Below are 221,621 nucleotides of genomic sequence, written 5' to 3' on the forward strand. Positions count from 1 at the left end.
AGGGTGTCACCGGCCAGCAGCGGCACGTCGCCGTAGGTCACGAGGACGGTGCCCTCGAGTCCGGCGGGCAGCGCGTCGAGAGCGCACTCGGTGGCCCGGCCGGTGCCCTTGACCTCGTCCTGGTCGGCGATCACGGCCTCAGGGTCGACCTCGGCCACGTGCGCGGCCACCAGGTCGCGTTCGTGGCGGACCACCACGGCGAGGTGCTCGGGGCTGACCGCCCGCGCTGCGGCGATCGCGTGCCCGACGAGGGTCCGGCCCCCGATGCGGTGCAGGACCTTGGGGGTCGAGGACTTCATCCGGGTGCCCTCACCGGCGGCGAGGACGATGACTGCGGCTAGGCGGTGCGAGCCGGTGGGGGTGTTCACGCGCGAGGCTCCAGCGATCTGGTCGGGTGCGACGGGACGGGCGTCATGCTACCCGCCAGTCGCACCCCGTTCTCCCGGCGGTCAACCGCCCCGGGTCAGGACAAACCACCACGACACGCACACGGACTCATACCGAGGCTGTAGGTGGCTGTCGAACTTCAACGCGATCCGGCCCACCCTCGCGCTGGTGAGACTGGAGGTCCGTTACAGGGAACGCTTGGAAGGAAAATCATGAGAACACTCACCATCAACAGGTGGAGCTTGCCGGCAGCCGGCGCGGCCATCGTTGCAGCGGCGGCCATCGCCATCAGCATGGGTCCGGCGCAGGCCGCGGACACCATGGTCGTCCACGTCAAGCAAGCCAGCGTCGCTGACCACGCGGCGGACTGCCCGGACGGCGTCATCGGAGCCCACTTCATCATCAACCAGATCTCGTCGGGCCCGGCTTCCATCAACGTCTCGCTCGCTGACGGCAGCTCGCAGACCGTGGCCAAGTCCAAGCAGACCCAATCCGTCGCCCACTACGACGCCTGGTTCACCGGCACCCTCGTGACGGACGCCACCGCGGTCGTCCCCACCACCTGGACCGGCCAGTTCGTGCTGTCCAACTACTACTGCGGACCGAGCACGTCGACGTCCAGCTCCAGCTCCTCCAGCTCGAGCTCGTCCTCACAGCCCACGAGCTGATCCGACCACCTGCCGGCCAGGCAGGTCAGCACCCCAGGCCGGAAGGGCCCGACCACCACCTCGTCCACGTCGAGGGTTGGCGGTCGGGCCCTTCCGTGCCCCGGCTCCGGGCGGGGACTCGGCTGGCGCGCCGGTCAGGAGGCGACGGTCAGGAGGCGACGGTCGGCGCCTGGCCGGGGTACGCGGGTCCGGCCGGCTGGGCGGCGCCCTGGGCGCCGACGACGTGCTCGGACGGCATGAGGATCCAGAGGATCGGGTAGATGAGGATCTGGCTGCCGGGGATCACCATGAGCAGCAGCACGAAGAGGATCCGCGCGGGCCACGGCGCGATGCCGAACCGGCGACCGAGACCGGAGGCGACTCCGCCGAGGACGCGCTCGTCGCGGGGTCGGACCAGGCCCTGCTGGGCGAAGCTCGAGTGGATGTCGTTCATGGGTGGAGCACTTCCTTCGGTTGGTGTCAGGGGCTTTCCCTGACACCTCAAGAGTGCTCGCCGGCGACGCCGCTGCCCATCGGGTGCGCCCCTGACCCGACCCCGGTTGGGGCCCGGGGTTCTCAGGGTCTCGTTCGGAGCGTCGTGCTCCCCGGGTAGGAATCGAACCTACGTCGCTTGTCCTGATTCAAAGTCAGGCGGGCCCTGCCAGCAGACCAACCGGGGAACGCCCCCTAGGGGGACCCGCCAAGGGTAGCCAAGCACGCGGCATACCTCGGCATCGTCACGACGGGTCGGTCGGCGCGGGTCCTTGAGCAGCGGTCGCTCACGATGACAACCTACGAATCCGTAGGTTACGGTTTCGTAAGTTGACGACGATGCCTCCGTGGCGACCACTTGAAGGAAGGTTCCCCGGCGATGACGACCGCGACCCCCTCCGCACAGTCCGCTCCCGCGACACCGCCCCCCGCGACCGCATCCGGACCCACAGCCGCAGCCGCACCCGCACCTCCGACCGTCGAACCCGAGCTGAAGCGCGGCGGTGAGCAGGTCGCGCTGGCGCTCTTCATCGGGATCCCGTTCCTTGCCCTGCTGGCCGCCGTCCCGGTGGCCTGGGGGTGGGGTCTGGGCTGGCACGACATCGTCATCTTCATCGTGATGTACGCGCTCGCGGGGCACGGCATCACCGTCGGCTACCACCGTCACTTCACGCACGGGTCGTTCAAGGCCAACCGCGGCCTGAAGATCGCGCTGGCGGTGGCGGGCTCGATGGCGATCCAGGGTCCCGTGGTCCGGTGGGTCGCCGACCACCGGCGCCACCACGCGTTCTCCGACCGCGAGGGCGACCCGCACAGCCCGTGGCGCTACGGCGAGACCATCCCGGCGCTGGCCAAGGGGCTCTGGTGGGCGCACACCGGCTGGTTGTTCGACATCGAGCAGACGCCCCGCAGCAAGTACGCGCCCGACCTGGTCGCCGACCCCGACCTCCAGAAGGTCGATCGCGCCTTCCCCCTCATCGTCGCCGGCTCGATGCTGCTCCCCGCGGTGGTCGGTGGGCTCTGGTCGATGAGCTGGCAGGGGGCGCTGACGGCCTTCTTCTGGGCGTCCCTCGTGCGGGTCTCGCTGCTGCACCACGTGACCTGGTCGATCAACTCGATCTGCCACACCATCGGCGAGCGGCCGTTCAAGAGCCGCGACAGGTCGGGCAACGTCTGGTGGCTGGCCTTCCTGTCGATGGGCGAGTCGTGGCACAACCTGCACCACGCCGATCCCACCTGCGCCCGGCACGGCGTCGAGAAGGGTCAGATCGACTCGACGGCTCGCGTCATCTGGGCGTTCGAGAAGCTCGGCTGGGCCACGGACGTGCGCTGGCCGGTGGCCAAGCGGATCGACGCCCGCCGGGTCGCGTCTGCCTGAGCAGGCCTCAGGGAGCCGTCGTCAGCAGGCGGCGGAACGTCACGACCTCCGGCGCCTGCCAGTCGACGTGGTCGTTGCGCCAGCCCTCGCGATCGCGAAACTCGTTGGCCTGGTTGGCCATCGAGTGGCCGATCACGTCGTCGTCCGAGATCGCGAACCGGCGCTGCAGGTGCTCCACGAGGGCGACCCCGGCGGCCACCTGCGCCCGACGGGCGAGCACCTGCTGGGTGGCCCAGCGTGGATCGTGCCCCCGCGACGACTGGACGAACTCGATCCCGATCGCGACGTGGTTGAGCCCCACCGTGTGGCGGCACACCAGCGTCGGCGGCACCAGCTCGTGGATCGTCCCGTCCTGGTCCACGACGTAGTGGGCGCAGGTCCCCGGCTCCTCACCACGGTTGGGCAGGTCGGCCTCGAAGAGCGAACGCACGGAGGCGTAGGTGTCGCTCTCGCTGTAGTGCAGCACGATCATCGTCGGTCGCAACCGCGAGGTCCGCGTGCCGTAGTGACGTTGGGCGTATGCCGCCGTCTCGGCCTTGCGCGCTGCTCCGAACGTCAGGTGGTCGGCCACGATGCGCGGCGCAGCAGGGATGTCGAGGGCCGGTGCAGTCGTGGCCGGGCCCGGCGCCCCGGTCGGGGGTGGACCTGCCGTCTGCTCGGGTGCCCCGCTCGGGTGCGCCGCGTCGCGAACGCCGGCCACCCAGTCGCGCGGCGCGGACTCGGCCCGTCCGAGCAGCCCCTGGTCGAGGGCCACACCGAGCACCAACAGGGCGACCACGACGGCAGTTGCCATCGCGAACCGTCTCGCTCCCCCGGCATACCCGGCTCCGCCCTTCACGACCACCACGCTACGCAGGAGGCATGATGGACCGCGTGACCGACGCCCGCGAGAAGTCCACGACCCCGAGCTCCCGCGCGCGCATGACCGGCAAGCAGCGGCGCGAGCAGCTCATCGAGGTCGGTCGGAAACTGTTCGCGGACAAGGGCTTCGAGGGCACGACGGTCGAGGAGATCGCGGCCAAGGCGAGCGTCTCGAAGCCGGTCGTCTATGAGCACTTCGGCGGCAAGGAAGGTCTCTACGCGGTCGTCGTCGACCGAGAGATCGCCGCGCTGCTCGGCGGGATCACCGGTGCCCTGAGCGCCGAGCTCAACAGCCGCGAGACCCTCGAACGGGCCGCCGGCGCCCTCCTCGACTACATCGAGAGCAACACCGACGGCTTCCGGATCCTCGTGCGCGACAGTCCGGCCGGGCAGTCGACCGGGTCGTTCGCGAGCCTCATCTCCGACGTCGCCAGCCAGGTCGAGCACATCCTCGCGGCGGAGTTCAAGCGCCGCCGGCTCGACCCGAAGACCGCTCCCCTCTACGCGCAGATGCTCGTCGGCATGGTGGCGCTCACCGGTCAGTGGTGGCTCGACTCGCGCAGGATGAAGAAGGCAGACGTCGCGGCCCACCTGGTCAACCTGGCCTGGAACGGCCTGGCCGGCCTCGAGAAGAAGCCCACCCTCATCAGCGCGGACTGACCCTCGTCGCGGCGGACGGACCCTCGTCGCGGCGGACGGACCCGCGTCAGCCCGGACTACCCTGACGGCATGCGCTCGTTCCTGGTCACCGATGCGGTTCGCGACTACTCCGCTGCGCACAGCTCGTGGCGACCCGACCCGGTCGTGCGCGAGCTCCAGGAACGCACCCGTGCCCTCGGCGGGCCCGCCGGCATGCAGATCGGCGACGACCAGGGGCAGCTCCTCACCATGCTCACGCACCTCGTCGGCGCCCGGGTGGCGGTCGAGGTCGGCACGTTCACCGGTTACTCGAGCCTCTGCATCGCCCGGGGACTGGCCGAGGGCGGCACCCTGGTGTGCTGCGACATCAGCGAGGAGTGGACCGCGATCGGGGTCGAGGCCTGGCGGGCGGCCGGGGTCGCCGACCGCATCGACCTGCGCATCGCGCCCGCACTCGACACCCTGCGGTCCCTGCCGACCGACCTCGCGGTCGACCTCGTCTTCATCGACGCCGACAAGGGCGGCTACGCCGACTACTGGTCGGAGCTGGTGCCGCGGGTGCGGCCCGGTGGCCTGCTACTGGCCGACAACGTGTTGTGGAGCGGCGAGATCGCCGACGACGGGAAGTCGGGCGACAACCTCGAGGCGCTGCGGGCCTTCAACGACCTGGTCGCCGCGGACGAGCGGGTCGAGGTGGTCGTGCTGACCGCCTTCGACGGACTGACCATCGCCCGCAAGCTCTGAGCTCGCGAGTCGGGCGCCTGGGGCGGCCTCCTCGCGCCGCCTCAGGCACCCGACGTCGGGTTGTCAGGACTCGACGCAGAACTCGTTGCCCTCGGGATCGGCCATCACCACGAGGTCCTCGCCCCCGCGGAGGACCGAAGCACCCAGCGCGACAAGTCGTTCGACCTCGTCCTGGACCGAGCCGATGGCTCGCAGGTCGAAGTGCTGGCGGTTCTTCGCGGTCTTGCCCTCCGGGACCCGCTGGAACCACAGGTTGGGTCCGCCCCATCCCGCGGGCTCCACCCAGGCGCGGTCGTCGGTGCTGTCCTCGTCGACGTTGGACCCGAGCGCTGCGGCCCAGAAGCCCGCGAGCAGCAGGGCGCTCGAGCAGTCGAAGGTCACGGATTTCACGAAGGAGGTCATGGACAGACGGTAGGACGCACCTGCCCGAGTCGCGACCGAGTTGAGGTGCCGCGGCGTCGTCGCGGACGACCGGGTCTGCGGTTCAGTCCGTCACCGTCGTCGCCGCCGGGTCAGTGCTCCACTCGGCGACCGTCCCGTCGGTGGGCCACGAGGAAGATCCTGCGGAACGGGAAGATCACGCCTATCGGCGTCCGCGGGTATGCCGCGCGCAGCCTCGCGTCGTAGTCCTCCAGGAAGGCGTCGCGCCGGGCCTCGTCCGTCAGGGCCTCGAGCACCGGCCGCAGACCGGTGCCGCGGACCCACTCGAGCACCGGGTTCGCCTGTCGCGCCTGGGGATCGAGGACGTGCTGGTAGGTCGTCTCCCAGCCGTCGACGTCGAGGCCGACACTCCCGAGCAGCTCGACGTAGGCCGAGGGCTGCTCGACCTGCAGGCGCTCGAGCGCGGGCCGCAGGAGGTCGGCGTCGGGGTGGTCGCGCACCACCGCACGCATCAGGGCGTGGGAGGGGGCGTCGAGGTTGCCCGGCACCTGCATCGCGAGCCATCCGCCGGGCGCCAGGGCGCCGGCCCATTGGGTCAGCAGGTCGAGGTGGCCGGGCACCCACTGCAGGGTGGCGTTGGTGACGATGACATCGGGGGCGCCGCCGAGGGTGGCCGGATCCCATTGCGCCACATCGGATTCCACCCACTCGACGCGACCGTCGGCGTCCAGCGACCGCGCGGCGTCGAGCATCTGGGGCGAGTGGTCGACGCCGACGATGCGGGCGTCGGGCCAGCGTTCGGCGAGCGAGAGCGTCAGGGGGCCGTTGCCACAGCCGAGGTCGACCACGAGGCGGGGGGCCGTCGCGCCGACCCGCGCCATCAGGTCCCCGAACGGACGGGTCCGGTGGTCGGAGAACTTGGCGTACTGCTGGGGATCCCACGTGGTGCTCATGACGGCGACCTCTCGACGAGCTCGTGACAGTTATCTTGATGTCAAGATACTTGATGGAGGGTAGAGTTGTCACCATGTCGACTCCCCCGCCCGACGACGTCGACCGCATCGTCCAGGCGTGGCACCGCGAGCGGCCCGACCTCGATGTCGCCCCGCTCCAGGTCCTGTCCCGCGTGTCGCGCCTCGCCCGCAGGCTCGACCTCGACCGCGTGCAGGCGTTCGCCAGCCACCAGCTGGAGGGCTGGGAGTTCGACGTCCTCTCGGCGCTGCGACGGGCCGGCTCCCCCTACCAGCTCTCCCCCGGACAGCTCATTCGCCAGACCCTCGTCACCAGCGGCACGATGACCAACCGGGTCGACCGCCTCGAGCGACGCGGCCTGGTCAGCCGAAGCCCCGACCCGTCCGACCGCCGCGGCGTCATCGTGCGCCTCACGCCCACGGGTCAGCGCACCGTCGACGACGCGATGGCCGACCTGCTCGCCCGCGAGCGCGACCTGCTCGCGGAGCTGTCCACCGACGACCGCGACGAGCTCGCCGCGATGCTTCGCCGGCTGCTCTCCCCCTTCGAGACCTGATCTCCCGCGGAGCCAACCCATGCAAAAGGCGAGTTAGCGCCGCCCGGGACCGGCGCTAACTCGCCTTTTGCATGGGTGAGCGACGCTGGGGGGCCTGGCTGGGTCTCAGCCGACGATCTCGGCGGCCGCGAGCCACTCGAGCTCGAGCCCCTCACGCTCGTCGACGATCTCGCGCAGCTGGCCGTTGAGGGTGAGCACCTTCGCGTGGTCGGTGGCCGACTCGGCCATCTCGGCGTGGATCCGCTCCTCGCGCTGGGCCAGCCGGGCGAGCTGCTTCTCGACCCGCGCCATGTCCTTGCGAGCCTCCCGCAGCTCAGCCGGGCTGTGCGCCGGTGCGGCTGCTGCAGCCGCAGGCGCGGTCCCGCTCCCCGACGTAGACGTGTCGCCGGGTGCCGATGACGCCGACCCTCCCGCCGACGCACGAGGCGCGAGAGTGGGTGCCGGCTGCGCGTGCCGCAGCTCGAGGTACTGCTCGACGCCACCGGGCAGCTCGCGGATCTTGCCGTCCCCCATCAGGGCCACCTGCTTGTCGCACGCGCGCTCGAGCAGGTAGCGGTCGTGCGACACGACGAGCAGCGTGCCCGCCCAGCCGTCGAGGACGTCTTCCAGCGACGTCAACGTCTCGATGTCGAGGTCGTTGGTGGGCTCGTCGAGGAGCAGCACGTTGGGCTCGTCCATGAGCAGGCGCGTCAGCTGCAGCCGACGGCGCTCACCACCGGACAGGTCCGACACCCGCGTCTGCTGACGACCACCGGTGAAGCCCAGCCGCTGCGCGAGCTGCGAGGCGCTGACCTCCTTCTTGCCCAGACGGATGTACTTGCGGACGTCCTCGATCGCCTCGATGACGCGCCAGTCGGCATACCGCTCCAGCTCACGCACCTCCTGCGTGAGGTAGGCGAGCCGCACCGTCACGCCCTGCTTGCGCTTCCCGGACGACAGCGGGACCGAGCCGGCGATGGCGCGCAACAACGTCGACTTGCCGGCGCCGTTGACGCCGACGATGCCGACTCGCTCGCCCGGCGCGAGGTGCCAGGTGACCCGGTCGAGCAGCAGCCGGTCGCCGAGGGTCACGGAGGCATCCATGAGGTCGACCACGTCCTTGCCGAGCCGGGTCGTGGCGAAGCGCATCAGCTCGACGTCGTCGCGCGGGGGCGGCTCGTCGGCGATGAGGGTGTTGGCCGCGTCGATGCGGAACTTCGGTTTCGACGTGCGTGCCGGCGGACCGCGGCGCAGCCAGGCGAGCTCCTTGCGGAGCAGGTTGTCGCGGCGCTCGGCGGTGACCGCGGCCATCCGCTCGCGCTCGGCCTTCGCCAGCACGTATGCCGCGTAGCCACCCTCGAAGGCGTTGACCTTGCCGTCGACCACCTCCCACGTGGCAGTGGCGATGGCGTCGAGGAACCAGCGGTCGTGGGTGATCGCCACGACCGCGTTGTCGGGGCGCGCGCGGTGCCGCACGAGGTGCTCGGCCAGCCAGGCCACCCCCTCGACGTCGAGGTGGTTGGTCGGCTCGTCGAGGAACAGCACCGTCGGGTCCTGGACGAGCAGCCGGGCCAGCCCGAGGCGTCTGCGCTCCCCGCCCGACAACGGCCCCACGAGCGCGTCGAAACCGCCGACGGACTCGGCCTCGATCCCGCCGAGCAGACCCGTCAGGACGTCACGCACCCGTGGGTCACCAGCCCACACGTGCTCGGCGAGGTCACCGAGCACGGCCTCGCGGACCGTGTGGTCCGGGTCGAGGATGTCCTCCTGGGCGAGCACGCCGACGCTCGAGACGCCCGCTCGCGTCACTCGACCGGTGTCGACGGCGCGCTGTCCGGCGAGCACGCGCAGCAGCGTGGTCTTGCCGCCACCGTTGCGACCCACGACACCGATGCGGTCGCCGCCGAGCACGCCGAGCGATACCTCGTCGAGCACCTGTGCGGTGCCGAGGGCCAAGGAGGCGCGCTCGACACTGATGAGGTTCGCCATCGGTCAGCCCGGCCGCGGGGCGCTGATGACGTGGGCGCCGTGGGCCGGTCCCGTCGCCCGACGCACGTCCTGCACGGCGCCGGAGGCGGTGAGGGACACGGCCAGGTCGAGGGCCGCCTCGTTGGACTCCGCGACGAAGGCGACGGTCGGGCCGGATCCGGACACCACCCCACCGAGGGCGCCGAACTCCAGACCGGCGTCGAGCACGTCGCCCAGTGCAGGCATCAACGAGATCGCGGCGGCCTGCAGGTCGTTGGCCAGGGCCGCGCCCAGGGCTCGGGCGTCGCCGGAGCGCAGGGCGGTCATCATCTCGGCGCTCGGTGAGGGCTCCGGGACCGGACGGTCACCACGCAGCCGGTCGCACTCGGCATACACCGCGGGCGTGGAGAGCCCGCCCTCGCTGAGGGCGAAGACCCAGTGGTAGCTGCCCCGCGCGAGCACCGGCGCCAGCACCTCACCGCGCCCCGAGCCCATGGCGGTGCCGCCGCCGAGCAGGAAGGGGACGTCGCTCCCGATGCTCGCGGCGATCTCCTCGAGCTCGGGCCGGCTCAGGCCGGTGCCCCAGAGGTGGTCGCACGCGACCAGGGTGGCGGCAGCGTCGGCCGACCCCCCGGCCATTCCACCTGCGACGGGGATGTCCTTGCGGATGGTGATGTGCACGGGCTCGTCGATGCCGCCGACCTCGGCGAGCCGCTGCGCCGCGCGCGCGGCGAGGTTGGTGCCGTCGACCGGGACCCCGAAGGACTGGGGGCCCGACACGGCGATGCCCCACTCGGGCGCGCTCATCACCGTCACCTCGTCGAAGAGGTTGACGGCGTGGAAGATCGTCGAGAGCGGGTGGTAGCCGTCCTCGCGAGGTGCGCCGACGAGGAGCTCGAGGTTGACCTTCGCAGGGACGCGCACCGTCACCGACGACGGTGGCAGTGCTGCAGAGGTCATGGCCGCCACCCTAACGGGGTGTGCGTCACCGCGCGGATCGGCTCCTGCGCCCTGCGGCGGTGCCCGACGACGCGGCGCGGATCCGGACATCTGCACAGAACCTTCACACCATCTCCGCCTCCCCTGTGCGGTCACTCTCCTACTCTCGGAATGTGAGCACCAAGCCCCGCGTCCTGGTCGTCGAGGACGAACCCACCATCGCCGAGGCGATCGCTGCCCGGCTCGTCGCCGAGGGCTTCGACGTCGAGCAGGTGCACGACGGACTCGTCGCCCTCGACCGCGCCGCGGCGTGGGATCCCGCGCTCGTGGTGCTCGACGTGATGCTCCCCGGCCTCGACGGCCACGAGGTATGCCGCCGGCTCCAGGCCGAGCGTCCGGTGCCCGTGCTGATGCTCACCGCGCGTGACGACGAGACCGACCTGCTGGTGGGGTTGGGGATCGGCGCCGACGACTACATGACCAAGCCCTTCTCCATGCGAGAGCTGGTGGCCAGGATCCGAGCCCTGCTGCGACGGGTCGAGCGCGCGGCCGCCGCCGGCGCTGGAGGGGGCGCCGGGGCGGTCGCGCCCACGGTCGACATGGACGGGCTGCGGATCGACGGCGCCCAGCGGCGCGTCTGGTCGCGCGACGACGAGGTGCATCTGACCCCCACCGAGTTCGACCTGCTCGCCTGCCTCGCTGCCCGGCCCGGCACGGTGCTGACCCGTGAGGCGCTGCTCGCCGAGGTCTGGGGCTGGGCCGACGCCTCCGGCACCCGCACCGTCGACAGCCACGTGAAGTCGTTGCGCCGCAAGCTCGGCGCCGACCTCCTGCGCACCGTGCACGGTGTCGGCTACGCCCTGGAGGTGGGTCGGTGAGGTACGACGTGCGCCCCCTCGACAGCATCCGGTCGATCAAGGTCAAGCTCGGTCTGCTCGTCGCGGTCACGGTCACGGTCGCGTCCGTCCTGGCCGTCGTCGGGACGCGCGCGGGGCTGTCCCCGTGGGCCACCGTGCCGGTCGCCGTCCTGGCCGCGCTCGGTGTCACCCAGCTGCTGGCCCGAGGCATGACGTCACCACTGCGCGAGATGACGAATGCCGCCCAACGGATGGCGACGGGCGACTACTCCCAACGGGTGCGCGCCACCTCTCGCGACGAGGTCGGCGAGCTGGCCAGGGCCTTCAACCGGATGGCTGCCACGCTCGAGCTCGTCGACCGCCAGCGTCGCGACCTGGTGGCCAACGTCTCGCACGAGCTGCGCACCCCCATCTCCGCCCTCCAGGCGGTGCTCGAGAACCTCGTCGACGGGGTGTCCGAGCCGGGACCCGAGGAGCTGCGCCTCGCCCTGGCCCAGACCGAGCGCCTCGGCCGCCTCGTCAACGACCTGCTCGACCTCTCGCGCGTCGAGGAGGGCGTGACACCGTTGCGGGTCAAGGAGATTCGCTTGTCGGACTTCCTGACGGAGGCGGTTGCGCAGGCAAGGGTCGACGGGCTGCGCTATGCCGTGACGGTCGCGCCCGAGACCCTGACCGTGCCCGCCGACCCCGACCGCCTGCACCAGCTGCTCGCGAACCTCATCGACAACGCCTCGCGCCACAGCCCGTCGGGTGGTCTGGTCCAGGTCAGCGCCGCGGCTGCCGGGAGCGACGTCCTGGTCGCCGTCGCCGACGAAGGACCCGGCATCGCGGCCTCGGACCGGCGGGCGGTCTTCGAGCGCTTCACCACCAGCGCTGCCCACAACAGCGGCACCGGCTTGGGCCTAGCCATCTCGCGCTGGGTCGCCCAGCTGCACGGCGGCAGCATCGCCGTCGCCGACAGCGACCGGGGCTGCCGCATCAACGTCCTGCTTCCGACGGACGCGGACCGTCCGACCACCACGAAGGAGCCCGTCATGAGCACCCTCACCCCACCCGCCCCGCTCCCGGAGAGCCCGCCCACGCCGCCGCGCGACTCGCTGGCGTCATGGTGGCCCGACGCACCGCGCCGCCGGCCGGCGATCGTCACCGCCGCCCTCGTCACCGGGGCAGGCGCCGCCGTCGTCATCCCCGACCGGAGTGAGGGACTCGGCACAGCCCTGGTGTTCGCCGCGGTCGTGGGGACCGTCTTCGCGGCTCGGACCACCGTCGGTGCAGCGCCACGCTGGTCCTGGCGCGACGGTCTCGACGCCGGGATCGTGGCCCTGCTGCTGGCGACCCTGGTGCTGCGCGACGCGGAGTGGATCACCATCCTCTGCCTGCTCGCCGGCCTCGCGCTCGTCGCCGTGAACTCGACCCGGGCCCGCAGCGTGGTGGGGCTGCTGGCGACCGCCGCAGCCGTCCCCCTCGCGAGCCTGCGCGGGATGCCGTGGCTGGGGCGCACCCTGAAGCCGCGCACCAGCATCGCGGCCTGGCTCCCGGCCGCCCGGACCGCCCTCGTCTCGCTGGTGCTGCTGCTCGTGTTCGGTGCACTCTTCGCCTCGGCCGACGCGCTGTTCGCCTCGTGGGTCGACAGCATCACCCCCGACATCACCTGGAACGACCTGCCGGCCCGCGTGGTCCTGGCCCTGTTCATCGCGGCTGGGACTCTTGCCGCGGCATACGTCAGCATGGCTCCGCCGGCGGTCGACCGACTGCAGCTGCCGCTGCGACCCAGCCGCCGGCAGTTCGAGTGGCTCGCGCCGGTCTCGGTCGTCAACGCGGTGTTCCTGCTCTTCCTCGTCGCCCAGGCCACGGCCCTGTTCGGCGGCCACGACTACCTGCAGCGCACGACCGGCCTCACCTACGCCGACTACGTGCACGAGGGGTTCGGCCAGCTGACCGTGGCCACGATCCTCACCCTGACGGTGGTCGCGTGGGCGGCCCGCAAGGCCACGCCGGGCCGCACTCGCGACCTGGCCCTCGGCGTCCTCTGCCTCATGACCATCGTCGTGGTGGTCTCCGCCCTCCACCGGATGCACCTCTACGAAGAGGCCTACGGCTTCACCCGGCTGCGCCTGCTCGTCTCGGTCTTCGAGGGCTGGCTCGGTGTGGTGGTGCTGCTGGTGATGGCGTCCGGTGTCGTGGCGGCGCGCGGCTGGCTGGTGCCGACGGCCGTGCGACTTGGCGCGGTCGGCCTCCTGGGGCTCGCCGTCGTCAACCCCGACCTCTACATCGCCGAGCAGAACCTCGCCCGGACCGACTCGACCATCGGGACCGACTACGTCTACCTGGCCAACCTGTCGGCAGACGCCTACCCGGCGATCTGGAAGCTGCCCCAGGACGCGTTCGCGTGCGTCACCGGGACGGGCGAGCTGTCCAAGCCCACGGGCGACGACTGGCTGGAGTGGAACCTCGGTCGGGCTCGGGCCCGTGACCTGCTGGCCGAGCGGCCGATCGCCACCAGCGAGCCCACCGGCGACGTCTGCCACCCGACCCGCTGACCCCGAGCCCAATCCAGCACCCTCAGCCGAGTGAGGCAAGCCGGGCCAGCAGGGGTCAAGGGGATGGCGCGAGGGCCGACCGGGCGGCGGCGATGGCGGCGAACTCGTCGATGCCGAGCTGCTCGCCCCGCGTCCGGTGGTCGATCCCCGCCGCGCGCAGGCACTCCTCGGCCCGAGGCGCTGACCCCGCCCACCCGGCCAGGGCGGCGCGCAGGGTCTTGCGCCGCTGCGCGAAAGCCGCGTCGATGCAGGTGAAGGTGTCGCGTCGGCTCGCCGTGGTGATGGGGGCGGCCCGTCGTTCGAGCAGCACCAGGCCGGACTCGACGTTCGGCACCGGCCAGAACACGCTGCGGGGCACGGTCCCCGCGAGCCGCACCGCGGCATACCAGGCGGCTTTGACGCTCGGGACCCCGTAGGCCTTCGAGCCGGGCTTGGCGGCGAGTCGCTCGGCGACCTCGAGCTGGACCATGACCAGCACGCGTTCGAGGGTGGGGAACGCCTCGAGGAAGTTGAGCACGACGGGCACGGAGACGTTGTACGGCAAGTTCGCGACGAGCGCGGTAGGTTGCGGGTCGGGCAGCTCGCGCACCTGCATCGCGTCGGCCTGCACGAGCGTCAAGCGGTCCGCGTATGCCGGTGCGAGCCGGCTCACGGTGCCCGGTAGCGCCTTCGCGAGGTTCGGGTCCACCTCCACTGCGGTGACGTGCCCGACCTCGGGCAGCAGTGCGAGGGTGAGCGAACCCAGCCCCGGGCCCACCTCGACCACGGAGTCGGCGGCGGTCACCCCGGCCAGGCGCACGATCCGCTTGACGGTGTTGGCGTCGACGACGAAGTTCTGGCCCCACTGCTTGGTCGGGCGGAGGCCGAGGTCTGCCGCGATCTCCCGGATCTGCGCAGCTCCGAGGAACCCGCTCTGCTCGACCATGGCGCCGACTCTAGGGGACCACCCCCCACCCCACCTTTATCGGGTCCAGGGACAAAGTTGCGCTCCACCCGACAAGCGAAGTCGGGTGAAGCGCAACCTTCCCGAGCGAAGCCGGGGACGTCGATGCCGGGTCAGGCAGCGTGCGCGCAACCCCACGGGCCGAGACGCGACTTGGCGTAGTAGCGGTTGGCGACCGTGATCTGCTCCGCACGCGAGGCCAGGTCGGGGCGCGACGCGAAGTCGTCTCCACCATTGGCCAGCCACGAGCTGATGTTGAACTGCAGGCCGCCGTAGTAGCCGTTGCCGGTGTTGATCGACCAGTTGCCGCCGGACTCACACTGGGCGATCCGGTCCCACATGGCGGCGTTGGACAGGTTGATGCCGGCGCCGGAGGTGTTGCCCGCGTCGGGCGTCGGACGGGACTTCGTGCCGACGGCGACGATCCGGTCGACCGGCCTCTGCGTCACGGTGGCGGAGATGACCTTCTTGCTCTCGACCTTGCCGTCGACCTTGGTCACCTTGTACGTGACGATCTTGGCGCCAGCGGAGCCGGCCTTGAGCGTCTTGGTCTGGCCCATGTAGAGGCTCGAGTCCGACTTCTTGGTGACCGGCGGCGCGATGGCCTTGGTCTCCTTGACGTTCTTGGAGGTGACCCGCAGGACGGCGATCTTCAGGCCGGCCGTGACCGCGGTCGTCGCGCCGGGCTTGACCCGGTCGTCGGCGTCCTTGGTGATCTTCAGCTCGGACAGCACGTCGGCGACGGTGGCGCCGGTGGTGGTCGCGGTGCGGTTCTTGCCGTCGACGCGGACGACGACCTGCTTGGGCGTGGTCACGGAGAGGACCAGGCCCTGACGGCCGAGCGACATCGAACGGGAGGCCGACAGCTTGGCGGAGTCGGCGCGGATGCCGAGCTCCTGCAGTGCGGCCGAGACGGTGGTGGCGGTGGTCCAGTAGTCACGCGTGCGTCCGTCGATGGTGACGGTCAGCTTGCGGCCGTAGCGGACCACGATCTTCTGGCCATCGGCGACCTGGGTGCCAGGTGCCGGGACGACCACGTCGTGCTCACGAATCGAGATGTCCTGCTTCTTGAGGATGTCACCGACAGTGCTGCCGAAGGCGTGCACGGTCGAGGCCTTGCCGTCCACCGAGAGGGTGACGGACTTGTCAAGGTGCGAGACGCCGACGGCGCCAGCAACGAGGCTGGTGACGACCGCGGCTTGGGCGATGCGTCGAACGGGACGGGTGATCACAATGCTCCAGAGTTCGTACTCCCCGGGCATCAGAGCGGTGTCGCGTCCCGTGCCCCCGGTGGTGTCTGGGGGCTGGGTTCCTGTGCCCTGGGGCAAAGGCATAGGGGTCGCTCTGACCCGCCGTCGTGGCGGTTGAACAACCCCTCATCGCGTCACCGGGAGGATCTGAACCCCGGCCAACAGTCATCCACCATGACCACCTTTTCGGCAAAGGTCAAATTTTGGTAACGGAAGAGTCGGGGTTTCGCCAAGCCACACCGATGTGATTCGCGGGGGGCGTCTGGGGGCGTCCGCGGGTCGTCCGCGAGGGGTCACCACGGGCCGTAGACGGCCTCCGCGTTGTCGCTCACGGCCTGGCAGAGGGTCGGCACGGCGACGCCCAGGACCCCCGCCATCGCCCGGATGGTGAGCGGCACGAGGTAGGGCGCGTTGGTCGCCCCGCGCCACGGCGCAGGCGTCAGGTAGGGCGCGTCGGTCTCGACCATGACCCGGTCGAGCGGGGTCACCGACAGCGCGTCACGCAGTCCGCGGGCGTTCTTGAAGGTGACCGTGCCGGCGAACGACAGGTAGTAGCCGCGGTCGGCGCAGGTGCGCGCCATCGAGACGTCGCCGGAGAAGCAGTGCATGACGGTCCGCTCGGGCGCCCCCTCCTCCTCGAGGATGCGCAGCACGTCGTCGTGGGAGTCGCGGTCGTGGATCTGCAGGGCCTTGCCGGTGCGCTTGGCGAGGTCGATGTGCCAGCGGAACGAGTCCTGTTGTGCCCCAACGCCATCGGGGCCTGTGCGGTAGTAGTCCAGCCCGGTCTCGCCGATGACCCGCACCCTCGGGTGCGCAGCCAGCTCCTCGATCTCCGCGTATGCCGCGTCAAGGGTCCCAGCCTCGGCGAGCCTGGGTGCCTCGTTGGGGTGCAGGGCGACACCGCCCAGCATCGCCGGGTGCCGGTCGACCATGTCGACGGTGAACCGTGCCCCCGGCAGGTCGCAGCCGATCTGCACCAGCCGGTCGACCCCGACGGCCTTGGCGGCAGCGATCGCAGCGGCCACGTCGGGCGCCCCTTCGCCGTCCCGGGCGATGTCGAGGTGCGTGTGGTTGTCCACGACCGGGATCGGCAGGGGGTCGGGGGCATCGGGCACCCGGTGGTGCCCGCTTCTCCCCGGGTCAGCCTTCGCCATCACCAGCGGTGTCACCATCAGCCGGGGCGTCGCCGCGCAGGCGGGCGAGCTCCTCCTCGACGACGGCCTCGTCGAACTTGGTGAAGATCGGAGTGGGCTTCACCACAGTCGCCCCGATGATCACGGGTCGGGACTCCCAGCGGGGGGTCCCTGAGTACTCACCGGTGATGATCGGGTAGCTGCGGTCGGCGTCATCCTCGTCCAGACCGGAGACGTCCTGGAGCACCGGCATCGGCATGAACGTGCCCTCGCCACCGCCGAACGCCGCGTGCACGGCGTTGGACGAGTGCGGCAGGAACGGCGCCAGGATGCGGTTGAGGTCGGCCACGCACTGCGCGAGCGTGTGCAGCACGGTGGCCAGCCGCTCACGCTGGTCGTCGCCCTTGAGCTTGAACGGCTCGGTGTCGGTGACGTACTTGTTGACCTCGCCGACGGTCCGCATCGCCTCGGCCACCGCGGTCTTGATCCGCTGCTTCGCCAGCAGGTCCCCCACCACGTCGAAGGCAGCCAGCACCTTGGCGCGGACCGCCTCGTCGACCGGCTCCAGCGGCCCGGGCTGCGGGATCTCGCCGAAGCTCTTCGCGACCATCGCCGCCGTGCGGTTCACCAGGTTGCCCCAGCCCGCGACGAGCTCCGAGTTGTTGCGCTGGACGAACTCGGCCCAGGTGAAGTTGGCGTCCTGGTTCTCGGGGCCGGCCGCGCAGATGTAGTAGCGGATGGCGTCGGGGCCGTAGCGCTCCAGCACGTCGCGGATGTAGATGACGTAGCCGCGCGAGGTCGAGAACTGCTTGCCCTCCATGGTGAGGTACTCGCTCGAGACGACCTCGGTCGGCAGGTTGAGCGCCCCGAACTCACCGGGCTCGCCCCCACGACTTCCCTGACCGGCATACCCGAGGAGCTCGGCCGGCCAGATCTGGGAGTGGAAGGTGATGTTGTCCTTGCCCATGAAGTAGTAGGACAGCGCCTCGGGGTCGTTCCACCACTCGCGCCAGCGCTCCGCGTCGCCCTGGCGGCGCGCCCACTCGACCGAGGCGGACAGATAGCCGATGACGGCGTCGAACCAGACGTAGAGCCGCTTGGCCGGTTGGTCGCGCCACCCGTCGAGCGGGACGGGGATGCCCCAGTCGATGTCGCGGGTCATGGCGCGCGGGCGGATGTCGTCGAGGATGTTGAGGCTGAACTTGATGACGTTCGGACGCCAGGTGCCGCTCTCCTCGCGACCCGCCAGCCACTCGCGCAGGGCGTCGGCGAGCGCGGGGAGGTCGAGGAAGAAGTGCTGGGTCTCGATGAACTCAGGGGTCTCGCCGTTGATCTTGGACTTCGGGTTGATCAGGTCGGTCGGCTCGAGCTGGTTGCCACAGTTGTCGCACTGGTCGCCCCGCGCCTCGGGGTACGAGCAGATCGGGCAGGTGCCCTCGATGTAGCGGTCGGGCAGCGTCCGCCCGGTCGACGGCGAGATCGCCCCGCTCGTGGTCTGCTCGACCATGTAGCCGTTCTTCCAGACCTGGGTGAACAGCTCCTGCGCGACCGAGTAGTGGTTGCTCGTCGTGGTGCGCGTGTAGAGGTCGTAGGAGCACCCGAGGTCGGCCAGCTCCGAGGCGATGATCGCGTGGTTGGTGTCGACGAGCTGTTGCGGCGTCACGCCCTCCTTGTCGGCGAGGACCAGGATCGGGGTGCCGTGCTCGTCGGAGCCGCTGACCATGAGGACGTCGTGGCCGGCCATCCGCATGTACCTGCTGAAGACGTCGGAGGGCACGGCGAACCCGGCCACGTGGCCGAGGTGCCGGGGGCCGTTGGCGTACGGCCAGGCGACAGCAGACAGGACTTTGCTCACCCCTGAATCCTAGGGGTGGCCGCCACCCGGTTTTTCGGCCGCGCCGGTATGCCGCCTTCGCACCGACGCAGCCCCGCGGCATACCGACCCGCCCCTCTCCGGGAAACGGGGCCAGGTGGCCCCAATTCGGCTTCAGCTCGCCTGTGTCCCATCGATTCGGGGCCACGTGGCCCTGAATCGAAGCCGACCCTGTGGATGACGCCGGCCAGGGTGCGGCCCGACCGGCACGCTGTCGACGTGACCCGTCGACGCATGGGGGAGATCCCCTTCGACCCGAAGGCACCGTTCACCCGGCAGCGGGCCATGACCGCGGGGCTGAGCGATGCCGACCTGACCGGAGGGGACTATCAGCAGCTGTTCTGGGGGGTGTACATCGCCAGATCGGTGACCGTGACCTTGGTCGTGCGCGCCTTGGCAGCCCTGATGGCGGCGCCCGTCGGCACGATCGTCAGTCACCATTCCGCAGCCAGGCTCTGGGGTGGCATCCCCCCGGACTCCGGTGACGTCCACCTCTCCATGCCCCATGGCAACCGGCAAAAGACCCGCGGGATCCGATCACACCGCCGGTCGCTTTTGCCTGCGCCCGCCACCCGACATGGGCTCCCGGTGACCACGCCTGAGCAGACCTTCATCGACCTCGCAGCGAGCTGCGACCTGGTCCAGCTCGTCATCCTCGGCGACTCGCTCGTCGGGGCAGGGGCGACCACGACCGCGCGCCTGATGGAGGCGTCCACGCAGTCACCGACGCGGCATGCGGCCCTCGCGCGGAGGGCGGCCTCCTTGGTGCGCGCCAAGGTCGACTCCCCGATGGAGAGTCGGCTCCGCCTGCTGATGGTCCTGGCCGGTCTTACCGAGCCACGAGCGAACTTCGAGCTCAGCGACGAGGACGGCCGGGTCAGATACCGCCTCGACCTGTCGTACCCGGAGCAGATGCTCGCGATCGAGTTCGACGGACGTCACCACGTGGTGGTGCAGGCGCGCTGGGAGGGGGACGTGATCCGGCGGGAAGACATCGAGGCGGACGGCTGGCGTTTCGTGGTGGTCACCTCGACCCAGTTCTACGGGTCAGCACAGGGCGTCCTGGATCGGATCGTGGCCGCCATGCGGGAGCGGGGCGTCCCGGTGCCACGTCGGCTGCGGGGCGAGTGGCGCCGCTACTTCTCCGGGCCCCAGGAGGTCGCCTGACGCTCAGAGCATCGGGCAATGCCGCGCCGAAAGGGGGCCACGTGGCCCCCTTTCCAGGGTTTGCGCCCCTCGTGGGCGCGAAACCGGGCCAGTTGGCCCCGATTCCACGACCCGGCTGGGGACTACGGGTTTTTCCCGATGTCGAACGCCCCGGGGACGAGGAGCGTGGACGGCACACCCCACCGGAGGAGGAACCATGATCCGCAGGACCATCGCCCAGGCCGCCGTCGCAGCCGCAGCCCTCGCCGTCGTCGTGGCCGCGCCCGCTGACGCCGCGCTCTACAGCCACGACCGGTTCGACTTCACCTTCGCCGAGAGCTTCGACGAGTGCGGCATCACCATCGACCACACGGCTGCAGGCCACGCGGGCTTCTCGATCCGGACCATCAAGGGCACTGACGAGGCCTACCTCGGCTGGCAGCAGCTGTCGGCCGTGGACACCTTCACCAACCCGGCCAACGGTCACTTCTTCACGATCAGCAACCACAGCCTCTTCCGCGAGACCAGGGGCACCCACATCGAGGGCGACATCTGGAGCTTCGACTCCAAGCTCTCGGGCGCCTCGTTCACGGTCCGCGACAGCGCCGGCTCGGTCGTCACGCGCGACTCCGGCACCCTGCGGATGGTCACGACGTACGACCTGCTCGGCGACGGACAGCCGGGCGGCGAGCAGATCGGTGACCCAGTGATCACGGGGATGAACGGCCGCTTCACCGAGGTCGACTTCTGCGCCGACCTCGTCGGCCCGCTCCTCGGCTGACGCACGGGGAGGCTCCGAGCGGTCAGTCGCGTTGGCCCATCCCGGCGTCCCGCGCGCGGATGATGACCTCTGCGCGGTCGGTCGCCTGGAGCTTCGACAGGATCGCCGACACGTTGTTGCGGACCGTCTTCGGCGCGAGGAAGAGCTCGGCGGCGATCTGTCCGTTGGAGCGCCCGGCGGCGATCAGGTCGAGTACCTCGCGCTCGCGCTCGGTGAGCATCGGGAACTCCGTGGCCTGCCGCGCGGGGGACGGCGACAGCAGCTCGCCGATGCGGGCCGCCAGGGAGGCGCCGAACACCACGCCGCCAGCCGCGACGGCGGTGATCGCACGCACCACCTCGTCCTGCGCGGCCCCCTTGACGAGGTAGCCCCGCGCGCCGGCGCGCATCGCCGACAGCAGCGTGCCGTCGTCCTCCCCCATCGTGAAGACCAGGACCCCGACACCCGGCTGCTCCGCCAGCACCCGCCGCGTCGCCTCGATCCCGTTGACGTGCGGCATCTGGATGTCCATGACGATGACGTCGGGGCGGTGCTCGGACGCGAGCGCCACGGCTTCGGCGCCGTCGGCGGCGCGGCCGACGACCTCGATTCCCGGGTGCGGTTCGAGCAACGTCGCGAGCCCGTCCCGGAAGATCGGGTGGTCGTCGGCGATCAGCACCCGCACGGGGCGGGCACCTGCACCGGGTCCGTCGTCCGTCATCCGTTGCCTCCCACTGGCAGCCAGGCCCGCACCGTCGTCCCACCACCGGGCGGGCACACCACCTCGTAGCGTCCCCCGAGCTCCTCGGCGCGCTCGCGCAACGACCGGAGCCCGACCCCGGCGACGACGTCCGGCGCGATGCCACGCCCGTCGTCACGCACCTCCACGGCCAGGTCGGCGCGGCCGGTCGCGAGCGTCACCGTGCAGGAGCTCGCGTGGGCGTGGCGGGCGACGTTCGCGAGCGCCTCCGAGACGATCCGGTATGCCGCGACCTCCACCGCCGCGGGCAGGGCGGCGACGTCGTCGGCACGGACCGACACCTCGAGTCCCGCAGCGCGCGTGCGGTCGGCCTGCTGCTCGACGGCAGCCAGCAGGCCGAGGTCGTCGAGGGCCGGCGGGCGCAGGCCGTGCACGAGCCGTCGCACGTCGGCGAGCGCCTCGGTGATCTCGGCGCGCGACTGGACGACGAGCCGGTGCGCCGTGGCCGGGTCGGAGTCGACGGCGTTGCCGGCTGCGTCGAGGCGCATGGCGACCCCGCCGAGGACCGGTCCGAGGCCGTCGTGCAGGTCCCGCCGGATGCGGCGCCGGTCCTCCTCACGCGACAGCACCAGCTGCTCGCGTGACTCCTGCAGCTCACGGGCCAACACGCTGCTGCGCACGGCGATGGCCGCCTGCCGGACGACGTCCACGAGCAGCACCTGGTCGCGCCGCGAGAGCATCCCCCGGATGCCCCCGTCGGGCAGCTCGATCGACCCGATCCGCTCACCGCGGTAGGAGATGGGGAACGAACGGCTCGCCGACGGCTCGGTGCCGTGCGTCGCCGCCAGTCCCTGTCCCGCGGGTCCGAGCACCTCGACGCGCACGAACGACACCCGGAACGCCTCGGCCACGCTCGCCGCGAGCGCCGGCAGCTGCTCCTCGAGCCCGCCGGACTCCTCGAGGCGCTCGGCCAGCGCCGAGACCACCTCGTACCGCTCCCCCCGCCTCCCCAGCACCCGTCGGCGCACCTGCGCGGTGAGCCAGGACCGCAGCGGACCGTATGCCGCGACGGCCAGCACCAGGACGAGCACCGTCACCTGCCGCTCCTGGAACCGGTCGCCGAGCAAGGCCGCCGCGGCGGCGACGACGCCGAGGTCGAGCAGGACGAACAGCGCTGCGATCGCGCCGTAGACGAGCGTGCCGCCGACGAGCGCGTCGATGTCGCCGGTCTCGGGCCGCACCACCCCGATGACGACCGAGACGCTGGTCGCCACGAGGGCGAGGACGAGGGCGCCGAACCCGACCGGTCCGTTGACGTCGAGCAGCATCACGCCGCCGGCGAGCAGGCAGACGATCGCGGCCCACAGCAGCCAGCGCAGCTGGGTGCGCTCCACCCCGGTCGAGCGCGAGTGCCGGGCGAACACCGTGGCGGCGGCCAGCGGCATCGCGAGCAGGGTCAGCACCTGGCCGACGCGGACGATGACGGCCGCGCCGCCGTCGGACAGCGGGAGGCTGATCTGCGGGAGCAGCCGCACCACCTCGTCGGGGAGTCGACCGTCGTAGATCACGTGGTCCGGAGCCAGGATCAGGCTCATCGGCAGGGTGACCGACATGACGAGCGCGGCGAGGGCCACCAGCCGCCAGCGACCCGACGGCAGGCGACCGGTCGGATAGAGCACGAGCACGAGCGGTAGCGCGACCAGCAGGAGCGACCCGGCCTCCGAGACCACCCAGTAGGCAAGCCCCGTGAGCGGAAGGGGCGGCTGCGCGCCCAGCCCCACCACGGCATACGACTCGCAGAAACCGTCGAGCGCCCAGAAGGCGCCGGTGCCGGCGAGCACCAGCCCGACCACGTGCCGTGGACGGAGGGCCAGGATCGCGGCGCCGCACAGCCCCACGAGCGCCCCGATGGCGCCGCTGACCACGCCGCGCTCGGAGACGTAGAGCGCCCGCTCGGCGTCGGTCGACCTCGCATCGAGCAGGACGCACCCGACGACGAGGGCGAGAAGGACCCCCACGAGCAGCCCGGGCCCGACGAGGTGCCGCTGGCGCGCGTCCGCCCCGGGCGCAGCCGTGCCCGGGGCCTGGGCATGCAGGGCTGGCACGACGGTCACCTCGCCAGTGTGCCAACGCCGGTGTCCCGTCGTCAGGGGATTGCTGTCCCGATCCGGCGGGACAACGTCAGGACCGGGAACGGGACGCCGGGCCCTGCCGCCCGGGTCGGGGGGCGCCGCAGAGTTCTCGGCAACGGCACCGACCGGGTGCCGACCACTCGACTCGACACAGACCAAGGAGACCCACCATGTCGCTCACGAAGACCTCAGCGCCGGCACGTTCGGACCTGTCCAGCGGCGCCGCCACCCGTGAGACGCCCGCCGTCCCACTCACCCAGCGTCCCTACTTCCGCCACGGCACGATGCTCACCGTCGGGGCCCTCGCGTGGTCGAGCATGATCGTCGTGTTCGGGCTCAACAGCGACACGACCGCCTACCAGTACGCCCACAACGCGAGCTCGTTCCTCTTCCAGGTCGGAGTCCTCTGCCTGGTGCGGGTCCTGTGGCGCAGCAAGGCAATCGGTGCCGGCAAGGTCGCACGGACCGTGCTCCGGATCGAGGCCGGCGCCCTCGCCCTGGCGATGGCGTCCACCGTGTCCGACTTCTTCGGGCTGACCAACCTCGACAACCCTGCGTCGCTGGCGCTCGACATGTTCTGGCCGATCTCGATGCTGGGGATGTTCCTCATCGGCATCCGCATCGCCGTCGCGGGCCGCTGGACGGGCCTGTCCCGCTTCTACCCCCTGGTCGCCGAGAGCTGGGCCGTCGTGACCGTGCCGACGATGGGCATCTTCGGTGAGGGCGTCGCTCGCTGGGTCGGCGCCGCCCACCTGGTCATCGGCTACGCCGTCCTCGGCCAGGTCGTCGCCCGCAAGAAGGCGGACGGCAGCTGACCAGGCGACACGGAGCCTGACACCACCACCGAGGTATGCCGCGTGCGGACTCCGCACGCGGCATACCTCTGCGTGTGGAGCCACGGGCGGGAACCAGCGGCGGAACCGCGCACCAGCCACCTGCGTCGAGTAGACATGTCTTCCCAGGTGCACCGCACCCGCACAGGAGGTGGCCGATGTTCGCCGCACTGACCGGCATGGGGTTGTCCGCAGCAGCGGGCCTCAACGCCTACATCCCGTTCCTCGTCGTCGCCCTGATCGCGCGGTTCACCGACTTCATCACGCTGCCCCAGTCGTACTCGTGGATCGAGTCGTGGTGGGCCATCGGCATCGGCGCGGTGCTGTTGCTCACCGAGGTGGTGCTCGACAAGATCCCCGCGGTGGACACCGTCAACGACGCGGTGCAGACGTTCATCCGGCCCAGCATGGGCGGCCTGGTCTTCGCCGCGACCTCTGCGGCCGAGGGGCTCGACAACTCGACGTGGATGACCCAGAACCCCTGGGTTGGGGTGGTCCTCGGCATCATCGTCTCGGGGCTGGTGCACGGCGGGAAGACCGTGGCGCGACCAGCGATCAACGCCGGGACGCTGGGCTTCGGCGCCCCGATCGCCTCGACGGTGGAGGACGGGGCGTCGGTGGGACTGAGCCTCGTGGCGGTCTTCATCCCGGTGCTCGTCGTGCTGTTCCTGGTCCTGCTGGCCTGGCTGTTGGTGTGGCTCTGGCTCAAGGTCCGTCGATGGCGCAAGAGACGGGACGGCCGCGCAGCGCTGGCCTGACGCGCCGCGCTCGCACGCGCTCGCATGATTCGTCCAGCCGGGACCGCGAGGATGGCCCCATGACCGTCGCCGCAGTCCCGCCGCCCACGCGTCGCGCCCTCGTCGTCGAGACCGCGCTGGTCCTCGGGGTCAGCCTCGGGTCGTCCGGCATCTACGCCCTGCTGTCCCTGGTCAACAAGCTCACCCGCAACGTGCCGCTCAACCAGCAGACCACGGCGATGAACTCGTCCGTCACCCCCGACCGGCCGTGGCTCGACCTGGCGTACCAGCTCGTCGGCATCGCGCTCGCCCTCGTGCCGGTCGCGCTCGCCCTCTACCTCCTGACCCGGGACCGGTCGGATGCCCGCCACGCGATGGGTTTCGACCTGCGCCAGCCGGGCCGGGACCTCGTGCGCGGACTGGCCCTCGCCGCCGCGGTCGGCCTCCCGGGACTCGGCCTCTACGCCGCCGCCAGGGCGCTCGGCCTCAACACCACCATCGCCGCGGCCAACCTCACCGACGTATGGTGGACGATCCCGGTGCTCGTCCTCGCGGCCGCGCAGAACGCCGTGCTGGAGGAGGTCGTCATGGTCGGCTACCTCTACACGCGGTGGTTGCGTGCCGGGTGGTCGCTGCCGGCCGTCGTCGTCACCTCAGCCCTGATCCGCGGGTCGTACCACCTCTACCAGGGTTTCGGCGGGTTCCTCGGCAACGTGGTGATGGGGCTGTTCTTCGGGTGGGTCTACACGCGCACCCGGCGGGTGGGGCCACTCGTGGTGGCGCACACCCTGCTCGACGTGGTGGCCTTCGTCGGCTACGCCCTGCTCAAGGACCACCTGGCCTGGCTCAGCTGAGCCGCGCCAGGTGGTCCTGAGCTCGGCGTTTCGAGATCACTTGGGCAGGTTGATGACCTTGTCCGGGTCGGGCGCGGCGACCTTGGCCACCGTGTTCCACTCGCTGAACTCGAGCGTGCCCGTGTCGTCGTCCGGGCCGACGATCTTGTAGATCGTCGCCTTGCCGTCGGCGCTCACGAGGAGCTCGCCGTTGTCCTTGCCCGACTTGTCGGTGATGGAGTAGGCGGCAGCGCCGTCGTACGTCGCCTTGGTGACCTTGGAGTCGGGAGCCGCCAAGGCGGCCTTCATCTCCTTGTCGCCGAACAGCTCGGTCAGCAGGCTCTTGATCGTCAGGTCACCGAAGTCCTTGGCCTCGGTGGCCGGCATCCGCACGTACTTGCCTGCCAGCAGCTTGGCGGCATCCTTCGAGATCTGGGTCGTCCAGAACTCGTCGTTGCCCAGCAGGTAGTACTTGCCGCCGACGGTGAGGATGGTCGCCTTCGCCCCCTTGCCGACCCCGAGCTCGAGCGACTGGTTCGACCCGTCGGTGGTGCCGGCGAGGTCGATCGTCATCGGCTTCCCGTCGTCGGTGACCGAGCCGGTGATGTGGGTGCTGTCGGCGGCCAGCGCGGTCTTGCGCGCCTGGTCGAACAGCTCGGCGGCCGTGGGCGGCTTCGCCTCGGTCGTGGTGGACGACGAGCTCGGGCTGCTCGACGACGTGGCCGGGTCGGGCTTGTCGCTGCCACAGCCGGCGAGTGCGGTCGCGGCGAGCAGCGGGATGGTGAGGACCCCGAGGGTCCGGTGGATGGCGTGCATGGTGAAGGTCCCCTCCCGAGACGGGCGACGCCCCTTCGCGTCGCCGCTGAGGCACCTTAACGCGGCAAACGTCGCATTTCGACTGATGCGTCGTACAGGATCTTCTTCGACAGCCCCGTGGCTGCGGCGACGTCGGCGCAGACGTCCTTGAGCCGCTCACCTGCGAGAACACGCTCCTGTATGCCGGGCAGCGCCTCCTCGACGGTGGTCACCGCCGGGGTCGCGCCGGCCACCACGACGGTGATCTCGCCACGCAGCCCGTCGGCCGCCCAGGCGGCCAGCTCGGCCAGCCCCCCGCGCCGCACCTCCTCGTAGGTCTTGGTCAGCTCGCGACACACCGCCGCGCGTCGGTCGGCGCCGAAGGCGTCCGCCATGGCCAGGAGCGTCGCGTCGATGCGGTGCGGCGCCTCGAAGAAGACCATCGTCCGCCGCTCGTCGGCCAGCGCCGCCAGGCCCCGGGCCTTCTCGCCGGGCTTGCGTGGGAGAAACCCCTCGAAGCAGAACCGGTCGACCGGCAGACCCGAGACGGCCAGGGCCATGAGGACGGCGCTGGGTCCGGGCACGCAGGTCACCCGGATGCCGGCCGCCACCGCGGCATCGACCAGGCGGTACCCGGGGTCCGACACGGACGGCATACCGGCGTCTGTCACGACCACCACGCGCGCTCCGCCACGGAGGCGCTCGACGAGCTCGGGCGTCCGCGACGCCTCGTTGTGCTCGTGGTAGCTCAGGACCGAGCCGCTCGGCGTGATGCCGAGGTCGGCACAGAGCCGGCGCAGGCGTCGGGTGTCCTCGGCCGCCACGACGTCCGCGGTCGCGATCTCCTCGACCAAGCGGGGGGCGGCATCGCGGGGGTCGCCGATCGGGGTGGCGGCGAGGACGAGGACGCCGGGGTCGGAGGTCACCGCTCCATCCTGTCAGGGGTACCCGAGTTGCTGTGCATACGATGTCGCGCATGACCCGGATCGAGCTGCTGCGATCACGGCTGCTCGGATTCAGGCCCACCGACACGCTCTGGGGCTGGCTCGGACCGTTGTTCTTCGCGGTCGTGGGTGGCGGGATGCGGTTCTGGTCACTGGGTCGCCCGCACCAGCTTGTGTTCGACGAGACCTACTACGTCAAGCAGGGCGTCTCGATGCTCGAGTACGGCGTCGAGATGCGGGTGCCGGACACCCTCAAGAAGCCCGACGAGCTGTTCACCCAGGGCACCCCGGACGTCTTCGGCACGGACGGCGACCTCGTCGTCCACCCGCCTGTCGGCAAGTGGGTCATCGCGGCCGGCGAGCACCTGTTCGGGCAGACGTCGTCGTTCGGGTGGCGCTTCTCGGTGTGCGTGCTCGGGACGCTGTCGATCCTCATGATCGGCCGGGCCGCCCGCCGGATGTTCGGGTCGTCGTTGCTCGGCACGATCGCCGCGTTCCTCGTCGCCTTCGAGGGCCACCACTTCGTCCAGTCGCGGACCGGGCTGCTCGACCTGATCGTCATGTTCTGGGCGCTGCTGGCGTTCTGCGCGCTGCTCATCGACCGTGACCGCTCGCGGGCGATCCTCGCCGAGCGAGCCGCCGGCCGGTCGAACCACGACCTCGCCTCGCGGCTCGGGCCCTGGCTCGGGGCGCGACCCTGGCGCTGGGTGGCGGGCCTCAGCCTGGGCCTGTGCGCCGGCACCAAGTGGTCGGGGTTGTTCTTCCTCGTGGCCTTCGGGCTGATGACGGTCTTCTGGGACATGGGGGGGCGGCGGGCCGTGGGGGTGCGGCACTGGTTCACGTCCGCGGTCGTCACCGACGGGCTCTGGGCCGCCCTGGTGATGTGCTCGACGGCGGTCCTGGCCTACCTCGCGTCATGGGTGGGGTGGTTCCGCTCCCCGCTCGGCTACGACCGAGAATGGGGACAGATCCACCCCTCGCGCGACACTCCGTGGGTGCCAGATGCGCTGAGATCCCTCTGGCACTACCACCAGGAGATCTACACGTTCCACGTCAACCTCCACGACAACCACCCCTACCGGACCAACCCCTGGTCCTGGGTCATCCAGGGCCGGCCCACCTCGTTCTTCTACGAGGGCCCCAAGCGGGGCGACGGTGGCTGCGCGGTCGCCCAGTGCTCCAAGGCGATCACCTCGATCGGCACCGTGTCGATCTGGTGGCTGGGGGCCGCGGCGATCGTCGTGCTCGCGTTCTACTGGATCTTCAAGCGCGACTGGCGGGCCGGCGCGATCCTCGCGGGGCTCGCTGGTGGCTACCTCCCGTGGTTCGGGCTGGAGGAGCGCACCATCTACTCCTTCTACACGGTCGCCTTCGAGCCGTGGATCATCTTCGCCGTCGTCTTCGTGCTCGGGCTGGCCCTCGGCCGCCGCTCCGACTCCTGGCGCCGACGGGAGATCGGCCTCTACGTCGTGGGTGGCTACTGCCTCCTGACCCTGGCGATCTTCGCGTTCTTCTGGCCGATCTACACCGCCCAGGTGATCCCCCAGAGCCAGTGGTCGCTGCGGATGTGGTTCCCCAGCTGGGTCTGAGGCATCAGCCGGATCACGGAGACGCGGGATCAGCCGTTTGGTTGAGAATGGGGTGATCCTGACGATTTCTTGACCACCCTCTTGGACGTCGATATTCGTACATATCGTCATAGTTGCGACAAAGGCCGATAGCCCTTTCCGAGTCGATTGGGAGGCTTTGCCTTCGTTGGCTCCCGAGCAGGGCACTTTACGTTCCCAATACCCTCTCTTTACTATCTCTTGACCATTTCCTGACCTCCACCACACACTCAGCGCAGCACGCAGGGGTGTGGTGCGAACGACTGAACCGCACCCTCTGCGTCACCACATTCGGGACAAGAGGGCAGGGGCTCTACAGATGAACACGAAGCGGGTATCGATCGCGGTTGCGGTCTCAGCACTGGGTTTGGCCATCGCACCGGGGGTGGCGTCCGCAGCGAACAGCCAGCCGGCGTGTGGGACTCCTGCCAAGCAGGCGGTCTACTCCACCGTCGTCGTGCCGGGCACGGCTGCCGTGACGCACCAGGAGTACGAGTGGAGCTCGGTCTCCGCGGTCATCGAGCGGCAGTGGCACCAGTGGCTGGTGGACTCCGCGGCGATGGACGCGGTGTACGAGACCGTCCACCACGCAGCGGAGTACGTGACGGTGCCGGTCCCCGGCCTGCCCGCCTACGACGAGCAGGTCCTGGAGAGCGCCGCCTATGACGAGCAGGTCGTCGAGACCGCGGCGTACGACGAGCAGGTCCTCGAGACCGCCGCCTACGACGAGCAGGTCCTGCAGACCGCTGCCTACGACGAGCAGGTCGTCGAGACCGCGGCGTACGACGAGCAGGTCCTCGAGACCGCCGCCTACGACGAGCAGGTCGAGACCCCGGCGTATGACGAGCAGGTCGTGACCCCGGCCTACGACGAGCAGGTCCTGCAGACCGCGGCCTACGACGAGCAGGTCCTGCAGACCGCGGCCTACGACGAGCAGGTCCTGCAGACCGCGGCCTACGACGAGCAGGTCCTCCAGACCGCGGCCTACGACGAGCAGGTCATGACGTCGCCGGCCGTGTACGTCACGGAATACCTCTTCGTCAGCAAGAGCGGCCGGGAGCGCTGGGACGCCGACCCCAACTGGAACGCCAACAACAACGACAGCTCCGGCGGCTGGGTCGCCGCGAACCAGACCCGCCAGGGCGCGCTCGTCACGCCGGCGGTCTACACGACGGTCCACCACGACGCCGTCTACACCACCGTCCACCACGACGCCGTCTACACCACCGTCCACCACGACGCCGTCTACCGGACCGTGCACCACGACGCGGTGTACACGACGGTGCACCACGACGCGGTGTCCACGACGGTCCACCACGACGCCGTCTACACCACCGTCCACCACGACGCCGTCTACACGACGGTGCACCACGACGCGGTCTACGGCACGGTCCACCACGACGACGTCTACACCACCGTCCACCACGACGACGTCTACACCACCGTCCACCACGACGACGTCTACACGACCGTCCACCACGACGCCGTCTACACGACCGTGCACCATGCCGCCACGCCGGACACCACGACCGAGGTGCTGGTGTCCCCTGCCTGGGACGAGCAGGTGCTGGTCACGCCGGCCACCGACGAGGTCGGCCACTGGGAGGAGACCTGGTCGGTCGAGTCCCCCGGTGCGGCCTGGACGGCCACCGGCGAGACCCGCTCGGTCGCAGGGGAGACCCAGCTGCTCTGGGCCGCCACCTCGCCCGGTGAGGGTTGGACCGCGACCGGCGCGTACCGGACCGTCGAGGACACCCCGGCCGTGCCGGACTCGTCCGAGCAGGTGCTCGTCAGCGCCGCCGTTCCGGCCGGACCGGCCTGCGAGAAGCCGGTGACCGGTGACGGCGACACCGTGGTGCCCGAGCCAGCGAACCCCGCCTCGGCGGTCCCGGCTGCGGCCGGTCTCGTCAAGCCGGCAGCCGTCAACGAGCTCGCCTTCACCGGCTCGGACCCGACGCTGATGTGGCTGGGTATGGGCTTCCTGCTCGCCGGTATCGGCGTCTCGGCCGGCTACCGCAAGGTCGCGCAGAAGCGCTGACCCTCAGGACCGCATGGCACAGGGGTCCGCGACCCAGGGGGTGGGCCGCGGACCCCTTCCATGTCCCTGGTGCCCCACGTCCCCAGGGGCTCCAGAGCACAGTGGCTCCACGTCCCGGGGGCACACTGTGACAGTGCCGACCCGGCACCGGCCACCAGCCGGTGCCGGGTCGGCCAGCGTCAGGAGCTGCGCCGACCCGGGCTCATCGCGAAGGGACGACCACCGTGCGGCACTGCATGCAGCGGAAGGCGGCGGCACTGTGGTTGAAGAAGCCTGTGGTGATCAGGCTCCCGGTCAGGTCCCCGAGCACACCTCGGGACTGCTTGAACTTCACCCCCGGTGATCAACCGCTCGCTGGGCGCCGCCCGACAGGGGCGACGCCCGGCGAGTGACCCGTTGGGTCGTGCAACGCACCATGCCGCATCCGCGCCCCGACACACCAGAGCCAGCAAATCGTAGATATTGCAACCAAACTCTGGGCACCGTCAGCTCCTGTCTCGCCCAGACCGCACGGTGGGCCTGACGCCTTGAGATCCACCTCGTGACGTGAGCAGTCCGCGGACTCGGCTCCCACCCGTGCGCACAACGAGCCCATTTCCGTCCATTCCTGCCGTGAGCTCCGCGTCACGTCAACGCTCGAAGGGGTCTTCATGGGTGAAGGGTCAGCCAACCCACAGGCCCCCAACCCCATGGCCCGGCAGTGGCGTCCCTCCCGTCCCCCTCACCCGCAGGGCGCCACTGCCGCCTCACCAAGATCGGCCAGAACCCCCACGACTGGAGTCCCTGATGACCGTGATCGCCTTCCGCCCCCGACTCAGCGCCGAGGCGCGTGCCGCGGACAGTGACGGCACCCCCGTCACGGGCACGTTCCGGTCCCCGCGCGGTAACGCAGGGGTGATGACCGGGCACCTTCGGCTGCAGCGCCTGGTCCTCGTTCCCCGGGGGGCCTTCGTGACGGGCGTCCTCACTGGCGAGCTCCGGGAGCCCGACGGGACCGTGGTGGGTCGGGACTCGAGGCGGACCACAGCTCCTGCGGACCTGGTCCGAGATGACCTGGGGCTGCATCCCGTGGTCCGACCACTGGAGCTGGACCTGATGGGCATTGCCGTGCGCGTCGAGCCATTCGCGATCGAGCCCGGCGCGGTGTTTCCGTCGGCGCACCGACTCGCACGGCGCGGAGCTGGTCGCCCGCCGGTACGAGACCTCGGCGGTGGTGCACGATGAGAGGCGTTGCCCTGGCGGCTCCGGTGATCGTGCTCGCGATGGTGCACCTCCTGCAACGGCTGGAGTCCTGGGCGACGGACACCAGGCCGCGCACCATCAGTCGGCTGCAGGGGGCCGCTGCCCGCGAGGCCCAGGCAGTTCCACCGTCGCCACGCCCAACACAGGCTGCACAGGGTTGTGTCCAAGGGGAAGCATCGGAGCAAGGCTGATCCCACTGCGCGCACGCGGCGTTGACGGGCCGCGGGCGCCATGGCATCCGGACGGCATACATCGGCGCAGGTCAGGCGCGTGCAATGGTCGTTCTGGGCGTAGTGTCGCACTCGTGAGCACGGCGCGGGCACCCGGCGAACCGCCGCAGCCGGATGGCGCGGTCGACGTCGCCGCGCTGATCCCCATGCTGCGGCGGATCGTGGCTGCCCGGGTGGGTGAGCACCCTGCCGCCGAGGACCTGGTGCAGGAGACCCTGGTCAGGGTGCTCGAGGCCGAGGACCGCATCGAGCCGGGGATGATCGAGCCGTACGCGATCGCCACGGCCCGGAACGTCATGGCGACGATGTGGCGCCGCAAGGACAGTGAGTCTCGCAATCGCCACCGCGCCCTGGATCCCAGCGTGCCCGACGAGGCCGAGGACGTGGTCGTCGCGTCCGAGGAGCAGTCGGCGATCAACGAGGCCCTACGCCGGTTGACCGATCGAGAACGTGAGGTCCTGCTGGCCCACGAGATCACTGGCCAGGCGACCCGATCCCTGGCCGAGGAGTCAGGCAGCACTGCGGGCGCGGTCGCGGCCCAGCTGAAGCGGACCAGGGCACGTCTGCGGGTCGAGTACCTCCTCGCCCTCGAGCGCACCGAGCCGCCGACCGCCGAGTGCCGTCCCGTGCTGCTCGCGCTGTCGAGCGCGGACCGGCGCCGCCAGCGCGAGGTGGACGCCGGCAGGCACCTTCTCGAGTGCGAGCTCTGCGCCAAGCTCAGCCAGCCGCTCCTGGGCAGAGGACCGCTGCGCGACAACGAGATCCACGTGCCCATCAGCGCGGACCCGGACATCGTCGCCGCCCGTCAGGCAGCGCGCGAGCTTGCGGTCCGCGCGGGCTTCTCGGGGGCAGACCTGACCATGCTCGCGACGGCGGTCTCGGAGGTCGCGCGGAACATCGTCCGGTTCGCGTCGACCGGCGAGGTGACCATCGAGCTGCTGGAGGGACCACGGGCTGGGATCCACGTGGTGGCCCGCGACACGGGTCCCGGCATCGCCGATGTCGAGGTCGCCCTCAAGGACGGCTTCAGCACGTATGACGGCCTGGGCCTCGGACTGCCCGGAGCCCGCCGTCTCATGGATGAATTCAACATCGTCTCCGAGCCCGGACACGGCACCACCGTGACGATGACCAAGTGGTTCGACAAGAAGGGAAGCGCATGAGCCAGGACGACGGCGAGCAGGAGATCGAGGCGGTTCACAACGCACCCTCGAGCGGCGACCAGCTGCTCCCCCAGCTGGTGGCACACCTTCGGGAACACCGGGCGAAGCTCCGCGACGAGTGGGCCTCCCGCATCCGCGATGCCCACCTGCTGGAGGCGATGACCCCGCAAGAGATGTCCGCAGAGACCACCTCGGTGTACGACAACTACGTCGAGGTGCTCGAGACGGGCAGTGTCGAGGCGTTGCAGCACTATGCGCGAGACCTGTCCGAACGCATCATCCCCCGAGGCGTCGAGACCCACGAGGTGGTCGGCATCGTGCTGCTGCTGCGCGATGTCCTGGCTCGTTCCCTCTTCGAGAAGTACCAGCGCGACTTCGGCCTGCTCAACCGCATCCTCGACGCGTACGAGCCGGCCGCCAACCGGATCGCCAACACCGTGGCGGTCAGTTTCGTCGAAGAGCGCGAACGCGTCATCAGGCAGCAGCAGGACGCGATCCGCGAGCTGTCGACGCCAGTGCTGCCGGTGCGCGAACGGCTGCTCATCCTCCCGATCATCGGAGTCCTGGACGGCGAGCGGGCTCGCCAGCTGACCGAGCAGCTGCTCAGCGGCATCCGCACCCACCGGGCCAAGGTCGTCGTCATCGACATCACCGGCGCACCGGAGGTGGACGAGACCGTCGCCAACCACCTCGTCCAGACGGTGGATGCCTCACGGCTGATGGGGGCGAGCGTGATCATCACCGGGCTGTCCCCCACCATCGCCCAGACCTTGGTCACGATCGGGGTCGACCTGAGCAAGATGAACACCATCGGCGACCTCCAGGGCGGGCTCGAGGAGGCCGAGCGACTGCTCGGCTTCACGGTCACGCGCAAGGTGGTGACTGACGGCTCGTGAACTCAGGACCGGCTCTCGTCTCCATCCTGCGGCAGGGTGACACCCTCGTCGCGTCGGTCCACACTGCCCTGGACGACTCGGAGATGGTCCGGTTCCAGAACGACCTCGTCAGCCGGATCGGCGAGCATCGGGCTCGTGGGGTCATCATCGACGTGGCTGCCCTGGACGTGATCGACAGCTTCGCCTCTCGCACGCTTCGATCGATTGCCGACATCGCGCGCCTGCGGGGAGCGGTGACGGTGATCGTGGGGATCCAACCGGAGGTCGCCTTCTCGATGGTGCGCCTGGGCATGGACATGGGTGATGTGCCGACGTCCCTCGACCTCGAGGAAGGCCTGGCCTACCTGGCACGGGTGAACGGCGCCGGGAAGCACGGTCATGAGTGAGCTGGACGACGCCACGCTCGACTACCGCGTGGCGTTCCAGCGATATCTCCCGCGGCGCAGCGAAGCCGCCCTCACCGACGGCTACGACCTCGGGCGCCGCGCCATCGTCCACGGGGTCAGCTTGCTCGACCTGGTGCACGTGCACCACGTCGTCCTGGCCGAGGTCCTGGCGGACACCCCCCGCGAGGACGTCGGTCGCGTCACGACCGCCGCGGGCGACTTCCTCCTCGAGGTGCTCGCCACCTTCGACATGGCCCACCGACGCCTGCGGACGTCGTCCGAGTGACGGCGACATCCCACGGCGCGGTCTCCTGAGTCAGAGACCGCGCCGTGGGGATGCTGCCTATCTAGTCAGCGACGTCGATCGGGTCGACCCGGTCGACCCGGCGGTGGAACCGCATGCCGGCGGCACCGCCGGCGATCGCACCCACCAAGCTGGCCACGGCGGCCAGGACCAGGGCCACCACACCAGCGGTGTTCAGCTCTGACGTGCTCACCGGCAGGCGGGGGAAGCTGTTCAGCTGTCCGAGGACGTCGTACTTGCTTCCCGCCACGGCTCCGACGACCGCCACCACCACGGCGACGACGAGCGCCCACAGCCACACGGCGAAACCTTGCTTGGCGCCGTTGAACCGAGCCATCCGACCGGCGACGTACCCGCCGCAGTAGTAGCTGACGAAGAGGATGATCGCGAGGGCAAGGGCCCCCACGACTCCCACGGTGGCCACCTGTTCGGAAGCGGCGTCGACAGCCTCGCCCGCGTCCGTCCCGGTGCCCAGCTCCACCGCCGTCCCGGCGGCTGCCAGGAGAGCAGTGAGGATGACGGCCATGCCCATGGCGGTGAGCCAGCCGAAGAAGGCCGAGCCGATCTTCACCCCACCGAACCGGTCCGCCTGGACCGCGGCCAAGCGGTCGCCGTCGGCGACCCGGTCGCGGTCGGCGACCCGGTCGCGGTCGGCGACCCGGTCGCGGTCGGCCACCCGGTCGCGGTCGGCCACCCGGTCGCGGTCGGCCACCCGGTCGCGGTCGGCCACGCGGTCGCGGTCGTCCAGCCGCTCTGCCTGCCTGCCGTCACGCCGATCGCTGTCTGCCAGGTCGCGGTCAGTGCTGCGTCTTTCGTCCTGCTCGGTACCGCGCGGTTCGTGCGTGCTGCTCATGTGTGCCTCCTTGAAAGGGGCCTGGACAGGATCGTCGTCCGGACGTGTGCCGATGTGCACCAGTGCTCCGTGACGGTCCCGGGGCGGGGTCTGCCGCCTCGAGGTACCTACCCCGACTCGGGCCGCGCGAAACCCGGAGGAGATGGCCCCCGCCGGTCCTCCGGGTCTCGCCTCGCCTGACAGTGGCGCCGCTCGTCGCGCGCAGGGCGCCACTGCCAGCGAGGGTTCGAGGCTGGAGCGCTCAGACCCCCAGTCCGTTGAGGATGGCGAGGATCTGGTTCAACAGGCCCGCGATCTGGCCGAGCGGACCGCCGCCGTCGAGGAGGCCGGCGACCGCGCAGAGAAGGTTGCCCAGGAGGTTGCCCGCCCCGGTCGTGGCAATGATGTCGAGCACCACCTGGTCGAGGTGGACCTCAAGCCCCAAGAGGTTCAGGTCCAGTGGGCCGAGCACCAGGTTCAGGATGTCGCAGCTTGCGGCCATCACGCCGGCGCCCATGGCGCCGGTGGTCGCCTGCTGCACCGGCAGGTTCATCGTCTTGGTGTGCGGCACCGAGCCACGGGCGCCCTGCAGCGTGGTCGTGACGGCACTGCGCATCATCAGCTTGTCGCCGGAGCTCCAGAACTTCTGCGGCACGATGTCCACCGTGGCGGCCCCGGTCCGGCCCTTCTTGTCGGTCCACGTCCCCTGGTAGCTCCAGGCCTTGCCCGCGCTCGTCGTCGAGTGGGCCGCCTTCGCTGCACCCGCGTGAGGTGAGGCGGCCTGCGCGGAGCCCACGAGGAGCGGACCAGTGGTTGCGACGGTGGCCGCCGCGACGATGGCCACGACGCGCGTCGTGAACCTCTTGCGCACCCTGCCTGCCGTGTGGTCACCGGTTCGTGCTGACTTCGCTTGCAACATGATGGGTTCTCCTCCCGGGGCTCCCTGTCGGGCACCCGCTGATGGACCTGCGATGTCGTGCCCGGTCCGGCTCGCCAGCCCATCTCTCGTGCAGGTGCTGGCGCCCGGTCGTGGCACGTACTGAAGACCCCCACCCAGGGCGCGCATGACGGGAGATCAGGGAGAGGCGCGGGCTTCGATTGCGCTCAACTGGCCCTACGCCGTGCGGGAGGCGTGGTCGCGGCTGACCAGCGGTCCGCGTCATACACCAGCCCTCAAGGCGTCCCGCGCGAGCTGGACCCGGTCGTCACCGCAGCGGACCAAGCCTCACGCAGGTGTCCGGCGCGAGCGGGCGACGTATGCCGCGGCGGCGGTCGTGATGGGGACCGCCGCGATGAGGCCGATGGTGCCGACAGCACTACGGACCAGCTCGGTCGCGACGAGCTGGTCGGACAGCACCTGGCCGAGGGGGTCGTCGAGGGCGACGATGAGCACGAGCAGCGGCAGGGACGCGCCCGCGTAGGCCAACACGATGGTGTTGATGACCGACGCGATGTGGGCCCGCCCGACTCGCGTCGCGGCGGCATACAGCTGCTTGCCACCCAGCTCCGGGTTGGCCCGGGCGAGCTCCTCCACCGTCACCGCCTGGGTGACGGTGACGTCGTCGAGGACGCCCAGGGAGCCGATCAGGATGCCGGCGAGGAGCAGCCCCCGCAGGTCGACCCCGTGGGACTGGCCGACGATGAACGAGCTCTCGTCGCCCGCGCCGGAGAGACTCATGGCCCCGACGGCCAATGTCGAGAGGAGTCCCGTCAGCAGCAGGCTCGCCAAGGTCCCCGCGAGCGCCACCGTGGTCGTCCGTCCCAACCCGTGGGTGAGGTAGAGGACGACCAGCACGATCGCCGAACAGCCGACGATGGCCACCGGCAACGGCGGTTTGCTGTCGAGGATCGCCGGGATCACGAACCCGAGGATGACGGTGAAGGTGAAGCCCAGCCCGAGCAGCGCGGTGAGACCGCGCCACCGTCCGAAGGCCAGCACCGCCAGGACGAACGCCGCGAGGAGCGCCCACAGCTGGGTGCCTCGCTCGTGGTCGATGATCGCGTAGCGGGAAGCCGCGTCGTTGCCGGGCGAGTAGGTCAGGACCGCCTTGTCACCGACGTGGACCGTGGGTGACCCGACGCCGGTCGGCAGCGGGACCGTGAACGTGTTGCCGGCCTGGTCACCCGTCGTCAGCCGCACCTGGGCGCTGCCGCACGGCAAGGTGGTCGCCGCTGGGGGTTGTGACTGCTGCAGCTGGTCCGTGGCGGGCGGGCAGGGCTCGACGTCCATCGTCGTGACGACACCGTTGACCTGCTGGGTGTCCGGGGCGCCGGCCACAGCCGCGGTGCTGTCCGGCCAGAGCCAGACCATCGCCAGCGCGACCGCGCAGAGCACGACTGCCACCGCGAGGAGCACCTTGGGTGACGTGTTCAGTCCGCTGGCGTGCGCGTGGGGGTGTGCGTGCCGTCCCGCCACCAGTCTTCCTCACCGCTCGACGAACGGTCGCCCCGAGCGGGCGCCCGACTACCGCGCCCATCCTGCCTTGCCCATGGGCGCCGTGGTGCCCCAGCCCGCGACGCGAACCGCGACGGCGGTACCAGCCCCGTCACACACACCGCTTCTGGATGAGGTGAGCAGCTGTCAACCCCCTGCAGAGTCCACCTGTTGCAGGTACTCATGCACCTCCTGGATCGCGACGGACCCTTCTCCGGCGGCAGATGCCACGCGCTTGACTGACCCCGAACGCACGTCGCCCACCGCGAAGACCCCCGGCATCGACGACTCGAACACGAAGGGCGCTCGGGCTGGCGACCAGCCGTTGCTTGCGGCCCCCGTCACGACGAAGCCGTAGCGGTCGCGGGCGACCTGTTCGGGCAGCCAGTCCGTGTGCGGCTTCGCACCGATCAGGATGAAGACAGCATCGGCCGGCACTGTCTCGATGGCACCTCGCCCGGAGTCCTGCAGGGTGAGGCTCTCGAGTTCTCCGTCGCCCGTCCCGTCGACGATCTCGGTTCGGTAGCGAACGTCGATGTTGAGCTGTCCCTCGATCTCCTCGATGAGGTAGCGCGACATCGTTTCGGCGAGCGTGGTGCGTCGCACCAGGATGGTCACCTTGCGCGCGTGCGCGGCCAGGTGGACGGCCGCCTGTCCGGCCGAGTTGCCGGCCCCCACGACGAAGACGGTCCGTCCGGTGAACCGTTCCGCCTCCGAGGCGGAGGCACCATAGAAGACGCCCCGTCCGACCAGCTCGTCGAGGGATGGGATGCCCAGCCGGCGGTAGCTGACCCCCATGGCGAGGACGACGGCGCCAGTCGCGATCTCCGCACAGTTCGACGTGGTCAGGTACAGCCGGTCGGCGTCGCTGCGGATCTCCTGGGTCTGGCACATCTGTAAGAACGTCGTCCCGAACACCCACGCTTGCTGGTGCGCCCGGGTGGCGAGGTCGGCACCCGTGACTCCACGCTGGAAGCCGAGGTAGTTGCGGATCAGTGAGCTCGACCCGGCCTGCCCGCCGATCGTCTCGCGTTCGATCACCAGGGTGCGCAACCCTTCCGACGAGGCGTACACGGCCGCGGCGAGCCCGGAGGGCCCGGCGCCCACGACGGTGACGTCGTACTCACGGGAGCCTTGCAGGCGGGTGCGCGCGCCATACGCTTCGGCGATCTCGATGTTGGTCGGGTCGACCAGAACCCGCCCGTTGCGCTGGACGACGACGGGAACGGCGGCGTCGGCCTCGCCGACCTCGTCGAGGATCAGCCTGCCCGCTGGCGACCCTGTCGGGTGGAAGACGAAAGGCACCCGGTTTCGGCTGAGCAGGCTGCGCAGCTCTGAGGCGCGGGCGTTGCCTGCCTCGGCGACGATCGACAGCTCCCGCGACAGCGACGCGTCTGAGCCGACCCACTCGTGGAGGTTCTCGGTCACCGTCCGGTGGAACAGCTCGTCGGCTGCCCGCCACGGCTTGATGGCGTAGTAGTCGATCTGCCCGAGGCCGATGCCTCGGCGCAGCGGGTGGGCTGTGGCATCCATCGCCCACTCGCCCCACGAGATCAGGAGGAGCCGGCGGGAGTGGGGGAAGAGCTCCCTGGCCTGGGCCAGGAGCTCGCACCCCGTGCCGTCGGGCAGCCACTGGTCGGACAGGACCAGGGCCACCCGCTCCCCTGCCTCCCGCAGAGCGGTCAGCTGGTTCAGCGCCGAGGTCGCCGCGCGGGCGGTCCGTATCTGGTACGCGCGGCCGTAACGGTCGTTCAGCTCTTGGCCCAGGAGCTCGATGGCGTCCGGGTCGTCGTCGACAGCCAGGATGACCGGACGTCGCTCGGGTGGGTCGACGTCTCGCGGAGCCGGGATGGGGGCCACGCCCCCATTGTGACGTCACGGATTCGTAGCGACGAGCCCGACTTTCTTGGACACTGACATCATGACCGAGCCCTCGACGCTTCCCGAGGCCAGCGACGCCGTGTCGCGCTACGCATGGGGCGAGGCGTTTCAGCTCTTCGCGGCGGCGGATGCTGTCGCGCCGCTCGGTCCCGACGAGCTCGACCAGATGGCCGAGTGCGCCTGGTGGATCGGCAAGATGCGCCACTGCATGGCGCTTCGTGAGCGCGCCTACGAGACGCACCGGAAGCAGGGCAACCCGAGCCGGGCGGCTCACGTGGCGATCGACCTCGCCCAGCACTACGGCGACCTCGGTGAGCGCGGCACGGCCACGGCGTGGCTGCAGAACGCTGCTCGGCTGCTCGAGGGACAGCCCGAGAACGCCGAGCACGGGTGGCTCAGCTTCGCGCGGAGCATCGCCGCGCGCGACATCGGCGACCTCGGTGCGGTGGTCGAATGTGCCAAGAAGGCTGAGGACCTGGGCGCACGACATGGCGACAAGGACCTGTACGCACTGGGACATGCGTTCCACGGCATCGGCCTGGTGTACTCCGACGACCCCGACCGGGGCCTTCGCATGGTGGAGGAGGCGACGCAAGGCGCCGTGGCCGGCGACCTGGGTGCCCGCGCGACCGGAATGATCTACTGCATGATGATCGCGGTCAACGCACAGGTCGCCGACTGGCAGGCCGCGGGTCGGTGGACCGAGGCAGCCACGCGATGGTGCAACCGGCAGGCCATCAACGGCTTCCCCGGTGTCTGCCGGGTCCACCGGGCCGAGATCCTCCGCTTGCGAGGGTTCCTGGCCGAGGCGGCGGACGAGGCTCTGACCGCCACGACAGAGCTGGGCTCCTTCAACCTGACCTTCTCCGCGCTCGCCTTCCGGGAGCTGGGCGAAGTCAGGCTCAAGCTGGGCGAGCTCGACGCGGCGGAGGATGCCTTCCGTCAGGCGGAGGAGATGGGCGTGACGCCGCAACCAGGTCTCGCCCGGGCGCTCGTCCAGCGGGGTCGCCCGGGGGCCGCCGCCACAGGCCTGCGGCGGATGCTCGGCAGCCAGGGCCTGGGTGCACTGGAGCGAGCGAAGCTGCTTCCCACTCAGCTCGAGGTCGCCCTGATGCTTGACGATCTCCCGACGGCGCGGACGGCCGCGGCCGAACTGGCCGAGATCGCGTCGCACCACGGGACACCCGCCCTGCGGGCGGTCGCCGACGCCGGCGAGGCCGCGGTCCTCCTCGCCCAGGACGACCTCGCCGACGCCGAGAGGGCGGCACGCAACGCGCACCGGCTCTTCACCGAGATCGACCTGACGTACGAGGCGGCCCGGGTCTCCTCGCTGCTCGGACGCATCTACGAGTCAGGGGGCGACCTGGATCGGGCCCGCGCCCAGCACGAAGCCGCACTGGCGACGTACGCCAGGATCGGTGCCGTGGTGGACGCCGCAGACGAACGGGCGATCCTGACCAAGCCCCAACTCGCATAGCTGCCCACACGGCATACCGAGTGTTGAGCGGACGGGGGAATGGCGGAGCCGTCCCGGTTCGCCTGGGCGGTGAACCGGGACGGCCACGCGGGCTGCACCAGCGGCGCTTCGCTCAGCGGCGGGCGGGCACCTTGTTCAGGGTGCAGACGAAGTACTTCACGATGCCGTCGTCGACGAGGGCGCCGGACGCCAAGGCTGCCCGGATCTCCGAGGCCGAGTCCAGGACGCCGTTGCCGTCGAGGTCTCCGGCTGCCAGCGCAGCTCCATACCCGTCCGGAGTGGAGACCTTGTGCACCTGCCACCGGCCGCCGTTGAAGCCCGGGTCGCCGGGCGCCGCGGTGGCCACGCTGGGCTGCGCGCCGAAGAAGTTGTAGATGGTGTCCCAGCTCTGCGCGGGCGCCCCTGTCCCGGACAGCTCGGTTGGTGTCGCCACCGTCCGGTAGAGGACGTGGTCCACATAGATCGCCGGTCCGGAGACCCCGGACGCGTATGCCGCCGGCCCCAGGCCCAGCACCGCGACGCCACCCGTCGCGATCGCACCGACGATGCGGAATGCCTTGCGATTCATGGAACTTCCTCACTTCCCACCGCCACGGTGGCGGCTCTGGGTCGAGTCAAGCGGGCCACTGCACCGACATGCCATGACGTGGCGGTTACGCCCTCCTTACGAGGTCCTGACGAGCGCCCTCCAGGGTGACGCCCGACGGTGGGGGTGCACCTATCCTCGAACCATGGTCAGCGCCCTCGTCGTCGATGATGACCCGACCGTGGGCGACGTCGTCGGTGCGTACCTGGCCCGTGCCGGGTTCGACGTGCACCGCGCCTCCGACGGGGTGACCGCGCTCGACCTCGCCGCCCGTACCGCGCCGGACGTCGTCGTGCTGGACCTCATGCTCCCCGGGATGGACGGGCTCGAGGTCTGCCGACGGCTGCGCCGTGACCAGCCACAGGTCCCCGTCGTGATGCTCACGGCGCGGGGCGGGGAGACCGACCGGATCGAGGGCCTCGAGCTCGGCGCGGACGACTACGTGACGAAGCCATTCAGTCCGCGCGAGCTCGTCCTCCGCGTGCAGGCGATCGTCCGCAGGGCCGCTGGCCAGTCCGCGGCCGACCGGCCCGACGACAGGGCCGCCCCGCTCCCGGCACGGGTCACCGACGGCGACCTCGTCCTTGACCGGCTCGCGCACGTGGTTACGCGGGCAGGCTCGCCGCTGGCGCTGACGACACGCGAGTTCGCCCTCCTCGACTGGTTCCTGCGACACCCGGGGATCGTGCACCGGCGCGAGGAGCTCATCCGCGACGTCTGGGAGTGGGAGTTCGGCGACAAGTCGACCGTCACCGTCCACGTCCGCCGGTTGCGCGAGAAGGTCGAGGACGAGCCCTCCACTCCGCAACGCCTCGTCACGGTCTTCGGTGTCGGCTACCGGTGGGACCGCACAGACCCGGACGCCCGATGAGCTCCGCCCAGCTCTCGGCGGTAGGGCTGTCGGCTGCCGTCGCGCTCGCCGTCGGGCTGGCAGGGGTTGCCGTGGTGGTGGCCCTCACCCGGCGATCGCTGGGCGCGGCCGCGGTCGCCGCACCGGTCGTCGTCGTCATCTCCGTCGCCGCCGGGGTCTATGCGAGCTCACGTGCCATGTTCCTGCGCCCCGAGGACTCCACCACCGTCCTCCTCGTGCTGCTCGCGGCCGTCCCGGTCGCCGCCGGCCTGGGCGGCCTCGTCGCCCGACGGGTCATCGCCGCCGACCGGGCCGCCACCGCAGAGCGAATGCAGAGGGAGCACGAGGCCCGCTCGGAGTCCGACCGGCGCGAGCTCGTCGCCTGGGTCTCGCACGACCTACGGACCCCGCTGGCCGGAATCCGCGCCATCAGCGAGGCGGTCGAGGACGGGGTGGCCGCGGATGTCCCCACCGCCATGGCGATGGTGCGCGACTCGGTGATGCGCATGGACGACCTGGTCGATGCCCTGCTCGCGCTGTCCCGCCTCCAGGCCGACGACCCGGGCCTGACGATGAGCGACATCGACGTGGGTGACCTCGTCTCGGACACGGTGGCCGGCTTGGTTCCGCTCGCCCGCGCCCGCGACGTTCGGCTCACCGGGTCGGCCACCCCGGGAGTGCGGGCCACAGTAGCCGCGACCGAGATCCAGCGTGCGGTGGCGAACCTGGTGGTCAACGGGATCCGGCACACGCCGTCCGGCGGCGAGGTGGAGACGACCGTCACGACACACGGGCCCGGAAGTGTCCTGGTCACGGTGCAGGACCAGTGCGGCGGTATCCCCGAAGGTCTGGCCGCGCGCATCTTCGAGACCGGGTTCCGAGGAACCGAGGCACGGACCCCCGGGGACGGCGGTGGCGCGGGTCTCGGGCTGGCCATCGTGGCCGGTGTCGCAAAGGCCCACGGCGGAACGGTCTCTGTCGTCAACACCACGGACGGGTGCCGCTTCTCGCTGCACCTCCCGGCCCTCCAAGGGTCGAAGGCGAGACCGGTGACGGCACCCGGGACCCGCTGAGCTCGCACACGCTTGTGCCGCAGGACCACGCGGTACGGCACGCGGGGTGTCGGGGACGCTACTTGCCGATGCCGTCGGTCAGCCCCCTGAGGAACTGGCGCTGACCGATGAGGAACAGGACGATCATGGGCAGTGCGGCCATGGTCAGCCCGGCGAACTGGACGGGCCAGTCGGTGAGCAGTCGGCTCTGCATGTCCATCAGTCCCACGGGCAGCGTCTTGAGGTCGCCGGTGCTGATGAAGACCAGCGCGAACACGAACTCGTTCCACGCGAAGAGGGCCTGGAGCAGGGCCGCGGAGACGAGGATCGGTCGACACATCGGCAGGATGACCTGCCAGAAGGCCTGCGTGGGCGAGCACCCGTCCAACGTGGCAGCCTCATCGACCTCTGGGGGGATGTCGATCATGTACGCCCGGATCAGGAAGGTCGTGAAGGGAATGCGGAACGCGGTGTAGAGGACGATGAGCGCCCAGTAGCTGTCGTAGATGTGCAGCTGCTGCAGCAGGCCGAAGAGGGGGATGAGGGCCACGGTCGGTGCGAGCATGAGCCCGCCGAGCAGGAGCCCGAGGATCGTCCCCCCGAAGGGGACGCGCAGCCGCACGAGCCCATAGGCCGCCCAGGCGCTGAAGAGGACGGTGGTGAGGATCGAGGCGGACGTCACCAGAACGCTGTTGACGAAGTAGCGCACGACTCCTGCGCTGCCGGCCCTGCCGAAGTTGCCCCAGCGCAGCTCGCCCGGAAGGCCCCATGGGCTCGCGAAGACCTCTTGGTTGCTCTTGAAGCTGCTGAAGACCATCCACAGCAAGGGATAGAGGACGGCGACGACGAGCAGTGCGAGCCCGAGCCACACTGCCAGGCGCGTTGCTCGGGCCCCGATGCGACGCGCTGCCCGCGCCGACCTCGCGACTGCCGGGGTGTTCGCCGACGGGGCCAGGGTCGGACGTGCCGCCTTCTGGCGGGTGGGGGTGGGTGTGGGGCTGGAGGCGGACATCACCATTGGATCCTCCGTCGGCGGCTGACGACGATCTGGACGGCGCCGATCGCAAGCGTGATCACGAAGATGACCGTGGCGATGGCGGACGCATATCCCATGTCGTCGTTGAGGAAGGCGTTGCGGTAGAGCCAGGTGCCCAACACCTGGCTGGAGTTCGAGGGCCCACCTGCGGTCATGACCATCACCTCGTTGAACACGAGGAAGGCTCCGGAGACGGTGAGGATGATGATGAGCGTCGTCATCTCGCGGACCATGGGCACGGTCACCGAGAAGAATCTCCGGATCGGGCCAGCGCCATCGACCTTCGCAGCCTCGTGGAACTCCTTGGGGATCCGCTGGATTCCGACGACGAACAAGATCGCGGTGTAGCCGATGGACTGCCACTGGCTCATCGCGATGATGCTGCCCATGGCGGTGCCCGGCTCCCCGAGCCACGAGTGCTGCCAGCTCTCCAGCCCCACTGCTCCGAGCAGGCGGTTCACGAGCCCGATCTCGGGGTTGTAGAGGAACGAGAAGAGGATGCCCGCGACCGTGATCGAGATGACGGCGGGGATGAAGTAGATCGTGCGGAGGATGCCACGCAGTCGTTCGTGCACGAACTCCTCGAGCAGGGCCGCCAGGACGAGCGAGAACCCGACCTGGAAAACCAGCGACACGATCGCGAACACCGTGTTGTTCCGCAGCGCCGTCCAGAAGATCGGGTCGTGGAACGCCGTGCGGTAGTTGTCGAGCCCGACGAAGGTCGGCGCTACCGAGAACGCGTTCCAGGAGAACAGGCTCAGCCGCAGGTTGTCGACGATGGGGTAGTAGACGAAGACCAGCAGCAGGACCAGTGCGGGCAGGACCCAGGCCAGCGACCGCCATCGCATCAACGTGGTGCTCATATGTCATGCCCTCCTCGGGTGGGCGTTGGTCGGTCGACGCTGACCGACCGTGTCGAGGTCGGACCGGGTGGTCCTTGGTCGGCGGGGCGGGCAGGTCCCATGATCCGCCCGCCCCACCAGGGTGTGAGGTCAGCCAGCCTGCTTCTTGGCCTTGGCGGCGGCCTCCTGGACGCCGGTCATGACGTCCTTGCTCGTCTTCGAGCCGGAGATGACACCTTCGATCCCGGAGAGGTAGGCGTTGGCCACCTCCGCGTTGGTCACCGTGTCGAGCCAGATCGCGAACTGGTTGGCCTTGCTGATGTCGGCGAGTGCTGACTGGAGCTGCGGGAACGAGTTCGCCGAGGTCGCCGAGCCCTGGACGGGACTCAGCCAGCCGATGTCAGCCGTGAGCTTCGCGGCATTCTGCTGGGTGGTCATGAACTTGAGGACGTCCACGGCAAGCGCCGCGTTCTTGCTCTGGGCGTTGACCATGAACCCGTCCGGCGCACCGGTCAGGGCTCCGGCGTCACCGGCCGCGCCCTGGGGTGCGGGCAGCCGCATGAAGTCCCAGTTGTCGGCGAGCTCCTTCGACGCACCCCCCTTGGCGGTCAGCACCTGGAACTCGACCGACTCCAGGTAGTGCATGGCGGCCTTGCCGTTGAGGAAGTTCGCCTGCCCGGCCTCGTGCGAGACACCGTTCGCGTCCTTGCTGGAGCAGTGCGTGACGATGTCCTTGAACTGGTCGACCGCCTTGGTGTAGCCGGGATCGGTGAACGCACCCGTGGCCGGGTCGTAGTCCTTGGCGAGGGTGTCTGGTGCGACGTTGTACGCGTTGAGCTGGGTGATGTAGTGGATCGCCGGCCAGCCGTACTGGTTGCCGAAGGCGATGGGTGTGTAACCCGCCGTCCTCAGCTTGTCGCAGTCCCCCAGGAGCTCCTCGAGCGACGCCGGAGCGCCGCTGATCCCGGCCTTGGTGAAGGCTGCCTTGTTGTAGGCCAGGTACTTCGCGTCGAGGTCGATCGGCACACCGAAGTTCTTGCCCTTGGTCTCGAACGCCTTGAGGGCGGCCGGCGAGAAGGTCTTGCCCCACTCGGTGTCAGGCCCGATGACCGAGGTCAGGTCGGCGGCCAGACCGGCACGGACGAACTTGTTGGCGAAGTCACCGGCCCACGAGAAGTAGATGTCGGGCAGCTGCTTGGACGCCGACAGCACTCGGATCTTGTCCTTGTAGGGCTGGTCGCCGACCTGCTCGAGCTTGATGGTGACCTTGGGGTTGGTCTGTTCATAGGCCTTGGTCACGCTCTCGAAGTACGGGGCGTACTTGGGGTCGGCGAACTTGGTGACCATGGTGATGGTTCCGGACTTCTCGGCTGGTGCCGTGAGGCTCTGGCTGCTGGCTCCTCCTGCACCAGGGTTGGCCGTCCCGGGCGCGCCGCAGGCGGCCAGGGCCACCGCGGTCGCGGTGGCGAGCACGGCGAAGGATGCGCTGCGCGTGGTGTGCTTCATGTGAGGTCCACTCCTTTGTGGATGGGGTTGAGCGGTGCAGTGAGTCCCTCGAGTGAGGTCTCGTACCCGAAGGCGCCGAAGGTGGCGCAGGTGCTTGAGGCGTATGCCGTCGCGGCGCCGAGGAGCGTCGCGAGCGGCGTGTCGCCGATGAGGCCGGTGAGAAGTCGGCCGATGAAGGCGTCCCCGGCTCCGAGGGTGTCGACGACGGGAGTGGCTGGCGCCTGGGCATGCACGACCAGCTCACCCTGGAGCGCCACCGCCCCGCCGGCGCCCATCGTGACCGCGACGAGGCTCGGGCCGAGGTCCCGAATGCGCCGGGCCTCGTGGACCGCGTCGTCGACAGTTGCGAAAGGCATTGAGCGGATGGCGATGTCGACGAGCGGTGCGTACTCGGCGATGTAGGCGTGCGGGCGCTCGGAGAAGTCGAACGATAGCCGCGATGCAGCTGCGGAGACGTCGGCCAGCTGGTCTTCGACCATGGAGCACTCACCAGTGTGCACGATGGTCGCCGCTGCGACGGCTGCGAAGTCCGCCGGTGTCAGCACGAACCTCGACACCCCCGGGTCCCCGTGGTCGAACACGCGGTTTCCATCGACGACGCGCACGTCCGCCGAGGCGTTGGGGCCCTCGACGATCCTCAGCATCGAGGTGTCCACCCCCTCGGCCACCAGCGCGTCGAGGACGGCGCGCCCGGCGAGGTCGGTGCCAACCGCACCGATGTATGCCGCGCCGGCGCCGCACCGACGCCCGTGCACGGCCACGTTGACCGCGTTCCCCCCGGGGTAGAGCACCCCCCGTTCGAGGTACCGGTCGACGACGTTGTCGCCGAGGGTGAGCAGGGTGACGTTCATGAGGCCGTCCTTCAGTACGCCATGCGGCGGTAGTAGCGACGGGTAGACAGGGGGTGGTCGCGCAGCACCTCGAGGTGAGCGCTCACCCGCTCCAGCAGGGCGGACAGGATCACCGGAGACACGAGGGCGCGGGTGGTCTGCGAGATCCCGGGCAGCTCCACATCGGCCGTGTCGAGGACGAGCAGCTTCTCGGTCAGTCCGGAGACGAAGCGCTCGACCCGGTCGGCGACGGGTCGGGTGGCGTCCTCGCCCTTGAGGAGGAGCACGCTGACGTCAGCTTCGACCAGCTCGAGCGTGCCGTGGAAGAAGTCGGAGGCGTGGACCGGACGCGTCCGGATCCACTGCATCTCCTCCAGGATGCACATGCCGTAGTAGAAGGCCTCGGGCCACGTGGTGCCCGACCCGGTGACGATGTGCCACGGGTCCGCCGCGATCGCCTCGGCGAGCGAGTGCGCTCGCGGTTCGAAGGCGCCCTTGGCGTCGAGGAGGAGCTCGGGCAGGCGCACCAGCTCGGCGACGACCCCTGCGTGGTCCTCGAGCCCGCCCGTGCGCGCCAGGATCGACAGCGACAGCAGGAGCGACTGGAGGTAGAACGACTCGCAGGACGTGTCGTCCTCGGCGAAGTTCACCAGGCTGACGTCGGCCTTGATGCCCAGCGGGGTGTCGGGGTGGCCGGTGAGGACCAGCACCCGTGCGCCGGCAGCCTTGACGAACTCGAGGGCCGCAATGCTCTCGGCGGTGGTTCCGGACAGCGACGGGATGACCACCAAGGTGTCCCGACCCACCGTGGCGGAGCCCGTCAGGACGAGCTCGGCCGGCAGCACGACGTCCGCGCGGAAGGTCGAACGGTCGCGGAGCAGGGCGGCCGCGGGCTGCATGAGGATGCCCGCGCCGCCGGCCCCGGCGAAGACCACGTTGGTCACGCCGGAGCCGAGGGCGTCAGCCGCCACGGCATCGATCTGCTCGGCCAGGCCGACGGCACCCGACTGGATGCGCAGGTAGCGCGCCGGGTCGAAGTTGAGCAGGTCAGGGGTCATGCTCAGTACTCGACCTTGAACATGTACCGACGCGTCTCGAGGTCGTGACCGCGGACCGACTCGTAGTGCTGGGCGAGCCGGTTGGCCAGCGCTCCCACGACGATCGGCGAGACCTCGCCACGGACGGACTCGGGGATGCCGGGCAGCTCGAGGTCGCGCACGTCGACGTACTGGGCCTTCTTGCAGTACTGGTCGAGGAAGCTCTTGGCCCGCTCCCCCATGGGCCGCGAGGCGTCGTCACCGACCCACAACAGGACCGCGGTGTCGTCGTCGACCATCTCGAACGCTCCCTGGAAGAACTCGCCGGAGTTGAAGGCCGCCGCGTGCTTCCACTGCATCTCCTGCAGGAAGCACATGGCCAGGCCGTAGGCCCAGCCGAAACTGGGTCCGGACCCCAGGACGTACGTGATCGGCTCGTCCTTGAACGCCTCGGCGATGCCGGCGAGCTCCGGCTCAGCCTGCTCGACCGCGTGCCGGACCGCGGTGGGCAGCGCCACCAGGGCCTGGTCGACCGCATCGGTGTCCAGCTCAGCGCCGGTGGCGGCCAGCAGCTCGAAGGCGACGACCAGCTCGAACAGGTCGCTCTTGCCGGTGAACGCGGCGTCGACCGCCTCGGCGAGCGGGCTGCCGGCCTTGGCGGCCGCGATGACCGTCGCGCCCGTGGCCTTGGCGGTCTTGGCGGCGGCCACCGTCTCCTTGGTGGTGCCGGTGTAGGAGGCCAGCACGACGAGCGAGCCCGGACCCATGATGGCCGGGACCGAGGTGTTGAGCTCGTCGCTCTGCAGCTGGAAGGCCGGGAACGACGCCTTCTGCTGGAGCAGGTAGTGGGCCGGGTAGCTGCAGATGATCGAGCCGCCGGCACCGACGAAGTACACGTTGCGCAGCCCGCGCTCCACGACGTCGCGTACCACGGTCGCGATCGCAGCACGCTCCGCGACGGTGGCCGTCAGCTTGTCGACGATGTCGGCGTCGATCGGCTTGAGGGGAAGGGTTTCGGTCATCGGTGCTCCTGGTTCCAATCCGCGAGTGACTCGCTTTGATAACGTTCTCAACCTGATGAGTGAGAACGTTCTCAATCTGATGGGCTGCTGTCAAGAGGGTTCCCGGAAACTGGTCAGATCCGGTGCGGCGAAGCAGGCCGACACCGGCTAGGGTCAGGCCAGGAACTCGGCGGGCGTGAGCCGCCGACGGGTCACCCGGGACCCGCGCGCTCGCCGGGAGCGACCGGCATACCGAAATGCTCGGCAGACCGCCAAAACCGTTGGTACGACACGCATTTGAAGGAGCACGTTGAGCAGAAGCGTTGAACCGCGCGGCATCGCCACGGTGCCGGATGTCGCGCGTGAAGCGGGAGTCTCCACTGCCACCGCGGCCAGGGCGCTCGGCGGCTACGGCTCGGTGCGCGAGAGCACCCGGGAACGCGTCTTGGCCGCGGCGGAACAGCTTGGTTATCGAGCCAACAGCCTCGCGCGCAGCATGATCACCGGGTCGACGCGCACCCTCGGCGTCGTGATGTCCGATATCGAGAATCCCTTCTTCCGTCGCTCACTGCGCGGCATCGCCGACACGGCGCGGGCCCAGGGGTTCGAGGTGCTGCTGGCCAACACCGACGAGGAGCTCGACAAGGAGGAGACCGCGGTCAGGGTGATGACCGAGCGACGCGTCGACGGCCTGGTCGTGTGCCCCGCAGACGGTGGCGACAGGTCCCACCTCCGCGACGTCATTGCAGCTGGCATCCCTGTGGTCCTGCTGGACCGGAGCGTGGCGGGCCTGCAAGCCGACACGGTCGGTATCGACAACCGCAAGGCTGCGCGAGCTGCCACCGAGCACCTGTTGGCCCATGGCCACCGCGACATCGCGATCCTCACCGGTGGAACGCACGCGATGCTTGAACGCATGCTGCGCCCCGACATGAAGGGCGTCGAGCGGGCTTCGGCAACGACGGTCGGCGCCCGCGCGGCCGGGTTCCGCGACGCGATGACAGCGGCCGGTGTCCAAATCCGACCGGAGCTGATCTCCTCCGGTGGCTACCGGCGCGAGGACGGCGAGGCTGAGACGGCCAGACTGCTCGCCTTGGAGGACCGGCCCACGGCGATCCTCGCCTTCGATGCCATGCAGTCGCTCGGGGCGTTCCACGCCATAGCGCGCGCGGGGATTCGTTGCCCGGAGGACGTGTCCCTGCTCGGCTTCGATGACACCGAGTGGGCTGACCTGGTCAGCCCGGCGTTGACGGTCGTCGCCCAGCCGACCTACGAGATCGGGGTGGCAGCGTGCCGCCTGCTGTTGTCACGCATTGAGGGAGCAGGGGGGGCGGTGGCGCATCGACGGTTGCCGACCGAGCTCATCGAACGTGGCTCCGTAGGACCGTGGCCGGCGTCCTGAGGGGAGCTGAGGGGGCCGTCGCTGACCGAGTGCTTCGCGCCGGACTTTGTTTCACCAGCGGGCTGGCACCCATCCGCCGTCAGCGCGCCCGCAGCGTGAGCTGGGCGCGGTGGTGCCTGTAGTGCAGCCCCGGGTAGGCGTACACCTCGGCCAGTGTCATGAAGGGCTGGAAGTACGGGTCCCAGCTGGTCGGGAATGGCATCCCCCGACCCAGCCGCCGTGCTGGTTCCCGCTCGAGGCTGGCGACCAGGTGGTTGATGGTGTGGTCGCACAGTCGGCCCATCCGGGCGTGGTTGAACACGAGTGCGCCGCCGCAGGAACCGGCGTAGTTCACCCAGTGGAACGGCACCCGGCCAGCGTCCAGCAGCCGGGCGAAGCCGCGACCCACCCATGGCGGCAGCACCGCCATCAGCCGCACCAGCGGCAGGAGTCGACGCACGACCAGGAAGCCAAACACCATGTGGAACAGCAGCTGCTCGTTGCTCCACCTGGTCCCGGTGGTCCGCGCGCCCAGCCGGCCAGGGGTCGCAGTCGCAAGCAGGCGGTGCAGGTCGTCGCGGCACCCGGTCAGGTCCGCGACGATGGCGCCCCGGTCCGCCCCCGCGGCCGCGTCGTCTTCCCGGGCGCCCTCCCCCGCGCTCACGGGACGTCGCAGAACATCAAGGGAGGTGACGGTGGAGACGGCGCAGCAGCGACCCGATGACAGGCCAGTCCTGCGCGCCGGCACGCATCACCCGACCCCGGACCGCCGCGACCGCGCGACGAAGGACAGAGCCGGGGTTGCGGCGGCCGGTCTCGGTTGCGGAACGGGCGCGCCGGTGCAGCCACTGCGCGCACCCGGCGCACACCCCCACCTCTGGGTGGGACCCCAGCCGGCTCAGTTCCGCCTCGTCGAACGTGTTGCCGCAACACCAACAGGTGGGCCGGTCCACCAGCTCGTGCTCGAGCGCTGCTTGTGCTGCCATGAGCCCATCGTCACCCCGCGCCAACTCGATGACCAGAGGTCCACCCGGTCGGGTTCAGACCGGGTGGACCAGTGGACGGCCGGACTGCTCGCCTGGGAGCACGCCATCCGTCGGTCACCCAGACAGTCCTGACGAGCCATCCGTGCCCGTGTTGTCCTGGCGAAGCCGCGCGAGTTCCTGGTCCTTGGCCTGCGTGAAGGCTTCGCCGAGTTCGCTGAGCTGCTGGTTGCTGGCCTCCCGTGCGAACTTGGGAAGGATCTCGTTCTCCTCCTCCTCGACGTGGTGGCGTACCTCGCCGATCATCGCCGCGATCAGCCCGTCCAGACCGGGCTCTTCCGGATCGGTGGCGAGCAGCTGTTCCAAGGTCTCCTCCACGTGGTGGTGCTCCGCGATTCCGTCGTCCACATCCGCCTCTTCGTCGGGCGCCGTGGACTTGATGGCGGGGTACACCACCTTCTCCTCGGCCTTGGAATGCGGAACCAACAGTTCCTGGACCTGCCGCAGCAAGGGCGGGGTGTCCGAGGGCTCGGCTGACTCGAGCTGCTTGAACACGGCTTCCAGTTTCCTGTGGTCGTCCTTGATCAGGGTGATGACACCAGACATGAGCACGCCTTTCGGTCGAGATGACGGGGCCAGCGCTGCTGACACCGCTGTTCGTGCCCACCGTCGCCGCACCGCAAACGTCCGACCATGGCCCCCCTCCGCCGGTGTGTGGCCGGCTGCGGGCGCTCCGGCCCGGACGACACGTGGAGAGTGCCCCTCTTCGACACGTGAAGGACCCGAGGGTTGAAGGGCACCACAGCGGGCATGAGTGAGGGACCCAACCAAGGAGGCGCCATGCCCGCAGGGGCCCATACCCACGAGACCACCGCGCTCGAAACCTCTCCCCAAGGGCCGGATTCCGACGCTCCGGATTCGCCGACGGAGGTCACGCGTGAGTCGTGGCGGTACATCGCGCGCAAGACGCTACGCGAGTTCAGCAAGGATCAGTGCACCGACCTCGCGGCGGCCCTGACCTACTACGCCGTGCTGGCCCTCTTCCCCGCAGTCATCGCCCTCCTGTCCCTCGTCGGCCTCTTCGGCCAGAGCCAGCAGACCGTCGACACGCTGCTGGGGATCCTCCGGGACCTCGGGGCCGGGTCGGCCGCGGACACGCTCGGACCGACCCTGACCTCCATGGCGGAGCGGGACGGAGCAGCTGGGGTCGCCTTCGTCGTGGGGCTCGCGACCGCCCTCTGGTCGGCGTCGGGCTACGTCGGCTCGTTCGGGCGGGCCATGAACCGGATCTACGAGATCCGCGAAGGTCGCCCCTTCTGGAAGCTGCGCCCCGTGATGTTGGCGGTGACCCTGGTCGCGGTCATCCTCGTCGCGCTGGTGGCCATGGCCCTGGTGCTCACCGGTCCCGCCGCGCAGGTCGTCGGTGACGCCATCGGGCTGGGCTCCACCGCCCTGCTGGTCTGGAACATCGCCAAGTGGCCGGCCATCCTGCTGGTGGTCGTCGTGGTCGTGGCGATCCTCTACTACGTCACCCCCAACGTGAAACAGCCACACTTCCGCTGGGTGAGCGTCGGCGCGGTGGTGGCGATCGTGGTCTGGATCGTCGCGTCGGTGGCCTTCGGCTTCTACGTCAGCACGTTCTCCAGCTACGACAAGACGTATGGCGCGCTGGCCGGTGTCGTCGTCTTCCTCCTGTGGCTGTGGATCACCAACCTGGCGCTGCTGTTCGGCGCCGAGCTGGACGCCGAGTTGGAGCGCGGACGGGAGCTGCAGTCCGGCATCGCCGCTGAGAAGACGTTGCACCTGCCGGCCCGTGACACTCGGGGGACGGACAAGGCCGACGCGAAGGACGCCGAGGACGTGGAGCGCGGCCGCCGCCTCCGCGCCACCCGCGGAGGAGACCAAGACGCTGACTGAGACGTCACCTGCCCAGGAGCTTCAGACCGGTTCACGGGACCTGTTCTTCCCCCGCTTTGACGAGTGGGACCGAGACGTCTCCACGGGCATTCGCGTGCACGGGCGCTCGGGAGGCACCGGACCGGCCGTGGTGCTGCTGCACGGCCACCCTCGCGCCCACACGACGTGGCACAGGGTGGCTCCGCTCCTGGCGGCACAGGGCTACCTGGTCGTGTGTCCCGACCTCCCGGGTGCGCGCGCTGGCGGTTCTTGATGGGGTGCCGTTGGCAGAGGCGGTGGAACGAGTCGATGCGCGGTTCGCCACCCAGTGGTGGCATTGGTTCTTCTTCGCCGGTTCGCCTCATGCCGAACGCGTGATCACGGCCGACCCCGTCGCCTGGTACGGGCTCGACGACCAGGCGCGCGGCGCGATGGGTGCGGAGAACTTCGACTACGTCGCGGCCGCCCTGCGCGACCCTCACACGGTCCGCGCCATGCTGGAGGACTACCGGGCCGGCCTCTCCGTGGACCACGCCACCGACCTGGTCGATCGCGACCGGGGGCACAGGATCAGGTGCAGGACCCTCGTGGCGTGGTCCATCCATGACGACCTGGAGCAGCTCTACGGCGACCCCGCCGCCCTATGGAGGGATTGGGTCGACGGTCCGATGGACACGGCGCGCATCAACACTGGGCACCACATGGCGGAGGAGAATCCCCAGCAACTCGCTGAGGTCCTGGGCAGCTTCCTGGCCGAGGCGACAGGTCGCACCAGCACGCCGGAGTGATCGACCAACCCATCACCTGGGTTGGCGTTCGTCCCGCTCGTCGTGCGCCTCTGCTCAGGGCGACCGGAGCAGGCGCGTCTTGACCAGGAGGCGGGCGAGGTCGGCGTCGGGGATGCCGGCTCGCTCCGCGGCCCCCGTGAGGCGTTGTGCCGCGAGGTCAGCGTCGACTCGGTGCGCTGCCATGATCATGCCGATGGCCTGGTCGGTCGCAAACCGGTCGCGCATCTTCTGGGGTGACCGCTTCGAGCGTCGCACTCCTGACAGGGACAGGTCGGCGTTGGTCACGGCCGCACCCGGCCACGCGCCACAGACTGCTGCCAGCTCGGAGTGCAGGCCATCGAAGGTCGTGGGGGTGCCTCCGTAGAAGTTGACCCCACCCACCACCGCGTCGCCCTCCACCAGCGGGACGGACAGGGTGCTCTCGACACCCGCCGAGTTCTCGGCGCGGGAGAACTCGAGCCACCGGGTCTCGTCGAGCGGGTCGGCACGGGTGGCCCCGACGGTCGCTCCCTCTTTCATGGCCTGCACGCATGGCCCGTCGCTGAGGTACTGCACCGCATCGAGTGCCGCGACGTCCAGGCTGGTAGCCGCCCACGTGAAGGCCAAGTCCTCCTGAAGAAACGACAGGGTCATCCCCAGACACTCAGGGGCGAGGCCAGCCACCACGTTGGCCATCGCGTTGAACCGCTCTGTCATGTCCTCATCCTGGAAGCGGGACATCTCCGTCAGGACGAGTCGTGTTTCCGGGATGGGTTTCATGACCAGGATGTCCTCCACGTGCGGCTGGGCTTCGGTCCACATCTACCCCGGAATTGTCCGGGTATGCAACACCCCACGAAGCGCACGAGTCGCTGACCTACCCAGAGACCCATGGAACGCATCGTCGTCGGGATGGCTAAGGTCACAGCGTGCTCCGATTGCGTCCCCTGCCCCGAGCGGTCTCCTCGATCGCGGCGCTCTTCGCCCTGGCCGGGTGCGCGGGCCAGGGCAACGTCGAGAACCACCACGCACAAACAGCCGCCCAGCAGTTCGCAGAATCGGTCGCCGCCACTCCCACCAGAGCGTGTGCGCTACTCGCTCCAGAGACGCTCAAATCCTTGGATGACAGCGGCGGCGACTGCGCCGAGACCCTCCCCCAGCTGGTCCAACCCAACGACGGTCCGGCCACGGCGGTGCAGGTCTACGGCAAGGACGCCATCGTCCACCTCGGCTCAGACACCATCTTCCTGGCCAGGTTCACCGCCGGATGGCGCGTCACCGCAGCGGGCTGCACCCCACGCCCCGGCCGACCCTACGACTGCACGATCAGGGGGAACTGAGATGCGCACGTTGTTCGCCAGTTACCTCGTGTTCATCGTGGGCGGCCTCGCCTACTGCATCGCCATCGGTGTTGCCCACCGATGAAAAGGACCCTGCGCGAGAACGGCCTCGCACTCGCCTTCACCGCCCTGCTCCTGGTCGCCCTGGTCGGGCAGGCCCTCACGGGAGAGGCCTCGTACAACGAAGCTGCCACCGACGCCGGTCTACCGACTCTGACCGTCCTCGAGTACGTCACGTCTTCGCAGTTCACTGTCGACGTCGCCGAGAACTGGCAGTCCGAGTACCTGCAGTTCCTGCTCTACATCCTTCTCACCGTGTGGTTGCTGCAGAAGGGCTCCCCGGAGTCCAAACCGCTGGACTCCGCCGGCCGCGAGTCCGACAAGGACCAGAAGGTCGGCCCGTACGCCGACAAGGACTCGCCGCGCTGGGCCGCCGTCGGCGGGTGGCGCACGGCTTTGTTCTCCCGGTCTCTCGGCCTGACCATGGGTGCAGTGTTCATCGGGTCGTGGGCCGCCCAGTTCATCGCCGGCCGCTCGGCCTACAACGCCGAACAGCTCCAGGACCTGCAGGACCCACTGACCTGGTCCCAGTACCTCGCCGCGCCCGACTTCTGGAACCGCACCTTCCAGAACTGGCAGTCCGAGTTCCTCGCGGTGGCCAGCATGGTCGTGCTCAGCATCTATCTGCGCGAACGCGGCTCGCCGGAGTCCAAACCGGTCGGCACATCGAACACCGCCACCGGCGTCGAAAGTTGAGCTGCAGCACTCAGCGCTGAGGGGACTCCGCCGTCCTCGCTCCGCTGCGGCGACTCCTCGAATCACTCCGTTCGATAATGCAGAGAAGGACCCACGAAAAGCGTGTGGGTCCCTCTCCTGCGTTGTGGAGCTGAGGGGATTCGAACCCCTGGCCTTCTCATTGCGAACGAGACGCGCTACCAACTGCGCCACAGCCCCATGATGCGGACGAAACAATAACACCAGCACCGGGCCCGACGGAAAACGGTCAGGTCAGGCTCGCCCGCATCACGGTGTGGCCGTTGTTCACCTGGCGGATCTCGACCGAGGCGATCTGGGTGACCCGCAGTGCGGACACCCCGACCGGGTGCATGATCCGGTCCGGCCGGGCCGTCCAGTCGCGCAGCTCGGTGGCCTGGCCCGCGCGGTCGACGACCCAGATGGCGTAGTCGATCCGGTAGTCGCCACCCGATGCTCCGGGATCAGCACCGCTCGTGGGTCTGGTCGTCGTCGGCCCAGACGTGGTGGGCCCACCGGTCTGCCGCGCGTACTGGCACTCCACCCGCAGCTCGGTCCCGTTCGCGATCGGCACGACATCCACGACGGCCGTCATGAGGGACGGCTCGACGGCCGTGAAGGCCAAGCGGCCGGGAGCCGTCATGGGCCCAGTGGTGTGGGTGGAACCAGCGGTGACCCCGGGGTCAGGTGAACCGTCGCGCCCCGCCGTCGACACGGCATACCCACCGACGCCTCCGATGAGGAGGGCGGCGGCGGCCGCGGCCAGTGGTGCCAGCCACCGCTCACGACGCGACTCGGCGGCAACAACGGGCAGCACGGGCATCAGTGACGCGGGCGGCTGCAGGTCGGCGCCGCCGTCGAGGTCCATCGCGAGGACCTCCCCGGGTGGGAGCTGGGCGAGCAGGCCGGGCATGCCGGCCAGCTCGGCGACCGCAGACCGGCAGGCGGCGCACCCCGCAAGGTGCGACTCGTACTCGCGCCGCTCGGCGACCGGCAACGCTCCGAGGACGTAGGCGGCGTCCCAGTCGGTGTAGTCGTCGGTGCTGCTCATGGGCTCGTCACCCCCTTCTCCTGCAGGACGAGACGCAGGCTGCGCAGCCCGTAGTGGAGCCGTGACTTCACGGTCCCCTCGGGCACCCTCAGCTCGGCGGCGATCTCGGCCACCGTTCTCCCTTCGTAGTACGCGGCTGAAATGACCTGGCGGTGCTCGCGCGACACCGAACCCAGCGCGTCCGCGATCAACCACCGGTCCAGGACCTCGCCCGACCGGTCCCCCACGCCCACCTCGACGAAGTCGATGCCGGCCACCTCGTGACGTGACGCTGCGCTGCGCCAGCGGTCGACCACGAGGTTGCGCACGACCGTGAACAGCCAGGCGCGGGCCTGTGGTTCGGAGCGGGTGCCGAGCGCGGGGTCGCGCCAGGCCCGCAGCAGCGACTCCTGCACGACGTCCTCGGCGACCTGCGGGTCGCGGGTGAGCCGCAGCGCGAACCGCCACAGCTCCGAGGCATGGCGGTCGTGCAGGCCCTGGAGGGCTGCTTCCCGCTGGCTCGCCGCCACTACCCGCTCCTTCGACCCTCGGAAGCCGACACCACGACTGGCACCGACATCACGGATCCCGACACGACCGATCCTCCCCGGTCGGGGAAGTCTCCGTAAAGGACGAGACACGACCCGTCCGGGTTCACCGGCTGGGCCCAGCAGGTGAACCACAGCGGCCTCGGCTACGTTCCTCCGACATGGAGATCAACGGACTTCCCGCACACGCCCTGTTGGTGCACCTCGTCGTCGTGCTGCTGCCGCTGACCGCCGTGGCAGCCATCGTCGTGAGCGCGTGGCCGGCCGCCCAGCGCAAGCTGACCTTCCTCGTCCCCCTGGGAGCGGTGGTCGGTGCCCTCGCCGTGCCCATCACGACACGCGCCGGCGAGGACCTTGCGAAGAAGCTCGGCAACCCGCCCTTCATCGACAAGCACGAGAACTTCGGCGGCATGGTGCTGCCCTGGGCCACCGCCCTGGCTGTGACCACGCTCGTTCAGTGGCTCTACCTGCGTCGCGGCGGCGCGACCACCGTGCCGCGGGTCGCGCTCGCGGTGCTGGTGATCGCGAGCGCGATCGGCACCGCGACCATCGTGGCGCTCACCGGCGACTCGGGCGCTCGCGCCGTCTGGGGCAGCAGGTAGGAAGACGGTGTGGGTCAGGAGCCCCGAGTCGGAGTGAGAACTACCGGCTATCCGGCAGTTTCGCTTCCAACAGAGGGGGGCCCGTCGGCAGGGTGAGAATCTCGGCCCCGTCGTCGGTGATCGCGATCGTGTGCTCGCTGTGCGCCGTGCGACACCCGGTGGCGCTGCGCAGGGTCCACCCGTCGTCGTCGGTGACGAGCTCGTCGGTGTCGGCCATGATCCACGGCTCGAGGGCGAGCAGCAGCCCGGGTTGCAGCCGGTAGCCACGACCCGGACGCCCGGTGTTGGACACGTGCGGGTCCTGGTGCATCGTCGACCCGATGCCGTGACCGCCGAACTGCGTGTTGACCCGGTAGCCCGCCTCGGAGAGGACCGTGCCGATGGCGTGCGAGAGGTCGCCGATGCGCGCGCCGGGACGGGCCGCCGCGATGCCGGCCGCGAGAGCGCGTTGGGTGGTCTCGATCAACGCGACGCTGTCCGGCTGGCTCGACCCACCCACCACGAAGCTGATCGCGGAGTCGGCGGCCACCCCGGCCTTGAGGACGGCGAGGTCAAGGGTCAGGAGGTCGCCGTCGGCCAGTGCGTAGTCGTGGGGCAGGCCGTGGAGCACCGCGTCGTTGACCGACGTGCAGATGTAGTGGCCGAACGGTCCGCGCCCGAACGACGGCTCGTAGTCGACGTAGCAGGACTGCGCCCCGGCCTCGCGGATCATCGCCTTGGTCCAGCGGTCGATGTCGAGGAGGTTCGTGCCCACCGTGGCCCGACTCTTGACCGCCTGCAGGATGTCGGCGACCAGGGCGCCACTCTCCTTGGCCCGCACCAGCTCGGCGGAGCTCAGGATCTCGATCATGGCGTCAGGCGCCGGCGACGCGTCGCTCAGGAGCCTCGTCGTATGCCGCGTACTCGGTGTCGGCGTCGCCGACCAGGTCCGCGGAGGTCGGGGCGGGACGGGTGACCCGCGCCTTCATCGTGTACGTCGGGCGGGGCACCGGCACCGGGTCCCAGGTGAGCGGGATGTCGTCGTCGTCGACGAGCGGCCGGGCGGGGACGGCGGGCGTTGCGGCGACCGGCTCGGCGGTCGAGGCAGTGGACGCCTGACGCAGGCTGGTCTCCACGGCCTGCACGTCGTAGAGCTCGCCCCGCACGGGGACCGGAGCCGACGTGGGCACCTCGTCGGCGATCTCGGCCTCAGCGGCGACAGGAGCGGTGCTTGTCGGCGCGACCGGCGCGGTGTGCGGCACAGGCTCGGCGGTGCGCCGCTCGGCGGTGCGCGGCTCGGCGGTCGGACGCGGCTGGTTGGCGCGGCGACTGGCCTGGCGGGCTGCCATCCGGGCGCGCCGCTGGGCCTGGGCGTCGGCCCGGGACCACGCGAGGGCACCACCCACGGCCGCGACCGGGACGGCCACGGCGTAGAGCGGCACGAGCGAGAGGGCGACGAGGGCGCCCACCACGACGACCGTGGCGAGGGCGCCGAGCATGATGGCGGCCCGGGCGCGCCGGGCCGTCGGGAGGGCACGAGGCGCGCTCGCCCCGTGCTCGACCGGTGGCGCGGACGGGGCCGTCGAGCTGGTCGGGGTGGTCGGCGACGTCGCGGCACGCTTCACGAGCACCTGCGGACGTGCGACGCGAGCCGGCGTCACGGCATACGAACGGGGCTGGGGCGTCGAGAGGTTCGACGCAGGCAGCGGGCTGCGGCGCTCGAGGACGCGCATCGACTCGGAGAACTGGTCGACCGAGCGCGCGGTGGCGAGGTGCTCGCGGCGACGGACCCAGTACTGCACGAAATAGGCAGCCCAGACCGCAATGATGACGAGGAAGACGAGACTGCTGGGCTGCACGGATACGACGTTAGGTGTCCCGAGTCGGTGCGCCGGGGACGTGGGGCGGTGTGTCGCCAATGTGGCTGGTGTGATTGGTGTGCATTCGCTCGAGCAGGGATCGACCCCCGAGGTCCTCGGTCGTCAGCGCGAACGTCCGGTGGTCGCGCCAGGCCCCGTCGATGTGCAGGTATGCCGCCCGCACCCCTTCGTCGCGAAAGCCCAGCTTGCGCACCACGGCCAGGCTGTTGGTGTTCTCGGGGCGGATGTTGACCTCGATCCGGTGCAGCCCCATCGACCCCAGGGCGTGGTCGCCGGCCAGGGCCAGGGCGGTGGGCGCGATCCCACGGCCCGCGACCGACTCGTCGACCCAGTAGCCGGCAGCCGCGGACAGCAACGAGCCGTAGGAGATGCCGAAGAGCACCATCTGCCCGACGATCCGGCCGTCCACCCGCACGACGAACGGCAGCATCCGACCTGCCTTGGCCTCGGTGCGGTAGTGCCGGACGAGGGTAGGGAAGGAGACGTAGGTCGGCTCACGCTCGGGCGACGTCGCATCCCAGGGGCCCAGCCAGTGCCGGTTGCGGCTGCGGACCTCGACCCACTCTTCCCGGTCCCGCCGGCGCAGCGGGCCGAGCACGAGCTGCTCTCCGCCCGGAGTCTCGCCCCGGAGCACGACGGGCCAGGTGGCCATCAGTGGTCGCCGCCGCGAATCTGCGAGAGGGCATGCGGCAGGACCGCCTCGAGCACCCCCAGCCCGTCACGGACCCCGCCGGTCGAGCCGGGCAGGTTGACCACCAACGTGCTGCCGGCGATCCCGACCAAGCCTCGGGAGAGGGCGGCGGTCGGCACTCCGGCAGCCAGTCCGGCGCCGCGGATGGCCTCGGCCAGGCCGGGCACCTCGCGGTCGAGCACCTCTCGGGTGGCCTCCGGGGTGCGGTCCGTGGGCGAGAGACCGGTGCCCCCGGTGGTCACCAACACGTCGGGGGTCGCAGCCAGCGCCGCCTCGAGCGCCTCGGACACCTCCGGGCCGTCCGGCACGACGAGCGGGTCACCGACCTCGAAACCCCACTTCAGCAGGGTGTCCACGATGAGGGGGCCGCCACGGTCGGGGTAGACGCCACGGGCGGCCCGCGAGGAGCAGGTGATGACGATCGCCCGGCCGGCCGATGTGGGGGCCTCCCCTGCGTCCGGCGCGTCCCGGGTGTCCCGGGTGTCGCGGGTGTCGCTGGTGTCGCTGGTCGCGCTGCCCGGCTGGCTCATGGTTCCTCCACCCAGTCGCCCGAGCGACCGCCTGACTTGGCCGTCACCCGCACGTCGGTGATGCGGGCGTGCTTGTCGACCGCCTTCACCATGTCGATGAGGGCGAGCGCCGCGACGGACACCGCCGTCAGCGCCTCCATCTCGATGCCGGTGCGGTCGGCGGTGCGCACGGTCGCGCCGATGTCGACCCCGTCGTCGGCGACCACCAGGTCGACCTCCACCGCGTGGACCGCGACCGGGTGAGCCAGCGGGATCAGCTCCGGGGTCCGCTTCACCGCCTGGATGCCGGCGATGCGGGCGACCGCGAGCGCGTCGCCCTTGGGCACCGTGCCGTCACGCAGAGCGGCAACCGCAGCAGCCGAGAGCAGGACCCGTCCGGCGGCTGACGCCTGGCGGGCGGTGACCGCCTTCGCCGAGACGTCGACCATGTGGGCGGAGCCGTCGGGTCGCACGTGGGTGAGGCCCGGGGCGCGTTCGGCGGGGTCGGGGGGGCGCTCGGCGGGGTCGGGGGCGCGCTCGGCGGGGTCGATGGTCACTGGCCCTCCCTCCCGAGCAGCGGCAGGCACATCAGCTCCTCGCCCGCGGCGACCTCGGAGACGTCGGCCGGGATGACGGCCAGCGCGTCGGCCGCGGCGAGGGCGCCGAGCATGTGCGACCCCTGGCCACCCGCCAGCCGGGCGCGATCGTCGTCGAGCACCACTCGCACGAACTCCATCTTGCCCGGCACCGACCTGAACGGCTCGGCGGCGACGGCGGGGACGTAGCCCGGCGGGTACGACGGCTCGGGCCGGCCAGCCATCGCGCGCAGGGCCGGCGCGACGAAGACGTGGAACGAGACGAGGGCGCTGACCGGGTTGCCGGGGAGCGTGAACACCGGCACCTTGTCCTCGCCGAGCACCCCGAAGCCCTGCGGCATGCCCGGGCGCATGGCGACCTTGTCGAACTGCACCGTCCCGACGCGGGACAGCACCTCCTTGACCGTGTCGAAGGCGCCCATCGACACCCCACCGGTCGTGATGATCACGTCGGCGCGGACGAGCTGGCCCTCGAGGGTGTCGAGCAGGGTGCGGGCGTCATCCGGCACGCCCCCCACCCGGAACGGCGTGGCTCCCACTGCCGTCACGGCGGCGGTGAGCATCACCGAGTTGGAGTCGACGATCTGGCCGAAGCCCGGGGTGCGGCCGACCTCGACGAGCTCGTCGCCGGTCGACACCACGACCACCCGCGGCCGGGGGACGACCCGCACGCGGGAGATGCCGGCCGCCGCGAGCAGGGCGATCTGTCCGGGGCCGAGCAGGGTGCCGCGGCGCAGCACGACGTTGCCCGCCTCGACGTCCTCCCCGACCTCGCGGACGTGGGCTCCGACGCCGCGGCCCTCGCGGATCTGGACCTTCACGACGCCGCCGTCGGTCGCCTCGACAGGCACGACCGCATCGGCACCGTGCGGCATCGGCGCACCGGTCATGATCCGCATCGTCTGGCCGGGAGCGAGCGAGAGGGCCTTGGTGTTGCCGGCGGCGATGTCGTTGACGACCGGAAGGACGACGGGGTGTTCGGCGCTGGCCGTCGCCACGTCCCCCGCGTGCACGGCATACCCGTCCATGGCGGAGTTGGTGAAGCCGGGCAGCGAGCCGCGCGCCTCCACGTCGACGGCCAGGACGCAGCCCTGGGCGTCGAGGACGCCGAGCTCGAAAGGCGAGATCACCTTGACGGTGGCCAGGATTCGCTCGAGGTGCTGCTCGACGCTGATCACGGGGTCGCCATCGCCGTCGTGGGGAGGTTCGTCGCGCTGAGCGTTGTGCCGTCAGGGATGCTCCGCGGCTCGTCGGCCTCGACCACGACGTCGCCCACGCAGCGGATGCCGGCCCCGAAGGTGACGTCGCCACGAACCGCCAACGACGTGCACTCGACGAGCGAGGGCGCTTCCTCCGGGAACCGCGCGTCGAAGTCGTCGATGAGCGTGTAGTGCTCGTCGAGGTCGACGCGGGGGTCCGGTCGGTCGGTCTGCGCGACGACCTCGTGGCCGTCGCCGAAGCCGTAGAGGTCGGACCGGAGCAGCAGCAGCTCGTTCGTGGTCTTGACGGGCCGGAAGCGCCGACGCGGCACGTGCACGGCCCGCGACCCGTCGAACACCTCGATCGCCGTGCCCATGGCCGACTCGACCTGGATCACGGGAGTCGAGTCGGAGCGGCTGGGGTCGACGGTCTTCTGGTTGATGATGATCGGCAGCCCCAGGACCCCGTCACGCGCCTCGAGCTGCTCGTGCAGTGCGTCGAGGTCGACCCACAGGTTGTTGGCGTGGAAGAGCGCATGCCGGTCGGTGTCCTCGAAGTACTGCTCGTCCTCCGGAGCCACCATCGCCCGTTCGCGCAGCACGACCCGGCCGTCACGACGACGGACCGCCAGGTGGCCACCCTTGCGGTCGTTGACCGTGCGCTCGCAGACCTCGGACACGTAGGTGATCGACTCGCGGGCCATCCAGGCCGGGATCGCCGGGTCGCAGGTCGCCCCGAGGTTGTCGGAGTTCGAGAGGAAGGCGTAGCGAAAGCCCTTGTCGCGCAACGCCTGGAGCACCCCGCTCGCGGCGAGGGCGACGTAGACGTCGCCATGGCCGGGAGGGCACCACTCGAGGTCGGGGTCGTCGGGCCAGGAGACCGGGGTGAGGTCGTCGGCGCGGAGCTTGGGCTCGGCGTTCTGGAGGAAGTCGAGCGGCAGCCCGTCGACCGGGAGGTCGTCATACGCCGCGAGCACCTCGAGCGACTGCTCCCGCGTGCGGAACGAGTTCATCAGCACCAGCGGCACCCGCACGGCGTGTCGCTCCCGGAGCGCGAGCACCTGCCGGGCCACCACGTCGAGGAAGGTCAGCCCGTCGCGCACCTCCAGCACCGACTTCGGACCCGACAAGCCCATGCTCGTGCCGAGCCCGCCGTTGAGCTTCACGACCGCGGTCTGGGCCAGCGCCCGGGCCTGCTCCTCGGCATCGCTGGTGAGGTCCTCGAGCCGTGGCACGTCGGTGAGCGGTTCGATGTCGGACTCCGGGATGAGGCCGGTGTTGCCCGCCTCGAGCTGGGCATAGGCGTCCTCGAAGACGTGCACCGCCAAGGGGTCCACCCCCCGCTGCGTCATGCGCTCGACTGCCTGCGCCAGCCCGTCCTTGCTCATGAGCGGCAGCCTAGTGGGACGATCTGGGCGTGCCCCTGAACACCAAGACAGCCGTGCGACAACGACTGCGCGAGCTGCGCCGCGAGCGCGTCCCAGGACGCGACCGCGCCAGGGACGGTGCCGAGCTCGAGCTCGCCGCCCTCGAGGTGGGGTATGCCGCGGGGCTGGCTCCCGGTGACTGGGTCGCCGCCTACGAGGCCACCTCCCTGGAACCACCCACGGAGGCGCTGGTCGCCGCCTTGGTGGCACGCGGCATACGGGTCATGGTGCCGGTGACGCTCGAGGACTGGGACCTGGACTGGCGTGAGGTGGCTGCGGTCGGGGACGACACCGGCGAGCTGCTCGGGACGTCGGCGATCGCGCGGGCCTCGGTCGTGTTCGTGCCGGCCCATGGAGTGGACCGGTCGGGGACGCGGATCGGGCAGGGCAAGGGCTGCTACGACCGGGTGCTCCCCCGCACGGACGCCGTGGTCGTCGCTGTCGTGCACCCGTGGGAGGTGCTCGACGAGGAGCTGCCGCGCGAGCCGCACGACCGCCCCGTCCAGGCGGCGATCGCCGCGGACCTGGGTGTCGTCGACCTGACGGGACGTCAGGCACCGTAACCCGCAGACGGCTGCCGGAGGGTTGCTGACCTGATGGACTGTCGAGACTTGTCGGGCGTCTGGCCGCCGCGCGTCAGAACGTGCAGGCGTACTTCGATGCTTGCGGGATGGCTCGCCAGGAGAGGGCGAGCGCGCTGAGCCCGTCGCTTCCCGCTCCGCCGCCGACGCTCACCACCATGCAAGGCACCCAGCGGTCCCCCACCAGGGCCTCGACGCGGACCTGACGCATGACACTCGGCGGTTCGGTGTCGTGCACGACCAGGAGGGCGTGGGCGATATCCCCCCGCACCACGATCGATCCGAAGATCCCCTCCGTGCCCGGGGGCTGTGCCTCTGGTGCGTCGTGGATGATCCGCACCATCAGCAGGGAATCGTGATGTCGATGCTCGTGGCTACCCGCGTGGCCACCCCGTTCACATGGCCGTACGAGAGAGTCCGCCAATGGCGGTAGGAGGTGGAAGTGCAGGACATTGCACCCATGGACCACACCCTCCAGTCAATCCGGTGCTGATAGAAGTACGGTCCGGCGTTTACCCATTTCCAGACGCCGCTTACCTTCGTGTAGATCTGCGGACGGGTTAGGACGTCGATATCGGCGGGCTCCGTGCACTCAATGTATCCCTGGACGTAAATGGTCCTCGCTGAACCATTGAAGGTTGGCGTGTCAGCATGCCCGTGACAACCCCCGGCGACTGCGGCGCCGGAAAGGCGTGCATCGGAAGACAGGGCGAAGTTCACGTCGGGCGTCGGTGCGTAGTCCAGGCCGTCGTCGGTGCCGACGACGGCGGACTTCCAGTCCCGGTCCGTCGGTGTTTGCGCGGCTGAAGCTGGAGCCCCCAGGACAGCGAGCAGCAGAAGGGCGACGGCGGGTACTAGCAGACGCTTCATGGTGATCCCCTTTGCCGCCGACGCATGCGGTGGCCTCAGAATTGAGACGTCTGATCTCCAAAAGGGTGACGCCGCCGGGCACAAGCCGCCGATCGGGGATACATCGCTGCACGTTGAACTGTCAGGGGACGGCCAGCCCAGTCACGGGCCGCGGCCGACGCCGGAGATCGACTTGTTCGGAAGATCCGCCGTGTCCTGGCTCGGCGGATCTTCCGAACAACTGGCGCTAGGGGGTGCGCAGGTCAGCTGGTCGCGCCGGGGACGAGGGTGAGCTCGTCGCCACCGGCGTCGCGGATCGCCTTCTCGCTGAACGGCCAGTCGTAGAGCTCGTTGTTGACCCAGGCGTCGGTCTGGTCGCTGTAGTGGGCGTCGTAGGTGTGGCCGCTGTTGCCGGTCTGGTTGACCCAGCGCGACTTGTCGAGGTCGGAGAGGTCCACGACCATCCGCATGGAAGGCGCCCAGTCGACGTCGAACGCCTTGTCGGAGTCCTCGTCGTCGAGGCCGACGCTGGCGTCCCAGCCGTTGGCGTCCACGATCGCCGACCCGCCGGGCATGTTGATCGGGCCTCGGTTGAAGAGCTTCGCGACGACGCTGGGGACGTCGTCACCGCCGAGCACCTGGTGGGTGAGCGTGAGCTGGTGCAGCTGCCCCCACTGCCAGTCGGCGGCGTCCTTGCCGAGCTCCTTCGTCAGCTGGAGCCGTGCTGCGACGAGCGCCTTGCGCAGGATCTCCGACTGGCCCTCAGCCACGCCGGGCGTGCGCTTGTCGTCCCACCACGGGGAGCCCTCCTTGGTGAGCAGGACCGTCATCGCGCGCATCCACTGGTCACCGCCGTCGGCGCGCAGGTCCTTCGGCAGCTCGTCGTTGAACGTGAGGTTGAGCAGGTTGGCCCACACGGCGTTGTAGTAGGCGGCCGCCGCGCCGGACTCGCTGTCACCGACCGGGTTGGTGAAGTCCCAGCCGCGCAACAGGTCCTGCGCCTGCTTGGTGAAGTCGTCGTTGCCGAGGTCGACCTTGAGCAGCGCCTTGACCAAGGTGGGTGCGAACTGGCTGCGGGTGTCACCCTGGATCTGCGACATCATCGCCGGCGTGATCTTGGCTTCCTTCTCGACCAGCGACCTGATCCGCTGGCTGCGGTAGCCGTAGTCCCACTCGGTCGTGAGGAACGGCGTCCCGCTCTCGGTGACAGCCTGGTTGGCCGCGACGATGAAGCCCTCGGGCGGGTTGTAGGTGTGCGGCATCTCCTCGAACGGCACGTAGCCCTTCCAGTCCCACGACGAGACCCAGCCCGGGCGGATCCAGAAGCCCGGGGCGGCCTCCATGTAGCGGCTGCGGATCGGGATCCGGCCGGGCGCCTGGTAGCCGATGTTCCCGTCCGTGTCGGCGTAGATCAGGTTCTGCGACGGCACCGCGAAATCCTTTGCGGCCGTGCGGAACTGCTCGAAGTTCTGGGCGGTGTTGAGACCGAAGATCGCGTCGGCGGTCTGGGTCACCTCGATGCCGGTCCACTGGAGCGCGACCTCGTAGGACCCAGCACTGGGACGCCCGTTGACCGGTGGTCGGTCACCGGCGTTGGCGACGTTCTCGATGGCGTCGGACAGGATCGGGCCGTGCACGGTGCTGCGGACCGTGATGGTCTGCTCTCCCCCACCGCCGCCGATCTTGATCGTCTCGGTGCGCATCGTCAGCGGGACCTGCTTGCCATCCCGCAGGTAGGTGTTGCCTCGCACCTGCTCGAGGAAGAAGTCGCTGACGTCGGGGCCGAGGTTGGTGAAGCCCCAGGCGATCGACTGGTTGTGGCCGATGACGACGCCCGGCAGCCCGGAGAACGAGTAGCCGGCCACGTCGAACGGGCACGAGCTGCCCACCGACCGACAGTGCAGACCGACCTGGTACCAGATACCCGGGATCGAGACCCCGAGGTGCGGGTCGTTGGCCAGCAACGGCTTGCCGGTGCTGGTGCGGTTGCCGCCCACGACCCACGAGTTCGAGCCGATCCCGTCGCCGCGACCCATCGTGACGGGGACGGCGTTCAGCGCACGCTGCACCACGGCATACGCACGCTCGGCGCCCGGCGTGGTCTCGGCGGCGAGCTCGCCCTTGACTGCGGCCCTGGCCTTCGCGCCTGCGCTGCCGGGAACGGCCGAGTTGGCGGACGTGGCTGAGGAGGTGAGCGGCGACCAGTCCTGGCCGGAGAGGATCGGCTTGTTCGCGTTGTAGTCGTAGGCCGGGTAGAGCTCGTTGATCTGGTTGATCGGCATCGAGCCGGCGAGGCGGGCCCGCATCAGCTCGGCGCTGTAGTCACCGCGCAGGTCCCAGGCCATCGCCTTGAGCCAGGCGAGGGAGTCGGCCGGCGTCCACTCCTCGACGCGGTAGTCCGTCACCTTCTGGCCCAGCACGACGTACTCGAGCGACATCTTCGCCGGGTCGCCCTGCTGCTTGATGTAGGCGTTGACCCCGTCGGCGTAGGCCTGCAGGTAGCGGCGGGTCTCGGGCTCGAGGGTCGGCAGCTCCGCCTCGGCGACGCGGCGCCAGCCGAGCGTGCGGATCACGCGGTCGGTCTCGAGGCCGCCCTCGCCGACCAGCTCGGACAGGCGGCCGGCGGTGATGTGGCGCCGCAGGTCCATCTCGAAGAACCGGTCCTGCGCGTGGACGAAGCCCTCGGCCTTGAACAGGTCGTCGGCGCTGTCGGCGTAGATCTGCGGGATCCCGCGGTCGTCGCGCAGGACGCTGACCTTCCCGGACAGGCCCGGGAGCTGGATCTCGCCCTCCGTCGTCGGGAACGGACGCCGCACCCACGTGACCGCGAGAACCGCGACAATTCCGAGGACGACGACGAGCAGAGCTGCCACGGCCACAGCAATGCGGCGGGCGAGAATGGCGCGAGACACCCTGCGAGACTATCCGCACCACACCAAGGGAAAGGACGTGACGGGCCGTGCGCGCTGCGATCCTCCCGGGTGTGGCTCCCGAGGTGCTTTCGGGGGTGATTCCGAGCACGCTTCCGTGGGCCGGGTCGTCCGACGCGTTCACCCTCCACGACCTCACGCCGGCGCTGCTGATCGGCTCGCTGGTGCTGCTGGTCTCGGTGGCCGCAGTGCGCCTGTCGCTGAAGTCCGGGCTCCCCTCCCTGCTGATCTACCTCGGCATCGGCCTGGCCATCGGCGAGGCCGGACCGTTCCTCCAGATCCGGTTCGACTCCAACGAGCTGACCCAGGTGCTCGGCTACGCCGCGCTCATCCTCATCCTCAGCGAGGGCGGTCTCAGCACGCGGTGGGACGGCATCCGCCGCTCGGTCGGGCCGGCCGCCGTCCTGTCGACCGTCGGGGTCATCGTGTCGGTGGCCGTGGTCGCGCTGGCCGCCCGGTTCGTCCTGCACCTCGACTGGAACACCGCCCTGCTCGTCGGCGCGATCCTCTCGTCGACCGATGCCGCCGCCGTGTTCTCGGTGCTGCGCCGGGTGCCGCTGCCCCGACGGATCACCGGCATGCTCGAGGCCGAGTCCGGCTTCAACGACGCCCCCGTGGTCATCCTCGTGACCGCCCTCGCCGCGCGGTCGGCCAACCCGGCCGACGCCGAGGGCTGGTTCACCCTGGCGCTCAAGGCGGTCGCCGAGCTCGGCGCCGGTGCCGCCATCGGCCTCGCCGTGGGCTGGGCGGGCGGCCAGTTCATGCGCCGGTCCGCCTCGGGTGCGTCGGGCCTGTTCAGCATCGGGGTGGTGGCCCTCACCGTCCTCGCGTATGCCGCGGCGGCCAGCGTGCACGCCAGCGGCTTCATTGCGTGCTACCTGGCGGCCCTGGTGCTGGGGAACCTCAAGCTGCCGCACGGGCCCGCCGTGCTCGGCCTGTCCACCGCGCTCGGCTGGCTGGCCCAGATCGGGTTGTTCGTGCTGCTCGGGCTGCTGGCCTCGCCGAGCAAGATGGGCAGCCAGATCGTCCCTGCCATCGTGATCGGGTTGGTGCTGCTGCTCTTTGCGCGGCCCCTGTCGGTGCTGGTGTCGGTCTCGCCGTTTCGGCTCGGCTGGCGCGACCAGGCCTTCCTGTCGTGGGCCGGGCTGCGGGGGGCCGTGCCCGTCGTGCTCGCCACCGTCCCGCTCACGGTGGGCGCCCGCAACGTCAGCTGGATCTTCGAGCTGGTCTTCGTCCTCGTCGTGATCTTCACGCTCGTGCAGGCGCCGACGCTGCCCTGGGTCGCGGGCCGCCTCGGCATCGTCGAGGACTACCGCAGCCTCGACCTCGCGGTGGAGGCCACCCCCCTGGAGGAGCTGCAGGCCGAGCTCATGCAGGTCACGGTGGGTCCGGCATCGAAGCTGCACGGGGTCGAGGTGTTCGAGCTGCGGCTCCCCGAGGGGGCGAACGTCACCCTGGTCGTGCGGGGTGGCAAGGGGTTCGTGCCCGGCAACAACACGGTGCTCCGGCGCGGCGACCAGCTGCTCGTCGTCTCCACCGCCGAGGTGAAGACCCTGGCTGAGAAGCGGGTCAGGTCAGTGAGCCAGCACGGCCGACTGGCCGGCTGGCGCGATCCGGCCCCTCGGGTCCGGGGTCGCGGCGGACGCCTGCGCGACGCCGGCGCCCGGCTGCGTGCGGCCGGTGGCAGCCGCCGCGACGGCGGCAGCGGGAAGAAGTAGCCCTCGCGCGGCCTTATAGTTGGCAGTCGAACCATCACAGTGCCAGCCCACACAGTGCCTGCCGCGACTCGTGTGCGAGCCGGCCAGGACGCCCCTTGGAGGAACAGTGCCGACGTACTCCTACGCCTGCACCGAGTGCGACCACCGCTTCGACGCGGTGCAGTCGTTCAGCGACGACTCCCTGACGGTCTGCCCCGAGTGCCAGGGCCGGCTGCGCAAGGTCTTCAACGCCGTGGGCGTCGTGTTCAAGGGTGGCGGCTTCTACCGCACCGACTCCCGCAGCGGCTCGTCCTCCTCGGTGCCGGCCGCCAGCTCGAGCGACTCCTCGTCGTCGTCCAGCTCGTCCAGCTCGTCCTCGGGCTCCGGCTCGTCCTCCTCGGCGAAGTCGACCCCGTCCAAGGCTGACGGCTCGGCCGCCTGACGCGCCACGCGGCATACCTGCACCGCCCGCGCCGTCCACAGGGCGGGCGTCGTCGTCGGTGCGTCCACAGGCCCCCGCGCGGGAGGTGCGGCCGCCAGCCCGCTGCGTAGGCTGCTGGCATGACCTCGACCCCTCGCGCCGACCTCGGCCTCATCGGCGGTTCCGGCTTCTACGAGTTCTTCGAGGCGGCCGAGCGGGTGAGCGTGACCACGCCGTTCGGCGACCCGAGCGACGACCTCGTCATCGGTGAGGTCGACGGTCGGCGGGTGGCGTTCATCGCCCGCCACGGCCAGGGCCACCGGTTCCCGCCGCACCGGGTCAACTACCGCGCGAACCTCTGGGCGCTGCGCTCGGCCGGGGTCCGCCAGGTCCTCGCGCCGTGCGCCGTCGGCTCGCTCAAGCCCGAGCTCGGGCCGGGCACGATCGTGGTGCCCGACCAGGTGGTCGACCGCACCTGGGGTCGCGAGCACACCGTGTATGCCGCGGAGGGACCAGTCGTGCACGTCGGGTTCGCCGACCCTTACTGTCCGCGCGGGCGCGCCGTGGCCCTCGGGTCCGCCGAAGCCGCAGGCAAGCCGGTCACCGACGGAGGGACGCTCGTCGTGGTCAACGGCCCCCGGTTCTCCTCCAAGGCCGAGTCCGCCTGGCACCAACAGGCGGGCTGGACGATCGTCGGCATGACCGGCATGCCCGAGGCGTCCATCGCCCGCGAGCTGGCGATGTGCTTCACGACCGTCGCCCTCGTGACCGACCACGACGCCGGCGTTGACGGCGGCGCGGCGGTCACGCACGAGGAGGTGCTCGCCGTCTTCGCGAAGAACGTCGACGGGCTCAAGCAGGTGCTGCGGTCCGCGCTAGGGGCGATGCCGGCCGAGGAGCCGGACGACACCGCCGTCTGTGAGTGTCGTCGCGCGCTCGACGGGATCACCCTGCCGTTCGAGCTCCCGGGCTAGGCGAGCTCTCATGCCCGTGACCCTCGACCGGAGTGCGCCTGCAGGGGCGCGCCCTGCGGGCGGTCTGCGCGGGGCGGTCGGCTGGCTGCGCGGCCCGGGTCGGCGCCGGCAGTGGCGTCGGCGGGTGGTCCGACGTGGCCTGGCCGTGGTGTGCGCGGTGGCCGCGGCCGCCGCGCTGGTCGGGATCGCGCGTTCGGCAGACCCGCGACCGATGGAGCGGGTCGTCGTCGCGGTGCGCCCGCTGGCCGTCGGGGAGATCGCGACCCCGGCAGCCCTGCGTGAGGTCTGGTGGCCGGCCGACCTCGTGCCGGAGGCCAGCGTCCACGACCTCGGCGCGGTGCTGGGTCGTCCCCTCTCGGTGCCGCTCGGTCGTGGCGAACCCCTCACCCGCACGCGCGTCACCCGCGGCGGCCTGCTGCTCGGCCAGCCGGTCGACATGGTGGCGGTGCACGTGTCAGTGCCCGATCCGGGCGCGATGGCGATGGTGTCGGCCGGCGACCGGGTCGACCTGTGGGGGCCCGACGGCCTCGTGGCGCGCTCGGTGCTCGTGTTGAGCGTGGACAATTCTTGGACCACCGACTTCGGCGCGGTCATCCAGGGCCAGGGGTCGTCGAGCGGCTACGACGTCGACGGCGGCGGGATGGTCGTCTCAGCAGGTCACGACGTCGTGGGCCGCATCCTCTCGGTCCCTGACGACGCCCTCGGCCGCACCCAGCTCGCCGTGGTGCTCACCCGCGACCGACCGCGGGTGGGCTGAAACCCTCGCGTCACACCCGTGCCGCCAGCCCCAGAGTCGCTAGCGTGGAGCGCGTCAGACAGACAACTAGGGAAAGGTCGCGACACCCATGAAGGGTTTCAAGGACTTCGTCATGCGGGGCAACCTCGTGGAGCTTGCCGTCGCCTTCATCATCGCCGGTGCATTCGGCACGGTGGTCAAGACCTTCACCGACCTCCTGATGGGGATCATCGGCAAGGCCGGCGGGAAGCCCGACTTCAGCACCTACAAGCCCGCAGGCCTGCCCGTCGGCATCTTCCTGACGGCACTGGTGGCGTTCCTCATCCTGGCCTTCGTCGTCTACTTCTTCGTGGTGAAGCCGTACGAGGTGGCCAAGGCTCGCTACGCGAAGGTCGAGGAGGACGCTGCCCCGGACGAGAACATCGTCCTGCTGCGGGAGATCCGCGACTCGCTCCGCGGCCGCGCCTGACCGAGCTCCCGGTTCGAGGTGAACGCGCCGGTGATCACCGGCGCGTTCACCTCGAACGGGAAGAGAGCTCGGCGGTCAGTCGGAGCCCCAGTGCGGTGGACGCTGCTCGCGCAGCCACCGGTCGTGCGCCGACTCGTCGTGGCTCTCGCCCCACCCTGCGTCGGTGTCGTCCGTGGTCTGCTGGGTCGGCAGGTCCAGCGTCGGGGCGTCGGGCTGGTCGGAGGTTGCCGGGGCGATGACCCGCTTGGCCTTGCGCCCCCGCACCCGACGCGCGCGGGCTCCCTCGTCGGACGCGGGCATGAACTCATCGACGATCGGCTCGGCCGACACATCCGCTTGGTCAGGGTGGACGTCGTCGAACAGCGAGGGCGAGGACGCGCCACGCTTCGCCTCGGGAGCATGCGCCTCTGACGCGGTCGCTTCCGGAGCAGTCGCGTCCGGAGTGGTGGGCTCTTCGGCGACGGGCACGGCGGCGGCGCGGCTGGCCACGGCCTGCTGCACGGCGGCGTGCACACGGGCGACGTCGCGGGCCGGGTCGCGGAAGAGGTCGGTGGACCAGACGCGGACGTGCATCCAGCCGAGCCGGCCGAGCTGTTCGCCCCGCAGCCGGTCGCGATCGCGGCTGCTGCGCATCGCGGCATAAGACGCGCCGTCGGTCTCCACGGCGACGAGGACGGTGCCGTGGTGGTCGGGGTCCTCGACGGCGAGGTCGATCGGCTGGCCGGCCGACCCGTAGGCCTCGTGCACGACGAGTCCGGTGTCGCGCAGCCGGCGGGCGAACTCCGCGCGCAGCGGGTCCGCTGCGCGCGGCTCCCGGCTGGGGCTGGGCGCCTCGGCGGTGGGCGCAGCCGGGAAGGTGCCGTCCGCGGCATACGCCAGGAAGTCTCGGAGCATGACCGCGCCGCGCGCCTTGAGGCGAGCGGGGTCGAGGTCACCGGCGAGCAGCGACGAGACGACGGTCATGCGCCGGCGCGCGCGGGTGATGGCGACGTTGAGGCGACGTTCGCCGCCCTCGAGGTTGAGCGGACCGAACCGGTGCAGCACCCGGCCGTGCGGGGTCTTGCCGTAGCCGACCGACAGGATGATCGCGTCGCGTTCGTCGCCCTGGACGCGTTCGAGGTTCTTGACGAAGAAGCGCTCGGGCCGGTCCTCGTCGAAGAAGTCGCCCACCCCGGCCGCGGCGTCGGTGGCGAGGGCGCGCCGCAAGGCGTCGTCGAGCCGGGTCGCGTGCTTGATGCCGAGCGCGATGACGCCGAGCGACTCGTGGGGCCGGCTGCGGGCGTGGTCGAGGACGAGCTCGACCACCCGTGCGACCTCGGCCTCGGTCGACTCGATGGCCTCCTCGCCGGGCGTGACCACGCCGGAGCCCTCGACCGACTCGAGGCGCACGACCGCGTCGGTGCCGGTGCCGGGGAAGGTGACGAGCGAGCCGTCGTACATCTCCTGGTTGGCGAAGGCGACGAGGCGCTCGTCGAGCGAGCGGTAGTGCCACGACAGGCGGCGGGTCGGCAGCGCGGCGGTCAGCACGTCGAGCACCGACTCGAACCCCTCGGTGAGCGCCTCGGACTCGGGCGCGGCGTCCTCGTCGATCGCCGCGGTGAAGAAGCTGGTCGGTGGCAGCTGGCGTTCGTCACCGGCCACGACGACCTGGTGGGCGCGCGAGATGGCCGAAACAGCCTGGGCCGGCGGGATCTGCGAGGCCTCGTCGAAGATCACCACGTCGAACCAGCGCCCGGGCGGCAGCACCGAGGCGACCACCAGGGGCGACATCGCCCAGGCGGGCTTGGCAGCGGTGAGGGTCTCGGCGGCCTTGGGCAGCAGGTCGCGCAAGGGGCGGTGGCGGCGGGCCTTGCCGGCCTCCGCGCGCACCAGCGCCTCCTGGTCGGGGTGGTCGGCCAGCACCTCGCGCAGCCGACGCCCGGCCCCGGCCCGCACCCGGTCGGCGCTGACGCGCAGGTGGGCGTGGTCGGCGGCGACGTACTCGCGGGCGACGCGTTGCAGCTGGGCGCCGTCGTGCGCGCCGTAGCGCGGGTCGCGCACGATGAGGTCCTCGGACAGCGAGGTCCACCAGACGAAGTCGAGCTCGGCCGCGACGTCGTCCGGCTCGACGCCACGACGGGCGAGGTCGTCGAGCAGCGCTCCCATGCCGGACTCGCGCAGGGCGTCGAGGGTGCCGAGCACCTGCGGCACCACCGTGAGGCGGTCGGGTCGGGCGTCGAGCTCGGCCATCCGCTCGCGCAGCTGCCCGAGCGTGGCCCCGAACAGGTCGCCACCACCGGGCGTGCCGGCGAGTCGCTCGCCCAGCCAGGTGAGGTCGGCCGAGAGCGCTTCGTATGCCGTGCGCGCCCGGTCGAGGTCGACCGGGATCTCGGGGCGCCCGCCCGCGCCGGCCATCTGCTGCCAGGCGAGGCGCTGGGTCTGGGCATCGAGCAGGGCCGCGTGCAGGTCGGCCGGCGGCGGTCCGGGCCGCAGCAGCGAGCGGGCCTGTCGGCGCAGCCGCCAGCGCGAGTACCAGCCGAGCGCAACGCCGTTCGCCTCACGCTCGGCCTTGCTGCCGGTCGCCGCGACGAGCTCGCCCAGCGGGATGTCGAAGATCTCCGGGCGGAACACCTCGAGGGTGTCGCGCACCCGGCCGACCGAGTCGAGGACGTTGCCCCAGTCACCGGTGCGCTCGGCCTGCGGCAGGCTCACGTCGGAGAAGACGTCGTGCATGGTCTGCTCGACGTCCTGGAGCCCGCCCTGACTGAGGCGGCTGGTGATGTCGCGGGCCCGCACGGCCTCCTCGGACGTGGCGATGCGGGCGCCGAACCACGGGTCGGTCCCCTCCTGTGTCGACCAGGCGCCCAGGCTGGCGGCCTCGGTCAGCTGTCGCCCCAGCTCCTGGACGCGCTGCCGGTCGAGGCCGGCGAGCTGCTCGCCCCGCACCCGGACCCGCGAGGTCGGCGGGTGGGCGCGGCTGCCGAGGGTGGCGATCGCCTCCTGCGCCTGGTGCGCGGAGACACCCCAGGGCTGGCGCACCTCGTGGAGGGCGGCGGCGTGCTGCACCAGGGTGGCTCGCCGGTCGACGAGGGCCTGCTCGATCTCGGTGGTGTCGGGGTCCTGCACCTGGCTGCCGCGCTCGAGGGCAGCGCCGAACTGCTGGGCCAGCCGGCGCCGGTTGCTCGCGCCGTCGTAGGCGTCGAGCACGAGGTCGCCGAGCCCCACGCCGTCGAGCCGCGACAGCACCGCGTCGATGGCGGCGCGCTTCTCGGCGACGAAGAGCACCCGCTTGCCCTCGCCCGCGAGGCTCGCGATGAGGTTGGCGATGGTCTGGGACTTGCCGGTGCCGGGAGGGCCCTTGATGACGAGGTGGGCGCCGGAACGGACCGCATCGATCGCGGCCTGCTGGGTCGAGTCGGCGTCGAGGATGAGCAGCTCGTGGGCCGGGTCGGAGTCGGCGGGCGACTCGGGCACGGAGGTGCGCACCGCTCGCAGCGCCCCGGGATCGCCGGCCAGGGCCGCGATGACGTCGTGGTCGGCGAGCGAATCCCCTTGTGCCGCAAGGTCGGCCACCATCGGGAGCTTGGCGTAGGAGAAAGTGCCGACGACGAGCCGCGGCATGACACTGAAGTCGGGGACCGACTCGCACAGGCGGGCCAGCTCGAGGTAGACGGGGTGCGGGTCGAAGGCGCCGCTGGCGTTGGCCAGCTCCTCGAGGGCGGCGGTGTCGAGGTCGAGACCCTGCTCGGAGCGCAGGTAGTGCTCGAGGACGGGGTTGAACTCCACGTCGTTGCCGAGGTCGAGGTCGAAGTCCTCACGGGCTGCGCCGGTGGGCTTGAGGACGCAGGACCGCAGCAGCACGGGCGCGGCGGGGGCTCGCGACGCGCCGCGGACGGTCCAGCTCGCCATGCCGATCGCGATGAACCCGGCGGCGATGCCGCGCTCCTCGGAGAGCTCGAGGGTCTTGGCGCGGATCACCCGGGCCCGGCGGCGGGCCTCGTCGAGGGCCGCCGGCTCGCGGACCAGGTCGGACAGGCGGGTCGGTCGGCCGGCCAGCAGCATGGCCAGGCCACCGGGGTGCGCGGTGGTGAGGTCGAGGGTGCCGCTCGGCAGGTCGCGGTACCAGAGCAGGGTGTTGCGGCCACCGAGGTCGACGAGGTGCCGCTGCCAGGCCTTGACCGCCTCGGCGACCCGCGCACCGCGCGGGTCGGCGTCGGGCCCGTTCGGGGCGGGAGCATCCGCGCTCGGGACGGCACGCGACGTCGGGTCGGGGGTGCTCGCGTCAGGGGTCGCCGTCGGCACGGGTGGGGTCTCGTCGGTCGGCGGGGTCACCCAAGCAGGCTAACCAACCTGGTCGCCCTCGCGGTCAGGCAACACGGTGTCGGGCAGCACGGGGTCGGGAGTGACCGAGGTGTGGCCCGCGACACCGTCGGTCGGGGTGGTGGTGTCGACGCGGATCAGCAGCGACGCGAGGGCGACGATCGCGGCGAGGACGGCCGAGCAGGCCCCGAGCACCGAGTAGCCGAGCTGGCCGACGACCACGCCCGCGAGCGCTCCTCCGCCACCCGCTGCAAGACCCATGACCAGGTCGGCGGCGCCCTGCGCACCGGCCCGCTCGGCCAGCGGCACCGACTTCACGACCAGGGTCGAGCCGCTGACCAGCGTGAACGACCAGCCGAGACCCAGCAGGAAGAGCCCGATCGCGAGCCCCGCCGACCACCCGATCGGCGCCTGGGCGGCGAGCACGCCCGCGACCACGAGGATCATCGCGCCGGCCAGTCCGCACGACCGTCCGCCCCAACGGTCGACCGCCAGACCGGTGAGGGGCGAGAACGCGAACATCCCCAGCACGTGGATGCTGATGACCAGGCCGATGACCCGCAGGCTCGCCCCACCGTGGTGCATGTGCAGCGGGGTCATCACCATCACGCTGACCATGACGGTGTGGCCCAGCGCCATCGTCACGAGGCCGAGCAGCGCACCGGGATGGGCCAGCAGCGTGCGCCACCCGCGGACGATCGAACCGTGCTGGCGCTCCAGCGGCTCGGTCGCGGCGGCGGCGGCGCGCTCCCGCGCGAGCAGGAGGGGGTCCGGCCGCAGCATCAGGAAGAGCACGGCCGCCCCGAGGATGAGCCCGAGCAGCGAGAACACGTAGGGGCCGGTCAGCGGCGGGATGCCCAGCCACTCGGCGATCGGCTCCCCCGGACCCGCGAGGTTGGGCCCGAAGACCGCGCCGATCGTGGTCGCCCACACCACCGTCGAGAGGTCCCGTCCGCGGTGGGACTCGTCGGCGAGGTCGGCCGCGGCATACCGGGCTTGGCTGTTGGCGGCGTTGGAGCCGCCGAAGAGCGCTGCCCCGGCGAGGAGCAGCGGGAAGTTGCGGATCGCGCCCGCGATGATCATCGTCAGCGCTCCGGTGATGCCGAGGGCGTAGCCCAGGAGCAGCCCCCAGCGGCGGCCACGCGCGGCCATCACGTGGGCCATCGGGATCGCGATGAGCGCGCCCCCCAGCACCTGGAAGGTGCCGCCGAGCCCGGCGAGGTCGGCTGACCCGCCGACGTCCTCGGCGAGCAGCGCCCCCACGCCGGCGCCGGCGGAGACCCCCACGCCGACGAGCACCTGGGTGACGATCAGGGTCGACACCGTCTGCCGCTGGACCGTTCGGAAGTAGTGGGGCGCGTGGTCGGCAGGCATCCGGCCAGTATGCCGCGCGGCCCAGACACGGGAACCGGCCCGGCCCGCGGGATGCGGACCGGGCCGGGGGACCCGCCGGCTGGGACCTGCCAGCCCGCCGGCGGGTGGCTCAGCCGGCCCCGGTCTGGGACCACGCGGCATACGCGGTGCCACTGGGCATGAGGAGGGCGACGGTGCCGGTGCCCGCGGTGACGACTCGGCGCGTCCAGCGCTGGCGAGCGGTCACGAGCTGCCGTTGCCCTGGCCCTGGGTGGCGAGACCACCGAAGGCGAGCGGGAACGAGACGTTCTTGCAGCCATCTTGCGACGTGGCGGTGTTGAGCATCATGACCGTCAGCGGGATGCTGATCGAGGAGTTGCGCGGCACGACGTAGGTGACGGCGCCGGGCCTGGTCGCCTCATAGCCGCTGACGACGAGGTTCGTCGAGCCGGCGCACGAAGGGTTCGCGTCCTTCGGGGTCGCGGTGAGCTCGAGGATCCGGTAGGCGACCTGGTCGGGGTTCGTCACCGTGACCGAGAGGGTCTTCATCTGACCGGGACGCAGCTCGTTGACGGCGCTGACGGCAGCGAACGGTGCGTGGCCGGGGGCGTCAGCGGCGACGGCGCTGCCGTTACCCAGCACCAGCTTCAGCGCGCCGTCCCGGGGAGCGGGTTCGTCACGGGTCATCCGGACGCCACAACCGCCCATCAGGGCGAGGATCACGACGACGCCGATCACGACCGCAAGGTTGCGGCGCTGGCGTGGTGTGGTGGCCATGGGTTCATCTCCCGGGTCGGTCATGCGGTCGTACCTGGGCTTGCTGCCTGGCTGGGCCTTGGTGGGCTTGCTGTGGGCGGCCTGCCGCCCGGTGGTGGCTCTGTGCATACTTGCCGTCGCCACCGCACCGCCACATCCTCTGTCAAGTCACGCAAGACTGTCTTTAGTTGGGCAAGAAACCCCCCGATTGGCTCTAGGTTTGGTCAAGAACCTGCGGGCATTGCGTGGCATGGTGTATGGCTTCTGTCCGTTTTGGCCAGTAATCGACCATTTGCGGTCGGGGCGTGGTCGGCCACCCGCCACTGGCCGCCACGAGGGTCCGGGCACGACGAAGCCCGCTCGCCGGACTGGCGAACGGGCTTCGGGCGGCCCCTCTCGGGGCGGAGGGCGGACTAGTTCAGGTCCGCCAGGGGCATGTAGGCCGTGTTGATGCAGCCGCTCGACTTGCCCACCTTGGTGAGGCCGGTGCGGTCGCCGGTGTAGAAGAACTGCGGCGAGGTGGTGCGCAGGCTGGGGTACATCTGCTGGTGGGTGTCGTCCACGTGCTGCAGCCCCACGGCGTGGCCGAGCTCGTGGGAGAGCAGGTTCTGGCGACGCAGCCCCGTGCCCGTGCCGCCCTTGAGCTGGCTGAGCATCTGCGGGGTGTCGATGACGACGAACCCGCGCTGCGCGGCGACGGTGTAGGTGGTCGTGCCGCCGACCGTGCGCGCCACCCAGCCGTAGTAGAGCCCGCCCTGCCCGAGGGTGGATCCGGAGAGCGCGTAGTCGGTCTTGGTCGGCGACGTGAACGCCACGACCAGCTCGGCGGTCTGCTTGGCCATCGACCCGACCCGCGGGACCTCGGTGGTGCTGCCCTTGTAGACGAACCGGAAGCCGGTGCTGTTCTGCACCTGGACCAGCGCCTTCTGCGTGTCTGCCAGGACCGTCGCCCGCTGGGCACTCGGCACGGCGCCGAGGTTCACCTTGTAGGTGATGCCCGTCTGGCAGCCGTTCCAGCGCACGACCTGCTTGGTCCCGTTGGGGAGGCTGGCGTAGGTCAGCTTGTAGGTTGCGACGGCGCCGTCGGCGACCAGCGGCGTGGTGGCCATCGAGGTCACCGCGAGTGCGAGTGGCACCAGGGTGGCGCCGACGACGGCGAGTGGCTTGGGCATGCAGGTTCCTCTGGCTCGGGGGGCGGCCGGGGCTTGAAACCAGAGGGTATGCCGCGTCTGGCCCCTTTCGTGCCCAGATTGGCGCGCGACTCGTCCCTTCGGGTGATCCGCATCTGACCAGGTGGGGCGATGGCCGTTTGCCTCCAGTTGTGCCTCGTTCACTGTCCCTAGTGAACGGGGCGGATCGGGCTCTCCTCACGCCTTCGCGGAGCTGGCCGGTCGGGCCTGGACTGGCTGCGAGGCCTGGGAGGCGCACCGGGCGGCATCGAGCACCTGACCGGCACGGGCGAACAGGTCCGCCGCCTCGGCGAACAGGCCCGCGGCGCCGTCAGTGTCGTCGAGCGCAGCGGCGAGGTGGGCCTTCGCCTCGAGCACCGCGGCCGGCCAGGCCGTGCCCTCCCAGTTGGCTGCCGAGCGCTCGGCGGCAGCAAGGTGGCGGCGGGCTGCGCCGAGGTCGTCCGCATCAGCGCACGCGATGGCGGCCGGGACCTCGAAGGTCACGGCGCAGAACGGGCAGAAGTCGGTGTCCCCCATGGTGGCCTCGGCCCGCTCGACCACCACCCGCGCCGCGACGGGGTCGGGAGCGGCGACCACCATCGTCCCGTGGATCCGCTGCAGGAGGTGCCTGCCGATCACGGACCACCGGGCCAGGGGCAACGCCTGCTCGAGCAGCCGCGCGGCGCCCTCTCGGTCGCCCCGGGCGAGACGGACCTCGGCGAGGCGCTGGAGCGCGTGCGACTCCCCGGCCGGGGCGTCGGAGTCGCGGTGCAGGTCGACGGCCTCCTGCAGCTCGCGCTCGGCGAGGTCGAGGTCACCCATGAGCAGGGCGGCCTCGCCGATCAGCGCGGTGGAGAAGGCCACCCCGCGCAGCGCCCCGTACGCCTGCGAGCGCCGGCGCAGCACCCCGGCCAGCTCGATGACCTCGGGATAGGGCACACCGCCGTAGAGCAGGTACTCGGCCACGCAGAGGTGCGCGTCGAAGAGCGCGGTCGTGAGGCCCGTGTCGGAGAGTGAGCGCCGGAGCTCGATGCGGAACCGCTCGAACCACTCCCCACGCTGGTGCGCGATCATCCCCTGCAGCGCGATCAGGTCGACGTAGCGCCACGGGTCCTTGAGGGTGAGGAGGGACTGGCGCGCCCCCACCGCCAGGTCCCACGCCCCGTCGATGTCGCCGCTGAAGTAGGCGAGGTTGCCGCGGGCCAGCAAGATCGGTCCGTCCGCGTCGTCGCCCAGGAGCTCCAGCCCGGCCAGGGCCGATCGCGCCGTGTCGAAGTCGCTCGCGAAACAGGCCGAGCGCGCCAGCCGGGCGCGCACCAGCCGGTGCTCCACCCCGCTCGTCAGGGGCACCGCGGCGCGGTAGCTCGCGATGGAGGCCGGGTCGCCGAGTGCCGTGAGGAGGTCACCGCGACGCGCCAAGAGGTGGCCGAGCACCTCGTCGGTCGCGAAGGAGCTCACGGCGTCGACGAGGTTGAGGGCATCACGGTAGGCACCGAGGGCTCCGGCCGTCTCGACCGCCGGCAGGACGTAGGGGATCGCCTGCCGCGGCTGTCCCGCGGCGAGGTACTGGTGGGCGATCCGGGCCGGGGACGCCCCGAGCCGGGCCAGCTCGCGCGCCACCTCGACCCGGGCGGCGCTCTGGGCGGTAGGTGGCATGCTGTCCAGCACGGCCTCACGCACCAACGCGTGCCGGAACTGGTAGCCGGTCTCCGACCACTCCACCACCAAGCCGGCCTGGGCGGTCTCGAGGTGCTGGTAGGCCTCGGCCTCGCTGACGCCCGCCACGGCGAGGAACTCATCGGTGGTGAAGGACAGCCCGAGCAGGGCGGCGCGTTGGAGGGCACGAAGGGTCTCCGGCGGGACGCTGGCGAGCGTCGCCGGCTCGCGCCCGGTCGCTGTGGCCGCTCCGAGCTCGAGGGCCGTGAAGGGCAACCCACCGCTGACCGCCCAGATGTGTTGTCGGGCGGCTTCGTCGAGGCCGGGGAAGCGCTCCCCGAGTAGCCGCAAGGTGCCCGACTCGCTGAGGGGGGCCACGTCGATGCGCGACCCGATCCCCCGCGCGACCAGGCTCGTGTGGACCTCCGCCAGGGCCGCGTTGTGGGTCGTGCGGTGCGCGAGCACCAACAGCACCTGGTCCGACGCGGCGCAGCGCGCCAGGTAGTGCAGCAGTCGCAGCGACGCCTCGTCGGCCTCGTGGAGGTCGTCGACAACCAGCAGCAGGCCACGGCCGGCCGCGCCCAGTCGCAGGAGCTCCGCCGCCGCCACGAAGAGCCGCTGGTGGGCGCTCTCCCCCGACCAGCTGATCTGACGCTCCGAGAGGGCTCGGTCCAGCTCCTCGCGGTAGCGGTCGTCGAGCCCGTCCAGCAGGGCCGGGTGCCGGCGACACAGGTCGCCCAGGGCCTCCAGCACCGGGGCGTAGGGCCACGGTCCTTCGACCGCTGAGGCCGTGCCACGGCCGGTGCGCCAGCCCGCCCTCGTGGCCAGCACCTCCGACAGGTCGAGCACGCTGGACTTGCCGACGCCCGGTGGGCCCGTGACGAGGACGGCTCCGCCGCGCCCACCCTGGGCCACGGCGATCCGCTCGCGGAGGGCATCGCCCACCGCTCGCCGGCCGACCAGTCGACGCTGTTCGGTGGGTGCGGTCTCGGTCGGGGCGGACTCGGTCCCCAGGGCCATCAGCTCGGCGCGCAGCGACTCGGCCTCGACACCCGGCGCCGTGCCGAGCTCGCGACGCAGGACCAGCTCGAGCCGTTCGAGCTGACGCAGGGCCGCCCTGACGTCACCCCGGCCGGCATGGGCCCGCGCCAGCGTGAGGTGCGCCTGCTCGTCGGCGGGGTCCGCCGCCACCAGCTCCTCCCAGCGTCCGGTGACCCGCAGGAGCTCGCGGTGGAGCAGGGCCAGCGACTCACGGTCGTCCTGGGCCCACGGCTCGTAGAGGTCGTCGGGAAGCAGGACCCCGCCGTACAGCTCGAGGGCAGCCGTGGCTGCTGCTGCTCCGCCGTCCGAGCCCGCGAGCGCCGTCTCGGCAGCCGCCCGGAACTCGACGGCGTCGACGATGACGTCACAGTCGGGCAGGAGCTCGGCGAAGTCGTGCCGCAGGACGACACCGTGGCCCGGAGCATCTGCCAGCGCCCGCCGCGCGTAGTGCGCGGCCTGGTGGAGCCGGGGAGCGGCGGTCTCGGGCGACAGGTCCGGCCAGAGGAGGTCGATCACCTGCTCGCGGTGCAGTCGCCGTCCCTTGGCCAGGGCGAGCACCTTGACGAGCATGCTGGCATTGCGGCGGCTCCATTGCTGATCGGTGACCACGGAGCCGCCGATTGCTACCGAGAAGCCTCCGAGGAGGCTGACGCGCGCATCCATCGTCATTGCCGATCTCAAGGTGAGTGTCTTCAACGCTAGCGACCGGCACCGGGCATGTCAGCCGAGACAAGACCGCCCGTAACGGTCGCAACCGGACCAAGCGGTCGCGGCGGAAGGGACTGGAGCAGACCGACCTCGTCGCTCATGGCCGAGCTGACCTCGCGCAGCAGCTGCTGGATCTCACCTGGCCCCCAGTCGTAGCCGGCGATGCGACCGCTCACCTGGAACAGCTGTGCGGACAACGCATCCCGCTTGGCCTGGTAGCCGGCGAGGGCCATCGCCTCCGGTTGGTCCCCGCCCCACGCCGCGAGCAAGGCGTCCGCGAGCAGCTCGGCGTCGCGCAGGGCGTCGGTCATCCCGTGCGTCGTGATGGGGTCGCGGAAGTAGCCCGCGTCGCCGACCAGGGCCCACCCCGCGCCGTGCGAGCGCCGCACGTGCCCGGGCTGACCGGACCAGCCACGGAGCCGGCCGACCCTGGTCGCCGCCTCCAGCCGGTGCCGCAGGGCGGGCGCAGCCTGGGCGAACAGCTCGGCGAACGCAGCGTCTGCGCCCTGACGCCGCGCCAGCTTCAGCCGTTCGGGAGTGGTGCCCACGAAGACGCAGGTGTGCCCGTCGTTCGTCGGGATGAGGCCGGCCGCGGTCGCGGAGCCGTAGGCCCACTCGTATCCCTCGGTCGGAAAACCGTCGAAGTAGCCGTAGAGCACTGCACCCTCGGTGGCCGTCGAGCGCTCGACCGGCGCCGCCACGGCAGCCGCGACGGTGGACCTGATGCCGTCCGCACCGATCGTCGTCCTCCCGTGTGCCGTGAACGGGCCGTGGGCCCCGTCGATGCCGCGCACCCCGGTCACCCGCCCATCGGCGTCGGTGAGCAGGTCGGTGACGAAGGCTCCGTGCCGCACCTCGACCCCGGCCGCCGCCGCTGCGTCGACGAGGATCCGGTCGAGGACGTGCCGGCGCGGTGCGAACAGCGCCGGCACGCCCTGGCTGGCGCGGATGGAGATGCGGACGGGGCTGGCGCCCGGGTAGTGGAACAGGGTTCGCGTCACCGGCGGGGTGCCTGCTGCGACGACGTGGTCGAGCAACCCCCATCGCGAGAGCTGCAGGACCCCGGCGCGCATGAGTCCGTGGGTGGACAGGGTGTCGGAGCCGTAGGGCATCCGCTCGAGGAGCAGCACCTTGGCCCCGGCCCTGGCCAACAGCATCGCGGTGGACGCGCCGGCCACGCGACCTCCGACGACGACGGCGTCGTAGGTGGTCATGACGCCTTCCCCTCGAGCCGCTCGTCAAGCTCTTCATGCTCGGTCTGGCCCGACGATCGGGCCGAGTCGATGAGGTCGGCGACCACCAGGGCCGCGTCGTGCCGCGCACCGTCGACCATCCCCGAGTCGCGGCGCGTCTGGAACCTCTGGCCCACGACGTAGACCCCCGGGGCCTCGGTCCGGCCGCGCTGCTGGCGGATCGACCCGTCCGCTGCGGTGATCGGCAGCTTCAGCCACGGATGGCTCTGGCGGTAGCCCGTCGCGAGCAGGACCGTTCGGATGTCCGCAGCCGCCAGGTCCAGGGATGCCGGCGCGCCCTGCACCGCAACGGTTCTCGGCCGCTCGGCCGCCCAGACCTCACGGGTCAGTCCGCTCTGGTCGATGTGCCGGTCGACGGCGTCGAGGAACCGGTGCATCCGGTTGTCGGCGCTGTTGACCGAGTCGGCCAGGTCGTCGGCGAAGCTCACCTGCTGGCCGTCTGCACCCAGGAGATGACCGGCGAGCCGGACTCCCCTGGCCTGCAGCGTGCGCAGGTCGAGCTCTCGGGACTGGCCGTGACCCCTCCGGCCGACCAGCTGCATCGACGGCTCCCGTCGAGCCGCCTCGGCGTCGCGCACCTCGTCGATCGTGCGGGCCGTGCGACCGGTGCGCTCGAGCCACCAGTAGATGTCCATGCCCCGGTACTCGCGTGGCATGCGGTTGTGCCGTCCCACGGCCACCACGACGTCGCGGCCGGCAGCAGCCAGCTCGTCGGCGATCTGGACACCGGAGGCCGAGGCCCCCACGACCAGCACCCCGCCCTCGGCGAGCTGCCGGGGGTTGCGGTAGTCGGCCGAGGTGGTCAGGTGGACGTCCGGGCCGAGGCCCTCGAGGGCAGCCGGGATCCGCGGCTGGGCGCCGGGTCCGGTGGCCATGACGACGTGGCGAGCCAGCCAGGTCGCGCAGTCGGTGACGACGCGGTAGCGGTCACCAACGGCACTCACCTCCTCGACGCGCACACCAGCCAGGACCGGCGCACTGAAGCTCGCGGCATACCTCTCGAGGTAGCGGACGAACTGGGGGGCGCTCATGAAGCCGTCGGCGTCGGGGCCCTTGTGGGCCCACCCGGGGAGGCGAGCCATCCAGTTGGGGGTGAGCAGGTGCAGGGAGTCCCAGCGGGACGTGCGCCAGCTCTCGGCGACGCGACCACGGTCGAGGACGATGTGGTCGCGGCCTTCGAGGGTCAGCAGTCGGCTGACGGCGAGGCCTGCGTGGCCGGCACCGATGACGACGGTGTCGATGGCGGGCATGGTGGTGCTCCTTCTGGTGCGCCCCGTCCGGGATCGCCGGACGGGGACGCGCCTGGTTTCGCTCAGCCGGTCACGACGGAGACGGAGACGGGTGTGGGGTTGGTGATGACGTCGTAGACGGCGGAGCGGCGGCGCGACTGCTCGACGATGCCGCGCAGGGTCTCGTCGTCGGCGTCGCCCTCGATGTGGAACGTGACGCGGATGCCCTGGTAGCCGTTGCGGACCGAGCCGTCGGACAGCCCGAGGATGCCGAGCAGGTCGATGTCGCCCTCCACGGTCGAGGTGACCTTGGTGAGCGTCACTCCCCTGGCCGACGCGATGTTGGCGACGCCCGCGGTGAGGCAGGCGGCGAGGGCGTGGAGCAGGTACTCGACCGGCGTCGGCGCGTTGTCGGCGCCGGTGAGGACGACCGGGTGGTCGGCGTCGAGCACCGTCTCGTGGGTGTGCGTCAGCTCCTGGCCGGCGCCGTAGAAACCGTGGATGCGCGACTGGCTGTGGGTGCCGGTCTGCCAGGTGTTCTCAGCACGGAACTGGAACTTGGCGATCTCGTGCTGTCCCTTGACCGCGTCGAGGGTGGCGAACAGCGTTGCCACGTCCACGCCGTTCAGGGATGCGGGGGTTGCGTATGCCGTGTTGCTCATGGGTGGAGCTCTCCTTCGGAAGTGCCGGTGGTCCCGGCGGTTGTGGTTGATGGAGAGGACCGTAGGAAGGGCACCTTTCGGCGACCTTTCGGCCGCGGGCGGGGCTCCCGGGCGGCGCGAAAGGAATGGGGCAGCGCGAAGGGTCGCGGGCGGCGGCGCGGAAGGTCTGCGGAAGGTCGCTCCGTCAACCTCCTGGCAGGCACCAAGGAGATCGGCTCCTTGGCCTGACCAAGGAGATCGACATGAGTGAGTTGACGACGATGGCGATGGCCGTGCACAAGGTGGCGACGCTGGAATCCCAGCACCCAGTCCACGCGATGGCGTACGACCTCGCACTCGAGAAGCGGCAGGCGCGCCGTGCCCGCTGGTCGCAGTTCCGATCACGGCGGACCGTGTCAGCCAGGCGTGAAGCAGCCCTCAGCGCTGGATGCTGAGATGCGCTGCACGGGGCGGGCGCGTCTCGGGGAGCAACCCCGGCGACGCGCCCGCCTTGCTATGCCGTGCCCCTCAGTGAGGGGCGGCCCCGCTTCCGGCAGGCGGGTGGGACGTCGGCGACAGGGGCTATCGCTCGGCCGCGAGCGCTGCGGCCTGCTGGTTGATCCAGTCGGTGGCCGAGCGGGCCGTGATGCCGCGCTCGCGCAACGGGGCGTCGTCCCAGTTGATCTCGGACTCGTCCATCGTGACGCCGAGACCGACGATGCTCGCCATGGCGTCGCCACGACCGCTCACCTGCAGGACCCTCATGACGAGTCGCGCGACCGGTAGGGGTGCGCGCTGGACCTTGAACGACCGGCCGGTGGCGCGCTCGGCGACAGCCACACATTCGTTGCGGCTGAGGGCTTCCGGGCCTCCGAACACGATCACTTCGGGCGGGTTCCGCTCGGTGGCGACTGCTGCCACCAGGGCTGCGGCGTCCTCGGTGGCGACCCACCGGTGCTTGGTGTCTCCCTTGCCGAAGGTGGCGACCCGGCCAGCCTGAATATCGAAGCGCCCGACGGCGGCGACATGCACCTCTTGGAACGCGTCGGGCCGCACGATGACTCGTCGCATCGGGGAGTTCGCGAGCCGGCGCTCGGTGGCGGCCTTGGCCCGCGCCATCGGCATAGGGGGCGACTCGTCGAGGCCGGCGTAGGAGACGTAGACGAACCGCTGGACCTTGCTGTCTTCCGCGGCGTCGATGAGGTCGGCCATCCCCCGCTCCTCGACCGCACGGATGGTGGGCCCCTTGACGCCGGCCAACCGTCGACCGATGACCGTTGCGGTCGCGACCACGATGTCCACCTCATGGCACGCCGCTCGGAGGGAGGCCGGATCGGTCAGGTCGCCCCGGACGAGCTCGGCACCAGCGGCGCGAAGGGCAGACCCGTCCGAGCCTGCCCGCACCAGGCAACGCACCCGGTGCCCAGCGTCGAGGAGGCGGCGCACGACCCGGCCGCCAAGGTCACCCGTGCCACCCACCACGAGGATCATCGCGCCCTCCCAGGATCCCGGGCGAGGTCACCCGGTTGCTTCAGGATCGTCCTGCGCAGCGACCACGGTCAATGGGCGCGGGAGGTCCGGGCTTCCTGACCGGCAGACGGGCAGTGCGGGGCTTGGGCTACCCTTCCTGTCGCAGGGCTTCCAGTGCTCTCGGTCGCAGCGACCGTGACAGCGAGGGTTCCAGCCCTGCCCCGCCCTCGTAGCTCAGGGGATAGAGCACCGCTCTCCTAAAGCGGGTGTCGGCAGTTCGAATCTGCCCGAGGGCACCACTAGGAAAATCGCAGGTCAGGGGCTATTTCGTGGCCATCACGGTCGGTGTTCACTGGAAATGTCATCAGAACCATTCGCGGGGGAGCGAATGACATCGTTGAGAGGTCGCGAAATGCAGGTCTACGAAGAGATGGTCCGCGACGCCCTCAACGAGCTCGCCGACGAGGAGCACCAGCGCCGGCTTTGGACCAGCCTGACTCCGTCCGGCCAGTCCTCGCTCGAGGAGTGCTGGGAGCGGCTGTTCGACAACAGCGGCCTGGGTGCCGCACTTGACAGTCGGACCCAGGTGTTCGGCGAACAACCAGACCAGTGCCTGCGGGAGCTGGATGAGGCCTTGCGTCAGGTGCCGGCGACTGCCTCCGCAGATGACGTCATCGCGAGTGACGAGATGGTTCTCGTCCGCAGCCTCGCCAAGTCGACTCTCGGCCTCCTTCCCGACTAGCCCGGCGCGAAGCAGGGCTATCGGGAACGAACGCTGTAGGTGCGACTGCACGGTGAGATCGAGCGGGGCTGGACCGGCAGCCCGAGCGCGGGCCCTTGGTGGGCTGGTGGAAAGCGGCAATGAGCGCGCACACTCGATAGATGGACATCAAGGCCCTGAACTGCTTGGTGAGGGGCCACCGTTGGCAGCGGGAGCGGCGGCCCAACGACACCGAGATACTGACCTGCCGCCGGTGCGGCGCGGTCGAAGTCGAGAAACACGACATCGACCATCCGACCAACCCCTTTAGCAGCGGCAGCCCCGGAGCCGGACCCCTTGGGTAACCGGAACCGCCCGGCATACGCGAGCTCACCACTTCCACAATCGCGGGCCGAGGCCACGGACCTTCCGCCGCGTGCGCTGGACGTGCTCGGATGTCGCCCGGGGCGCATCATGGGTTTCATGCTGACATCGACGGACGTCATACGACAGAACTTCACCCCGACGTCGATGCGTCGGGGTATGACGAACGCGAGGTCGATGACTTTCTCGACCAGGTGAATCGAGACCCTGCGCTACTACGAACAGGGAGGGCAGCCGGCTCCACAAGCAGCCGCCGCATCTGATCGCACCGACTCCGCCGGTCTCGCACAACGGGGGTCCCGATGGCTACGTGGAGACCGAGAGCCGTAGGCAACCGTCAGTCGAGCGCTCGAACGTCATCTGGCTGGAGGCCACGCCCAGGGGCTCCACGCTAGGCGGGATCCTCCAGCGTCGACCGGTGCACCACACGAGCCAGGTAGCCGTCGAAGCTGTCGGCGACCGGTTCCTCTCGCCGCAGCTCGCAGTCGATGACCGTCACCTTCGGCGAAATGCGATACCCACCTTGGTCGCGCGGCGCTCCCCTGTAGTCGAGGCACAGGTCCCAGTGTCCGTCCCCGTCGAAGGGGATGAGACCCGTCGGGTCGGCTGGCACCCAGGTGTTGTCCTCGTCGCGCTGCCACCAGGCCTGCTGCTCCAGCCGCGGGAACCCGGGTCCGATCCCACGGACCATGCGGTGCACCACATCTGGCACCCCATCGGAGGGAAAGGTCCAGTCGGTGTAGCCACCGTTCTGCTCCTCCAGGAGCCGCACCAGTGACGCCGGAAGCCGGACCCGGAACTCGTCCTCGAAGATGCGCAGCACCTCAGGAGTCAACGGCGGCTTGACGTACTTGGCAAAGGCCGGCGAGGTCCAGAAGCTCTCCGGCAGAGACCCTGCGTCTGTCACGACACCAGTATGGAGGGGGTAGCCCAAGCGAGCCGATTCAGCGGGTGAAGGTGGCGCGGTAGTCCGATGGCGTGGCACCGGTCAGCTCACGAAAGGCGGCGTTGAACGCCGACAACGAGCCGTAGCCCACCTCGTGCGCGATCGTCGTGACGGGGGTGTCGTCTGCGGCGAGCCGCTCGACAGCCCGCAGGACCCGCATCCGCCGGAGCGTTGCGCGCCAGGTCATCCCGACCTCAGCCTCGAACCGGCGCGCCAGAGAGCGGGGTGCGAGTCCGACCTCGGCCGCGACGTCCTCGAACCGGATCTCAGTGGCGAGTCCTTCCTCGGTGAGCCGCAACGCAGTCCGCACCTCAGCCGAACGCCCGGCGGGCATGACGACAGGGCTGGGCAGCTCGGCCAGCCGCCACGCCACTGCGGCCAGGGCCGCGAAGATGGCGCGGGCGTAGGGCGGGAGTGGCTCCTCTGCTTCCTGCCATCCGCCGCATTCGGCGACGAGCGCGCGCGCCAGCGGGTCGAGGTCGAATACCGTGAGCCCCTGCCGGGGCGGTGGGACGAAGTCGATGTGGAAGAGCACCGAGGCGGTCGTGGCCGGCTGCGGAATGGTGACCGTTGCCGGCCGCCCCGCGGTCAGCAGGGCGGCCCGGGCCGGCGGCAGCAGCCAACGCTGTCCCTCGGCCTCCAGCCGTAGTGCGCCTCTCGAGGCGCACAGCAAGTAGTGACGGTCGACGAGCAGCTCGGTCGGCTGGGTCGGCGCGAACGACCGGGTGAAGGCGAACGCCTCGCGGGTCACGGGTGAACTCTCACGCACCGATCGTAGGGAGGCCGTTCCCGTCAAGCCACGGACTCGACGAGTTCGGCGCGGAAGCGCCGGCTCACCGGTCCTTTAGTGATCAACGGTCGCAGTATGCCGTTGGACCGGGCGAAGGCGTCGGAAGCCAGGTAGGCGACGAACGACGACTGGTCAGTCCACTCGTGCACCACCGTGACGGTGCGGTCGTCCTCGCCAGACGCGTAGACGCGAAACGCAAGGTTGCCCGGCATCGAGCGGACCATTGGCCGCTCGCCTTCGAGCTGGCTCAAGGCGCGAGAGCGGTCAGCCGGGGCGGTCGAGAAGTCGAGGATGGCGATGAACACGATGTCTCCTGGGTGCGTGGTGTGGATGGTGGATCCAGCCTCACCCGACCGGGTCACTGCGCGCCTCCGCGCAGCGGACCCATCTACGCGTCCACCGGACACACGCGTACGCCGGAGCGCCTGATCGGCAGCCTGTTCACGGCGGCATACCAGACGTGCGAGACGTCAGTCGTTGAACCGCTTGCGGATCGGCGCCAGGAAGGTCTCGCCTGCAGCGGTGGTGCTGCTGGTCGGGAGCGCGATGGTGACGTCCCAGGTGGGTCCATCGGCAGGCAGCGGCAGGGCGACCAGCTTGCCGGCCTTCTTGGCGGCGATGTGGCGAGGGACCACGGCGATGCCCAGGCCGTGCTCGACGAGATCGAGCAAGGTGTGGACGTCATTGACCTCGGAGGCGATGCGCCGGGTCACCCCCGCCGCAGCAAAGGCCCGGTCGGCCACCTGCCGGGAGCCCCAGTCGGTGTTGAAGTCGACGAAGGCCTCATCTCCCAAGGCCTTCCAGGCCACGCGCTTGGCGCGGGTCAGGCCGTGCTCGGGTCGGCAGACCAGCGTCATGGGCTCACTGGTCAGTCGCTCGAACCTCACGTCGTCCGGGGCGCCAGGCGCCCCTGCGACGAAGGCGATGTCGAGCCGCCCGGTGTGGACCTCGTCGATCAGGCGTGCCGACCCGGCCTGCTGGACGACGAGTTCGACTCCGGGGTGCTCCGAATGGAAGGTCGCCAGCTCCTTGGGTACGTCGACCGCACCCAGGCACTGCTCGGTGCCCACACGCAGCCGGCCCCGCCGCAATCCCTGGACCGCGGCGACTGCGTCACGGGCGGCCGTCACGCTCGCCAGGGTGCGTCGGGACTCCTCCAATAAGGCCTGTCCGGCGTCGGTCAGAGCCACCCGTCGGGTGTTGCGGTCGAACAGCTCCGCGTCGAGCTCCTTCTCCAGCGCCCTGATCGAGGCAGACAGCCCGGACTGGGAGATGAACAGCCGCTCAGAAGCACGGGTGAAGTGCCGCTCCTCGGCCACCGTGACGAAATGCTCCAGCTGACGCAGATCCATGACCCAGAAGCATAGGTGGTTACTCCCATCAGTTTCTACTGTTGGACATGTTAATCAGGGTCGGCAATTCTTGACGACATCAGCAATCCGCCCCACCCTGAACGGAACAGTCCCTTGAACGACCTCCAGCCCCTGACCGTCGAGGAGGCCAGCCGCCTCGCCGTCACCGCCACCGTCACCGACCTCGAGTACTGGGCGCACAACGTCGCCGTCGATGGCAGGCTCGACCTCCTCGACCTGCTGCGCGTCCTGGATGCGGTCCGCGCCAGCAGCGTCCCGCAGAGCGCGGGCCAGCCCACCTCCCTGGCCATCCTCGCCAGCTGAACCGGCAACCAGCCCCTGAACCCGCAACCACCGCCTGAACCCCCAGCTCCCAACCATCCCCCGAAACCCCCAGCTCAAGGAGCCACCACCATGAACCCGCGCCAGATCGGCGACACCAAGGTCAGCGCCATCGGACTCGGCGGAATGCCCATGTCCATCGAGGGCCGACCCGAACGGTCTCGTTCCATTGCCACCATCCATGCCGCGCTCGACGCCGGCATCAGTCTCATCGACACCGCCGACGCCTACCACCTCGGCGCGGACGACCTCGGCCACAACGAGACCCTCATCGCTGAGGCCCTGAGCTCGTACGGCGGCGACACCTCCGGCGTGCTCGTGGCCACCAAGGGCGGGCACCTGCGTCCGGGCGGCGGCGCCTGGACCCTGGACGGCTCCCCCGAACACCTCAAGGCAGCGTGCGACGCGTCCTTGCGGCGCCTCGGGGTCGAGGCCATCGGGCTCTACCAGTTCCATCGACCCGACCCCACCGTCCCCTACGAGGACTCGGTCGGCGCCATCGCGGACCTGCTCGACGCCGGCAAGATCCGTATGGCCGGCATCTCCAACGCCAACCCCGACCAGATCCGCACTGCTCAGGCCATCCTCGGCGGGCGGCTCGTCTCTGTGCAGAACCAGTTCTCGCCCGCATTCCGCTCCAGCGAGCCCGAACTCGAGCTGTGCGACGAGCTGGGCATCGCCTTCCTCCCATGGAGCCCACTCGGAGGCATCAAGAACGCCGCTGACCTCGCCACCCGCTACGCGCCCTTCGCCGAGGTCGCGGCCGAGGTCGGGGCTACCGCGCAGCAGGTCACCCTCGCGTGGATGCTCGCCAAGTCGCCGGTGGTCATCCCGATCCCCGGATCCAGTCGCCCCGAGACCATCCGCGCCTCAGCTGCCGCGAGCGACCTCGCGCTCACCCCCGAGCAGTGCAGCCGACTCGACCAGTCCTGACGGGCGAAGGGTCAGAAGTCGACGCCGTGGATCGGGAGCATGAGGGGTGCGAGCTGCGAACTGCGCTCGGCCGACTTCAACAGCGTCGGGATGTCGCCGTTGAACCTGTCGACGCCCAAGGACAGGCAGACCAGCATCATCTCGACTGATCTCAACGGCTGGGTCCATTTCAGCAGGACTTCTGCGGGGAGCGCGTGACGCATGGCCTCGATCTGCGAGAAGCTCGCACGGTCGCCGCTGTACGTTCCGCCCTGGACGAGCGTCGGCCCTCCGGCGCCGACGAGAGCCGTGCAGGCCTTCATCTGGTCCTTGGATGCCAAGGTCGTGTCGAGTAGCACGCGGACCTTGCCGCCCTGGGGCTGCGCGGCCTCGACGACAGCCGTCAGCTGCTCACGGACCAAGTGCAGACAGCCCGCACCGTCGAGCCCGGGTGCCACGATCAACGCCACCTCGGCGGCGCCGGCCCACACCAGCTCCTGAGCTTCCGCCGCCAGGTCGGCAGGATCGTGCTGCCGCGACCTGTCGTTGAACGCCAGTGCCGTGACGGTCGCCGTCGGGGTCCCCGCGAGCTGCCCGGCAACGATGGCCAACTGGTCCGGCCGGCACACGACCGCGGCGACGCCGACTTCGAGGGCGTACTCGCAGCCTTGCCTGACTTGGTCCTGGTCAACGTCGGGCCCGTAGACACGGTGCTCCAGCGCGGCCGCGATGGCCTCGGTCGTCACGACCTCACGGTCCAGCTTCACCTTGGCCCGAACCTGCGGTGTCAGTCCAAGCACGGGCGACCCCTCTTTCCGGTACGGCCCTCTGGATGACCCAGCCTTCCATCAATTCGCTGGGTTTGCTACCAAGTATGGCGCTTTGTGACGCTTCCGATCTACACGGACCCTGCGAGCGTGGCCCAGGCGAACCTGGCCCGGCGAACCTGGCCCGGCGAACCTGGTCCAGACGGCGCCAACGCGTCGTCGGCTACTCGCCCGAGCTGCCCTTGGTTCGCGAGGCCACGGCGGCGCGCTCCTGCTCGACGCGTTGGAGGAGCTTGGTGCCCCGTCGCTTGAGGGACGGACCGGGGTCGGTGATGTGCTTGGGCGGTGGATACCTGACCCACCACCGGTAGGACCGGTCGCGGCGAAGGAGGTCCACGGCATACGACCTCGCGCCACTGATGGTGGCCTCGCTGCTCCCCTCGACGCCGAAGTCGGCCGCGACTGCGACGAACGCCGCAGTCGTCCTGGCTCGCTCGTACTCGAGCCGAGCCGCCGCGCGAATCGCCCACAACGGCAACACGATCGGGACGACGACGGTGAGCAGGATCCCCGCCACGATCGCGAAGGCGCACAGGGCCTGCGCCCACGTCCGTGACTGCCAGCCCCAGGAGTCGCGGATCAGGGCGAGCGCGAGAGCCGTGTAACCGATCCCGTAGAGGGCCGACCAGCCCACCTGGACGCCGACCGGGTGCGCCACCCGCCCGAATGCCCAGCTCACCCGGTCGCTGCTGCGGTCCTCGGCCAGCTGCTGCAAGGCGAACGCAGTCACCCCCGCGATGACCATGCCGCTGACGGACAGCACGATGCCCACGACCAGGCAGGGCGTCCAGTGGGCATGGAGGGTTCGGAAGACGCGGTCCCAGCCGGACGAAGTGACCCACACGGCGAGCCCGAAGGGCGCCACCGCCAGCGCCAGTCGGATGAGGGCAAGGTCCAGGTATCGCGAGACGCCTCGGAGCCGCCACCAGATGCCTTCGCCAAGGTGCCCCCACGTGTTCGAGCTCGGCTGCTCGGGGGGCAGCACGCCGGCCCGGATCGCCAGGCCACCCAGCGCGGCATACGGGCTGCCCATCACCGCCGGGATCGACCCGAGCAGCATGAGCCCCAGCGAGAGCACCACCGTTGCGATGACGACGGTGGCGCCCTGGATCGCGCCGCCGGCCGCAGTGGCGTCCTCCCGCGCCTGGGTGACCGCCTCCGCGACCAGTGGCACGAGCGGGGTCAGCAGCACGAGTCCGTGCAGCACCGTGCCCGAGCGCATGGCGCCGTAGCTGAAACCGAGGATCAGCACTCCGAACCCGATCGCCGTGGCCGGCCCCGACACCGCCGCCGGCAGCGCGCCGAAGAGGGACAGCACCACGAGGACGCCGCCCAACGCCAGCGCGAGCGTCGCCAGCGCGCGCGCGACGCCGCGGCTCGTGAGCCCGACGACGCCCCAATAGATCACGAGCATGAGCCCGCGCAGGGTGCGGGTGATCAGACGGAGCGCACCCAGCCCGGAACGCGGGGAATCGAGGGTCGTGGCGGCGACGGCGGCAGCCGTCGTCACGGAGCGGATCAGCAGGTCGCTGCTCACTTCCGACGCCAACGTCTCCCGCCCGACGCCCGCTCGGTCGAACGCTGCGAGGGTCTCGACCTTCTCCGCCTGCGTGAGCGGGCTCCCGTCGCGGACCTTGGTGGACACCCCGTCCAGGAAGGCCGCGTCAGCCTTGACGAGGAGCTGGCCCCGGGAGCGGGCGCTGGCACCGTCCACCTCGTCGCCACGGATCGCTCCGAGCAGGGCGGGCAGGTCCTCCGGCACCACGTCGAGGTGGATGGCCCAGGCGAAAAGTGCTGCGAGTGCGGGCATCGACGGAGGCAGGTCACCGGGCGGGGTGTCGGGATTGAACGTGACGGTCAGCTCGGCGACGGCCTCCTCCCGGAGCTTGCTGAGTCTCGGATCGTCCGCCACGAGAGCGGAGCCCGCGCCGAAGAGCGACGCCACCAGGCCGTCGACCGTCTGCTGCGCGAGGGTCGCCGGCGGCCCGGTCACGAGGTACCCGGAGAGCTCGGCCGCGCGACGGACCCGCGAGGGGTCCAGCACGGTGAGGCTCAACACCGACGCAGCGTCGAGCCGGCCCCAGATCCAGTCGTTGAGGCGCCACGACCGCTTCAGGAAGCCACCGAACCTCAGGACCGACATCCCTCCGAGCTTGTCGTCGGCGGTGATCGAGTGTCGGGCAAAGGCATTCGCGGTCTGCGCCGACAGCTGCACGAGGTCGACCGCGACGGTCGAGCCGTCCGTGGTCTCGTCGCCGAGGGCGGTGCTGGCGACCTCCAGCTGCAGCAGCCGGGTGAGCAGCTGTTCCGCGTCGAGCGCCTGGCCGCCCCTCTCGGCCTCCGGCACCAGGAAGTCGTGCCAGGCGAGCAGCCCGTCGCCCGGGGTCATGCATCCGTCGGCGTCCTGCGACGCCGGGAGGTAGGGCACGATCCCCACGAGGCAGTCGACCACGGTCTGCACGTGGCTGCGGACCGTCCGCCCGACGTGGCCCGGGTCCTCACGGACCGAGGCCAGCCGCTTCTCCACTGCGCGGAGCACCTCTGCCGCCCGCGCGTCCGCCGGGGCCTGCGCGCCGGTCTGTGTCCGCACGAGGGCGCCCTCACGCGCGGCCAGGTCCTTGGCTTGCTGGTCGAGACCGGCCGGCTCGACCCCGAGCATGAGCTCGGCATAGCAGCCGAGCCGGAACTCCCAGTACGACTGGTTCGGCTCCAGCGTCACGAGCACCTCGTGGGTCTCCCAGTCGTCGTCGATCAGGGCGCGGCAGTCGGTGAGGCGGACCGACTCCTCCGAGATGATCTGGAACGCGTTGGCCACCTTCTCGTACGCCGGGCCGGGCTCCAGCACCCAGATGAGGCGGCGGATCAGGTCGATGGCTGCTTCGGCGATCCGCTCGGCGCCGCTGTTGCCCCAGGCCCAACCCGGCCCGCGATCCGGGTGCGCCGCGTCGGGGATGCGTTCCGGCACATAGGGCATGCCGATGTTGCCGGGATCGTCGAGCGCTCGCTGTGCGTTCTGGGCCGCCTGTCGCACGCGTTCGTAGCTCCACGCCGAGACCTCGGCACTGGCCAGGTCGATGTTGGCGGCCCGCGCATCGAGCAGCCGACGGGCCAGGTCGCGAGCGGCCCGCCACTTGCGCAGCCGCCGATAGTGCGGGAACAGCGAGCGCGCGAGCGACTCCACGGTCTGCCGGTCTTCGCGGCGCGGGACCGCATCGGCTGAACTCGTCTGCGCTGCAGGGTCTTTCGTCGCCGCTTTCGTGCCCTGGTATGCCGCGTGCGCGCCGTGGTAGGCCTCCTCCTCGCCGCGTCCGGTCCCGGTCTGCGCCTCGGCGATGGTCAGCAGGATGTCGGTGCGGGTCCCCCGTCGCCCGGCAGCGGCGCGGTTGTGTTGCTCGATCTCCTCGACGAACGTCCGGCCCCCCTGCGCGGACAGCGACGACAGCACCCCGGTCAAGGTCTCGCGCAGCGTTGGCGGCGCATCGAGGGCGTCGGCCGGGTCCTCACCCGGCATCGGCGCATGCGGGTAGACCAGCAGCATCACCCGTCGGACCGGACGATCGGCCGGCATCGCCTGGATCGCCCGCAGCGCGTAGTGCGTCGGGGTGTTCGCCAACAGGCCGCCGTCGACGGTGAAGCGCGACCGGTCGCGGCTGCGTCGGACCTCCCCCCACGACGCCACGACCGACTCCAGGTCGGGACGCACTCGCCTGTCGTCCGCCGATCGCGCCGAGACCTGCGAGGCCGGCTGCCCGGGCTGAGCCGGTCGTCGGCCCTCGCCCACCGGCACGAAGGTCGGCTCGAAGGCCACCGGGAAGCTGGCGGAGGCGCGGGCTGCCAGCGCCAGCTCCGAAGCCGTTGCACGGATCCGGTCCGGCGAGAACGGGTCGGGCAAGGGCTTGTCGGTGCCCGGATCGCGCTCCGGCGTGGGCCATCGGCTCCAGCGCAGCCGGCCCGCATGCAGCGCCTGCGGCAACGGCTGGCCGAGGGCGTCGGTCGTGACCAGCTGGTTGCCCTGCAGCACGGTCGTGGCCATCGTCAGGTCGATCGGCGCCTGCGCCGCTGTCGTCGTCTTCAGCGGCCAGGCAAGCGCCCCCAGGGCCTTGCTCAGCTCGGGCAGGAAGTACTCGTCACCTCGCATCAGCGAGGAGGGAGAGCCCACGAACGGCGTGCGGAGCAACGTCTCAAGCTGGCCCTGCTCGATCCACAGGTCACGCAGGGTGGCGATCCGGGCGGCTTGGTTCACCTGGGCCAAGGCGAGCGCGGCGCCGTTGATCCCACCGGCCGAGGTGCCCGCGATGACGTCGACCCGCGCGACGCACCCAGCCAGTCGCAGCATCAATGCGTAGGGACTGTCCGGCCGGTCGGGGTCGGCCTTGGCGAGCCGGTCCAGCTCGGTGACCGTGCCACCCATCCACACCGCGAGGCTGACCCCACCGTTCAGCACCACGCCGAACCGGACCTCCTCGCGCGGGACGTCCTTCAAGTCGACATGGCCCGCCAGCCCGGGAACGTCGTTCGTCATGGTGACCCCTTAGAGCCGTACTCCCGAACTTCGATGGTCCCGCGAACTGCCCCATCTGTCAGGCCCAAACGATCGGACGTCCGAGCCGTTCCCCTGGACGCACGACCGTCCGGGGTGTTCCCGGGGCCACTCGCCCGCGGTCCGGGCCACGCCGGCATACCTCCAAGGCATGTCGTCAGGCGTAGGGGTCGGTGACCTTCCGTAGCTCGGTGAGGGCGTCGCGCAGTTGCTGCATGCGCTTGGAGCCGAGGTGGGCCCGCCACTCCTCTTCGATGCGCTCCTCCTCGGCCCGGGCGTACGGGATCGCCTTCTTGGCTCGAGAAGTCATGCGCACCAAGCGGGCCCGGCCGTCGGTGGGATCGGCAACCCGCTCGACGTAACCAGCGTGCTCGAGCTTGTCGACCAGGGCGGTGGCGGTCTGCTTGGCGATCTGGGCGCGTTCGGCGAGCACGCTCAGGCGGGTGCCTTCGAGGTCGATGCCCATCATGAGCCGGCTCTGCGCGATGGTGACGTCATCGAAGCCGCGCTCCTGCAGCGCCTCGAAGATGCGGTTGGCAGCCGACCGCGAGGCGATGAACATCAACAGGCTGGCCGGTAGTTCGCGTTCCATGGCATCCCTTCACAAAGTCCCATCATCGAACTATAGTAGTTCGTCGATAGGACTAGTTTAGTCACGGAGGCATCATGGACACGACCCGCGACACGGTGGTCGACTTCTGGTTCGACCCGGTCTGCCCCTACTCATGGACGGCCTCCCGCTGGCTGCTCGAGGTGGGCCGACTCAGGCAGGTGACGGTGCGTCACCATGTCTTGAGCCTCTACCTGCTCAACCAGGACCGCACGGACATCGAGCCGGAGTACCGAAGCAACATCGAGGCTAGCCGCGGGCCGGCCAAGGTGGCCACCGCGGTGGTGGCGCGGCGCGGGATCGAGGCGCTCGCCGACTTCTACACCGCCTTCGGCAAGCGCGTCTTCGACGTATGGCGCCGACCCACCTCGGCGGAGTATCACGAGGTGATCAGGGCTGCCCTCGCGGAGGTGGGGCTGCCGGCCGAGCTGGAGGACGCCATGGAGTCCGAGGCGCACGACGACGCCATGCAGGCCAGCCACGACGAGGGAGTGGCGCTCGTGGGACGAGGCGACGTCGGGACGCCGATCACCTCCTTCGACGGGGTTGCGTTCTTCGGTCCGGTCCTCAACGCGATCCCGCGTGGCGAGCACGCGCTCCAGGTGTTCGAGGGTGCACGCTCGCTCGCGGCATACCCGCAGTTCTTCGAGCTCAAGCGCACCCGCCTGCAGCCCCCGGTCTTCACCTGAGGGCGCCGGGGTTCACTGGAAGGAGACGTGATGGCAACCCTGACGGCCACCGAAGCGGACGCCCTGTGGGCTGGGATCGACGACCAGCGGGGCAGGACCGCCGCACTGCTCGAAGGTCTCACGCCCGAGCAGTGGGAGCACTCGTCGCTCTGCGACGGCTGGACCGTGCGACACGTCGCTGCCCACCTCACCATGCAGCAGCAGCGCGTGCGGGATGCCCTGGGCTTCCTCGTCCGCCATCCCCGGCTCGTGCGGAGCATGCCGTTGAACACCTTCATCCACGATGCCGGAGTCGTGCAGGCGCAGGCCCTGTCCACGGAGCAGATCATCGCGGGGATCAGGGCCGACATCGGGTCACGTCGCCACAATGCCGGGCTCACGCCCCTGGAGACGCTGACCGACATCCTCGTCCACGGCCAGGACATCGCCATCCCCCTCGGAGTGGACCTCCCCATGCGGCCGTGGCTCAGCGCCCTGGCCGCGACCCGTCGGTGGGACACCCGAAACACGTGGCTCGCCAACGTCAACCGCCGACTGCCGTGGGCCACCTGCCGGCTCAGCGCCACCGACACTGAGTGGAGCCGCGGCGATGGACCTGAGGTGTCCGGGCCGATGGGCGCGATCCTGCTCCTGCTCACCGGAAGACCCGCGGCCCTCGATCAGCTCACCGGCGAGGGTGCGGCCGCCCTTCGCCTGAGCGTGGGGAGGTCCACCTAGGCTGGGAGAGTGAGCCACGCAGGCATCGAGCCGGTCTCATCGGAGGCACCGATGCTGTCGGGGCCAACGTTGATGACCCAGAGCTGGCGGGATCTCACCTTCCTGCACTGGGCGGTGAGACCGGAAGCGGTCGCAGACCTCATGCCGCCCGGCGTCCACCCGGACACCCTCGACGGGTTCACCTACGTCGGCCTCATTCCGTTCCGGATGGTCGGCGCCGGTGTTGGCAGGGGTCCCCGGGTGCCTTACCTGGGTTCGTTCCTGGAGACCAACGTGCGGCTCTACTCGGTCGACGACACCGGCCGCCGCGGGATCGTGTTCCTGAGCCTCGACGCCGACCGGGCGGCCGTGGTGGTCGGCGCCAGGCTGACGTTCGGGTTGCCGTACCGCTGGGCCCGGATGAGCTACCGGGCGAGCAGTGACGTGCACACGTATGCCGCGCGCATCCGTCGCGCTGGCACGCCAACTGCCAGCCACGTGGCGGTTCGTGCAGGCGCACGTCGTCAGAGCACCGAGCTCGACGACTTCCTCAGCGCGCGCTGGGGACTGCACGTGCACTGGTGGGGCCGCACCCTCTACGTCCCCAACCACCACGAGCCCTGGCCAGTGCACGACGTGGAGGTCCTGGCGTTGGACGACGATCTGGTCGCTTCGGCAGGCCTGCCCGGCCTCACCGCTCGGCCGCCCGACCACGTGGCATTCAGTCCCGGGGTGCGCACGGTCTTCGGGCTCCCCGGGGACGCTGCTCGTCCCCGACGTCCCTAGGGCGCGGACGCCATCGAAGTGACCATGGCGTAGGAGACCGTGGGTGCTCATACTGAGTCCGCCTGCCGCTCGACCAGCACCTTCAAGTTCGTCAGCTCCTTGCGCGCTTCACGTGGGCTGAGGATCGCCATCTCCACGATCCTGGAAACAGGACCCAGCCGGCGGCGCCACTGCGTTGTGGCGTGGAGTCGCAGGTCGGTGCCGCCCGAATGCCCGATGAGTCGGGAGCTCACCTCGACGCTCAAGCCGAGGTATGCGTCCGTCCGCGTCACCAGCTCGTGTGGCGGGTTGGCGCTCAGGACCGTCGTGCGCGCTGCGAGCGGCCCTCGCCTCGAGACGTACGTGGAGCCGGGCACGCCCGGAGGACCCTGGACCATCGCCACCACCGGCTTCCCGGTCTGCCAGTCGGGGATCCTGACCGGATCGGCATACACGAGCCACACCTGCTCAGGCGTTGCCTCGATCCAGATCGTGTACTCGAGCGCACTCATTCGATTGCCTCCAAGACCATGAGACGCCAACCCCTCACCAGCGTAGCCATCCGGAGTGGGCACACCTCTTGCGGCTGGGGACCGCGTCGATAGCGTTGGAGCCGCATGCATCCCACACCCTCGATGGCGAAGGACGGCTCCCGTGGCCTCTCGACTCACGGTCCCAGGCAACCCGGTCGCTGACCCCGACTCCATCGTCGAGGGCGAGCACTGGCGGATCACCGTCCTCACTCCAGGGCTCCTGCGCCTCGAGTGGGCTGACGACGGCGCCTTCGAGGACCGGGCCAGCACCTTCGCGGTCAACCGAGCGCTTCCCAAGCCCGACGTCGAAGTCCACCGCGACGGCGAACGCGTCGAGCTCACCACCGGCTGCCTCCACCTCTCCTACGACGGTATGCCGTTCAGTCCCAGTGGTCTCGTGGTGCAGGCGACCTCGCCGATGCCCGGCTCGCACACCGTCGAGTGGCGGTTCGGCGAAGCGGCCGACGGGCTCGGCGGTACGGCCCGCACCCTCGATGAGGTCGACGGCGCGATCGAGCTCGGCCCGGGAGTGGTGTCGCGCAACGGCATCGCGGTGATCGACGACTCCGAGTCGTTCCTCATCCAGGACGGTGCGCCGGCCCCTCGCACGAAGGGAACCACCGACCTCTACATCTTCGCGCGCGGACACGACTACCGCGCCGCCGTCGCCGACCTCTATGCGGTGTCGGGCGACGTGCCGATGCTCCCCCGGTGGGCGCTGGGCAACTGGTGGAGCCGCTACCACCCCTACTCCGCCGCCGAGTACCTCGAGCTGCTCGACACCTTCGAGGCCGAGGAGGTGCCGCTGTCGGTCGCCGTGATCGACATGGACTGGCACTGGGTCGACATCGACCCGCGGTTCGGCGTCGGCTGGACCGGCTACTCCTGGAACCGCGACCTCTTCCCCGACCCGCCGGCCTTCCTCGCCGAGCTGCACCGCCGGGGACTCGCCGTGACGCTCAACGTCCACCCCGCCGACGGCGTCCGAGCCTTCGAGGACGCCTACCAGCAGGTGGCGGAGGACATGGGCGTCGACCCGGCCACTGAGCGGCCGATCCCCTTCGACCCCACCGACGCCCGCTTCATGGAGTCTTACTTCACCCGGCTCCACCACCCGCTCGAGGACGAGGGCGTTGACTTCTGGTGGCTGGACTGGCAGCAGGGGTCCTTCAGCCGCACACCCGGGGTGGATCCGTTGTGGTTGTTGAACATCGAGCACTTCAACGACTCGGCCCGCCGAGGCCAGCTGCCGCTGACCTTCTCCCGGTATGCCGGTCCGGGGAGCCATCGCTACCCCGTCGGCTTCTCCGGCGACACCCACATCACCTGGGCTTCTCTCGACTTCCAGCCGTACCTCACGGCGAGCGCCTCCAACATCGGCTACGGCTGGTGGAGCCACGACATCGGCGGCCACTGGTACGGCAGCCGCGACGACGACCTCACCGTGCGCTGGGTGCAGCTCGGCGTCTTCTCGCCGATCATGCGACTGCACTCGTCGCTGCACCCCTTCATCCGCAAGGAGCCGTGGAACTTCCCCGCCGAGCCGCGTGCCACCATCGACGCGTTCCTCCGCCTGCGCCACCGGCTCATCCCTTACCTGCACACCATGAACGCCCGCGCCGCGCGCGACGGGGCACCGCTCGTCGAGCCGATGTACTGGGAGGACCCCAGCGCCGTCGAGTCGTATGACGTGCCGACCCAGTTCCGCTTCGGGACCGAGCTCGTCGTGGCCCCGATCACCAGCCCGCAGCAGCAGACCCTCGGGCTCGGGAGCGTGCAGGCCTGGCTGCCCGAGGGCGACTGGACCGACCTGTTCACCGGGACGCGCTACCGCGGCGGACGACAGGTGCGGCTGCACCGGCCGATGGAGACGTTGCCCGTCCTGCTGCGGGCGGGAGGTCTGCTGCCCCTGTCCGGCGCCGAGGACGCGAGCGTCGGCACCGAGCTCCCCCAGCACATCGAGCTGGTGCTCGCCCCTGGGGTGGACGGCCGGTTCGACCTGGTCGAGGACGACGGCAACACCGACCCCCAGACCGCTGTCACGACCATCACCTGGGACGACGCTGCGGGCAAGCTCACCGTCGCTCCGGCGACCGGTGCCACTGACATCCTTCCGAGCTCACGCACCTGGTCCTTGATGATCCTCGGCGCCGAAACCGTTGGCGCACAGGGCTCCTCGCATTCTGAATCCACCCCTACTGAGACGGGCATCCGCCTCGACCTGGGCGACGTCGCCACCTCTACAGGCACCACGGCCACGGTCGGCGAGCTCCGACCGTTCGGCTGGGACCGGACCGTCGAGCAGCTGCGCCGAGTGCTCGACAGAGCGCGCATCGACCACAACCTCAAGCGCACGGCATACGACCTCGTCAATGCAGCTGACGGGCCGACGGACGCGGCCGCACGCCTGCGCGGGCTCGAGCTCGACCGCGAGGTCGAGGCGGCGCTGCTGGAGCTGGCGCTGGCCCACTACTGACGTCGGGGCCACTGCCTATCCTGTGCGGCATGGAGCTGCAGTTCAGCGGGGAGATCTGGCACTGGAGAGGCCCGTCACCGTTCCACTTCGTCACCGTGCCCGAGGAGCTCTGCGACGCGCTCGATGCGACAGCCGGGCTGGTCAGCTACGGCTGGGGGATGATCCCGGTGCGCGTCAGCATCGGCCAGACCGACTGGACCACGTCGTTGTGGCCCAAGGACGGTCGCTACATCGTGCCGCTCAAGACCGCGGTGCGACGGGCCGAGGGGCTCGAGGTCGGCGCCACCACGACCATCCAGCTCTTCGTCGACGTCTGAGAGCCGCGCCGGAGCCCGCGACCGGATGCCAGTGGGGCCTGCTGGTAGGCGAAGACCAACCTCGGGCGAACGGCCAGAAACGCTGTGAAAATCGGTCGAAAGCCCCCACTGGGCCGTGGTGGGCAGTACCTTCGCCACACCCCCACGGCAGACCCGCCCCAGCCTCCCCAGATGCGGCACGCTCACCAAGGACTGGCATGACCACACGCGCGCGCTCCCTCCTGACCTCCTCCGCCGTCGTCGCAGCCCTGGCCGCCACCGCGCTGGTCGCGCCGAACGCCACGGCAGCCCCCGGGGCGGTCACCACGACTGTCACCACCGCGGCCCCGGCCGTGAGCGCACCGACGCTCGCCACGGCATACACGAAGTCCGCTGCGGACGCCCGCATCGTCAGCAAGCTGACCGCCCGCGCGACCACCGCGAAGTTCGGCACGCAGTTCAGCGGCGCGGTCATGGACGCCCGCACGGGCACGCTGCTGTGGAGCAAGAACGGCAACACCGCGCTCAAGCCGGCGTCGACGATCAAGTTCGTCGCCGCCACCAACGCGCTGCGGCGATTCGGTCCCACCTATCGCTTCACCACGACGGTCCGTCGCGGCACCCAGGCCGACCAGGTCGTCCTCATCGGCTCCGGCGACCCCGCGCTCTCGTCCGCGCAGCTGGTGTCCTTGGCCCAGCAGACCGCCTATGCCATGAAGGCCAACGGCCAGCTGCGCGTGCGCCTGTATGCCGATGACACCCTCTTCGCCGCACCGAGCCTCGCGACGGGCTGGCCCTCGACGTACGTCCCCGACGAGACCACCTGGCTGCGCGCGCTCGTGGTGGACGGTCGCCTGGTCAGCGACACGACCATCGACGCGGCCAAGATCTTCGCGGCGAAGCTCAAGACCTACGGCATCACCGTCGCCAGCGTGACCCGCGGCACCGCGTCGACCGCCAACCCGGTGCTCGCCACGTCCGCGGGCCAGACGATCGACCAGATCGTCACGCGGATGATGATGGAGTCCGACAACGAGCACGCAGAGGCGCTGCACCGGCTCGTCGGCGTGCGATCCGGCGCCGGCAAGACCTGGTCGGCGGCGAGCTCCGCTGCCAAGAAGGGCCTGACCTACGAAGGCCTCGCCGCCACGGCGATCTACGACGGATCGGGCCTGTCCCGCAGCGACCGGCTGACCAGCATCCAGCTCGCGAAGATGGTCAAGAACACGTTCGAGCCGGCCAACAAGGAGCCTTTCCGGATCCTGCGGTCGAGCCCGGGACTGCCCCGGGCCGGCATGACCGGCACGCTGAAGGCGTCCTACGACCGGTTCACCGCGAGCACGTCGAAGTGCGCCGTCGGCAAGGTCTACGCGAAGACCGGCACGCTGAGCGACGCGGTGGCGCTGGCCGGCTGGACGATCGGCAAGGACGGACGCATCAAGGCGTTCGCGTTCATCATCAACGGAAAACCGACCTCGACCACGGTCATGCGGCAGAACATCGACATGCTCGCCGCCACGGTCAACGGCTGCTACTGACCTGTCTCGCGAGCCAGCCTGGCCGCAGCCACCCGGGCTGCTCGCTGGCGCTCGAGCCGACGGTGCGGGTCCTCGGCTTCACCGAGCTGCGCGGGGCCGTACAGGTGCATCCCGAGCCACTTGATCCGGTAGCCGAGGCGGTATCCCCACGACAGTCCTTCGTGATCGGCCTTGCTCATCTGCTCTCCTCGATCTGCATCCATATTGCTTAGTGGCCTAACTATCTCTGCACTAACGATAGCCCCGGTCGGGCTAGACTCGAAATCGTGACTGCATCGACGAAGGGTGCTCGCCGCCCGCCGCCCGCTGAAGCGGCCGACCTTCTCCAGCTCGATCGCCAGGTCTGCTTCGCACTGGCGGTCGCGTCGCGCAACGTGATCGCGCTCTACCGGCCGCTGCTCGAGCCGATGGGGCTGACCCACCCGCAGTACCTCGTCATGCTCGCCCTCTGGGAGGACTCGCCCCTGCGGGTCAGCGAGCTGGCTTCGCGACTCAGCCTGGAGCCCGCCACCCTCTCGCCTCTGCTCAAGCGGCTGGAAGCCGGCGGCATGGTCACCCGTGGGCGCGACCCGCTCGACGATCGCGCCCTGGCCGTCTCCCTGACCCGCAAGGGAGCCGCCGCGCGCAAGCGTGCCGAACGCATCCCCCCTGCGATCATCGACCGCCTCGGCATGGACCTGGCCGAGCTCGAAGCCATGCGCGACGGACTCACCCGCCTCATCGAGGCGGCCGCACCACCCTCAACCTGAGAGCGCGGGGCTCACACCGCGCCGGTGCCACCGTCGACGTCGCCACCGATGCCGGGCGTGATCTTGAACGTGCCGGGCGCCATGTCGCCGTACTCGTCGGCGCGTCGCTCCTCGGGGGTGCGCTTGTCACCGACGCGGCGCACGATGCCGACGACGATCAGGGTCACGATCGCCACCGCTCCGATGACGAACACCCCGATGAGCAGGCTCCCGAAGATCCACTCGTTCACGACTCCCCCTCGCTGTTGGGTTGATCGTCCAGCATGGACGGGTACGGGTCAACGAGTTCCCAGAATTGACCATCTTCATGGGTTGACCTTCGAACAGGTGTTCGAATAACATGGACCATGGCCATCGCACCCATCCATCCGGCGCCGCCTCTGACGGCCGCCGAGGGGGTGCGTCAGGTGCACGAGGTGCTCGACCGCGTCGGGCCTGTCGACGAGCTTTCCGGGTATGCCGCGTCGAGCCTCGTCGTCGAGCTGGACCGGGCGATGGCCAGGATGGCGGCGCTGAAGCTGTCGCTGGCGGCGGTGGTGGACAAGTCCGACGTCGCCTCCGACGCCGGCATGACGGGCACCGCCGTCTGGCTCGCCGCTCGGTCCCGTCGCGACGGGGCCTCCACGGCCCGGGAGGTACGCCTGGCGACCGCGCTCGACGGCGGTCTCCCGGCCACCCGGCAGGCGCTGAGCGTGGGCGACCTGAGCACCGAGCACGCGCTGGTGATCGCCACCACCGCGCAGCAGCTGCCGGCCGGGCTGGACGACACGCAGCGGGCCGCCATCGAGCAGTCGCTGGTGGCGGTCGGCAAGCGGGTCGACCCGGCGGCGTTGCGCCGCAAGGCGCGCCGGGCCCTGGAGTCCGCGCGGCGGTCGCAGGCCGAGGTCGACGCGCACGAGGACGCGGTGCTGCGCAGCGAGGAGGAGCGTGCCCTGGCCGCGACCAGGCTGACCCTGCACGACAACCACGACGGCACCACCACCGGACACTTCACGGTGCCCACCCTGGCCGGGCAGATCCTGACCAAGGTCATCCAGCAGATCGCCTCTCCGCGCCGGTTCGCCCAGCAGGCGGCCCGCGACGCCCGCGAACGGGCCGCAGCCCAGGGCGGGTCGCAGGGTGGGTCGCTGACCGCCGACCAGGTGGCCGAGGCGACCTGGGACGCGTTCCGGGCCGAGGACCTCGACTGGTCCCAGAAGTACGGTCGGGCCTTCGTGGAGCTGCTCGAGCACCTGCCCACCGACCACCTCTCCGGCAAGGTCGCCGCGACCGTCCTGGTCACCCTCGACCACGACACCCTCAAGACGTCACTCGGCGCGGCCCACCTCGACACCGGCCACGACATCTCCGCCTCCGAAGCGCGCCGACTCGCCTGTGGCGCCGGCCTCGTCCCGGCCGTGCTCGACGGTGACTGGCAGCCGCTCGACCTCGGCCGGACCCAACGGTTCTTCACCGAAGCCCAGCGGGTCGCCCTCGCCAAGACCTACGACACCTGCGCCGCCCAGGACTGCGACCGGCCCTACGCCTGGACCGAGCACCACCACCAAGACCCCTGGGCCTCCGGCGGGCTGACCAACCTCGACAACGCAGTCCCACTCTGCGGGTTCCACCACCGACGCATCCACCACCCCGGATTCCGCCACCGGATCACCCACGACCCCGGCGGACGCAAACGAGTCACCATCCACCGACGGACCTAGCGTGCCGTGAGGTTTGCCCCGCGCACCGTCGTGCCCATCATCTCCGACGCGCCTGCCACTGGGGCTGGTGCTGTCGCTCCGGCGTGCCCGCGCGAGCCCCGCTTGCCGACGACTCCGTCGCTCGGAAGACTCCGGGCATGACCGATGACCAGTGGTTCCGCGAAGCCGTCGTCTACCAGATCTACCCGCGCAGCTTCCAGGACTCCGACGGTGACGGCATCGGTGACGTGCCCGGCATCATCAGCCGGCTCGACTACCTCCAGCAGCTCGGCGTCGACGTGGTCTGGCTGTCGCCGATCTACACGAGCCCGCAGGACGACAACGGCTACGACATCGCCGACTACCAGGACATCGACCCGACCTTCGGCACCCTCGCCGACGTCGACGAGCTGGTCGCGCAGGCGCACGCCCGCGGCATACGCATCGTCATGGACCTCGTGGTCAACCACACCTCCGACGAGCACCCGTGGTTCGTGGAGTCGCGGTCGAGCAAGGACAACCCGAAGCGCGACTGGTACTGGTGGCGGACCGCCCGCGACGGCCACCCCGCTGGGGACGAGGGCGCCGAGCCGACCAACTGGGAGTCGTTCTTCAGCGGGCCCGCGTGGGAGCTCGACGAGGCGACCGGCGAGTACTACCTGCACCTGTTCAGCCGGAAGCAGCCCGACCTCAACTGGGAGAACCCGGAGGTGCGCGAGGCCGTCTACGCGATGATGCGGTGGTGGCTGGACCGCGGGATCGACGGGTTCCGGATGGACGTCATCAACATGATCTCCAAGGTGACCTCACTGCCCGATGGTGAGCCCCTGCCTGCCACGCCCTACCTGGGTGACGGCACGCCGCACTTCCTGAACGGGCCGCGCATCCACGAGTTCCTCCGGGAGATGCACGCGGCGGTGTTCGAGGGGCGCACCGAGAAGCTGCTGACCGTCGGCGAGATGCCGGGCGTGACCGTCGAGGACGCGATCCTCTACACCGACCCGGAGCGACACGAGGTCGACATGGTGTTCCAGTTCGAGCACGTGGGGCTCGACATCGGGGCGCACAAGTGGGACCGGAGCCGGGTCGACCTGCGCGACCTCAAGGCGTCGCTCGGCCGGTGGCAGGACGCCCTCGCCGAGGTCGGCTGGAACTCGCTCTACTGGAACAACCACGACCAGCCGCGTGCGGTGTCGCGGTTCGGGTCCGATGCTCCCGAGCACCGGGTCGCGTCGGCGAAGCTGCTCGGCACGGTCCTGCACCTGCACCGTGGCACGCCGTACGTCTACCAGGGCGAGGAGCTCGGGATGACGAACGTGCCCTTCGCCTCGGCCGACGACTTCCTCGACATCGAGTCGGTCAACTACTACCGCCTGGCGTCCGGCGCGGGTGGTGACGTCGAGGCGATCCTCGCCAACCTGAGGCTCGGTAGTCGCGACAACGCCCGCTCCCCGATGCAGTGGGATGACAGCGCGAACGCGGGGTTCACGAGCGGGACCCCTTGGGCCGCAACGAATCCCAACTACCGAGAGGTCAACGCGGCAGCCGCGGTGGCCGACGACGACTCGGTGTTCCACCACTACCGCCGGGTCATCGAGCTGCGGCACACCGAGCCGGCGATCGCGCATGGCGACTTCCACCTGCACGCACCCGACCACGAGACGCTGTACGCGTTCACGCGGTCGTACAAGGGCGTTGAGCTGCTGGTGCTCGCCAACTTCTCGGGCGACGACCTCGACCTCACCGGCCCCGGCCTGGATGGCACGCTCGATCTCGACGGCTGGGAGTCGGCCACCGTCCTGCTCGGCAACCTCGGCGACCCCACCTCGCCGACCGCCACGCTCCGCCCCTGGGAAGCCCGCATCCTGAAGCGCTGAGAGCTCCTCTTTCGGTGGAGATCCACCGATTTTGCCTTCCGAACCGTCGCTGCTGTGCCACTATCGCGGCGTGATTCGAGCAGAACTTGGGTTGGGGATCCTCGGGACCGCGTTGTGGATCTACTGCCTCTTCGACGTGATCATGACCGACGAGTCCCGCATCAGGAACCTGCCCAAGGTGACCTGGATCTTCGTGGTGCTCATCACCTCGCTGGTGGGGGCCGTGGCGTGGCTGGTGGCTGGTCGACCGCAGACGCCGCAGCGGAGCCTGCCGTACAAGGGGAACACCGGCTCGGCGTACCCGGAGTACGAGCGGCCCGGGAGGTTCGTGCCGACGAACCCGGACGACGACGCGGAGTTCCTGCGGAAGGTGCGTGAGCGGGCCGAGGCGCAGACCCAGGAGGCGAAGCGGCAGCGGCTCGAGCGTGAGCGTCTGGAGGCCGAGCAGATCGAGCGCGAGCGCCAGCGCCGCAAGCAGGGCAACGCCAAGCCGGCGGCCAACCCAGACCAGGCTGCCAACCCAGACCCGGCTCCCAACCCGGACCCGACCGCCAACCCCAACCCGACCAGCGACTGAAGTCTCCGCTAACTTCCCTACTAGGCGTCCGGCGTGGCGTCGCGGAGTGCTCCCAGGACCTTGGCGTCGATGCCGTCGGGGCTCAGGCGCATCTCGTAGTTGGCCTCGCCGGCCCAGGCCGTCAGGGCGCTGGACACCTCGCCGGAGTAGCCCAGGGACGAGAGCCGCACGGCCACCTCGTCGGCCAGCTCGCCCTCGAGTGGGCGGACGTCCTCGGGGCCACCGAAGATCAGGTCGTTCATCCGCAGCAGCCGGGCGAGCTCCTGGGGCGCGTCCTCGTGGTCGTCGACGCGGAGGTCGGCGAGGACCCCGCAGTGGTCGTACCCCGCGCCGGGCTGCACGGCATACAGGGCAGCGCCTTGGCGGCCCCGCGAGTCGCCGCCGGCTGCGTCGCCGGCGAGGAGGGCGGCGATCAGCCGGTCGGTGAGCGAGTGGCCCGCGGAGGCCAGCCAGGCCGCCTCCATCTCCGCGACCACGTCGGACCCGGTGAGGATGTTGCCCTGGATGGCGTAGCCCCCGGCGGATTCGCGGCCGCAGACCCCGCCGGCCCAGTCCATGCAGGACTCGCCGGTGTAGGTGGCCTGCGAGTCGACGCCGACGACGCCCAGCTGTCGGTGCGCCCGGTCGGCGTCGGGCGTGGTGCAGGCGGTGACGGCCCCCTGCGCGTCGGCGCCTCCAGAGAGGGCGTCGAGGGCGACCGAGCGGTAGGCGACCCGCGCCATGGCCTGGGTCGCGACGGCGCCGACCCCCAGCCGCACCTCGGGCACGACGGCACCGACGAACGGGAACTTGCTCGCGACGGCGACGCCGAACGCGTCACCGACCTGGCCGACGATCGAGAAGGTCATGCGCTCGACCGTAGCGATGGGGAGGGCATGACGCTCACCTGCGAGAATGGGGCATGGCCGCGAAAACGACCAGGACCCCCTCCAAGAGCACCAATCTGAACCCCTCGAGCTTGACCGGGACGCTGCTCACCTGGACCACCCTCGCGCCACTGGTCGCCATCGTCGCGCTCGTGCTGACGTGGGGTCGGCACCTGGGCACCATTCCGGTGATCGTCGTGGCGGCGGCGCTGGCTGCTGCCGTGCTGGCCGCGGTGCACCACGCCGAGGTCGTCGCGCACCGGGTCGGGGAACCGTTCGGCTCGCTGGTGCTGGCCGTCGCCGTGACGATCATCGAGGTGGCGCTGATCGTCACGCTGATGATCAGCGGTGGCAAGGACACCGCGTCGCTGGCCCGCGACACCGTCTTCGCCGCCGTGATGATCACCTGCAACGGGATCGTCGGGCTGTCGCTCTTCGTCGGGGCGGTGAAGTACCGCCTGATCTCGTTCAACGCGGAGGGCACCGGGGCTGCGCTCGCCACGGTCACGACGCTGGCGGTGATGACGATGGTGGTGCCGACCTTCACGACCAGCGCGCCCGGTCCGGAGTTCTCCAGCTCGCAACTGGTGTTCGCGGCGGTCATCTCGCTGGCGCTGTACGGCATGTTCGTGTCGACCCAGACCCGGCGGCACCGCGACTTCTTCCTGCCGGTCGCCCACGACGGTGAGCCACTCGACGACGTGCACGCCGACCCGCCCACGAACCGCGAGACCTGGACCAGCCTCGGACTCCTGCTCGTCTCGCTGGTCGCGGTGGTCGGGCTCGCGAAGGTCGAGTCGCCGGCCATCGAATCGGGCGTGGCGGCAGCTGGCTTCCCGCAGTCCTTCGTCGGGGTCGTCATTGCGCTGCTCGTGCTGCTGCCCGAGACGCTGGCGGCCGCCCGCGCTGCCCGCGGCAACCGGATCCAGACCAGCCTCAACCTCGCGCTCGGATCCGCGATGGCCAGCATCGGCCTGACCATCCCGGCGATCGCGATCGCCTCGATCTGGCTCGACGGTCCCCTGCTGCTGGGCCTCGGACCGGTGCAGATGGTGCTGCTCGCCCTCACCGTCGTGGTCAGCGTCCTGACCGTGGTGCCCGGGCGGGCGACGCGGCTGCAGGGTGGCGTGCACCTCGTGCTCCTCGCCGCGTTCGTGTTCCTCGCGGTCAATCCCTAGCGTCGGCTTCCCCTAGCTGCCCGTTCCCCTGGCTTCGACTTCCCTGGCTTCGACTTCCCTGGCTTCGGCTTCCCTGGCTTCGACTTCCCCGGCTTCGACTTCCCCGGCTTCGACTTCGTGGGTATGCCGCTGGGCCAGGCTGGGCGCGCGTCCTACGGTGGATGGATGGCCACGATCGAAGCCGTCCTGGGTGACATCACGACCCAACCCGTCGACGCCATCGTCAACGCGGCGAACTCGCAGCTGCTTGGCGGAGGCGGGGTGGACGGGGCGATCCACGCTGCGGCCGGGCCGCGACTGCTGGAGGAGTGCCGGCGGATCCGGAACACCACCCACCCCGACGGACTCGACGTCGGGGATGCCGTGGCGACGTCGGCAGGCGACCTGCCCGCGCAGTGGGTGATCCACACCGTCGGGCCGAACAAGCACCGAGGGCAGACCGACCCGGCCCTGCTGGCGTCGTGCTTCCGTCGCAGCCTGCAGGTCGCGCGGGACGTGGGGGCGAAGAGCGTGGCGTTCCCGGCGGTGAGCGCGGGGGTCTACGGCTGGGACTCGGCAGACGTGGCCCGGATCGCCGTCGACGCCGTCCGGTCAGAACTCGACGGCGAGGGTGCTGCCGGCGGGATCGAGCTGGTGCGCTTCGTGCTGTTCAGCCGGCCGGCCCTGATCGACTTCGAGGCTGCCCTCGCCCCCTCCTCCTGAGTTCTTTGAGGAGTCCCTTGGGGTCGGTCAGGCGACTTCAGGGTCAGGCGCCGGCGCTCATCGACTCGTGGTCGCCGTTGGTGGCCGACTCGATGAGCTGGCCGATCACCTCGGGGGTGTGCGCGCCGGAGAGCGCCACGCGGCGGTTGGCGATGAAGAAGGGCACGCCGGTGATGCCGATGTCGATCGCTGCGGCCTCGTCGGCGCGCACGTGGTCGGCGAACTCGTCGCCGGCCAGGACCGCCGAGACGCGACGTCCGTCGAGGCCCGCCTCGGCGCCGAGACGCTGGAGGGTCTCGATGTCGTCGACGGCCTTGCCCTCGGAGAAGTGGGCGCTGTAGAGCCGCTCGAGGACGGCCGCCTGGAGGGCCGGCCCACCCTGGGCGAGCCCCAGTGCGACGAGCCGGTGGGCGTCGAACGAGTTCGCGCGCAGCTGCTTGTCGACGTCGATGTGCACGCCGTCGGGGCGACCCATCACCGCCGGTCGTTCGGCGATCTCGCGGGCGCCGTCGAGGTCGGTGCGGTAGCGCTGGGCCAGCCAGGCGAGCACCGTCTCCCCCGTGCTGTGCGCGGCCTTCGGGTCGAGCTCGAACGCGTGGTAGGTGACAGTTACCTCGGCCGGGTGCGCGCTCTCGGCGATGGCGAGCTCGAGCCGCCGCTTGCCCAGGTAGCACCACGGGCAGACCACGTCGGCCCAGACGTCGATCTCCACTGCATTGGTCGAGGGTGTTGCGTCGCTGGTTGATCGTGTTGCTTGGTTCATCGCGTCATCCACGTTCGTCGCTTGGTCCACGTTCAGCGCCTCATCCACGTTCGTCGCCTCGTCCACGTTCGTCGCTGCGTCCACGTTCGTCGCTTCGTCCACGTTCGTCTGACCCACGTTCATCGCTCCATCCTCACACGAGGGCGCAAATGGGGCACGGGGCACCCGGGCGAGCCCGCGGCATACCCCCACAACGCCGCAGGCCCCCGGGCCGCCGAAGCGGAGGGGGCCTGCGGTGCGTGGCTCAACCAGTGGTGCGACGAGCTCAGCGTGGGTCAGGGACGACCGTAGGTGACGTTCGAGGACCAGATCGAGCGGAGGGCGACGGCCTTGCCGCTGCGCGGGGAGTCCCACATCATGCCGTTCCCGGCGTAGATGCCCACGTGGTAGGCGGGGCTGCCGAAGAAGACGAGGTCTCCCGGCTGCGGGTTCGACACGCGGGTGGTGGCGGCGCGCTGGGCGTCGGCGGTGCGGGGGAGGCTGATGCCGACCCGGCCGAAGACGTACTGCGTGAAGCCGGAGCAGTCGAAGCCGGTCGACGGGCTGGTGCCGCCGTAGGAGTACATCAGGCCTTCGTACTGGGCCGCGATGGCCAGGACGCCGCCGGCGGCGGGCTTCAGGCTGGTGTAGTCCTTGCGAGCCGTGGACCGGCTGGCAGCCTGGACGGTGCGGTCGGGGACGACGCGGACCACCGGCTTGGGCTTCGGCTTGGCGGTCGCCTTGAAGCCGATGACGCCAAAGGCGCTGGAGGCCGCGGGAGCCGCGGTCTCGGGGGCCTGGACAGCGACCGGCGCGGCGGTGGTGGCGCCCTTGGCGGCCGGGGCCGGAGCGGCGCTGGCGGCCGAGGCGGGAAGGGCGAACGAGGCGACAAGACCACCGGAAGCGGCGATGACCGCAGAGGTCTTGACAGCCGGCTGCGCGGCGCTGGCCACGATGCCGGACAACTCGGAGACGGGGTTGAAACGGCCCGGCGCGCGGTGGCGGCCAGAACTGTGTGAAGCCACGATGGATGAACCTCCAGCGCCTACGAGGTGAGCTGTCGGGTTCGGATGGAGGTAGATCACCCGGCCTCCACGGTTGTCACCCGACCTTGCGGGCGCGTGCGTGGAGACTTAACCCCAAGGACCTTTTCGTGAAGAGAAGGCCCAAAGTTGGGTCCCCCGCTCCTGCCAAGCGGTTTGTACTGAATGACTCGGGCGTGGTGACAGGACTAGGCGTTTCCACATCGAGCCGGTCCCCCCAGGGGGCGAGGGAACCGCAGCCACCGTACACAAGGCTCCTGCGAAAGTCACGTTGAGGTCACGGCCCACCCAAGAAACGCCAAGGTGACGTCAGGCACACCCCAGCCGCCGTGCTCAAAACCGCAGGTCAGAGGCCTGCGGCCAGACAGCGATGGCGCTCAGATGAGCGGGCAGTGGCGACGCGCCGAACAGGGCGCGACACGCCGGGTCAGACCAGGGCGCCGAAGACGTGCTGGGCGACCTCGTCGGGCAGGGACACCCCGGTGGACTCGGGGGCGCCCTCGCGCACGGCAACCACGCGGCCGTCGGCGCGGTGGACCCGCACCCGCTCGCCGGGCAGGAGCCGGGCGACGGTCAGCAGGCTGAGCGCCTCGTGGTCGACCTGGACCGGCTCACCGATCCGGCGGACCAGCACCGTCTCGGGCAACTCCCCGGCCAGCTCGGTGAGGGTCTGCAGGCCGGTGCGGAAGCCCTCGGTCGGCTCCTCGTCGCCCAGCTCGTCGAGCCCGGGGATGGGGTTGCCGTAGGGCGAGTCGTGGTGGTCCTTGAGCATGGCGAGGATCTTGCGCTCGACCCGCTCGGACATGACGTGCTCCCAGCGGCAGGCCTCGTCGTGGACGTACTCCCACTCGAGCCCGATCACGTCGACGAGCAGCCGCTCGGCGAGCCGGTGCTTGCGCATGACCCGCGTGGCGAGCAGGCGGCCGTGGTCGGACAGCTCGAGGTGGCGGTCGCCGGCGAGGCTCAGCAGGCCGTCGCGCTCCATGCGGGCCACCGTCTGCGAGACGGTCGGGCCGGAGTGGCCCAGCCGCTCGGCGATGCGGGCGCGCAGGGGGGTGATGCCCTCTTCCTCGAGCTCGAAGATCGTCTTGAGGTACATCTCGGTGGTGTCGATCAGGTCGGTCACAGGCCCCAGCCTCTCACCTGCGACCGTCAGCGCGTCACCGATCGCCCGTCGACCTCTTCTCGAGCTGCCCCCCGACCTCTTCTCGAGCCGCCCGCCGGACCGGGTCGAAGCGCGGCACCCAGTAGGCCAGCCAGCCCGTCCCGACCAGCGCGAGGCCGCCCAGGGAGACGCAGGCGGCGGCCAGCCCGGCCTGCGCGGTGATGAGGCTGATCAGGGCCGGGGAGCCGCTCCCGCCGACGACGGAGACGAACCGCCAGCCGCCGAGGAACTGCGACCGCCCCCACTCCGGCGCGCTGTCCGCACCCAGGGTCATGACGATGCCCGACCCCATGCCGTTGCCCACGGCGGCCACGAGCGCGACGACCGTCACCGCGAGCGCGCTGTGGGTGAGCGGGAGCGAGAGCATGCCGATGCCGAGCAGGACGACGCACGGCACCGCGACCCAGATCCGGCCGAACCGGTCCATCACCGAGCCGGCCGGGTAGAACAGCAGCATCTCGACCCCGCCGACGATGCCGAAGATGATCGCCGTCGTGGTCGCGGAGAGCCCGACGTGGTTGGCCCAGAGCGGCAGCAGCACGAGCCGGGCGGACCGGGCAGCACCGATGACCATGATCCCCAGCCCGAGGGTGAGGTAGGTGCTGCGGTGGTCCCACAGCACGCGGGCGGTGCTGGCCGGGGCGCGGTCGCGCGACTCCGCCGTGGCCTGCGCCTCGTGCGCGGCCGTGAGGTCGGGCCCGAACTGGACCAGGGCGGCGGCGCCCAGACCAGCCGCCACCGCGACGGCGAACCCGGCGCGCGGACCCCAGAAGTGGATGATGGGCGCTCCGATGAACGGCCCGATGAACATGCCGATCCGGTTCACGCCGCCGAGCGTCGACAGCGCCCGCGCCCGCATCGTGGTCGGCACGGCGTCGATGAGGTACGCCTGCCGGGCGACGAGGAACACCGACGCCGTGAACCCCATCGCGAACACGGTCGCCATGAGGACGAGGAGCGACGGGGCGGTGAGTGCCACGAACGCACCCACTGCGTCGACGGCGCTCGCCCACAGCAGGGCTCGTCGCTCCCCCACCCGGTGGACCAGCGCTCCGGCGGGCACCGCGAAGAACAGCTCGGCGATCAGCCCGAGCCCGACGGTGAGGGCGGCGACCGACTGCGACGCCCCGAGGTCGAGGGCGCTCAACGCGACGATCGGCACGACCGCCCCGCTGCCGATGGCCGCGATGATGGTCGGCCCGTAGGCCGGGACCGCGATGCGGCGCAGGCTGAAGTCCGCACCGTTCGGGTCGGAGCGCGTGGCGTCGGGAGCGGGTCGTGACATCACCGCCCATTCTGGACCGTCCCCCCGTCAGGGGGCCGCACGGGTCCACGCTCGCGACGGAGTGGGCGGCGGCCCGCCACCCGGCGTAGGGGTGGCCCAGTAGGTTCAGGGACATGGGTTTCGTCGTGCCGTCGCGGTTCTGTGGTCCGCCCGAGTCGGGCAACGGTGGGTGGGTCAGCGGCCACGTCGCCGCCCTCCTCGAGGCGGGGCCTGACGAGTCCGTCACCGTGCGGCTGCGCACCCCTCCCCCGCTCGACCGTGAGCTGCAGGTCGTGCCCGGCTGGTCCGACGGCCGGCGCACCCTCGAGGTCGTCGACGGTGACCACCCGGTCGCGCAGGCCACGACCGCTGCCGCCCTGGAGCAGGCCGGCCTACCCGCGCCGGTGTCGTTTGCCGAGGCCACCGCGGCCGGTGAGGGTTACGAGGGGCTCGTCGACCATCCCTTCCCCACCTGTTTCTCGTGTGGCACCCGTCGCGAGCCCGGCGACGGACTGCGGCTCCAGCCGGGCGGGCTCGCCGATGGCGACGGTGCGTATGCCGCCGCGTGGGTCCCCGCCGCGGACGTCACCGTCGAGACGGTGTGGGCCGCGCTGGACTGCCCCGGCGGCTGGGCCTCCGGCATCGCCGGGCGGCCGATGGTGCTCGGCACGATGACCGCGCAGGTCACGAGCCTCCCCACCGTCGGCGAGGAACACGTCGTGCTGGCGTGGCCGCGCGGCGGCGAGGGCCGCAAGTACCACAGCGGCACGGCCCTGTATGCCGCCGACGGCCGCCTGCTCGCCCAGGCGGAGGCGACGTGGATCGCCATTGACCCCAGTGCATTTCGAGACTCCAGTGCAGTTCGACCCGCAGGAGGTAGCGCATGACGAAGCTCGCCGTGGTGACCGGAGCCAGCAGCGGCATCGGGGAGGCCACCGCCCGTCGCCTCGCCGCGGACGGCTTCGAGGTGATCTGCGCCGCGAGGCGGGTCGACCGGATCGAGGCCGTGGCGGCCGAGATCGGTGGCCGGGCGGTCGTGTGCGATGTGACCTCCGCCGACGACGTGGGGCGACTCGCCGCCGAGGTGGGTCAGCGCCTCGACGTGCTCGTCAACAACGCCGGTGGGGCGTTGGGGCTCGCGCCCGCTGCTGACACCGACGTGGCGGACTGGCGGGGCATGTTCGAGTCCAACGTGATCGGCACGCTCCAGGTCACCCAGGCGCTGTTGCCGGCCCTCGTCGCCTCGGGCGCCGGCACGATCCTCAACGTCGGGTCGATCGCGGGACGGGTCGCCTACGAGGGCGGGTCGGGCTACGTCGCCGCGAAGCACGCCGTGGCGGCGCTGACCGAGACGCTGCGGCTCGAGCTGGTCGACCAGCCGGTGCGGGTCGAGGAGATCGCACCCGGGATGGTGCGCACCGAGGAGTTCGCGCTGACCCGGTTCGGGGGCGACCAGGAGCGGGCCGACAAGGTCTACGCCGGCGTCTCCGAGCCGTTGGTGGCGCAGGACATCGCCGACGCGATCGGGTGGATGGTCTCGCGGCCGGCGCACGTCAACATCGACCTGCTGGTCATCAAGCCGCGCGTCCAGGCCGCTCCGCACAAGGTGCACCGCGAGTCCTGACGGGGCGTCTGCCTGAGGCGAGTCCAGGGACCCGTCTGAGGCACACGACTTGGGTCAGGCGCGGACGACCCGGACCAGGACGCCTGCCGGTGCGGTGACGGTCTGCAGGTCGCCCACCCGGCGGACCGTGGCGCCGTCGACCAGCATGTCCGGCGCGCCGCGCAGGACCACGGTCGTCCCGTCACCGAGCGGCGGCCCGAACGCCAGGGCATCCGCCTCGATGGCGGTGAGCTCGGCGTTGGCCCACTCGACCCGACCCACGGGGGTGTCGAGGCCCAGGGCGAGGAAGGCGCTGGTGCGCGGCGGCACCCGCAGGTCGCCACCCCCGAGACCCTGACCGCCGAGACCCTGACCGCCGAGCCGCTGGCCGTCGAGGGAGAGGCGGACGCCGTTGTGGTGGCCGGTGATGTTGGTCAGGTGCAGCATCCGCTCACCGTCGGCCGTACTCGACGTCGTCGCGAAGATCCCGGGGACGTCGCTCGCCAGCTCCAGCCCGGGGCTGGCCCCGAGTCGGCGCAGCGCCCGACCGAAGAGCTGGACGTCCGACGGGAGCTCGGCCGTGATGAGGACCGCTCGTCCGGCGCCCACCTCGACGTCGAGGCCGATGACCGCGCCCTCGACGTCGTGGAGGACGGCGTCGCCGCGCTGGTGCGCCAGGGCCTGGAACCACCCCACCCGGGTCTCGGGCCACGGCGCCGCCCAGCCGCTCGCGACCGCCGACGGGTAGTAGTGGTGGTTGGCCCAGGTGATCTCCGCACCGCAGACCCCGAGGGCGTCGGCGAGGAGGGTGCAGGGACGGCCTTCGAGGTCGCGGTCGGGGACGCGCCCCAGCAGGAGCAGTCCCCCACCGCGGGTCACGTGGTCGACCAGGCCCTGCTGCACCTCCGGTGAGAGGTGACGGCCGCTCGCGAGGGCGACGACTCCGGTCGGCTCGTCGCGCTGCAGGTGGACCGCGCCGAAGCGGTAGCCGCCGAGCAGCATCGACCGGACCAGGGCGCGGCGCGGACCGGCGCCACGGTGCCGCACCAGGTCCGCAACGACCTCGGTCATCACCGCGCTGTCGGGATGGTGGTACTCCGTGGCGTAGGAGTCCAGCACCAGGCCGAGCTGCACCTCGTCGTGGTCCTCCGCCATCCGGGAGAGCCAGCGCTCGTGCAGCCGCACGGCCTGCACGGTCCTGGCCGTCGCGGCATACGTCATGCCCTTCTGGCCCTCGGGGCCGACGGGGGCCGCCGTGCCGTGGCGCTCACCGGTGAAGCTGATCCGGTCGTTGCCGTCGCCGACCTTCTCCTCGAGCGGCGGGTTGATGCCGCCGGCGAAGAGGTAGTAGTTGACCATCCGGTTGCCCTGGGCGAGGGAGCGACGGGTCTTGAGCTCGACCGTGGAGGGGTCGTACTGGTGGTCGACGCCACCGCCGTAGTCGCCCGAGCCCGCTTCGAACTCCAGCGAGGTGGTGGGCTGTCCGGGACCGTGCACCGCGGCCATGAAGGCGTTGATGACGTAGAGGTCCGTGGTGGTGTTGAGCGTCATGTCGCCCAGGTAGTGGTCGGAGCCGGAGAGCACGCCGGGCACCCCGGCATAGGTCTCGACCAGCTGGCTGATGCCGATCGGGAACGGCTCGCCGCTGCCCCCCTCGGTGCCGTGGATGTTGATGAGGAACGGCACGTCGACCACGTCCTGCGCCTCGGCCATCGCCCGCAGTGCCTCGACGTAGCGACGGAACCGGTCGCGCATGAAGACGGCGAGGTCCTGGCGCAACACGCCAGCCCATGCCTCCTGCGGCGACCGGACCGCCTCTGCCGTCAGGGGATACGGCACCTCACCGACCCGCGCCCCCTGCACCCACGTGCAGAAGTCCTCGACGAGGTGGTCGGTCAGGTCGGGGCTGTTGGTCACCCACGCGAGCATCCCGATCTCGTTGTCGAGCTGGACCGCGATGACGTTGCCGCCGCGCGGCTGGGTGCGGGCGGCGATGAGCGGCAGGATCGCGCCGAACCACCGCTCGCATTCCGCCAGGTAGGCCGGCGCGAGGTAGTCGACCGTGCGGCTCGGGGCCGGCTTGCCGTCCCAGCCTGACGGGACGATCTCCGGGTGCTCGGCGTAGAGCCGGAACGGGAGTCCCTCGTTCTTCAGCTCGGCCATGATGAACGGGCCGGGCCTGGCGATGAACCACAGGTCGTGCTGCGCGCAGAGGTCGATGAACGCCGCGACGTCGCGCTCGGCCCGCGTGGCGCCGGTGACGTCGATGGTGCCGTCGGGCAGCTCGTGCCACAGCCACGGGATGTAGGAGGCCACCGCGTTGCAGCCAGTCTCCTTGAGCAGCAGGATGCGTTGCTCCCACTCGTCGCGGGCCACCCTGAAGTAGTGGACCTCGCCGGACATCACCACGCGGGGTCGGCCGTCGATGAGGATCTGGTTGTCCTGGATCTGGATCATGACGCTTTCCGTGGGGGGACGTCGGTCAGGGGGCGACGGTGATGGACAGCGGGGAGCCGATGCTCCCGGCGGCCAGCTGCGCGTCGGTCTGGTCGTCGTTCATCTCAGGAGAGCTCCACCGTGAGCTCGATGTCGCCGCCCGACGCTCCTGTGAGCAGGTCGGCTCGAGCCACACTCACGCCGGCGGCGCGGTAGGGGTTGGCCAACGGCGAGGTCGTGAGCTCGCGACCACCCGAGGTCACCCGGACCACCCCGGAGCCGATGCCACCGACCTGGTAGGTCAGTCGAAGTCGCTTGTCCCTCAAGGGGATCCGCGCGGTCAGTCCGTCGAGACCGGGCGCGAGCACGGGGTCGAGGTCCACCCGATCGCCCCGCGACCGAACGCCGAGCAGCGTCTCCGCCAGGAGTCGCAGGTAGAGACCGGGCCCGGAGGAGTAGACCCGCCACCCCCCTTCGAGGTCGACGTCGCCGGCCATCAGCGCGGCGTACCGCTCGCTGGCGTCCAGGCGGTCGTCGAAGACGCCGTCAGACGAGGAGTAGTAGGTCGTGCTCTGGCGCGGCCGGGCGCGCGGCACGCGCTCGGGGACGCCGATCGGGTTGGCCTGGCAGAGCGCGGCGAAGAGCCGGTCGGCATCACCGACCCGCGCGAGGGCCTCGGCGTAGCGCAGGTGCGCGTGCATGTACATGAGCCCGATCTCACGACCCCAGAACGTGCTCGCCTCGGCGCGCTGGAAGACGGTCATCGGTCCGCCCCGGTAGGTGACGGGGCGGTCGAACAGCCGCGCACCGTCGGGGCCGAGCAGGTGCTCGTCGATGAGGTCGAGGTGGTGGCGCGCCTGCTCGGGGCTGAGCAGGTCGGCCGAGATCGCGTGGATCCAGGGCAGCACGCCGTAGGTGAGTCCGGTGCGGGTGTCGCGGGGGTGCACCAGCGGCTCGGAGGTCCCGTCGTCGTTGAGCAGGACGTAGCCGGGCAGCACGCCGTCGACGACGAGGTCCTCGGTGATCGCGGTGTGGGCCGCATCGGCCGCGGCACGAGCGCGCGTGACGAGGTCGGGAGCGAACCCGCACGACTCCAGGCCCTCGGCGAGCGAACGCAGCGCCGTCACCAGCAGCACGGTGGTCCACGTGGACACCAGCCGGGCGGCGAGGTGGGGGTCGGCCGGCTGGAGCGAGTCGTTCCAGTCGCCGTGGCCGTAGGCGGGAAGGGGCGAACCCGGCACCCGCACCTCGGCGACTCGGTCGAGCGCGCGGCGCAGGTGCTCCTCCACCGAAGCAGGGGCGGTCAGCCCGTCGTCGCCGACGAAGGGCAGGCCCTCGCTCAGCAGCGAGCCGTCGCGCGTCGCCTGCAGGTAGTCGCCGACCGCGAGCAGGGGCCAGTAGAGGACGTCACCGTGTGCGTCGTGCTGGACGCTCTCCGCGAGGGGCGGCAGGAAGTCGAACGCCTGCGGCCAGTCGCCCCGGACGTTCTGGGCACGAAGGACCCGCAGCAGGACGTCGCGCTGCTCGTCGTCGCGCCCCAGTGCGGTGAGGAGCCCGACTGGCCCCTGGCAGACGTCACGCGTGCCCCAGGCGCCACCCGAGAACTGCTCCAGCCCTCGGGGCGAGAGGTAGTGCACGAGGGCGTTCTGGGTGAACCACGGCAGGGCGGTGTCGATGCGCGCCACCTCGGCAGCCAGCCCCGCATCGGCCGCGCCGGGCGTGAGTCGCAGCGCACCGGCGACCGTGGCCGGCCACTGCGTCCCGAGGTGCTGGTCGGAGGTGGGGTGCACCTCGCGGTCGGGGACGTCGGACGTGACGGCGAGGGTGAGCGAGAAGCGTCCGCCTGGCTCGACCGCGAGCGTCACCCACGGCGTGCCGCGGTCCTCGCCGTCCGCGAAGAGGGGGCCGTCGGCAGCGACGGACACGGCGCCGGCCGACCACCCGAGGTGCAGGGTGGTGAGGCCGTCGCCCACCTCGGCACCCGCCTCGTGCCTGACGACGTCGTAGGCCGCGGGGTCGAGGCCGTCGTCGCCGGACAGGGCGACGTTGAGCGCCACGAGCAGGCGGCGCGGTGTGCCGGACAGCCAGCCGACCGACAGCGCGAGCTCGTGTGCGCCTGGCACGGCCGTGGAGCTGACCTCGAGGGCCAGGTCGTCGTGGGCGTACCACCAGGTGGCGCCGTCGGTGCGCAGCGCCCAGGCGCTCGGCAGCTCGAGGAGCGACCAGCCCCGGGGCGTCGTCGGGTCCTCGACGAAGACGCGCAGGCCGTGGGCGCGCTGGACCCCGAGGTAGCCGCGCCGGGTCGACAGCAGCCGGTCCCGGCCGACGTGTCCACGGGTCAGCTGGGAGTGGAACGCACCGGTCATCCAGAGCGTGGAGGTCAGCGAGCCCGTGTCGGGGACGAGGGCGTCACCGGTGCGCAGCACGTGTCCGTGCGGGCGCAGCACCCGGCGCTCCTTGGCGGCGGTGACGACGTGGGAGCCGTCGCCGCCGAACCACGAGAGCACCCCGCCGTCAGCGTCCGTCTCGACGTGCCGCGGGTCGGAGTGGCCGGTCAGCTCGGCGAGGGTGTCGGCGTCGAGGTCGTCGACGACGAAGGCGGGGGCCGCGCTGAAGAGGGAGCCCGATTCGCCGCCACGCGGGCCCCCGTCGGCGGCGCCCAGCGACGGGACACCCCCGGCCTCAGCCTCGGGCTGGGCGAGGGCCTGGGTCGCCCACGCGGCGTCCGCGTCCGACGTCGCGTCGGGGTGGTCGGGACTGAATATCCCGTAGAAGCCGGTGTCGTGGCGCGCGCCGGGGGCCAGCTGCACCGGGGCGTCCTGGAGCACCGCGAGGGCGTGCTCGTGCTGGAGGCGGTGCGAGGGGAGGACCGCGGTGGACAGTGCTTCCGGCACGCCCGGCCTGGCCGCACCCCGCACGAGCTGGAGGGTGTCGGTTGCCCACCCCTGCCCCTGCGCCAGCGACCCCAGCAGCAGCCAGGGCACCGCCTGACCGGGCATGTTCTGCCGCACTGCGAGGGCGGTCCCGTGGGCAGTGGTGACGGGCGTCAGGTCGAGGTACTGGCTGACGTAGTACTCGTTGGTGCGGATCGCGTCGTACGGCGCCAGACCGGGGTCGTGGGTGAGGACCACGTCCACGACCGCCCCGGTGTCGCGGGTGTTCTCGACGCTGACGTGCCAGAACCACGCCGGCGCGCCCTCCGCCAGACGGAAGCGCGCGGCATACCGCAGGCCCTCCCACTCGCCCGTCGCGACCGGGCCGTGCTCCGACCATGTCACGACGCTGCGGCTGGACGGCCCGAGCAGCGGCACCCAGGCCGCTGTGTCACCGTCGAGCCGGCGCAGGTACAGGTTGGCTGGTCCTGCTTCGTGGGCGCTCCCCGGATACATCACCAGCGACGTCTCGGCAGCGTCGAGGCGGGCCAGACAGGCGTCGCCGGTGAACACCGCCCGCAGCCCGGAGTCACTGGAGAGCTCATGGTGGCCACGCGTCATCGCATTCGTCGGGAAAGGCACCCCTTGTGTATAGCAGTCTCGGCACCTGGAAGGACAAGCCGAAATCCCTTGTAAATAAATGAAACTCAATCGCTGAGCACGAGCGGAGTCCACGAACGTGCTTTCAAATGCCACACCGCGCTCGCCCCACACGCCGATCGAGGGCTGCGACACGGTTACCGTCGTCCGGCTGCTCGTGGGACGGACCGGAGGTCGGGACTGCGGCTGCCCAGACCGTGGTCGTCTGCCGGTCGTCAGGCGGCTGACCTGCACCTTCGTGGTTGAGGAATGCAACCATGCAGTTGACTGTTCAATCACTCATGACCCAGACCCACGACTCCCTGACCGCGCTCGAGGCCCAGTTCGCCGCTGACCACCTCGAGCTCTCCCCCGAGGCCCAGGACCTGCTGTTCCGTGACGCCCGCACCGCCAACACCTTCACCGACGAGCCGGTGTCGGAGGAGCAGGTGCGCGCCATCTACGACCTGGTCAAGTGGGCCCCGACGTCGATGAACAACCAGCCGCTACGGATCGTCCTCGTGCGCACCCCCGAGGCCCGCGGTCGGCTCGTCGAGCTGATGAGTGGCAACAACAAGGCCAAGACCTCCACCGCTCCCCTGGTGGCCGTCCTCGCCGCCGACACCGACTTCCACGACGAGCTCGGCAAGGTGTTCCCGCACTTCGAGGGCGCCCGCGACCTCTTCGCCGGCAACGCCGAGATGCGCGAAGGTACCGCCACGCTCAACGCCACCCTCCAGGTCGCCTACTTCATCCTCGGCGTCCGCGCGGCGGGCCTCGCTGCCGGCCCGATGACCGGTTTCGACGCGGACGGCGTGGACCGCGAGTTCTTCCCGGACGGCGCGCACCGCACCATCGCCGTGGTCAACATCGGCCGCCCCGCCGAGGGCGCCTGGATGGACCGCCTGCCCCGCCTCGACTACGACGAGGTCGTCACCTCCGTCTGACCGCGGCTGTCGCCAGACCCCGCTTCTCCACGATCACTTCGAGAAAGCTGTTGCACAGGGCGACCTTCCCGTCTTAGCGTCGAGCTACACGGAAGGGAGGTGGTCCAAGAAGTGATTTCAATTTGGACGCGTGAGGTGACTGCGCGCTAGCGCACCTCGACTGCTCGAGGTCCGCCATCCGGCGCAATCCCAAGCAGTTCACCGCAGCCCGTGGGCCGCGCAGGTCGTCCCCTGCGCACGCCGAGCCGCTCGAACGTGGCGAGGCGAGGCCCACGGGCTGTTCCATGCCCGGCGACCTGTTACCGGCCGATCCCCGCGAGCGCGGTCCTGGCCGGCCTGGTGACTACCGGGTGGCAACACGTCGCCCCTCACGCGACGCGTTGCCACCCGTGCTTCAGGAGAGGCGAAGGGCGGCAGCCTCAGCCGCCAGGGCCTCGATCCGTGACCAGTCCCCTTGGGCCACAGCGTCCTTCGGCGTCAGCCAGGAGCCACCGACACAGCCGACATTGGGCAGCGCGAGCCAGGCGGCGGCCGTCTCGGGGGTGATGCCGCCGGTCGGGCAGAACCGCAGCTGCGGACACGGACCGGAGACCGCCGACAGGTAGGGGCGGCCACCACTGGCCTCGGCCGGGAAGAACTTCATCGCCTCGAGACCGGCCTCGGCGAGGGTCAGCATCTCGGTCAGCGTGCCCGCGCCGGCGAGCAGCGGGAGCCCGCTGGCCAGGGCCGCCTCGAGCAGCCGCGGCGGGGAGCCGGGGGTGACCAGGAACTGCGCGCCCGCGTCCTTGACCTGCTGCACCTGCGCGGGCGTCACCACGGTGCCCGCACCGACGACCATGCCCTCGACCTGCGAGGCCACCGCCTCGATCGCGCCGAGCCCCGCCTCGCTGCGGAGCGTGATCTCGATGACCGGTATGCCGCCGCGCACCAGGGCGCGCGCCAGCGGCACCGCCTGCTCGACGGTGTCGACCACGACGACAGGGATCACCGGGGCCAGGGCGAGGACGTCGGCGCCGTCGCGCAGGGCGGGTCGGCTCGCCACCGGGTCGGTGGACGTCACGCTGGTGGTGGTCATCGGGTCTCCTCCTGGGTCAGGAACGGTGCGGCGTCGGCCTTCTCCCACAGCCGTCCGAGGCTGCCGAAGACGTGGGCCCCCTCGTCGGCCCGGCCGACCGCGCCACGCATGGCCGCGAACAGCTCACGGCCGGTGCCGATGCCTTCCTCGCTGACCCGCGGCGAGGGCACGCGCGCCGCGAACTCGTCCTCGTCGACCAGCACGTCGAGGCGCCCGGTCAGCGAGTCGACCCGCACGACGTCGCCGTCCTGGAGCTTCGAGATCGGCCCGGCGTGCACCGACTCGGGCGTGACGTGGATGGCTGCGGGAATCGCGCCCGACGCCCCACTCATGCGGCCGTCGGTGACCAGCGCCACGGCATACCCGCGCTTCTGGAGCACGCCGAGTGAAGGGGTGAGGGCGTGCAGCTCGGGCATGCCGTTGGCCGAGGGTCCCTGCTCGCGGATGACCACGACGACGTCGCGGTCGAGCTCGCGCCGCGAGAACGCCTGGAGGAAGCCGACCTGGTCGGTGAAGACCCGGGCCGGCGCCTCGACGACCCGGTGCTCGGGCGCCACGGCCGACACCTTGATGACCGCGTGGCCCAGGGTGCCGCCGAGGACCCGCAGGCCACCGTCGACGCTGAACGGGTCGTCAGCCGCCCGCAGCACCTCGGGGTCGCCGGACTCCGTTGGGGCCTCGACGAACTCGAGCCGACCGTCGACCAGCACCGGACGCTGGGTGTAGCGCCGCAGCCCGGGCCCGGCGAGGGTCAGGACGTCTTCGTGGACCAGGCGGTTGTCGATGAGGGTGCGCACGAGGAAGGCCGTGCCGCCGGCCGCGTGGAAGTGGTTCACGTCGGCCGGACCGTTGGGGTAGATGCGGGCGACGGACGGGACGACGGTCGACAGGTCGTCGAAGTCCTCCCACCTGAGGTCGATGCCGGCGGCAGCGGCGATCGAGATGAGGTGCATCGTGTGGTTGGTCGAGCCGCCCGTGGCGAGCAGCGCGACGACGCCGTTGACGATCGCCTTCTCGTCGACGACCTGGCCGATGCCGTAGGGCGCGTCGGAGGCGGCGATCTCGGCGACCCGCACGGTGGTCGCCGCCGTCAGGGCGTCACGCACCGGGTCGTCGGGGTGGATGAACGCCGCACCGGGCAGGTGCAGGCCCATGACGTCCATGAGCATCTGGTTGGAGTTGGCGGTGCCGTAGAAGGTGCACGTGCCGGGCGAGTGGTAGGACGCGACCTCGCTCCCGAGCAGCTCGTCGCGCCCGACCTCACCGGCCGCGTAGGCCTTGCGGGTCTCGGCCTTCTCGGCGTTCGAGCGACCCGAGGCCATCGGACCCGCGGGCACGAGGGCGGTCGGCAGGTGGCCGAACGCCAAGGCGCCGGCGACCAGCCCGGGCACGATCTTGTCGCAGACGCCGAGCATGAGGACGCCGTCGAACACGTCGTGGCTGAGCGCGATGGCGGCCGACATCGCGATGACGTCGCGGCTGAAGAGGCTGAGCTCCATGCCGGCCCGGCCTTGGGTGATGCCGTCGCACATGGCGGGCACACCGCCGGCCACGCGGGCGACGGCGCCGACCTCGCGCGCGGTCTGCTTCATGGCTGCGGGGTAGTGCTCGAACGGCGCGTGGGCCGAGAGCATGTCGTTGTAGGACGTGATGATGCCGAGGCTGACGCCGGTGTCGGCGGCCATCACGGTGCGGTCGCTGCCGCCGCACGCGGCGACCGCGTGGGCGAGGTTGGAGCAGCCGAGGTCGGTGCGCGCGGGGCGCAGGCTCAGCTCGGAGGCAGCGCGCGAGATCCGCTGCAGGTATGCCGTGCGGCTGGCCCGGCTGCGGTCGGTCACCCGCGCGGTGACGTCAGCCACGACGGGGTGGAGGGTGGGTCTCGGAGGGGTCGGTGGAACGGCGGTGTGGTCGGCGGGCGCCATGAGGCTCCTCGGATTCGGCGGTCGGGACGGGGACCGCGCGAACGGCGACACTGACGCGCGCGTGTGATTCCGTTCACAAGTGTGAGGCAGGCCACCCGCTGGTCTCAGACCGTCCCGGGATACGGACGGGTAGGCACGCGCGACCCGGCCGCCGCGCACGAGTGACGGATCGGCGCAGGTCAGACAGGATGAGCGCCATGACGGACTGGATCGAGGACACCATCGAGCGGGTGGAGAACGTCGTCTACCTCGCGGTGGCGGTGATCCTGTTCGCGGTCGCAGCCGTCGTGATCGGCAAGACGGCCCTGACGTTCGGCGACCTGGGCAGCGGCACCGTCGTCGAGGTGGCGGCCGACATCCTCGACCTGCTCCTGCTCGTCTTCATCGTGGTGGAGCTGTTGTTCGCGGTGCGCACGACGCTGAACCGGCGCGAGCTGGTGGCCGAGCCGTTCCTCCTCGTGGGCATCATCGCCTCGATCAAGGAGATCGTCGTCCTGTCGGTGAAGGCCCCCGACCTGCTGGGCAAGCCCGAGTTCGCCGACACGCTCCGGCTGATGGGGCTGCTGTCGGGCACGATCATCCTGCTGGCCCTGGCGTCGTGGCTGCTGCGCCGCAAGGAGCGGGAGCCCAGTGAGGGCGCCAACTCCGGTCACGGCGCCGACGAAGAGGTCCAGAAGGGATCCCAGCCCGACCGAGTCTGACCGCCCTCCTCCGGCGTCGCTCATCCATGCAAAAGGCGAGTTAGCGCCGCTCCGAGCGGCGCTAACTCGCCTTTTGCATGAGATGGCGTCGCTGCTCGGGGGTGGCGACTCGGGCCGGCGGGAGAGCTCAGGGCTGGCGGCGGCTCAGGGTCCAGGCGTCGGCGTCGTCGAGCGAGCCCGGCGCGACGCGGCTGAAGACGAGCCGGTCGTGCAGCCGGTTGCGGCGGCCACCCCAGAACTCGACCTCGTCGCAGACCACCCGGTAGCCGCCCCAGAAGTCGGGGACGGGCACGTCGGTGGGGTCGCCGTGGTCGGGGAACTGCGCGGCATACCTCGCGTAGGCGTCCTCGAGCCCCTGTCTCCCCTCGATGGGCTGGGACTGGCGCGAGGCCCACGCGGAGATCCGCGAGGCCCACGGCCGCGAGCCGAAGTAGCCGGCGACCTCCTCGCGGGTCAGCTGCTCCGCCACCCCACGGAAGCGGATCGCCCGGAACATCGCCGGCCAGGTCAGCGCCGCCGCGATGCCGCCGGTCGCGGCGATCTCCAGGCCCTTGGTCGACTCGGTGCCGGTCACGAAGCCCGGGCCGCGGTCGTCGAAGAACCGCATCAGCACGGTGCGGACGTTGGGTCGCCCGGCGGCGTCGACCGTCGCGACCGAGAGCGCGTAGGGCTCGGGCACGTCGGCCTGCACCTGCGCGCGCGCCACGGCGTCGTCGACCCAGAGCCGGGCCTGCTGCCACGGGGTGGGCGCGACCTCGGCCTCGGAGAGGCCTTCGCCGCTGTAGTCGGTGCGCAGGACGTCGCTCATGCTCGAAGACTAGGCGTCCGAGATTAGGGTGAGGGTCGGACCAGTCAGGGAGGCAGCATGCCCAGCAAAGGCAAGGCAGTCGGCAACCTCGTGAAGTGGGGCATCAAGTACGGCCCCCACGTCGTGGTGCTGGCGCAGCAGGCCAAGGAACCGGCGATGAAGGCCGCCCAGACCGCACTCGACCGGCAGAAGGCCCGGCGCCGCGCGATCGAGCACGCGGCGACGGTGCGCGAGGGGACGGTGCTCAAGACGTTCGACCCGCGCGCCGACCACAGCGAGCCGGTCTGGGTGGTGTTCTCCGGCGACGACCCCATCGCCGCGCACCCCACCTCCACGACGCCGATCGCCGAGCTGATCGCGAACAGCGACCTGTCCACCCGGGTGCGCCCGGCCGACCTCCCCACGCCCGCCGCGCGCCTGAAGGAGCTCCCGCGACGCCGGACCAGGCGCTCCCAGTGACCCTGCTGGCGCCCCTCGCGCCGATGGCCGACGGCGCCCGACGCCAGCTAGCGTCGGCCCTGCGGTCACGGGTCGCCGGCACCGACGCCCAGGTCAAGGCCGAGCGCATCTGGGGCGCCGAAGGACCGCGCTGGTTCACGCCGGACGACCCCATCTGGCGGGTGCACGCCGACGCGGCGATGTTCCCGGGCGGCATCCGCGCCCTGCTGCTCCAGTCGCTGCACCCGCTCGCGATGGCGGGGGTCGCGGGGCACTCGGGCTACCAGGGCGACCCGTGGGGACGGCTCCAGCGCACCAGCGAGTTCCTGGCCACCACGACCTTCGGCACCATCGACCACGCGCAGGAGCAGATCGCCCGGGTCCGCTCGATCCACGACCGGGTGCGCGGCAAGGCGGCCGACGGGCGCCCCTACTCCGCCGCCGACCCGCACCTGCTGGCCTGGGTGCACGCGACCGAGGCCGACAGCTTCCTGACGGCCTACCAGCGCTACGCCGTCACGCCGCTGAGCGACGCGGAGGCCGACCGCTACGTCGAGCAGGGCGGCATCGTCGCGGCCGCCCTGGGGGTGGTCGACCCACCCACCACCGTCGCTGCCCTGCGCGCGACCATCGAGGGCTACCGACCCGAGCTCGAGTCGACCGCCGCGGCGCGCGAGGCGGCGCGCTTCCTGCTCGTCCACCCGCCGCTGCCGCTGGCTGCCAGGCCCGGGTATGCCGCGCTGGCAGCGGGCGCCGTGGCGATGCTCCCGCGGTGGGCGCGTCAGCCGCTGCGGCTGCCGTGGCTCCCGGTGACGGAACGGCTGGTCGGCCGGCCGCTGGGCGGGGTAGCCACCTCGACCGTGCGGTGGGCGATGGCCGACGCGACCGACGAGCGACGTCGGGTCGCCGAACGGCGCGGCAGCTCGGTCTGACCCTCGCGAGAGACCACACAGGTAGGCCGCGTGGCTGAGTCAGCCACGCGGCAAACCTTGCGGTTCAACGGGTTTCAGGCGAGCCGACTGCGCTGCAGGAGTCGGAGACCCACGAGCGCGAAGGGCGAGAACCCGACGAGCACGCAGACGGCAGCCACCAGGGGGCTGGTCGCCCCGAACACCATCAGGCCCGCCACCCCGGTGACGATGAGGCCAAGGGTCCACCAGCCGAGGACGCCCGCGCGGGCCAGGCCGGCCAGCAGCAGCAGAGGGCCGAGCAGGCTCAGCGGCTCGGTGCCGTCCCAGAAGGGCAGCAGCGACCCGGTCTTGAAGCCGCGGAACACCTCGACCGCCTGCTCCGAGCTGAGGTGCGTGCCGGCGGAGGCGTTCCACCAGTCGCTCAGCACCATCCCGGAGACGTTCGCGAAGCCGATGGCGGTGGCGAGTGCCCCGACGACGGCGAGGCGCATGCCGCGTGCTCCACGCACCAGGCTCGGTCCGGCGAGGATGCCGAGCGCGATGACGAGGTTGCCGTAGTGCAGGAAGAGCGCCGAGATCTGGGTCATGGTGGTGTCCCGCGTGAGCGAGGAGATGTAGTCGGCGTCGGCCATGCTCTCCTGCGGCGGCGAGGTGAACATGCCGCCGGCCCAGAGCAGGGGTCCGGCGACGAGGGCGATCCCGCCGGCGATGGCCATGGCCCGGCTGGGCACCCGGCGCTGCGCGCCGAGGTCGGCCTGGCTGGTGGTGGACGAAGTGCGTGTCGTCGTGCTGGTCATGTCGTGTCCTTTGGTGAGGTGGCCGGTCGGCCGTCGCCGTCTCTCGGCGTTGCCCCAACCCTCGGGGCCGGGCACCTCATTGCAGATCCGTCGAGGGGCACCGACCTGTCCTCCCCCGTGAGGCGGAGGAAATCCGGCGGCCGGTCCCCCTCAAGTGGGATACGCGTGCTGGGCGAGCGCCTTACTGTTTTCGCCATGTCTCGAGCCACGGCCCTGCGCGACCACCGCGTGGTGCCCGCCGTCGCGGCCGTGGCGCTCGGCCTGCTCGGTCTGGTGGAGGCGTGGTCCGATCCCGAGTTCCGACCCCACTTCGGGGTGCTCGCGGTCGCCTCCGCCGTGATCGCCGCCGGCTTCGCCGTGGCGGTGCGGTGGCCCGTGGCCGGCGCGTTCGTGGTCGCCTGCTTCTACCCCGTGTCCACCCTGCTGGGTGCCCCCGGGCCGGGCGGCGCCGGGCTCATCGCGTCGCTCGTGGCCACCGCGTATGCCGGCTTCGCGGCTGCTCCGCGGACGTCGCGGATGGCGGTCGTCGCCTCGGTCGGCGTGTTCATCGCGACCGAGGGCCTGCGCAACGGCCTGAGCTGGGACACCGTCTTCTTCCCCGCGGTCTTCGTGCCGGCCTGGTGGGTCGGCACCCTCGTGCGGAGGGAGCGCGAGCGCAGCCGCCAGGTCATCGCGCTCGCCACCGAGCTCGACGCCCGGCGCGAGGCCACGGCCCGCGCGGCGGTGGTCGAGGAGCGGGCGCGGATCGCTCGGGAGGTGCACGACTCGGTGGCGCACTCGGTCAGCGTCATGACGTTGCAGCTCGGCGGGCTGCGCCGGCAGCTCGATGCGGTGCTGGTCGACCACCCGGCCGAGCGCGACGTGCTGCTGGGGCTCGAACGCCTGGGTCGCCAGTCGGTCGAGGAGCTCCGCGCCACCGTGGGCCTGCTCCGCGAGAGGGGCGACGCCGTCGACGGCGCTCCTCCCCCGTCGCTGGCCCGGCTGGAGGACCTGGTGGCGGACGTGCGCGCCACCGGACTGGCCGTCTCGCTCGAGGTGCGGGGCTCGCTGGAGGGGCTGCCCAAGGCACTGGACACCGCGGCATACCGGATCGTGCAGGAGGCGATGAGCAACGTGCTCCGACACGCCCCCGGAGCCAAGGCGTGCGTGCGAGTCATCAACGAGGACAGCGTGGTTCGCCTCACCGTCACCGATGACGGACCCGGGACGGGACACCCCGACGGCCCGGACACCGACCCCACCGCGCGAGGGGGCCACGGCCTGGTCGGGATGAGGGAGCGGGTCGACATGCTCGGGGGAAGCCTGACGGTCGGTCCGGTGCCAGGTGGAGGTTTCGAGGTCGACGTGTGCCTGCCGATCCGGAGGGATTGGGCGTGATCCGGGTGCTGTTGGTGGACGACGAGGCGATGGTGCGCGTCGGGCTGCGCATGGTGTTGAGCGCGGAGCCCGACATCGAGGTCGTCGGCGAGATCGGGGACGGCGAGGGTGCGGAGGCCGCCACGCTCGAGCTCACCCCCGACGTGGTCCTGATGGACGTGCGCATGCCGAGGGTCGACGGGATCGAGGCGGCTCGGCGGGTCATGGCCGCCCGGCCGCAGACCCGCGTGGTCATCCTGACGACGTTCGGCGAGGACGAGTACGTCGAGGGGGCGCTGCGTTCGGGTGTCAGCGGTTTCCTGCTCAAGGTGTCTCCGCCCGAGCAGCTGGTGGCTGCCGTGCGGACGGTCGCCTCGGGCGGTGGGCTGCTCGACCCGTCGGTGACACTGCGGGTGATCGAGCGGTTCGCCGGCGCCCCGACGCCGCGGACCGTGCGGTCCACCGCCCTCGACGCCCTCACCGAGCGGGAACGTGACGTCCTGACCCTGATCGCGCGCGGGTTGTCGAACGCCGAGATCGCCGCCGACCTCTACCTCGGCGAGGCCACCGTCAAGACGCACGTCTCCAATGTGCTGATGAAGCTCGGGCTGCGCGACCGGGTGCAGGCGGTCGTGGCGGCCTACGAGCTCGGCCTGGTCGCGCCGGGGAGCCCCGGCTAGGGCGTGGGGTGGCGCGAGTCGTAACGCACGAAACCCGGTTGGAGCCGGGCGAGCACGACGATCGCCAGGACGCAGGCGAACCCACCGACCACGGCGGTGCGCGCCTCCCCGATGCCGTTGGCGAGGAAGCCGCCGGCCATCTCGCCGAGCCTGGGCCCACCCGCCACGACGACGATGAACACGCCCTGCAGCCGCCCGCGCAGGTGGTCGGGGGTGGCCGCCTGCAGGATCGTGGTGCGGAAGACGGCACTGACCGAGTCGGACGCCCCGGCGACGGCCATCGCCACCAGCCCCAGCCACAGCGCCGCACCCCGCGACAGCATCCCACCCGCGGCGAGCATCGCGGCACCGAACCCGGCGATCGCGAACCCCCAGCCCACGATCGACACGAGGATCGCGAGGCCCTGCCGTCGCACGTGGCCGAGCTGACCGGAGAAGAACATCGCCAGGATCCCGCCGACGGCAGCGGCGGCCGACAGCGCGCCGACCGTCTTGGCCCCGCCACCGAAGATCAGCGCACCCGCCGCAGGGAACAGCACCCGCGGCTGGGCCAGCAGCATGGCGCAGATGTCGGCGACGAAGGTCATGCGCACGTTGGGTCGCGTCGTCAGGAACGCGAACCCGTCGAGCACCGAGCGCAGCCCCGGACGGGTGGGAGCGGCGCCCTCCTCGGGCTCCGGCGGCAGGGACGGCAGCCTCGCCAGGCCCCACAGGGCGGCGGTCGTGATGAGGGCGTCCGCGGTGTAGGCGGCCTTGAAACCGCCCCAGTCGACGAGGACGCCGGCCAGCAGCGGCCCGACGGTCATCGACGCGCTCATCGCGAACACCGACAACGCGTTCGCCGCGGGGAGCAGGTCGCGCTCGAGGATGCGCGGGTAGATCGACGACCGGGCCGCCGACGAGACCGCGAAGGCCCCGTTCCACAACCCGACCAACGCATAGAGCACCCAGACGTGGGTGTTGCCCAGCCAGGCCTGCAGGGCACACAGGAGGCTGGACCCGAAGCCGACGGCCTGCCCGATCAGCCCGACCTTGCGTCGGTCGAAGTGGTCGACGAGCGTGCCGCCGTACAGACCCATGAAGACCAGCGGCACCAGGGCGCACAGCCCGACGAGGCCGACCGCCGCCGTGGAGCGGGTGATCTCGTAGACCTGCAACCCGATCGCGACCACGGCCATCTGCGAGCCGACGTTCGAGAGGGTGAACCCGGCATACAGTCGCCGGTACGGCGCGTTGTCCCGCAAGGGAGTCAGGTCGAGGAGCAACGGCACGAAGCGACTGTATGCCGCGTCGTCACGACCGCGCCGCCGGGTGCCGTAGCGTCGGGTCCATGGACCCCCGCGCCCGGATCGCCTTGCTCATCGACGCCGACAACTCCTCAGCCACGAAGATCGACCTGATCCTCAACGAGCTCAGCGCCTACGGCGAGACCAGCATCCGACGCGCGTACGGCAACTGGACCAAGGCAGGGCTGCGACCGTGGGCCGACGTCCTGCACCCGCGGGCTATCCGGCCGGTGCAGCAGTACGACTACAGCCGCGGCAAGAACGCCAGCGACATGGCGATGGTCGTCGACGCGATGGCCCTGCTCTACAACGACCACCCTGACGCGTTCGGGATCGTCTCGTCCGACGCCGACTTCACGCCGCTGGTGATGCACCTGCGCGAGAAGGGTGCTGCCGTCTACGGGTTCGGCGAGCGCAAGACGCCTGAGCCGTTCCGCTCGGCCTGCACGAAGTTCCTCTTCCTCGACCAGCTGGCCGAACCCGACGAGGTCGCTGACACCTCCGTGTCGCCCGACGCCCCCTCCCAGACTGCAGACGCCCCGACCGAGCCCGCGGCCGGCGGACGCACCAAGAAGGCCACCGCCGCCCGGGCGGTGGCCAAGAAGGGCGCCACCAAGGATGCGGCGAAGGCTGCTCCCAAGGCGGAGCCCAGCCCGGCCCGCCGGACCACGGCGGAGCTGCGCCAGGACAACGGACTCGTGCGGCTGCTGCGCAACGCCGTCTCCCGCGCCGCCGACGACGACGGCTGGGCGAGCGTCGGCGCGGTCGGCAACAGCATCTCGAACCAGTCGTCCTTCGACTCCCGCAACCACGGCTATGCGTCCCTGAGCAAGCTGCTCAAGGCCACCGAGCTGTTCGAGGTCCGCACCGTCGGCAACACCATGTCGGTGCGCGACAAGCGCCAGGCCCGCAAGGCCTAGCGCGTTCGGTCATTCGGCGACCTTGAGACCGAGCTCGTGGGCCAGCGCCGGGCCGAGGTCGATCAGCTGGAGCGCGGACACCGTGGCCCCACGCAGCCCCGCCACCCCGCGCGGCCCCGCGAGGTCGGCGCCGGTGAGGTCGACGTCCTTGAAGGTGCCCTTGGTGAAGTCGGGTGAGACCAGCCGGCACCCCTCGAACGACACCCTCGTCAGCGTGGCCTCGCCGAAGTCGGCCTCCACCAGCTGGCAGTCGACGAACTCGACGTCGAGCAGCGTCGCACCCCTCAGGTTGAGGAACTCGACCTTGCACCCCTCGAACCGCACCCGGGCCAGCTCCGACCCGTGGAACGCCACCGCCCCAAGCCGCGCACCCTGCACGAGGCAGTCGGCCCACGTCGACTCGGCGAGGTCGAGGCCTGCTCCGTGCACGGCATACAGGCTGGTCTCGGAGAACCGCGCGCGAGGGGCGCGCAGCTCGCTGAGGTCACACCGCTGGAAGGTGCACTCGAGGAACCGCGCACCGCCCGCCGAGGAGCCGCTGAGGTCGTCGGTGAAGACCTCTCCGTCGTAGTCCGTCTCGGCCTTGAGCATCGGCCCATAGTGGCCCATCGGGCAGACAGTGCAGAATGAACCCGCCAGTAGGAATGTGGGCGCCCCACCGGGCTGCCCCCACCGACACCAGAATGCCGAGAGGACACCGATGTCCGACAGCGACTTCAAGCCGGGCCTCGAGGGCGTCATCGCCTTCGAGTCAGAGATCGCCGAACCCGACAAGGAAGGCGGTTCGCTGCGCTACCGCGGCGTCGACCTCAAGGACCTCGTCGGCAAGGTCAGCTTCGGGCAGGTCTGGGGACTGCTGGTCGACAACGAGTTCGACCCCGGCCTCCCCCCGGCCGAGCCGTTCCCGCTGCCCGTGCACACCGGCGACATCCGCGTCGACGCCCAGTCCGCGATCGCCCAGCTCGCGCCGCTCTGGGGCTTCCAGCCCCTGCTGGACATCTCCCCCGAGCAGGCCCGGGACGACCTGGCCCGCGCGTCGGTGATGATCCTGTCCTTCATCGCGCAGTCGGCCCACGGCCAGCACAGCCCGATGGTGCCCCAGGCCCGCGTCGACGAGGGCCGCACGATCGTCGAGCGCTTCATGATCCGCTGGCGCGGCGAGCCCGATCCCAAGCACGTCGAGGCGATCGACTCCTACTTCACCTCCGCGGCCGAGCACGGCATGAACGCCTCGACCTTCACCGCCCGGGTGATCGCCTCGACGGGTGCCGATGTGGCTGCCTGCCTGTCGGGCGCGATCGGCGCCCTGTCCGGCCCGCTCCACGGTGGCGCCCCCTCCCGCGCGCAGCACATGATCGAGGGCGTCGAGCGCACCGGCGACGCCCGGGCCTACGTCAAGGACGTCCTCGACCGCGGCGAGCGCCTGATGGGCTTCGGCCACCGCGTCTACCGCGCCTACGACCCGCGGGCGGCCGTCCTGCGCGACACCTGCAAGCGACTCGGAGCCCCGCGCTACGAGGTGGCCCTCGAGCTCGAGCAGGCTGCGCTCACCGAGCTGCGCGAGCGCCAGCCCGACCGCGTCCTGGAGACGAACGTCGACTACTGGGCCGCCGTGCTGCTCGACTTCGCCGACGTCCCCGGCGACATGATGACGCCGCTGTTCGTGTCGGCGCGCACCGCCGGCTGGTCGGCGCACATCCTCGAGCAGAAGAAGACCGGCCGCCTCATCCGTCCGTCCGCGCGCTACATCGGCGAGGGCCCGCGCGGGCTCGACGCCGTCAAGGGCTACCAGGGCTGAGCCCCGGCCCCCAGCCCCCAGCCCCGGCCCCCAGCCCCGGTTCGAGGTATTTCGCTACCGGGATCTGGTCGCCGAATACCTCGAACGGAGGGCATCCGCCGTGCTGCGTCCCGGGTGGTGGACCTCACGTCCCACGCCTCGGGACGGGGTGAGAGACTGACCGCGTGACCGAGACTGCGACGCCCACGATCCCCGCCGACCTGCTGCCCAAGGACGGCCGGTTCGGCTCCGGGCCCTCCAAGGTGCGACCCGAGCAGGTCGACTACCTCGCCAGCCTGGGGACCACCTTGCTCGGCACCTCGCACCGCCAGGCCCCGGTGAAGAACCTCGTCGGCGCGGTCCGGGAGGGCCTGTCGGAGCTGTTCAGCCTGCCCGAGGGCTACGAGATCATCCTCGGCAACGGTGGCTCGACGGCCTTCTGGGACATCGCCGCGTTCGGGCTGGTGCGCGAGCGCGCCCAGCACCTGGCCTTCGGCGAGTTCTCCTCGAAGTTCGCGTCGGTGACGCAGAACGCGCCCTTCCTCGGCGACTCCACGGTCATCAAGGCCGACCCGGGCACGCTGGCCGCCCCGCGCGCCGAGGCCGGAGTCGACGTCTACGCCTGGCCGCACAACGAGACCTCCACCGGCGTGATGGCTCCGGTCACGCGCGTCGAGGGGGCCGACGACGGCGCCCTCGTGCTGGTCGACGCGACCTCGGGCGCAGGTGGGCTGCCGGTCGACGTCGCCGAGTCGGACGTCTACTACTTCGGCCCGCAGAAGTGCTTCGCGGCCGACGGTGGCCTGTGGCTCGCAGCCTTCTCCCCCGCAGCGCTCGCCCGGGTCGACGAGATCGCCGCATCGGGTCGCTGGGTGCCCGACTTCTTCAGCCTGCCGACGGCCGTGACCAACAGCCGCCTCAACCAGACCTACAACACGCCCGCCCTCGGCACCCTCGCGCTGCTGCGCAGCCAGGTGGACTGGATCAACGGCCAGGGCGGACTCGACTGGGCCGTGAAGCGCACCGCCGACTCCAGCGGACGCCTGTACGACTGGGCCGAGCGCAGCGCCTACACGACGCCGTACGTGGCGGACCCGGCCGCGCGCTCGCAGGTGGTGGCCACCATCGACTTCGCCGACGAGGTGGACGCGAGCGCCATCGCCAAGACGCTGCGGGCCCACGGCGTGGTCGACGTCGAGCCCTACCGCAAGCTGGGGCGCAACCAGCTCCGGGTGGCGACCTTCCCCGCCGTGGATCCCGAGGACGTGTCGGCCCTGATTGCGTGCATTGAGCACGTTGTGGGCTGATTTCCTGCTCATTTTCCGGTGTGAGCAGCACCTCGACGCGTAACCTCGAGCCGAACCACTCGTTGACCCTCATGTGACCCTGGTGGACACCCCACGGTCGAGACAGCGACGTCGAGGAGCCGGACGATGACACGCACGATGCGACTGCCATGGCGGACTGCCGCCGGAGCCGTGCCGGCAATCGTCCTCGTCGCGGGCGGGATCGCCCTCGCCGCGACCGGTGGCAACCCGGCGACCGACATCGTCGCCGACTCGTCGCCGCTGGTCACCGTGCCCGACACCGCGCTAAACCGGCTCGAAGCGCCCGTGCTGCCGTCGCTGCCCGAGCTCCCGGCCCCGGCCGAGGCCGGCCCCACGCCGCTCTACGAGCCTGCGGGGCTGCCCTCGTCGATGAGCGCCAACGGCATTCCCGCCGCCGCCCTCGCCGCCTACCGCCGGGCCGCCACCATCGTGGACGCCGCCGACGCGGAGTGCCGCATCGACTGGGCGCTGATCGCCGCCATCGGCAAGGTCGAGTCCAACCACGGGCGCTACGGCGGGAACGGCATCGACCGGGACGGTACGGTCCGCCCCGGCATCTACGGCATACCCCTGAACGGCAGCAACAACACCGCGACCATCCACGACACCGACGGCGGCGCGTACGACCGCGACGTCACGTGGGACCGCGCCGTCGGGCCGATGCAGTTCATCCCCGGCACCTGGCGCGTGGTCGGCGTGGACGCCAACGGTGACGGCCGCAAGGACCCGCAGAACATCGCCGACGCCGCGACGGCCACCGCCGTCTACCTCTGCTCCGGCCCCGGCGACCTCAGCACCGACTCCGGAGCGCGTTCGGCCGTGCTTCGCTACAACCACAGCGACGCCTACGCCGACCAGGTGCTGGCGATCGCCGCCGGCTACCGCGGTGGCTACACCGTCGTACCCGGCTCCGACCTCAGCGAGTCGCAGCGCAACGGCTCCCCGTACCTCCCGTCCGGCGAGCCGCGGCCGATGGCGAGCTACGACCCGGTGCAGGCCTCCCAGCCCGCTGCGGGGTCGTCGTCCAAGCCCGGCGGATCGGCCGCGAAGCCCGGCAGTGGCGGGACCAGCGGCGGCACGGGTGGTTCGTCCAGCCCGACGCCCACGCCCTCGGCGACCAGTGGCGGCTCCGGCACCGGCGTGGTGGGCGGGATCGTGGGTGGCGTCGTCGGTGGCATCACGGGGAGCACCCCCACGCCGACCCCGACACCCACACCCACGCCGAGCAGCACGACGCCGACCCCGACCACACCGCCCCTGCCGTTGACGGTGCTGCCGGTCGGCGGCAAGTGCCCCGCCGGCTACGACCCGGGCCTCAACGCCCTGGGCATCGTCATCACCTGCACCCTGCACCAGTAACCCGTTACCCCTGACCCCCGCCCCCGGGCCACCCGCGCGTCGCTATCTCATGCAAAAGGCGAGTTAGCGCCGGGGTGGGCGGCGCTAACTCGCCTTTTGCATGAGAGGGCGACGGGTCAGCGCAGGAAGCTGGCGACCACCGCGGCGGCGACGACGATGACGAGCACCGCGATCGTCACGCGGCGCCGGAAGACCGGCGTCACCGAGCCGCCTCGGGCACCGGCTCCGAGACCTCGGGCTGCGGGAGGGTGCGGATCCGGATGCGCGGGCGACGCTGGGACTCGTAGGTCACCTGCACATTCTCGTGCCTGGCCATCCAGACCGACACCACCACCAGGGTGATCCCGATCGCGATGGTGCCGATGCCGATCGTCCAGCGCGGACCCCAGACGTCGCCGATCCAGCCGATGAGGGGCGCGCCGAGCGGGGTGCCGCCCATGAAGATCGCCATGTAGAGCGCCATCACCCGACCTCGCATCGCCGGGTCGACGCTGAGCTGGACCATGGCGTTCGCGGTCGTCAGCGCGGTGAGCGCGGACAGGCCCACCGGCACCAGGGCCAGGGCGAAGAGCGCGTAGCTGGGCGCCATCGCGGCCAGCCCGCTCGAGATGGTGAAGCCGACCAGCGCGACGAGCAGGATCCGCAGCCGCGGCTTGGCCCGGCGGGCGGACAGCAGCGCGGCGGTGAGCGACCCGATCGCCATCACCGAGCCGAGCAGGCCGTACTCCTCGGGGCCCTTGCCGAACTCCTTGGTGGCCATCAGCGCGGTGGTGATCTGGAAGTTCATGCCGAACGTGCCGAGCACGAAGACCAGCACCATGACGAGCTGGATGTCGGGGCGACTGCGGACGTAGGCGACGCCCTCCCGGATGGCGCCCTTGCCGCGGGCCAGGGCGGGGGCGGGCCGCAGCTCGCTGCGCCGCATCGACGCGAGCGCGAGCAGCACCGCCACGAAGGTCAGCGTGTTGAGCATCAGGGTCCAGCCGGTGCTGAACGCCGCGATGGTCAGTCCTGCCACGCCGGGGCCGACCAGTCGGCCGGCGTTGAACGACGCGCTGTTGAGCGACACGGCGTTGGCGAGGCGGTCGCGGGGCACCATCTCGGAGACGAAGGTCTGGCGGGCCGGGTTGTCGACGGCAGTGGCGACGCCGGTGAACAGCGCGATGCCGTAGACCATCCAGAGCTCGGCGGCGCCGCTGACGACCAGCAGGCCGAGGGCCAGCGACGACAGTGCGAGAGAGGTCTGGGTGATCGCCAGGATCCGACGCTTGGGGTAGCGGTCGGCGATCATGCCGGCCCACGGGGCGAGCAGCAGGAACGGCAGGAACTGAAGCCCGGTCACGATGCCCAGTGCTGAGGACGAGTGGTTGGTCAGCTCGGTGAGCACCAGCCAGTCCTGGGCGACCCGGCCCATCCACGTGCCGATGTTGGAGATGAACGCACCAGCGGCGTAGATGCGGTAGTTGCGGACGTCGAGCGAGGAGAAGGTCGGGCTCACTCGTTGGCCACCCGGGTGAGGATGGCCGAGGCCTGGCGCAGGATGTCCTGGTCCTCGGCGGTGAGACGACCGACGCGGACGGACATCCAGGCGTCGCGCTTGCGGCGGATGTCCTTGAGCAGGGTGGTCGCCTCGCGACTGAGCGACAGGAACACCTGGCGGCGGTCGGCGGGGTCAGCGGTGCGCTCGACGAGCCCGCGCTCGACCAGGGCGGCAACGGTGCGGGTCATGCTGGGCGCGCTCACCTTCTCGATCTCCGCGAGCTCGCTCGGGGTGCGCGGCGCCTCCTCGAGGCGGCAGAGCACCGAGAACTGGTGCGGCGCAACAACATGCGTGCTCTCGAACCGCACCCGGCGGCTGATGCGCATGCAGGCAAGTCGCAGCTCACCGGCGAGGGCGAAGACGGCGGAGGGCGAGAGACCAGCGTCAGCAGCGCGGCGCGCGCGTGCGGGGGGTGGGGTCATGGTTCTCTCCTTGTCGATACTTAGCATAACTCATTACCTGTGCTAAGTATTTCTGGTCCACGGGCGCACCACCAGAGACAGGTATGCCGCGTGGCCCCCTCACGGGGCCACGCGGCATACCTGCGTTGCGGGTCTGGGCGGGGCTGGGGGTCAGCCCACGCCGAGGACCTCCTTGATCGGGGTGATCGCGAAGTAGAGGAGGAACAGGGCCGACACGGTCCACAGCAGCGGGTGGATCACCGAGGCCTTGCCGCGCACCACCTTGATCAGGGTGTACATGACGAAGCCGGCGCCGATGCCCACGGTGATGGAGTAGGTGAACGGCATGAGGACGATCGTCAGGAACGCCGGCACCGCGATGTCGAGGTCGTCCCAGTCGATGCCCTTGACCTGCTGCATCATGAGGAAACCGACGACCACGAGCGCCGGGGTGGCGGCCTCGTAGGGGACCACCTTGACCAGCGGGGCGAGGAACGTGGCGAACAGGAACATCACGCCGGTCACGACCGACGCGAGACCGGTGCGGGCGCCCTCGCCGACACCGGCAGCCGACTCGATGTAGGACGTGTTCGACGAGACGGACCCCGCGCCACCGGCGATCGCGGCGACCGAGTCGACGAGCAGGATCTTGTCGGAGTTCGGGGGGTTGCCGTGCTCGTCGAGCAGGTTGCCCTCGGCGCCGACCGCGACCATCGTGCCCATCGTGTCGAAGAAGTCGGCGAGCAGGAGGGTGAAGACCAGCAGCAGCGCCGCGACGAAGCCGAGCTTGTCGAAGGACCCGAGCAGGTTGAAGTTGCCGATGAGGGAGAAGTCGGGGACGTCGACGACCTGGTCAGGCAGCGCGGGCACGTTGAGGCCCCAGCCGGCCGGGTTGACGAACTTGCCGGTGGCGTCGAACTGGCCGCCGATGTTGCCGATCGCCTCGACGATGATCGCCAGGACGGTGCCACCGAGGATGCCGTAGAGGATGGCGGCCTTCACCTTGCGGACCATCATGATGACGATCGCCAGGAACCCGAGGACGAAGACGAGCAGCGGCCAGCCGTTGAGCGTGCCGCCGATGCCGAGCTCCACCGGGACGGGGCCGGTGCCGGTGCGACGCACGAAACCGGCGTCGACCAGGCCGATGATCGTGATGAACAGGCCGATGCCCACCGAGATCGCGGTCTTCAGCTGGCCGGGGATCGCCCTGAACACGGCCTGCCGGAACCCGGTCAGCACGAGCACGAGGATGATCACACCCTCGATGACGATCAGGCCCATGGCGTCGGCCCAGGTCATCTCGGGCAGCTTGGCGATGCCGAAGGTGACGAAGGCGTTGAGGCCGAGGCCGGTCGCGAGCGCGAGTGGGTAGTTCGCGACGATGCCCATGAGCAGGGTCATCACCCCGGCGACGAGGGCCGTGCCCGCCGCGACGAGGGTCTGCGCCTTGACGATGTCACCACCGCCCAGGAACTGGCCGACCCCGTCCTGCTGGGTGCCGATGATCAGCGGGTTGAGGACCACGATGTACGCCATCGTGAAGAAGGTGACCAACCCACCGCGGACCTCACGGCTGAGGGTCGAGCCACGCTCGGTGATCCGGAAGAAGCCGTCGAGTCCACCGGACCTGGCCGGGGAGGGACGTTGCGCCGCCTTGGGCGGGGATGAGGGCTTGGCCATGAGCAGCAGGGTAGGGCCTGCGTGTTTCCGAATCGTGAAGGCTACGCTGCCCGCATGAGCGAGTCGCAGGGTCGGGCCCGACCGGGCACGGAGGGGGAGCCTGAGGCCGAGCTGGAGCCGCTCGCCGTCAGCACTGCCCGCGTCGTGCTCTGGGGCGAGCTCGCCTGGGTCGTGGCGCTGGCCGTCATCCTCGCCGTCCCGTCACTGCACGAGGGCGAGCGCGACTGGTGGCCCTGGGTCCCGGTCGCCGGCATCGCGCTGGGCCTGATCGGGTTCTCGTACGTGCGCCGCGGTCGCGGCAACGCCGCCGGCGCCCAGTAGCACCACCCTCGCGGGCCCCCGGCCGCACTGGCGTCGGCGCGCGGAGCAGCGCTGGTTGGCACGGCCACCGGCTGCGTGGTCACCGTGCCAACCAGCCCCTCCTACATCCCCCCTGCAGCCGTTCGTCCGGCGCGGTCCCTCACCGGCAGACACACGGTCACCGGCAGGACCGCCCCTGAGGAGCAGGCCGGGACCAGAGTGCCCCCACCGAGCCGTCCGTGTGGAGCCCTGGACGCGTTTCTGCCGGGATTACTGCCGCTCTGCCGGGGTCTCGTCGCCCCACTCCCACTGCATGCCGAAGACGCCCACCAGGTCCTGGAAGCAGACCTGGACACTCCCGTCGGGGTCGACCTGGATCCGCCCCTGCCGCTCCGCGGTGGTGGCCGACGTCCCCCGCATCGACCACAGCCGCTCCGGCACCCGCCCCATGAACCGCACGATCATGGCCCCGAGCTGCAGCGGTGAGGTCGAGGCGAACATCCACTCACGCTCCACGACGTCGCCGACCGGCTCGACGCCGCTGAAGTCGACCGAGTACTCCACCACGAAGGGTCCCGTCTGGGCCTGGCGCGGATCGGGGCGGATGGCCAGCGCGGCCATGTCGCCGTGGACGAAGAAGTCGTCCAGGACGCCGCCGGTCACCACCTCGAACCGGACCGTGGAGAGGTCGAAGGGCAGCCCACTGGTGAGCTTCCAGACCACGGGCGGACCCGATGCGCTCATCGGCTCGTGGGCGTGCACGTAGCGAAGGAGCTGTGGCAGGCGGTTCGCCCCGACGGTGAGGTGGCAGATCGCCGTCGACATCTGGCCGCCGTCCTGCGGCGTGCGAGTGCCCATCCGTCGGTAGAGCACCTCCCAGTCGGGGATGCCGATAGCGTCTGGGGTGATCTGGGCAGCGCTCCCCGTCCACCGTTCCACCAGGCGGGCGCGGTGGGTCTCGCCGTAGGCGAGCACGGTGGCGATGCGGCGCAGCGACTCGTGCTGGGGGCGACCCACGGCGCCGCCTTCGATGGCTCGGACGGTCCGCTCGCTGACACCGGACTGCTCGGCCAGTCGCGACTGCGAGATGCCCCTCGCCTGCCGCAGCTCCCGGATCGAGCTCCAGTCGCGCGGCAGCGCGATTCCGCGCTCTCGATCTCCCTTGGGCGGAGGCACCTGGCTCAGCTCTGCCCGTCAGACGAGGTCGTAGGCGATCTCGTCCACGATGGGCTGCCCGACCGACATCGGCTCGGCGGGCTCGGCGTCGACCTCGGAGTGGGCGCCGCAGCCGTGGTCAAGACTTACGACGCGACCGTCGGAAGGTGACCAGGCGTTGGCGCACACGCCGAAAAAAGAGCGAAGTGCACCGGCCATCGGGAGGAAGTAGCCGCACGACGAACAGGGCGCAGGAGCCTTCTCGGCGACATCGGCGTGCGGGCCGCTCTCCCCCTCGTACCACCGCTGTGCCGCGGCCTCACGACCCTCGGCCGACAGCACGCGCTTGCGGCCCAGACCCAGCTCGTAGGCGGCCAGCTCGTCGACCTCCTCGTCACCGGTCGCCTCGAACCCGGGCTCGAGCAGCGGGTCGTCCTCCTTGTAGGGGAGCACGTCGCCCGCGCCGAGGTCGCCGGGAGCCAGCCGATCGGCATACGGGAGCCACTCGGGCGAGAGCAGTGCTCCGTCACCCGGGACCAGGTTGGTCTCGCACACCGTCGCCACCTTGCCGCGCGGCACGCGGGCGATGGTGATCGCCCAGCGCCAGCCCGGGTAGGAGCTCGCGGTGCACGCGAAGTAGTGGGTGGCGAGCCGCTCGTCGTCCATCTCCATGCCGAGGTGGTCGCCGACGGTGCCGCGCTCCGCGATCGACTCGGCGGCCTCGCGGGCGAGGTCGACGGCTGCGGCGAGGACTGCGTCCGCCTTGAAGGCAGCCATCACGGGTCGATCTGGTCGGCGAGGAAGCGCAGGACGGCTGCGAGCTTGGTGGCGTGGTCCTTCTCGGGACGTCGGCCGCGGCGCAGCGAGTTGGACGCGTTGTCGAGCAGCTTGATGGCGTCCTCGACCAGCGGCGCGAGGTCCTCGGGGGACTTGCGCGACGCCTCGCGCTTGCCGGCCGTGACGGTCGGGGCGGCCTCGAGCAGGGTTACCTGCAGCGCCTGCGTGCCGCGACGGCCCTCGGCCACGCTGAACTCCACGCGGGTGCCGCCCTTGAGCGTCGCGACGCCCTCGGGAAGAGCGTTCGCGTGCAGGAACACGTCGCTTCCGTCGTCGTCGGAGATGAAGCCGAAGCCCTTCTCCGCGTCATACCACTTGACCTTGCCAGTAGGCACTTGACTTCCTCTTGCCTCGAAAAAAGTGTGTGGTGCGCCCATGCGCACTCGCAAGGTTATCGGGTGCGTCCAAATCCTTTTGAGTGTTGTCGGTGGCGTGGGGGAGGATTCACCGGTGAGCGAGCAGTCGACGTCGGGGCACAGCATCCGTGAGTTCTGGGGAGAGCTCCCTCCCGCGGGGCGCTGGCTGCTGTCGACGGTCGCGGTGCAGACCCTCGGCAGGGGCCTGACGCTGCCCTTCACGGTGATCTACCTGCACGAGGTGCGCGGCATCTCGCTCGACCTCGCCGGGCTGCTGATGGCCTTCATCGCCGTCGTCGCGCTGGCGGTCACCGGCCCGGCCGGCGCCCTCACCGACCGCCTGGGCGCCCGCACCATGCTGCTCTGGGGCACGTCCGCGCAGCTCGTCGGCTGCGTCGTGCTGGCCTTCGCCACCACGCCGCTGGTGGTCGCGGTCGGGTTCCTGTTCCTCGGGTTCAACTTCGGGGTCTCGTGGCCGGCCTTCAACGCCCTGGTCGCGGCCGTGGTCACGGGGCAGGCGCGGCAGCAGTACTTCGGCATCAACTTCGCGCTGGTCAACCTCGGCATCGGGTTGGGCGGGGTGATCGGTGGGCTCTACGCCGACGTCGACAACCCGACGTCGTTCACGGTGATCTTCCTGGCCGACGCGGTCAGCATGCTGGTGCCGATCGGGCTCCTGCTGGGGCCCCTGCGTCACGTGCACGGCCGGGCCGAGAAGCCGGAGGACGCGGAGGTGGGCGAGGGCTCCTACCTGGCGATCCTGCGCAAGCCGGCCGTGCTGTGGCTGACGCTGATGACCTTCCTCGGCGTGTTCATCGGCTACGGCCAGATGGAGGCCGGCTTCCCTGCGTTCGCCCGTCAGGTCAGCGACGTCTCGACGGGGGTCATCGGGTTCGCCTTCGCCGTCAACACCGCCGTGATCGTCGGCCTGCAGTTCTTCGTGCTGCGCCGGATCAGCGGCAAGCGACGCACGCGGGTGCTGATCGTGATGGTCGCCCTGTGGTCGGTGGCCTGGATCGTGCTGGGCCTCACCGGACTCGTGAGCGGCACGGTGGCGGCCTCCGCCGGGGTGCTGCTCTTCCACGCGCTGTTCGCCCTCGGCGAGACGTTGCTCCAGCCGACCATCCCGGCGATCACCAACGACATGGCCCCCGACCACCTGCGAGGCCGCTACAACGCGGTCAACGCCGGCGCGTTCCAGGCCGGCACGATCCTCGGCCCGGTGGTGGCTGGGTTCATGCTCAACCACGAGTGGTCGACCGGTTTCGTGGCGATGATCGTGGCCGGCTGCGGGGTGATGGTGGTGCTGTCGCTGACCTTGGAGCGCCGGATCACCCCGTTCGTCAACGGGCTTCAGGACGAGGCGTCGACGCCCACCGCCGTGCCGACCTCCGAGTCGTCCGAGACGACCGAGCCGTCCTTGGCCGACCCGCGCCTCAGCTGAGCGAGGCCGGCTCGATCCCCCACCGGGCCGACCAGGAGTCGCCGGGTGCGAGCACGACCAGGCCCTCCCCGGTGTTGAAGGCGTTGGCGGGGCACGACATGGGCTCGACGGCGATGCCGCGCACTCCGTCGACCCCGGTGTCCTTGCCCTTCGCGGTGAAGACCTGCGCCCAGTCGAGCGACCCGTCACCCCAGACGCAGACGTCGCCCGTCCCGAGACCTCCGACGACGACCTCCCACCCGCCGTCGTCCCGGGTGCGGGTCAGGTCGGTGAAGGCGGTGTCGAGGGCCGTGGCGCCGAGCTTCCGCCGCGTGCGGAAGTCGACCTCGGGTCGCACCGCGGCGGTCCCGGTCGGGACCAGCTGCTCGTCGACCAGCACCTCGAGCCCGGCCGGGATGGTGAGCTCGACCTCCGCCAACGGGGTGTCCCCGAGGGCGACGTAGGGGTGGGCTCCGAAGCCGAAGGGGGCCGCCCTGTCGCCCACGTTCGACGCGTGCACGCTGACGACCAGCCCGTGCGGCTCGAGGACGTAGTTGACGCTGAGGTCCAGGGTCGCGTCCCAGCCCGGCTGGGGGTGCAGGCGGGTGCGCACGGTGAGCGCCGACCAGTCGTCGGCGTGCCAGTGCAGCTGCCAGGTGGCCCAGCGCACCAGGCCGTGGCTGGCGTTGTGCAGCAAGGGCTCGCTGAGGCCGAGCTGGAGGTCCGACCCCTCGAACGAGTACTTCCCGTCGCGGATCCGGTTGGGCCAGGGCATGAGCACCTGTCCGCGACCCGCGCGGCATACCTCGTCGTCGGCGTAGCCGGCCACGACGTCGGTGCCGTCGACGCGGTAGGTGCGCAGGCCGCCGCCCACCTCCACGACGGTGGCCTCCTGGCGCCCGTCCCGAAGGGTCCACTGCTCGCCGCTGGGAGAGGTCGTCACGCCGCTCACGCTAGTGCGGCCGTCAATGCACCGTCCGCGGTCAGCCCTTGCGGGTCGCCGCGATGATGACCGCCTTCGCGCCGGTCTTCTCGGCGACCACGAGCACCGAGTCACCCACGGCCGGAGCGCCGTTCCGGGTCCGGGTGTCGGTGCCGATGACGTAGGACGCGGTGAACGCGTCGTCGCTCTTGACCGTGACGGAGGTGGCACTGGACTTGATGACCGTCCCGCGCTGGACCGTCATCACGACCGCCTTGCCGTCCTGGTCGACGGTGAACTCGCCGTGCTGGACGTTGCCCAGGCCCATGGCCCCACGCAGGAGGCCGCCCATGCCACCCATCCCGTTGTCCTGGCCGTCACCGAGCCCGTCGCCCTGGCGGCGCGGAACCTCCGGTCCCTGCGGCCCCTTCGGCAGACGGTCGAGCTTCTTCTGCTGGCCAGGCGGAAGTCCTTGTCGGCCGTCCTCGCGGACCTGTTCCATCCGGTCGTTGCCATCGTGGTGCGCAGCCCGCACGGCGACCAGGCCGACGGTCGCGACGACGCCGAGCACCAGCAGGGCAGCCAGCGCACCCGCGACGACCACGGCGATCAGGCCGCCAGTGGTCGAGGTCGCCTGGCGCCAGAGACCGGGGCCCTTCGGGGGCGGTCCTCCGGGACCACCGGTGGCGGGTCCGAACGGACCACCGGGAGGGCCGACGGGCGGCGGACCACCGGGAGTGCCGGCAGGCGGACCGGCGGGAGTGCCGGCAGGAGGCCCGGCCGGGGCGGCCTCGGAGACGGCGGGCAGGGGCTGCGTGGCGGACGGTATGGCGCTCGTGGGCTGTGGCTCGGTGGTCTGCGAGTCAGCGGCCTGGGAGTCCCCGGCCGACGGGTCCTGGCTCGCCTTCGGCGACCCCTTGGTACTGCGGGGCTTGGCGGGTCCGGTGGGCTCCGACATGGCGCCTCCTCTCGTTCCCACCAGTGTGGGTGACGAGCCTGTGCGTGGCATGGGAAATGGCTGAGAGTCTGACCGCCCGGCTGAGGCGACTACCGTGGTGCGGTGGCCGCCATCTCCTCTCCCCGTCGACCGACCGGTTCCGTGACGGGCTCTGGGTCGTCAGCCTCGCGGTCCGGCCGGTCGGGCGTGGCGACCTCGACGGCCCGGTCGATGGCCGACGACGTGCGGGAGCGGACCGACGACCAGCTCGCCGACCTCCTGCGCCGGCGCCAGGACCTGGCCCGACCCGCCCCCGCCGATCTGTCGTCGCTGGCCGCGAGGGCAGGCACCCGGGCCAGCGTCCAGCGGGCGGTCGACTCGCTCGACCTCGCGCACCTGCAGGTCCTCGAGGCGGCCCTGGCCACGACCTCACCGGTCGAGCCCCCGGCGGTCGGTGCGCTGCTCGGGATCGAGGCCTCCGAGGTGGAGCCAGTCCTCGACGACCTCTGGACCCTCGCGCTCCTGTGGCGCAGCCCCGAGGGCCTGCGGGTCGCCCGCACCGTCTCCGAGGTCCTCCCCCACCCCGCCGGACTCGGTCCGCGCGCGGCCGACACCTTCGTCGAGGTGCCGACGGCGGACTCCGTGGCTGCCCTCCTCGACGAGGCGCCACCAGCCGCCCGCGCGATCCTCGACCGCCTCACCTGGGGCCCGCCCCTGGCCGTGCTGCCCCCGGGGACTCCCGACCGGGTGGCCACGGGGGCGCGCTGGTTGCTCGAGCAGCACCTCGTCTTCGCGCCCGGGGCCGACCAGCTCGTGCTACCCCGCGAGGTCGCGCTCGCGCTGCGGCACGGCCGTAGCCACGCCTCGCCGGCACTGCAGCCGCCGGCTCTCGAGGGAGCGTTGCGCCAGGACTCCGAGGTCGACGCCGCCGCCGGCCAGCAGGTCACCGACCTCCTCGCGCTGGTCGACGAGCTCGCCGCGGAGTGGGGGCTGCGTCCGCCGCGCGTGCTGCGGTCCGGCGGACTGGCCGTCCGCGACCTCAAGCGGCTGGCGTCGGTGCTCGACGTCGATGAGGCCCGCGCGGCGTTCGTCGCCGAGCTCACGTATGCCGCGGGCCTCCTGGCCGACGACGGCTCGCTCGACCCGTCGTGGGCGCCGACGCCCGCCTACGACGAGTGGCAGCAGCACCCGGGCCACCAGCGCTGGGCGGTGCTCGCCCAGGCCTGGCTGCTCACCACCCGCGCCCCCCACCTCGTCGGCACGACGCCCGCGGGCGCCTCGGGCACGGTCAACGCCCTCGGCCCCGACGCCCACTGGCCCCCTGCCCGCGGCCTGCGCAAGGACGTCATCGACCAGCTCGCCGCCGCCGCGCCGGGGCTGTCCCCAGACCGAGCGAGCGTGGCGACCGCCCTCGGCTGGCACCGGCCGCGTCGCGTGCCCTCGAGCCTCGACGTGGTCGTGGCCGCCGTCCTGGGTGAGGCGGAGTGGTTGGGGGTGACGGGTCGCGGCGCGATCTCGACCGCCGGCCGGGCACTGCTCGACGCCAGGTCCGACGCCGACCTCGCCGCGGCCATGCAGCCCCACCTCCCCGAGCCCGTGGAACACGTGCTGCTCCAAGCCGACCTGACCGCCATCGCACCGGGTCCGTTGGCCGGTGGGCTGGCCACCTTCATGCGGCTGGTGGCCGACGTGGAGTCGCGGGGCGGGGCGACCGTCTACCGGTTCAACCCGGACTCCGTGCGTCGCGGTCTCGACGCAGGCTGGTCGGTCGACCAGGTCCTGGGCGCGCTCGGCGACGCCAGCCACACCCCCATCCCGCAGCCCCTCGACTACCTCATCCGCGACGTCGCGCGCCGCCACGGGCAGGCCCGGGTCGGAGCCATGCGGGCCTACATCCGGTGTGACGACGAGGCCACCCTCGGCGCGATGGTTGCCGACCGTGAGCTGTCGCCCCTCCAGCTGCGCAGCATCGCGCCGACGATCCTGGTCTCACCGGTCGCGGCCGACACAGTGCTGGAGTTCTTGCGGGAGAACGGATTCGCGCCGGCCGCCGAGACTCCCGACGGCGGCATCATCGTGCCCACCACCGGGGCCCACCGCACGCCGCTCCAGCGCCGCCCCACCCCGGTGACGGCACAGAAGGTCGACGACGAGCTGGTGACGACGATGGTCGGTGCGCTGCGGGCCGGCGAGGAGGCGGCGGCATACCAGCGCGAGCAGGTGGCCAGCCGACCCGGACCCAGCCTCCCGAGCACCGACCCGACCACGACGCTTGCCGTGCTGCGCGACGCGGCCGCGGACCGGCAGGCGGTCTGGATCGGCTACTCCGACGCGGACGGTCGCACCCAGCGGATCCTGTTCTACCCCGACCGGGTGGAAGGCGGCCGGGTGCACGGCACCGCCGACGGGTCCGCGCGGACGCTGTCGATCCACCGCGTGACCGGCGCAGTCCAGGGCTGAGCGGGGGCCTTCCCCGTCCCGGTGGAAAGGCCTCCCCATGGGGTCAAGGGTGTTTGCGACTGACGATTAGATGCCGGATGGCGGTGACCACGAACCAGCCGACAGCGAAGAACCCGATTGCCGACCACGACGGGAGCGGCGCGCTCGTCACCATGCAGAACCCCAGCCATGCGCAGACGACGACCGTGGCCTCGAGGCACGCGACGTTGAGAGCCTTGCCCATGGTGCATGGCTCGGACGGCCAGTTCATATACGTCGCCCCTCTCAACAGGTTACGTAGTAGGAATCGTAGGCAGCCAGGCCGGCGGCACCGCCGGTTGTCGGCATTCTCACCTTGTAACACTTGCCGTGCGCGATGGCGCTGTCGACTGTGCTGATGATGTCGGCTCGGACGAGGATGAAGATGGCCTGGCACGTCGTCCGTGAGATCGGGTCGGGCAGGAAGTTGCAGATGAGACCAGCGACCAGCGTCCTGTTGTCGTTGATGTACGCCTTCAGCTTCCAGGTTTCGGACCAGTTGAACTTGATGTAGGCCACCGGGGTGAAGTAGTACCACCCGGATGTCACCGTCGGGTCCATCACCACCGGATAGACCGCGTCGGTGGTGTCAACCACCTGGCGCAGGCTCTGGCCCCGGACCTCAAAGTGGGTCGGCAGTGCGCGGCCGACGGCATCTACCGCCCACGGCGCAAGAATGCGGGTACCCGTCGCACGGCCGTCCGCGTCTCGCACATCGAAGGCACCATCCACAGCCTCGTGGATGGTCCAGTCCTCCGGCACCACATCCTCGAACACCCCAGAAGACTGACCCTCAGTCAGCCTTGCTACGAGGCGGACGTTGGAGCCTTCGGTCTGGACCCAGGTCTTGAGGCCCTTGGCGGGCTTGATCTTGTGGCCACCCCGCTCGAGACCCGAAGGTGGGACAGCCTGTCCGACCTGACCCGTCTTCACCTCGATAATTCGTTCCACTTGGGCGTCATCCCCTCTTGGAGCACCCCAAGCGGCGGAACCGTTACCCACAAGAGCCAAGGCCATCGCTCCGACGACCAACACCTTCTTCAACTGCATATGTCCTCCCAATCCTATGAAACTGACTGAGTTCACTCAGAAAGTTTGTCATAGATAGGTGAACATTGGCTAGCGTTTGCGTCTAGAAGCATATCGTTGGACGTGTTAGGCAGATGCAGGCTGGGGCAGCACAGGGCTGAGCCGACCAGTGCGTCAGGCCGGCGTGGTCAGCCGCCGGCGAGGGCTCGGACGACTCCGGAGGGCGACGGGCGGCCCAGGTGGCCGGCCATCCAGACGCTCGTCTCGACGAGCTGGGCCAGGTCGACGCCGGTCTCCACGCCGGCACCGTCGAGGGCCCAGACGAGGTCCTCGGTGGCGAGGTTGCCGGTGGCGCTCTTGGCGTAGGGGCAGCCGCCGAGCCCGCCGGTGGAGGCGTCGACGACGGTGACGCCGTGGCGCAGGGCGGTCATGGTGTTGGCGAGCGCCTGCCCGTAGGTGTCGTGGAAGTGCACGCCGATGCGGTCGGCGCCGATCCCGCGCGCGTCGAGGGCATCGAGCAGGCGGCTCACGTGACCGGTCGTGCCCGTGCCGATGGTGTCGCCGAGCGAGAGCTGGTCGGCGCCGAGGTCCATCAGCCGCTGCGAGACCGAGACGACCTGGTCGACCGGCACCGGCCCCTCCCAGGGGTCGCCGAAGCACATCGAGACGTAGGCCCGCACCCACAGCCCGGCGTCCTTGGCCCGCGCCACGACCGGGGCGAACATGTCGACCGACTCGTCCACGGTGCGGTTGAGGTTCTTGCGGGCGAAGGTCTCGGTCGCGCTGCCGAAGATGGCAACCGCTCCCACGCCGGCCGCGAGCGCGTCGTCGAGGCCGCGCTCGTTGGGCACGAGCACCGGGCGACGAGGTCCGCGGCCGAGCTCGCCGAGGTCCTCGAGCACCTCACGGGCATCGGCGAGCTGCGGCACCCACGTCGGCGGGACGAAGGACGTGGTCTCGATCGTCTCCAGGCCGGCGGCCGCCAGTCGCCGGATGAACTCCGCCTTCACCGCGGCCGGGACGACGGCCTTCTCGTTCTGGAGGCCGTCGCGCGGACCGACCTCGTAGATGGTCACCCGGCTCGGCAGTTCCGGGTTCGGCTCGCGCTGGGGAAGTCCGATGCTCACCCCTTGATCCTGCCATTCCCGGACTCCCGGTCTTCACCCGTGCTGCGGGGGGTTAGATTTGCACGGAACCGCACGACGCCCGAAGGGACGCACGATGAGCGACACACCTCGCAACGACGACACCCCGGAGTACCGCGACCCCACGGCGCCCAGCGACCCGACGGCGCCGAGCGACGAGGGTCTCTCGGACTCCGACGACTCGTTCGACCAGACCGCAGCCATCGACACCGACGTGACGCAGGCGGTCCCGCCGGTGCCACCGGCCCCGGCGAGCCCTCCCCCGCCGCCCGCGGCCCACCCCGGCGGCGGTCAGCCGTCCTACGGTCCGCCGGCAAGCACCCCGCAGAACCCGTATGGCGCGCCGTCGACCGCCGCGGGTGCGCCGCCGCCCCCTCCGCAGAACCCCTATGGCAGCGCCCCGAGCGCGGCACCCCAGAACCCCTACGGCGGACAGCAGTACCCCACCCAGGGCCAGGTCCAGCAGGGCTACGGCGCCCAGGGCTACGGCGCGCCGGGTCAGGGTGCGCCCGGTCAGGGCGCTCCCGGTCAGGGCGGGCAGGGCTACGGCGCCGCCCCGGCCTATGGCACGCCGGTCTACGGCGCCCCCGGCTACGGGCAACCTACCTATGCCGCGCCCCAGTCGATGAGCGGCAACACGATCGCGCTGCTGGTCGTCTCCGGCCTGACCACCCTCGGCTGCGGCTTCGGCATCGTCGCCCTGGTCTTCGCGATCGTGGCGGCGACCAAGAAGGACCAGCCGGCCGAGTCGGCGAAGTTCACCCGCTGGGGCTGGATCGCGCTGGCGGTCGGTCTGTTCCTCACCATTGCCGTGATCGTCATCTTCCTCGTGGCCATCGCCGGCAGCAGCTCATCCAGTTTCGACTCGGGGTACTAGCCCTTGCCTGATGGCCCGCTGATCGTCCAGAGCGACAAGACGCTGCTGCTGGAGGTCGACCACCCGAACGCCGAGGAGGCGCGCCGGGCGATCGCACCCTTCGCCGAGCTCGAGCGCGCGCCGGAGCACATCCACACCTACCGGGTGACGCCACTGGGCCTGTGGAACGCACGGGCCGCGGGCCACGACGCCGAGCAGGTGGTCAACGCCCTGATCACCTACAGCAGGTATGCCGTGCCGCACGCCCTGCTCGTCGATGTCGCCGACACGATGGATCGCTACGGTCGGCTCACCCTCGAGAAGGACCCCGACCACGGACTGGTCCTGCGTACGACAGACCGTCCTGTGCTCGAGGAAGTGTTGCGGCACAAGAAGATCAAGCCGCTCATCGGCGAGCGGATCGACGACGACCGAGTGGCGGTGCACCCCTCGGAGCGGGGCCACCTCAAGCAGGAGCTGCTCAAGGTCGGCTGGCCGGCCGAGGACGAAGCGGGCTACGTCGACGGCGAGGCCCATCCCATCGGGCTCGACAACGCCGACTGGTCGCTGCGCCCCTACCAGCAGCAGGCCGTCGACGGGTTCTGGCACGGCGGCTCCGGGGTGGTCGTGCTGCCGTGTGGCGCCGGCAAGACCCTGGTCGGCGCGGGCGCCATGGCGGTGGCCAAGGCGACGACGCTGATCCTCGTCACCAACACGGTGTCGGCGCGGCAGTGGCGTGACGAGCTGCTCAAGCGGACCAGCCTCACCGACGAGGAGATCGGCGAGTACTCCGGTGCCCGCAAGGAGATCCGCCCGGTCACCATCGCGACCTACCAGGTGCTGACGACCCGCCGGAAGGGCGTCTACACGCACCTCGACCTGCTCGACGCCCGCGACTGGGGCCTGATCATCTACGACGAGGTGCACCTGCTCCCCGCGCCGATCTTCCGGATGACCGCCGACCTCCAGGCCCGTCGGCGCCTGGGCCTCACCGCGACCCTCGTGCGCGAGGACGGCCGCGAGGCCGACGTGTTCTCGCTGATCGGCCCGAAGCGCTACGACGCACCGTGGAAGGACATCGAGGCGCAGGGCTACATCGCGCCCGCCGACTGCGTCGAGGTGCGGGTCACGCTCCCCGACAGCGAGCGCCTCGCGTATGCCGTGGCCGAACCGGAGGACCGCTACCGGCTGTCCTCGTGCAGCCCCGTCAAGAACGCCGTCGTCGAGCGGATCGTGGCGCAGCACCGCGGTGAGCCCACGCTCGTCATCGGCCAGTACCTCGACCAGCTCGCCGAGCTGTCCGAGCGGCTGGACGCCGATGTCATCACGGGCGAGACCCCGGTCTCCCAGCGGCAGAAGCTCTTCCAGGCGTTCCGGGTCGGCGAGATCAGCCTGCTCGTCGTGTCGAAGGTCGCCAACTTCTCGATCGACCTGCCGGAGGCGAGCGTGGCGATCCAGGTGTCCGGCACCTTCGGCTCGCGGCAGGAGGAGGCCCAGCGCCTCGGCCGGGTGCTGCGGCCGAAGGGCGACGGCCGCACTGCGCACTTCTACACGGTCGTCTCGCGCGACACCGTCGACGCCGAGTTCGCAGCACACCGCCAGCGGTTCCTCGCCGAGCAGGGCTACGCCTACCGGATCGTCGACGCCGACGACGTGGACGCCACCGCCTGACGCGCGCGGGCGCGTCCAGACGGCATACAGACAACTCCCAGACTCAGGCCCGAGACTGGGTGACGTGACCAATGCCCAACCCGAGGCCCGGCTCCTCGTCGTCGAGGACGAGCCCAACATCCGTGAGCTCCTCGCCACCTCCCTGCGGTTCGCGGGGTTCGAGGTGCACGTCGCCGCCGACGGCGCGACCGCCCTCCACCTCGCCACGGTCCACGAGCCCGACCTCGTCGTCCTCGACGTGATGCTCCCCGACATGGACGGCTTCACGGTGACCCGCAAGCTGCGCGACACGGGGCGTCAGCTGCCCATCGTGTTCGTGACCGCGCGCGACTCGGTCGACGACAAGATCAAGGGGCTGACCGTCGGCGGCGACGACTACGTCACCAAGCCGTTCAGCCTCGAGGAGGTCGTGGCCCGCATCCGAGCCGTCCTGCGCCGCACCAGGGGCGAGGTCGACGACGCCAGCTCGCTGCGCTTCGAGGACCTCGAGCTCGACGAGGACTCCCACGAGGTCAGCCGCGCCGGCCGCTCGATCGACGTGTCCCCCACCGAGTTCAAGCTCCTGCGCTACCTCATGCTCAACCCCAACCGGGTGCTGTCTAAGGCGCAGATCCTCGACCACGTGTGGGACTACGACTTCCGCGGCGAGAGCGGCATCGTCGAGTCCTACATCTCCTACCTGCGGCGCAAGATCGACCTCGACGGGGTTCCGCCGCTCATCCACACCAAGCGCGGCGTCGGCTACGTGTTGCGCAAGCCCCCGGAGGCGTAGATGACGGCGCCCACGAGTCCTGCTCCCGCGGACACCCCCGCACCCGCCGCGCCAGCTCCAAGCCAGCCCGCACGGATCGCTGTGGCCCGGGCCAAGGAGCAGCTGGAGCTGCTCCCGTTGCGGGTGCGCCTGGTCGCCGTGATGCTCGTCCTCCTGTTGGTGGCCCTCACCCTGACTGCCGCGGCCACCGCGGCCCTGATGCGCCGTGACTTGATGGGCCGCGTCGACGGCGACCTGCAACGGGCCTACCCGACGGTGGCGCAACAGGCCCTCGACACGTTGCGTGCACCCGCCCGCAACCGCCTGCCGAGCGGGTATGCCGTGGTCTTCTACCCGACCGACGGCACCCCCGCAGTCGAGATCGACCCGACTGGCGCCAGTGCCCGCCCAGGCGTCCCTGACAAGCTGCCGCTCACCGACGCTCGCGTCGACTCCCCCGAAGCGTTCACCATCGGCACCAAGGACGGGTCCGGCCAGTGGCGTGCCGTGGCCGGTCGGTTGAGGGACGACTCCGCGACGTTCATCGTGGCGGTGCCGCTGGCGAGTGTCAGCCACACGGTGCGTCGCCTCGTGCTCGTGGAGCTCCTCATCGGTCTCGCCGTCCTCGCGGCGTGCGCCATCGGAGGGTGGTATGCCGTGCAGCGCGCCTTCCGGCCCCTGCGCGAGATCGAGGACACCGCCGCGGCCATCGCCGATGGTGACCTCGCCCGCCGCATCCCGACGCGGACCGCCAAGGACGAGGTCACCTCGCTGGCGCGGTCGCTCAACGTCATGCTCGCCCAGATCGAGCAGTCCTTCGCCGCCCGTGAGGCGTCCGAAGAGCGGATGCGCCAGTTCGTCGCCGACGCCTCCCACGAGCTGCGCACCCCGCTGGCCGCGGTGCGGGGCTACGCCGAGCTCTACCGTCAGGGAGCGGTCAGGGAGCCGACGGACGTCGCGAGCGCGATGACGCGCATCGAGGGCGAGGCGACCCGGATGGGCGGGCTGGTCGAGGACCTGCTCATGTTGGCGCGGCTCGACGACCAGCGACCGATGCGCTTCGCCCCCGTCGATCTGACCGTGCTCGCCGCCGACGCGGCGCAGGACGCACGGGCCATCGACCCGCACCGGCAGATCACCGTCTCGGGCCTGACGGGACCGTTGGGGCCCACCGTGGCTCCTGGCGACGACGCCCGGCTGCGACAGCTCCTTTCCAACCTCCTGTCGAATGCCCTCAACCACACCCCTGCTGGCTCACCCCTCGAAATCGCCGTGGGCACAAGGGAATCCGACCAACACGTCGTCATCGAGGTGCGCGACCACGGCCCGGGCGTCGACCCTGACAAGGCCCGCAAGGTGTTCGAGCGGTTCTACCGCGCCGACCCGTCACGGGTCCGTGGCGCGGGTGGGGGGAACGGACTGGGCCTGGCCATCGCGGCCGCCATCGTCAACGCCCACCGGGGCCGGATCGGGGTCTCCCAGACGGCGGGCGGTGGCGCGACCTTCATCGTCGAGCTGCCCACAGACAACTCTCAGGCAGCGCCCAGCACCCCTTGACGTTGGACCGGTTGACTGACGTCACCAAGCCACACCAAGGAGCGCACCACCATGACCCAGATCCACCCGGACACCCGACCGGACACCACCGGTGACGATGGTCAGCCTCAGCCTCCTGTCACGCCGGCTCCCACCGCCGCCCAGGACCCGTGGTCCCAGCAGGGCGAGCCGACGACCCCGGTCTGGTTTGGCCAGACCCACGAGATCCCGCGCGACCACGCGGCTCTCGGGCTTCCGGGCGCAGCAGGAGATCCAACACTTGCAGCGGCCGGTGCCACCACGGCATACCCGCCGCTCACCACTCCTCCGGCTGGGCCGCCCCCTTCCTTTCCCACTCGGGACGGGGCAGAGCCTGCCCAGCCGGGCAAACGGCGCCGACTGACGGAACTCACCGCCGTCGCGGCGCTCGCCGCCCTCCTTGCGAGCGGCGGCACCTACGCCGCGGTCCAGCTGGGTGACGGTCCGCAGGCCTCCTCCCCTGCGAGCGCGTCATCCCTGGGCCGCGGCGCAGACGCCGGACCGGTGGTCCAAGCCGACGCCACGAACCCGAACTGGACGGCTACCGCGGCTGCCGTGGCGCCCAGCGTCGTGTCGATCACCGTGAAGTCCGGTCAGAGCGAGGCGCAGGGCTCCGGCGTGATCATCGACGGCAAGGGCCACGTCCTCACCAACAACCACGTCGTGAGCGGCGTCGGCTCCGGCACGGTCATCACCGTGACGCTCAACGACGGACGCACCTACAAGGCCACCGTCGCCGGCACCGACCCGAGCACCGACCTCGCCGTCATCACCCTGTCCAACGCCCCGAGCGACCTCAAGGCCATCGCGATCGGCAACTCCGACGACCTCAAGGTGGGCGACCCGGTGATGGCGATCGGCAACCCCCTGGGACTGGCCGGCACCGTCACGACCGGCATCGTCAGCGCGCTCAACCGCCCGGTGACGACCGCCGCTGAGGACAGCCAGCCGCAGGACCCGTTCGGACAGAGCATTCCGGGGCAGGGGCAGCCCTCGACCGGCAGCGACGGCAGCGACGTCGTGACCAACGCGATCCAGACGTCGGCCGCGATCAACCCCGGCAACTCCGGCGGCGCGCTCGTCAACGCCTCCGGTCAGCTGGTCGGCATCAACTCGTCGATCGCCAGCCTCGGCTCGTCGAGCAGCGGCCAGAGCGGCAGCATCGGCATCGGGTTCGCGATCCCGGCCAACGAGGCCAAGAGCATCGCCTCGCAGCTGATCTCGTCGGGCAAGGCCGAGCACGCCTTCCTCGGGGTCAGCCTGGGCGACGGCACGGCGTCTGACGGCACCAGCCAGCGGGCCGGCGCGGAGATCACCCAGATCTCGGCCAACACCCCGGCCGCGAACGCGGGTCTGCAGAAGGGCGACGTCGTCGTCGCGGTCGACGGCGAGCGGGTCGACTCGGCCCTGTCGCTGGTGGCCAACATCCGCGAACGCGCCGTCGGCGACAAGGTCACGCTGCGCGTGCTGCGGGACGGCAAGCAGGTCGACCTGACCGCCACCCTGGTCGCCAAGGCCGCTGCCACCAGCTGACCCACCAAGCCGGTCGGCGCCTCCGGGCGCCGACCACCAGTCACCGATCGGGCCGACCTCGCCTCGACCGGTGACCCGGGCCGCTGATCGTGCGGACAGTGGACCGGATGCCGGGCCGGGCCCCTCGTCTCGTCTGTTGGATGGACGCCGACGAGTGGGCCCGGCCTGGCCATGTCTGCACGCCTTCGGCGAGTTGCTGCGTGGAAGCTCCGCACCACTGTCTTATTAACATCTAACTAAAGGAAATAGTCCTTCTGAACTACTTCCTCTCTAGCCCCCGGGCGCCAGTGCGGCCCAACCAGCGGCCGGCCACCGAGCCAAAACCGTTCGACGCGGTGCCGACTCGGTGGCAAGGTAGACCCTTGTGTCTGCTACCGCCCCCACCCCGGAACTGAAGCGCGAGCAGGACTACCTCGGCGCCGCCCGTGCGGCCCTCGCCGCGATGCGCGAGCAGACCCTCTCGCTCAAGGTCCAGGCCCACGACCCGATCTCGGCGGAGCACCTCGCCCGCACGCTGCACCTGCGGGCCGCCTCCCTCCAGGACGACCCCTCGACCACCCTCTTCTTCGGGCGGATCGACACCGACACGGACGAGCGCTGGTACATCGGCCGACGCCACGTCGCGGACACCGCCGGCGACCCGCTCGTCATCGACTGGCGGGCGGGCATGTCGACCGCCTTCTACCGGGCGTCGCGCACCGAGCCGATGGGCGTCACCCTGCGCCGACGGTTCGGGCTGGACCGTGGCGCCATCACCGCCTACGAGGACGAGCACCTCCAGGACCGGGCCGAGCACGACGTCCGCAGCCAGATCCTCGCCGAGGAGATCGAGCGCCCGCGCGTGGGGCCGATGCGCGACATCGTGGCCACCATCCAGCCCGAGCAGGACGAGATCGTCCGGGCCGGCGCCGAGCAGACCATCTGCGTCCAGGGCGCCCCGGGCACGGGCAAGACCGCCGTCGGCCTGCACCGAGCCGCCTGGCTGCTCTACGCGTTCCGCGAGCGCCTGGCCCGCTCCGGCGTCCTCGTGATCGGCCCCAACCGCGCCTTCCTCGAACACATCGGCGCGGTCCTGCCGGCCCTCGGCGAGGTCGCCGTCGGCCACACCACCATCGAGGAGCTTGTCGCCTCCGTGCCGGTCCGTGGCACCGACCCCACCGAGACCGCGATCCTGAAGGGCGACGCGCGCCTCGCCGAGGTGCTCCGGTATGCCGTGTGGTCGGCAGTGCAGCCCGCGACCGAGCCGCTCGTGGTGCCGCGCGGCGTGCGCAAGTGGCGCGTGCCGGCATACGAGGTCAACGAGATCCTCGACGAGCTGCGCTCACGCGGCGTGCGCTACGACGCGGCGCGGCAGATGCTCCCGCAGCGCCTCGCCCACGCGGTCCTGCTGAAGATGGAGGGGTCCGGCGACTCCCCCGACGACCGCGTGCAGGACCAGGTCGCCCGCTCGGCGGTGGTGAAGAAGTACGTCACGACGCTCTGGCCGACCCTCGACGCCAAGGCGGTGCTCTTCTCCCTCCTGTCAGACCTCGACCAGCTGGAGCGCCACTCGACGGACCTGCTGAGCGACGACGAGCGACGGATCCTGGTGTGGGACAACGCGGCTCGCTCCAAGGGCTCCGCCAAGTGGTCGCCCGCCGACACCGTGCTGCTGGACGAGCTCGGCGACCACATCGCCCGCACCCCCTCCCTCGGTCACGTCGTGCTCGACGAGGCCCAGGACCTCTCCCCGATGCAGCTGCGGGCCGTCGGTCGACGCTGTTCCACCGGCGCCGCAACCGTCCTCGGCGACATCGCCCAGGGCACCACGCCGTGGGCGACCGACTCATGGGAGTCGTCCCTGCACCACCTCGGCAAGCCGGGCAGCCACATCGAGGTCCTCGACCGGGGGTTCCGCGTGCCCGCCAGCGTCATCGAGTACGCGGCCCAGCTGCTCCCCCACATGGCGCCCGGACTCGGCACTCCCGTCTCGGTGCGAGACAACCCCGGCCGGCTCGACCTCGTGTCGACCGACGCTGCCAGCCTCCACGAGCGGGTGGGTGCCGTCGTCGCCGCCGAGCTGGAGGAGCCCGGTTCCGTCGGTGTCATCGCTCCCGACGCCATGGTCGATGCGCTGTCAGCGTCGTTGCAGCGCGACGGGATCGACCACGGCGTGCTCGGTCAGGACCACGGCGACATCGACCACCAGGTCGACGTGGTCCCGGCCACCGTGGCCAAGGGACTGGAGTTCGACCGGGTCATCGTGGTCGAACCCGCCGCCATCGCCGCGGCCGAGCCCGACGAGCGCACCGGGCTGCGTCGCCTCTACGTCGTGCTCACCCGAGCGGTCTCGGCCCTGACCGTCGTGCACGCCGAACCGCTGCCCGCGCAGCTGGGTCCCGCCTGACCGGCTCGATCTCTGCCAGAATCGCGCTCGTGCCGGCACTGATCACGTGGTGGACGCTCGACGTCGCCGACCTCGCCCCCGGAGCGCACTCGGACGCCGTCCGGGCAGTCGGGGAGGACCTGCTGCGACGGCTGGGCGAGGAGCACCGCAGGTACCACACGGCCCGCCATGTCGTGGAGATGTTCTGGGCGCTCGAGGACCTCGAGCAGGCCGGCGTGCTGACCGCCCGAGAGACGGCCCTGGCCCGGATCGCGGCGTGGTTCCACGACGCCGTCTACGACACCACGAACTCGGGTGGGGAGAACGAGATCGAGAGCGCCGACCTCGCGGTGCGCGACCTCTCGGCGCTGGGCTTCACGACCGAGGACGTCGAGACCGTGCGCGACCTCGTGCTCTCGACGCACGACCACGAGCTCACCGGCACGCCCCTCGCCGGCGCCTTCCACGACGCCGACCTCTGGATCCTCAGTTCACCGCCCGGGCGTTACGACGAGTACACCGTCCAGGTGCGTGACGAGTATGCCGCCGTCCCCGACGACGTGTTCCGCGCGGCGAGGGCGTCGATCCTGCGACCTTTCCTCGACCGCGAGACCATCTACGCCACCGAGTTCGCCCGGGAGTCCTGGGAGGACGCGGCCCGGGTCAACCTCGCCGCCGAGCTGGGACTCCTCACGGGCTGACGCCCGTCACTCCTCCGCCGTCACTCGTCCGCGGTCATGGCTGCGGCCACGAGTGGCCACCAGAACTGCCGCCCGGCCAGGGACTCGAACTCCTCGGCGCTCACCCACCTCGGGTCCACCGCGTCGGGCTCGGTCGCCACGAGCTCGTCCCCGGCCACCGGGAGCGTGGCGCGGAAGACCTGCATCGACCCTCCGTCCTCAGGCCAGAGACCGTGCCGCGACCGGGGGGTGTAGTCCTCATGGCCGAAGATCTGCAGGCTGTCCGCGTCGAGCCGCAGGCCGGTCTCCTCCCAGACCTCACGGAGTGCGCACTCGAGCACCGACTCCCCGGGCTCACGCCAGCCGCCCGGGATGCTCCACTCGCGGCGGCGCGGGCTGTAGGTCACCGCATACCGTCCCGTCGCATCCGTCACGACCACCGTGGCCACGAACACGCGCTCCTCGTCCACGGGTTCGGCCGACACCCACAGCTCGACATCGGCCACGGAGCCGTCGGCGAACGTCGCCCCCGGGACCGACTCGATAAGCCGACTCACCGACCCACCCGTTCCAGGTGCTCCACGAGGGGCCACCAGTGCCTTCCGGACAGGTCGTCCGTCGGGTCCGAGAGGTGGCGCCAGGTGCCGACCTCAGCGTCGTCGGACTCGGTGATGCGGTCCGCGAAGACCGCGAAGCACGCTTTTGGTGCAGGCCACGGATACCCGTCGTCAGGGCTGGGCACGGTGTTGCGGACGTAGCCCACGAGGCGCGGGACGAGGGCTGTGGGCGTGCCCATCAGCTCCCCCACCAGGAGACCGAGGGCCTCGGCCACGGAGTCGCCCCCCACCCTCCGTGACGGGAGGTCGACGCCGCCATCGGGGCGCTCCACGACGAGGAGTTCAGGCCCGCGCAGCAGGGCGAGGCGCACCACGACCGTGTTGGCCGGCGCCTCGTCCTGGCGCGACGCGATCACGTCGGCCCGTGACCCCGGGGGCAGCCAGGGCGCCTCGGGAACAGCCCGGACGACCCGCTCGTGGCGCCGCTTCTGGATGCGCAGACCGCTGCGTTGGAGGATCCGCACGACCTCCCGGCCGTCCACCGGCGTGGCACCTGCCGCGACCAGCGCGGCATACCGCTCCTCGGGCACGTCGTAGTGGTCACCCTCGAAGCCACGGGCCGGAATCCCTTGTGCCGCAGCGAAGACGTGCAGCTCGTCGTAGGACGTGTCGCTGACGAGGTGGGACCACAACCGCCCATGCGCCGGCCACGCAGGCGGGTCGATCCAGATGGTCACCCGGCTGACGCTACCCGCCCGGGCAGGAGCCTGTGGACAACCGGGCGGGCCAGCCGCGTGACGCCCCTAGCCTCGCCACAGGCGGAGGCCACGGGGGCGCCGCACTCGTCAGGAGGACAACCATGTCGGCACAGTTCACGGTGGACACCGAGCGCATCCAGGCCGCCTCGGGCGACATCGCCCGCATCTCGACCGAGATCGACAGCCAGGTCACGGCGATGATGGCCCGCCTGTCCGGGCTCCAGGGAGCCTGGACCGGATCCGCCGCGGCGCGGTTCCAGTCGCTCGTGGGCGAGTGGCAGGGCACCCAGAAGCAGGTCCGCGCCTCGCTCGACTCGATCGGTGGCGTCCTCGCTGCGGCCGGAGCGCACTACGCCGAGACCGAGGCCCAGACCCTGCGCATGTTCAGCTGAGCAGTCGCGACGCCGCCCCGACCGTGGTGGTCGGGGCAGCGTCGCCCGGTATGCGGTGGCGCGACTCCCAGCGCCCGCCGCTACTCGGTCGTGATGGCCTTGAGGACGTCGAGCCGGGCGGCCCGGCGCCCCGGCCAGAGGGCTGCGAGCACACCCACGATCCCGGCGAGCACCACGAAGATGGCCAGCTGGCCGCCCGGGATCGACAACACGTCGATGCCGTCGTCGGCGAGGCTGCGCTGCAGCGCCCACCCGGCGGCGAGGCCGAGGGCGACCCCGAGCACCGCGCCGAGCAGCGCGATCGCGACGGACTCGAGCCGCAGCATCGTCCGCAGCTGTCGCCGACTCAGTCCCACCGCCCGGAGCAGCCCGATCTCGCGAGTCCGCTCGATCACCGACAGCGCGAGGGTGTTGATGATGCCGAGGACGGCGATCACCACGGCCAGGCCGAGCAGCGCGTAGATGATGTAGAGCAGCTGGTCGATCGGAGCCCGCTGCTCCGCGGCGAACTCGTCCTGGTTCTTGAGCGTGACCGACGGCAGGTCGGCGATGACCTTCTCGATACCCGCCTCAACCGCCTTGGGGTCGGCCCCCGGAGCTCGCACCACGAAGGCGGCACTGTCCTGCTGCGGCACCCCTGCAGCGTCGGCGTCGGCCAGCGTGACGATGATCGAGTTGGGGAGGGCGGCGGTGCTCTTGAAGATGCCTACGACCGTGGCGCTCCCCTTGGTGCCCGAGATGTCGGTGTCGACCTTGCTGCCGACTGACACGCCCTGCTCGGTGGCGCGCTGGTCCGAGAGCAGCAGGGTGCCCGGCTTCAACGCGGCCAGCGAGCCACTGGTGAAGTCGATCGGCACGGCCTTGCCGAGGGCGACCGGGTCCACTGCGGCAGCGAAACCCCTGTCGTCGTTGACCGAGACCCCCAGGTAGCGCATCGGGCTGACCACTGCGACGCCGGGGACGGCCGCGACGTCACGGGTGACCGTCGTCGAGAACGGCTGGCCGATCGCGTTGGAGACCACGTAGTCGGCAGCGAAGTTCTCGTTGATCGACTTGTCGACGCTGGCCTTGGCAGAGGCGCCGAAGACCGACATCATCGCCACGAGGGTCAGCCCGATCATCAGGGCGGACGCCGTCGCCGCGGTGCGGCGCGGGTTGCGGGTCGCGTTCTGCTCGGCCATCAGCCCGACCGCGCCGAACAGCCGACGGTAGACCAGACCCAGCAGGTGGATGACCGGCCGGCCCACGACGGGACTGGTGAGGATCGCGGCCATCACCAGGGCGAAGACCCCGGTGCCCACCCAGTAGGACGAGTGGTCGATGGGCGTGAAGGCACCGAGGAAGGTGTTCCAGAGTCCGATGACGAACAGGACGGAGCCGATCCAGATGCGCCGGTGCAGGGTCGCCTCAGGCAGCGCGATGTCATCGCGCATGGCCGCCACCGGAGGCATCTTGCCTGCGCGGCGAGCGGGCAGGTAGGCGGCGAGCATCGTCACGACCATGCCCACGGCATACGCGATCAGGGCGGTGCTCGGCTGGAAGACGAGCGGCGAACCGCTGAGGTCGAGGCCGAAGCGTGCGAAGAGCGCCTGGATGCCTAGCGCGAGCAGGAAGCCCGCGCCCAGGCCGATGGTCGACCCGACGAGCCCGACGACGAAGGCCTCGAACAGCACCGACCGGGTCACCTGCCGCCGCCCCGCGCCGAGGGCCCGGAGCATCGCGAGCTCACGACTGCGCTGCGCCACGAGGATCGAGAAGGTGTTGATGATGAGGAACGACCCGACGAACAGGGCGATCCCGGCAAAGACGAGCAGGAAGATGTTGATGAAGGAGAGCGCCTGGTTGATGCCGGTCGCCTGCTCCTTGGCCACCGACGCGCCCGTGACAGCCTCGAACCCCTTGGGCAATGAGGCCTGCACCTTCGCGGCGAGGTCCTCGGCGCTGGTGCCGTCCTTGGCCGTCACCCACACGTCGGAGAACTCGTCCTTGCCGCCGTAGTAGAGGTCCTGGGCGGTCTTGGTGTCGAAGAAGGCCAGGGTCGCGCCGACCGTCCCGCCCTTGAACTCGGCGAGGCCGACGAGGGTGGCGGTGACCTTCGGCTTCGCGCCGCTGGTCACCAGGGTGACGGTGTCGCCCACGACGTAGTCGGCCCGGCGGGCGGTGCCGGAGTCCAGCACCACCTCGCCCGACTTGTTCGGCCAGTGCCCTTCGGCGATCGTCGCCGGTGGGTCACCGCCGGTGGTGGGTGCGTCGTTCCAGGAGAGGCCGAGCCCGGGAGGGCCACCGCCCCCGATCAGCTTGCCCTTCTTGGACACGACGAAGGTCGTGGGATCGGTGACGTTGCCGTCGGCGCGGGCCACGTCCGGCAGCCCCGCGATGGTCTGCACGAGGCTTCCCGGGACGGTCTTGGACGTGGGCCCGGAGTCGAAGTCACTGCTCGCGGAGTCGGGCCGGACGACGACTTCCCCGACGGTGTTGACGATGCCGTCGAACGCCCGGCTCAGGGTGTCGGTGAAGATGAACGACCCCGAGACGAACGAGACGCCGAGGATGATGGCGAAGGCGCTCATGAACAGCCGCAGCTTGCGGCCGAGCAGGCTCTTCCAGCTGGCGCGCAACATGGTCAGGCACCTGCCGGGTCAGGCTGCATCCGCACGTCGAGGCGCTTCATCCGCTCGAGGATCTTGTCGGCGGTCGGCTCGCGCATCTCGTCGACGACGTGGCCGTCCGCCAGGAAGACCACGCGGTCGGTGTAGGCGGCGGCGACCGGGTCGTGGGTGACCATGACGATGGTCTGGCCGAACTCGTCGACGCTGCGTCGCAGGAAGCCGAGCACCTCCGCGCCGGAGGTCGAGTCGAGGTTGCCGGTGGGCTCGTCGGCGAAGACGATCTCGGGCTGGCTGACGAGGGCACGCGCGCAGGCGACGCGCTGCTGCTGGCCGCCCGAGAGCTCGTTGGGACGGTGGCTGAGCCGGTCACGCAGCCCGACGGTCTGGATGACGGTGTCGAACCACGCCGGGTCGGCCTTGCGCCCGGCAATCGCCAGCGGCAGGAGGATGTTCTCCTCCGCGTTGAGCGTCGGGATGAGGTTGAAGGACTGGAAGACGAACCCGATCCGGTCACGGCGCAGGGTGGTCAGGGCCTTGTCCTTGAGCCGGGTGATGTCGACGTCGCCGATGTAGACCTCGCCGCTGGTCACGGCGTCGAGGCCGGCCGCGCAGTGCATCAGCGTCGACTTGCCGGACCCGGACGGACCCATGATCGCCGTGAACTCACCGCGGGCCAGGTCGACGCTGACCCCGTCGAGGGCGCGGACCTCGGCCTCGCCCTTGCCGTAGATCTTGTGCAGGTTCACGACACGGGCGGCAGCAGCGCGCGTGGTGGACGCCACGGGGGCGTCGGCGGTCAGGGGTGTCGCAGTCATCTCAGGCTCCCGGCTCATGGTGGATTCCGTTCTCCTCAAAGGTAGGGACGCGGCCGCTGCGACGCATTCAGGTTCGACCCTGAGCCCACCCTGAGTGAACCCCCAGTCCGCCTACCGGCTGTCCACCCAACGGTGGACAGCGTGTGAACGTGCCCGAGCGAAGGCGGGTTGGTTCGGAAGATCCGCCGAGTCCTGGTCCGGTGGATCCTCCGAACCATGGGACGACCCCGAGTCCGACGACGCGGGGCGGTCGCGCTCAGCTGATCGAGACCCGAGCCACCTGGCGGAGCTCGGGGGCGTCGTAGCGGTCGCCCCTGACCTCGCCGGCCTCCCAGCGCATCACCAGGCCCCGGCCGCGGACCTCGAGGGTGGCGAGGTTGTTGTCGAACCAGGGGCCGTGGGTCACCAACCACCGGTATGGCGCGCTGGGCACCTTCTCGGTGCGACCCACGAGGAACTGGAGCGGACGAGCCAGACCCTTGCCGAGGAAGGCCTGCGCGATGCGGACCTGACGTGGCAACGGGTTGCGGATGGGTGAGCACACCGCCTGGAGGATCGTGCTGCTGCCGCCCCCGAGCTGGTCGGAGCCGATCTCGGTCACGTAGGAGTTGTGCACGTCGCCGGACAGGAAGGTGATGGTCCCGGGCGCCGTCCCGCGCTCGCCGTGCGCGACCTGCACCACCATGTCGAGCACCGCGGCGAAGCCTTCCTGGAAGGCGGCCCAGTGCTCGAGGTCGAGCGCACGTCGCATCTTCTCGCCCAGGTTCGCCACCCACGGGCCCCAGGCCCCGGTGGCCATCGCCTCGTTGATCGCCTCGAGGTCGTGGATGCCCTGCGCGATGAAGAACGGCAGCGAGGTGCCGATGAACAGGTGGTCCACGTCGCCACGCAGCTGACCGTCGAGCCAGGCGAGCTCGTCGTCGTCGAGGATCGAGCGCCGTTCGGGTGCCAGGACCCGCGCCGCCCGGGAGTCCACCACCACCAGCTTGGACTCGCCCAGGTCGCGCGCGTAGCTCCACCGGTAGGTCTCCGGCTTGGCGTCCACCCGCTCGGCGAGCAGGTCGAGCACCTGCGTCAGGTCGAGCTCGCCGGTCGCGCCCGACTCCGCGTGGGCCACGATCTGCTGCCAGACCTCGTCGTCGGCCAGCTCCTCGGGCGAGAGGTTGCCGACGTGCTGGTACACCCAGTAGGAGGAGAGCCCACCCACGATCCGCTCGTGCCACCAGGAGGTCTGGTTCATCTCGCGGTGCCAGCTCTGCGAGGTGTTCCAGTCGTCCCGGATGTCGTGGTCGTCGAAGATCATCGCGCTCGGCAGCGTCGAGAGCAGCCAGCGGTTGAGCGGGTCGGTCCACGCCAGCCAGTAGAGGTGCGAGTACTCCACGAAGTCCTTGAGCTCCTCGCCCGGCGGCTCGTCGAGGCTGCGGCGGGACGCGATGTACTCGCGCATCTGCCCGCTGGTCTCGTCGGCGTACACCTGGTCGCCGAGGAAGCACAGCAGGTGTGGCCAGTCGCCCTCCTGGCGCTCGGGCCGGCTCAGGTGGTGGGCGTAAGCGCGCAGGGCGTCCACGCCGTTGCTCGCGTTCCCCTCGGCGTCGTGGGACACGCTCGTGCGGCAGGAGCCGAAGGCGAGCCGGGTGGGCTCGCTGTGCAGCAGGGTCCTGATCCGGCTGGGCGGCAGGTCGGTGCGCTCCGGCTCGGCCTCCGGCCAGACCCGCTCGTCGTCGATGTCGACCTCGTAGTCGCTGGCCGAACCCGGCTCCAGGCCGTCGAGGACGACCAGGGCGTAGTGGCGCCCGTGCGCCCCGAACGTCGGCGCCGACCACTCCCGGCCGAAGGCGCGGACCCGCACCGTGCCCGCATCACGGGTCTGGACCCAGATCGTCGCCGACCTCTCACCGATGTAGCGGAGCAGCGGCCCCAGGACGAGGGGAACATCGGGAGGGGAAGTCGGCACGAGGACCGTTCTACACGGCATACCCCCCGCTTGGGTAACGTCGCCGGGCGTCGACCCGTTCGGGGGATGGCGAAAGGGCGGCCCACCTCTCGGTGGACCGCCCTTCAGCGGTGTGGCGTATGCCGCGTGGCTGGCTTCGTCAGAAGCCCATGCCACCCATCTCGTCGCCACCGGGGGCCATCGGCGCAGCCTTCTCGGGCTTGTCGGCGATGACGGCCTCGGTGGTGAGGAACAGCGCGGCGATCGACGCGGCGTTCTGGAGCGCGGAACGCGTCACCTTGGCCGGGTCGATGATGCCCGCGGCGATGAGGTCGACGTACTCGCCGGTGGCGGCGTTGAGGCCCCACCCAGCTGCGAGCGTGCTGACCTTCTCCGTCACGACGCCACCCTCGAGACCAGCGTTGATCGCGATCTGCTTGAGCGGAGCGGAGGCTGCGACGCGAACGATGTTCGCACCGGTGGCCTCGTCACCCTCGAGCTCGAGCTTCTCGAACGCGGCCTTGGTCGCCTGGAGCAGGGCCACGCCACCACCGGCGACGATCCCCTCCTCGACGGCAGCCTTGGCGTTGCGCACGGCATCCTCGATGCGGTGCTTGCGCTCCTTGAGCTCGACCTCGGTCGCGGCACCGGCCTTGATGACCGCAACACCGCCGGCCAGCTTGGCCAGGCGCTCCTGCAGCTTCTCACGGTCGTAGTCGCTGTCCGACTTCTCGATCTCGGCGCGGATCTGGTTGACGCGACCCTGGATCTGGTCGGCGTCGCCAGCACCCTCGACGATGGTCGTCTCGTCCTTGGTGACGACGACCTTGCGGGCGCGGCCGAGCAGGTCGAGCTCCGCGGTGTCGAGCTTGAGGCCGACCTCCTCGGAGATGACCTGGCCACCGGTGAGGATGGCGATGTCGGCCAGCATGGCCTTGCGACGGTCACCGAAGCCGGGGGCCTTGACGGCGACCGACTTGAAGGTGCCACGGATCTTGTTGACCACCAGGGTCGACAGCGCCTCGCCGTCCACGTCCTCCGAGATGATCAGCAGCGGCTTGCCGGACTGCATGACCTTCTCGAGGAGGGGCAGCAGGTCCTTGATGCCGGAGATCTTGGAGTTGACCACGAGGACGTAGGGGTCCTCGAGGACGGCTTCCATGCGCTCGGTGTCGGTGACGAAGTAGTGGCTGATGTAGCCCTTGTCGAAGCGCATGCCCTCGGTGAGCTCGAGCTCGAGGCCGAAGGTGTTGGACTCCTCGACGGTGATGACGCCTTCCTTGCCGACCTTGTCCATGGCCTCGGCGATCATCTCGCCGATCTGGGGGTCAGCAGCGGAGATCGAGGCCGTCGAAGCGATCTGCTCCTTGGTCTCGACGTCCTTGGCCATCTCGAGCAGCTGGGCGGAGACGGCCTCGACGGCCTTCTCGATGCCACGCTTGAGGGCCATCGGGTTGGCGCCTGCGGCGACGTTGCGCAGACCCTCCTTGACGAGGGCCTGGGCGAGGACGGTGGCAGTGGTCGTGCCGTCGCCAGCGACGTCATCCGTCTTCTTGGCAACTTCCTTGACCAGCTCTGCGCCGATCTTCTCGTACGGGTCGTCGAGCTCGATCTCCTTGGCGATGGACACACCATCGTTGGTGATCGTGGGGGCTCCCCACTTCTTCTCGAGGACGACGTTGCGGCCCTTCGGACCGAGGGTGACGCGCACGGCGTCGGCGAGGATGTTCATTCCCCGCTCGAGACCGCGGCGAGCCTCTTCATCGAATGCGATGATCTTGGCCATTCGGGTGGTTCCTCCCACGCGAAACGTAAGCGGTGGCCAGTGGGTGCCCGCGACGGACGACCCGGCTCGCGCGGCTCACGTCGCCGCGTTCCCCGGACCTCACCTGGACTGGCCTGGATTGTCACTCTCAGGGTGAGAGTGCTAACGCCATTATTGGCACTCTCACCGGGAGAGTGCAAACGTGTCCGCGCCCGGCGAACGGCGCTGGGGGTCGCCGTCGCGCGCGGCTGGTGCCACCCTGAGACATGGCCGCACACCCCGACCCGCTCGAGGGCTCCAACTTCATCGTCGACTTCGCCGGCACGGACGACGCGTCGTTCTCCCACGTCGACCTGCCGGTGGCCCTGCTCGACGAGGTCGCCTACCGCTCCGGCGACGACCGCGCGAACGAGCCGCGCAAGCAGCCCGGGCTCGCCAGCTACTCCCACCTGGTCCTCAGCCGGGGCCTGACCACCAACCTCGACCTCTGGAACTGGTGGGAGGCCGCCCGCAACGCCGACCCCGCCGTGGACCGCACCGTCGTCGTGAAGCTGCTGGACGGGACTGGTCAGCTCGTCCTGACCTGGAAGTTCCGCAACGCCTTCCCGGCCGTCTACCGGCTGAGCCCCCTCGACGCCGCGTCCAGCGACCTCGTCATCGAGACGGTCGAGCTCGCCTTCGACTCCATGGACGTCGAGGTCTAGCTGGAGGTTCGGACCGCCGACGGGAACGCGTCGCGGTAGGACCGCAGGTCGACGGCGCCGTTGGCGACCGACTCGGCGGCCAGCGCGGCGTGGCCCACGGCCCTGCTCACGCAGTCGCCGGCGGCCACCATGAGGGAGTGCAGGGCAGGCAGCTCCGGGGCCGGCCGCGCACCGGTCGCGAGGGTGAACAGCGTGTCGCCGTCGAGCAGCGTGTGCACCGGGTGGATGGCCCGGGCAAGCCCGTCGTGCCCGAGCCCGCTGACCTTCGCGCACTGCGCCTTGGTGAGCGTCGCGTCCGTGGCGATGACGCCGATCACCGTCGCCATCCCCGGCCGCACCGGCTGCCCCTCGTATGCCGCGTCGGCCCGGGCGCGCGCCGCGGCCAGCTCGTCCGCGCTCGGGACCCCGACGTGGGCAAACTCGTCGCCGAGCCCGTAGCGGGCGGCGAGCAGCTCACCGGTCCGATCGTCGTGGGGCGCGCCGAACGAGTTGAGCGCGACGAGGGCCGCGACGGTCGTGCCGTCGTCGAGGACCGCGCTCGCCGAGCCGATCGCCCCCTTGAGCCCGGCGGCCCGCGCTCCCGTCCCTGCGCCGACACACCCCTGAAGCACGGCGTCGGCGGACGCGACAGCCAACGCGTCGGCACCGTCCGCGGCAGTCGGGGCGTTCGCGAACACGCCACCCCGCCCGAGGTCGAACAGCACCGCCGCAGGGACGATCGGGACCACCTGGCCGGGCTCGCCCATCGGCCAACCCAGCCCGGCGGCATACAGCTGCTGCACGACGCCGTCGGCGACGGCGAGGCCGAACGCGCTCCCGCCGGTGAGCACCACGGCGTTGACGCGGTCGACGAGGTTGCGGGGGTCGAGCAGGTCGGTCTCGCGCGTGCCCGGCGCGCCACCTCTGACGTCCACGCCCGCCACGGCCCCCGCATCAGGGGCAACCACCACGGTGCACCCGGTGAGCCAGCCCTCCTCGCGGCGGGTGGCGTGGCCGACCCGCAGCCCGGCGACGTCGGTGAGTGAGTTCGTGGGCCCCGGGCGCATCAGTCGTCGGTCGCGTCGGGTGCGTCAGGCCGCGCGTCGATGATGCAGAACCGGTTGCCGTCGGGGTCCTCGAGCACCTCGAAGTCGCGCTCCCCCTCCGGGTAGTGCCAGTCCTCGACGAGGTGGGCGCCCAACCCGACGAGTCGCTCGATCTCGGCCTGTTGGTCGTGGGCGTAGAGGTCGAGGTGGATGTGCGGGTGCAGCAGGGGTCGGGTGTCGCCGAGGTTCAGCGAGAGGTTGGGCCCGATGCCGTCACGGGGACTGAGGATGACCCAGTCGGGCTCTGGTTCGTAGCGCGGCGCGTAGTCGAGGGCGGCGGCCCAGAAGGCCATCGCCCGTGGCACGTCGCGGACGTTGACGACGATCGACCCGATCCTGAACGCGGCTCCCATCACAGCTCCATCCGGTAGGCACGGGCGTCGGCGACGAAACCGACGCGCTCGACCATCGCTGTGGTGTGGACGCCCGCGGCCATCGTGACGGCGCGCAGCCCCGAGTCACGGGCCCACCCCACGGCTGCGTTGAGCAACACCTCCCCCGCTCCGATCCCGCGGTGCTCGGGGCGGACGAAGAAGGTGTCGAGGACCAGCTCCGCTCCAGCCCCGGGCCCGCGGCCGGGCCAGGGCAACGGCTCGACGACCAGGCCCTGGAGGTAGCCGGCGTGGTCGTCGCCGGCCTCGGCGATCCAGACCGGGCGGACCTTCTGGCTCGCCGACCAGGCACGGGCGAACCGGTCGAGGAAGCCGACCTCGCTCTGACCTCCCCGGTGCCGGGCGCACTGCAGCGTCAGGGCCGCCACGACGAGCGCGTCATCGGGACCAGCCAACCGGGTTCGCACTTCGCCCACGCCAGAAGTCAACCACGCGGAAGTGGACCGGGACACCGGATCGGAGGCCTTGCCCCGGAGCGGACGCAACAACGCCCGTACAGTCACTTCTGCACGGGCGTTGGTGAACCAGGGGGCTCGGTCAGAGCTGGATGCCCAACCGGCGTGCGCTGCGGGCGCGCTGGCGCGAGGCCCGCAGCCGGCGCAACCGCTTGATGAGCATCGGGTCGGCCTCGAGGGCGGCCTGCGAGTCGATGAGGGCGTTGAGCACCTGGTAGTAGCGCGTGGCGCTCATGTCGAACAGCTCACGGATCGCCTGCTCCTTGGCGCCGGCGTACTTCCACCACTGGCGCTCGAAGGCGATGATCTCGCGGTCACGATCGCTCAGCTCCGTGGTGACGCTGACCTGACCCTGCTCGTGTGCGGCGTTCAACTCGACCCAATCCTTGCCTGGTGTGCAGACGTCGTGTGCAGCCTGACCGTGCGTGCAGGAGCAACTATACGGAGCGAATCACACGCTTGTCATTCCACTCGCGAACTCCGGCACGACCGTTCTGAACGGGTTTGGTCACACCCGTCCCACTCGCCCCACCAGGGTCGCTGCGCCGCAGGAGGGCAGGGCCGGCAGGCCATTGGAGACGCTATGCCGTGCCCCATCAGGTGGGGCAGGGGGCGCTGGCGGCGTGCCCCATGTGGTGGGGCACGGCATAGCGTGCCAAGGCATGGTCACTGGGACCCGAGCGTGGATCAGGCCATCGTGTCGAGGATCGCGGTGATGTCGTCCTCGGAGGTGCGCGGGTTGACGATGGCGAACCGGGTCAGGGTCTCGCCGAGGTGCGAGGTGGGGACGACGAACGCGAACTGCTCGGCGAGCAGCCGGTCGGACCACTCCTGATAGTCCGCCGCCGTCCAGCCGAGCCGCCGGAAGACGACCACCGACAGGTCGGGCTCGCGGACCACCTCGAGGTAGCCGCGCCGGTCGATCTCCTCCGCCGCGAACCGGGTCACCTCCAGCGTCCGCTCGACCGCCTCGCGGTAGGCATCCGTGCCATGGGTGGCGAGGGAGAACCAGAACGGCAGGCCACGAGCCCGGCGGGTCAACCCCACCGAGTAGTCGGTGGGGTTCCAGTCGGGCTTGTCGGTGAGCACGTCGAGGTAGGACGCGTGCTGGGTGTGCGCGGCACGGGCCATCGCCGGCTCGCGGTAGATCAGCGCGCAGCAGTCGAACGGCGCGAACAGCCACTTGTGCGGGTCGACGATGAACGAGTCGCAGTGCTCGATGCCGGCGTAGAGGTGACGCACCGAGGGGGCCGCCAGACCGGCGCCGCCATAGGCACCGTCGACGTGGAACCAGATCCCGAACTCACGGCAGACCTCTGCCACCGAGGCGAGGTCGTCGACGATCCCGAAGTTGGTGGTGCCGCTGGTCGCGACCACCGCGAAGAACGTCTCCGGCCCGTTGGCGACCAGGACCTCGCGCAGGGCAGCGCCACTGAGTCGACCGCGGTCGTCCACCTCGACGCCGACCAGCTCGGCATCCATGACGTCGCAGGCCGACTGGATCGACGAGTGCGCACCGTGCGTCGCGGCCACCCGCCACGGCCGAGCCCCCGCGCCGCTGCGAGCCTCGCGGGCCGCCTTCGTCCGCGCCGTGTGCCGGGCGGCGACGAGGGCCGAGAGGTTGCCGATCGTGCCACCGGGCACGAAGACGCCACCGGCCTCCTGCGGCAGGCCGACCAGGTCGGCGATCCAGCGCAGGGCCTGGTTCTCGGCATACACCGCGCCGGCACCCTCGAGCCACGAGCCGCCGTAGATCGACGACGCCCCGACGACGAGGTCGAACATCGCCGAGGCCTCGGTGGGGGCACACGGGATGAAGGAGAGGTAACGGGGGTGGTCGGTGGAGATGCAGGCCTGGGCGAGGTGCTCCTCGAAGAGCTTGAGCGCCTCGAGCCCGCCGATGCCGTCGCGCGTGATGGTCTGGCCGGCCGCCGCGTCGAGCTCGGCGAGCGTCTGGGGCCCGTCGAGTGGGACCGGGTCGAGCTTCAGGCGGTCGGCGGAGTAGGCGAGGATCGCGTCGCCGAGGGCCTCGAGGTTCTGGTCGCTGTAGCCGTGCACGCGGCGAGTCTAGGGCGCAGCCGGGCGCCGGGTGCAGGGCTCAGTCGAGGGCCGTCTCGAACAACGCCGTGCGCAGCCCGACCACGTCCGCGACGAGGGCGTCCGGGCGGGTCGCGGCCAGGGCCGGCTCGAGCCCGGCACCCCAGGTGACGGCCACCGCACCCATCCCCGCCGCGCGGGCGGCCTCGACGTCGACGGTCGCGTCACCGACGTAGACGCAGTCGTGCGGCGCGGCACCGAGCTGCGCCGCGGCATACAGGAGGGGCGCGGGGTGGGGCTTGTGGAGGGTGGTCTCCTCCTGCCCGGCCAGCACGTCGATGCGGTCCTCGAGACCGACGGCGCGCAACCCCAGGCGCACGGTGTCGCCCTTCTTGCTCGAGACCACGCCGGTGCGGGCGCCAGCGGCGTGCAGGTCGTCGAGCAGCTGCGGCACCCCCTCGACGGTGCGGATGAGCTCGTCGTGGTTGGCGAGGTTCCAGGTGCGGTAGACGTCGGTGAGCTCGGCGCCGCGGCCCGGGTAGCGCTCCTCGAGCACCGGCTGGAGCGGTCGGCCGATCCACGAGCGCACCTCGTCCTCGGGGGCCTGCTCGCCCAGGACCGAGCCGAGCGCGTGGTGGTACGACGCGACGATGAGCGCGATGGTGTCGGCGAGGGTGCCGTCGAAGTCGAACAGGACGACGGGCCAGCGTGGGGTCACGGGCTTGAGGTTAACGAGGCGCGTCGGGACACCGTCAAACGCGGGGTCACACGCCGGGGGGGTTCCCTTCAGGACGAAGGCTCGGCGACCGACGCCGACCTCGGAACGAAAGGAACGACATGTCCTTGTTCATGGACGTGCACACCATCGAAGGTGGCCTCACGGCTGGAGACGTCGCGGGAGCTCATCAGGCCGACCTGTCGGCTCAGGCGCCGCACGGTGTCAACTACCTGCGCTACTGGGTGGACGAGGCCGCGGGGAAGATCTTCTGCCTGGTCGATGCACCGGACGCGGAGGCCGCGAACACCGTGCACCGCGAGGCGCACGGTCTCGTGGCCGACGAGATCTACCCCGTCATCGAAGGCTTCTAGGCGGGCGACATGACCGAGTTGACGTCCGCCACGACGCGGCCTTCGGTGCCCGAGCCGTCCCTGGGGTCCTCGGTCGCGGAGGCCGAGACCGCATGGTTGGACCGGTGGTCCGCGGGACCGACGGAAACCGACCTCGTCCTGCTGCGCGATGGGTTCGAAGCGCCTGACCTGAGCCTGCCCGATCACACCGGTACGGTCCGACGGCTGTCGGAGCTCTGGTCCGGGGCACCGGCCCTGCTGATGTTCTGGCGCCACTTCGGCTGCAGCTGCGGGGCGACCAGGGCCGCGCGGCTCGAGGCCGAGTGGTCGGACTACTGCGACGCAGGGCTCAACCCGGTCATCGTCTCCCTGGGGGACCCGGTGCGCGCCAGCGCGTACCGGGTCACCCACCACCTTTCGGCTCCAGTGCTCTGCGACCCCGGCGCGCGCGCCTTCCGGGCGTACGGGATCGGACACTGGTCGGTGGAGCGTGTGCTCTACGACGCGCCCCACGCCTTCCTGTCCCACTCGCCAGCGGTCGGCCAGGCCTTCCAGGACAGCCGACGCCGCCGTGGCAACCCACCGGTCGACGACCCTTGGCGGTCGGTGGCGGAGTTCGTGATCACGCCGGCCGGACGGGTACGGCTGGCGTACGGTTACCAGTACTGCGAGGACTTCCCGGATCCTCGCGTCATCACCACAGCGGCGCGAATGAGCGTGGGATGACGAGCGCGTCAGCCCGGCGTCCGGCGGCAGCGCCGTCGGGATCGGAGGTCCGATGAGTCTGTCCGTGCAGCTCCTCGGCAGGCCACGGATCGTGCAGGCGTCCGGCGAGTCCCACCCCTTCCGGAGCCGCAAGAGCTGGGCACTGCTGACCTACCTGGTGCTGGCGGACCGGCCGCCGAGCCGCAGCCAGCTCGCCCAGCTCCTCTTCTCCGACGCGCAGGATCCGCACCGTGCCCTGCGCTGGACGCTCTCCGAGCTGCGCCGGGGTCTCGGGCGGGAGGCGGCGGTCGAGGACGACCCCGTCCGGCTCTCCCTCCCGCACGACACCGTCGTCGACGTCGAGGTGCTCGCCCGCGGCGCCTCCGGCGACGCCATCGCGCTGCCCGGCCTCGGTGCCGGCCTGCTCGAGGGGATGACGTTCCGCGCGAGCGCGGCATACGAGATCTGGTTGCTGGCCCAACAGCGGCACCTGACGGCTGCCTCCGAGGCGATCCTCCACGAAGCGGCGGTCCGGTCGTTGGCGCGTGGTGCGTGGCAGGAGGCCATCGGCTACGCGGCCCGTGTCACCGCCATGAGCCCGCTGGACGAGAACCACCAGGCGCTCCTGATCCGCCTCTACCGCCTCGCGGGTGACGACGACGCGGCCGAGCGACAGTTCGCCGCGTGTTCGGCGCTCTTCACCAGCGAGCTCGGCACGCCTCCCGGGGCGGCCGTGCTCGCTGCCCGTCGGACCACCAGACCCAACCCGCTCGCGGAGGCGGACGACGCCACCATCGAGGCGATCATCGAAGCCGGTACCGCGGCGATGGGCGCCGGCGCGCTGGAGGCAGGGATCCTGTCGTTGCAGACCGCCACCCGACTGGCCGACGGCGCGCGCAAGACCCGACTTCGGGTGCGCTCGCGGCTCGTCCTGGCCGAGGCGCTCGTCCACGCCCTCGGAGGACTCGACGAGGAGGGCTTGGCCAGCCTCTACGAGGCCGACGAGATCGCGGTCGCCCACCAGCTGACTGATGCCGTCGCGGCGGCCCGCGCCGAGCTCGGCTACGTCGACTTCCTGCGCGCCCGGTATGACCGGGCCCAGCTGTGGCTGAACGACGCGCTCCGACTGGCTGACGGCTCACCCGCCATGATGGCGAAGGCCACGACGTACCTGGGCTCGGTCGAGAGCGACCGGGCGAACTACGGGCCGGCTCGAGCGCTGCTCGAGCAGGCCGTTCACCACGCACGGAGGGCCGAGGATCCCCGGCGAGAGGCCTTCGCGCGGTCGATGCTGGGCCGGATCAGCCTGTTGTGCGGCGACCTGGACGGGGCCCACGGCCAGCTCTCGGCCTCGGTCGCGCTGGCCCAGCGGGACCACTGGTTGTCCTTCCTGCCCTGGCCCCAGGCCCTCCAGGGCGAGGCGGCGCTTTCGGCGGGCGACCTGGGAACTGCCGCGGAGGTCCTCGACCAGGCCTTTGCCCGCGCCTGCCAGCTCGGCGATCCCTGCTGGGAAGGCATCACGGCTCGAGGGCTCGCGCTGGTGGCGGAGGCGGACGGGGAGGTACCGCGAGGGTTCGACCTCCTGGCCGAGTCACGAGCCCGCGCTGACCGGCTCGCCGATCCCTACGTGTGGCTCGATGGCTACATCCTCGACGCGCAGTGCGTGCTCGGTCTGCGACACGACCATCCAGACACCGCCAGATGGGTCGAGGACCTGCGTCAGCTGGCGTCACGCACCGGAATGCGCGAGCTCGTCGTCCGGTCCCTCCTCCACGGAGCGGCCCTCGGTCAGGGCGGTGACGCCGAGGCGGCAGCGCTGCTCGCACGCCACATCGACAACCCGGCGCTGACCGGCCTGCTCGACGCTCGACGATTCCTCGGGACGCCGAACCCCCAGCCCACGGCGTGACAGCGGGCTGGAGGTTCGGCGCGTCCCTCGCCGGCCAGTCAACGATCGACGGTACGGACCGCCGCGAACCGTGGCAGCCGCCAGGCCCGGAGCCGGCGTGGCAGGGGGATCCGGCCCAGCGTGCGGGGCGCGCGAACGACACTGCGGACGGCCTGGGCCTGGGCGGACCGGTGCGCCGCCTGGCGGCTCAGCTCCCCACTGGACAGGTTCGAGGACCACCAGATGTCGGTGGATGTGACCATCGTGCTCTCCTTAGGGTCCGCCCGGCGTCGGTCGCCGAGCGTCTTCCTGAAGGGAACCGGAGGGTCGTGTGAGCCTGCGTTTGACGATCCGGTGGCGTGGGCCTGGCCTAGCTCGAAGGCTCGACGCCGAGCTCGCGCAGCAGCGTCGTGACCCGAGCGCGGATCTCGTCACGGATCGGGCGCACCGCCTCGACCCCTTGCCCGGCCGGGTCGTCGAGCACCCAGTCCTCGTACCGCTTGCCCGGGAAGTAGGGACAGGTGTCGCCGCATCCCATCGTGACGACCACGTCGGAGGCCTCGACGGCCTCGACCGTGAGCACCTTCGGGGACTCGGCGGCGATGTCGATGCCCTCCTCGGCCATCGCCGCGACGGCGGAGGGGTTGACCTCGTCGGCCGGCTGGCTCCCGGCGGACCGCACCTCCACGGCGCCACCCCCGAGGTGGGTCAGGTATGCCGCGGCCATCTGCGAGCGCCCCGCGTTGTGGACACACACGAACAGGACGGAGGGCTTGTCACTCATGCGGCGCTTCTTCGGGTCGTCGGGCGGTCGGCAGAGGGGACTTCGAGGATACGCAGGAGAATGAGTGCGGCCGCGACCCCGACGAGCTGGGCCAGGACGAAGGCCGGGACGCTGGAGGGAGCGATCCCCGAGAAGGTGTCGGAGAAGGCGCGAGCCACGGTCACGGCCGGGTTGGCGAACGACGTCGAGGAGGTCAGGAAGTAGGCGCCGAAGATCCAGGCCGGGACCACGAGGGCCGCCCGACCACCGTCGCGCAGGAGACCGATGGTGAGCACCAGCCCCGCCGTGGCCACGACCTCCCCGAGCCACAGACCGGAGCCGGTGCGCTGGTGGTGGGACAGGTGGAGGGCAGGCAGCCCGAACATGAGGTTGGCCAGCGCGGTGCCGGCCACCGCGCCGACGACCTGGGCCACGGCATACGGCGCGACGGCGCGCCAGGGATGGGCCCGTCGGACCGCCAACGCGACGGTGACGGCGGGGTTGAGGTGGGCACCGCTGAGCGGGCCGAGGCTGGAGATCAGCACCCCGAGGACGGCTGCGGTGGCCGCGGCGTTGACGAGGAGCTGGAGACCCACGTCGTCGGTGAGCCGCTGGGCCATCACGCCGGAGCCCACCACGGCCGCGAGCAGGCCCGCGGTACCGATCAGCTCAGCTGCCAGGCGGGACCGCATCGAGGTAGTCGTCAGCAACAGGCAGCCTCGGCCACGAGGGCGCTTCCGGCCGCAGCGGTCGGGGGGACCGCGGTGGCCGTGGTGGCCGTGGTGGCCGGGGCGGCCGTGGTGGCCGCGCCGCCTGCGCTGGTGCAACACCCACCGTCGTTGCTCGCGGCCACACCCGCCCCCACCAGGGGGAGGCTGGCCGTCGCCGGCCGGCCGGTCGCGGGGTCGTCGTCCTTGACGGTGTAGACCTCCCACGGGGCGCCGGCCGGGTCGTGCACCCAGACCTTGTCCTGCAAGGCATAGCAACACGTGGTGTCGCGCTCGTCGAACGCCGCCAGCCCCGCCTCCCGCAGTCGGTCCGCCCCGGCCTCCACCTCGGCGCTGCTGTCTACCTCGATGCCCAGGTGGTTGAGCGCCAGGGCCGTGCCCTCACCCCGCTGGTCCGCCGGGACCTCGATGAGCACGAGCTTCAGCGGGGGCTCGGCGATCGCGAAGTTCGCGTAGCCCGGGCGACGCTTGTGCGGGGTGGTGCCGAAGAGCGTCGAGTAGAACTCGACCGAGCGCTCGAGGTCGGCGACGTTGAGGGCGAGCTGGACACGAGACATGGACGTGCTCCTTCATCCGTCGGACTTGCATCGACTATGGTCTATGCAGGAAGTGAAACGGCTATATTGATGTTTGTCAATATCGAAGCCGCTCAATCTCTCAGGAGGACCCGTGCCCCAGCTGATCGCCACCCTGCGCGACACCACCGCGGCCGCGACCGACGGCGAAGCCTGCTGCGGCACGCTGACGACCGACGAGGCGATGGGTCGCGAGCAGGCCGAGGCGACTGCGCAGCTGCTCAAGGCGGTCTCCGACCCGGTGCGGCTCCAGCTGCTGTCGCTGATCCGGTCGTCCAAGGGACACGAGGCGTGCGTCTGCGACCTCACCCCGGCCGTGGGCCTCAGCCAGCCGACCGTGAGCCACCACCTCAAGGTGCTGACCGAGGCGGGCCTCCTGACCCGCGAGCGCCGTGGGACGTGGGCCTGGTTCCAGCTGGTGCCGGAGCGGCTCGACGACCTGGCCGCGATCTTCCGCTGAGCGGGCCAACTGAGCCAGCGCGGGTGAGCCGGGCTAGTTTCTGGGTATGCCGCCCGCTGCCCTGACCGAGCTCGTCCACCCCTCGTGGGCAGCCGCCTTGGAACCCGTGGCCGACACCGTGGCGGCCCTCGGTGAGTTCCTGCGGGGGGAGGTCGCCGCCGGACGGGGCTACCTGCCCGCGGGCAAGCACGTGCTCCGGGCGTTCGAGCGCCCCCTCGACGACGTGCGGGTGCTCATCGTCGGGCAGGACCCCTACCCGACGCCCGGCCACGCCGTCGGGCTGTCGTTCTCCGTCGCGCCCGACGTGCGTCCCGTCCCCCGGTCGCTCGTCAACATCTACGCCGAGCTGGAGAGCGACCTCGGGCTCCCGCGGCCGGCTTCCGGTGACCTGTCCCCCTGGGCCGACCAGGGGGTGCTGCTGCTCAACAGGGTGCTCACCGTGGCCCCGGGCAAGCCGGCGAGCCATCGCGGCAAGGGCTGGGAGTCAGTCACCGCGGCCGCCATCGTGGCCCTGGTCGAGCGCGGCGGACCACTCGTCGCGATCCTGTGGGGCAGGGACGCGAGGAACCTCGTGCCGCACCTGCCCGGCATACCGGCCATCGAGAGCGCCCACCCCTCCCCACTGTCGGCGCACTCGGGCTTCTTCGGCAGCAAGCCGTTCAGCCGCGCCAACGACCTCCTCGCCCAGCAGGGCGCCGCACCGATCGACTGGAGCCTGCCGTGACCGACGTGCCAACCCCCGACCTGGCCGATGACAACCAGACCCACCTGCCCGAGCGCGGCAAGGTCTGGCACCGCTACGTCGCGATCGGTGACTCCTTCACCGAGGGCATGTCCGACGCCGACCCCACCCGGGACAACTCCTACGTCGGGTGGGCCGACCGGCTCGCCTCGCACCTTGCCGCGATCGCGCACCGGGAGGGCGGCGACTTCGCATACGCCAACCTCGCCGTGCGCGGCCGCCTGCTCGCCGACGTGATCGGACCCCAGCTCGACGCGGCCATCGCGCTCGGTCCCGACCTCGTCTCGATGGTCGGCGGGGGCAACGACATCCTGCGGCCCAAGGCGGACCTCGACGCCATCGCAGCTCGGCTCGAGGCGGCGGTCGTGCGGCTGCGCGACGCGGGCGCCGACGTGCTCCTCGCGACACCGACCGACCCGGTGGGAGCGCCCCTGCTCAAGCACCTGCGGGGTCGACACGCGATCCACTCGGCCAACATCTTCAGCATCGCCCAGCAGCACGGCGCCTACGTCATCAACCAGTGGGGCATGAAGGCCCTGCAGGACTTCCGGCTGTGGGCCGACGACCGGATCCACATGACGACCGAGGGCCACCGACGGGTCGCCCTCAACGCACTGTCGGCGCTCGGCCACGACACCGACCGGGCGGACTGGTCGACGCCCCTGCCGCCGCAGCCACCCCAGGCCCGACGCGAGTCGGCCGCCGCGAACGCCGAATGGGCCAGGACCCACCTCGCCCCCTGGGTGCAGCGGCGGCTCAGGGGCGAGTCCTCGGGCGACACCGTGCAGGCCAAGCGCCCCCAGCTCACCCCCGTCGACCCCACCTGACTCGTCGGCCATCCATGCAAAAGGCGAGTTAGCGCCGCTTGGGCCCGGCGCTAACTCGCCTTTTGCATGGATGAGCGCCGGCGGGGTGCCGCTGACCTGCGGGATTCAAGTACTAGGACGTCCTACAACTACCATCGGGCCATGCCTGCGAACCGCCTGATGCCCACCGAGGAGGGCCAGGACCTCATCGACCTCACGCGCGAGATCTGCCAGAAGGAGCTGCTCCCGCAGGTCGACGAGGCGGAGCGTCGCGCAGCCACCACGCCAGAGCTCCCGCGGGACGCCTTCCGCGTGCTGGGCCGGGCCGGCCTCCTGTCGCTCCCCTACCCCGAGGACTTCGGTGGTGGCGGGCAGCCCTACGAGGTCTACCTCCAGGTCGTCGAGGAGATCGCCTCGGTCTGGATGTCGGTCGCGGTTGGTGTCTCCGTCCACTCCCTCACCTGCTACCCCGTCGCCCAGTTCGGCTCGCGGGCGCAGCAGGAGGCCCTGCTCCCCGGCATGCTGTCCGGTGACCAGCTCGGCGCCTACTGCCTGTCCGAGCGCAACTCCGGCTCCGACGTCGCGTCGATGGGCGCTCGGGCGACCGCCGACGACGACGCCGACCCCACGGCATACACGCTCAAGGGCACGAAGGCCTGGATCAGCCACGCGGGCCACGCGGACTTCTACACCTCGTTCGTGCGCACGTCCGACGACGGCGGACGCGGGTTGTCGTGCATCGTCGTGCCCGGCGACGCCGAGGGCCTGGCGTTCGGCGCCCCGGAGAAGAAGATGGGGCTGCACTGCGACACGGTGAGCGAGGTGCACTTCGAGGGCGTGCGGGTCCCTGCCGACCGGCTCGTCGGCACGCCCGGCCAGGGCATGGCCATCGCACTGTCCGCGCTGGACTCCGGTCGCCTCGGAATCGCTGCTGCCGCAACGGGATTGGCGCAAGCCGCCCTCGACCGGGCAGTCGCGTACGCCAAGGAGCGCGAGCAGTTCGGGCGCCCCATCGGTGACAACCAGGGGCTGGCCTTCCTGCTCGCCGACATGGAGGCAGCCGTCACGAGCGCGCGGGCGTCGTACCTGCACGCCGCGCGACTCCACGACGCCGGGCGACCGTTCACCAAGGAGGCGGCCGTGGCCAAGCTGGTGTGCACCGACAACGCCATGCGCGTGACCACGGACGCGGTGCAGGTGCTCGGCGGCGCCGGCTACACCCAGGACTTCCCGCTCGAGCGCTACATGCGCGAGGCCAAGGTGACCCAGATCTTCGAGGGCACCAACCAGATCCAGCGGCTCGTCATCAGCCGCCAGCTCCTGAAGAGCACGTCCAAGAGAGGCTGACAAACCTTGCAGATCAACGATTCCACCGTCGCGATCGTCACCGGCGGAGCCAGTGGCCTCGGCGGAGCCACGGTCCGTCGGCTGCACGCCGACGGTGCGGCCGTCGTGATCCTCGACCTCCCCTCGTCCCCCGGCGAGGCGCTGGCCGCCGAGCTGGGCGAGCGTGCCCGGTTCGTGGCCACGGACGTCCGCGACGAGGCGCAGGTGCAGGCGGCGATCGACGTGGCCCGCGAGCTCGGCACGCTCCGGATCGTGGTCAACTGCGCGGGGATCGGCACCCCCGGTCGCGTCGTCGGCAAGCGCGGACCGCTGCCGCTCGAGGACTTCACCAACGTCGTCACGATCAACCTGATCGGCACGTTCAACGTCCTGCGCCTCGCGGCAGCGGCGATGCTCGACAACGAGCCCGTCGACGGCGACCGCGGCGTCGTGGTCATGACCGCGTCCATCGCCGCCTACGACGGCCAGATCGGCCAGGCCGCGTATGCCGCCAGCAAGGGTGGCGTCGTCGGCCTCACCCTCAGCGCGGCTCGTGACCTGGCGGACAAGGGAATTCGCGTCATGACCGTCGCCCCGGGGACGTTCATGACGCCCATGCTCGCGGGTCTGCCGCCTGAGGCCACGGCGGTCCTCGAGGCGCAGGTGCCGCACCCGTCGAGGCTGGGAAGCCCCGACGAGTACGCCAACCTGGTCGCCCACATCGTCGACAACGGCATGCTCAACGGCGAGGTCATCCGGCTCGACGGCGCACTGCGGATGCCTCCTCGCTGACGGCCCAGGGTGCTGACCGCGGCCCCTCGCTGACGGTGGTCCATACGCTCTTCTACTGATCCCGACGACGCTCGCGTGGTGGCACCATCAGGAGTTGGGCCTGACTTGGAGGCGTCGGGTGTCCCACTCGTCCCGCCATGGGCCCCCGTCGAAGGGACCAGCCATGAGAGCACGCTCTCGGGCCGGAGCAGGGACGGTCCAGCACGCAGCAACTCAACACCTCACACCGGGACGCCCGGGACGCCCGTGGCGCCGCGGGGCAGGGTTCATCCTGACCGCAGCCCTCGGAGTCGCCCTCAGCGCCGCAGCCGGCACTCCAGCCACAGCTCGACAGGCCACTCCTCAGGACAGCTCCGCAGTGCTCCTCGAGTGGAACCTCCGGGCTCAACCCATCACCACCTCCCTGCGACCGACCGCCCACGGCCAGGCCCGCGGCACGGCCATGGTGGCTGGCGCGGTGTACGACGCGGTCAACGCCGTCCACGGCGGGCACCAGCCCTACCTGCTCGACCTCGACGCCCTGGCGATCAGTCCGGGAGCCTCCACCGACGCGGCTGTCGCCACCGCCGCCCACCACGTGCTCGTGGCCCTTGCGCCGGCCCAGCAGGGCACGCTCGACGGCGCCCTGGCGGCCACCCTCGCCGCAGTCCCGGACGGCGCAGCGGAAGACGAAGGGGTCCGCGCCGGAGCAGCGGCAGCCAAGGCGATGCTCGACTCCCGCCAGGGCGACGGGTTCATGGCACCGTTCACGTTCGACCTCGGCACGGAGGCGGGCGACTGGCGCCCCTTCCCCGCAGGCGGGCTCGACCCGGACCCGTGGGTGGGCAACCTCCGCCCGTTCCTCATCACCAGCCAGGACCAGTTCCCGTCCTCCGGCCCGAACTCGCTGACCAGTCGCGAGTACACGAAGGAGTTCAACGAGGTCAAGGAGCTGGGCTCGCTCACCAGCACCAGCCGGACCCCGGCCCAGACGAGGACGGCGATCTTCTGGCAGACGGCACCCGCGCCGCTCTGGCACGGCATGGCACGCGACCTCATCACCCGGCACGACCTCGGCGCCGCCGACGCGGCACGGCTGCTGGCCAGCATGAGCCTCGCAGGTGCTGACGGCGCCATCGCCTGCTGGAACGACAAGTACAACTGGTACTTCTGGCGGCCGGTGGCGGCCATCCGTGAGGCCGACACGGACGGCAACCCGGCGACGACTGCCGACCCCACGTGGCTCCCGCTGTTCGACCCGTCGACGGCGACCACGCCCCCGCTCTCGAACCCGCCGTTCCCGGAGCACCCCTCGGGGCACGGCTGCGTCACGGGCGCCACGCTCGGCGCCGTGGAGGCGTTCTTCGGGACCGACAAGGTGACCATCAACGTCTCCTCCGGCCGCTACCCGGGTGAGGTCCGCACCTTCTCCCGGCTGTCGACGGCGATGGACGAGGTCGTCGACGCGCGCGTCTGGGGCGGCATCCACTTCCGCACCGCCGACGTCGTGGGCTCGCAGATCGGCTCGAAGGTGGCCCGGTGGATGGACAAGCACTACTTCGAACCGGTCCACGGCGGCTCGTCCGGTTAGGCGGACCGCTGGGTCGGAAGGCGCTCGTACTCCAGCAGCACGGGAAACGGTACGAACGTCTCCGGCTTCTCGCGACCCGTGGGACGCCACCCCAGCCGCTCGTAGAACCGCCGGGGCCGGTGGTTCTCGCGAAGGCACCAGAGCAAGCGGCTGGGGACGGCGTCCATCAGCTCCGTGGCCAGGCCCGACCCCCACAGGTCGGGCCTGACCCCGAGGTGCAGCAGCGTGGTCGCGTCGAACGCGGCGAACGCCGTCAGCCCCTGGTCGTCCTCGCTCACCACCGTCGCGCTCGCGGCGTCGGCGAGCACCTCGTGCCACCGGTCGAGCGCCACCTGGTCGGGGTACGGGTGCGTCTCGGGCGGGAAGACGTGCGCGAGGGCGACGAGGTTGGCCGCCTTCTCGAGGTCCCGCAGCGCCACCGCGTCGCGGTCGGTTGCAGGCCTGAGCATGCCGGCCATGCTGCCACGCGGCATACCGGCAGCCCGCCGCCGCCCGCGAGGTGCGTGACGGGGCGGCCGCGGGCGATGATGGACGCCGAGAGGAGGTGGCCATGGATCGACCACCGGGCGTCCCGGACACCTTCGACATCCGCACCGTCGTCTACCTCCGGCGGGGAGACAACCCCCCTGATCTGGAGGAGGTCGAGTCCACAGCGCTCCACCACGCCCACCTGGCCCACCTCGCAGACCTGGGCCGGCGGGGGATCATCGTCGCCAACGGCCCCCTCCTCGACCAGTCCGACGACACCATCCGCGGCATGTCGGTCTACTCGGTCGACGCCATGGAGGCCCGCCGCCTGGCCGAGCAGGACCCTGCCGTGCGGGCCGGTCGGTTCCGCGTGGACGTGGCGCGGTGGGCCGTCGCCTCTGGGCGGATCGCCTTCCCGGAGCACGACGGACCGGTGGGCCGCGTGGTGGCCTTCGAGGACCTCTGACTGCTGACGTGGCAAACCCCGCCGACCTCTTGCGCGAAGCGGCGGGGATGGGTCAAGATCAGCGGACCTCCTTCGGGAGGCCAGTCTCCCTCGGGAGACACGAGACCCGGCCAACTCATACTTGGCCGGGTCTCACCTTTTGTAACAGGGGAAACAGACCCGGCCGGTGACCGACACGCAACGCCCGCGTAAACACTGGCGGGCCGAAGGACACCGCCACCTGTGGTTGGTTCGGTGCGGAAACGCCCGGATCTCCGGGTGGTTCCGCACCGAACCGCGAGCAGGCCCGAGCTCAGACGGACTCGGCGAACGCTTCCTCGAGGATGTCGAGGCCCTCGGAGAGCAGGTCGTCGCCGGCCGAGAGCGGCGGCAGGAACCGGAAGACGTTGCCGAAGGTGCCGCAGGTCAGGGTGACCAGGCCGCGGGCGTGGCAGGCCTTGTTGATCCGCCCGGTGAGGTCGGCGTCGGGGGTCTTGCGCTCGAGGTCGCTGACCAGCTCGACCGCCAGCATGGCCCCGCGACCGCGGATGTCGCCGATGACGCCGTACTTGTCGGCGAGCGCCTCGAGCCGTGGGCGGAACAGCGCCTCGACCGCGCGGGCCCGTCCGGCGAGGTCATCGGCCTTCATCGTCTCGATCGCCGCGAGGGCGCTCGCACACGCGACCGGGTTGCCGCCGTAGGTGCCGCCGAGGCCACCGACGTGGATCGCGTCCATCACGTCGGCCCGACCGGTCAGCGCGGCCAGCGGCATGCCACCGGCGATGCCCTTGGCGGTGGTGATGAGGTCCGGCACGACGTCCTCGTGCTCGGAGGCGAACCAGTCGCCGGTGCGGCAGAACCCGGTCTGCACCTCGTCGGCGATGAACAGGATCCCCTGCTCGGTGCACCAGTCCGAGACCTTCTTCATGAATCCCGGTGCGGGCACGATGAACCCGCCCTCGCCCTGGATCGGCTCGAGGATGACGGCGGCGGTGTTGTCCTCGCCGACCTGGGCGTGCACGAGGTCGACGAACTCGGTGAAGGCCTCGTCGGCGCAGACCTCCGGGCCGGTGGGCCAGCGGTAGGGGTAGGCCATCGGCACGCGGTAGATCTCGCTCGCGAACGGACCGAACCGGTGCTTGTAGGGCATGTTCTTCGCGGTCAGGCCCATCGTCAGGTTGGTGCGTCCGTGGTAGGCGTGGTCGAACGCGACGACGCCCTGGCGCCCGGTGAAGTGGCGGGCCACCTTGACGGCGTTCTCGACGGCCTCGGAGCCGGAGTTGAAGAGCGCAGAACGCTTGTCGTGCGTGCCCGGCGTGACCTCGGCCAGCACCTCGGCCACCTCGAGGTACTCCTCGTAGGGCGTGACCATGAAGCAGGTGTGGGTGAAGTCGTTGATCTGTGCGGTGACGGCGTCGATGACCCGCTGGTTGCCGTTGCCCACGGTCGTCACGGCGATCCCCGAGCCGAAGTCGATCAGCTGGTTGCCGTCGACGTCGCGCAGGATCCCGCCCGCCGCCTGCTCGATGTAGACGGGGAGGCCGGTGCCCACGCCGGCGGACACCGCGGCGAGCTTGCGCTGCTGGAGGGCCTGGCTCTTGGGGCCGGGGATGCTGGTCGCGAGGACACGCTTCTGTTCGAGCATGCGCCGAGCATACGACCGCCCGGCTTCCCCTTTATCGGGTCTAGCAGGAAGGTTGCGCTTCGCCCGAGAACCCTTCCCCGGTGAAGCGCAACTTTGTCCCTCAACCCGATAAAGGGGAGGTATGCCGCGTGCGTGGCGGCGCGGCATACCTCCCCTTAGCGTGGGGGCATGGCATCCAAGGCGAGCTCGCCCGCGGTCGAGGTAGAGGTCGGCGAGCGCGACGTGCGCATCTCGAACCCCGACCGCGTCTACTTCCCGGCCCGCGGCGAGACCAAGCTCGACCTCGTCAACTACTACCTCTCGGTGGGCGACGGGATCGTCAACGCGCTGCGCGAGCGGCCCTGCATGCTGCACCGCTTCCCCGAGGGCGTGGCGGGCGAGAAGGTGCACCAGAAACGGGTGCCCCACGGCGCCCCGCCGTGGCTCGAGACGGTGCGCGTGACCTTCCCGCGCTGGAACCGGACGGCTGACGAGCTGTGCGTCACCGAACTCGCGCAGGTCATCTGGGCGGTGCAGATGTCGACCGTCGAGTTCCACCCGTGGAACAGCCGCCGGGCCGACGTGGAGAAGCCCGACGAGTGGCGGATCGACCTCGACCCTGGGCCCGACTGTCCCTGGGACCGGGTGCAGCGCGTGGCCCACGTCGCCCACGAGGTGCTCGACGAGCTCGGTGCCGTCGGCTGGCCGAAGACCAGCGGCGGGTCGGGGATGCACGTCTACGTGCGGATCAAGCCGGAGTGGGGCTTCAAGGACGTGCGTCGCGGGGCCTTGGCGTTCGCCCGGGAGGTCGAGCGACGCATGCCCGACGACGTCACCACCACCTGGTGGCGCAAGGACCGCGACCCCGCCGACCTCTTCGTCGACTACAACCAGAACGCGCGCGACCACACGATCGCCGCCGCCTACTCGGTGCGCGGCAACCCGATCGGCACGGTGTCGGCCCCGATCCGCTGGGACGAGGTGGACGACGTGGTCCCCGACGACTTCACCATCGCGACGATGCCGGCCCGCTACGCCGAGCTGGGCGACCTGCACGCGGGGATCGACGACGCGGTGTTCGAGATCGACCAGCTCGTCGAGTGGGCTGACCGTGACGAGCGCGAGGGGGCCGACGAGCCGCCCGAGCCCGACGCCGACTGAGAGCACGGTCGACGCCGAATTCGACCGCGCAGTGGAGGCTCCGCTTCTGCGGAGGAAAGTGCTCCACACAACCGCAGGTGCGGGGGTAGTGTTCTCGTCATGCCGCTGATGAGGATCAAGGACGCCGCGTCGTTCCTCGGCGTGAGCGACGACACCGTGCGCCGCTGGGTCGACAGCGGCGCGCTCGAGGCCGACTCCGACGAGTCCGGCCGCAAGGTCGTCGACGGCTACCAGGTGGCGCTCCTGGCCCGCGACCAGGCCCACGCGGTCGCGGACCCGAGCGCCGTCGGGCGGTCGGCTCGCAACCGCTTCGTGGGCCTGGTCACCGACATCAAGCGCGACACCGTGATGGCCCAGGTCGAGATGCAGTGCGGTCCGTTCCGCGTGGTCTCGCTGATGAGCTCCGAGGCCGTCGACGACCTCGCGCTCGAGCTCGGGTCGGTCGCCATCGCGGTCGTGAAGTCCACCACCGTCATCGTCGAGACTCCTGAAGGAGCGTCATGACCGTCCTCCCCCGCCGCGCACTGCCGGCCGTGGCCCTCGCCGGCCTCCTCCTGACGACCGCAGCCTGCGGGTCGGGATCCTCGACGGACGACGGGTCGCCGCAGGGGGGCGGCTCGTCGTCGACCTCGTCCTCGCCCGGGGGCGAGCTCAGCGGCACCGTGACGGTCTTCGCCGCAGCCTCGCTGAAGAAGACGTTCACCGCGATCGGCGCCGAGTTCGAGAAGGCCCACCCAGGGGTGACGGTGACCTTCAACTTCGCTGGCTCCTCCGACCTCGTGGCCCAGATCCAGCAGGGCGCCCCGGCCGACGTCTTCGCCTCGGCCGACACCAAGAACATGGACAAGGCCACCGGTGACTCGCTCACGGCGGCCGCCCCGGTCGACTTCGCGTCCAACACCCTGGAGATCGCGGTGCCCCCGGGCAACCCGGCCAAGATCGCGAGCCTGGCCGACCTGGCCAAGCCCGGCCTGAAGGTCGTGCGGTGCGCACCCGAGGTCCCCTGCGGCTCGGCCGCGGCGAAGGTCGAGGCGGCGGCAAAGATCGACATCAAGCCGGTCAGCGAGGAGCAGTCGGTCACCGACGTCCTCGGCAAGGTCACGAGCAAGGAGGCCGACGCGGGCCTGGTCTACGTCACCGACGTGAAGGGCGCGGGCGACGCCGTCGAGGGCGTGGAGTTCGCCGAGTCGTCGTCGGCCGTGAACACCTACCCGATCGCGACGCTCAAGGCCAGCAAGAACGCCGCTGCCGCCCAGGCGTTCCTCGAGGCAGTCACCGGCGAGCCCGGGCAGGGCATCCTCGCGGCCGCCGGGTTCGCCAAGCCGTAGCCTGCACGTCGTGCCCCTGGTTCCTGCAACACCGCGAGGTCAACCGCGGCTGGGACTGCCCACCTGGGTGTTCGTCCCCGCCGCGGTCGGGGCGACGTTCGTCGTCCTCCCCCTCGTGGCGATGCTCACCCGGGTGGAGTGGGGCAGCTTCGGCTCGCTCATCACCTCCGAGTCGTCCCGCGCGGCGCTGGCGCTGAGCCTGCGGACCTCGTTGGCGAGCACCGTGCTGTGCATCCTGTTCGGCGTGCCCATGGCGCTCGTCCTGGCGCGCACCGAGTTCCGGGGTCAGTCGATCGCCCGCTCGCTCGTGCTGCTCCCGCTCGTGCTGCCACCGGTGGTCGGTGGCATCGCCCTCCTCTACACGTTCGGTCGCAGGGGGTTGCTCGGGCACTCCATGGAGGTGCTGGGCCTGCAGATCGCCTTCTCCACCACCGCGGTCGTGATGGCCCAGACCTTCGTGGCGCTGCCGTTCCTCGTCGTCAGCCTCGAGGGCGCCCTCCGCACCGGCGGCCAGCGGTTCGAGGAGGTGGCCGCGACCCTCGGCGCCCGACCCACCACGGTGTTCCTGCGCGTCACCCTCCCCCTCGTCCTGCCGGGGCTGGCGTCCGGGGCGGTGCTGGCGTTCGCGCGAGCCCTCGGCGAGTTCGGCGCCACGATCACCTTCGCCGGCAGCCTGCAGGGAGTCACCCGCACGCTGCCCCTGGAGATCTACCTCCAGCGCGAGACCGACCCGCAGGCTGCGGTCGCCCTGTCGCTGGTGCTGGTCGTCGTGGCGACCGTCGTCATCGCCCTCACCCGACGGTCGCGGACCGCGCTGTGACCAGGGCGGCGCAGTGACAAGGGCGGAACAGTGAAGCTCGAAGCCCGCGTGGGCTTCCCCGACCGCGACCTCGACCTCGGGCTCGCGGTCGAGGCGGGGCGCACGCTCGCGCTGCTCGGCCCCAACGGCGCGGGCAAGTCCACGGCGCTCGCCTCCATCGCCGGCCTCCTGCGCCCGGCGTCCGGCCGCATCACCCTCGACTCCCGAATCCTGTTCTCGCACCACGGCGACAGCGATGCCACCTGGGTGCCGCCGCACGCCCGCGGGGTGGCGCTGCTGGCGCAGGAAGCCCGCCTCTTCCCCCACCTGTCGGTGCTCGACAACGTGGCCTTCGGCCCACGCAGCGCCGGTATGCCGCGTGGCCGGGCTCGCGAAGTGGCGCACCAGTGGCTGGCGCAGGTGGACGCGGAGGAGTTCGCGGACCGGCGACCCGCGGCCCTCTCCGGCGGTCAGGCCCAGCGGGTCGCCATCGCCCGCGCGCTCGCCACCGAGCCCCACCTGCTGCTGCTCGACGAGCCGCTCTCGGCGCTGGACGTCGACTCTGCCCCGGCCATCCGCCAGCTCCTGCGCAGGGTGCTCCAGGGCCGCACGACCATCGTCGTCACGCACGACATCCTCGACGCCGTGCTGCTCGCCGACGACGTCGCCGTGCTCGAGGCGGGACGCGTCGTCGAGGAGGGGCCCACCTCGCGGGTGCTGACCCGGCCCACCAGCCGGTTCGCCGCGCGCATCGCCGGCCTCAACCTGGTGCGCGGCACGGCCCACGGCACCACGGTCTCCACGCCGGAGGGGCTCCACGTCGAAGGCCTGTCGGAAGACGACCTGGCCGACGGCTCAGCGGCCGTCGCAGTGTTCAGCCCGAGCGCCGTGGGTGTCTACCGCGTCGCGCCCTCGGGCAGCCCGCGCAACGTCGTGCACGCGACGGTCACCGAGCTGGAACCGCATGGCCACCAGGTACGGGTGCACACGGCATACCTCTCGGCGGACATCACGCCGGCGGCGCTGGCCGACCTCGACCTGGCCCCGGGCGCCGAGGTCGTGCTCACGGTCAAGGCCAGCGAAGTGGCCGTCTACGCCGCCTGACGGCTGGCCGGGCGTCCGGCTTGGGGGGCTGGCTTCGCGGCCGGCGTGGGGCGGACCGTCGAGACCCCTCGTCCCACCTCGGGGCGACAACGCCGCCGTACTAGGACTTCTGGGCCATGACGGGCCAGATCGGTCACGGCACGGTGGTTCGTGGGCCCGCACGTGCCCACTGACCAAGGGAGGAAGACCACCATGCGCAGACTGCCGTTCATCACCACCGGAGCCCTTGTCCTCACCCTCGGACTCGTACCGGCCGCCTCGGCACAGGACGAGCCGGACCCCTGCCTGCTCATCTTCGGAGTGGATGCCGCGACGATCCTCGGGACCGCCGGACCCGACGTCATCGTCGGCACCCCCGGCCCAGACGTGATCCTGGCCGGAGCCGGTGACGACGTGGTCACCGGCAGCGGTGGCGACGACCTGATCTGCGGCGGGCCCGGCAGCGACCGCCTCGACGGCGGCGACGGGAGTGACTTCATCCTCGGTGACACCGGGGAGACCTTCCTGCTGGGCAACCCGGCAGGGATGAACGTCCCCGGCGGCGACGACCAGCTGGTCGGCGGTGCCGGCGACGACCAGCTGGCCGGCGAGGGCGGTGCCGACCTGCTCCGAGCCGGTGACGGCAACGACTTCGCGACCGGGCAGATGGGTCCCGACACCGTCATGGGCGAGGCGGGCGACGACGAGCTGTTCGGCGGCCCGGCCGATGACGTCGTCAACGGTGGCGCCGGCAACGACGTGGTGGTCGGCAACTTCGGCAACGACACCGTGCTCGGCGGCAGCGGTGACGACCTGATGACCGGGGACAACCCCGCACCCGTGACGCCCGGGCCATCCTTCGACGTCTGCAACGGCCAGCAGGGCCAGGACTTCGCGGTCGAAGGGTCGTGTGAGCGGCTGAACCAGGTGGAGTCGACCGGTCCGCTGCCCGAGTGAGCTCGCGCCACGCCGCGGACGACGCTCGCCCGCGGTGTGGCGGTGCCCGAGGTCGCGGGGTCCGCGCCGCGCGGGAGGGCCGGGTCCACCATGATCTCCTCATGCCCGCCACCAGAAGGGCCCCCGACAGAGGGGCCAGCAACAACGGGGTTCACGACTCGAGTGTCCGCGCAGGCTGGTGGGCGCCCGCCGCCGTCCTGGCGCTGACCGTCGTGCAACTCGGCGTGGGCACGTTCGCGAGCAGCCTGCAGCAGTTCGAGGGCAAGGCCTTCGGAGCCCGGCTCGTGGCGTACCCCGTGATGATGCTCGTGGTGCCCGTGGTCTGGTGGCTGGTGCACCGTGGGCGCGGGGCCAGGGTCCCGTGGAGCGCCTTCGCCTTGGTGATGGCGCCGTTCCTCATCGACGTCACCGGCAACACCCTCGACCTCTACGACTCGGTGGTGTGGTGGGACGACGCCAACCACTTCGTCAACTGGGTGCTGCTGTGTGCCGGCCTGGGTCTCCTACTGCTGCAAGGGATCCAGCCACCGTGGGCACGCGTGCTGCTGGTGACCGGACTCGGTGCCGTGCTCGCGATCGGGTGGGAGCTCGGCGAGTGGTACACCTTCATCCGCCACGGCACCGAGCTCGACACGGCCTACCAGGACACCCTCGGCGACGAGGCGCTCGGCACCCTCGGCGCCCTCGTGGCCGGCCTGGTCCTGCGCCGACCACCCCGCGCCGAGCGCGACTGACTGCGACGCCTCCTAGGAGGCGTCGCCGGACGTAGCGGCTGCCTCGCGGGCGGCGAGCCCGGCGGCGTAGTCGGGCAGCTCCTGGAGTGCGAAGTGGTTGCCGTCGGGGTCCTCGAAGTGGGTGAACCGACCCCACGGGAGGTCCTCGACCTCTGACACCTCGACACCGCGGCCCTTCAGCTCGGCGTGGGCGGCGTCGGCGTCGGCGACCACGACCTGAAGGTACTGCTTCGTCCCATCGGCCAGCATCGACATGCCCTTGACGAAGCAGAACGAGCAGGCCGACCCCGGCGGCGTGATCTGGACGAAGCGCAGGCCGGCCTCCTCCACGACCTGGTCCTGGTCCGCCGGCCACCCGACGACGTCCTCGTAGAACGCCTTCGTGCGGTCGATGTCCGTGACGGAGATGGGGATGAGCTCGATCTTGTAGTCCACGGCCGGTCCTCTCGTCGCAACCTCTCCTTCGGAGGTTCTACCACCAGCCTAGGAAGGCTTCCGGCCACTTCCTGACCGCATGGCAGTCGATCGACCGACGGTGAAGGTCAGCTCGGCGGATGGCCTTCGGGGCACCGGCGGTGGAGCTCCTCGATGATCTCCTGCTCGCGGGCCAGGACCGTCAGCCGCTCGCGGCGCTTCGCACCCGGCGCCCGAGCGGCGTCCTCGAGGGCAGCGAGCTCGGTGAGCAGCTCACGCACCGTTGCCGGGCCGACGGTCTCGAGACTTGCGACGACGGGTGCTGCATCGGCGGGACCGACGGGCTTCGTCAACTCGGTCATCAGCTGCCTCCGGGACGTGGTGAGAAGGGGCCCCGACTACTTGAAGCCTTGCGATCATCATCCGAAATGTCCCGGTCTGTCAACGGTGGGCGTCGCCAACGGTGCCGACGGGTGGCGTCTCCTCAGAGATCGCGGGGGTGCACATGACGGGCGGGGGAGCTGACCCGCAGCGTGCCCGCGTCGAGGTCCACGTCGACGACGTCCTCGATCGAGGCGACGCGGTGGCCGCGCTGCCACCACCGGACCACGGCGCCCACGACCAAGGGACCCTGTCGCGAGTCGGCGTCGTAGCCCAGCTGGGAGCCAGCGGTATGGGGTCCGTACTGGACGTGGGTGACGGTCAGGTGGTCACGGGCACGGTTCGAGGCCGGGTCCGCGCAGAGCAGGTCGAGGACCACCCCCAGCTCCGAGCCGTCGCGGGCGAAGACCCTTGCGCCGATCACATCCGACACCGCACCGGTGCGCACCGCGCGCCCGGAGGGCACTGTCGTGCTCCTTGGCGTCGTCGTCGTACCACGGCCCTTCCGCGCCCGGCCACGGTCCGGTTCGTCGCCACCAACCTCCGGTGCCCGGCCCTGGTCCCGCTCGTCGCCGCCGCCCTTGGCCCCGGGGATCCGCGACACGACGTACTCCCGCAACCACAGCTCGAGCCCGAACGACGCGGCCAGGGCCTGCGCAGCCGTCCGGGTCACCGTGATCGCCGAACCGATCTCGCGCACGTCCGCGACGGCAACGCTGGCTGCGTGCGGGTCAGGGCTCGTCTGCAGGCGCCGCCAGATCGCCACGGTCCACCGGCCGAGCCTTCCGGGCAGGCGTTTGGCCGAGCGCGGCGGGACCGACCTGGAGGGCCGTGATGGTCCACCCGTCGTGGGAGACGACCAGCTCGAGGTCGTCGACGTTGCCGAGGAGCTCGCCCTCCGGCCCCACGACCTGGTGGTCGAGGATGCGCAGCACCACCCGCTGACTCATGGGCCGCGCGGTGTCACGGGGCGGTGTCATCACTGGCCAGCCTTGGTGATGACCATGAGGGGGATCGCAGCCACGGCGGCCACCAGCACGACGCAGAGGTAGACACTCCCCAGGCCGTTCGCGAGCTTTCCGTTGACGTGCTTGCCCATGTAGGTGCGGTCGTTGGCCACGACGAGGATGGGGAAGTAGGTCAAGGGCAGCGCGATCGCGCTGAACACCACGGAGTACTCGGTCAGCATGATCGGGTCGACCGTCGTCAGCAGCACCCCGACGGCCGCGATCGACGCGATCAGCAGGACCGTGTGGAACCGCGCGGCTCGCAACGGCTCGACGTACTTGCCCCACTGCCAGCCGTAGTACTGCGCAATGCTGTAGCCGACTGACAGACCCGTCTCACAGGCCGCGCCGAAGGTGGCGGCGAAGAAGCCCAACAGCACCAGCGCGAGGCCCACCTTGCCCAGCGCGATGGTGACCGGCAACGCGATCTGTCCCAAGGTGTCGACCTGGACTGCCTGGGGCTGGAACACGACGGTCGCCGTCGCCGCGATGGCCAGGGAGAGCAGGCCGCCCAACGGGAACCCGATGAAGACGTTGGCGCGCATGGTGCCGAGGTCCTTGGCAGTCCAGCGCTCCTCCACACCGCCGGAGGAGAAGAAGAAGACCTCGTACGGCGTCATCGCCGCGCCGAAGAGGGCGATCGCGTAGTACGCGTAGGTCCAGTGGCTCTCGTCCTGCGGGACGAAGGGCTGTGACGCCTGGAGCCACAGCGCATCCCAGTCCGGACCCAGCTTCCACAGCGCCACCGCGAAGACGATGAGGGAGAGACCCGCAAGGCCGAAGGCGTTCTCCAGAACCGCGAACTTGACCCGCCACAGGACCAGCCAGACGGCTGCACCCACCACCGGGATCCACAGGTAGTCGTTGACGCTGGTCGCCAGCTGCAGGGCCAACGCGACGCCACCGATCTCGGCGATGAACGTGAGCAGCGTGACGGCCATGGACGCCACGAGGTTGGCCAGCCCCATGCGCGGGCCGAGCCGCTCGCGGACGAGGTCGAAGGTCGCCCGCCCGGACACCGCCGCGACCCGCCCGCTCATCTCGGCGAAGACGCAGATCCCGACGATGCCGACGATGACCACCCAGCCGAGCGACATACCGAATCGCGAACCGACGTGGCCGTTGGTCACGAGGTCGCCGATGTCCACGAAGCCGCCGATGGCGGTGAGGATTCCGAGCGCGACGGCGAAGAGCTTCTTCACCCGAGGCCGTCCTTTGCGTCGTCCATCCGGTCCGCCAGCTCGATGAGCTCCGCTGCGCTGGAACGCATCTGCGCCTCGTCGTCACGGCGCACCGAGAGCCGCGCTGTCGCGAAGGCATCCGCGGTGTCGCCCAGCATGGACATGACGTCGGTGCGCAGGCCATCCTCTGCCGCGTCCGGTGGGTCGACGTTGCCGAAGCTGTCCTCGATCGGCCCGATCGCCGACTCGGCCTCGGTGATGACCGTGTCCGCGTAGGCGTTCGTCGCGTTCCCGTCGAGCCGGGCCTCCAGGACCAGTGCCCCGGTGCGAGCCTCGCTCACGGCCGACCCGAGCGCAGCCTTGGCATTGGCCCGGAAGGCACCAGCGTCACGAGCCGGCACCACGCACCCCGACACGGCGGCAAGCAGCACGGCCAACACCGCAGCCAGGCACGCGGCGCCGGAGCGACGCGGACCCGGACGCCGGGCCGTCATCGCGGCCGTCGCAGCAGGACGAAGGCCAGGGTGGCGAGCATGCCGGCGTAGACGCACCAACCGCCCGCCAGGGCGAGTCCCTCGGTCACGGCCTGGTGGTACCCGCTCTCGAGCACCATAAACGTCGCCCCGCTCGGTCCCTCGCCACCACGTCCCGGCGGTGTCTTGCGCTGGTCGGGCCTCCCGGTCTTATGATGGCGCCGGGTTAAGAAGCAGCCCTTTCGTTTCACTTCCGCTTTGTGAGCGGACACCTGTCACGGAGGACCCCATGTCGGCGCTTGAGTCGAGCCCAACCACCGACGGCTTCACCGAGGACCACCTCACCGATGGTGCTCAGCAGCCGCCGCGACCGTCCACCCTCGGTCGCTTCCGCTACGACACCCTCACGGACAACTGGTGGTGGTCCGCGGAGATGTTCGACATCCACGGCCTGTGCGAGGGCGAGGCGCAGCTGACCACCGAGCTGATCCTCTCCCTCAAGCATCCCGACGACCTTGCCGAGACCTCGGCGACGCTGCACCGCGCGCTCGACACGGGTCAGCCATTCACCCAGCCCCACCGGGTCGTGACCCCTGACGGCGCTGTGCGACACGTCATCTCGGTGGGCGAGGGGATCGTCCTGGGCGGACGCGTCGTCGCCGTCCACGGCTACATGGTGGACGTCACCGACGCCGTCGAACGCCGGATGAAGATCGACGTCTGGCAGGAGGCCTCCCGGGTGATCGAGCAGCGCGCGGTGATCGAGCGCGCCAAGGGTGCGCTGATGGTGCGGTACGGCCTGGAGGCGGATGCTGCGTTCGAGCTGCTCAAGAGCTGGTCCAGCACCCGCAACGAGAAGCTCCGCGACGTCGCCCGTCAGGTGGTCGACAACCTCTGAGGTCACTCAGTCGACGGCTCGTCCTCCTGCGGCTCCGGCAGAGTTGGCTCGAGCTCCGGCGGTGGCTCGTAGCCGGGCGGCAGGGGCGGGTCCGGGGTGACCGGCGGGAAGGTCGTCCCGTCGGGACGAAGCTGCGAGGCGTAGGTGTCCATGGTCGTCGGCTCAGTGGTCCCGCAGCGCCGTGATCAGCTGCGCCTTCGACATCGACGAGCGTCCTTCGATCCCGATCTGGCGGGCGCGCTTCATGAGCTCCTGCTTGGTCCAGTCCTCGTAGTCACCGCTGCGACCGCCCTTGGCACCCACGGCGCTCCTCGAGCTGTTCGACGCGGCGTTGGAGATCCGAGCCGCCTTCTCCTTGCTGGCGCCGTCGTCGCGCAGCGCCTCGTACATCTCGGGGTCCTTGACCGACGGGCCCGGTTTGCGTGCAGGCATGGTGACCTCCTGTGCACTCGCTGGGGAGCGGTATGCCGGTGGCGTGAGCGAGCGGGCGCGTCACCGTCCGGGTCCTACCCGACCGCAGGACGGGCAAACCCTCAGGTTTGGCCCGGCCGCTCCGGGGGCACCATGGAGGGGAACACGTACGACGCCCGGTGGTCCCCGGGCGGTGGGGAGGCACCATGTCCGACAGCCTGACGCGAGCCAGCGGCATCGTCTTCGACCTCGATGGCACCCTGGTCGACTCGACCTACGTGCACACGCTCTGCTGGTGGGAGGCCCTTCAGCAGTTCGGTCACTCCCGCCCGATGGCCGCGGTCCACCACACGGTGGGGATGGGGTCTGACCACGTGCTGGACCACCTGCTCGGCGATGGTCGAGACCGGGCCCAGGACCCCGAGATCAGCGCCGCCCACGACGTCCTGTTCGGCACGTGGCACGAGCGGCTGCACCCCCTCCCGGCCGCGCGCGCGTTGCTCAACTGGTGCCGGGACGCCGGGATGACGGTGGGCCTCGCCTCGTCCGGAGGGGAGCGGGACCTCTGGGCGATGATGGACGTGCTCGACCACCCCGACTTCGACGTCATCGTCACCGGAGACGACGTGGACAGCACCAAACCAGCCCCCGACGTCTTCGCCACGGCCCTCGACCGCGCCGGGCTGGACGCCGAGGACGTCATGGTGGTGGGCGACTCGGTGTGGGACATGGAAGCCGCCACCCGGGTCGGCGCCGTGGCTATCGGCGTCGCGACGGGTGGGACCAGTGCGCCCGAGCTCGAGAACGCCGGCGCCGAGCTCACCTTCCAGGACCTCGCAGCCCTCCTCGACGCGCTGCAGGCCGCCCGACCGGAGCCCGCCCAGGGGACGTGGGGTAGCGGGCCCTGAGAGGTCACGACAGCCGGGGCAGGACCTGCTCGCCGTAGAACTCAATCATCTCCCGCCAGTGCGGACCCATGTTGGCGACGAAGACCTCGTCGAAGCCGGCCTCGGCATATGGCTTGAACGCGTTGCGGTGCTCCTCGGCGTCGTTGCCGCAGACGACCGACTCGCCGGTCGACTCCTTGGTTACCAAGGTCGAGGCCTGCTCGAAGTGCTGCGGCGACGGGAGCACCTGGGCGAGCTCACCCGGCACCCCGGAGTTCGCCCAGAGGCGGTGCGCGTGATCCAGTCCCTCGCTCGCAGTGTCGGCGAAGGCCACCTTGAACCCGGCCATGGCGGGAGCCCGGTCATCGCCCTTGAGCCGCCTGAACTCGCCGACGGCCTCCCCGTCCGGCTTGGTCGTGATGAACCCGTCCCCGATCCGCGCCGCGACCTCGAGCGCCTTCGGGCCGAAGGCTGAGACGTAGATGGGCGGTGCCTGGTCGGGCAACGTGTAGATGCGCGCGGTGTCCACCACGTAGTGCTCCCCCACGTGGGAGACCACCTCGCCGGACCACAGGGCACGGATGACCTCCACGGCCTCCTCCAACATCCCCAGACGTCGCTCGGCGTGTGGCCAGGGCCCGCCGAGGATGTGTTCGTTGAGTGCTTCCCCGCTGCCGACACCGAGGATGAACCGCCCCTTCAGCATCGACGCCGAGGTAGCGGCCGCCTGCGCCACCAGGGCTGGGTGGAGTCGCACGGTCGGGCACGTCACGGCGGTGGTCACAGGCAGCGAGCAGGCTTGCGAGATGGCACCGATGACGGACCAGACGAACGGGCTCTGACCCTGCTCGTCGTTCCACGGGTGGAAGTGGTCGCTGATCCACAGGCCGGAGAAGCCGGCCCGCTCGGCCAGCACGGCCTGCTCGACGAGGTCCTCGGGGCCGTACTCCTCACAGGACAGGAAGTAGCCGACCTTCATCGTCAGGCCACCTCCCCCTCGGCACTCATCGAGTCACGCAACCGCTGGAGGATCGAGGTCAGGAGCCGTGAGACCTGCATCTGGCTGACCCCCAGCACCTCCCCGATCTGGCTCTGGGTCTGCTCCTCGACGAACCGCAGACGGATGATCAGCCGGTCGCGGTCGCTCAGCCCCACCAAGGCATTGCCGAGCGCGTCACGGGCGACCACGACGTCGTCGAACCAGTGCTCGCCTCCCGGCAGCCCGGGTCCGTCGAAGAGGTCGAGGGGCATCGCGTGGTAGGCCATCGAGCACGAGTGCACCTCGCGCACCTGCTCGGTGCTGACGCCCAGCCCTTGCGCCAGTTCGACGTCGGTGGGCTCGCGCAGCAGCACCTGGCGCAGCCGCTCCTGCTCCCCGGACACCGCGGCGCGCAGCTCCTGCATGCGCCGCGGTGGCCGCACCAGCCAGCCTTGGTCGCGGAAGTGCCGCTTGATCTCTCCCGAGATCGTGGGGACCGCGTATGCCGCGAAGCTGCTTCCCAGACCGCAGCGGTAGCCGTTCGCCGCCTTGACCAGGGCCATCCGGCCCACCTGGACGAGGTCGTCGCGCTCCATGCCCCGGCCGTGATAGCGCCGCGCCACCCCGTCGACGAGGTCGAGGGTGAGGACGACCGCCTCGCGCCGCAGCTCGCCCCGCCGCCATCGGTCGTGACACGTCTCGACCTCGGCGAGCAGCGCCTCGGCCCGGGCGTGGTCGGGGGTGTCCGCGGTGGAGTGCTCGCGCTCCGCGGCATACCGGCGGCCCGCCGGGAGGCGATCCGCCTGAAGGGGGGTGGTCTGAAGGGTCGTGGTCCGAACTGGTGTTGCGAGTGCCATGGCGAATCCCGTCGAGTTGAGGGGACACGGCACCGCTTTTGGACCGATGTGTCTGCCTTTACACAACCACCAGGTGGACCGCGGCGCAAGGCCAGACGGTTTTCTGTCGGTCCGGGGAGGGGTCTGGTTGCGGGGACGAATCGGGGGTAGACGTGGGGCATGGACAACGACGCCGACGCCGGCAGCGCACACGACGGCCGCAACGAGACCCCCCTCGAGCGCCTCGACCGCAACTGGGACGAGCTGCTTCAGGAGCTGCGCGTGGTGCAGACCGGCGTACAGATCCTGGCGGGGTTCCTGCTCACGCTGCCCTTCCAGCAGCGGTTCACCCAGATCGAGGACGTCAACCGAGTGGTGTTCCTCGTTGCCTTCGCCCTCGCCGTGGTCGCGACCGCCTTCCTCGTCGCTCCCGTCAGCGCTCACCGGATCCTGTTCCGCAAGCACCAGAAGGCAGCGCTGGTCGCCCTCGCCAACCGGTGCGCCCGGGTCGGACTGGTGGCGCTCGCGCTAGCCGTCTCGGCCGTCGCCTTCGTGATCTTCGACGTGGTCGCCGACACGGGGGTGGCCGTCGCAGCCGCCGGGGCCAGCCTGCTGCTCTTCGTCGTCAACTGGCTGGTACTGCCCCTGGGCATGATGCGCCGCGGCCAGGACTGACCCTTCCGGGCTCGCTCACCCGCGGGCCAGCCCTCGCGGTCAGCTGTCCTCGTCCGCCTTCTCGGGCACGCCACCGCTGGCCGGGTCGTCGACGGTGCCGCCCGAGCCGTCCTCGGTGTGCGATCCCGGGCCGCCGTCCCGCTGCTCTTCGTCCTGGCCGATCGCGGGTGCCCCCGTGTCCTGCGTCGACGTGTTCGCATCCTCGGTGGGGGTCGCGTTCTCGGACATGGGTATGGCTCCTCACTCGTTCGCGGCTGTGGCGTTGGTGTCCTACCCGTCCCACAGCCCGGCAAACGGCTCATCGGTCTCGACGGCCCCGCCGGGCAGGCGCAGGCAGAAGCCGACTCACGCCACGTTGACGGTCTCGCCCTCGGTCGCAACGACTTCGGGCTCGCTGCGGTCGACACGGGTGCGGGCCAGGTAGGTGACCAGGCCCACGATGGCGACGAGGAACAGCAGGCTGGTCCCAGTGGTGCCGAGCCCGAGACCACCGTCAGCCCTGGCCTGGGACAGCAGGTCGCCGATCGAGGCACCGAGGGGTCGCGTCAACACGTAGGCGGCCCAGAAGGCGGGGATCGCAGCCAGTCCCCAGCGGCGGTGCGCCAGGGCGATCACGGCGATGGCAGCGGCGAAGAGCAGGGCCGACGGGAAGTACCCGAACGCCAGGCGCTCGGCCAGCAGGTCTCCCGCGGCGGTGCCCAGGGCGAAGGTCAGGAGGATGGTCAGCCAGTAGAAGCCCTCGCGGCGGGCCGTGTAGATCGTGTGGATCGACAGCGTGCGCTCGGACGCAAACCAGCCGGCGAACGCGAGCGCCAGGCCGACGGCGAAGACGGCGGTCGTCACGGGGAGCGGCACGCCCAGGCTGTCGGTGAGGTTGTCGGTGACCAGGGTGCCGACGATGCTCACCAGTACGACCGCCAACCAGTAGATCGCCGGAACGTACCGTCGCGCCCGGAACTGGATCGTCAGGACCACTGCCAGCAGGGCGGTCATCACGACCGAGGTCCCGTTGAGGCCGAACCCGAGGGTGTCGTTGAGGTAGTCGGCGGCGGTCTCCCCGACGGTGGTCGCGAGGATCTTGATGACCCAGAAGAAGAGCGTGACCTCTGGCACGCGGTTGACGAAGGCGAGGAGCGGACGGTCGCGGCTCATGGGGCCGGTTCCTGGAGTCATGCCGGTTCGTGAAGTCATGCCGCAGACTCTGGGGGCAAGCGGCTGAGTGACGCCTGAGAGGGTGCAGCGTCGACCCGGCGACCAACCAGCCCCGCTGCAAGTTCGTAGCCATAAGTGTTGCGCCACAAGACATCTGACCAGTCGAACGACGGAGGGTGCGTCGCGTTGTGCCTGCGCACGGTGTCGAGCAGCCGCGGGTCGGTGCAGAGTCGGAGCAGACCGTCCGCGAGCTCACCATCGGACTGCGCCACCAGTCCCTCCTGCCCGTGCAGCACGAAGTCACTGACACCCGTGCCCGACCGCGTGACGACGGCCAGACCGGACGCCCTGGCTTCCAGGGCGGCGATCCCGAACGACTCCAGGGTGGCGGGCGCGACGAACACGTGCGCCGAGCGGTACAGGTCCTTGATGGCCGCGTGGTCCATCGCCCCGGGCACCGAGACCCACGCGTCGAGCCCGTGCCGCGCAACCGCACGCAGGACGGCCGGGCGCTGTGGGCCGTCACCGACGAGGACCGCTCGGACCGGCACCCCGGACGGGAGCTCGCCCCGCAGACGATGCAGGGCCTCGACCAGGGCGAGCGGCCGCTTGCGGTGCGTCATCCGCATGACCGACACGATCGTGACCGCACCCGGCGACGGAGGTCGCGACTGCGGCGCCCACGCACCGACGTCCACGGCGTTCGGCAGGACGATGACGCTTCGGCCGGGGAGCGCCCGCCGCACGGGTCCGGCCGCCGCCTCGCTCACGGCCGCCCACTGGATGGGTGCCGACAGCCAGCCACGGACGCCGGCGACGGCACGGACCAGCGGCCACGCGCTGCCCCACATCGAGTGAACGGCGGCGACCGTCGGCACACCCATGGAGGCCCCGACCTCGGCGGTGCGCAGGGCCAGCGGAGAACAGGCCGAGACGTGCGCATGGACGACATCGCTGCTGCTGACCAGCTCGGCCATCCGACGGCGCTCCCGGACGACGGTCACCGGGCCGACGTCTGGCGAGTCGGGGCCCGGAGTGCGGGTGAGGACGGTGACGTCGTGCCCCGCGGCTGCCTGTCGCGCCGCGAGGTCGCGCACCAGGACCTCGATCCCCCCGATGGTCGGCCCGAACGTGTCGGTGGCGTGCAGGATCCTCATGCCGGTCGCCGCGCGGCCCGGGCGCGCGCAAGGACCCAGCCGCCGAGCCAGAGGCCTCCCACGGGGATCTCCAGCAGGAACGTGAAACCGCGGTAGAGCAGGACCCCCGCGGCAGCCGTGAGCGGGTCGACACCCAGCGCCACCAGCACGCCCGCCGACCCGGCCTCCGCGAGGCCCGCCCCACCCGGCGTGATCACCGCCAGGGTGAGGAGCCTCTCGACGGCCAGCCCCGCGGCCACCACGCTCAGTGGCGACGTGGCACCCACGGCCTGCAGACAGGCCCACAAGAGCGCGCACTGGAGGGCCAGGTAGGCGATCGTCCCACCGGTCAGCTGGAGCCACGTCCGCGCGATGACCGCGCTCACGCGGGCCCGCGTGTCCAGCAACGCTGCCTCGAACCCGTCGGCCCGCTGAGCCATCCGTCGAGGAGCCATCCGTCGAGGACCCGCCCGCCGCAGGACCACGGCGCCCGCCCGTCCGACGATGCCGGCGACCCGGTCGCTGCGCAGGGTGAGCACGATGGCAGCCAGCACCAGCGCCAGGACCGTGCAGGTCGTCGCCGCGGCCGCTTGCAGTGGTGCGCTCGTCAGGCCTTGGCCCACCAGGACGGCGGCGAGGGCCACGAGGGGCAGGGCCAGCTTGCCCATCACGTCCCAGATGTTCGTGACGACGGTGTAGGCCGCGAAGGCCGACGGACGGAAACGCCACGCACGCACCATCATCAGGTTGGCGGCCACGCCCAGTGCCCCGCCCATCGGTGCCACGTTGGAGACAGCGCTGCCCGTCAGGTTGAGGGTCAGTGCCCGACGCCGAGTCAGCCCGGGCAGGGCTGCGGTGAGGACGAATGAGTAGGCGAGCAGTCCTGCGGCCCAGACCCCGACCAGGGGGAGGAGCTCGACTGGTCGGAGGTCGCCCAGGACGGACCGGACATCCGACCAGGCAGCGCCAGTGGTTCGGGGCAGGACCCACACGAAGGCAGCGAGCGCGAGCACGGTGGCACCGGTCCAGCGAAGGGCTTGGGGGCCGTTGGCAGCACGGGCAGCACCCGACGGCCTTGGTGTGGCGGTCGGTGCGTGGACTGGCACGGTCATGTCCTGCTCCTGGTGGGCGGCGCCAACTGGCTGCGCCCACCATCACGACTCCCGCCTGAACCGTTCCTGAGCGGAGGACCCCGATACCGCTCGCTCTCAGGAACCCCTCAGTCCAGACCCTCGACAGTGGACGAAACCACACTGCCGGAGGAATCCCTTGCCCCACTCGACGGCGCAGGCCGCACCGCCACGACCGCACGCCCGCCCGCTCGACGAGCTGCGCGGCATACCTGGCATCGCCCTGGGCACCGTCCTCGCCCTCAGCGTCGCGCTCACCGGCCTGCTGGCCGACGGAGCCGAGGGGCACGGCGGTCTCGCCGCCCACGACCCCGCGGTGACTGCGTGGTTGCTGCACGCCAGGACGCCTCTCGTGAGCGCTGCCGCTCAGGTCGTCACGACCATCGGCAGCGAGCCGGCCATGGCCATCCTGACCGTCCTCGTCCTGGCCTGGCTGGCGGTCGCGAAGCGCGCCTGGACCACTGCCGTGCTGTTCGCGGCCAGCATGGGCTCGGCCGGCGCCCTGAGCATCGGGCTCAAGCACCTCATCGGGCGGCAGCGCCCACCGGCCGCCGACGTCCTCGGTCCGCTCGACAGCAGCTTCGCCTTTCCCTCCGGGCACACGCTCTTCTCCACGGTGTTCTTCGGACTCGTCGCAGGCCTGCTCCTCGAGCGGACCGGGAGCCGCGCCGCCCGAGTGCTCGTCGTGCTGGGGTGGGTGGTCGCGAGTGCAGTCGTCGGGGCAACCCGCCTCTACCTCGGGTACCACTGGCTCACCGACGTGGTCGCGTCCTGGGCGCTGGCGATCGCCGTGCTCGCCTGCGCCGCCGCCGCGTGGACGGTATGCCGCGAGCGCCCGTTGCGCTTGCCGGCGGTCCTCCGGCGCGGTGACGGGCTGGACGGCCGGCCGGATTCCCGGGCAGGGTCATAGTCATGCGGGTGCTGCTGGTGGAGGACGAGAAGGCCTTGGCGGAGACGATCCGACGAGGGCTCGTCAACGAGGGGTTCGTCGTGGACGTCGCGCACGACGGGGTGACCGGCCAGTGGCTCGCGACCGAAAACCCTTATGACGTCATCGTCCTCGACATCATGCTCCCGGGTCGCAACGGCTACGACGTGCTGCGGAACATCAGGGGGCTCGAGATCTGGGCGCCGACGTTGATGCTCACGGCCAAGGACGGTGAGTACGACCAGACCGACGCATTCGAGCTCGGCGCGGACGACTACCTGACCAAGCCGTTCAGCTTCATCGTGCTGGTCGCCCGGCTACGGGCCCTGGTCCGCCGTGGCGCCCCCGCCCGCCCGGTCAGCCTGACCGTGGGTGGGCTGGAGCTCGACCCCAACAAGCGGGTGGTGACTCGCAACGGCCACCGGATCTCATTGACTGCCAAGGAGTTTGCCGTCCTCCAGTTCATGATGCGGCACCCCGAGGTGGTCCTGTCCAAGGCCGAGATCCTGGACAACGTCTGGGACCCGAACTTCGACGGGAGCGACAACATCGTCGAGGTCTACGTCGGCTACCTGCGTCGCAAGGTCGACGCGGCGTTCGGCGTCACCTCGGTGGAGACGGTCCGAGGCATGGGCTACCGACTCATGCCCGTTGACGGTGGCACGCCCCAGGGCGACGTCGAGGTCTAACCCTCGACCTCCCCACCTGCCGGGAGCCGGACCTCGAAGCGGCAGCTTCCTTCCGGCGTCTGCGTCGCGATGGCGGTGCCGCCATGGGCCTGGGCCACGGTCCGTACGATCGCCAGGCCCAGGCCGCTGCCGCCGGTGTCACGGTGGCGAGACTCCTGGAGGCGGGTGAACCGCTCGAAGACCGAGTCCCGATCGGCGTCGGGGATCGGCGGTCCGTCGTTGTCGACGCGCACCACGACATGGCCGGACTCGGTGCCCACGGACAGCGCCACGCTTCCGGTCGTGTGTCGCACCGCGTTGTCCACGAGGTTGCGCACCATCTGCTCGAGTCGGATCGGGTCACCCAACACGCGAGCCGCCGCGATGTCCGCCTCGACGTCCACCCCCGTGGCACGGACGCGGCGCGCCTCCCCGTCCACGATGTCGTCGAGGTCGACGTCCTCCTTCAGCATGGGGGCGCCGTCGTCGGCCTTCGCCAAGGTCAACAGGTCGTCCACGAGCCCCTGCATGCGGAGGGCCTCACCGTGGATGACCCGGTCGCGCGCATCCTGGGGAGCCCCGCCTCGCCCCGACACCTCGACGGTCGCCCGGATGGTCGCCAGCGGGCTCCGCAGCTCGTGGGACGCGTCGGAGACGAACCGCCGCGTGGAGGCGTCGGCCCGTTCCAGCCGGGTGAGCATGTCGTTCATCGTCTCCGCCAACCGGGCGATCTCGTCACCTGTCGGTGGGACGTCGATGGTGCCCCGCCCGCGCACCTGGCTGATCTGTGACACCTGGGTGCGGATCCGTTCGACGGGAGCGAGAGCCTGCTGGAGCACCCGGCGGATGAGGAACAGGAGCAGGACGAGCAGGGCTGCTGATCCAACCGCCAGCAGGACGGTCGCGGTCTGGACGATGTCGGTCTCGATGTTGAGGGGCGAGCCCACCACCACGATGTACTCCGCGCCGCTCGGGTCGGCGACACCTTGGGCCACGATCGCGTGCGGCTCACCGACCTCGCCCGGGATCGTCGTCACCTGGGCGACGTCGACGTGGCCGACCACCGGCCGCAGGTTGGTGATCGGCTTCTGCTCGAGCCTCCGCTCAGAGGCAGCCACGACCCGGCCGGTGGAGTCGAGCACCTGCAGCACAGCGCCCTGGACCGGGACTTCGGTCAGCGCCTGGGTCGCCGGTGACTCACCACTCGATACTAGCTGCGCCACCTGCGCCGCCTGGGCGCGGGCCGCGTCGAGGGAGGCGCTGTAGAGGATGCGGTCGAGGGCAACCGCGAAGGCGGCCACCCCGATCACGATCATGACGGTCACGAGGACTCCTGAGGTCACGAGCACGCGCCGTTGCAGGGACCACGAGTACCAGCGCTTCATCGACCTCGTCCGCTCCCTCTTCAGTGACGTCGAGCAGGCTAGCAACGCCACACCTGAAGGACTCCTGAACGCGCGACGCCCCCACCGACGCCCCCACCGATGCCCCCACCGAGGTCGTCTCAGGGAAGGCTCAGGGTGGTCTTCCTAGGGTCGAGGCGTGAACGATCTCGCGTCAGCGATCCTGCCCAGGCGGCGGAGCGCGGTCATGAGCAGGAGCGCGCGCCGGATCCTGCTCGTGGGTGGGTCATCGGAGGTCGGTCTGCCGATCGTGCGTCGGCTGGTCGATGCCGCCGACGATGCGGTCGTCACCCTGGCGGGGAGCCAGAGCCCGCACCTGAAGGCAGCCGAGGCGGCCTTCAGCGAGGACGGCCACGAGACGAGCGTCCTCGCCTATGAGGCGGACTGGGGGACCGCGGCCATCAGCATGCTCCTTGCGGAGGCGAGCCGCCGAATGGGCGGACTCGACCTCGTGGTCGTGGCTGTCGGGTCATCGGACGAGAGGTCGGACCACCTCGGCACGGACCCACTGGCGCCCGGTGAGCCTGGACTCCAGCGCCTCCTGCGGGACAACTTCACCGGGCCCGCGCTGGTGGCGAACACCGCCGTCAATCTCCTTGCGGCCCAACGCCACGGGACGCTCGTCGTCGTGTCGTCCGGGGCGGCGGGGGGCAGCCGCCAGCCGATGGTCGGCTACCGTTCGGCCGAGCGCGGCCTCGACGAGCTGGTGCGCGGTCTGGCCGCGCGGGCTCGCCCCTACGGCGTCCAGTGCGTCATCGTCAGCCCCGGTCGCGTTCGCAGCGCCCGGTGGGCGGTGCCGCGTGCGGCGCTACGTCGCCTGGGGACCGTGGCCGGAGGAACTGCCAGCCACACCCCAGCACGTCCATAGGTTGCTGACAGCCTGCGTCTCCAGAGTCGGGTCATCGCCTGGCACCCGTCGGGCGCCCTGAGAGCAAAGGACCCACCCGTCATGATCAACACCCGCATCGTCACCGCCGCGTCCGGCCTGGTCGCAGCGACCGGCATCGTCATCGGTGCCGCCGCCTTCTCCGGCGCCTCCAGCCCGGCCGCCAGCACCACGGCATACTCGGTCGCGGGAGGCGAGTCCGCCGACGGCGGGCGAGGATCGAACGACACCCCCGTCACCGGCACCGCACTCGCCAAGGTGACCGCAGCGGTCAAGGCCAAGGACTCCGCCGTGACCGTCACCTCCGTCCGGATGGACCCCGACGGCTCCTACGACGTCTTCGGCACCAAGGCCGGCGCCCCCGTCATGCTCGAGGTCAGCAAGGACCTCAAGACCATCACCACCAACGCCGGTGGCGGTCACGGCGGTGGTCACGGCGGTGGCGGCAGCAACGACACCCCGGTCACCGGCACCGCACTCGCCACGGTGACCGCAGCGGTCAAGGCCAAGGACTCCACCGTGACCGTCACCTCCGTCCGGATGGACCCCGACGGCTCCTACGACGTCTTCGGCACCAAGGCCGGCGCCCCCGTCATGCTCGAGGTCAGCAAGGACCTCAAGACCATCACCACCAACACCGGCGGCGGCCCCGGCGGCGCCGGCCGACCTGCCTGACCCACCCCGGTCCACTCAGGATCCATTCAGGGAGGGCTGGCGACACTGGGTCCGCGGCGAAGCCGTGGCCGGGCCGGTCCTTCCCCTGTAAGTAGTCCGGGGCCCGGCCGGTCAGTCCAGCCCGGTCGCCCGACCCCCTCACGGCGACCGGGCTGGACGCTGCTGCGACCCGACCAGGACGGCAGCGACCCCACGTCCCAGGGCTGCACTCCCCTCTTCCACGGTCCACGCTCTTCGGTATGCCGTGCCCAGCGGGGTGCGCTACAAACCTCACCGGCAGCGGCGGTCGGGGGCGGGGCCACCACGGGCAGCCTCGGGCGGAGCGCCTGGGGGTTTGGGCGACGCGCGACCGGGTAGACCGTGCGCATACTGGAGGTAGGCAACTGCGCTGGAGGAGGGCGGCATGGCGAACCACACGTGCCCACGCTGCGGGTCCCCGAAGGCCACGAGCGTCATGCTGCCGCCAGCCAAGGGCTCCCACGAGACACGCCCCCACCCGGCCTTCCGCTGCATGGTGTGCGACACGCAGTGGGCGGACGACGAGCAGTGGTCTCAGCTCCACGCCGAGACCGGAGCCGGATCAGCGCCCGGACCCTCGACCGGGCCAGCCGCTGACACGGACGGATGACTCCTCGCACCTTCCGCTCCGCCGAGTCGGGGCGTACTGTGGTCTTGCTGCCCCAGACCCCGGTCGCACACCGGTTGCCGTCTGGGGCAATGCGCAGTCCAGGGCCCGGTGGAGCGTCCGGCGCCGTGTACTGGGGCGGGTCATGCGCGCCCCTCCCTTTCAGTCCCCCCAAGGTCGAGGGGCGCGCTTCCCACCCGCAGCCGGGCGCACGCGTCCTGCCCGCAACTACTGCCACCCTGCCTGACCCCAGCTCCGGGCCCACCCTGCGTGACCACAGCTCCGGCCCGCCCTGCCTGACCTACGCGTGACGGGCCAAGGTGTCCGCGGGGTCGAGCAGGTCGAACACCCGCCCCACCATTCCGTGTGCGCCGACCAGGACCACCTGCGTCTCCGGAGCGTTGCAGTTGGCCTCGATCACGGCCGTGGCGCAGAGGGAGTCGCAGAAGTCCAGCCCCGCGACGTCGACGACCACGACACCCCGATCCGTCGACAAGGCCTGGGTCAGCCCCTGCACGAGCTCGGCAAGGCTCATCAGGTCCGCCTCACCGGCCAGCTTCATGACCCACACGCTCCCCTCGTCGTGATGGGTCACCGCCAGCGTCTCGCGTGCTTCGAACGCCCTGGGCGGTGCCAGACGGGGCGGTTCGGCCAAGGCAGGAGGACCTCGCCTGGGCTGGTCGTCGCCGACGCTCAGGGGCGAGACCAGACGCAGGGCCGGCCTGCCTTGGGAGGGTTGTGCATTCATGGCGGGCTCCCCCGCTAGCAGTTCGCCACCGGGGTCCGGGGCAGCCTCGCAACCACGCTACGCCTGGGCGCGCCGGGGCGAAACCACCAGGGCGGGTCTAGTCTGAGTTCGTGGCACACCTGAGGCGGTCGCCCGCCGGCCAACGTCTGGGTCCTTGAGATGCCCGACGCGGACGCACGGGTCGCCCGCGCGAACCAGCTGATCGACGCCGAGCCGACCTCCTCCCTTGGCCCTCGAGGGCCGTTTGTCCGGATGGAGAAGCTCTGCTCGGCCCTCACCCGCACCCTCCCCGCCAAGGGCGTGGGAGTCAGCGTGCTGACCGACGACACGTCCCGCGGAGGCACCGTCGCGGCGTCCGACATCGTGAGCCGACACCTCGACGAGCTGCAGTTCACCCTGGGCGAGGGCCCCTGCATCGACGCCTACGCGTCGCGTCGGCCCGTCCTCGAGCCGGACCTGTTCGGTCACGGCAGCAGCCGATGGCCCGGGTATGCCGCCGCGGCGCAGGGTGAGGGGGTCCGCGCGGTGTTCGCCTTCCCGTTGCAGATCGGCACGGCCCGGGCCGGAGCCCTGGACGTCTACCGCGACGAGCCCGGCCCGCTCACCCAAGGCGCTCTCGCCCAGGCCCTGACGTTCGCGGACATCGCCATGGGGCTCCTGCTCGACACGCAGACGCCGACCCACGCCGGCGGCCTCGCTGACCTGGACGACGCGCTCGCCTACCGGCTCGAGGTCTACCAGGCGCAGGGGATGGTCATGGTCGACCTGAGAATGAGCCTCGACGAGGCGATGGCCCGAATGAGGGCGCACGCCTACGCGCACGACCGGAGCCTGACGGATGTCGCCCGCGACATCGTGGAAGGTAACCTGAGGTTGAGTCAGGACAAGCCGTGACTCGGTGGGACTCAGCGGCGGACGTCCGGACGGGAAGGACTGGCCATGATCTCCACTGACCGGTTGGCCGAGATCTTCGTGGACGCAGCCGACACCCTCGTCGACGACTTCGATGTCATCGAGTTCCTCGAGACGCTCACCAACCACACCGCCCAGGTCAGCAGTGCCTCCTCTGCCGGCCTCCTCCTCGCCAACCCTCAGGGACAGCTCCAGTACGTCGCGTCGTCGGCCGAGTCGATCAAGCTCCTCGAGCTCTTCCAGCTCCAGTACCGCGAGGGTCCGTGCCTCGACTGCTTCCACACCGGCGAGCCCGTCGTGAACGCCGACCTCAGCACGGGCGACGAACGCTGGCCGCACTTCGCGCCGCGTGCCGTCGCAGCAGGCTTCCGGTCGGTGCACGCCTTCCCCCTGCGCCACCAGCGCAGGGTGATCGGGGCGATGAACCTCTTCAGCACGGAGCCCGGCGCGCTCGAACCTCCCGATGCCCGGATCGTCCAGTCGCTGGCCGACATCGCGACGATCGCCCTCCTCCAGGAGCGCACCATCCGCAGCGGTGAGGTCCTCACCGAGCAGCTGCAGCGAGCCCTGAACAGCCGGATCATGATCGAGCAGGCCAAGGGTGCCCTGGCACGGATCCACGGCGTCGACGTGAACCTCGCCTTCGACCTGATGCGTCGCTACGCCCGCGCCAACCACCATCGGCTCGTCGACGTCGCCCAGGCGGTGCTGACCGATCCTGCGAGCCACCCCGACCTGACCCGAGGTCGATCCGGCCCCACGCCCTCGGCGTGAGAGCGGTCGCCCCGCTGTTCGGAAGATCCGCCGTGCCAGGACGCGGTGAAACTTCCGAACTATCGCGCCTCGCGCCCTCCGGCAGCCGTTGATCATTCACCTGGATTTCCGAGACCACGGGGGCGACGGCCTGTCCCATGGGAGAGGATGACGGCGTGGCGAGACCGACGTTGCAGTTCCTCAAGCGCAAGGGTCACAACCTCACGCTCACCGACGAGGCCGGCCAGAAGCACCGGGCGACCATCACGCAGGTGCAAGCGGACTCCGTCGCGGTCCGCGAGGAGGGGTCCTTCACCTTCGGGTACTGCAAGAGCTGCAACTGGGTCGGTGCGGCCCGCCGCGCGCGAGGCAAGGCCCGGCGCGACGCCGAGGCACACCTGCCCGAATGCACCGGCAACGGCAAGGTGCGGATCGGCACCACCAACGAGTGAGGACGGCTCTGCCCAGAGCCACGAGGGCTGGCGAGGACCTAGTCGAGCGCCGTGCCGATCAGCGCAGCCGTCCCGGCCCACGCGAGCACCGCCCACAGGATGAGACCTCGCTCGAGCTCGTCGTTGCGTCGGCTCCGACGCAGACCGACCACGAAGCCGAGCACACCAACCACCAAGGCGATCCATCCCAGCGCGGCCAGCATACGAAAAGCGTGCTCCTGAAATCGGCCACCGTCCAGCCCCGCGCACCACGCGGCATACCTCTGTGGTGGCGCATGATGGGCACGGCAGCCG

At 70.8% G+C, this 221,621-nt stretch carries 220 protein-coding genes, 3 tRNA genes and 1 riboswitch (1 of these 224 cut by a window edge); of the genes, 103 read left to right on the plus strand and 120 right to left on the minus strand.

Features of this window, described 5'->3' with window-relative positions; translation table 11 throughout:
- On the minus strand, positions 1-368 hold the 5' end (the start) of the coding sequence (glmU, locus tag AC1DWJ_RS07605; RefSeq protein ID WP_457254546.1) for a bifunctional UDP-N-acetylglucosamine diphosphorylase/glucosamine-1-phosphate N-acetyltransferase GlmU. 1,156 nt of this gene lie to the left of the window's left edge; the window shows 368 of its 1,524 coding nt (coding positions 1-368); its start codon is at positions 366-368; its stop codon lies off the left edge, out of view.
- 231 nt (positions 369-599) lie between these two features.
- Between glmU and AC1DWJ_RS07610 the strand changes: the two genes are divergently transcribed.
- Entirely contained in the window at positions 600-1,055 is a 456-nt protein-coding gene (locus tag AC1DWJ_RS07610) for a hypothetical protein (RefSeq protein WP_457254547.1), read from the plus strand.
- A 148-nt stretch (positions 1,056-1,203) separates the two neighbouring features.
- On the opposite strand, the gene AC1DWJ_RS07615 is transcribed toward AC1DWJ_RS07610, so the two are convergent.
- Together AC1DWJ_RS07615 and AC1DWJ_RS07620 are read right to left on the minus strand one after the other, a co-directional pair.
- A complete protein-coding gene (locus AC1DWJ_RS07615) occupies positions 1,204-1,488 on the minus strand; it encodes a PspC domain-containing protein (RefSeq protein ID WP_457254548.1) in 285 nt (94 codons plus the stop codon).
- 147 nt (positions 1,489-1,635) lie between these two features.
- Positions 1,636-1,714 (minus strand) — tRNA-Gln (locus AC1DWJ_RS07620).
- Positions 1,715-1,905: 191 nt separating this feature from the next.
- Between AC1DWJ_RS07620 and AC1DWJ_RS07625 the strand changes: the two genes are divergently transcribed.
- Positions 1,906-2,904 (plus strand): acyl-CoA desaturase, encoded by a 999-nt coding sequence (locus AC1DWJ_RS07625; RefSeq protein ID WP_457254549.1) that lies wholly within the window; start codon positions 1,906-1,908, stop codon positions 2,902-2,904.
- Positions 2,905-2,911: 7 nt separating this feature from the next.
- Here the strand turns inward: AC1DWJ_RS07625 and AC1DWJ_RS07630 are convergent, their stop codons facing one another.
- Positions 2,912-3,742, minus strand: a complete 831-nt coding sequence (locus AC1DWJ_RS07630; RefSeq protein ID WP_477620429.1) for a peptidoglycan recognition protein family protein — start codon at positions 3,740-3,742, stop codon at positions 2,912-2,914.
- 83 nt (positions 3,743-3,825) lie between these two features.
- On the opposite strand from AC1DWJ_RS07630, the gene AC1DWJ_RS07635 reads away from it, so the two are divergent.
- Complete coding sequence (locus tag AC1DWJ_RS07635) at positions 3,826-4,425, plus strand: TetR/AcrR family transcriptional regulator (RefSeq protein WP_457254854.1); 600 nt, start codon at positions 3,826-3,828, stop codon at positions 4,423-4,425.
- Between the two features lie 69 nt (positions 4,426-4,494).
- Positions 4,495-5,148: an O-methyltransferase gene (locus AC1DWJ_RS07640; protein ID WP_457254551.1), complete on the plus strand. Its 654-nt coding sequence runs from the start codon at positions 4,495-4,497 to the stop codon at positions 5,146-5,148.
- Positions 5,149-5,211: 63 nt separating this feature from the next.
- On the opposite strand, the gene AC1DWJ_RS07645 is transcribed toward AC1DWJ_RS07640, so the two are convergent.
- Both AC1DWJ_RS07645 and AC1DWJ_RS07650 read right to left on the minus strand, forming a co-directional pair.
- Positions 5,212-5,550, minus strand: a complete 339-nt coding sequence (locus tag AC1DWJ_RS07645; protein ID WP_457254552.1) for a VOC family protein — start codon at positions 5,548-5,550, stop codon at positions 5,212-5,214.
- 110 nt (positions 5,551-5,660) lie between these two features.
- A complete protein-coding gene (locus AC1DWJ_RS07650; RefSeq protein ID WP_477620430.1) occupies positions 5,661-6,482 on the minus strand; it encodes a methyltransferase domain-containing protein in 822 nt (273 codons plus the stop codon).
- A gap of 74 nt (positions 6,483-6,556) precedes the next feature.
- Between AC1DWJ_RS07650 and AC1DWJ_RS07655 the strand changes: the two genes are divergently transcribed.
- A complete protein-coding gene (locus AC1DWJ_RS07655) occupies positions 6,557-7,057 on the plus strand; it encodes a MarR family winged helix-turn-helix transcriptional regulator (RefSeq protein WP_457254554.1) in 501 nt (166 codons plus the stop codon).
- 105 nt (positions 7,058-7,162) lie between these two features.
- Here the strand turns inward: AC1DWJ_RS07655 and AC1DWJ_RS07660 are convergent, their stop codons facing one another.
- Entirely contained in the window at positions 7,163-9,025 is a 1,863-nt protein-coding gene (locus AC1DWJ_RS07660; protein ID WP_477620431.1) for an ABC-F family ATP-binding cassette domain-containing protein, read from the minus strand.
- A gap of 3 nt (positions 9,026-9,028) precedes the next feature.
- The gene (locus tag AC1DWJ_RS07665; RefSeq protein ID WP_457254557.1) at positions 9,029-9,964 is read right to left on the minus strand and encodes a 4-(cytidine 5'-diphospho)-2-C-methyl-D-erythritol kinase; all 936 of its coding nucleotides are present in this window, start codon (positions 9,962-9,964) and stop codon (positions 9,029-9,031) included.
- Between the two features lie 152 nt (positions 9,965-10,116).
- Between AC1DWJ_RS07665 and AC1DWJ_RS07670 the strand changes: the two genes are divergently transcribed.
- Positions 10,117-10,821 (plus strand): response regulator transcription factor, encoded by a 705-nt coding sequence (locus AC1DWJ_RS07670; RefSeq protein WP_477620432.1) that lies wholly within the window; start codon positions 10,117-10,119, stop codon positions 10,819-10,821.
- Positions 10,818-13,340: a DUF4153 domain-containing protein gene (locus AC1DWJ_RS07675; RefSeq protein ID WP_477620433.1), complete on the plus strand. Its 2,523-nt coding sequence runs from the start codon at positions 10,818-10,820 to the stop codon at positions 13,338-13,340. Before AC1DWJ_RS07670 ends, AC1DWJ_RS07675 begins: the two co-directional genes overlap by 4 nt.
- A gap of 55 nt (positions 13,341-13,395) precedes the next feature.
- Here the strand turns inward: AC1DWJ_RS07675 and rsmA are convergent, their stop codons facing one another.
- The 4 genes from rsmA to metG form a co-directional block, all read right to left on the minus strand.
- Complete coding sequence (gene rsmA / locus AC1DWJ_RS07680) at positions 13,396-14,265, minus strand: 16S rRNA (adenine(1518)-N(6)/adenine(1519)-N(6))-dimethyltransferase RsmA (protein WP_477620434.1); 870 nt, start codon at positions 14,263-14,265, stop codon at positions 13,396-13,398.
- A 131-nt stretch (positions 14,266-14,396) separates the two neighbouring features.
- Entirely contained in the window at positions 14,397-15,515 is a 1,119-nt protein-coding gene (locus tag AC1DWJ_RS07685; protein ID WP_477620435.1) for a ubiquitin-like domain-containing protein, read from the minus strand.
- A 311-nt stretch (positions 15,516-15,826) separates the two neighbouring features.
- Positions 15,827-16,687 (minus strand): TatD family hydrolase, encoded by an 861-nt coding sequence (locus tag AC1DWJ_RS07690; RefSeq protein ID WP_477620436.1) that lies wholly within the window; start codon positions 16,685-16,687, stop codon positions 15,827-15,829.
- A complete protein-coding gene (metG, locus tag AC1DWJ_RS07695; protein ID WP_477620437.1) occupies positions 16,674-18,521 on the minus strand; it encodes a methionine--tRNA ligase in 1,848 nt (615 codons plus the stop codon). The genes AC1DWJ_RS07690 and metG overlap by 14 nt, the downstream gene beginning before the upstream one ends.
- Before the next feature lie 237 nt (positions 18,522-18,758).
- On the opposite strand from metG, the gene AC1DWJ_RS07700 reads away from it, so the two are divergent.
- Together AC1DWJ_RS07700 and AC1DWJ_RS07705 are read left to right on the plus strand one after the other, a co-directional pair.
- On the plus strand, positions 18,759-19,706 hold the full coding sequence (locus tag AC1DWJ_RS07700; RefSeq protein WP_477620438.1) for an endonuclease domain-containing protein: 948 nt from the start codon (positions 18,759-18,761) through the stop codon (positions 19,704-19,706).
- A 196-nt stretch (positions 19,707-19,902) separates the two neighbouring features.
- A complete protein-coding gene (locus AC1DWJ_RS07705) occupies positions 19,903-20,466 on the plus strand; it encodes a hypothetical protein (protein WP_477620439.1) in 564 nt (187 codons plus the stop codon).
- A 22-nt stretch (positions 20,467-20,488) separates the two neighbouring features.
- On the opposite strand, the gene AC1DWJ_RS07710 is transcribed toward AC1DWJ_RS07705, so the two are convergent.
- Together AC1DWJ_RS07710 and AC1DWJ_RS07715 are read right to left on the minus strand one after the other, a co-directional pair.
- Positions 20,489-21,166 carry a response regulator transcription factor gene (locus tag AC1DWJ_RS07710; protein ID WP_457254567.1) on the minus strand — a complete coding sequence of 226 codons (678 nt, stop codon included), beginning with the start codon at positions 21,164-21,166 and terminating at the stop codon, positions 20,489-20,491.
- Positions 21,163-23,259, minus strand: a complete 2,097-nt coding sequence (locus tag AC1DWJ_RS07715; protein WP_477620440.1) for a sensor histidine kinase — start codon at positions 23,257-23,259, stop codon at positions 21,163-21,165. Before AC1DWJ_RS07715 ends, AC1DWJ_RS07710 begins: the two co-directional genes overlap by 4 nt.
- Positions 23,260-23,447: 188 nt before the next feature.
- Between AC1DWJ_RS07715 and AC1DWJ_RS07720 the strand changes: the two genes are divergently transcribed.
- From AC1DWJ_RS07720 to AC1DWJ_RS07730, 3 genes are all read left to right on the plus strand, one after another.
- Positions 23,448-24,092 carry a hypothetical protein gene (locus tag AC1DWJ_RS07720; protein WP_457254569.1) on the plus strand — a complete coding sequence of 215 codons (645 nt, stop codon included), beginning with the start codon at positions 23,448-23,450 and terminating at the stop codon, positions 24,090-24,092.
- Positions 24,093-24,268: 176 nt separating this feature from the next.
- Positions 24,269-24,868, plus strand: coding sequence for a DUF4126 domain-containing protein (locus tag AC1DWJ_RS07725; RefSeq protein WP_457254570.1), 600 nt, complete (start codon positions 24,269-24,271; stop codon positions 24,866-24,868).
- 59 nt (positions 24,869-24,927) lie between these two features.
- Positions 24,928-25,701, plus strand: coding sequence for a CPBP family intramembrane glutamic endopeptidase (locus AC1DWJ_RS07730; RefSeq protein ID WP_457254572.1), 774 nt, complete (start codon positions 24,928-24,930; stop codon positions 25,699-25,701).
- A gap of 36 nt (positions 25,702-25,737) precedes the next feature.
- On the opposite strand, the gene AC1DWJ_RS07735 is transcribed toward AC1DWJ_RS07730, so the two are convergent.
- Complete coding sequence (locus AC1DWJ_RS07735) at positions 25,738-26,496, minus strand: hypothetical protein (protein WP_477620441.1); 759 nt, start codon at positions 26,494-26,496, stop codon at positions 25,738-25,740.
- A gap of 56 nt (positions 26,497-26,552) precedes the next feature.
- Positions 26,553-27,401, minus strand: a complete 849-nt coding sequence (gene rsmI, locus AC1DWJ_RS07740) for a 16S rRNA (cytidine(1402)-2'-O)-methyltransferase (RefSeq protein WP_477620442.1) — start codon at positions 27,399-27,401, stop codon at positions 26,553-26,555.
- Between the two features lie 50 nt (positions 27,402-27,451).
- On the opposite strand from rsmI, the gene AC1DWJ_RS07745 reads away from it, so the two are divergent.
- From AC1DWJ_RS07745 to AC1DWJ_RS07770, 6 genes are all read left to right on the plus strand, one after another.
- Positions 27,452-29,008, plus strand: a complete 1,557-nt coding sequence (locus tag AC1DWJ_RS07745; RefSeq protein ID WP_477620443.1) for a dolichyl-phosphate-mannose--protein mannosyltransferase — start codon at positions 27,452-27,454, stop codon at positions 29,006-29,008.
- 337 nt (positions 29,009-29,345) lie between these two features.
- Complete coding sequence (locus AC1DWJ_RS07750; protein WP_477620444.1) at positions 29,346-31,064, plus strand: hypothetical protein; 1,719 nt, start codon at positions 29,346-29,348, stop codon at positions 31,062-31,064.
- 1,546 nt (positions 31,065-32,610) lie between these two features.
- Positions 32,611-33,699, plus strand: a complete 1,089-nt coding sequence (locus AC1DWJ_RS07755; protein WP_457254578.1) for a sigma-70 family RNA polymerase sigma factor — start codon at positions 32,611-32,613, stop codon at positions 33,697-33,699.
- Positions 33,696-34,595 (plus strand): STAS domain-containing protein, encoded by a 900-nt coding sequence (locus tag AC1DWJ_RS07760; RefSeq protein WP_477620445.1) that lies wholly within the window; start codon positions 33,696-33,698, stop codon positions 34,593-34,595. The genes AC1DWJ_RS07755 and AC1DWJ_RS07760 overlap by 4 nt, the downstream gene beginning before the upstream one ends.
- Positions 34,592-34,981: an STAS domain-containing protein gene (locus AC1DWJ_RS07765; protein ID WP_457254580.1), complete on the plus strand. Its 390-nt coding sequence runs from the start codon at positions 34,592-34,594 to the stop codon at positions 34,979-34,981. Before AC1DWJ_RS07760 ends, AC1DWJ_RS07765 begins: the two co-directional genes overlap by 4 nt.
- Complete coding sequence (locus AC1DWJ_RS07770) at positions 34,974-35,267, plus strand: phosphatase RsbU N-terminal domain-containing protein (protein ID WP_477620446.1); 294 nt, start codon at positions 34,974-34,976, stop codon at positions 35,265-35,267. The genes AC1DWJ_RS07765 and AC1DWJ_RS07770 overlap by 8 nt, the downstream gene beginning before the upstream one ends.
- A 61-nt stretch (positions 35,268-35,328) precedes the next feature.
- On the opposite strand, the gene AC1DWJ_RS07775 is transcribed toward AC1DWJ_RS07770, so the two are convergent.
- From AC1DWJ_RS07775 to AC1DWJ_RS07790, 4 genes are all read right to left on the minus strand, one after another.
- On the minus strand, positions 35,329-36,138 hold the full coding sequence (locus AC1DWJ_RS07775) for a hypothetical protein (RefSeq protein ID WP_477620447.1): 810 nt from the start codon (positions 36,136-36,138) through the stop codon (positions 35,329-35,331).
- A gap of 241 nt (positions 36,139-36,379) precedes the next feature.
- On the minus strand, positions 36,380-37,036 hold the full coding sequence (locus AC1DWJ_RS07780) for an ABC transporter substrate-binding protein (protein WP_477620448.1): 657 nt from the start codon (positions 37,034-37,036) through the stop codon (positions 36,380-36,382).
- A gap of 306 nt (positions 37,037-37,342) precedes the next feature.
- On the minus strand, positions 37,343-38,533 hold the full coding sequence (locus tag AC1DWJ_RS07785) for a YibE/F family protein (protein ID WP_477620449.1): 1,191 nt from the start codon (positions 38,531-38,533) through the stop codon (positions 37,343-37,345).
- 165 nt (positions 38,534-38,698) lie between these two features.
- Positions 38,699-40,411, minus strand: coding sequence for an NAD(P)/FAD-dependent oxidoreductase (locus AC1DWJ_RS07790; RefSeq protein WP_477620450.1), 1,713 nt, complete (start codon positions 40,409-40,411; stop codon positions 38,699-38,701).
- A gap of 61 nt (positions 40,412-40,472) precedes the next feature.
- Between AC1DWJ_RS07790 and AC1DWJ_RS07795 the strand changes: the two genes are divergently transcribed.
- A complete protein-coding gene (locus tag AC1DWJ_RS07795) occupies positions 40,473-41,909 on the plus strand; it encodes a tetratricopeptide repeat protein (protein ID WP_477620451.1) in 1,437 nt (478 codons plus the stop codon).
- A 112-nt stretch (positions 41,910-42,021) separates the two neighbouring features.
- On the opposite strand, the gene AC1DWJ_RS07800 is transcribed toward AC1DWJ_RS07795, so the two are convergent.
- On the minus strand, positions 42,022-42,477 hold the full coding sequence (locus tag AC1DWJ_RS07800; RefSeq protein ID WP_477620452.1) for a hypothetical protein: 456 nt from the start codon (positions 42,475-42,477) through the stop codon (positions 42,022-42,024).
- Between the two features lie 163 nt (positions 42,478-42,640).
- Between AC1DWJ_RS07800 and AC1DWJ_RS07805 the strand changes: the two genes are divergently transcribed.
- Both AC1DWJ_RS07805 and AC1DWJ_RS07810 read left to right on the plus strand, forming a co-directional pair.
- Positions 42,641-43,366, plus strand: a complete 726-nt coding sequence (locus AC1DWJ_RS07805; protein ID WP_477620453.1) for a response regulator transcription factor — start codon at positions 42,641-42,643, stop codon at positions 43,364-43,366.
- Complete coding sequence (locus AC1DWJ_RS07810; protein WP_477620454.1) at positions 43,363-44,418, plus strand: sensor histidine kinase; 1,056 nt, start codon at positions 43,363-43,365, stop codon at positions 44,416-44,418. Before AC1DWJ_RS07805 ends, AC1DWJ_RS07810 begins: the two co-directional genes overlap by 4 nt.
- A gap of 58 nt (positions 44,419-44,476) precedes the next feature.
- Here the strand turns inward: AC1DWJ_RS07810 and AC1DWJ_RS07815 are convergent, their stop codons facing one another.
- The 6 genes from AC1DWJ_RS07815 to AC1DWJ_RS07840 form a co-directional block, all read right to left on the minus strand.
- Positions 44,477-45,409: a carbohydrate ABC transporter permease gene (locus AC1DWJ_RS07815; RefSeq protein ID WP_477620455.1), complete on the minus strand. Its 933-nt coding sequence runs from the start codon at positions 45,407-45,409 to the stop codon at positions 44,477-44,479.
- Positions 45,409-46,296, minus strand: a complete 888-nt coding sequence (locus tag AC1DWJ_RS07820; RefSeq protein WP_457254592.1) for a carbohydrate ABC transporter permease — start codon at positions 46,294-46,296, stop codon at positions 45,409-45,411. The genes AC1DWJ_RS07815 and AC1DWJ_RS07820 overlap by 1 nt, the downstream gene beginning before the upstream one ends.
- 129 nt (positions 46,297-46,425) lie before the next feature.
- Entirely contained in the window at positions 46,426-47,781 is a 1,356-nt protein-coding gene (locus AC1DWJ_RS07825; RefSeq protein ID WP_477620456.1) for an ABC transporter substrate-binding protein, read from the minus strand.
- Positions 47,778-48,632: a PfkB family carbohydrate kinase gene (locus AC1DWJ_RS07830; protein WP_457254594.1), complete on the minus strand. Its 855-nt coding sequence runs from the start codon at positions 48,630-48,632 to the stop codon at positions 47,778-47,780. The genes AC1DWJ_RS07825 and AC1DWJ_RS07830 overlap by 4 nt, the downstream gene beginning before the upstream one ends.
- 11 nt (positions 48,633-48,643) lie before the next feature.
- On the minus strand, positions 48,644-49,669 hold the full coding sequence (locus AC1DWJ_RS07835; protein ID WP_477620457.1) for an SIS domain-containing protein: 1,026 nt from the start codon (positions 49,667-49,669) through the stop codon (positions 48,644-48,646).
- A 2-nt stretch (positions 49,670-49,671) separates the two neighbouring features.
- Entirely contained in the window at positions 49,672-50,670 is a 999-nt protein-coding gene (locus AC1DWJ_RS07840) for an SIS domain-containing protein (protein ID WP_477620458.1), read from the minus strand.
- 289 nt (positions 50,671-50,959) lie between these two features.
- Here AC1DWJ_RS07840 and AC1DWJ_RS07845 point away from each other — a divergent pair, with 289 nt between their 5' ends.
- Complete coding sequence (locus AC1DWJ_RS07845; protein ID WP_457254597.1) at positions 50,960-52,051, plus strand: LacI family DNA-binding transcriptional regulator; 1,092 nt, start codon at positions 50,960-50,962, stop codon at positions 52,049-52,051.
- A gap of 79 nt (positions 52,052-52,130) precedes the next feature.
- Here AC1DWJ_RS07845 and AC1DWJ_RS07850 read toward each other — a convergent pair whose 3' ends face one another.
- Together AC1DWJ_RS07850 and AC1DWJ_RS07855 are read right to left on the minus strand one after the other, a co-directional pair.
- Positions 52,131-52,694 (minus strand): DinB family protein, encoded by a 564-nt coding sequence (locus AC1DWJ_RS07850; RefSeq protein ID WP_477620459.1) that lies wholly within the window; start codon positions 52,692-52,694, stop codon positions 52,131-52,133.
- Between the two features lie 436 nt (positions 52,695-53,130).
- Positions 53,131-53,619 carry a hemerythrin domain-containing protein gene (locus AC1DWJ_RS07855; RefSeq protein WP_477620460.1) on the minus strand — a complete coding sequence of 163 codons (489 nt, stop codon included), beginning with the start codon at positions 53,617-53,619 and terminating at the stop codon, positions 53,131-53,133.
- Positions 53,620-53,853: 234 nt separating this feature from the next.
- Between AC1DWJ_RS07855 and AC1DWJ_RS07860 the strand changes: the two genes are divergently transcribed.
- The 3 genes from AC1DWJ_RS07860 (at position 53,854) to AC1DWJ_RS07870 (ending at position 55,697) form a co-directional block, all read left to right on the plus strand.
- The gene (locus tag AC1DWJ_RS07860; protein ID WP_477620461.1) at positions 53,854-54,930 is read left to right on the plus strand and encodes a YihY/virulence factor BrkB family protein; all 1,077 of its coding nucleotides are present in this window, start codon (positions 53,854-53,856) and stop codon (positions 54,928-54,930) included.
- 175 nt (positions 54,931-55,105) lie between these two features.
- Positions 55,106-55,183: a hypothetical protein gene (locus AC1DWJ_RS07865; RefSeq protein WP_477620600.1), complete on the plus strand. Its 78-nt coding sequence runs from the start codon at positions 55,106-55,108 to the stop codon at positions 55,181-55,183.
- Positions 55,161-55,697 carry an alpha/beta fold hydrolase gene (locus tag AC1DWJ_RS07870; RefSeq protein ID WP_457254605.1) on the plus strand — a complete coding sequence of 179 codons (537 nt, stop codon included), beginning with the start codon at positions 55,161-55,163 and terminating at the stop codon, positions 55,695-55,697. Before AC1DWJ_RS07865 ends, AC1DWJ_RS07870 begins: the two co-directional genes overlap by 23 nt.
- Positions 55,698-55,751: 54 nt before the next feature.
- Here AC1DWJ_RS07870 and AC1DWJ_RS07875 read toward each other — a convergent pair whose 3' ends face one another.
- Positions 55,752-56,393: a GAF and ANTAR domain-containing protein gene (locus AC1DWJ_RS07875; RefSeq protein WP_477620462.1), complete on the minus strand. Its 642-nt coding sequence runs from the start codon at positions 56,391-56,393 to the stop codon at positions 55,752-55,754.
- Between the two features lie 401 nt (positions 56,394-56,794).
- On the opposite strand from AC1DWJ_RS07875, the gene AC1DWJ_RS07880 reads away from it, so the two are divergent.
- Together AC1DWJ_RS07880 and AC1DWJ_RS07885 are read left to right on the plus strand one after the other, a co-directional pair.
- Positions 56,795-57,016 (plus strand): hypothetical protein, encoded by a 222-nt coding sequence (locus AC1DWJ_RS07880; protein ID WP_457254607.1) that lies wholly within the window; start codon positions 56,795-56,797, stop codon positions 57,014-57,016.
- 81 nt (positions 57,017-57,097) lie between these two features.
- A complete protein-coding gene (locus AC1DWJ_RS07885) occupies positions 57,098-57,772 on the plus strand; it encodes a DUF6766 family protein (RefSeq protein WP_477620463.1) in 675 nt (224 codons plus the stop codon).
- A 125-nt stretch (positions 57,773-57,897) separates the two neighbouring features.
- Here AC1DWJ_RS07885 and AC1DWJ_RS07890 read toward each other — a convergent pair.
- The 3 genes from AC1DWJ_RS07890 to AC1DWJ_RS07900 all read right to left on the minus strand — a co-directional run bounded on the left by AC1DWJ_RS07890 (position 57,898) and on the right by AC1DWJ_RS07900 (position 59,329).
- A tRNA-Ala gene (locus AC1DWJ_RS07890) sits at positions 57,898-57,970 on the minus strand.
- Between the two features lie 49 nt (positions 57,971-58,019).
- Complete coding sequence (locus AC1DWJ_RS07895; RefSeq protein WP_457254609.1) at positions 58,020-58,820, minus strand: anti-sigma factor family protein; 801 nt, start codon at positions 58,818-58,820, stop codon at positions 58,020-58,022.
- Entirely contained in the window at positions 58,817-59,329 is a 513-nt protein-coding gene (locus AC1DWJ_RS07900) for a sigma-70 family RNA polymerase sigma factor (RefSeq protein WP_457254610.1), read from the minus strand. Before AC1DWJ_RS07900 ends, AC1DWJ_RS07895 begins: the two co-directional genes overlap by 4 nt.
- A gap of 179 nt (positions 59,330-59,508) precedes the next feature.
- On the opposite strand from AC1DWJ_RS07900, the gene AC1DWJ_RS07905 reads away from it, so the two are divergent.
- Positions 59,509-59,949 (plus strand): DUF2231 domain-containing protein, encoded by a 441-nt coding sequence (locus tag AC1DWJ_RS07905; protein ID WP_477620464.1) that lies wholly within the window; start codon positions 59,509-59,511, stop codon positions 59,947-59,949.
- Between the two features lie 40 nt (positions 59,950-59,989).
- Here AC1DWJ_RS07905 and map read toward each other — a convergent pair whose 3' ends face one another.
- The 7 genes from map to AC1DWJ_RS07940 form a co-directional block, all read right to left on the minus strand.
- Positions 59,990-60,799, minus strand: a complete 810-nt coding sequence (gene map / locus AC1DWJ_RS07910) for a type I methionyl aminopeptidase (RefSeq protein ID WP_477620465.1) — start codon at positions 60,797-60,799, stop codon at positions 59,990-59,992.
- Between the two features lie 4 nt (positions 60,800-60,803).
- A complete protein-coding gene (locus tag AC1DWJ_RS07915) occupies positions 60,804-61,787 on the minus strand; it encodes a hypothetical protein (RefSeq protein ID WP_477620466.1) in 984 nt (327 codons plus the stop codon).
- A 10-nt stretch (positions 61,788-61,797) separates the two neighbouring features.
- Positions 61,798-62,460: a GNAT family N-acetyltransferase gene (locus AC1DWJ_RS07920; RefSeq protein ID WP_457254614.1), complete on the minus strand. Its 663-nt coding sequence runs from the start codon at positions 62,458-62,460 to the stop codon at positions 61,798-61,800.
- Positions 62,460-63,029, minus strand: a complete 570-nt coding sequence (locus AC1DWJ_RS07925; RefSeq protein WP_457254615.1) for a MogA/MoaB family molybdenum cofactor biosynthesis protein — start codon at positions 63,027-63,029, stop codon at positions 62,460-62,462. The genes AC1DWJ_RS07920 and AC1DWJ_RS07925 overlap by 1 nt, the downstream gene beginning before the upstream one ends.
- The gene (moaC, locus tag AC1DWJ_RS07930) at positions 63,026-63,457 is read right to left on the minus strand and encodes a cyclic pyranopterin monophosphate synthase MoaC (protein ID WP_457254855.1); all 432 of its coding nucleotides are present in this window, start codon (positions 63,455-63,457) and stop codon (positions 63,026-63,028) included. Before moaC ends, AC1DWJ_RS07925 begins: the two co-directional genes overlap by 4 nt.
- A gap of 104 nt (positions 63,458-63,561) precedes the next feature.
- Entirely contained in the window at positions 63,562-64,782 is a 1,221-nt protein-coding gene (gene glp, locus AC1DWJ_RS07935) for a molybdotransferase-like divisome protein Glp (RefSeq protein WP_457254616.1), read from the minus strand.
- The gene (locus AC1DWJ_RS07940) at positions 64,779-66,191 is read right to left on the minus strand and encodes a UTP--glucose-1-phosphate uridylyltransferase (protein ID WP_477620467.1); all 1,413 of its coding nucleotides are present in this window, start codon (positions 66,189-66,191) and stop codon (positions 64,779-64,781) included. The genes glp and AC1DWJ_RS07940 overlap by 4 nt, the downstream gene beginning before the upstream one ends.
- A gap of 29 nt (positions 66,192-66,220) precedes the next feature.
- On the opposite strand from AC1DWJ_RS07940, the gene AC1DWJ_RS07945 reads away from it, so the two are divergent.
- Positions 66,221-66,793, plus strand: coding sequence for a 5-formyltetrahydrofolate cyclo-ligase (locus AC1DWJ_RS07945; RefSeq protein ID WP_457254618.1), 573 nt, complete (start codon positions 66,221-66,223; stop codon positions 66,791-66,793).
- Between the two features lie 73 nt (positions 66,794-66,866).
- On the opposite strand, the gene AC1DWJ_RS07950 is transcribed toward AC1DWJ_RS07945, so the two are convergent.
- From AC1DWJ_RS07950 to AC1DWJ_RS07960, 3 genes are all read right to left on the minus strand, one after another.
- The gene (locus AC1DWJ_RS07950) at positions 66,867-67,154 is read right to left on the minus strand and encodes a hypothetical protein (protein ID WP_457254619.1); all 288 of its coding nucleotides are present in this window, start codon (positions 67,152-67,154) and stop codon (positions 66,867-66,869) included.
- Positions 67,154-67,681 carry a hypothetical protein gene (locus tag AC1DWJ_RS07955; protein ID WP_457254620.1) on the minus strand — a complete coding sequence of 176 codons (528 nt, stop codon included), beginning with the start codon at positions 67,679-67,681 and terminating at the stop codon, positions 67,154-67,156. Before AC1DWJ_RS07955 ends, AC1DWJ_RS07950 begins: the two co-directional genes overlap by 1 nt.
- A gap of 242 nt (positions 67,682-67,923) precedes the next feature.
- Positions 67,924-70,572: a penicillin acylase family protein gene (locus tag AC1DWJ_RS07960; protein ID WP_477620468.1), complete on the minus strand. Its 2,649-nt coding sequence runs from the start codon at positions 70,570-70,572 to the stop codon at positions 67,924-67,926.
- A 47-nt stretch (positions 70,573-70,619) separates the two neighbouring features.
- Between AC1DWJ_RS07960 and AC1DWJ_RS07965 the strand changes: the two genes are divergently transcribed.
- From AC1DWJ_RS07965 to mscL, 5 genes are all read left to right on the plus strand, one after another.
- Positions 70,620-72,308 (plus strand): potassium/proton antiporter, encoded by a 1,689-nt coding sequence (locus AC1DWJ_RS07965; protein WP_477620469.1) that lies wholly within the window; start codon positions 70,620-70,622, stop codon positions 72,306-72,308.
- Between the two features lie 106 nt (positions 72,309-72,414).
- On the plus strand, positions 72,415-72,729 hold the full coding sequence (locus AC1DWJ_RS07970) for an FmdB family zinc ribbon protein (RefSeq protein ID WP_477620470.1): 315 nt from the start codon (positions 72,415-72,417) through the stop codon (positions 72,727-72,729).
- A 119-nt stretch (positions 72,730-72,848) separates the two neighbouring features.
- Positions 72,849-73,682 carry an S-methyl-5'-thioadenosine phosphorylase gene (locus AC1DWJ_RS07975; protein ID WP_477620471.1) on the plus strand — a complete coding sequence of 278 codons (834 nt, stop codon included), beginning with the start codon at positions 72,849-72,851 and terminating at the stop codon, positions 73,680-73,682.
- A 10-nt stretch (positions 73,683-73,692) separates the two neighbouring features.
- Positions 73,693-74,439 carry an SAF domain-containing protein gene (locus tag AC1DWJ_RS07980; RefSeq protein ID WP_477620472.1) on the plus strand — a complete coding sequence of 249 codons (747 nt, stop codon included), beginning with the start codon at positions 73,693-73,695 and terminating at the stop codon, positions 74,437-74,439.
- An 88-nt stretch (positions 74,440-74,527) separates the two neighbouring features.
- Entirely contained in the window at positions 74,528-74,887 is a 360-nt protein-coding gene (mscL, locus tag AC1DWJ_RS07985; RefSeq protein WP_457254628.1) for a large conductance mechanosensitive channel protein MscL, read from the plus strand.
- Between the two features lie 75 nt (positions 74,888-74,962).
- On the opposite strand, the gene AC1DWJ_RS07990 is transcribed toward mscL, so the two are convergent.
- The 8 genes from AC1DWJ_RS07990 to AC1DWJ_RS08025 form a co-directional block, all read right to left on the minus strand.
- Positions 74,963-79,198 (minus strand): AAA domain-containing protein, encoded by a 4,236-nt coding sequence (locus tag AC1DWJ_RS07990; protein WP_477620473.1) that lies wholly within the window; start codon positions 79,196-79,198, stop codon positions 74,963-74,965.
- Between the two features lie 9 nt (positions 79,199-79,207).
- Entirely contained in the window at positions 79,208-80,560 is a 1,353-nt protein-coding gene (locus AC1DWJ_RS07995; RefSeq protein ID WP_457254631.1) for an MFS transporter, read from the minus strand.
- 222 nt (positions 80,561-80,782) lie between these two features.
- Entirely contained in the window at positions 80,783-81,316 is a 534-nt protein-coding gene (locus AC1DWJ_RS08000; protein WP_477620474.1) for a hypothetical protein, read from the minus strand.
- Between the two features lie 392 nt (positions 81,317-81,708).
- Positions 81,709-82,467: a matrixin family metalloprotease gene (locus tag AC1DWJ_RS08005; RefSeq protein WP_457254633.1), complete on the minus strand. Its 759-nt coding sequence runs from the start codon at positions 82,465-82,467 to the stop codon at positions 81,709-81,711.
- A gap of 195 nt (positions 82,468-82,662) precedes the next feature.
- A complete protein-coding gene (locus tag AC1DWJ_RS08010) occupies positions 82,663-85,830 on the minus strand; it encodes an ATP-binding protein (RefSeq protein ID WP_477620475.1) in 3,168 nt (1,055 codons plus the stop codon).
- A gap of 29 nt (positions 85,831-85,859) precedes the next feature.
- Complete coding sequence (locus AC1DWJ_RS08015) at positions 85,860-87,083, minus strand: NAD(P)/FAD-dependent oxidoreductase (protein WP_477620476.1); 1,224 nt, start codon at positions 87,081-87,083, stop codon at positions 85,860-85,862.
- Positions 87,080-88,372: an NAD(P)-binding domain-containing protein gene (locus AC1DWJ_RS08020; protein WP_477620477.1), complete on the minus strand. Its 1,293-nt coding sequence runs from the start codon at positions 88,370-88,372 to the stop codon at positions 87,080-87,082. The genes AC1DWJ_RS08015 and AC1DWJ_RS08020 overlap by 4 nt, the downstream gene beginning before the upstream one ends.
- A 62-nt stretch (positions 88,373-88,434) precedes the next feature.
- Positions 88,435-89,013, minus strand: a complete 579-nt coding sequence (locus AC1DWJ_RS08025; protein WP_477620478.1) for an OsmC family protein — start codon at positions 89,011-89,013, stop codon at positions 88,435-88,437.
- Positions 89,014-89,255: 242 nt separating this feature from the next.
- Here AC1DWJ_RS08025 and AC1DWJ_RS08030 point away from each other — a divergent pair, with 242 nt between their 5' ends.
- Positions 89,256-89,447, plus strand: coding sequence for a hypothetical protein (locus AC1DWJ_RS08030; RefSeq protein ID WP_477620479.1), 192 nt, complete (start codon positions 89,256-89,258; stop codon positions 89,445-89,447).
- A gap of 127 nt (positions 89,448-89,574) precedes the next feature.
- Here AC1DWJ_RS08030 and AC1DWJ_RS08035 read toward each other — a convergent pair whose 3' ends face one another.
- Positions 89,575-90,483, minus strand: a complete 909-nt coding sequence (locus tag AC1DWJ_RS08035) for an SDR family oxidoreductase (protein WP_477620480.1) — start codon at positions 90,481-90,483, stop codon at positions 89,575-89,577.
- A gap of 202 nt (positions 90,484-90,685) precedes the next feature.
- On the opposite strand from AC1DWJ_RS08035, the gene AC1DWJ_RS08040 reads away from it, so the two are divergent.
- The 3 genes from AC1DWJ_RS08040 (at position 90,686) to AC1DWJ_RS08050 (ending at position 91,809) form a co-directional block, all read left to right on the plus strand.
- Positions 90,686-90,761 (plus strand) — tRNA-Arg (locus AC1DWJ_RS08040).
- A 113-nt stretch (positions 90,762-90,874) separates the two neighbouring features.
- A complete protein-coding gene (locus AC1DWJ_RS08045; RefSeq protein ID WP_477620481.1) occupies positions 90,875-91,204 on the plus strand; it encodes a hypothetical protein in 330 nt (109 codons plus the stop codon).
- A gap of 413 nt (positions 91,205-91,617) precedes the next feature.
- Positions 91,618-91,809, plus strand: a complete 192-nt coding sequence (locus AC1DWJ_RS08050; RefSeq protein WP_477620482.1) for a DivIVA domain-containing protein — start codon at positions 91,618-91,620, stop codon at positions 91,807-91,809.
- Between the two features lie 128 nt (positions 91,810-91,937).
- On the opposite strand, the gene AC1DWJ_RS08055 is transcribed toward AC1DWJ_RS08050, so the two are convergent.
- The 4 genes from AC1DWJ_RS08055 to AC1DWJ_RS08070 form a co-directional block, all read right to left on the minus strand.
- Positions 91,938-92,453: an SMI1/KNR4 family protein gene (locus AC1DWJ_RS08055; protein ID WP_477620483.1), complete on the minus strand. Its 516-nt coding sequence runs from the start codon at positions 92,451-92,453 to the stop codon at positions 91,938-91,940.
- A gap of 37 nt (positions 92,454-92,490) precedes the next feature.
- Positions 92,491-93,243 (minus strand): AraC family transcriptional regulator, encoded by a 753-nt coding sequence (locus tag AC1DWJ_RS08060; RefSeq protein ID WP_477620484.1) that lies wholly within the window; start codon positions 93,241-93,243, stop codon positions 92,491-92,493.
- A gap of 41 nt (positions 93,244-93,284) precedes the next feature.
- Complete coding sequence (locus AC1DWJ_RS08065) at positions 93,285-93,587, minus strand: putative quinol monooxygenase (protein ID WP_477620485.1); 303 nt, start codon at positions 93,585-93,587, stop codon at positions 93,285-93,287.
- Positions 93,588-93,752: 165 nt separating this feature from the next.
- Positions 93,753-94,634, minus strand: a complete 882-nt coding sequence (locus tag AC1DWJ_RS08070; protein ID WP_477620486.1) for a LysR family transcriptional regulator — start codon at positions 94,632-94,634, stop codon at positions 93,753-93,755.
- 114 nt (positions 94,635-94,748) lie between these two features.
- Here AC1DWJ_RS08070 and AC1DWJ_RS08075 point away from each other — a divergent pair, with 114 nt between their 5' ends.
- Together AC1DWJ_RS08075 and AC1DWJ_RS08080 are read left to right on the plus strand one after the other, a co-directional pair.
- Entirely contained in the window at positions 94,749-94,958 is a 210-nt protein-coding gene (locus tag AC1DWJ_RS08075) for a hypothetical protein (RefSeq protein WP_477620487.1), read from the plus strand.
- A 90-nt stretch (positions 94,959-95,048) separates the two neighbouring features.
- Positions 95,049-95,909, plus strand: coding sequence for an aldo/keto reductase (locus tag AC1DWJ_RS08080; protein ID WP_477620488.1), 861 nt, complete (start codon positions 95,049-95,051; stop codon positions 95,907-95,909).
- An 11-nt stretch (positions 95,910-95,920) separates the two neighbouring features.
- On the opposite strand, the gene AC1DWJ_RS08085 is transcribed toward AC1DWJ_RS08080, so the two are convergent.
- The 3 genes from AC1DWJ_RS08085 to AC1DWJ_RS08095 form a co-directional block, all read right to left on the minus strand.
- Positions 95,921-96,634, minus strand: a complete 714-nt coding sequence (locus AC1DWJ_RS08085; protein ID WP_477620489.1) for a hypothetical protein — start codon at positions 96,632-96,634, stop codon at positions 95,921-95,923.
- A 244-nt stretch (positions 96,635-96,878) separates the two neighbouring features.
- Positions 96,879-101,237 (minus strand): patatin-like protein, encoded by a 4,359-nt coding sequence (locus AC1DWJ_RS08090; protein ID WP_477620490.1) that lies wholly within the window; start codon positions 101,235-101,237, stop codon positions 96,879-96,881.
- 175 nt (positions 101,238-101,412) lie between these two features.
- Positions 101,413-101,847 carry a MarR family winged helix-turn-helix transcriptional regulator gene (locus AC1DWJ_RS08095; protein WP_477620491.1) on the minus strand — a complete coding sequence of 145 codons (435 nt, stop codon included), beginning with the start codon at positions 101,845-101,847 and terminating at the stop codon, positions 101,413-101,415.
- Between the two features lie 74 nt (positions 101,848-101,921).
- Between AC1DWJ_RS08095 and AC1DWJ_RS08100 the strand changes: the two genes are divergently transcribed.
- The 3 genes from AC1DWJ_RS08100 to AC1DWJ_RS08110 are packed head-to-tail and all read left to right on the plus strand — an operon-like array spanning position 101,922 to position 104,036.
- On the plus strand, positions 101,922-102,554 hold the full coding sequence (locus AC1DWJ_RS08100) for a mycothiol-dependent nitroreductase Rv2466c family protein (RefSeq protein WP_477620492.1): 633 nt from the start codon (positions 101,922-101,924) through the stop codon (positions 102,552-102,554).
- A 30-nt stretch (positions 102,555-102,584) separates the two neighbouring features.
- Complete coding sequence (locus AC1DWJ_RS08105; protein WP_477620493.1) at positions 102,585-103,271, plus strand: maleylpyruvate isomerase family mycothiol-dependent enzyme; 687 nt, start codon at positions 102,585-102,587, stop codon at positions 103,269-103,271.
- 9 nt (positions 103,272-103,280) lie between these two features.
- Entirely contained in the window at positions 103,281-104,036 is a 756-nt protein-coding gene (locus tag AC1DWJ_RS08110) for a YqjF family protein (protein WP_477620494.1), read from the plus strand.
- 47 nt (positions 104,037-104,083) lie between these two features.
- Here AC1DWJ_RS08110 and AC1DWJ_RS08115 read toward each other — a convergent pair whose 3' ends face one another.
- Entirely contained in the window at positions 104,084-104,527 is a 444-nt protein-coding gene (locus tag AC1DWJ_RS08115; protein WP_457254651.1) for an SRPBCC family protein, read from the minus strand.
- A 142-nt stretch (positions 104,528-104,669) separates the two neighbouring features.
- On the opposite strand from AC1DWJ_RS08115, the gene AC1DWJ_RS08120 reads away from it, so the two are divergent.
- From AC1DWJ_RS08120 to dacB, 3 genes are all read left to right on the plus strand, one after another.
- Positions 104,670-107,024 (plus strand): glycoside hydrolase family 31 protein, encoded by a 2,355-nt coding sequence (locus tag AC1DWJ_RS08120; RefSeq protein WP_477620495.1) that lies wholly within the window; start codon positions 104,670-104,672, stop codon positions 107,022-107,024.
- A gap of 29 nt (positions 107,025-107,053) precedes the next feature.
- Positions 107,054-107,341: a DUF1905 domain-containing protein gene (locus AC1DWJ_RS08125; RefSeq protein WP_457254653.1), complete on the plus strand. Its 288-nt coding sequence runs from the start codon at positions 107,054-107,056 to the stop codon at positions 107,339-107,341.
- Between the two features lie 197 nt (positions 107,342-107,538).
- Positions 107,539-108,858, plus strand: a complete 1,320-nt coding sequence (gene dacB / locus AC1DWJ_RS08130) for a D-alanyl-D-alanine carboxypeptidase/D-alanyl-D-alanine endopeptidase (RefSeq protein WP_477620496.1) — start codon at positions 107,539-107,541, stop codon at positions 108,856-108,858.
- On the opposite strand, the gene AC1DWJ_RS08135 is transcribed toward dacB, so the two are convergent.
- A complete protein-coding gene (locus tag AC1DWJ_RS08135; protein WP_457254655.1) occupies positions 108,852-109,037 on the minus strand; it encodes a hypothetical protein in 186 nt (61 codons plus the stop codon). The genes dacB and AC1DWJ_RS08135 overlap by 7 nt on opposite strands.
- A gap of 87 nt (positions 109,038-109,124) precedes the next feature.
- On the opposite strand from AC1DWJ_RS08135, the gene AC1DWJ_RS08140 reads away from it, so the two are divergent.
- Complete coding sequence (locus AC1DWJ_RS08140) at positions 109,125-109,607, plus strand: MarR family winged helix-turn-helix transcriptional regulator (RefSeq protein WP_457254656.1); 483 nt, start codon at positions 109,125-109,127, stop codon at positions 109,605-109,607.
- An 11-nt stretch (positions 109,608-109,618) separates the two neighbouring features.
- On the opposite strand, the gene AC1DWJ_RS08145 is transcribed toward AC1DWJ_RS08140, so the two are convergent.
- A complete protein-coding gene (locus AC1DWJ_RS08145) occupies positions 109,619-109,837 on the minus strand; it encodes a hypothetical protein (protein ID WP_457254657.1) in 219 nt (72 codons plus the stop codon).
- A 117-nt stretch (positions 109,838-109,954) separates the two neighbouring features.
- Between AC1DWJ_RS08145 and AC1DWJ_RS08150 the strand changes: the two genes are divergently transcribed.
- The 3 genes from AC1DWJ_RS08150 (at position 109,955) to AC1DWJ_RS08160 (ending at position 113,740) form a co-directional block, all read left to right on the plus strand.
- Positions 109,955-111,307 (plus strand): HNH endonuclease signature motif containing protein, encoded by a 1,353-nt coding sequence (locus tag AC1DWJ_RS08150; RefSeq protein WP_457254658.1) that lies wholly within the window; start codon positions 109,955-109,957, stop codon positions 111,305-111,307.
- Between the two features lie 137 nt (positions 111,308-111,444).
- Positions 111,445-113,163, plus strand: a complete 1,719-nt coding sequence (locus AC1DWJ_RS08155; protein WP_457254659.1) for a glycoside hydrolase family 13 protein — start codon at positions 111,445-111,447, stop codon at positions 113,161-113,163.
- Positions 113,164-113,233: 70 nt separating this feature from the next.
- Entirely contained in the window at positions 113,234-113,740 is a 507-nt protein-coding gene (locus AC1DWJ_RS08160) for a PLD nuclease N-terminal domain-containing protein (protein WP_477620497.1), read from the plus strand.
- A 20-nt stretch (positions 113,741-113,760) separates the two neighbouring features.
- Here the strand turns inward: AC1DWJ_RS08160 and AC1DWJ_RS08165 are convergent, their stop codons facing one another.
- Entirely contained in the window at positions 113,761-114,588 is an 828-nt protein-coding gene (locus AC1DWJ_RS08165; protein ID WP_477620498.1) for a DUF1028 domain-containing protein, read from the minus strand.
- Between the two features lie 110 nt (positions 114,589-114,698).
- Between AC1DWJ_RS08165 and AC1DWJ_RS08170 the strand changes: the two genes are divergently transcribed.
- Both AC1DWJ_RS08170 and AC1DWJ_RS08175 read left to right on the plus strand, forming a co-directional pair.
- Positions 114,699-115,784, plus strand: a complete 1,086-nt coding sequence (locus tag AC1DWJ_RS08170; protein WP_477620499.1) for a calcium:cation antiporter — start codon at positions 114,699-114,701, stop codon at positions 115,782-115,784.
- Between the two features lie 165 nt (positions 115,785-115,949).
- On the plus strand, positions 115,950-116,486 hold the full coding sequence (locus tag AC1DWJ_RS08175; RefSeq protein ID WP_457254664.1) for an O-acetyl-ADP-ribose deacetylase: 537 nt from the start codon (positions 115,950-115,952) through the stop codon (positions 116,484-116,486).
- Positions 116,487-116,529: 43 nt separating this feature from the next.
- On the opposite strand, the gene AC1DWJ_RS08180 is transcribed toward AC1DWJ_RS08175, so the two are convergent.
- The 4 genes from AC1DWJ_RS08180 to AC1DWJ_RS08195 all read right to left on the minus strand — a co-directional run bounded on the left by AC1DWJ_RS08180 (position 116,530) and on the right by AC1DWJ_RS08195 (position 120,721).
- Complete coding sequence (locus AC1DWJ_RS08180) at positions 116,530-117,372, minus strand: DsbA family oxidoreductase (protein WP_477620500.1); 843 nt, start codon at positions 117,370-117,372, stop codon at positions 116,530-116,532.
- A 152-nt stretch (positions 117,373-117,524) separates the two neighbouring features.
- The gene (locus AC1DWJ_RS08185; RefSeq protein ID WP_457254666.1) at positions 117,525-118,253 is read right to left on the minus strand and encodes a C40 family peptidase; all 729 of its coding nucleotides are present in this window, start codon (positions 118,251-118,253) and stop codon (positions 117,525-117,527) included.
- Between the two features lie 2 nt (positions 118,254-118,255).
- Positions 118,256-118,458, minus strand: a riboswitch (cyclic di-AMP (ydaO/yuaA leader).
- Between the two features lie 240 nt (positions 118,459-118,698).
- Entirely contained in the window at positions 118,699-119,397 is a 699-nt protein-coding gene (locus AC1DWJ_RS08190; protein ID WP_457254667.1) for an iron-dependent transcriptional repressor DtxR, read from the minus strand.
- A 34-nt stretch (positions 119,398-119,431) separates the two neighbouring features.
- Positions 119,432-120,721 (minus strand): MFS transporter, encoded by a 1,290-nt coding sequence (locus AC1DWJ_RS08195; protein WP_477620501.1) that lies wholly within the window; start codon positions 120,719-120,721, stop codon positions 119,432-119,434.
- A gap of 113 nt (positions 120,722-120,834) precedes the next feature.
- Here AC1DWJ_RS08195 and AC1DWJ_RS08200 point away from each other — a divergent pair, with 113 nt between their 5' ends.
- Together AC1DWJ_RS08200 and AC1DWJ_RS08205 are read left to right on the plus strand one after the other, a co-directional pair.
- Positions 120,835-121,587: a hypothetical protein gene (locus AC1DWJ_RS08200; RefSeq protein WP_477620502.1), complete on the plus strand. Its 753-nt coding sequence runs from the start codon at positions 120,835-120,837 to the stop codon at positions 121,585-121,587.
- Positions 121,584-122,324: an SDR family NAD(P)-dependent oxidoreductase gene (locus tag AC1DWJ_RS08205; protein ID WP_457254670.1), complete on the plus strand. Its 741-nt coding sequence runs from the start codon at positions 121,584-121,586 to the stop codon at positions 122,322-122,324. Before AC1DWJ_RS08200 ends, AC1DWJ_RS08205 begins: the two co-directional genes overlap by 4 nt.
- A 54-nt stretch (positions 122,325-122,378) precedes the next feature.
- On the opposite strand, the gene AC1DWJ_RS08210 is transcribed toward AC1DWJ_RS08205, so the two are convergent.
- Entirely contained in the window at positions 122,379-124,760 is a 2,382-nt protein-coding gene (locus tag AC1DWJ_RS08210) for a beta-galactosidase (protein WP_477620503.1), read from the minus strand.
- Positions 124,761-124,864: 104 nt separating this feature from the next.
- Positions 124,865-128,254 carry a GH36-type glycosyl hydrolase domain-containing protein gene (locus tag AC1DWJ_RS08215; protein WP_477620504.1) on the minus strand — a complete coding sequence of 1,130 codons (3,390 nt, stop codon included), beginning with the start codon at positions 128,252-128,254 and terminating at the stop codon, positions 124,865-124,867.
- A 299-nt stretch (positions 128,255-128,553) separates the two neighbouring features.
- Between AC1DWJ_RS08215 and AC1DWJ_RS08220 the strand changes: the two genes are divergently transcribed.
- Positions 128,554-129,198, plus strand: coding sequence for a malonic semialdehyde reductase (locus AC1DWJ_RS08220; protein ID WP_457254673.1), 645 nt, complete (start codon positions 128,554-128,556; stop codon positions 129,196-129,198).
- A gap of 394 nt (positions 129,199-129,592) precedes the next feature.
- On the opposite strand, the gene eda is transcribed toward AC1DWJ_RS08220, so the two are convergent.
- Together eda and edd are read right to left on the minus strand one after the other, a co-directional pair.
- Positions 129,593-130,273, minus strand: a complete 681-nt coding sequence (eda, locus tag AC1DWJ_RS08225) for a bifunctional 4-hydroxy-2-oxoglutarate aldolase/2-dehydro-3-deoxy-phosphogluconate aldolase (RefSeq protein WP_477620505.1) — start codon at positions 130,271-130,273, stop codon at positions 129,593-129,595.
- On the minus strand, positions 130,270-132,132 hold the full coding sequence (gene edd, locus AC1DWJ_RS08230; RefSeq protein ID WP_477620506.1) for a phosphogluconate dehydratase: 1,863 nt from the start codon (positions 132,130-132,132) through the stop codon (positions 130,270-130,272). Before edd ends, eda begins: the two co-directional genes overlap by 4 nt.
- Before the next feature lie 260 nt (positions 132,133-132,392).
- Here edd and AC1DWJ_RS08235 point away from each other — a divergent pair, with 260 nt between their 5' ends.
- Entirely contained in the window at positions 132,393-132,896 is a 504-nt protein-coding gene (locus tag AC1DWJ_RS08235) for a phosphate-starvation-inducible PsiE family protein (RefSeq protein ID WP_477620507.1), read from the plus strand.
- Positions 132,897-133,023: 127 nt separating this feature from the next.
- Here AC1DWJ_RS08235 and pdxH read toward each other — a convergent pair whose 3' ends face one another.
- Positions 133,024-133,704, minus strand: coding sequence for a pyridoxamine 5'-phosphate oxidase (gene pdxH / locus AC1DWJ_RS08240; RefSeq protein WP_477620508.1), 681 nt, complete (start codon positions 133,702-133,704; stop codon positions 133,024-133,026).
- 57 nt (positions 133,705-133,761) lie between these two features.
- Here pdxH and AC1DWJ_RS08245 point away from each other — a divergent pair, with 57 nt between their 5' ends.
- Together AC1DWJ_RS08245 and AC1DWJ_RS08250 are read left to right on the plus strand one after the other, a co-directional pair.
- The gene (locus AC1DWJ_RS08245) at positions 133,762-134,163 is read left to right on the plus strand and encodes a hypothetical protein (protein WP_457254678.1); all 402 of its coding nucleotides are present in this window, start codon (positions 133,762-133,764) and stop codon (positions 134,161-134,163) included.
- Positions 134,164-134,186: 23 nt separating this feature from the next.
- Complete coding sequence (locus AC1DWJ_RS08250; protein WP_457254856.1) at positions 134,187-135,074, plus strand: oxygenase MpaB family protein; 888 nt, start codon at positions 134,187-134,189, stop codon at positions 135,072-135,074.
- 74 nt (positions 135,075-135,148) lie between these two features.
- Here AC1DWJ_RS08250 and AC1DWJ_RS08255 read toward each other — a convergent pair whose 3' ends face one another.
- Positions 135,149-135,850, minus strand: coding sequence for a hypothetical protein (locus tag AC1DWJ_RS08255; protein WP_477620509.1), 702 nt, complete (start codon positions 135,848-135,850; stop codon positions 135,149-135,151).
- Positions 135,851-136,045: 195 nt separating this feature from the next.
- Here AC1DWJ_RS08255 and AC1DWJ_RS08260 point away from each other — a divergent pair, with 195 nt between their 5' ends.
- On the plus strand, positions 136,046-137,227 hold the full coding sequence (locus AC1DWJ_RS08260) for a sensor histidine kinase (RefSeq protein WP_477620510.1): 1,182 nt from the start codon (positions 136,046-136,048) through the stop codon (positions 137,225-137,227).
- Positions 137,224-137,886 (plus strand): response regulator, encoded by a 663-nt coding sequence (locus AC1DWJ_RS08265; protein WP_477620511.1) that lies wholly within the window; start codon positions 137,224-137,226, stop codon positions 137,884-137,886. Before AC1DWJ_RS08260 ends, AC1DWJ_RS08265 begins: the two co-directional genes overlap by 4 nt.
- Here AC1DWJ_RS08265 and AC1DWJ_RS08270 read toward each other — a convergent pair.
- Positions 137,883-139,157 carry an MFS transporter gene (locus tag AC1DWJ_RS08270; RefSeq protein WP_477620512.1) on the minus strand — a complete coding sequence of 425 codons (1,275 nt, stop codon included), beginning with the start codon at positions 139,155-139,157 and terminating at the stop codon, positions 137,883-137,885. The two genes, AC1DWJ_RS08265 and AC1DWJ_RS08270, sit on opposite strands and share 4 nt — an antisense overlap.
- 59 nt (positions 139,158-139,216) lie before the next feature.
- Between AC1DWJ_RS08270 and AC1DWJ_RS08275 the strand changes: the two genes are divergently transcribed.
- Positions 139,217-140,092, plus strand: a complete 876-nt coding sequence (locus AC1DWJ_RS08275; protein ID WP_477620513.1) for an NYN domain-containing protein — start codon at positions 139,217-139,219, stop codon at positions 140,090-140,092.
- Between the two features lie 9 nt (positions 140,093-140,101).
- Here AC1DWJ_RS08275 and AC1DWJ_RS08280 read toward each other — a convergent pair whose 3' ends face one another.
- Positions 140,102-140,701, minus strand: a complete 600-nt coding sequence (locus AC1DWJ_RS08280) for a pentapeptide repeat-containing protein (RefSeq protein ID WP_477620514.1) — start codon at positions 140,699-140,701, stop codon at positions 140,102-140,104.
- Between the two features lie 91 nt (positions 140,702-140,792).
- On the opposite strand from AC1DWJ_RS08280, the gene AC1DWJ_RS08285 reads away from it, so the two are divergent.
- From AC1DWJ_RS08285 to AC1DWJ_RS08295, 3 genes are all read left to right on the plus strand, one after another.
- Entirely contained in the window at positions 140,793-141,890 is a 1,098-nt protein-coding gene (locus AC1DWJ_RS08285) for a citrate synthase 2 (protein ID WP_457254682.1), read from the plus strand.
- 164 nt (positions 141,891-142,054) lie between these two features.
- Positions 142,055-143,176: a phosphoserine transaminase gene (gene serC, locus AC1DWJ_RS08290; RefSeq protein ID WP_457254684.1), complete on the plus strand. Its 1,122-nt coding sequence runs from the start codon at positions 142,055-142,057 to the stop codon at positions 143,174-143,176.
- 126 nt (positions 143,177-143,302) lie between these two features.
- Positions 143,303-144,556: a lytic transglycosylase domain-containing protein gene (locus AC1DWJ_RS08295; protein WP_457254685.1), complete on the plus strand. Its 1,254-nt coding sequence runs from the start codon at positions 143,303-143,305 to the stop codon at positions 144,554-144,556.
- A 199-nt stretch (positions 144,557-144,755) separates the two neighbouring features.
- Here AC1DWJ_RS08295 and AC1DWJ_RS08300 read toward each other — a convergent pair whose 3' ends face one another.
- The 3 genes from AC1DWJ_RS08300 to AC1DWJ_RS08310 all read right to left on the minus strand — a co-directional run bounded on the left by AC1DWJ_RS08300 (position 144,756) and on the right by AC1DWJ_RS08310 (position 148,180).
- Positions 144,756-146,054 (minus strand): MFS transporter, encoded by a 1,299-nt coding sequence (locus AC1DWJ_RS08300; protein WP_477620515.1) that lies wholly within the window; start codon positions 146,052-146,054, stop codon positions 144,756-144,758.
- Positions 146,051-146,518: a MarR family winged helix-turn-helix transcriptional regulator gene (locus tag AC1DWJ_RS08305; protein WP_457254688.1), complete on the minus strand. Its 468-nt coding sequence runs from the start codon at positions 146,516-146,518 to the stop codon at positions 146,051-146,053. Before AC1DWJ_RS08305 ends, AC1DWJ_RS08300 begins: the two co-directional genes overlap by 4 nt.
- A 150-nt stretch (positions 146,519-146,668) precedes the next feature.
- The gene (locus tag AC1DWJ_RS08310) at positions 146,669-148,180 is read right to left on the minus strand and encodes an NCS2 family permease (RefSeq protein ID WP_477620516.1); all 1,512 of its coding nucleotides are present in this window, start codon (positions 148,178-148,180) and stop codon (positions 146,669-146,671) included.
- Positions 148,181-148,234: 54 nt separating this feature from the next.
- Between AC1DWJ_RS08310 and AC1DWJ_RS08315 the strand changes: the two genes are divergently transcribed.
- Positions 148,235-148,501, plus strand: a complete 267-nt coding sequence (locus AC1DWJ_RS08315; protein ID WP_457254690.1) for a DUF2530 domain-containing protein — start codon at positions 148,235-148,237, stop codon at positions 148,499-148,501.
- Positions 148,502-148,750: 249 nt separating this feature from the next.
- Here AC1DWJ_RS08315 and AC1DWJ_RS08320 read toward each other — a convergent pair whose 3' ends face one another.
- Genes AC1DWJ_RS08320 through AC1DWJ_RS08330 form a run of 3 tightly spaced genes read right to left on the minus strand, consistent with a single transcriptional unit; the run spans position 148,751 to position 150,807 of the window.
- Positions 148,751-149,656 carry a helix-turn-helix domain-containing protein gene (locus AC1DWJ_RS08320; RefSeq protein WP_457254691.1) on the minus strand — a complete coding sequence of 302 codons (906 nt, stop codon included), beginning with the start codon at positions 149,654-149,656 and terminating at the stop codon, positions 148,751-148,753.
- 18 nt (positions 149,657-149,674) lie between these two features.
- Positions 149,675-150,412, minus strand: coding sequence for a DUF3027 domain-containing protein (locus tag AC1DWJ_RS08325; protein ID WP_457254692.1), 738 nt, complete (start codon positions 150,410-150,412; stop codon positions 149,675-149,677).
- Positions 150,412-150,807, minus strand: coding sequence for a cold-shock protein (locus tag AC1DWJ_RS08330; RefSeq protein WP_056922210.1), 396 nt, complete (start codon positions 150,805-150,807; stop codon positions 150,412-150,414). The genes AC1DWJ_RS08325 and AC1DWJ_RS08330 overlap by 1 nt, the downstream gene beginning before the upstream one ends.
- Before the next feature lie 115 nt (positions 150,808-150,922).
- Between AC1DWJ_RS08330 and AC1DWJ_RS08335 the strand changes: the two genes are divergently transcribed.
- On the plus strand, positions 150,923-152,272 hold the full coding sequence (locus AC1DWJ_RS08335) for an MFS transporter (RefSeq protein WP_477620517.1): 1,350 nt from the start codon (positions 150,923-150,925) through the stop codon (positions 152,270-152,272).
- Here the strand turns inward: AC1DWJ_RS08335 and AC1DWJ_RS08340 are convergent.
- Together AC1DWJ_RS08340 and AC1DWJ_RS08345 are read right to left on the minus strand one after the other, a co-directional pair.
- Positions 152,265-153,194, minus strand: coding sequence for an aldose 1-epimerase family protein (locus AC1DWJ_RS08340; protein ID WP_457254695.1), 930 nt, complete (start codon positions 153,192-153,194; stop codon positions 152,265-152,267). The genes AC1DWJ_RS08335 and AC1DWJ_RS08340 overlap by 8 nt on opposite strands.
- Positions 153,195-153,234: 40 nt before the next feature.
- Entirely contained in the window at positions 153,235-154,131 is an 897-nt protein-coding gene (locus tag AC1DWJ_RS08345) for a hypothetical protein (protein WP_477620518.1), read from the minus strand.
- A gap of 186 nt (positions 154,132-154,317) precedes the next feature.
- On the opposite strand from AC1DWJ_RS08345, the gene AC1DWJ_RS08350 reads away from it, so the two are divergent.
- Positions 154,318-156,570: a helicase-associated domain-containing protein gene (locus AC1DWJ_RS08350; RefSeq protein ID WP_477620519.1), complete on the plus strand. Its 2,253-nt coding sequence runs from the start codon at positions 154,318-154,320 to the stop codon at positions 156,568-156,570.
- Between the two features lie 264 nt (positions 156,571-156,834).
- Here AC1DWJ_RS08350 and AC1DWJ_RS08355 read toward each other — a convergent pair whose 3' ends face one another.
- Positions 156,835-157,638, minus strand: a complete 804-nt coding sequence (locus AC1DWJ_RS08355; protein ID WP_457254699.1) for a hypothetical protein — start codon at positions 157,636-157,638, stop codon at positions 156,835-156,837.
- A 167-nt stretch (positions 157,639-157,805) separates the two neighbouring features.
- Positions 157,806-158,738, minus strand: coding sequence for a hydroxymethylglutaryl-CoA lyase (locus tag AC1DWJ_RS08360; RefSeq protein WP_457254857.1), 933 nt, complete (start codon positions 158,736-158,738; stop codon positions 157,806-157,808).
- Positions 158,739-158,838: 100 nt separating this feature from the next.
- Between AC1DWJ_RS08360 and AC1DWJ_RS08365 the strand changes: the two genes are divergently transcribed.
- The 7 genes from AC1DWJ_RS08365 (at position 158,839) to AC1DWJ_RS08395 (ending at position 168,214) form a co-directional block, all read left to right on the plus strand.
- Complete coding sequence (locus tag AC1DWJ_RS08365) at positions 158,839-159,639, plus strand: hypothetical protein (protein ID WP_477620520.1); 801 nt, start codon at positions 158,839-158,841, stop codon at positions 159,637-159,639.
- Between the two features lie 3 nt (positions 159,640-159,642).
- Positions 159,643-161,289 carry a DNA repair helicase XPB gene (locus AC1DWJ_RS08370; protein WP_457254701.1) on the plus strand — a complete coding sequence of 549 codons (1,647 nt, stop codon included), beginning with the start codon at positions 159,643-159,645 and terminating at the stop codon, positions 161,287-161,289.
- Positions 161,290-161,353: 64 nt separating this feature from the next.
- Complete coding sequence (locus AC1DWJ_RS08375) at positions 161,354-162,061, plus strand: response regulator transcription factor (RefSeq protein ID WP_457254702.1); 708 nt, start codon at positions 161,354-161,356, stop codon at positions 162,059-162,061.
- Positions 162,062-162,142: 81 nt separating this feature from the next.
- Positions 162,143-163,597, plus strand: coding sequence for a sensor histidine kinase (locus tag AC1DWJ_RS08380; RefSeq protein WP_477620521.1), 1,455 nt, complete (start codon positions 162,143-162,145; stop codon positions 163,595-163,597).
- Positions 163,598-163,648: 51 nt separating this feature from the next.
- A complete protein-coding gene (locus tag AC1DWJ_RS08385; protein ID WP_457254704.1) occupies positions 163,649-165,148 on the plus strand; it encodes a S1C family serine protease in 1,500 nt (499 codons plus the stop codon).
- 364 nt (positions 165,149-165,512) lie between these two features.
- Positions 165,513-167,534 (plus strand): HelD family protein, encoded by a 2,022-nt coding sequence (locus AC1DWJ_RS08390; protein ID WP_477620522.1) that lies wholly within the window; start codon positions 165,513-165,515, stop codon positions 167,532-167,534.
- Positions 167,535-167,563: 29 nt separating this feature from the next.
- On the plus strand, positions 167,564-168,214 hold the full coding sequence (locus tag AC1DWJ_RS08395; RefSeq protein WP_477620523.1) for an HD domain-containing protein: 651 nt from the start codon (positions 167,564-167,566) through the stop codon (positions 168,212-168,214).
- Positions 168,215-168,234: 20 nt separating this feature from the next.
- On the opposite strand, the gene AC1DWJ_RS08400 is transcribed toward AC1DWJ_RS08395, so the two are convergent.
- The gene (locus AC1DWJ_RS08400) at positions 168,235-168,750 is read right to left on the minus strand and encodes an NUDIX hydrolase (RefSeq protein WP_477620524.1); all 516 of its coding nucleotides are present in this window, start codon (positions 168,748-168,750) and stop codon (positions 168,235-168,237) included.
- On the minus strand, positions 168,747-169,487 hold the full coding sequence (locus AC1DWJ_RS08405; protein WP_457254708.1) for a DUF4031 domain-containing protein: 741 nt from the start codon (positions 169,485-169,487) through the stop codon (positions 168,747-168,749). The genes AC1DWJ_RS08400 and AC1DWJ_RS08405 overlap by 4 nt, the downstream gene beginning before the upstream one ends.
- Positions 169,488-169,609: 122 nt before the next feature.
- Between AC1DWJ_RS08405 and AC1DWJ_RS08410 the strand changes: the two genes are divergently transcribed.
- On the plus strand, positions 169,610-169,900 hold the full coding sequence (locus AC1DWJ_RS08410) for a WXG100 family type VII secretion target (protein WP_457254709.1): 291 nt from the start codon (positions 169,610-169,612) through the stop codon (positions 169,898-169,900).
- A gap of 80 nt (positions 169,901-169,980) precedes the next feature.
- Here AC1DWJ_RS08410 and AC1DWJ_RS08415 read toward each other — a convergent pair whose 3' ends face one another.
- The 4 genes from AC1DWJ_RS08415 to groL all read right to left on the minus strand — a co-directional run bounded on the left by AC1DWJ_RS08415 (position 169,981) and on the right by groL (position 177,043).
- Entirely contained in the window at positions 169,981-172,521 is a 2,541-nt protein-coding gene (locus AC1DWJ_RS08415) for an ABC transporter permease (protein ID WP_457254710.1), read from the minus strand.
- Between the two features lie 2 nt (positions 172,522-172,523).
- Positions 172,524-173,324: an ABC transporter ATP-binding protein gene (locus AC1DWJ_RS08420; protein ID WP_457254711.1), complete on the minus strand. Its 801-nt coding sequence runs from the start codon at positions 173,322-173,324 to the stop codon at positions 172,524-172,526.
- 256 nt (positions 173,325-173,580) lie between these two features.
- A complete protein-coding gene (locus AC1DWJ_RS08425; RefSeq protein WP_477620525.1) occupies positions 173,581-175,278 on the minus strand; it encodes an alkaline phosphatase D family protein in 1,698 nt (565 codons plus the stop codon).
- A 139-nt stretch (positions 175,279-175,417) separates the two neighbouring features.
- Positions 175,418-177,043, minus strand: coding sequence for a chaperonin GroEL (gene groL / locus AC1DWJ_RS08430; protein WP_457254713.1), 1,626 nt, complete (start codon positions 177,041-177,043; stop codon positions 175,418-175,420).
- Positions 177,044-177,288: 245 nt separating this feature from the next.
- On the opposite strand from groL, the gene AC1DWJ_RS08435 reads away from it, so the two are divergent.
- Complete coding sequence (locus tag AC1DWJ_RS08435) at positions 177,289-177,726, plus strand: phage tail protein (RefSeq protein WP_477620526.1); 438 nt, start codon at positions 177,289-177,291, stop codon at positions 177,724-177,726.
- Here AC1DWJ_RS08435 and AC1DWJ_RS08440 read toward each other — a convergent pair.
- From AC1DWJ_RS08440 to AC1DWJ_RS08465, 6 genes are all read right to left on the minus strand, one after another.
- Entirely contained in the window at positions 177,723-178,772 is a 1,050-nt protein-coding gene (locus AC1DWJ_RS08440; protein WP_477620527.1) for a P1 family peptidase, read from the minus strand. The two genes, AC1DWJ_RS08435 and AC1DWJ_RS08440, sit on opposite strands and share 4 nt — an antisense overlap.
- Positions 178,772-179,164: a VOC family protein gene (locus AC1DWJ_RS08445; protein WP_457254718.1), complete on the minus strand. Its 393-nt coding sequence runs from the start codon at positions 179,162-179,164 to the stop codon at positions 178,772-178,774. Before AC1DWJ_RS08445 ends, AC1DWJ_RS08440 begins: the two co-directional genes overlap by 1 nt.
- A complete protein-coding gene (locus AC1DWJ_RS08450; RefSeq protein WP_477620528.1) occupies positions 179,164-179,619 on the minus strand; it encodes an N-acetyltransferase family protein in 456 nt (151 codons plus the stop codon). The genes AC1DWJ_RS08445 and AC1DWJ_RS08450 overlap by 1 nt, the downstream gene beginning before the upstream one ends.
- 121 nt (positions 179,620-179,740) lie before the next feature.
- Positions 179,741-180,031, minus strand: coding sequence for a DUF3263 domain-containing protein (locus tag AC1DWJ_RS08455; RefSeq protein ID WP_056922188.1), 291 nt, complete (start codon positions 180,029-180,031; stop codon positions 179,741-179,743).
- Positions 180,032-180,345: 314 nt separating this feature from the next.
- Positions 180,346-181,716 (minus strand): pyridoxal phosphate-dependent decarboxylase family protein, encoded by a 1,371-nt coding sequence (locus tag AC1DWJ_RS08460; RefSeq protein ID WP_477620529.1) that lies wholly within the window; start codon positions 181,714-181,716, stop codon positions 180,346-180,348.
- 40 nt (positions 181,717-181,756) lie between these two features.
- Entirely contained in the window at positions 181,757-182,413 is a 657-nt protein-coding gene (locus AC1DWJ_RS08465) for an HAD family hydrolase (protein ID WP_457254722.1), read from the minus strand.
- A gap of 119 nt (positions 182,414-182,532) precedes the next feature.
- On the opposite strand from AC1DWJ_RS08465, the gene AC1DWJ_RS08470 reads away from it, so the two are divergent.
- The 3 genes from AC1DWJ_RS08470 to AC1DWJ_RS08480 are packed head-to-tail and all read left to right on the plus strand — an operon-like array spanning position 182,533 to position 185,377.
- On the plus strand, positions 182,533-182,784 hold the full coding sequence (locus tag AC1DWJ_RS08470; protein WP_457254723.1) for a DUF4242 domain-containing protein: 252 nt from the start codon (positions 182,533-182,535) through the stop codon (positions 182,782-182,784).
- 9 nt (positions 182,785-182,793) lie between these two features.
- On the plus strand, positions 182,794-183,489 hold the full coding sequence (locus AC1DWJ_RS08475; RefSeq protein ID WP_477620530.1) for a redoxin domain-containing protein: 696 nt from the start codon (positions 182,794-182,796) through the stop codon (positions 183,487-183,489).
- A gap of 52 nt (positions 183,490-183,541) precedes the next feature.
- Positions 183,542-185,377 carry an AfsR/SARP family transcriptional regulator gene (locus tag AC1DWJ_RS08480; protein WP_477620531.1) on the plus strand — a complete coding sequence of 612 codons (1,836 nt, stop codon included), beginning with the start codon at positions 183,542-183,544 and terminating at the stop codon, positions 185,375-185,377.
- A gap of 38 nt (positions 185,378-185,415) precedes the next feature.
- Here the strand turns inward: AC1DWJ_RS08480 and AC1DWJ_RS08485 are convergent, their stop codons facing one another.
- The 4 genes from AC1DWJ_RS08485 to AC1DWJ_RS08500 form a co-directional block, all read right to left on the minus strand.
- The gene (locus tag AC1DWJ_RS08485) at positions 185,416-185,619 is read right to left on the minus strand and encodes a hypothetical protein (protein WP_457254726.1); all 204 of its coding nucleotides are present in this window, start codon (positions 185,617-185,619) and stop codon (positions 185,416-185,418) included.
- A 107-nt stretch (positions 185,620-185,726) separates the two neighbouring features.
- On the minus strand, positions 185,727-186,140 hold the full coding sequence (locus tag AC1DWJ_RS08490) for an arsenate reductase ArsC (protein ID WP_477620532.1): 414 nt from the start codon (positions 186,138-186,140) through the stop codon (positions 185,727-185,729).
- Entirely contained in the window at positions 186,137-186,811 is a 675-nt protein-coding gene (locus tag AC1DWJ_RS08495) for an aquaporin (RefSeq protein WP_477620533.1), read from the minus strand. Before AC1DWJ_RS08495 ends, AC1DWJ_RS08490 begins: the two co-directional genes overlap by 4 nt.
- Before the next feature lie 11 nt (positions 186,812-186,822).
- Complete coding sequence (locus AC1DWJ_RS08500) at positions 186,823-187,404, minus strand: ArsI/CadI family heavy metal resistance metalloenzyme (RefSeq protein WP_477620534.1); 582 nt, start codon at positions 187,402-187,404, stop codon at positions 186,823-186,825.
- A 112-nt stretch (positions 187,405-187,516) separates the two neighbouring features.
- On the opposite strand from AC1DWJ_RS08500, the gene AC1DWJ_RS08505 reads away from it, so the two are divergent.
- The 6 genes from AC1DWJ_RS08505 to AC1DWJ_RS08530 all read left to right on the plus strand — a co-directional run bounded on the left by AC1DWJ_RS08505 (position 187,517) and on the right by AC1DWJ_RS08530 (position 193,118).
- Complete coding sequence (locus AC1DWJ_RS08505) at positions 187,517-187,882, plus strand: ArsR/SmtB family transcription factor (RefSeq protein WP_477620535.1); 366 nt, start codon at positions 187,517-187,519, stop codon at positions 187,880-187,882.
- A 46-nt stretch (positions 187,883-187,928) separates the two neighbouring features.
- Positions 187,929-188,606, plus strand: a complete 678-nt coding sequence (locus AC1DWJ_RS08510; protein ID WP_477620536.1) for a uracil-DNA glycosylase — start codon at positions 187,929-187,931, stop codon at positions 188,604-188,606.
- Positions 188,603-189,451: an SGNH/GDSL hydrolase family protein gene (locus tag AC1DWJ_RS08515; protein ID WP_457254733.1), complete on the plus strand. Its 849-nt coding sequence runs from the start codon at positions 188,603-188,605 to the stop codon at positions 189,449-189,451. Before AC1DWJ_RS08510 ends, AC1DWJ_RS08515 begins: the two co-directional genes overlap by 4 nt.
- 141 nt (positions 189,452-189,592) lie before the next feature.
- Positions 189,593-190,777, plus strand: a complete 1,185-nt coding sequence (locus AC1DWJ_RS08520) for an acyl-CoA dehydrogenase family protein (RefSeq protein WP_477620537.1) — start codon at positions 189,593-189,595, stop codon at positions 190,775-190,777.
- Between the two features lie 6 nt (positions 190,778-190,783).
- Complete coding sequence (locus AC1DWJ_RS08525) at positions 190,784-191,548, plus strand: SDR family NAD(P)-dependent oxidoreductase (RefSeq protein WP_457254735.1); 765 nt, start codon at positions 190,784-190,786, stop codon at positions 191,546-191,548.
- A gap of 163 nt (positions 191,549-191,711) precedes the next feature.
- A complete protein-coding gene (locus AC1DWJ_RS08530; RefSeq protein WP_477620538.1) occupies positions 191,712-193,118 on the plus strand; it encodes a vanadium-dependent haloperoxidase in 1,407 nt (468 codons plus the stop codon).
- Here the strand turns inward: AC1DWJ_RS08530 and AC1DWJ_RS08535 are convergent.
- A complete protein-coding gene (locus tag AC1DWJ_RS08535; RefSeq protein WP_477620539.1) occupies positions 193,115-193,567 on the minus strand; it encodes an N-acetyltransferase family protein in 453 nt (150 codons plus the stop codon). The genes AC1DWJ_RS08530 and AC1DWJ_RS08535 overlap by 4 nt on opposite strands.
- A 101-nt stretch (positions 193,568-193,668) precedes the next feature.
- Between AC1DWJ_RS08535 and AC1DWJ_RS08540 the strand changes: the two genes are divergently transcribed.
- Complete coding sequence (locus tag AC1DWJ_RS08540; protein ID WP_477620540.1) at positions 193,669-194,052, plus strand: YciI family protein; 384 nt, start codon at positions 193,669-193,671, stop codon at positions 194,050-194,052.
- A 292-nt stretch (positions 194,053-194,344) separates the two neighbouring features.
- On the opposite strand, the gene gabT is transcribed toward AC1DWJ_RS08540, so the two are convergent.
- Positions 194,345-195,676, minus strand: coding sequence for a 4-aminobutyrate--2-oxoglutarate transaminase (gabT, locus tag AC1DWJ_RS08545; protein ID WP_477620541.1), 1,332 nt, complete (start codon positions 195,674-195,676; stop codon positions 194,345-194,347).
- Between the two features lie 168 nt (positions 195,677-195,844).
- Here gabT and ligD point away from each other — a divergent pair, with 168 nt between their 5' ends.
- The 7 genes from ligD (at position 195,845) to AC1DWJ_RS08580 (ending at position 201,717) form a co-directional block, all read left to right on the plus strand.
- Entirely contained in the window at positions 195,845-196,816 is a 972-nt protein-coding gene (gene ligD, locus AC1DWJ_RS08550; protein ID WP_477620542.1) for a non-homologous end-joining DNA ligase, read from the plus strand.
- A 99-nt stretch (positions 196,817-196,915) separates the two neighbouring features.
- On the plus strand, positions 196,916-197,320 hold the full coding sequence (locus AC1DWJ_RS08555) for a TOBE domain-containing protein (protein ID WP_457254742.1): 405 nt from the start codon (positions 196,916-196,918) through the stop codon (positions 197,318-197,320).
- Positions 197,317-198,144, plus strand: a complete 828-nt coding sequence (gene modA / locus AC1DWJ_RS08560; protein ID WP_477620543.1) for a molybdate ABC transporter substrate-binding protein — start codon at positions 197,317-197,319, stop codon at positions 198,142-198,144. The genes AC1DWJ_RS08555 and modA overlap by 4 nt, the downstream gene beginning before the upstream one ends.
- Before the next feature lie 16 nt (positions 198,145-198,160).
- A complete protein-coding gene (locus tag AC1DWJ_RS08565; protein ID WP_457254858.1) occupies positions 198,161-198,964 on the plus strand; it encodes an ABC transporter permease in 804 nt (267 codons plus the stop codon).
- A 30-nt stretch (positions 198,965-198,994) separates the two neighbouring features.
- Positions 198,995-200,047 carry a sulfate/molybdate ABC transporter ATP-binding protein gene (locus tag AC1DWJ_RS08570; protein ID WP_477620544.1) on the plus strand — a complete coding sequence of 351 codons (1,053 nt, stop codon included), beginning with the start codon at positions 198,995-198,997 and terminating at the stop codon, positions 200,045-200,047.
- A 192-nt stretch (positions 200,048-200,239) separates the two neighbouring features.
- The gene (locus AC1DWJ_RS08575) at positions 200,240-200,983 is read left to right on the plus strand and encodes a calcium-binding protein (protein ID WP_477620545.1); all 744 of its coding nucleotides are present in this window, start codon (positions 200,240-200,242) and stop codon (positions 200,981-200,983) included.
- A 101-nt stretch (positions 200,984-201,084) separates the two neighbouring features.
- Positions 201,085-201,717, plus strand: coding sequence for a DUF2238 domain-containing protein (locus tag AC1DWJ_RS08580; RefSeq protein ID WP_477620546.1), 633 nt, complete (start codon positions 201,085-201,087; stop codon positions 201,715-201,717).
- A 12-nt stretch (positions 201,718-201,729) separates the two neighbouring features.
- Here AC1DWJ_RS08580 and AC1DWJ_RS08585 read toward each other — a convergent pair whose 3' ends face one another.
- The 6 genes from AC1DWJ_RS08585 to AC1DWJ_RS08610 all read right to left on the minus strand — a co-directional run bounded on the left by AC1DWJ_RS08585 (position 201,730) and on the right by AC1DWJ_RS08610 (position 205,194).
- A complete protein-coding gene (locus AC1DWJ_RS08585; protein WP_477620547.1) occupies positions 201,730-202,152 on the minus strand; it encodes a glyoxalase superfamily protein in 423 nt (140 codons plus the stop codon).
- 107 nt (positions 202,153-202,259) lie between these two features.
- Entirely contained in the window at positions 202,260-202,493 is a 234-nt protein-coding gene (locus AC1DWJ_RS08590; RefSeq protein ID WP_477620548.1) for a hypothetical protein, read from the minus strand.
- A gap of 122 nt (positions 202,494-202,615) precedes the next feature.
- Entirely contained in the window at positions 202,616-203,278 is a 663-nt protein-coding gene (locus AC1DWJ_RS08595; RefSeq protein WP_477620549.1) for a hypothetical protein, read from the minus strand.
- Positions 203,244-203,462: a hypothetical protein gene (locus tag AC1DWJ_RS08600; RefSeq protein ID WP_477620550.1), complete on the minus strand. Its 219-nt coding sequence runs from the start codon at positions 203,460-203,462 to the stop codon at positions 203,244-203,246. Before AC1DWJ_RS08600 ends, AC1DWJ_RS08595 begins: the two co-directional genes overlap by 35 nt.
- A 29-nt stretch (positions 203,463-203,491) precedes the next feature.
- A complete protein-coding gene (locus AC1DWJ_RS08605; protein ID WP_457254752.1) occupies positions 203,492-204,721 on the minus strand; it encodes an NRAMP family divalent metal transporter in 1,230 nt (409 codons plus the stop codon).
- Complete coding sequence (locus AC1DWJ_RS08610; RefSeq protein WP_477620551.1) at positions 204,718-205,194, minus strand: hypothetical protein; 477 nt, start codon at positions 205,192-205,194, stop codon at positions 204,718-204,720. The genes AC1DWJ_RS08605 and AC1DWJ_RS08610 overlap by 4 nt, the downstream gene beginning before the upstream one ends.
- 268 nt (positions 205,195-205,462) lie before the next feature.
- On the opposite strand from AC1DWJ_RS08610, the gene AC1DWJ_RS08615 reads away from it, so the two are divergent.
- Positions 205,463-206,071, plus strand: coding sequence for a PAS and ANTAR domain-containing protein (locus AC1DWJ_RS08615; protein ID WP_457254754.1), 609 nt, complete (start codon positions 205,463-205,465; stop codon positions 206,069-206,071).
- 2 nt (positions 206,072-206,073) lie between these two features.
- On the opposite strand, the gene AC1DWJ_RS08620 is transcribed toward AC1DWJ_RS08615, so the two are convergent.
- Entirely contained in the window at positions 206,074-206,223 is a 150-nt protein-coding gene (locus AC1DWJ_RS08620) for a hypothetical protein (RefSeq protein WP_457254755.1), read from the minus strand.
- Positions 206,224-206,233: 10 nt separating this feature from the next.
- On the minus strand, positions 206,234-206,503 hold the full coding sequence (locus AC1DWJ_RS08625; RefSeq protein WP_477620552.1) for a DUF7218 family protein: 270 nt from the start codon (positions 206,501-206,503) through the stop codon (positions 206,234-206,236).
- 185 nt (positions 206,504-206,688) lie between these two features.
- Between AC1DWJ_RS08625 and AC1DWJ_RS08630 the strand changes: the two genes are divergently transcribed.
- Positions 206,689-207,390, plus strand: coding sequence for an HAD family hydrolase (locus tag AC1DWJ_RS08630; RefSeq protein WP_457254757.1), 702 nt, complete (start codon positions 206,689-206,691; stop codon positions 207,388-207,390).
- 4 nt (positions 207,391-207,394) lie between these two features.
- On the opposite strand, the gene AC1DWJ_RS08635 is transcribed toward AC1DWJ_RS08630, so the two are convergent.
- Positions 207,395-208,348 carry a TIGR03557 family F420-dependent LLM class oxidoreductase gene (locus tag AC1DWJ_RS08635; RefSeq protein WP_457254758.1) on the minus strand — a complete coding sequence of 318 codons (954 nt, stop codon included), beginning with the start codon at positions 208,346-208,348 and terminating at the stop codon, positions 207,395-207,397.
- Positions 208,349-208,350: 2 nt separating this feature from the next.
- A complete protein-coding gene (locus AC1DWJ_RS08640; RefSeq protein WP_457254759.1) occupies positions 208,351-209,205 on the minus strand; it encodes a sigma-70 family RNA polymerase sigma factor in 855 nt (284 codons plus the stop codon).
- Between the two features lie 159 nt (positions 209,206-209,364).
- On the opposite strand from AC1DWJ_RS08640, the gene AC1DWJ_RS08645 reads away from it, so the two are divergent.
- Entirely contained in the window at positions 209,365-209,859 is a 495-nt protein-coding gene (locus AC1DWJ_RS08645) for a DUF6328 family protein (protein ID WP_477620553.1), read from the plus strand.
- A 39-nt stretch (positions 209,860-209,898) separates the two neighbouring features.
- On the opposite strand, the gene AC1DWJ_RS08650 is transcribed toward AC1DWJ_RS08645, so the two are convergent.
- The 4 genes from AC1DWJ_RS08650 to AC1DWJ_RS08665 form a co-directional block, all read right to left on the minus strand.
- The gene (locus AC1DWJ_RS08650) at positions 209,899-210,087 is read right to left on the minus strand and encodes a hypothetical protein (protein WP_457254761.1); all 189 of its coding nucleotides are present in this window, start codon (positions 210,085-210,087) and stop codon (positions 209,899-209,901) included.
- A 117-nt stretch (positions 210,088-210,204) separates the two neighbouring features.
- Positions 210,205-211,050, minus strand: a complete 846-nt coding sequence (locus tag AC1DWJ_RS08655; RefSeq protein WP_477620554.1) for a COG4705 family protein — start codon at positions 211,048-211,050, stop codon at positions 210,205-210,207.
- Entirely contained in the window at positions 211,047-212,168 is a 1,122-nt protein-coding gene (locus AC1DWJ_RS08660) for a glycosyltransferase family 4 protein (RefSeq protein WP_477620555.1), read from the minus strand. The genes AC1DWJ_RS08655 and AC1DWJ_RS08660 overlap by 4 nt, the downstream gene beginning before the upstream one ends.
- The gene (locus AC1DWJ_RS08665; RefSeq protein WP_477620556.1) at positions 212,165-213,259 is read right to left on the minus strand and encodes a lysylphosphatidylglycerol synthase transmembrane domain-containing protein; all 1,095 of its coding nucleotides are present in this window, start codon (positions 213,257-213,259) and stop codon (positions 212,165-212,167) included. Before AC1DWJ_RS08665 ends, AC1DWJ_RS08660 begins: the two co-directional genes overlap by 4 nt.
- Positions 213,260-213,416: 157 nt before the next feature.
- On the opposite strand from AC1DWJ_RS08665, the gene AC1DWJ_RS08670 reads away from it, so the two are divergent.
- Positions 213,417-214,187 carry a phosphatase PAP2 family protein gene (locus AC1DWJ_RS08670; protein WP_457254767.1) on the plus strand — a complete coding sequence of 257 codons (771 nt, stop codon included), beginning with the start codon at positions 213,417-213,419 and terminating at the stop codon, positions 214,185-214,187.
- Between the two features lie 2 nt (positions 214,188-214,189).
- Entirely contained in the window at positions 214,190-214,894 is a 705-nt protein-coding gene (locus AC1DWJ_RS08675) for a response regulator transcription factor (protein ID WP_457254768.1), read from the plus strand.
- On the opposite strand, the gene AC1DWJ_RS08680 is transcribed toward AC1DWJ_RS08675, so the two are convergent.
- On the minus strand, positions 214,891-216,189 hold the full coding sequence (locus AC1DWJ_RS08680) for a sensor histidine kinase (protein ID WP_477620601.1): 1,299 nt from the start codon (positions 216,187-216,189) through the stop codon (positions 214,891-214,893). The two genes, AC1DWJ_RS08675 and AC1DWJ_RS08680, sit on opposite strands and share 4 nt — an antisense overlap.
- A gap of 274 nt (positions 216,190-216,463) precedes the next feature.
- Between AC1DWJ_RS08680 and AC1DWJ_RS08685 the strand changes: the two genes are divergently transcribed.
- Together AC1DWJ_RS08685 and AC1DWJ_RS08690 are read left to right on the plus strand one after the other, a co-directional pair.
- Complete coding sequence (locus tag AC1DWJ_RS08685) at positions 216,464-217,144, plus strand: SDR family NAD(P)-dependent oxidoreductase (protein WP_477620557.1); 681 nt, start codon at positions 216,464-216,466, stop codon at positions 217,142-217,144.
- An 81-nt stretch (positions 217,145-217,225) separates the two neighbouring features.
- On the plus strand, positions 217,226-217,837 hold the full coding sequence (locus tag AC1DWJ_RS08690) for a hypothetical protein (RefSeq protein ID WP_477620558.1): 612 nt from the start codon (positions 217,226-217,228) through the stop codon (positions 217,835-217,837).
- A gap of 926 nt (positions 217,838-218,763) precedes the next feature.
- On the opposite strand, the gene AC1DWJ_RS08695 is transcribed toward AC1DWJ_RS08690, so the two are convergent.
- Complete coding sequence (locus AC1DWJ_RS08695) at positions 218,764-219,057, minus strand: STAS domain-containing protein (RefSeq protein ID WP_477620559.1); 294 nt, start codon at positions 219,055-219,057, stop codon at positions 218,764-218,766.
- Positions 219,058-219,369: 312 nt separating this feature from the next.
- Between AC1DWJ_RS08695 and AC1DWJ_RS08700 the strand changes: the two genes are divergently transcribed.
- The 3 genes from AC1DWJ_RS08700 to AC1DWJ_RS08710 all read left to right on the plus strand — a co-directional run bounded on the left by AC1DWJ_RS08700 (position 219,370) and on the right by AC1DWJ_RS08710 (position 221,327).
- Entirely contained in the window at positions 219,370-220,104 is a 735-nt protein-coding gene (locus tag AC1DWJ_RS08700; protein WP_477620560.1) for a GAF and ANTAR domain-containing protein, read from the plus strand.
- A 45-nt stretch (positions 220,105-220,149) separates the two neighbouring features.
- Positions 220,150-220,896: a GAF domain-containing protein gene (locus AC1DWJ_RS08705; protein WP_477620561.1), complete on the plus strand. Its 747-nt coding sequence runs from the start codon at positions 220,150-220,152 to the stop codon at positions 220,894-220,896.
- A 155-nt stretch (positions 220,897-221,051) separates the two neighbouring features.
- The gene (locus tag AC1DWJ_RS08710) at positions 221,052-221,327 is read left to right on the plus strand and encodes a hypothetical protein (protein ID WP_477620562.1); all 276 of its coding nucleotides are present in this window, start codon (positions 221,052-221,054) and stop codon (positions 221,325-221,327) included.
- 38 nt (positions 221,328-221,365) lie between these two features.
- Here the strand turns inward: AC1DWJ_RS08710 and AC1DWJ_RS08715 are convergent, their stop codons facing one another.
- Complete coding sequence (locus AC1DWJ_RS08715) at positions 221,366-221,530, minus strand: hypothetical protein (protein WP_477620563.1); 165 nt, start codon at positions 221,528-221,530, stop codon at positions 221,366-221,368.
- Positions 221,531-221,621: the final 91 nt, after the last annotated feature.

This window comes from Pedococcus sp. P2_D7 (genome assembly GCF_056404295.1).

What these genes read in the sequence shown, in the direction of transcription:
- AC1DWJ_RS08590 (WP_477620548.1), bottom strand. Translation starts at nt 202,493, where the DNA reads ATGACCGAGTTGACGAAGCCCGTCGGTCCCGCCGATGCAGCACCCGTC.
- AC1DWJ_RS08705 (WP_477620561.1), top strand. Translation starts at nt 220,150, where the DNA reads ATGATCTCCACTGACCGGTTGGCCGAGATCTTCGTGGACGCAGCCGAC.
- AC1DWJ_RS08520 (WP_477620537.1), top strand. Translation starts at nt 189,593, where the DNA reads ATGCCTGCGAACCGCCTGATGCCCACCGAGGAGGGCCAGGACCTCATC.
- AC1DWJ_RS08155 (WP_457254659.1), top strand. Translation starts at nt 111,445, where the DNA reads ATGACCGATGACCAGTGGTTCCGCGAAGCCGTCGTCTACCAGATCTAC.
- AC1DWJ_RS08610 (WP_477620551.1), bottom strand. Translation starts at nt 205,194, where the DNA reads ATGACGGCCCGGCGTCCGGGTCCGCGTCGCTCCGGCGCCGCGTGCCTG.
- AC1DWJ_RS08115 (WP_457254651.1), bottom strand. Translation starts at nt 104,527, where the DNA reads ATGAGTGCGCTCGAGTACACGATCTGGATCGAGGCAACGCCTGAGCAG.
- AC1DWJ_RS08010 (WP_477620475.1), bottom strand. Translation starts at nt 85,830, where the DNA reads ATGACGATGGATGCGCGCGTCAGCCTCCTCGGAGGCTTCTCGGTAGCA.
- gabT (WP_477620541.1), bottom strand. Translation starts at nt 195,676, where the DNA reads ATGCTCGAACAGAAGCGTGTCCTCGCGACCAGCATCCCCGGCCCCAAG.
- AC1DWJ_RS08310 (WP_477620516.1), bottom strand. Translation starts at nt 148,180, where the DNA reads ATGGCCAAGCCCTCATCCCCGCCCAAGGCGGCGCAACGTCCCTCCCCG.
- AC1DWJ_RS07855 (WP_477620460.1), bottom strand. Translation starts at nt 53,619, where the DNA reads ATGTCTGGTGTCATCACCCTGATCAAGGACGACCACAGGAAACTGGAA.
- AC1DWJ_RS07770 (WP_477620446.1), top strand. Translation starts at nt 34,974, where the DNA reads ATGAGTGAGCTGGACGACGCCACGCTCGACTACCGCGTGGCGTTCCAG.
- AC1DWJ_RS08495 (WP_477620533.1), bottom strand. Translation starts at nt 186,811, where the DNA reads ATGCGGTCCCGCCTGGCAGCTGAGCTGATCGGTACCGCGGGCCTGCTC.
- AC1DWJ_RS08195 (WP_477620501.1), bottom strand. Translation starts at nt 120,721, where the DNA reads ATGTCACGACCCGCTCCCGACGCCACGCGCTCCGACCCGAACGGTGCG.
- AC1DWJ_RS07920 (WP_457254614.1), bottom strand. Translation starts at nt 62,460, where the DNA reads ATGGCCACCTGGCCCGTCGTGCTCCGGGGCGAGACTCCGGGCGGAGAG.
- AC1DWJ_RS08250 (WP_457254856.1), top strand. Translation starts at nt 134,187, where the DNA reads ATGGCCGACGGCGCCCGACGCCAGCTAGCGTCGGCCCTGCGGTCACGG.
- AC1DWJ_RS07835 (WP_477620457.1), bottom strand. Translation starts at nt 49,669, where the DNA reads ATGACCCCTGACCTGCTCAACTTCGACCCGGCGCGCTACCTGCGCATC.
- AC1DWJ_RS07875 (WP_477620462.1), bottom strand. Translation starts at nt 56,393, where the DNA reads ATGACAGAGCGGTTCAACGCGATGGCCAACGTGGTGGCTGGCCTCGCC.
- AC1DWJ_RS07690 (WP_477620436.1), bottom strand. Translation starts at nt 16,687, where the DNA reads ATGGCGAAGGCTGACCCGGGGAGAAGCGGGCACCACCGGGTGCCCGAT.
- AC1DWJ_RS07745 (WP_477620443.1), top strand. Translation starts at nt 27,452, where the DNA reads ATGACCCGGATCGAGCTGCTGCGATCACGGCTGCTCGGATTCAGGCCC.
- AC1DWJ_RS07975 (WP_477620471.1), top strand. Translation starts at nt 72,849, where the DNA reads ATGACCTCGACCCCTCGCGCCGACCTCGGCCTCATCGGCGGTTCCGGC.
- AC1DWJ_RS07645 (WP_457254552.1), bottom strand. Translation starts at nt 5,550, where the DNA reads ATGACCTCCTTCGTGAAATCCGTGACCTTCGACTGCTCGAGCGCCCTG.
- AC1DWJ_RS08345 (WP_477620518.1), bottom strand. Translation starts at nt 154,131, where the DNA reads ATGTCGGAGCCCACCGGACCCGCCAAGCCCCGCAGTACCAAGGGGTCG.
- AC1DWJ_RS07725 (WP_457254570.1), top strand. Translation starts at nt 24,269, where the DNA reads ATGTTCGCCGCACTGACCGGCATGGGGTTGTCCGCAGCAGCGGGCCTC.
- AC1DWJ_RS08410 (WP_457254709.1), top strand. Translation starts at nt 169,610, where the DNA reads ATGTCGGCACAGTTCACGGTGGACACCGAGCGCATCCAGGCCGCCTCG.
- AC1DWJ_RS08445 (WP_457254718.1), bottom strand. Translation starts at nt 179,164, where the DNA reads ATGGGAGCCGCGTTCAGGATCGGGTCGATCGTCGTCAACGTCCGCGAC.
- AC1DWJ_RS07665 (WP_457254557.1), bottom strand. Translation starts at nt 9,964, where the DNA reads ATGACCTCTGCAGCACTGCCACCGTCGTCGGTGACGGTGCGCGTCCCT.
- AC1DWJ_RS07825 (WP_477620456.1), bottom strand. Translation starts at nt 47,781, where the DNA reads ATGAAGCACACCACGCGCAGCGCATCCTTCGCCGTGCTCGCCACCGCG.
- AC1DWJ_RS08035 (WP_477620480.1), bottom strand. Translation starts at nt 90,483, where the DNA reads ATGATCCTCGTGGTGGGTGGCACGGGTGACCTTGGCGGCCGGGTCGTG.
- AC1DWJ_RS07925 (WP_457254615.1), bottom strand. Translation starts at nt 63,029, where the DNA reads ATGAGCCAGCCGGGCAGCGCGACCAGCGACACCAGCGACACCCGCGAC.
- AC1DWJ_RS07830 (WP_457254594.1), bottom strand. Translation starts at nt 48,632, where the DNA reads ATGAACGTCACCCTGCTCACCCTCGGCGACAACGTCGTCGACCGGTAC.
- AC1DWJ_RS08050 (WP_477620482.1), top strand. Translation starts at nt 91,618, where the DNA reads ATGTCGCCCGGGGCGCATCATGGGTTTCATGCTGACATCGACGGACGT.
- AC1DWJ_RS08415 (WP_457254710.1), bottom strand. Translation starts at nt 172,521, where the DNA reads ATGTTGCGCGCCAGCTGGAAGAGCCTGCTCGGCCGCAAGCTGCGGCTG.
- AC1DWJ_RS08500 (WP_477620534.1), bottom strand. Translation starts at nt 187,404, where the DNA reads ATGTCTCGTGTCCAGCTCGCCCTCAACGTCGCCGACCTCGAGCGCTCG.
- AC1DWJ_RS07640 (WP_457254551.1), top strand. Translation starts at nt 4,495, where the DNA reads ATGCGCTCGTTCCTGGTCACCGATGCGGTTCGCGACTACTCCGCTGCG.
- AC1DWJ_RS08100 (WP_477620492.1), top strand. Translation starts at nt 101,922, where the DNA reads ATGGACACGACCCGCGACACGGTGGTCGACTTCTGGTTCGACCCGGTC.
- AC1DWJ_RS08210 (WP_477620503.1), bottom strand. Translation starts at nt 124,760, where the DNA reads ATGATCCAGATCCAGGACAACCAGATCCTCATCGACGGCCGACCCCGC.
- AC1DWJ_RS08715 (WP_477620563.1), bottom strand. Translation starts at nt 221,530, where the DNA reads ATGCTGGCCGCGCTGGGATGGATCGCCTTGGTGGTTGGTGTGCTCGGC.
- AC1DWJ_RS08150 (WP_457254658.1), top strand. Translation starts at nt 109,955, where the DNA reads ATGGCCATCGCACCCATCCATCCGGCGCCGCCTCTGACGGCCGCCGAG.
- AC1DWJ_RS08485 (WP_457254726.1), bottom strand. Translation starts at nt 185,619, where the DNA reads ATGGTCACATCCACCGACATCTGGTGGTCCTCGAACCTGTCCAGTGGG.
- AC1DWJ_RS08355 (WP_457254699.1), bottom strand. Translation starts at nt 157,638, where the DNA reads ATGCAGTTGAAGAAGGTGTTGGTCGTCGGAGCGATGGCCTTGGCTCTT.
- AC1DWJ_RS08660 (WP_477620555.1), bottom strand. Translation starts at nt 212,168, where the DNA reads ATGAGGATCCTGCACGCCACCGACACGTTCGGGCCGACCATCGGGGGG.
- AC1DWJ_RS07980 (WP_477620472.1), top strand. Translation starts at nt 73,693, where the DNA reads ATGCCCGTGACCCTCGACCGGAGTGCGCCTGCAGGGGCGCGCCCTGCG.
- AC1DWJ_RS08435 (WP_477620526.1), top strand. Translation starts at nt 177,289, where the DNA reads ATGGCCGCACACCCCGACCCGCTCGAGGGCTCCAACTTCATCGTCGAC.
- AC1DWJ_RS08620 (WP_457254755.1), bottom strand. Translation starts at nt 206,223, where the DNA reads ATGGACACCTACGCCTCGCAGCTTCGTCCCGACGGGACGACCTTCCCG.
- AC1DWJ_RS08540 (WP_477620540.1), top strand. Translation starts at nt 193,669, where the DNA reads ATGGATCGACCACCGGGCGTCCCGGACACCTTCGACATCCGCACCGTC.
- AC1DWJ_RS08700 (WP_477620560.1), top strand. Translation starts at nt 219,370, where the DNA reads ATGCCCGACGCGGACGCACGGGTCGCCCGCGCGAACCAGCTGATCGAC.
- AC1DWJ_RS07705 (WP_477620439.1), top strand. Translation starts at nt 19,903, where the DNA reads ATGATCCGCAGGACCATCGCCCAGGCCGCCGTCGCAGCCGCAGCCCTC.
- AC1DWJ_RS08440 (WP_477620527.1), bottom strand. Translation starts at nt 178,772, where the DNA reads ATGCGCCCGGGGCCCACGAACTCACTCACCGACGTCGCCGGGCTGCGG.
- AC1DWJ_RS08045 (WP_477620481.1), top strand. Translation starts at nt 90,875, where the DNA reads ATGCAGGTCTACGAAGAGATGGTCCGCGACGCCCTCAACGAGCTCGCC.
- AC1DWJ_RS08365 (WP_477620520.1), top strand. Translation starts at nt 158,839, where the DNA reads ATGAGCGACACACCTCGCAACGACGACACCCCGGAGTACCGCGACCCC.
- AC1DWJ_RS08490 (WP_477620532.1), bottom strand. Translation starts at nt 186,140, where the DNA reads ATGAGTGACAAGCCCTCCGTCCTGTTCGTGTGTGTCCACAACGCGGGG.
- AC1DWJ_RS08470 (WP_457254723.1), top strand. Translation starts at nt 182,533, where the DNA reads ATGTCCTTGTTCATGGACGTGCACACCATCGAAGGTGGCCTCACGGCT.
- AC1DWJ_RS08685 (WP_477620557.1), top strand. Translation starts at nt 216,464, where the DNA reads ATGAGCAGGAGCGCGCGCCGGATCCTGCTCGTGGGTGGGTCATCGGAG.
- AC1DWJ_RS08680 (WP_477620601.1), bottom strand. Translation starts at nt 216,189, where the DNA reads ATGATCGTGATCGGGGTGGCCGCCTTCGCGGTTGCCCTCGACCGCATC.
- modA (WP_477620543.1), top strand. Translation starts at nt 197,317, where the DNA reads ATGACCGTCCTCCCCCGCCGCGCACTGCCGGCCGTGGCCCTCGCCGGC.
- AC1DWJ_RS07610 (WP_457254547.1), top strand. Translation starts at nt 600, where the DNA reads ATGAGAACACTCACCATCAACAGGTGGAGCTTGCCGGCAGCCGGCGCG.
- AC1DWJ_RS08325 (WP_457254692.1), bottom strand. Translation starts at nt 150,412, where the DNA reads ATGGCTGCCTTCAAGGCGGACGCAGTCCTCGCCGCAGCCGTCGACCTC.
- AC1DWJ_RS08665 (WP_477620556.1), bottom strand. Translation starts at nt 213,259, where the DNA reads ATGACCGTGCCAGTCCACGCACCGACCGCCACACCAAGGCCGTCGGGT.
- AC1DWJ_RS08255 (WP_477620509.1), bottom strand. Translation starts at nt 135,850, where the DNA reads ATGACCAGCACGACGACACGCACTTCGTCCACCACCAGCCAGGCCGAC.
- AC1DWJ_RS07625 (WP_457254549.1), top strand. Translation starts at nt 1,906, where the DNA reads ATGACGACCGCGACCCCCTCCGCACAGTCCGCTCCCGCGACACCGCCC.
- mscL (WP_457254628.1), top strand. Translation starts at nt 74,528, where the DNA reads ATGAAGGGTTTCAAGGACTTCGTCATGCGGGGCAACCTCGTGGAGCTT.
- AC1DWJ_RS08165 (WP_477620498.1), bottom strand. Translation starts at nt 114,588, where the DNA reads ATGACCTTCTCGATCGTCGGCCAGGTCGGTGACGCGTTCGGCGTCGCC.
- AC1DWJ_RS07720 (WP_457254569.1), top strand. Translation starts at nt 23,448, where the DNA reads ATGTCGCTCACGAAGACCTCAGCGCCGGCACGTTCGGACCTGTCCAGC.
- AC1DWJ_RS08030 (WP_477620479.1), top strand. Translation starts at nt 89,256, where the DNA reads ATGAGTGAGTTGACGACGATGGCGATGGCCGTGCACAAGGTGGCGACG.
- AC1DWJ_RS08555 (WP_457254742.1), top strand. Translation starts at nt 196,916, where the DNA reads ATGCCGCTGATGAGGATCAAGGACGCCGCGTCGTTCCTCGGCGTGAGC.
- AC1DWJ_RS08675 (WP_457254768.1), top strand. Translation starts at nt 214,190, where the DNA reads ATGCGGGTGCTGCTGGTGGAGGACGAGAAGGCCTTGGCGGAGACGATC.
- AC1DWJ_RS08315 (WP_457254690.1), top strand. Translation starts at nt 148,235, where the DNA reads ATGAGCGAGTCGCAGGGTCGGGCCCGACCGGGCACGGAGGGGGAGCCT.
- AC1DWJ_RS07730 (WP_457254572.1), top strand. Translation starts at nt 24,928, where the DNA reads ATGACCGTCGCCGCAGTCCCGCCGCCCACGCGTCGCGCCCTCGTCGTC.
- AC1DWJ_RS08640 (WP_457254759.1), bottom strand. Translation starts at nt 209,205, where the DNA reads ATGGCACTCGCAACACCAGTTCGGACCACGACCCTTCAGACCACCCCC.
- AC1DWJ_RS08535 (WP_477620539.1), bottom strand. Translation starts at nt 193,567, where the DNA reads ATGCTCAGGCCTGCAACCGACCGCGACGCGGTGGCGCTGCGGGACCTC.
- AC1DWJ_RS08020 (WP_477620477.1), bottom strand. Translation starts at nt 88,372, where the DNA reads ATGCCCGCCATCGACACCGTCGTCATCGGTGCCGGCCACGCAGGCCTC.
- AC1DWJ_RS08095 (WP_477620491.1), bottom strand. Translation starts at nt 101,847, where the DNA reads ATGGAACGCGAACTACCGGCCAGCCTGTTGATGTTCATCGCCTCGCGG.
- AC1DWJ_RS08650 (WP_457254761.1), bottom strand. Translation starts at nt 210,087, where the DNA reads ATGTCCGAGAACGCGACCCCCACCGAGGATGCGAACACGTCGACGCAG.
- AC1DWJ_RS07805 (WP_477620453.1), top strand. Translation starts at nt 42,641, where the DNA reads ATGGTCAGCGCCCTCGTCGTCGATGATGACCCGACCGTGGGCGACGTC.
- AC1DWJ_RS08510 (WP_477620536.1), top strand. Translation starts at nt 187,929, where the DNA reads ATGCCGCCCGCTGCCCTGACCGAGCTCGTCCACCCCTCGTGGGCAGCC.
- AC1DWJ_RS08015 (WP_477620476.1), bottom strand. Translation starts at nt 87,083, where the DNA reads ATGACCACCTACGACGCCGTCGTCGTCGGAGGTCGCGTGGCCGGCGCG.
- AC1DWJ_RS08690 (WP_477620558.1), top strand. Translation starts at nt 217,226, where the DNA reads ATGATCAACACCCGCATCGTCACCGCCGCGTCCGGCCTGGTCGCAGCG.
- rsmA (WP_477620434.1), bottom strand. Translation starts at nt 14,265, where the DNA reads ATGGTCGAGCAGAGCGGGTTCCTCGGAGCTGCGCAGATCCGGGAGATC.
- groL (WP_457254713.1), bottom strand. Translation starts at nt 177,043, where the DNA reads ATGGCCAAGATCATCGCATTCGATGAAGAGGCTCGCCGCGGTCTCGAG.
- AC1DWJ_RS08385 (WP_457254704.1), top strand. Translation starts at nt 163,649, where the DNA reads ATGACCCAGATCCACCCGGACACCCGACCGGACACCACCGGTGACGAT.
- AC1DWJ_RS07735 (WP_477620441.1), bottom strand. Translation starts at nt 26,496, where the DNA reads ATGCACGCCATCCACCGGACCCTCGGGGTCCTCACCATCCCGCTGCTC.
- AC1DWJ_RS07760 (WP_477620445.1), top strand. Translation starts at nt 33,696, where the DNA reads ATGAGCCAGGACGACGGCGAGCAGGAGATCGAGGCGGTTCACAACGCA.
- AC1DWJ_RS08105 (WP_477620493.1), top strand. Translation starts at nt 102,585, where the DNA reads ATGGCAACCCTGACGGCCACCGAAGCGGACGCCCTGTGGGCTGGGATC.
- AC1DWJ_RS08480 (WP_477620531.1), top strand. Translation starts at nt 183,542, where the DNA reads ATGAGTCTGTCCGTGCAGCTCCTCGGCAGGCCACGGATCGTGCAGGCG.
- AC1DWJ_RS08630 (WP_457254757.1), top strand. Translation starts at nt 206,689, where the DNA reads ATGTCCGACAGCCTGACGCGAGCCAGCGGCATCGTCTTCGACCTCGAT.
- AC1DWJ_RS07660 (WP_477620431.1), bottom strand. Translation starts at nt 9,025, where the DNA reads ATGGCGAACCTCATCAGTGTCGAGCGCGCCTCCTTGGCCCTCGGCACC.
- dacB (WP_477620496.1), top strand. Translation starts at nt 107,539, where the DNA reads ATGACCACACGCGCGCGCTCCCTCCTGACCTCCTCCGCCGTCGTCGCA.
- AC1DWJ_RS08305 (WP_457254688.1), bottom strand. Translation starts at nt 146,518, where the DNA reads ATGACCCCACCCCCCGCACGCGCGCGCCGCGCTGCTGACGCTGGTCTC.
- AC1DWJ_RS07800 (WP_477620452.1), bottom strand. Translation starts at nt 42,477, where the DNA reads ATGAATCGCAAGGCATTCCGCATCGTCGGTGCGATCGCGACGGGTGGC.
- eda (WP_477620505.1), bottom strand. Translation starts at nt 130,273, where the DNA reads ATGACCACCACCAGCGTGACGTCCACCGACCCGGTGGCGAGCCGACCC.
- AC1DWJ_RS08530 (WP_477620538.1), top strand. Translation starts at nt 191,712, where the DNA reads ATGAGAGCACGCTCTCGGGCCGGAGCAGGGACGGTCCAGCACGCAGCA.
- AC1DWJ_RS07615 (WP_457254548.1), bottom strand. Translation starts at nt 1,488, where the DNA reads ATGAACGACATCCACTCGAGCTTCGCCCAGCAGGGCCTGGTCCGACCC.
- AC1DWJ_RS08175 (WP_457254664.1), top strand. Translation starts at nt 115,950, where the DNA reads ATGGCCACGATCGAAGCCGTCCTGGGTGACATCACGACCCAACCCGTC.
- AC1DWJ_RS07940 (WP_477620467.1), bottom strand. Translation starts at nt 66,191, where the DNA reads ATGAGCAAGGACGGGCTGGCGCAGGCAGTCGAGCGCATGACGCAGCGG.
- AC1DWJ_RS07650 (WP_477620430.1), bottom strand. Translation starts at nt 6,482, where the DNA reads ATGAGCACCACGTGGGATCCCCAGCAGTACGCCAAGTTCTCCGACCAC.
- AC1DWJ_RS08180 (WP_477620500.1), bottom strand. Translation starts at nt 117,372, where the DNA reads ATGAACGTGGGTCAGACGAACGTGGACGAAGCGACGAACGTGGACGCA.
- AC1DWJ_RS08280 (WP_477620514.1), bottom strand. Translation starts at nt 140,701, where the DNA reads ATGGGCCACTATGGGCCGATGCTCAAGGCCGAGACGGACTACGACGGA.
- AC1DWJ_RS08005 (WP_457254633.1), bottom strand. Translation starts at nt 82,467, where the DNA reads ATGCCCAAGCCACTCGCCGTCGTCGGCGCCACCCTGGTGCCACTCGCA.
- AC1DWJ_RS07710 (WP_457254567.1), bottom strand. Translation starts at nt 21,166, where the DNA reads ATGACGGACGACGGACCCGGTGCAGGTGCCCGCCCCGTGCGGGTGCTG.
- AC1DWJ_RS07775 (WP_477620447.1), bottom strand. Translation starts at nt 36,138, where the DNA reads ATGAGCAGCACGCACGAACCGCGCGGTACCGAGCAGGACGAAAGACGC.
- AC1DWJ_RS08655 (WP_477620554.1), bottom strand. Translation starts at nt 211,050, where the DNA reads ATGACTTCACGAACCGGCATGACTCCAGGAACCGGCCCCATGAGCCGC.
- AC1DWJ_RS07860 (WP_477620461.1), top strand. Translation starts at nt 53,854, where the DNA reads ATGCCCGCAGGGGCCCATACCCACGAGACCACCGCGCTCGAAACCTCT.
- ligD (WP_477620542.1), top strand. Translation starts at nt 195,845, where the DNA reads ATGGCATCCAAGGCGAGCTCGCCCGCGGTCGAGGTAGAGGTCGGCGAG.
- AC1DWJ_RS07655 (WP_457254554.1), top strand. Translation starts at nt 6,557, where the DNA reads ATGTCGACTCCCCCGCCCGACGACGTCGACCGCATCGTCCAGGCGTGG.
- AC1DWJ_RS08135 (WP_457254655.1), bottom strand. Translation starts at nt 109,037, where the DNA reads ATGAGCAAGGCCGATCACGAAGGACTGTCGTGGGGATACCGCCTCGGC.
- AC1DWJ_RS08260 (WP_477620510.1), top strand. Translation starts at nt 136,046, where the DNA reads ATGTCTCGAGCCACGGCCCTGCGCGACCACCGCGTGGTGCCCGCCGTC.
- AC1DWJ_RS07995 (WP_457254631.1), bottom strand. Translation starts at nt 80,560, where the DNA reads ATGCCTGCCGACCACGCGCCCCACTACTTCCGAACGGTCCAGCGGCAG.
- AC1DWJ_RS08475 (WP_477620530.1), top strand. Translation starts at nt 182,794, where the DNA reads ATGACCGAGTTGACGTCCGCCACGACGCGGCCTTCGGTGCCCGAGCCG.
- AC1DWJ_RS08645 (WP_477620553.1), top strand. Translation starts at nt 209,365, where the DNA reads ATGGACAACGACGCCGACGCCGGCAGCGCACACGACGGCCGCAACGAG.
- pdxH (WP_477620508.1), bottom strand. Translation starts at nt 133,704, where the DNA reads ATGAGCGACGTCCTGCGCACCGACTACAGCGGCGAAGGCCTCTCCGAG.
- AC1DWJ_RS07895 (WP_457254609.1), bottom strand. Translation starts at nt 58,820, where the DNA reads ATGAGCAGCACCGACGACTACACCGACTGGGACGCCGCCTACGTCCTC.
- AC1DWJ_RS08575 (WP_477620545.1), top strand. Translation starts at nt 200,240, where the DNA reads ATGCGCAGACTGCCGTTCATCACCACCGGAGCCCTTGTCCTCACCCTC.
- AC1DWJ_RS08275 (WP_477620513.1), top strand. Translation starts at nt 139,217, where the DNA reads ATGGACCCCCGCGCCCGGATCGCCTTGCTCATCGACGCCGACAACTCC.
- AC1DWJ_RS08285 (WP_457254682.1), top strand. Translation starts at nt 140,793, where the DNA reads ATGTCCGACAGCGACTTCAAGCCGGGCCTCGAGGGCGTCATCGCCTTC.
- AC1DWJ_RS07955 (WP_457254620.1), bottom strand. Translation starts at nt 67,681, where the DNA reads ATGAAGCGTCTGCTAGTACCCGCCGTCGCCCTTCTGCTGCTCGCTGTC.
- AC1DWJ_RS08000 (WP_477620474.1), bottom strand. Translation starts at nt 81,316, where the DNA reads ATGGCCACCACACCACGCCAGCGCCGCAACCTTGCGGTCGTGATCGGC.
- AC1DWJ_RS08245 (WP_457254678.1), top strand. Translation starts at nt 133,762, where the DNA reads ATGCCCAGCAAAGGCAAGGCAGTCGGCAACCTCGTGAAGTGGGGCATC.
- AC1DWJ_RS08295 (WP_457254685.1), top strand. Translation starts at nt 143,303, where the DNA reads ATGACACGCACGATGCGACTGCCATGGCGGACTGCCGCCGGAGCCGTG.
- AC1DWJ_RS07885 (WP_477620463.1), top strand. Translation starts at nt 57,098, where the DNA reads ATGAAAAGGACCCTGCGCGAGAACGGCCTCGCACTCGCCTTCACCGCC.
- AC1DWJ_RS07750 (WP_477620444.1), top strand. Translation starts at nt 29,346, where the DNA reads ATGAACACGAAGCGGGTATCGATCGCGGTTGCGGTCTCAGCACTGGGT.
- AC1DWJ_RS07810 (WP_477620454.1), top strand. Translation starts at nt 43,363, where the DNA reads ATGAGCTCCGCCCAGCTCTCGGCGGTAGGGCTGTCGGCTGCCGTCGCG.
- AC1DWJ_RS07815 (WP_477620455.1), bottom strand. Translation starts at nt 45,409, where the DNA reads ATGTCCGCCTCCAGCCCCACACCCACCCCCACCCGCCAGAAGGCGGCA.
- AC1DWJ_RS07905 (WP_477620464.1), top strand. Translation starts at nt 59,509, where the DNA reads ATGGAGATCAACGGACTTCCCGCACACGCCCTGTTGGTGCACCTCGTC.
- moaC (WP_457254855.1), bottom strand. Translation starts at nt 63,457, where the DNA reads ATGGTCGACGTCTCGGCGAAGGCGGTCACCGCCCGCCAGGCGTCAGCC.
- AC1DWJ_RS07820 (WP_457254592.1), bottom strand. Translation starts at nt 46,296, where the DNA reads ATGAGCACCACGTTGATGCGATGGCGGTCGCTGGCCTGGGTCCTGCCC.
- AC1DWJ_RS08025 (WP_477620478.1), bottom strand. Translation starts at nt 89,013, where the DNA reads ATGAGCAACACGGCATACGCAACCCCCGCATCCCTGAACGGCGTGGAC.
- AC1DWJ_RS08635 (WP_457254758.1), bottom strand. Translation starts at nt 208,348, where the DNA reads ATGAAGGTCGGCTACTTCCTGTCCTGTGAGGAGTACGGCCCCGAGGAC.
- AC1DWJ_RS07795 (WP_477620451.1), top strand. Translation starts at nt 40,473, where the DNA reads ATGACCGAGCCCTCGACGCTTCCCGAGGCCAGCGACGCCGTGTCGCGC.
- AC1DWJ_RS08235 (WP_477620507.1), top strand. Translation starts at nt 132,393, where the DNA reads ATGACGGACTGGATCGAGGACACCATCGAGCGGGTGGAGAACGTCGTC.
- AC1DWJ_RS07780 (WP_477620448.1), bottom strand. Translation starts at nt 37,036, where the DNA reads ATGTTGCAAGCGAAGTCAGCACGAACCGGTGACCACACGGCAGGCAGG.
- AC1DWJ_RS08125 (WP_457254653.1), top strand. Translation starts at nt 107,054, where the DNA reads ATGGAGCTGCAGTTCAGCGGGGAGATCTGGCACTGGAGAGGCCCGTCA.
- AC1DWJ_RS07840 (WP_477620458.1), bottom strand. Translation starts at nt 50,670, where the DNA reads ATGACCGAAACCCTTCCCCTCAAGCCGATCGACGCCGACATCGTCGAC.
- AC1DWJ_RS08200 (WP_477620502.1), top strand. Translation starts at nt 120,835, where the DNA reads ATGGGTTTCGTCGTGCCGTCGCGGTTCTGTGGTCCGCCCGAGTCGGGC.
- AC1DWJ_RS08220 (WP_457254673.1), top strand. Translation starts at nt 128,554, where the DNA reads ATGACCCAGACCCACGACTCCCTGACCGCGCTCGAGGCCCAGTTCGCC.
- AC1DWJ_RS08070 (WP_477620486.1), bottom strand. Translation starts at nt 94,634, where the DNA reads ATGGATCTGCGTCAGCTGGAGCATTTCGTCACGGTGGCCGAGGAGCGG.
- AC1DWJ_RS07950 (WP_457254619.1), bottom strand. Translation starts at nt 67,154, where the DNA reads ATGGTGCGGATCATCCACGACGCACCAGAGGCACAGCCCCCGGGCACG.
- AC1DWJ_RS08205 (WP_457254670.1), top strand. Translation starts at nt 121,584, where the DNA reads ATGACGAAGCTCGCCGTGGTGACCGGAGCCAGCAGCGGCATCGGGGAG.
- AC1DWJ_RS07635 (WP_457254854.1), top strand. Translation starts at nt 3,826, where the DNA reads ATGACCGGCAAGCAGCGGCGCGAGCAGCTCATCGAGGTCGGTCGGAAA.
- AC1DWJ_RS08615 (WP_457254754.1), top strand. Translation starts at nt 205,463, where the DNA reads ATGTCGGCGCTTGAGTCGAGCCCAACCACCGACGGCTTCACCGAGGAC.
- AC1DWJ_RS08420 (WP_457254711.1), bottom strand. Translation starts at nt 173,324, where the DNA reads ATGACTGCGACACCCCTGACCGCCGACGCCCCCGTGGCGTCCACCACG.
- AC1DWJ_RS08090 (WP_477620490.1), bottom strand. Translation starts at nt 101,237, where the DNA reads ATGACGAACGACGTTCCCGGGCTGGCGGGCCATGTCGACTTGAAGGAC.
- AC1DWJ_RS08600 (WP_477620550.1), bottom strand. Translation starts at nt 203,462, where the DNA reads ATGAGTCAGCGGGTGGTGCTGCGCATCCTCGACCACCAGGTCGTGGGG.
- AC1DWJ_RS08580 (WP_477620546.1), top strand. Translation starts at nt 201,085, where the DNA reads ATGCCCGCCACCAGAAGGGCCCCCGACAGAGGGGCCAGCAACAACGGG.
- map (WP_477620465.1), bottom strand. Translation starts at nt 60,799, where the DNA reads ATGATCGAGATCCTGAGCTCCGCCGAGCTGGTGCGGGCCAAGGAGAGT.
- AC1DWJ_RS08625 (WP_477620552.1), bottom strand. Translation starts at nt 206,503, where the DNA reads ATGCCTGCACGCAAACCGGGCCCGTCGGTCAAGGACCCCGAGATGTAC.
- AC1DWJ_RS08080 (WP_477620488.1), top strand. Translation starts at nt 95,049, where the DNA reads ATGAACCCGCGCCAGATCGGCGACACCAAGGTCAGCGCCATCGGACTC.